The 173,924-nt window shown below is 52.8% G+C and carries 144 protein-coding genes, 3 tRNA genes, 1 pseudogene and 2 riboswitches (1 of these 150 cut by a window edge); of the genes and pseudogenes, 104 read left to right on the forward strand and 44 right to left on the reverse strand.

The annotated features are described in order from the left end of the window. A protein-coding gene (locus tag N7326_RS05010) for a chloride channel protein (protein WP_259078148.1) crosses the window boundary here: on the reverse strand, positions 1-1,124 show its 5' portion. It extends 4 nt beyond the left edge of the window; only the first 1,124 of its 1,128 coding nucleotides appear in the window; it begins with the start codon at positions 1,122-1,124; its stop codon lies beyond the left edge, outside the window. A gap of 18 nt (positions 1,125-1,142) precedes the next feature. On the opposite strand from N7326_RS05010, the gene N7326_RS05015 reads away from it, so the two are divergent. From N7326_RS05015 to N7326_RS05045, 7 genes are all read left to right on the forward strand, one after another. Further along, positions 1,143-2,549 (forward strand): ABC transporter ATP-binding protein, encoded by a 1,407-nt coding sequence (locus N7326_RS05015; RefSeq protein WP_259078146.1) that lies wholly within the window; start codon positions 1,143-1,145, stop codon positions 2,547-2,549. Then, on the forward strand, positions 2,546-3,328 hold the full coding sequence (locus tag N7326_RS05020; RefSeq protein ID WP_259078144.1) for an energy-coupling factor transporter transmembrane component T family protein: 783 nt from the start codon (positions 2,546-2,548) through the stop codon (positions 3,326-3,328). Before N7326_RS05015 ends, N7326_RS05020 begins: the two co-directional genes overlap by 4 nt. After that, positions 3,325-3,843, forward strand: a complete 519-nt coding sequence (locus N7326_RS05025) for a hypothetical protein (RefSeq protein ID WP_259078143.1) — start codon at positions 3,325-3,327, stop codon at positions 3,841-3,843. Before N7326_RS05020 ends, N7326_RS05025 begins: the two co-directional genes overlap by 4 nt. Before the next feature lie 342 nt (positions 3,844-4,185). Beyond that, complete coding sequence (locus tag N7326_RS05030) at positions 4,186-5,784, forward strand: peptide ABC transporter substrate-binding protein (RefSeq protein ID WP_263088265.1); 1,599 nt, start codon at positions 4,186-4,188, stop codon at positions 5,782-5,784. A gap of 105 nt (positions 5,785-5,889) precedes the next feature. Next, positions 5,890-6,816 carry an ABC transporter permease gene (locus N7326_RS05035; RefSeq protein ID WP_259078133.1) on the forward strand — a complete coding sequence of 309 codons (927 nt, stop codon included), beginning with the start codon at positions 5,890-5,892 and terminating at the stop codon, positions 6,814-6,816. Then, positions 6,809-7,768 (forward strand): ABC transporter permease, encoded by a 960-nt coding sequence (locus N7326_RS05040; RefSeq protein WP_259078131.1) that lies wholly within the window; start codon positions 6,809-6,811, stop codon positions 7,766-7,768. Before N7326_RS05035 ends, N7326_RS05040 begins: the two co-directional genes overlap by 8 nt. Positions 7,769-7,780: 12 nt before the next feature. Further along, positions 7,781-9,469 carry a dipeptide ABC transporter ATP-binding protein gene (locus N7326_RS05045; RefSeq protein WP_259078129.1) on the forward strand — a complete coding sequence of 563 codons (1,689 nt, stop codon included), beginning with the start codon at positions 7,781-7,783 and terminating at the stop codon, positions 9,467-9,469. A 54-nt stretch (positions 9,470-9,523) separates the two neighbouring features. Here the strand turns inward: N7326_RS05045 and N7326_RS05050 are convergent, their stop codons facing one another. The 4 genes from N7326_RS05050 to N7326_RS05065 form a co-directional block, all read right to left on the reverse strand. Next, entirely contained in the window at positions 9,524-10,348 is an 825-nt protein-coding gene (locus N7326_RS05050; RefSeq protein WP_259078127.1) for a trypsin-like serine protease, read from the reverse strand. 74 nt (positions 10,349-10,422) lie between these two features. After that, the gene (locus N7326_RS05055; RefSeq protein ID WP_259078117.1) at positions 10,423-10,692 is read right to left on the reverse strand and encodes a hypothetical protein; all 270 of its coding nucleotides are present in this window, start codon (positions 10,690-10,692) and stop codon (positions 10,423-10,425) included. A gap of 55 nt (positions 10,693-10,747) precedes the next feature. Beyond that, positions 10,748-11,287, reverse strand: a complete 540-nt coding sequence (locus tag N7326_RS05060) for a DUF402 domain-containing protein (protein ID WP_259078116.1) — start codon at positions 11,285-11,287, stop codon at positions 10,748-10,750. Further along, positions 11,287-12,012, reverse strand: coding sequence for an Rv1157c family protein (locus tag N7326_RS05065; protein WP_259078115.1), 726 nt, complete (start codon positions 12,010-12,012; stop codon positions 11,287-11,289). The genes N7326_RS05060 and N7326_RS05065 overlap by 1 nt, the downstream gene beginning before the upstream one ends. 349 nt (positions 12,013-12,361) lie before the next feature. On the opposite strand from N7326_RS05065, the gene typA reads away from it, so the two are divergent. From typA to N7326_RS05105, 8 genes are all read left to right on the forward strand, one after another. After that, entirely contained in the window at positions 12,362-14,275 is a 1,914-nt protein-coding gene (gene typA, locus N7326_RS05070) for a translational GTPase TypA (protein WP_259078113.1), read from the forward strand. Positions 14,276-14,455: 180 nt separating this feature from the next. Further along, positions 14,456-17,080: a hypothetical protein gene (locus N7326_RS05075; RefSeq protein ID WP_259158304.1), complete on the forward strand. Its 2,625-nt coding sequence runs from the start codon at positions 14,456-14,458 to the stop codon at positions 17,078-17,080. Positions 17,081-17,204: 124 nt separating this feature from the next. Beyond that, positions 17,205-18,809, forward strand: coding sequence for an ABC transporter family substrate-binding protein (locus N7326_RS05080; RefSeq protein WP_259289446.1), 1,605 nt, complete (start codon positions 17,205-17,207; stop codon positions 18,807-18,809). Continuing rightward, positions 18,802-19,677 (forward strand): N-acetyl-1-D-myo-inositol-2-amino-2-deoxy-alpha-D-glucopyranoside deacetylase, encoded by an 876-nt coding sequence (gene mshB, locus N7326_RS05085; protein WP_259158307.1) that lies wholly within the window; start codon positions 18,802-18,804, stop codon positions 19,675-19,677. Before N7326_RS05080 ends, mshB begins: the two co-directional genes overlap by 8 nt. Continuing rightward, entirely contained in the window at positions 19,674-20,072 is a 399-nt protein-coding gene (locus N7326_RS05090; protein ID WP_259078102.1) for a hypothetical protein, read from the forward strand. The genes mshB and N7326_RS05090 overlap by 4 nt, the downstream gene beginning before the upstream one ends. A 17-nt stretch (positions 20,073-20,089) precedes the next feature. Then, a complete protein-coding gene (gene fdxA / locus N7326_RS05095) occupies positions 20,090-20,410 on the forward strand; it encodes a ferredoxin (RefSeq protein WP_259078099.1) in 321 nt (106 codons plus the stop codon). Positions 20,411-20,521: 111 nt separating this feature from the next. Then, the gene (dapC, locus tag N7326_RS05100; protein ID WP_259158309.1) at positions 20,522-21,622 is read left to right on the forward strand and encodes a succinyldiaminopimelate transaminase; all 1,101 of its coding nucleotides are present in this window, start codon (positions 20,522-20,524) and stop codon (positions 21,620-21,622) included. A gap of 434 nt (positions 21,623-22,056) precedes the next feature. Next, positions 22,057-22,608: a GtrA family protein gene (locus tag N7326_RS05105; protein ID WP_259078444.1), complete on the forward strand. Its 552-nt coding sequence runs from the start codon at positions 22,057-22,059 to the stop codon at positions 22,606-22,608. Between the two features lie 32 nt (positions 22,609-22,640). On the opposite strand, the gene dapD is transcribed toward N7326_RS05105, so the two are convergent. From dapD to N7326_RS05120, 3 genes are read right to left on the reverse strand one after another with little or no spacing between them, the layout of a single operon-like run. Continuing rightward, positions 22,641-23,612 carry a 2,3,4,5-tetrahydropyridine-2,6-dicarboxylate N-succinyltransferase gene (gene dapD, locus N7326_RS05110; protein WP_259078096.1) on the reverse strand — a complete coding sequence of 324 codons (972 nt, stop codon included), beginning with the start codon at positions 23,610-23,612 and terminating at the stop codon, positions 22,641-22,643. Positions 23,613-23,617: 5 nt separating this feature from the next. Next, entirely contained in the window at positions 23,618-25,009 is a 1,392-nt protein-coding gene (locus N7326_RS05115) for an amino acid permease (RefSeq protein WP_263088266.1), read from the reverse strand. A gap of 59 nt (positions 25,010-25,068) precedes the next feature. Further along, positions 25,069-25,983, reverse strand: coding sequence for a DapH/DapD/GlmU-related protein (locus tag N7326_RS05120; protein WP_259078093.1), 915 nt, complete (start codon positions 25,981-25,983; stop codon positions 25,069-25,071). 82 nt (positions 25,984-26,065) lie between these two features. On the opposite strand from N7326_RS05120, the gene dapE reads away from it, so the two are divergent. From dapE to N7326_RS05155, 7 genes are all read left to right on the forward strand, one after another. Continuing rightward, positions 26,066-27,154: a succinyl-diaminopimelate desuccinylase gene (dapE, locus tag N7326_RS05125; protein WP_259078091.1), complete on the forward strand. Its 1,089-nt coding sequence runs from the start codon at positions 26,066-26,068 to the stop codon at positions 27,152-27,154. Between the two features lie 41 nt (positions 27,155-27,195). After that, complete coding sequence (locus N7326_RS05130; RefSeq protein WP_263088267.1) at positions 27,196-27,939, forward strand: TIGR00730 family Rossman fold protein; 744 nt, start codon at positions 27,196-27,198, stop codon at positions 27,937-27,939. A gap of 72 nt (positions 27,940-28,011) precedes the next feature. Then, on the forward strand, positions 28,012-28,824 hold the full coding sequence (gene folP, locus N7326_RS05135) for a dihydropteroate synthase (protein WP_259158367.1): 813 nt from the start codon (positions 28,012-28,014) through the stop codon (positions 28,822-28,824). Next, positions 28,821-29,537: a glycosyltransferase gene (locus tag N7326_RS05140; protein WP_259078089.1), complete on the forward strand. Its 717-nt coding sequence runs from the start codon at positions 28,821-28,823 to the stop codon at positions 29,535-29,537. The genes folP and N7326_RS05140 overlap by 4 nt, the downstream gene beginning before the upstream one ends. Positions 29,538-29,597: 60 nt before the next feature. After that, a complete protein-coding gene (locus N7326_RS05145) occupies positions 29,598-29,930 on the forward strand; it encodes a hypothetical protein (RefSeq protein WP_259158311.1) in 333 nt (110 codons plus the stop codon). 108 nt (positions 29,931-30,038) lie between these two features. Continuing rightward, positions 30,039-30,206 carry a DUF3117 domain-containing protein gene (locus N7326_RS05150; RefSeq protein ID WP_259078086.1) on the forward strand — a complete coding sequence of 56 codons (168 nt, stop codon included), beginning with the start codon at positions 30,039-30,041 and terminating at the stop codon, positions 30,204-30,206. 85 nt (positions 30,207-30,291) lie between these two features. After that, positions 30,292-31,155: a methyltransferase domain-containing protein gene (locus N7326_RS05155; protein ID WP_259078084.1), complete on the forward strand. Its 864-nt coding sequence runs from the start codon at positions 30,292-30,294 to the stop codon at positions 31,153-31,155. Here N7326_RS05155 and N7326_RS05160 read toward each other — a convergent pair. After that, positions 31,152-32,525 carry a GH32 C-terminal domain-containing protein gene (locus N7326_RS05160; RefSeq protein ID WP_263088268.1) on the reverse strand — a complete coding sequence of 458 codons (1,374 nt, stop codon included), beginning with the start codon at positions 32,523-32,525 and terminating at the stop codon, positions 31,152-31,154. The genes N7326_RS05155 and N7326_RS05160 overlap by 4 nt on opposite strands. An 84-nt stretch (positions 32,526-32,609) precedes the next feature. Next, entirely contained in the window at positions 32,610-33,776 is a 1,167-nt protein-coding gene (gene glgA, locus N7326_RS05165) for a glycogen synthase (protein ID WP_263088269.1), read from the reverse strand. Between the two features lie 114 nt (positions 33,777-33,890). Between glgA and glgC the strand changes: the two genes are divergently transcribed. After that, entirely contained in the window at positions 33,891-35,108 is a 1,218-nt protein-coding gene (gene glgC, locus N7326_RS05170) for a glucose-1-phosphate adenylyltransferase (RefSeq protein WP_259078080.1), read from the forward strand. A gap of 63 nt (positions 35,109-35,171) precedes the next feature. On the opposite strand, the gene N7326_RS05175 is transcribed toward glgC, so the two are convergent. After that, entirely contained in the window at positions 35,172-35,807 is a 636-nt protein-coding gene (locus tag N7326_RS05175) for an O-methyltransferase (protein WP_263088270.1), read from the reverse strand. Between the two features lie 186 nt (positions 35,808-35,993). Between N7326_RS05175 and sigE the strand changes: the two genes are divergently transcribed. Together sigE and N7326_RS05185 are read left to right on the forward strand one after the other, a co-directional pair. Further along, complete coding sequence (gene sigE, locus N7326_RS05180) at positions 35,994-36,611, forward strand: RNA polymerase sigma factor SigE (RefSeq protein ID WP_259078073.1); 618 nt, start codon at positions 35,994-35,996, stop codon at positions 36,609-36,611. A 539-nt stretch (positions 36,612-37,150) separates the two neighbouring features. Further along, the gene (locus N7326_RS05185) at positions 37,151-37,591 is read left to right on the forward strand and encodes a twin-arginine translocase subunit TatB (protein ID WP_259078071.1); all 441 of its coding nucleotides are present in this window, start codon (positions 37,151-37,153) and stop codon (positions 37,589-37,591) included. A 33-nt stretch (positions 37,592-37,624) separates the two neighbouring features. On the opposite strand, the gene N7326_RS05190 is transcribed toward N7326_RS05185, so the two are convergent. The 3 genes from N7326_RS05190 to N7326_RS05200 are packed head-to-tail and all read right to left on the reverse strand — an operon-like array spanning position 37,625 to position 40,660. Further along, complete coding sequence (locus tag N7326_RS05190) at positions 37,625-38,758, reverse strand: Mrp/NBP35 family ATP-binding protein (RefSeq protein ID WP_259078070.1); 1,134 nt, start codon at positions 38,756-38,758, stop codon at positions 37,625-37,627. A gap of 32 nt (positions 38,759-38,790) precedes the next feature. Beyond that, positions 38,791-39,363: a DUF1003 domain-containing protein gene (locus tag N7326_RS05195; RefSeq protein ID WP_259078068.1), complete on the reverse strand. Its 573-nt coding sequence runs from the start codon at positions 39,361-39,363 to the stop codon at positions 38,791-38,793. Next, positions 39,356-40,660, reverse strand: coding sequence for a magnesium transporter MgtE N-terminal domain-containing protein (locus tag N7326_RS05200; protein ID WP_259078066.1), 1,305 nt, complete (start codon positions 40,658-40,660; stop codon positions 39,356-39,358). The genes N7326_RS05195 and N7326_RS05200 overlap by 8 nt, the downstream gene beginning before the upstream one ends. Positions 40,661-40,796: 136 nt before the next feature. On the opposite strand from N7326_RS05200, the gene N7326_RS05205 reads away from it, so the two are divergent. Both N7326_RS05205 and N7326_RS05210 read left to right on the forward strand, forming a co-directional pair. After that, a complete protein-coding gene (locus N7326_RS05205) occupies positions 40,797-41,297 on the forward strand; it encodes a general stress protein (protein WP_259158315.1) in 501 nt (166 codons plus the stop codon). Between the two features lie 15 nt (positions 41,298-41,312). Continuing rightward, positions 41,313-42,005, forward strand: a complete 693-nt coding sequence (locus N7326_RS05210) for a hypothetical protein (protein ID WP_259078056.1) — start codon at positions 41,313-41,315, stop codon at positions 42,003-42,005. 64 nt (positions 42,006-42,069) lie between these two features. Here N7326_RS05210 and N7326_RS05215 read toward each other — a convergent pair whose 3' ends face one another. From N7326_RS05215 to N7326_RS05235, 5 genes are all read right to left on the reverse strand, one after another. Beyond that, a complete protein-coding gene (locus N7326_RS05215; protein WP_396124926.1) occupies positions 42,070-45,792 on the reverse strand; it encodes a multifunctional oxoglutarate decarboxylase/oxoglutarate dehydrogenase thiamine pyrophosphate-binding subunit/dihydrolipoyllysine-residue succinyltransferase subunit in 3,723 nt (1,240 codons plus the stop codon). 99 nt (positions 45,793-45,891) lie between these two features. Continuing rightward, positions 45,892-49,824: an ABC transporter ATP-binding protein gene (locus N7326_RS05220; RefSeq protein ID WP_263088271.1), complete on the reverse strand. Its 3,933-nt coding sequence runs from the start codon at positions 49,822-49,824 to the stop codon at positions 45,892-45,894. 41 nt (positions 49,825-49,865) lie between these two features. Beyond that, complete coding sequence (locus tag N7326_RS05225) at positions 49,866-50,594, reverse strand: EcsC family protein (protein WP_259078051.1); 729 nt, start codon at positions 50,592-50,594, stop codon at positions 49,866-49,868. A gap of 236 nt (positions 50,595-50,830) precedes the next feature. Then, positions 50,831-51,295 (reverse strand): GNAT family N-acetyltransferase, encoded by a 465-nt coding sequence (locus N7326_RS05230; RefSeq protein WP_259078049.1) that lies wholly within the window; start codon positions 51,293-51,295, stop codon positions 50,831-50,833. A 294-nt stretch (positions 51,296-51,589) separates the two neighbouring features. Then, positions 51,590-52,438, reverse strand: a complete 849-nt coding sequence (locus tag N7326_RS05235) for a shikimate 5-dehydrogenase (protein ID WP_263088272.1) — start codon at positions 52,436-52,438, stop codon at positions 51,590-51,592. 219 nt (positions 52,439-52,657) lie between these two features. Between N7326_RS05235 and N7326_RS05240 the strand changes: the two genes are divergently transcribed. The 13 genes from N7326_RS05240 (at position 52,658) to N7326_RS05300 (ending at position 66,236) form a co-directional block, all read left to right on the forward strand. Further along, positions 52,658-53,434 (forward strand): (2Fe-2S)-binding protein, encoded by a 777-nt coding sequence (locus N7326_RS05240; RefSeq protein ID WP_259078045.1) that lies wholly within the window; start codon positions 52,658-52,660, stop codon positions 53,432-53,434. A 176-nt stretch (positions 53,435-53,610) separates the two neighbouring features. Next, a complete protein-coding gene (locus tag N7326_RS05245; RefSeq protein WP_259158318.1) occupies positions 53,611-54,498 on the forward strand; it encodes a hypothetical protein in 888 nt (295 codons plus the stop codon). Positions 54,499-54,548: 50 nt separating this feature from the next. Then, the gene (locus tag N7326_RS05250) at positions 54,549-55,562 is read left to right on the forward strand and encodes a nucleoside hydrolase (RefSeq protein WP_263088273.1); all 1,014 of its coding nucleotides are present in this window, start codon (positions 54,549-54,551) and stop codon (positions 55,560-55,562) included. A gap of 84 nt (positions 55,563-55,646) precedes the next feature. After that, a complete protein-coding gene (locus N7326_RS05255) occupies positions 55,647-55,859 on the forward strand; it encodes a hypothetical protein (protein WP_263088274.1) in 213 nt (70 codons plus the stop codon). A 107-nt stretch (positions 55,860-55,966) separates the two neighbouring features. Next, positions 55,967-57,544, forward strand: coding sequence for a hypothetical protein (locus N7326_RS05260; RefSeq protein WP_263088276.1), 1,578 nt, complete (start codon positions 55,967-55,969; stop codon positions 57,542-57,544). Between the two features lie 428 nt (positions 57,545-57,972). Beyond that, the gene (locus N7326_RS05265) at positions 57,973-58,635 is read left to right on the forward strand and encodes a nucleoside hydrolase (protein ID WP_263088277.1); all 663 of its coding nucleotides are present in this window, start codon (positions 57,973-57,975) and stop codon (positions 58,633-58,635) included. 84 nt (positions 58,636-58,719) lie between these two features. After that, on the forward strand, positions 58,720-59,487 hold the full coding sequence (locus tag N7326_RS05270) for an ECF transporter S component (RefSeq protein WP_396124927.1): 768 nt from the start codon (positions 58,720-58,722) through the stop codon (positions 59,485-59,487). Between the two features lie 5 nt (positions 59,488-59,492). Further along, positions 59,493-60,179: an energy-coupling factor transporter transmembrane protein EcfT gene (locus N7326_RS05275; RefSeq protein ID WP_263088278.1), complete on the forward strand. Its 687-nt coding sequence runs from the start codon at positions 59,493-59,495 to the stop codon at positions 60,177-60,179. Further along, entirely contained in the window at positions 60,176-61,204 is a 1,029-nt protein-coding gene (locus N7326_RS05280; RefSeq protein ID WP_263088279.1) for an AAA family ATPase, read from the forward strand. The genes N7326_RS05275 and N7326_RS05280 overlap by 4 nt, the downstream gene beginning before the upstream one ends. Before the next feature lie 43 nt (positions 61,205-61,247). Next, positions 61,248-62,471, forward strand: coding sequence for an MFS transporter (locus N7326_RS05285; RefSeq protein WP_396124746.1), 1,224 nt, complete (start codon positions 61,248-61,250; stop codon positions 62,469-62,471). A gap of 203 nt (positions 62,472-62,674) precedes the next feature. After that, entirely contained in the window at positions 62,675-63,076 is a 402-nt protein-coding gene (locus N7326_RS05290; protein WP_259078035.1) for a (deoxy)nucleoside triphosphate pyrophosphohydrolase, read from the forward strand. Between the two features lie 307 nt (positions 63,077-63,383). Then, the gene (locus N7326_RS05295; protein ID WP_263088280.1) at positions 63,384-63,671 is read left to right on the forward strand and encodes a hypothetical protein; all 288 of its coding nucleotides are present in this window, start codon (positions 63,384-63,386) and stop codon (positions 63,669-63,671) included. A 471-nt stretch (positions 63,672-64,142) separates the two neighbouring features. Then, a complete protein-coding gene (locus N7326_RS05300) occupies positions 64,143-66,236 on the forward strand; it encodes a DEAD/DEAH box helicase (RefSeq protein ID WP_263088296.1) in 2,094 nt (697 codons plus the stop codon). Between the two features lie 131 nt (positions 66,237-66,367). Here the strand turns inward: N7326_RS05300 and N7326_RS05305 are convergent, their stop codons facing one another. The 3 genes from N7326_RS05305 to putP all read right to left on the reverse strand — a co-directional run bounded on the left by N7326_RS05305 (position 66,368) and on the right by putP (position 69,234). Beyond that, complete coding sequence (locus N7326_RS05305; protein ID WP_259078031.1) at positions 66,368-66,859, reverse strand: DUF2269 family protein; 492 nt, start codon at positions 66,857-66,859, stop codon at positions 66,368-66,370. 52 nt (positions 66,860-66,911) lie between these two features. Further along, positions 66,912-67,592, reverse strand: a complete 681-nt coding sequence (locus N7326_RS05310) for an HNH endonuclease family protein (RefSeq protein WP_259158321.1) — start codon at positions 67,590-67,592, stop codon at positions 66,912-66,914. Between the two features lie 127 nt (positions 67,593-67,719). Then, complete coding sequence (gene putP, locus N7326_RS05315) at positions 67,720-69,234, reverse strand: sodium/proline symporter PutP (RefSeq protein WP_259158324.1); 1,515 nt, start codon at positions 69,232-69,234, stop codon at positions 67,720-67,722. Between the two features lie 336 nt (positions 69,235-69,570). Here putP and N7326_RS05320 point away from each other — a divergent pair, with 336 nt between their 5' ends. The 6 genes from N7326_RS05320 (at position 69,571) to N7326_RS05345 (ending at position 78,293) form a co-directional block, all read left to right on the forward strand. Next, complete coding sequence (locus N7326_RS05320; protein ID WP_263088281.1) at positions 69,571-72,726, forward strand: DEAD/DEAH box helicase; 3,156 nt, start codon at positions 69,571-69,573, stop codon at positions 72,724-72,726. Between the two features lies 1 nt (position 72,727). Next, positions 72,728-73,621: an SWIM zinc finger family protein gene (locus N7326_RS05325; RefSeq protein ID WP_263088282.1), complete on the forward strand. Its 894-nt coding sequence runs from the start codon at positions 72,728-72,730 to the stop codon at positions 73,619-73,621. 53 nt (positions 73,622-73,674) lie between these two features. Continuing rightward, positions 73,675-74,814, forward strand: a complete 1,140-nt coding sequence (locus N7326_RS05330; protein ID WP_259078022.1) for a metallophosphoesterase family protein — start codon at positions 73,675-73,677, stop codon at positions 74,812-74,814. A gap of 14 nt (positions 74,815-74,828) precedes the next feature. Beyond that, entirely contained in the window at positions 74,829-77,399 is a 2,571-nt protein-coding gene (locus tag N7326_RS05335) for an AAA family ATPase (RefSeq protein ID WP_259078021.1), read from the forward strand. 90 nt (positions 77,400-77,489) lie between these two features. Further along, positions 77,490-77,972 (forward strand): MarR family winged helix-turn-helix transcriptional regulator, encoded by a 483-nt coding sequence (locus N7326_RS05340; protein WP_259078019.1) that lies wholly within the window; start codon positions 77,490-77,492, stop codon positions 77,970-77,972. Between the two features lie 90 nt (positions 77,973-78,062). Then, entirely contained in the window at positions 78,063-78,293 is a 231-nt protein-coding gene (locus N7326_RS05345) for a PspC domain-containing protein (protein ID WP_259078018.1), read from the forward strand. 53 nt (positions 78,294-78,346) lie between these two features. Here the strand turns inward: N7326_RS05345 and N7326_RS05350 are convergent. The 5 genes from N7326_RS05350 to N7326_RS05370 form a co-directional block, all read right to left on the reverse strand. Beyond that, positions 78,347-78,419 (reverse strand) — tRNA-Arg (locus tag N7326_RS05350). 110 nt (positions 78,420-78,529) lie between these two features. Further along, on the reverse strand, positions 78,530-79,165 hold the full coding sequence (locus N7326_RS05355; RefSeq protein ID WP_259078017.1) for a LutC/YkgG family protein: 636 nt from the start codon (positions 79,163-79,165) through the stop codon (positions 78,530-78,532). Between the two features lie 2 nt (positions 79,166-79,167). Then, entirely contained in the window at positions 79,168-80,706 is a 1,539-nt protein-coding gene (locus N7326_RS05360; RefSeq protein ID WP_259078015.1) for a LutB/LldF family L-lactate oxidation iron-sulfur protein, read from the reverse strand. Then, positions 80,703-81,488: a (Fe-S)-binding protein gene (locus N7326_RS05365; protein WP_259078013.1), complete on the reverse strand. Its 786-nt coding sequence runs from the start codon at positions 81,486-81,488 to the stop codon at positions 80,703-80,705. The genes N7326_RS05360 and N7326_RS05365 overlap by 4 nt, the downstream gene beginning before the upstream one ends. 472 nt (positions 81,489-81,960) lie before the next feature. After that, entirely contained in the window at positions 81,961-83,631 is a 1,671-nt protein-coding gene (locus tag N7326_RS05370; RefSeq protein WP_259078012.1) for an L-lactate permease, read from the reverse strand. A 561-nt stretch (positions 83,632-84,192) separates the two neighbouring features. On the opposite strand from N7326_RS05370, the gene argS reads away from it, so the two are divergent. From argS to thrB, 4 genes are all read left to right on the forward strand, one after another. Continuing rightward, positions 84,193-85,845, forward strand: a complete 1,653-nt coding sequence (gene argS / locus N7326_RS05375) for an arginine--tRNA ligase (protein ID WP_263088284.1) — start codon at positions 84,193-84,195, stop codon at positions 85,843-85,845. A 79-nt stretch (positions 85,846-85,924) separates the two neighbouring features. Further along, positions 85,925-87,274, forward strand: a complete 1,350-nt coding sequence (gene lysA / locus N7326_RS05380) for a diaminopimelate decarboxylase (protein WP_259078008.1) — start codon at positions 85,925-85,927, stop codon at positions 87,272-87,274. 112 nt (positions 87,275-87,386) lie between these two features. Beyond that, a complete protein-coding gene (locus tag N7326_RS05385; RefSeq protein ID WP_259078006.1) occupies positions 87,387-88,733 on the forward strand; it encodes a homoserine dehydrogenase in 1,347 nt (448 codons plus the stop codon). Beyond that, positions 88,734-89,648: a homoserine kinase gene (gene thrB / locus N7326_RS05390; RefSeq protein ID WP_259289456.1), complete on the forward strand. Its 915-nt coding sequence runs from the start codon at positions 88,734-88,736 to the stop codon at positions 89,646-89,648. On the opposite strand, the gene N7326_RS05395 is transcribed toward thrB, so the two are convergent. Further along, a complete protein-coding gene (locus tag N7326_RS05395) occupies positions 89,645-91,372 on the reverse strand; it encodes a long-chain fatty-acid--CoA ligase (RefSeq protein WP_259289457.1) in 1,728 nt (575 codons plus the stop codon). The genes thrB and N7326_RS05395 overlap by 4 nt on opposite strands. 426 nt (positions 91,373-91,798) lie before the next feature. On the opposite strand from N7326_RS05395, the gene rho reads away from it, so the two are divergent. The 17 genes from rho (at position 91,799) to N7326_RS05480 (ending at position 108,107) form a co-directional block, all read left to right on the forward strand. Next, entirely contained in the window at positions 91,799-93,658 is a 1,860-nt protein-coding gene (gene rho / locus N7326_RS05400) for a transcription termination factor Rho (protein WP_263088285.1), read from the forward strand. 3 nt (positions 93,659-93,661) lie between these two features. Further along, positions 93,662-94,735: a peptide chain release factor 1 gene (gene prfA, locus N7326_RS05405; protein ID WP_259077999.1), complete on the forward strand. Its 1,074-nt coding sequence runs from the start codon at positions 93,662-93,664 to the stop codon at positions 94,733-94,735. Between the two features lie 5 nt (positions 94,736-94,740). Further along, positions 94,741-95,577 (forward strand): peptide chain release factor N(5)-glutamine methyltransferase, encoded by an 837-nt coding sequence (prmC, locus tag N7326_RS05410; protein ID WP_263088286.1) that lies wholly within the window; start codon positions 94,741-94,743, stop codon positions 95,575-95,577. 44 nt (positions 95,578-95,621) lie between these two features. Beyond that, positions 95,622-96,272, forward strand: a complete 651-nt coding sequence (locus N7326_RS05415; protein ID WP_259289460.1) for an L-threonylcarbamoyladenylate synthase — start codon at positions 95,622-95,624, stop codon at positions 96,270-96,272. Next, positions 96,273-97,487: an MraY family glycosyltransferase gene (locus tag N7326_RS05420; protein ID WP_259077995.1), complete on the forward strand. Its 1,215-nt coding sequence runs from the start codon at positions 96,273-96,275 to the stop codon at positions 97,485-97,487. Continuing rightward, positions 97,484-97,915: a hypothetical protein gene (locus N7326_RS05425; protein WP_259077994.1), complete on the forward strand. Its 432-nt coding sequence runs from the start codon at positions 97,484-97,486 to the stop codon at positions 97,913-97,915. Before N7326_RS05420 ends, N7326_RS05425 begins: the two co-directional genes overlap by 4 nt. A gap of 1,512 nt (positions 97,916-99,427) precedes the next feature. Beyond that, positions 99,428-100,219, forward strand: coding sequence for a F0F1 ATP synthase subunit A (atpB, locus tag N7326_RS05430; RefSeq protein WP_259078435.1), 792 nt, complete (start codon positions 99,428-99,430; stop codon positions 100,217-100,219). A 97-nt stretch (positions 100,220-100,316) separates the two neighbouring features. Then, the gene (locus tag N7326_RS05435) at positions 100,317-100,556 is read left to right on the forward strand and encodes an ATP synthase F0 subunit C (RefSeq protein WP_259077993.1); all 240 of its coding nucleotides are present in this window, start codon (positions 100,317-100,319) and stop codon (positions 100,554-100,556) included. Positions 100,557-100,589: 33 nt separating this feature from the next. Then, entirely contained in the window at positions 100,590-101,138 is a 549-nt protein-coding gene (locus tag N7326_RS05440) for a F0F1 ATP synthase subunit B (protein ID WP_259077991.1), read from the forward strand. Between the two features lie 8 nt (positions 101,139-101,146). Next, positions 101,147-101,965, forward strand: a complete 819-nt coding sequence (locus tag N7326_RS05445) for a F0F1 ATP synthase subunit delta (RefSeq protein WP_259077989.1) — start codon at positions 101,147-101,149, stop codon at positions 101,963-101,965. Between the two features lie 63 nt (positions 101,966-102,028). Then, on the forward strand, positions 102,029-103,657 hold the full coding sequence (gene atpA, locus N7326_RS05450) for a F0F1 ATP synthase subunit alpha (RefSeq protein ID WP_259077987.1): 1,629 nt from the start codon (positions 102,029-102,031) through the stop codon (positions 103,655-103,657). 57 nt (positions 103,658-103,714) lie between these two features. Then, positions 103,715-104,692 carry a F0F1 ATP synthase subunit gamma gene (locus tag N7326_RS05455; protein WP_259158342.1) on the forward strand — a complete coding sequence of 326 codons (978 nt, stop codon included), beginning with the start codon at positions 103,715-103,717 and terminating at the stop codon, positions 104,690-104,692. Between the two features lie 3 nt (positions 104,693-104,695). After that, positions 104,696-106,141 carry a F0F1 ATP synthase subunit beta gene (atpD, locus tag N7326_RS05460; protein ID WP_259077983.1) on the forward strand — a complete coding sequence of 482 codons (1,446 nt, stop codon included), beginning with the start codon at positions 104,696-104,698 and terminating at the stop codon, positions 106,139-106,141. 14 nt (positions 106,142-106,155) lie between these two features. Continuing rightward, positions 106,156-106,527: a F0F1 ATP synthase subunit epsilon gene (locus N7326_RS05465; protein WP_259077982.1), complete on the forward strand. Its 372-nt coding sequence runs from the start codon at positions 106,156-106,158 to the stop codon at positions 106,525-106,527. A gap of 100 nt (positions 106,528-106,627) precedes the next feature. Further along, a complete protein-coding gene (locus tag N7326_RS05470; RefSeq protein ID WP_259077980.1) occupies positions 106,628-107,083 on the forward strand; it encodes a DUF2550 domain-containing protein in 456 nt (151 codons plus the stop codon). A 33-nt stretch (positions 107,084-107,116) separates the two neighbouring features. Next, the gene (gene nucS, locus N7326_RS05475; protein WP_259158344.1) at positions 107,117-107,815 is read left to right on the forward strand and encodes an endonuclease NucS; all 699 of its coding nucleotides are present in this window, start codon (positions 107,117-107,119) and stop codon (positions 107,813-107,815) included. Between the two features lie 4 nt (positions 107,816-107,819). Further along, a complete protein-coding gene (locus N7326_RS05480; protein ID WP_259077976.1) occupies positions 107,820-108,107 on the forward strand; it encodes a hypothetical protein in 288 nt (95 codons plus the stop codon). A gap of 3 nt (positions 108,108-108,110) precedes the next feature. On the opposite strand, the gene mce is transcribed toward N7326_RS05480, so the two are convergent. Beyond that, the gene (gene mce / locus N7326_RS05485; RefSeq protein ID WP_396124731.1) at positions 108,111-108,557 is read right to left on the reverse strand and encodes a methylmalonyl-CoA epimerase; all 447 of its coding nucleotides are present in this window, start codon (positions 108,555-108,557) and stop codon (positions 108,111-108,113) included. Positions 108,558-108,629: 72 nt separating this feature from the next. Here mce and N7326_RS05490 point away from each other — a divergent pair, with 72 nt between their 5' ends. Both N7326_RS05490 and N7326_RS05495 read left to right on the forward strand, forming a co-directional pair. Further along, positions 108,630-108,938 carry an MTH1187 family thiamine-binding protein gene (locus N7326_RS05490; RefSeq protein WP_259077974.1) on the forward strand — a complete coding sequence of 103 codons (309 nt, stop codon included), beginning with the start codon at positions 108,630-108,632 and terminating at the stop codon, positions 108,936-108,938. A gap of 12 nt (positions 108,939-108,950) precedes the next feature. Then, complete coding sequence (locus tag N7326_RS05495; protein ID WP_259077972.1) at positions 108,951-109,793, forward strand: tetratricopeptide repeat protein; 843 nt, start codon at positions 108,951-108,953, stop codon at positions 109,791-109,793. A 55-nt stretch (positions 109,794-109,848) separates the two neighbouring features. On the opposite strand, the gene glgB is transcribed toward N7326_RS05495, so the two are convergent. Together glgB and N7326_RS05505 are read right to left on the reverse strand one after the other, a co-directional pair. Beyond that, complete coding sequence (gene glgB / locus N7326_RS05500) at positions 109,849-112,068, reverse strand: 1,4-alpha-glucan branching protein GlgB (protein WP_263088287.1); 2,220 nt, start codon at positions 112,066-112,068, stop codon at positions 109,849-109,851. Between the two features lie 387 nt (positions 112,069-112,455). Further along, a complete protein-coding gene (locus N7326_RS05505; protein WP_259077962.1) occupies positions 112,456-114,492 on the reverse strand; it encodes a maltotransferase domain-containing protein in 2,037 nt (678 codons plus the stop codon). Positions 114,493-114,686: 194 nt separating this feature from the next. Between N7326_RS05505 and N7326_RS05510 the strand changes: the two genes are divergently transcribed. The 6 genes from N7326_RS05510 (at position 114,687) to N7326_RS05535 (ending at position 120,548) form a co-directional block, all read left to right on the forward strand. Then, positions 114,687-115,472 carry an ABC transporter ATP-binding protein gene (locus tag N7326_RS05510; protein WP_259077954.1) on the forward strand — a complete coding sequence of 262 codons (786 nt, stop codon included), beginning with the start codon at positions 114,687-114,689 and terminating at the stop codon, positions 115,470-115,472. A gap of 12 nt (positions 115,473-115,484) precedes the next feature. Further along, a complete protein-coding gene (locus tag N7326_RS05515; RefSeq protein ID WP_259077953.1) occupies positions 115,485-116,282 on the forward strand; it encodes an NUDIX hydrolase in 798 nt (265 codons plus the stop codon). Continuing rightward, positions 116,279-117,457: a THUMP-like domain-containing protein gene (locus N7326_RS05520; RefSeq protein ID WP_259289464.1), complete on the forward strand. Its 1,179-nt coding sequence runs from the start codon at positions 116,279-116,281 to the stop codon at positions 117,455-117,457. Before N7326_RS05515 ends, N7326_RS05520 begins: the two co-directional genes overlap by 4 nt. Before the next feature lie 134 nt (positions 117,458-117,591). Next, a complete protein-coding gene (locus N7326_RS05525) occupies positions 117,592-118,389 on the forward strand; it encodes an electron transfer flavoprotein subunit beta/FixA family protein (protein ID WP_259077950.1) in 798 nt (265 codons plus the stop codon). Between the two features lie 12 nt (positions 118,390-118,401). Continuing rightward, entirely contained in the window at positions 118,402-119,364 is a 963-nt protein-coding gene (locus tag N7326_RS05530) for an electron transfer flavoprotein subunit alpha/FixB family protein (RefSeq protein ID WP_259077949.1), read from the forward strand. 44 nt (positions 119,365-119,408) lie between these two features. Then, positions 119,409-120,548, forward strand: coding sequence for a cysteine desulfurase family protein (locus N7326_RS05535; protein WP_259077947.1), 1,140 nt, complete (start codon positions 119,409-119,411; stop codon positions 120,546-120,548). A 33-nt stretch (positions 120,549-120,581) separates the two neighbouring features. Here the strand turns inward: N7326_RS05535 and N7326_RS05540 are convergent, their stop codons facing one another. Both N7326_RS05540 and N7326_RS05545 read right to left on the reverse strand, forming a co-directional pair. After that, complete coding sequence (locus N7326_RS05540; protein WP_259077945.1) at positions 120,582-121,964, reverse strand: alpha/beta hydrolase; 1,383 nt, start codon at positions 121,962-121,964, stop codon at positions 120,582-120,584. Between the two features lie 101 nt (positions 121,965-122,065). Continuing rightward, positions 122,066-122,923: a spermidine synthase gene (locus N7326_RS05545; RefSeq protein WP_396124730.1), complete on the reverse strand. Its 858-nt coding sequence runs from the start codon at positions 122,921-122,923 to the stop codon at positions 122,066-122,068. Positions 122,924-122,987: 64 nt separating this feature from the next. Between N7326_RS05545 and mnmA the strand changes: the two genes are divergently transcribed. Next, positions 122,988-124,085, forward strand: coding sequence for a tRNA 2-thiouridine(34) synthase MnmA (gene mnmA, locus N7326_RS05550; protein ID WP_259077943.1), 1,098 nt, complete (start codon positions 122,988-122,990; stop codon positions 124,083-124,085). Continuing rightward, positions 124,085-125,059 (forward strand): hypothetical protein, encoded by a 975-nt coding sequence (locus tag N7326_RS05555; protein WP_259158349.1) that lies wholly within the window; start codon positions 124,085-124,087, stop codon positions 125,057-125,059. The genes mnmA and N7326_RS05555 overlap by 1 nt, the downstream gene beginning before the upstream one ends. An 8-nt stretch (positions 125,060-125,067) precedes the next feature. Here the strand turns inward: N7326_RS05555 and N7326_RS05560 are convergent, their stop codons facing one another. Then, positions 125,068-125,772 (reverse strand): exonuclease domain-containing protein, encoded by a 705-nt coding sequence (locus tag N7326_RS05560; RefSeq protein WP_259077939.1) that lies wholly within the window; start codon positions 125,770-125,772, stop codon positions 125,068-125,070. 152 nt (positions 125,773-125,924) lie between these two features. Here N7326_RS05560 and ligA point away from each other — a divergent pair, with 152 nt between their 5' ends. Continuing rightward, positions 125,925-128,000 (forward strand): NAD-dependent DNA ligase LigA, encoded by a 2,076-nt coding sequence (gene ligA, locus N7326_RS05565; protein ID WP_259077936.1) that lies wholly within the window; start codon positions 125,925-125,927, stop codon positions 127,998-128,000. Positions 128,001-128,060: 60 nt separating this feature from the next. On the opposite strand, the gene N7326_RS05570 is transcribed toward ligA, so the two are convergent. Then, complete coding sequence (locus N7326_RS05570) at positions 128,061-128,723, reverse strand: amino acid-binding ACT domain protein (protein ID WP_259077934.1); 663 nt, start codon at positions 128,721-128,723, stop codon at positions 128,061-128,063. 462 nt (positions 128,724-129,185) lie between these two features. Here N7326_RS05570 and gatC point away from each other — a divergent pair, with 462 nt between their 5' ends. The 8 genes from gatC to N7326_RS05610 all read left to right on the forward strand — a co-directional run bounded on the left by gatC (position 129,186) and on the right by N7326_RS05610 (position 139,086). Beyond that, a complete protein-coding gene (gene gatC / locus N7326_RS05575) occupies positions 129,186-129,479 on the forward strand; it encodes an Asp-tRNA(Asn)/Glu-tRNA(Gln) amidotransferase subunit GatC (protein WP_259077932.1) in 294 nt (97 codons plus the stop codon). 6 nt (positions 129,480-129,485) lie between these two features. Further along, the gene (gene gatA / locus N7326_RS05580) at positions 129,486-130,982 is read left to right on the forward strand and encodes an Asp-tRNA(Asn)/Glu-tRNA(Gln) amidotransferase subunit GatA (RefSeq protein ID WP_263088288.1); all 1,497 of its coding nucleotides are present in this window, start codon (positions 129,486-129,488) and stop codon (positions 130,980-130,982) included. An 81-nt stretch (positions 130,983-131,063) separates the two neighbouring features. Further along, positions 131,064-131,265: riboswitch (cobalamin riboswitch) on the forward strand. A gap of 980 nt (positions 131,266-132,245) precedes the next feature. Then, complete coding sequence (locus N7326_RS05585) at positions 132,246-133,286, forward strand: FecCD family ABC transporter permease (protein WP_263088289.1); 1,041 nt, start codon at positions 132,246-132,248, stop codon at positions 133,284-133,286. Beyond that, positions 133,283-134,050, forward strand: coding sequence for an ABC transporter ATP-binding protein (locus N7326_RS05590; RefSeq protein WP_259077926.1), 768 nt, complete (start codon positions 133,283-133,285; stop codon positions 134,048-134,050). The genes N7326_RS05585 and N7326_RS05590 overlap by 4 nt, the downstream gene beginning before the upstream one ends. Positions 134,051-134,103: 53 nt before the next feature. Continuing rightward, the gene (locus N7326_RS05595; RefSeq protein WP_259077924.1) at positions 134,104-135,210 is read left to right on the forward strand and encodes an ABC transporter substrate-binding protein; all 1,107 of its coding nucleotides are present in this window, start codon (positions 134,104-134,106) and stop codon (positions 135,208-135,210) included. Positions 135,211-135,349: 139 nt separating this feature from the next. Next, positions 135,350-136,555, forward strand: coding sequence for an MFS transporter (locus N7326_RS05600; RefSeq protein ID WP_259077922.1), 1,206 nt, complete (start codon positions 135,350-135,352; stop codon positions 136,553-136,555). A 13-nt stretch (positions 136,556-136,568) separates the two neighbouring features. Beyond that, positions 136,569-137,981 carry a DHA2 family efflux MFS transporter permease subunit gene (locus N7326_RS05605; RefSeq protein WP_259077921.1) on the forward strand — a complete coding sequence of 471 codons (1,413 nt, stop codon included), beginning with the start codon at positions 136,569-136,571 and terminating at the stop codon, positions 137,979-137,981. Between the two features lie 76 nt (positions 137,982-138,057). After that, positions 138,058-139,086 carry an ATP-dependent 6-phosphofructokinase gene (locus tag N7326_RS05610; protein ID WP_259077915.1) on the forward strand — a complete coding sequence of 343 codons (1,029 nt, stop codon included), beginning with the start codon at positions 138,058-138,060 and terminating at the stop codon, positions 139,084-139,086. A gap of 47 nt (positions 139,087-139,133) precedes the next feature. Here N7326_RS05610 and N7326_RS05615 read toward each other — a convergent pair whose 3' ends face one another. Further along, complete coding sequence (locus N7326_RS05615) at positions 139,134-141,212, reverse strand: RecQ family ATP-dependent DNA helicase (protein WP_259077913.1); 2,079 nt, start codon at positions 141,210-141,212, stop codon at positions 139,134-139,136. Positions 141,213-141,343: 131 nt separating this feature from the next. On the opposite strand from N7326_RS05615, the gene gatB reads away from it, so the two are divergent. Further along, positions 141,344-142,852, forward strand: a complete 1,509-nt coding sequence (gatB, locus tag N7326_RS05620) for an Asp-tRNA(Asn)/Glu-tRNA(Gln) amidotransferase subunit GatB (RefSeq protein ID WP_259077911.1) — start codon at positions 141,344-141,346, stop codon at positions 142,850-142,852. Positions 142,853-142,916: 64 nt separating this feature from the next. Here the strand turns inward: gatB and N7326_RS05625 are convergent, their stop codons facing one another. Next, positions 142,917-143,591: a LysE/ArgO family amino acid transporter gene (locus N7326_RS05625; RefSeq protein ID WP_259077908.1), complete on the reverse strand. Its 675-nt coding sequence runs from the start codon at positions 143,589-143,591 to the stop codon at positions 142,917-142,919. 71 nt (positions 143,592-143,662) lie between these two features. On the opposite strand from N7326_RS05625, the gene N7326_RS05630 reads away from it, so the two are divergent. The 3 genes from N7326_RS05630 to N7326_RS05640 are packed head-to-tail and all read left to right on the forward strand — an operon-like array spanning position 143,663 to position 146,476. Continuing rightward, on the forward strand, positions 143,663-144,514 hold the full coding sequence (locus N7326_RS05630; RefSeq protein WP_259077907.1) for a LysR family transcriptional regulator ArgP: 852 nt from the start codon (positions 143,663-143,665) through the stop codon (positions 144,512-144,514). After that, complete coding sequence (locus N7326_RS05635) at positions 144,511-145,449, forward strand: HNH endonuclease family protein (protein ID WP_259077905.1); 939 nt, start codon at positions 144,511-144,513, stop codon at positions 145,447-145,449. Before N7326_RS05630 ends, N7326_RS05635 begins: the two co-directional genes overlap by 4 nt. 55 nt (positions 145,450-145,504) lie before the next feature. Next, entirely contained in the window at positions 145,505-146,476 is a 972-nt protein-coding gene (locus N7326_RS05640; protein ID WP_259077903.1) for a DoxX family protein, read from the forward strand. On the opposite strand, the gene N7326_RS05645 is transcribed toward N7326_RS05640, so the two are convergent. From N7326_RS05645 to N7326_RS05660, 4 genes are read right to left on the reverse strand one after another with little or no spacing between them, the layout of a single operon-like run. Further along, positions 146,473-147,708, reverse strand: coding sequence for a glycosyltransferase 87 family protein (locus tag N7326_RS05645; protein WP_259077900.1), 1,236 nt, complete (start codon positions 147,706-147,708; stop codon positions 146,473-146,475). The two genes, N7326_RS05640 and N7326_RS05645, sit on opposite strands and share 4 nt — an antisense overlap. 14 nt (positions 147,709-147,722) lie before the next feature. After that, complete coding sequence (gene ilvD, locus N7326_RS05650) at positions 147,723-149,561, reverse strand: dihydroxy-acid dehydratase (RefSeq protein WP_263088290.1); 1,839 nt, start codon at positions 149,559-149,561, stop codon at positions 147,723-147,725. A gap of 12 nt (positions 149,562-149,573) precedes the next feature. Continuing rightward, positions 149,574-150,083 carry a PH domain-containing protein gene (locus N7326_RS05655; RefSeq protein WP_259289472.1) on the reverse strand — a complete coding sequence of 170 codons (510 nt, stop codon included), beginning with the start codon at positions 150,081-150,083 and terminating at the stop codon, positions 149,574-149,576. Between the two features lie 42 nt (positions 150,084-150,125). Beyond that, a complete protein-coding gene (locus tag N7326_RS05660; RefSeq protein WP_259077883.1) occupies positions 150,126-151,526 on the reverse strand; it encodes a mechanosensitive ion channel domain-containing protein in 1,401 nt (466 codons plus the stop codon). 424 nt (positions 151,527-151,950) lie between these two features. Here N7326_RS05660 and N7326_RS05665 point away from each other — a divergent pair, with 424 nt between their 5' ends. The 10 genes from N7326_RS05665 to N7326_RS05710 all read left to right on the forward strand — a co-directional run bounded on the left by N7326_RS05665 (position 151,951) and on the right by N7326_RS05710 (position 166,021). Next, positions 151,951-153,840, forward strand: coding sequence for an acetolactate synthase large subunit (locus tag N7326_RS05665; protein ID WP_263088297.1), 1,890 nt, complete (start codon positions 151,951-151,953; stop codon positions 153,838-153,840). A gap of 8 nt (positions 153,841-153,848) precedes the next feature. Next, positions 153,849-154,370: an acetolactate synthase small subunit gene (gene ilvN / locus N7326_RS05670; protein ID WP_259077854.1), complete on the forward strand. Its 522-nt coding sequence runs from the start codon at positions 153,849-153,851 to the stop codon at positions 154,368-154,370. 85 nt (positions 154,371-154,455) lie between these two features. Beyond that, entirely contained in the window at positions 154,456-155,469 is a 1,014-nt protein-coding gene (gene ilvC / locus N7326_RS05675; protein ID WP_259077841.1) for a ketol-acid reductoisomerase, read from the forward strand. A gap of 589 nt (positions 155,470-156,058) precedes the next feature. Then, entirely contained in the window at positions 156,059-157,216 is a 1,158-nt protein-coding gene (locus tag N7326_RS05680; protein ID WP_317630510.1) for a cation diffusion facilitator family transporter, read from the forward strand. 20 nt (positions 157,217-157,236) lie between these two features. Beyond that, positions 157,237-159,030, forward strand: a complete 1,794-nt coding sequence (locus N7326_RS05685; RefSeq protein WP_259158358.1) for a GmrSD restriction endonuclease domain-containing protein — start codon at positions 157,237-157,239, stop codon at positions 159,028-159,030. 3 nt (positions 159,031-159,033) lie between these two features. Next, complete coding sequence (locus tag N7326_RS05690) at positions 159,034-160,635, forward strand: hypothetical protein (RefSeq protein ID WP_263088291.1); 1,602 nt, start codon at positions 159,034-159,036, stop codon at positions 160,633-160,635. Positions 160,636-160,741: 106 nt separating this feature from the next. Then, positions 160,742-162,334 (forward strand): phosphoglycerate dehydrogenase, encoded by a 1,593-nt coding sequence (gene serA / locus N7326_RS05695; RefSeq protein WP_259077830.1) that lies wholly within the window; start codon positions 160,742-160,744, stop codon positions 162,332-162,334. Between the two features lie 344 nt (positions 162,335-162,678). Then, positions 162,679-164,535 carry a putative nucleotidyltransferase substrate binding domain-containing protein gene (locus N7326_RS05700; RefSeq protein ID WP_263088292.1) on the forward strand — a complete coding sequence of 619 codons (1,857 nt, stop codon included), beginning with the start codon at positions 162,679-162,681 and terminating at the stop codon, positions 164,533-164,535. A gap of 15 nt (positions 164,536-164,550) precedes the next feature. Then, positions 164,551-165,192: an exonuclease domain-containing protein gene (locus tag N7326_RS05705; protein ID WP_259077827.1), complete on the forward strand. Its 642-nt coding sequence runs from the start codon at positions 164,551-164,553 to the stop codon at positions 165,190-165,192. A 31-nt stretch (positions 165,193-165,223) separates the two neighbouring features. Next, complete coding sequence (locus N7326_RS05710; RefSeq protein WP_259077824.1) at positions 165,224-166,021, forward strand: fumarylacetoacetate hydrolase family protein; 798 nt, start codon at positions 165,224-165,226, stop codon at positions 166,019-166,021. Between the two features lie 40 nt (positions 166,022-166,061). Here the strand turns inward: N7326_RS05710 and N7326_RS05715 are convergent, their stop codons facing one another. Next, positions 166,062-166,613, reverse strand: coding sequence for a MerR family transcriptional regulator (locus N7326_RS05715; protein WP_263088293.1), 552 nt, complete (start codon positions 166,611-166,613; stop codon positions 166,062-166,064). A 1,214-nt stretch (positions 166,614-167,827) separates the two neighbouring features. Between N7326_RS05715 and gltX the strand changes: the two genes are divergently transcribed. Beyond that, a complete protein-coding gene (gltX, locus tag N7326_RS05720; RefSeq protein WP_259077820.1) occupies positions 167,828-169,309 on the forward strand; it encodes a glutamate--tRNA ligase in 1,482 nt (493 codons plus the stop codon). Positions 169,310-169,378: 69 nt separating this feature from the next. On the opposite strand, the gene N7326_RS05725 is transcribed toward gltX, so the two are convergent. Then, positions 169,379-170,107 (reverse strand): nicotinamide mononucleotide transporter family protein, encoded by a 729-nt coding sequence (locus N7326_RS05725; protein WP_259078430.1) that lies wholly within the window; start codon positions 170,105-170,107, stop codon positions 169,379-169,381. A gap of 205 nt (positions 170,108-170,312) precedes the next feature. Continuing rightward, positions 170,313-170,460: riboswitch (FMN riboswitch) on the reverse strand. 135 nt (positions 170,461-170,595) lie between these two features. Between N7326_RS05725 and N7326_RS05730 the strand changes: the two genes are divergently transcribed. The 3 genes from N7326_RS05730 to N7326_RS05740 all read left to right on the forward strand — a co-directional run bounded on the left by N7326_RS05730 (position 170,596) and on the right by N7326_RS05740 (position 171,851). After that, positions 170,596-171,570, forward strand: coding sequence for an alpha/beta hydrolase family esterase (locus tag N7326_RS05730; protein WP_259158360.1), 975 nt, complete (start codon positions 170,596-170,598; stop codon positions 171,568-171,570). A 109-nt stretch (positions 171,571-171,679) separates the two neighbouring features. Then, positions 171,680-171,751, forward strand: a tRNA-Gln gene (locus N7326_RS05735). A 27-nt stretch (positions 171,752-171,778) separates the two neighbouring features. Further along, a tRNA-Glu gene (locus N7326_RS05740) sits at positions 171,779-171,851 on the forward strand. 1,378 nt (positions 171,852-173,229) lie between these two features. Here N7326_RS05740 and N7326_RS05745 read toward each other — a convergent pair. Then, positions 173,230-173,924, reverse strand: a pseudogene (locus tag N7326_RS05745) (hypothetical protein); the annotation flags it as partial.

A 173,924-nucleotide genomic window follows, 5' to 3' on the forward strand; every position in this document is an offset into this window, starting at 1 on the left:
CTGCTCCGATCCGGGGGAGTGGCTGATCTCGGAGGTCGGGCATATCGCTTCTTAGCGAAGGTTCCTACTGTCACTACAGTAAGGGCACTGAGTGTTATCACTGCGGAGAGTGCTAGTGAAGGTCGACTTAGTTCCAGTACAAAAATAGCCGCGAAAATCCAGCTCTGCTGGCTTATTGCCAAGGCGCAGAAAGCGCCGAATAGGGCCAAAGCCACAGGGCTGGTATTCCACAATGAGGCGGTCATAGCGCCCCCGGCAGCGCCCAAGGCTAAAGCGGGAGTGAGCACTCCGCCCCGAGCGCCCGACGATAGCATTGCTAGCGTTAGTGCAAGTTTGGCGATAATTAATATCAGAGCATATGTGGGGTCGAGACCGAGTAAGGCTTGTTCCACAATGAGCTGCCCGTTACCGGTTACCGGGGGAATATAGGTTGCTGTTATCCACACAGTTGCGCAAGCTAGTGGGATGCTCAGGAGCGTGATGGAGCTGGTGGCACGGAGTGACCTCGAGCCTAATTCACGCAATAACAATCCCAGCGTCATAGCCATCAGTGCGGTGAAAAGATATGCTCCCAGGTCTTCGGTGCTGATTGGAGATTCGGTAACTGAATAGATGGTTCCTACATCAAGAACTAGCCACGAGGTTAGGGTGGCTACGCCAGCCATCAGAGCGCATACCAGAAAATTCCGCACGGTTCGGGTTATAGGGAGCAACAAAAACGCGTAGAGTGCTCCAGCTAGTGGCACATTGTAGACTGCTGCCAAACCACCTCCAGCGGCGCCAGCGATGACGACCCTGTCCATACGTGAGCTCAGCGCGGCTGCTACCTGCCGAGGCGCCTGTTCGCGACCCAATGACGCACCGAGACCAACAAGAAGGAGTTGCATGGTCGCATCGATAAGAGTGGGCACTACTGGCAGCGGCCCTCCAGTAGTTATCGCTGAAGCTACACTAATACTCCAACGGCGGCTGATCATCAGCCACGCACCCGCCGCCACCACCCCGGCGGGAAGAAGCAAGATCGGGTTAAGGCACGCGATATTCTCGATGAGGAGGCTGGTGGCCGCTCCAACCAAACCAGCGGTAACTCCGAAGAAAAGCGCAGATAGTAAAAGTGAGAACATCCTTGAGGACCAGTAGTAGTGAATATACAGATTAAACTCGATCGCTTTAGTTTCCGTCACGCAAGCCGAAAAAAGCCAGCGCTTAACCAATTAAGTCTCAGCATAAAGGCTGGCGAGAAGATCCTGCTACTTGGGGCCTCTGGGTCGGGAAAATCGACCCTTCTGGCAGCCCTAGCCGGGGTACTCGGTGCTGATGAAGGGGATACAAGTGGCCACCTTGAGGTATCAGGGATCGTAGGCATGGTGCTCCAAGATCCAGATTCACAAGTTATCGCCTCCAAGGTCGGAGACGATATTGCCTTTGGATGCGAGAATTTGCAGGTTCCAGCCGAGGAGATTTGGCCTCGAGTGCGCCAGTCCCTCGATATGGTTGGCCTAGATCTTCCCTTAGACCACCCTACGGCTGAGTTATCGGGCGGGCAAAAGCAGCGTCTGGCCTTAGCAGCTGTTCTTGCCATGGGCGCAGATATCATCCTCCTCGATGAGCCCACCGCGAATCTTGACCCCGAGGGAGTGGAGGAGGTCGTGCGTGCTGTCGATCAGGTCATCGCGGAAACCGGCGCCACCCTCATCATTGTCGAACATCGCGTGCACACCTGGGCGCGAACTGTCGATCGAGCGCTCGTGCTTGTCGACGGTATCCTGCAAGCTGATGCACCACTTCACGAAATTTCTACCTCTCATGGGCGCATGCTCGCCGAGCAAGGGGTATGGATGCCAGGACACGACCCACAGCTGCCACCAGCACAAAGCCCCTGCACCTTCGATAAACAGGAATGGGCGATAAAGACCTCAGGTCTCGTCACTGGATGGGATCGTCCACTCTCACAGCGCGATGTTCGTATACGCCTAGGGTCATCAACAGTGATTACCGGCCCTAATGGAGCTGGGAAGTCGACCCTCATGCTCACTCTCGCCGGACTTCTCAAACCCTTGGGTGGAACGATCAGTTTTCATGAGCAAATTGCTCGCGGCCTGAAAAAGCAGCCTATTCAGTGGAGTTCAGAACAACTATCACAACGCATTGGCTGCGTCTTCCAAGACCCAGAGCACCAATTCGTTGCCCGATCCGTGCGCGAAGAACTCCTCGTGGGAGCAGGCAACGGTAAGGGTAAAGATATTAGTCAGGCTGAGTATGATCGAGCCGACGAGATTCTGCAACGCTTACGCTTAGATCACCTTGCTCAGGCTAATCCTTTTACGCTTTCAGGAGGACAGAAGCGACGTCTCTCGGTAGCAACAACCTTGGTCAAATCACCGCAGCTGATTTTCCTCGACGAACCGACTTTCGGCCAAGATCGCAATACTTTCATAGAGCTCGTTACTTTGCTTAGGGAACTAACGGATCACGGAGTCACCGTGGTATCAATTTCTCACGATCGACTTTTCGTTGAGGCGATGGCCGATGAAGAGGTCAAACTATGACAACCACAACCACCAAAAATCACGACACGCTGATTTCACGCTTCAACCCGGTGGCGCGTATCGCAGCTGTGGCGGTATTTACCACTCCCTTACTGCTAAGCGTTGACGTTGTTAGCGCCGCAGTGGCGCTCCTGATCACCTTGATCGCTGCGCCATTTTTGGGAGTGCCGCTACTGACTCTGCTGAAAAATGCCCGTCCCATTCTCTTCCTCACTCCCATCGCAGGTATATCGATGGCGCTATACGGAAGGCCTGAGGGTAGAGAATATTTCTCTTTCTTCTTCGCTCATGTGACCGACAACTCCCTCCAGCTCGCTGCTGCCATTATGGTGCGCGTCCTCGCGGTTGCGCTTCCTGTTTTGGTTATGATGGGTCGAATTGACCCCACGGCTTTAGGGGACTCCTTAACCCAAAACTTAAAACTGCCGCACACTTTTGTGATCGCGGCGGTCGCTGGTGGACGACTGATCAGCCTCTTCCAGCGAGATTTGGAAACGATGCGGCGCTCACGCCGTATTCGAGGCATCGATAATAGAGGGGTGCTGACAACCACGATCGCTTTAACATTCGGACTCCTCGTGCTCGCTCTTAGGCGCGGTGCTAAATTGGCAACCGCTATGGAGGCGCGCGGTTTCGGCCGCTACCCTGAGCGCACCAAGGCCCGTGTCTCCTCATGGAACCCTCGAGATACTCTGCTGCTCGTTGGATGCTTCGTTGCATCTCTTATGAGTCTCGGGGTAGCTATCTATACCGGATCCTTCCATTTTCTTGGCGCATGATTATTCTCATCGATGGTCGCAGTGGATCCGGGAAGACAACCTTAGCTGCCACATTGTCTAGAGTTTTAGATTACGAGGTTATTCACCTAGACGATTTTTACCCGGGATGGGAGGGCCTAGCGGCTGGTCGAGAGATAGTGGCACGATCAATTCTCCAAGCGAACCGCGCCGGCTACTTCCGGTGGAATTGGGAGGAGAATAAGCGCGGGGAGTGGGTACCAGTGGATATGAGCGCCTTGAAAAATCCTCGACGAGGCCTCATTGTTGAAGGGGTCGGTGCCATCAGTCTGGAAGCAATTAAAGCTGCTCGCCGTTTTTGTAGAACGCACCTTATTCTCTTGGAACTCGAGACCGAACAAAGGAAAAAGCGCGCCTTAGACCGTGATCCTGACTATGCCCCTTACTGGGATCTGTGGGCACGCCAAGAGGATGAACACTTCGAGGAGCTGGAGAAGCTCATTGCTACCTCTGCTCATGCCCAGTACTTCTCCAATCTCCAGCGCATACGGGGTTGAGAGAATAGCAGCAATGCCGGCTTCGATTTTAGCAACACGCTTTAATAAGCGGGATAGGGGGAGACGGTTATCGAGGATCCGAGACTCTCTCTAGCGTCACCTAATACCAATCGTTTGAAAGAATTTCGTCGAACAAAGATCGCCGGGGGTAGGGGTAGCATTACCCCTACTCGTTCACGATGTTTTCGCAGCACACAGCGAAATGGAAGGGGGTATAAGCTGAAATTGTTCCCTAGGTAACTTTTGATTGTTTTGCATGAGATAGATCACCCTATAGGGTTGATGATAAGCAACCGACGAAGTACGCTTCGTCTTTTTTATTTTCAACGAAAGGGCTGCTTAATGTCTCTCAAGAAAACTATCGCGGTAGGCGCAGGTACATCACTTGCGTTTATCCTTGCAGCGTGTGCTACCGACGCCGATTCAAACTCCGCATCCGACGATCAAAAGATGAGCGCCACGAATTACATCACCGCTTTTGGTACTGAGCCTCAAAACGCTCTCATCCCGGCGGATACCAGCGAAACTGGTGGAGGCCGAATAGTCGAGCTTATTTACTCGGGTCTGCTCTACTATGACGCGGCGGGTGAAACGCACAACGATATGGCTAAATCCATTGAGCTTGAAGGCGACAAGACCTATGTAGTCACTCTGAAAGACGACATCAGCTTCGCGGACGGCACTCCAGTAACTGCCCAAGATTTCGTGGATACCTGGAGCTATAGTGTGGAAAATTCTCTCCGCAACGCCTTTTTCTTCGAACCCATCAAGGGTTTTGAAGAAGGCAAGCCACTCGAGGGTTTGACAGTAGTTGATGAGAAGACCTTTAAGATCGAGTTGAATCAGCCCGAGTCCGATTTCCCCTCTCGCTTAGGTTACTCTGCTTTCTACCCACTGCCTGCCGTTGCCTTCGATGATATCGAGGCTTTCGGTGAGTCCCCCGCAGGTAATGGTCCGTATAAACTCACGGAGTGGAATCACAACCAAGACGCCCTTCTTGTTCCTAACGAGAATTACGACGGCCCCCGTAAGGCACTAAATGACGGCATTAAATTTGTCTTCTATGCCTCCCAGGACGCGGCTTATGCTGATTTGCTGTCCGGTAACCTTGATATCTTAGACGCCATCCCCGACACCGCCTTTGCTTCCTTCGAATCCGAATTGGGCGAGCGGGCTGTCAACCAACCTGCGGCTATCTTCCAATCTGTTACCATTCCTTATAGCCTCGAGCACTTCACCGGAGAAGAGGGCGTGCTACGCCGCGAAGCGATCTCGCTGTCGATTAATCGTGAAGAAGTGACCAAAGCTATCTTCGATGGCACTCGCACTCCAGCTACCGATTATTCGTCTCCTGTCATTCCAGGCCACTCCGATTCTCTTAAAGGCTCCGAGGTGCTGGAATACAACCCAGAAAAGGCCAAGGAGCTGTGGGCCAAAGCCGATGAAATCGCACCCTATGAGGGCGAATTTACTATTGCCTACAACTCCGATGGCGGACACCAAGCATGGGTGGACGCGGTAGCTAACCAAATCAAGAATACGCTCGGTATTCAGGCGGTGGGATCCCCGTATCCAGATTTCAAATCCCTGCGTGACGATGTCACCTCTGGCAATGTCACCGGCGCTTACCGCACCGGATGGCAGGCAGATTATCCCTCACTCGCGAACTTCCTGGTTTCACTGTACGCCACGGGTGCATCGTCGAATGATGGCGGATATTCTAATCCCGAGTTCGATGCTCTCCTAACCTTAGGTAATGGGGCAGACACCGTAGAAGACGGACGGTCCTACTTCCTGGAAGCACAGGAAGTCCTGCTCCAAGACTTGCCTGTCCTGCCCCTGTGGTATTCCAACGTCACCGCTGGTTATAGCGAAGAAGTCACAGATGTTGCCTTCGGGTGGAATAGCCAGCCTGTTTACTACATGGTGAAAAAGGCCTAGATACCTTAGAGCTCCTTCGTAGCTCATGATTGTGGCCCCGTGCGTACTCACATGCGCGGGGCCAGAGTCCTTTTATAATACTTCAATTCATAAGGAACTAATCCAATGTTGCGCTATATTGGCCGCCGCGTTCTACAGATGATTCCGGTATTCTTTGGCGCCACCCTGCTGCTCTATGCCTTGGTATTTCTCATGCCTGGCGATCCCGTAGAGGCTTTAGGGGGCGAACGCGGGCTCACTGACGCCGCCCGCGAGAGAATTACCGCCGAATATAATCTGGACAAGCCCTTCATCATCCAATATTTGCTGTATATCAAGGGCGTATTCATGCTCGATTTCGGAACGACCTTCTCCGGACGTCCCGTAGCCGAAGCGATGGCAAATGCCTTTCCCGTCACTATCAAACTGGCCATGATGGCACTGATCTTTGAAGCCGTCCTCGGAGTCCTCTTCGGCGTTGTTGCTGGTATGCGCCGTGGCGGAATTTTCGATTCCACGGTTCTTGTGACCTCACTTATCGTGATTGCAGTGCCTTCCTTCGTCATAGGCTTTCTTTTTCAATTTCTCATCGGCGTCAAGTGGGGGATTCTGCCGCCCACCGTCGGCGCCCGCGAAACCTTTGTCAACCTCCTCATGCCCGCGGCGGTGCTAGGTGCCTTATCCTTCGCTTACGTTGTGCGACTCACGCGACAATCCGTGAGTGAAAACCTCCGCGCAGATTTCGTGCGTACTGCCAGGGCCAAAGGACTTGCCAGCGGTACGGTAACGCGACGTCACGTGCTGCGTAACTCGCTGATACCAGTGGCAACCTTCCTCGGCGCCGACTTAGGCGCGCTCATGGGCGGGGCCATTATCACCGAAGGCATTTTTGGAATCAACGGAGTAGGTGGAGCGATCTATCAAGCAATTTTGAAAGGCGAGCCCACGACTGTCGTTTCCTTTACCACCGTGCTGGTGATCGTATATATCATCGCTAACCTCGCCGTAGATCTTCTCTACGCTGTGCTGGACCCAAGGATTCGCTATGCATAATTCTCATAATCCCCGTACTCTTCCAGGCCAAGAGCGTTTTATTGCTCACACTGATGAGACAGGCCTTGGCGCCGTTGACGCAGTTGCCGATGAATCTGCGCCTACTTCCGTCTGGGGTGAAGCGTGGCGCTACTTGCGCCGGCGACCACTATTTTGGGTCGCGGGGTCCCTTATCCTGATAGCTCTCGCTCTCGCAGCAATCCCACAGCTTTTCACCTCAACGGATCCCACTTTCTGTCAGCTGGCTAACTCACTAGATAGTCCGCGCTCCGGACACCCCTTCGGTTTTGACCGACAGGGCTGTGATATCTATGCCCGCGTTGTCTACGGGGCGCGTGCTTCCGTGGCCGTGGGGGTTTTGACAACCTTGGCTGTCGTTGTGATCGGTACCACGGTGGGCGCCCTAGCCGGCTATTTCGGTGGAATTATTGACGCTATTTTGTCGAGAGTCACCGATATTTTCTATGCAGTACCTCTCGTTCTTGCTGCTATCGTGGTGATGCAAATGTTCAAAGAATATCGTACGATCATCACCGTCGTTTTAGTACTCACCATGTTCGGCTGGACATCAATTGGTCGTATTACCCGCGGTGCCGTTTTGGAAACTAAAAATGAGGAATTCGTGACGGCGGCGCGTGCCGTGGGAGCTTCTCGGTGGAAAATTCTCACCTCACATATCCTCCCCAACGCCGCTGCTCCCATCATTGTCTATGCCACGGTCGCCTTAGGTACCTTTATCGTGGCCGAAGCAACCCTGTCCTTTTTAGGCATAGGATTGCCGCCCACCGTTGTCTCCTGGGGCGGCGATATTGCCAAGGCACAGGCCTCATTGCGCACCCAGCCAATGGTGTTGTTCTATCCGGCTGTGGCCCTCGGGGCTACCGTCTTGAGCTTTATCATGATGGGCGATGTGGTCCGTGATGCACTCGATCCTAAAGCCCGTAATAAGTAGGAGAACAAAGAGATGACCCAACCACAACCAACCCTGCCCGCCCCGTTGCTGGAATTGCAGGATCTCAAGATCTCCTTCGAGTCCACCACTGGAACAGTCGAGGCAGTGCGCGGGATCAACCTGACAATCTATCCCGGCCAATCTGTGGCCATTGTGGGAGAATCTGGTTCCGGCAAATCCACGACCGCTATGAGCATCATTGGCCTGCTACCAGGGTCAGGAAAAGTGACTGGCGGTAGCATTACATTTGAAGGTCGCGATATCACGCACCTGTCCGAGAAAGAGCTCAATGAACTCCGAGGTTCCGATATTGGCCTGGTGCCGCAGGACCCCATGAGTAACCTCAACCCAGTATGGCGCGTGGGTACTCAAATCAAAGAGTCGCTCAAAGCAAACAAAGTTGTCCCACAGGCCGAAATGGACGAGCAGGTTGCGGAGCTCTTAAAAGAGGCCGGACTCCCGGATGCGAAACGCCGCGCCAAGCAGTTTCCACACGAATTTTCTGGCGGTATGCGCCAGCGTGCGCTCATAGGCATGGGCCTAGCAGCTCGTCCTAAATTGCTGATTGCTGACGAGCCCACCTCTGCGCTTGACGTAACCGTGCAAAAACGTATCCTCGATCACCTGGGAAATCTCACCAAAGACTTAGGAACCGCCGTACTCTTTATCACCCACGACCTAGGTTTGGCTGCCGAGCGTGCGGAGCACCTCGTGGTTATGCACCGCGGTCGCGTAGTTGAATCAGGTTCTTCTATTGAGATCCTCCAGAACCCGCAGCATCCCTATACGCAGCGTTTAGTGGATGCCGCTCCGTCCCTAGCCTCAGCGCGCATCCAGTCTGCCCAAAAGCGAGGGCTCACTCCAAAGGAGCTGTTAAGGCGAAAGCGCGAGAATGACCACGAGGAGATCATCCGAGTGGAGAATCTCACGCGCGAATTCAAAGTTCGCGGCGCGCGTGGGAGTAAATCGATACTCAAAGCTGTAGATAATGTGAGCTTTGGCTTGAAAAAGGGTACGACCCTCGCCCTCGTAGGAGAGTCGGGCTCTGGGAAGTCGACAGTAGCGAATGTGGTACTCAATCTTTTAGACCCCAGCTCCGGTAAAATCTATTACAAGGGAACTGATCTTTCTACTCTCAACGAGAAGGAACTTTTCGCCATGCGCCGGAAGCTACAGGTGGTTTTCCAAAACCCCTATGGTTCCCTGGACCCCATGTACTCCATCTACCGGTGTATCGAAGAGCCTCTCATCGTGCACAAGGTAGGGAATCGACAGGAGCGGGAAAACAGAGTCGCGGAACTCCTCGACATGGTGGCAATGCCTCGATCGGCTATGCGCAGATATCCAAATGAATTGTCGGGAGGCCAGCGCCAGCGTATCGCCGTTGCTCGCGCACTCGCCCTCAATCCTGAAGTTGTGGTCCTGGACGAGGCTGTATCGGCATTGGATGTGTTGGTCCAGCATCAAATCCTACAATTACTCGCAGATTTGCAGGAAAACCTCGGCTTAAGCTATCTATTTATCACTCATGATCTCGCGGTGGTTCGCCAGACCGCTGATGAGGTGGTTGTCATGAAGAAGGGCAAAGTAGTCGAACAAGGAACCGCCGACCAACTATTCCTTAATCCACAGCAAGAATACACCCGCGATCTTATCGATTCGGTTCCGGGCTTAGGTATCGAACTAGGTGTCGATTTATAAGCCATCGCCTTGGTAGAGAAAAGCCCCTGATAAAAAGGGGCTTTTTTTCCTACTCTAACTACTCAGGATCGCACCTGGGGTGAGTACGCGGATATCGAATTGGTAATTAAGTAAACTCTCGATAGCTGAGATGCCCACCGGGGGGACCGCGGGGAGAGGAACAACAGTAGGCGACTGGCTGGCGTCGATAAGCGGGGCAGGTCGATCGATGATCACCGGAGCTGGGATGCCTGCGTGTCGGCTGATCCACGAACTATGCTCGGCCACTGGGGTAATAAAACCCACCGTGCCAGGTTCGGTCATGGCGGATTGAACACCCGCGAGTGCTCCGCTGTCGTCGAAGAGAGGTCCGCCAGAATCTCCCTGGCTAATACGTCCGCCGGTAAAGTTCGATTCTATAATTGTGACCGTATCTAGGGGCGCTGGAAGACGGTGCACACGCCGGGTGATATGGGCGTCAGCGGTTGTTGCCTGACCATTGGGGTGAGCACCGAAGCCGGTGAGGATGCCATGTTCACCAGGGAGGAGGTGGGATGATGACAGCGGGACCGCTCGCGCTGAGGTAGGGCGATGAAGCCGCAACAGAGCTAGATCATCATGAGGGTGCAGCACTGCCTCAGTGGGATAAAAATTCTCCCCCTTAATTCGGATCAACGAGGGTCCCTGATGCACACAATGCTTGGCGCTAAGTACCCACGTTGGGGCGATTACCGTGCCCGAGCATTGTGAGTGACCGAGCACGACTAAGGCTACCGATTCGTTGGGTATATAACGCCCACCCATGACCGCGTGCGCTTCTGGTACAGATCCAAGGCTAGAGCCAAATAATAGTGATATCCCCAGCATGACAGTGGTACTGAGCAAACGAATAATTTTCATGAGTAAGTATCTGCTATCTCTATCTATAGGGCAAGACAGTGCTACGCCCAGGTTGTCTGTGAAACTAGGGTGCTTTAGGAAACGAGTTCGCGCTCTAGTATTAGGTTGATGGCTTCTTCTCTGTGGCGCCCATAATCACACAGCCGAAAGAGGGAGGCTATCTTTCTCGCACTTTCGCGTGCATGTGGACGCACACGGTAGTGCTTCAACATAGGCCCAGTCGGGGTGTCGTTATGGTTAGGATCATCTTTAGTCTCGTGGAGCCGTGTGGCTCCATGTTTGTGGGGGTGGCTAAAGCTCACTCGGAATCTCGAGCGGTCTAACCGGCGAATATCGGTGAGCATAGCTGGGAGTCTACCCGCGAGAGGTTCAGAAGTGAAGGAAGTGACTCCAGGGATCTTAGGAATTCGCAGCAGGGGACAAGGTAACCGCTTTGGCCCATCGAATATCTATCCCCTGGGAGTACATCCACCGTGTTGGATCATCCCCATAGCGGGTTATTCCCTCTACAGCTCTCAGCGTGGACTCGATTGCCATCTCAGCATCATCAGCGGAAATTAGCCCTGCCGACGTCGCGGCGGCGAGCTCATCAATATCAAGAACCTCGATACTATTGCCACGGATCCACATGAGATCCACGTAGAGATCGCGCGTGGTCCACGTATCCGCTTTGATATCTATGTCCACGACGTCGATATAAATATCTTCACGCTTTTTAACCGAGTCTCGGTAGTGAAATTTATTTGCCCGTAGGCCTATTTTTGGCAATAACCACGATTCTAGGTAACCAAACTGAGGGTGATCGGCGCCGCGAGCCATATACAGTCCACATGGAGTCGTGCGGTAGGAATCTACAGCGCGACTAAAACCCTTGGGGTCGATATTGATCTTGGATTCCAGATCAAATACTTCTTCCTTGATGGGATGGAGATCGACCATTATTTAACCTCGAAAGCTACGCTAGTAGGGGCAAAGGTGCAATATGTTGCACTTTCCCCTTCTATCGTGCTCATCCCTCCATCCATTACGGCTACAATGTGCCCGCGTCCCGTTGGAGCAGTGGCAGTTGCGGTCGCTGGCCCCTCTGGGTTGATACCCTTCTGGTCAAGGATGATCTCTCCGCTGGTGAGCGTGCTGAGATTAAACCACCGTACTCGCATATCAGACCGATCCAAGGTGCCAGTTCCTAATGCTGTAAAGACGAAAGCGGTCTCCCCATCAGCCACTCCCGGTAGGGGGAGCGAGGCGGGTCCTGGCACTGCGATGGCACTACCGACCGAGTCTAGCTCTCCTCCTATACAGCTACGGGCAACGGTGGGCCACCCAAACTGGAAGAAGCGGGGACCGTCAGCCGGAAGATCTACGCCCGGTTCCCCCTCGCCTTTAAAGAAGCCCACCCCAGCCATGATGGCGGTGCGAAGCATATCCGGCAACGGCGCGGATTGTGCAAAGGTTGCAGCTTGGTCGAGGAGGTGAGCCTTCGGGCGCCCTAGATTATCGATGGGCCAAGCGGGATACTGGCTCAAATCAATCGCTGGAGGCACAGTGATATGTGACTGCGATGATAAGGCGGGCTCCGCGGCGTGAGCGACCGGACTCAAAGCAGCAGGGATGAGAAGGCCTGCGGTGGCAACTAGTAATGATGCAGCTTTTTTTCTGAACATAGTGGGGCCGTCTCCTGCAGGTGCCAAAGGTTGGAAGCGATAGGAAAGGTCGATCGCCTTTCCCGTGACTTAGAATATTGTGTCCGAAGAATCTTTGCTGAGCAGTGTGGGATTCACCCCTAGGCCTCTCAGATAAAGTTCTCAAATCTAATACTTTTCTAGCACAATTGTCCCACTTATAACAGGGATCGGTTGTTTTCCAGTAGCGGATTGAGGTGACTAGAGCGATCGATCATTGCGAAGTAAAGGTGCACGCTGGAACCTAAATGGGGCCGAAAGTAGCCATGATTGGCCGTGGTGGAGTAGGGTTGTACCGTTATTTTTCTTTCCTTTATAGTGGGAGCACCTCTTGAGTCATCCAGAATTTCGCAACGTTGCCATCGTCGCACACGTCGACCACGGCAAAACTACCCTCGTGAACGCCATGCTAGAGCAGTCCGGCGTTTTCGGTGACCGCGGTGAGGTCACCGATCGGGTCATGGATTCGGGTGACCTTGAGAAAGAAAAGGGCATCACCATCCTGGCAAAGAACACTGCCATTCGTCGCAAAGGATTAGGCAAAGACGGCCAAGACCTCGTTATCAACGTTATCGATACACCAGGTCACGCCGATTTCGGCGGTGAGGTCGAACGTGGCCTATCCATGGTTGACGGCGTTGTTCTCCTCGTTGATTCCTCTGAGGGGCCACTACCACAAACTCGCTTCGTGCTCGGCAAAGCGCTCGCCGCCAAAATGCCCGTCATTATCGTGGTCAATAAAACCGATCGCCCCGATGCTCGTATTGACGAAGTTGTGGAAGAGTCTCAGGATCTGCTCCTCGAGCTGGCCTCTTCTCTTGATGATCCCGAGGCTGCGCAGGCTGCCGAGCAGCTGCTCGACCTCCCGGTGCTCTATGCTTCCGGACGTGAAGGCCGCGCCTCTACCAAGAATCCTGGGAATGGAAACGTGCCAGACGCTCCAGACCTTCAAGCACTCTTCGATGTCATCTACGAGGCACTCCCAGAACCATCAGCAACCATCGATGCGCCACTCCAGGCCCACGTGACAAACTTGGATTCATCCTCCTTTTTAGGGCGTATCGGGCTCGTTCGCATTCACTCCGGCCACCTGAAAAAGGGCCAACAGGTGGCGTGGATCCATTACGACGACGAGGGTAACCAGCACGTTAAAACCGTTAAAATCGCAGAACTGTTGCGCACCGTGGGTGTGTCCCGCGAATCCACTAATGATGAGATGGTCGCTGGCGATATCGCGGCGATCTCAGGTATCGACAATATTATGATCGGTGATACCCTCGCCGATATCGAACATCCAGTTGCGCTGCCTCGCATTACCGTCGACGAGCCCGCAATCTCTATGACCATTGGTGTTAATACCTCACCACTAGCTGGTAAAGGCGGAGGCGACAAGCTCACGGCGCGTGTTGTCAAGGCACGCTTGGACCAGGAGCTCATTGGTAACGTATCCATCAAGGTACTGCCCACCGAGCGTCCAGATACCTGGGAGGTGCAGGGGCGTGGCGAAATGGCGCTATCTGTGCTGGTAGAAACCATGCGTCGGGAAGGCTTTGAGCTCACTGTGGGCAAACCCCAGGTTGTGCTGCAGCATATCGATGGCAAAATCTACGAACCCCATGATCATATGGTTATCGACACACCATCAGAGTATCAAGGCGCAGTAACTCAGTTGCTCGCAGCCCGCAAGGGGCAGATGACGTCAATGTCTAACCTGTCGGGCGATTGGGTCCGGATGGAATTCGACGTGCCCTCTCGTGGTCTCATCGGTTTCCGTACCACCTTCCTCACGGAAACCCGTGGTGCAGGCATAGCCAACTCGTACTCGATCGAAGCTCGCCCATGGGCGGGGGAAATCAAGGGTCGCGCCTCGGGCTCCCTCGTGGCCGATCGTTCCGGTCAAATTACAGCTTATGCCCTTCAGCAATTGTCCGATCGCGGCAATTTCTTCGTCGAACCTGGCATGGAAGCCTACGAGGGCATGGTCGTTGGTGCCAATAACCGCGATGAAGATATGGACATCAATATTACCAAGGAAAAGAAACTCACCAATATGCGCTCGGCAACAGCCGACGCTACGGTGACTCTGGCTAAAGCGCACGTGCTATCGCTCGATGAGGCCATGGAGTTCTGTGGTCAAGACGAGTGTGTTGAGGTTACTCCGAATATCTTGCGCGTGCGCAAGGTGAACCTCAATGCTACAGAGCGAGCTCGTTCGCGTTCTCGGGAAAAAAACCGCAATAAGTAGCTTCTCGAACCCCCCTTCCACAGCAGAGTGGAAGGGGGGTTGCTTTGTCTAGACCGATGGCAGGGAGTGGACCTTCACGGGGGTATCCGAGGGTATAGGATTTAGGCAAGGCTAAGTTGCCGAGATATGGTAACTTCGAAAATTTTATCATTTGCCGATCGATCAGGGAGATCTTCTTAGATGCACAATCCAGCCCGTTTGACCGCCCTTGGCCTGACCACAGCCCTCGCGCTGCAAGGCGTTGCAGTCACTCAGCCATCAGTTCTAGCGTTAAGTGTAGTAGCAGCTCAGGCAGCTGAGATTGCATCACTCCCCAGCGATCAGCTGCTGAACCCCCCAGCCGACGCCGCACGTTACGAAGGTGCATTCACGAGCTTCGATACCATCTACCGTGCACGGCAATATTACGCCGATTCGGCTACCGAGTGGAACGAAGACTTCTATGCTTTCGACAGTCCACGCGCTTCCTGGAAGGGACTAGGATGGGCCAAGCAACACGCTCGAATAGCCCTTGCTGCCCGCACTTTCGTGCTTCTGCAAGCCGAGGATTTCCCCGAAGCGCGGGCCCTCGATCTTACAACGCTTGGATACAAAGAAGCGACCGACCTCAAGGCTAAAGAGATCCTCTCAGAGGCGAAGAAAAAGTTTGCGGAACTCAAAGATCAACCGAATGCCGAAGCGTGGTATCAGACCCGTTATACCGACATCGTGAGATCCCTTGCGATCTTAGAAACCTACACAAATGGAATCGTCGAGGTTAAGCGCATTCCAATAGCAGCGGTCATCGACTGGGGCGTACCCGATAAATATCCCACTGACTCGGCTCAACGGGCGAAAAAAGAGGACTTCGCTGACCTCGAGATATACAAGGTAGAGTACAACGAGTCGAAAGCGGATCAGAACTTCGTTACCGAGACCGCAGAAGCGAATGCGCAGACGAATACTGGTGTCCTCGAGGCCGCCCACGGTCCCCTGCAACCAGCCGATAGTGGTGAAGTTGATTTCGACCGACAAAAGTCTGACCTCAAGGAAAAAATAGCCGATACCCTTGAGCGGGCCCAGGCCCTTGCTGATTCTCAAGAATTTGTGAGCAAAGCCGAGGAATTAACAGCCACCGTCGAAGCCATCGATTCCGAGATGAAGCTACAGCAGGCCACCGAAGAAGTCAACGCGTTTGCCCGCTCCGTCGAGAAAGCTGCTAGCGATGAACTCGCTGCACAGAAGCAAGTGTATACAACTAAGTTGCAGGAGGCTCGGGCTCAGATCACCGCGCTCGTGGCAGCGGAGATCGCCGAGAATACGCGCACTCGAATCCTAAATGAACTTGACGAACTTGAACGAGGCGTGGCTGACGCGACCGATCGAGCAGCTCTCGAGAGTTTGAGCAGCGCGATTGAAACAGCCTTATTGAATGTTTCGGTGCACACTCATCGAGCCGAGGCTCTAAGAGAACTAGCTACTACTGATGCTGCTGTACAAGCCATCGGTGATGATGCGATCTCAAACAAGGCCGAGGATATACGCAGCAGGCTACTCGATGCCGTATCTCTCGATGGAGTAACTAGGATCGCCGAGGAGATCGAGCCCTTCAAAGCCGAAGCACAGTCAAGCCTCAATCAAAAAGTAGGAGAAATCCTACGCGAAACCGTTAAAGTAGCCAACGCCACGCAGGTATACGCCCAGGGAGCAGACTCGAGCCTATTGCAGGCTAAAGCACTTCAGGCAACGCAAATGCTGGGCGCACTCTCCCAAGCTGATCTGCCAGAACTTGTGACCAAGAAAGTGGCTGCTAGCGAGCTCAAAGAAAGTGTTCTCGCAATTAAGGTTCGCGTAGAAGAAAACTATCTCGCGACTGCGCAAACCTCTTTAACCGAGCGGCTGGAAGCCATCCTTGATAAAGCGACCCAGCTTGACAATCAAACGCTCAAGGGCCAAGCCGCGGATCTCCTCAACCAAGTCGGCTCTTCAACAGTGCACACTATCAAAGACCTAAAATCTAAGGTCACGGCTCTTGAGGCCCAGCTTATCGAGGCCCAGCTTGACGCTGCACGTCAACCATTGATTGTGCGTCTTGAAAGTGCAAAAGCGCAAGCGATCAAACTGAACGCTACCGAAATACTCGCTCAGATTGACACGCTTACCGATGATCTCTCTGCAGCTCAAAACTCAGAGGATCTAGCACCAATCGAAGCAAAGATCATGCAGGTGGAGCAGGATGTTCAGGATTTCTCAGCCAACCTCCGTGCCGAAAAGAGCGCTGCACTTATGAAGCGGTTGGAGGCTGCGAAGTCGGGTGCTGTGGCTGTGGGCGCTGATGCTGTGGTGGAGCAGGCTGAGGCTGTGATGGCTGAGGTTAATGCTGCTGCGAGTGTGGAGGCGCTTGAGCAGTTGGTGGCTCAGGTTGTAGAGGTTGAGCGGGCTGTTGCTGATGCTGTGGCTGAGAAGGTTGATGCTGCTCGTGCTCCGTTGGTGAAGCGGTTGGAGGCTGCGAAGTCGGGTGCTGTGGCTGTGGGCGCTGATGCTGTGGTGGAGCAGGCTGAGGCTGTGATGGCTGAAGTCAATGCAGCAGCATCAGTGAGTGCGGTGAGGGCCCTAGAGTCGCAGGTTAACGCCGTCGAGCGAGCACTTGATTCCTTTAAGAAAGAACAAGAAAAGGAAAAAGAAAAAGACACTCTCAGTACCGGTGCGATCGTAGGCATCGTAACCGCAGTTGTCGCGATACTGGGCGTCTTGCTGGCAGTGCTAGCCCAAGGAATCCCTGGAATCAACGCCTTCCTTGATTCGCTCCCTCTCCCAAGATTCTAAAACCGTATTTTCAATCTAGTGAGCTCTAGTCCTCCCGCAGGGGGCTAGAGCTCTGTTTTCGTAATTGTTTCATACACGGTTGCTTGTTTCGGTTGGAATCAGGCGACCAAGTAGACTTTGTAGTATGAAAGCTTTCGATCTCAGCTGGGGGATACTCCTCGTCGTGTCTCTGGCGGGCTGTTCGGCTTCGCCCGGCCCCCCTCCCGTTGAGGATCCGCTGGCTTCCCAGATATCTGTGGCTACCAGTACGACCACCGGCCAACCCACTCTCCAACAGACAGAACTTGTTATCGGGATCGATCAAGTGCAAACCGGATTTAATCCGCACCTACTTGTCGACGATTCGAGGTTCACCCGAACCCTCGCATCGCTTATTCTCCCCAGCGCATTCGTTGACGGAAAGCGAAATAAAGATCTGCTGACTAACGCCTACGTGCTGCCTGTACACACCTCTGCCACGAAGGCCGACCTCTTAATTCCGCGCGGTGTGGAAGAAAGAACTCAAGGCGATCTTCAGCGCGAGCGACCACTCGCATTTACTGTGCGATACGATATCGCCCCAGAAGCACAATGGAGTGATGGAACTCCAATCACTGTCGCGGATTTTGAATATTTGTGGTCTTCAATCATCGCTACTCCCGCTACCCTTAATCCCAGCGGTTATCGCGCAATTTCTGCTATCCGTTCCGCCAACGGCGGTAAGACGGTCTACGTTGATTTCGCCCAACCCTACGATGAATGGACGTCGTTATTTTCGGCTCTTTTGCCCGCTCACCTTCTACGCGGGGACCCTTTTTCCGAGGTGCTAGCAAGAGGGGTGCCCGCTGCAGCAGGGAAATTTGCGGTTCAGACGATCGATCGGCAGCGGGGTGTTTTTATCCTCAAGCGTAATGATCGGTGGTGGGGGCGTGAGCCCGCGCGCGTTGAAACACTTTCCTTCAGAGAAATTCGCAGCACGGCTCAGGGCATAGAGATGCTCAATAGCGGACAAGTTAGTTTTCTGGATCTCAACCCCACCCAGACCTCGCGCGAGGCGTATGAGTTAGTTCCAGGCACCCAAGTGTGGGAACAGTCCGATGAACTGGAACTCGAAATCGTAGCTAATACAAAGCTGCAACCAGTTGTGCGGCAGGAATTGCAGTCCTTAATCGATGCGCCCACTATCGCAAGATTGGCCTACGAGCGCACGAATCACCTTGATATCGACCCTACTGAACGGACGCCGCAAACACTGCATATCAAGCATCTAATCTCGCCGGTGCGAATCGGGGTTGATCCCTCTCAAGAACTAGACTTTAATGCTGCTCAGGCGCTCATGGCTCTTCTACAGGGCCATAACATTACAGCTACGATCGTTCAAGCTGATATGACCACCCTTGTCGGAGCACTGATCCCGCAAGGTAAGGTGGATGTGGTTGTCCACCGCACGAGTGCACAGTTACCCGAGCGCTATGCCTGCCCTGCAAAAGGATTGTTGGGCTCCAATATCTCGGGTTTTTGCGACGGGGAATTGCAACAGCGGATCGATGCCTATTACGCCGGGCGTTACCCCTATGATGAACTCCTCAACGATATTGCTGCAATTGAGCGAAAAGAAACCCTGCGAACGTCCATTGCTCGGGGTACGCGTCTCGAGGTTAAGGGCAGGGGTATTGTAGGTCCTGAACCGATTGAGGGAGACGACCCTCGAGGCACAACATCTTTGGATACCTGGAGAGTATATGATTAACCTGCGCGTCGTCGCAGTGCATGCCCATCCTGACGACGAAGCCATTTGGACCGGCGGGCTCCTAGCTCATCTTGCGGCACACGGTGCAGACGTTGAAGTTATTACCTGCACCCTGGGTGAACAGGGAGAAGTTATCGGCTCTCGCTACCAGAATCTGGTCGCCGCCGACCAATTAGGCGGATTCCGCATTTCTGAACTTAGTGAGTCGTTGACGCATCTAGGAATACGCGGAGAATTTCTCCGGGCCCCGGGATACTGGCGCGATTCCGGGATGGTCGGTGATGCTGCGAATGAACACCCTAGAGCTTTTATCCACTCAGCGGATAAGGCTGTGAAACAACTCATTGAGCAACTGCGCGATCATCCGCCGCAGCTGCTGATCAGCTACGGCCCCGATGGGGGCTACGGTCACCCGGACCATATCCGAGCTCACGAGATCACCGAGGCAGCCGCTCGTTATCTAGATATCCCAGTTTTATGGTGCGTGACCCATCAAGAGCTCCTCGCCGACGGCCTAAAAGTCATATCGGCCCCAGCGGGATGGCGTATGCCTAAGGCCGGAGAGTTGGCCTGTGTCGACTACTCCGATTTTGCGCTGCGGCTCAGCGATGATGTGCTAGCGAGGAAAGTGGGCGCTATGAAAGCCCACGCTACGCAAATTTGGGTGGCTGATGGAAGCAGCTGCGCAACCCGACCAGTTGCGGCCTATGCCCCGCAATCCGATCCAGAGCGAGCGCCCTTCACTTTTTGCTTGTCTAATATGATTGCTCAGCCATTAAGCCGGTATGAGCATTATCAATTTTCTGAGTTCTCCGATCCCCGACGACTACGCGAGATTGTGAGCCTGATAGAGGGTATCGAAAGATGAGCTCCGAGAATCCTCAGCGTTATATCTATTCGAATTTCTCCAAGGCGGAGGCGGCCTTCGGGCTCATGTGGCTCGCACTCGCCTCGCTTTTGTCCGTATTCCTCGAAGTGATTTACCTAGGTGTCTGGATATTCGGGGTCCCGGTGCCTTATACCATCGTGATCGCGTTCTTTTTTAATAGAGTTCTCAGTAATACGGCCCTTTTGTGGTCAAAGAATTTAGCGATCGCTGGGATTCCACTATGGGCTTGGACGATTGGCTATTTCCTCATGCTGATGGCGCCGAACCTAACAGGGGATCAGTTGGTAGGCTCGAGTATTCGGAGTATAGTGTTGATGTTTGCGGGACTAATCGGGGGTTTTCTGCCTTTGATGAAGTCAAGAATGGTTAGTTGAGAAGAAGTTGGAAAGTAATGACTTACACTATTGCCCAGCCATGCGTTGACGTGATGGACAAAGCGTGTGTTGAAGAATGCCCAGTTGACTGCATCTACGAAGGCAAACGCTCGCTTTATATCCACCCAGATGAATGCGTGGACTGCGGGGCTTGTGAACCCGCCTGTCCCGTAGAAGCAATCTTCTATGAAGATGATGTTCCTGATGAATGGATCGACTATAACGAGGCCAATGCCGCCTTCTTCGATGATCTCGGATCACCTGGCGGGGCGATGGGTCTTGGCCCCCAAGACTTCGATCCACCGCTGGTTGAAAAATTGCCTCCACAAAACCAATAGATCGTCCGCTAAGGCCCCTGGGTTCGACCCAGGGGCCTTAGCCTTTCATCCGTTAAACTGTTGAAGTGAGAATTTTCTCGCCCCTACTCTTACCCGATCAAGGATATTCCCATGGCCCGTCAATCACTCGCTGAAGTCCTTCCAGATTTTCCTTGGAATTCATTACTCCCCGCAAAGAAGCGAGCTAGCGCCCATCCTGATGGGCTCATCAACTTATCGGTTGGATCGCCCGTCGATCCTGTGGCTCCCGGTATTCAATTAACCCTTGCTGAATCAGGTCAAGCATCCGGGTATCCTCAGACGGTGGGGACACCCCAGCTACGCGCAGCTATCAAAGAGTCTCTAGCCAGGCGTTATAATATCCCTCAAGTCGAGGGTATTTTGCCTGTCGTGGGTACTAAAGAGGCAATAGCATGGTTGCCCACTCTGCTGGGCTGTCGTGGAAAGATTGTGATTCCGACTGTTGCTTATCCCACCTACGAGGTAGGGGCGCTGCTCGCAGGAGCGCAACCAATACGCAGCGATACTCCGTGGGATGTAGACGACCCTGACACTATTGATTTGATCTTCATTAATTCGCCGTCGAATCCCACTGGCCGTGTGCTTAGCCCTGAGGAACTCCGACAGTTAATCACTTTCGCTAGAGCACACGATATTATTGTGGCCTCTGACGAATGTTACCTAGGGCTCGTGTGGGAAGGCGAGGCCATGTCCATTCTTGATGAGCGGATTTCCCATAACGATCACCGCAATCTCTTGGCCATCCATTCGCTCTCAAAAACATCGAACCTTGCAAGCTACCGTGCCGGGTTTTTAGCGGGAGCGGATAATATCATCGCGGAGCTCACCGAGACTCGCAAACATGCGGGATTGATGGTACCCGGACCCATCCAAGCTGCGATGGTAACTGCGCTTGCCGACGATGACCAAGAAGCTCTGCAAAAACTGCGCTACGCCCGTCGCCGCACAGTCTTGCTTACTGCGCTTCTTCACGCTGGGTTCCAAGTCGAGGAGTCTTCTGCTGGGCTGTACCTGTGGGCCACCCGCGGAGAGGACTGCTGGACAAGTGTCGAATGGTTTGCCGAGCGCGGCATTCTTGTAGCGCCGGGTTCTTTTTATGGCCCTACAGCCACGCCATTCGTCCGTCTTGCTTTAACTGCGACCGATCAGGATATCGACAGTGCTGCGCGGCGCTTAGATATCGCCTCCTAGCCAGTTGTGCCACTCTTATTACATTCATCGGATCGCAAACGTGGAGTCGACCCAGGCTATGGTGCCTGCGTGTGAAGCTATGTGCTGCGAATGCTCTTGAGTAGGAGAATTCTGAGTGCTCTACTGCTTCCGGCAATAAAACTAATTGGGTCTGTTTTTGCAGCTGATGTCCTAGATGCATAAGCGCGCGCTATTAGTGGGGTGGGGAAGTGGAGAGTACCCAAGAATTTCCTATATCCGTGAAATTGTCCGCGCTTTTGTGCAAACGGATATTACCGATGCATCCCGACCTCAGGCCCTTGTGATTACTGGTGTTGATGAGAGATAAACTAACGGCACGTTTTAATTCGCTTAGAAACTTTGCAGCAGAGTAGTATAGGGAAAATCTGTTTTTAACAAAGAATAAGGGAGCGTAACGTCTAGTGGCTATCACTATGAGCGAGGCTGGCTCACATCTTCGGCAATTCCTCCAGTTTGGACTGGTGGGAGGCTCGGGGATCGTAGTCAACCTGGTCGTTGTCTATATAGCCAAGAAATGCGCTGCCTATGGTTTTAATATCAGCGAGCATGATGCCTTTCTGAATCTTTTGGGCAGTCGCTACCACATTCGCTGGTACCACGTCTTTATGACGGTAGCCTTCCTTGTAGCCAATACGTGGAATTATCAACTCAATCGAATGTGGACCTTTAAATCAGACCGGTTATCCAAGTGGTGGAGGGGATTTTTTGCTTTTCTCGCCACCGGCCTTTTGGCATTTCTGGTCAGCCAAGTGGTGGCCACCTTATTGATGAATCCTCTGAGCCCTGTGGCTCTTCCCACCGAGATTTTCGATGATTCCTCCGGGCTGCGGACCAAGTTCTACTGGGCGCTGATCATCGCTATCGGTTTGAGCATGCCAGTTAACTTCGTCGTTAACAAGCTCTGGACTTTTAAGCCCAAACCAATAACGATCATCAAGGACGTTGACCCCCAAGCTTTGAATTAAAAAATATCCTCTCGTTGTGAGAGGATATTTTTTTAATTGGCATGCAGTGCGGCGTTGAGCTCAATAGGATTTTTACCGTGGGCTACCGCTTCAATCGCGCCACTCAGGGAATTTCTGCGATATAAGATATTGCTGGCTCCCGATAATTCGACGGCTTTAATGGTATCGCCGTCGGCAAGCTCGAGGGCACGAGCCACGTCGCCGCGCACGATAATCTTGGCGCCGGCTGTAATATAAAGGCCCGCCTCAATAACACAGTCATTGCCAAGAGAGATTCCTAGTCCCGCATTGGCACCCAGCAGACATCTCTGAGCAATCGAGATGACCTGCTTGCCACCGCCCGAGAGGGTACCCATAATCGAGGCTCCACCACCGATATCAGAGCCATCTGCAACAACAACCCCAGCCGATATACGGCCCTCCACCATAGAGGCGCCGAGTGTGCCAGCATTAAAGTTCACAAAGCCCTCGTGCATGACGGTAGTACCTTCGGCTAGATGAGCGCCGAGGCGGATACGGTTGGCATCGCCGATGCGTACACCGCTGGGCATCACATAATCGACCATACGGGGGAACTTATCCACCGAGAACACTGTGACGGGGCCGCGCAGGGAGAGTAATTGCCTCGTCATTTCAAAATTCTCTGGAGAACAAGGGCCAAAATTAGTCCACACCACATTGGCCAGGAGACCGAAAATGCCATCAAGGTTTTGTCCGTGCGGTTTAACTAAACGGTGGGAGAGCAGATGCAGGCGCAGATAGGCATCATAGGCATCGATTGGTGCCTCGTCGAGGTTCTCAATCGTCGTACGGATAGCTACTCGGGTGGTACGACGATCTGGATCAAAAACAAGAAGATTAGTAAATTCATCCGGGGCATCAGCAAGCTGGACCGTACCCGGTGACTCAGGTGTGTCGGTCATGGTTGGGTTGGGGAACCAAGCATCTAAGACGGTTCCGTCTTCATAGATGGTGGCTAAACCAGTAGCGGTGAATGCAGTCATGGGTGCTAGAGTCCTTTCGAAGCTGATGATTTTTTAGTGATAAAGCTCGCGAGGACTGTCAGCGCAAAGATAATAGCGACGGACCAAATTTGTCCTCGTGCGCTTTCGTCTATCAGCATTAATCCTACGAGTGTGGCTAGCATGGCCAGGCAGATAATCGCACTCCACGGGTGGCCTAGCATCCGCACTTTGGTGATTTCATTATTTCGAACTAGTTCGGGGTGCAGTTTCATCCAGCTGGCTGCGATCATGACCCAGAGGACGATCAAGCAGCCACCTACGGCATTGAGCAGGAATGTGAGCAATCCTGGCGGGTTCCAGAACTGCAAACCGACAGAGCCAAAGGCGAAGAACATTGAGAGGATCACCGCGTTCATCGGCACCCCTTGTTTACTGATAACACCAAGGATTCGAGGTGCATTGCCGCGTTCCGCGAGGGAGAAGATGAGGCGGGAGGTCCCATAGATTTGCGCATTAAAGGCACTCAGGAGCGACAAAACGATCGTGGCCTCCATGAAACCTACAACATAGGGAATATTGGCCAGGCCCAGAATAATGGTAAATGGTGATTCGGCTGCGTTAGAAGCTCCAGTAATGCTCTCAAATGGCAATAAGGCGATGATAACGAGCACCGAGCCGAGATAGAATAACGATATACGCCAGATGACGGAGCGGACGGCGGTCGATATGGAGGAGGCGGGATCTTCGGATTCGGCCGCTGCAATTGTGATAATTTCTACTCCACCGAAAGCGAAGGCTACAGCTAGAAGGCCTGTGGCTACCCCGGCGAAGCCATTAGGCATAAAACCGTTGCCAAGTATATTGCGCATGCCCACGTACTCAGTACCAGGTAGTAACCCAAATACGAGCAGTACGCCCACAATAAGGAAAAGTATAATGACGGCGACTTTGATGAGGGCAAACCAAAATTCGAATTCACCGAATCCCTTCACGTGCGCCAAGTTGATGACAGCGAAGATAGCCACGCTGATCAGGGCAGGAATCCACGGGGCGACTCCAAACCACTCTCCCATAATTGCCGCGGCCCCGGTCATTTCTGCCCCCATAACCATGGTGAGCATAAACCAATAGAGCCACCCGGAGGAGAATCCAGCCCAGTGTCCGAAGGCCTGTTCGGCGTAGACAGAGAAGGATCCCGAGGTCGGGCGTGCGGCGGCCATCTCGCCGAGCATCTCCATGAAAAGCACAACGATGATGCCTGCAAATATATAGCCGAGAATAACCGCGGGCCCGGCGGCTTGAATTCCTACGCCGGTACCAAGAAAGAGTCCGGCACCGATTGAGGATCCTAGACCCATCATGGTTAGGTGTCGGGTTTTTAAGCCTTTACCTAAACTCTTGGTCGCTGTCGTTGTTGTTGAAGGGGGATTTTCCATAGGGAATACTCTAGTATCCCGCTTGCTGCGGAGACTAATAAATCCGAACCGAAAATACTTTAGGAGGCGATTTTTTCCGCAAATGGTTCCCGGTAGTCCGGATGCATGGTGATCGACCAGTCGGATTGCCCGGCAATGACCTGAGCGGGTGCGATGCCACCAGTATCGGCGAAGCGGAGGAGAGTGCCAGGCTCGAGGACGACTTTATGACCTATATGGCAGCGATCGCCAAGGTCGAGACCCAGAACCGAACTGCTTACTCCGAAGGTGCAGTTTTTTCCAATGCGCATGGGCTGTGGCTTGGAGCTCATCAGAGATGACGAGAGCATTAACGTGCACCCAGCATCGATAACAGTGCCTGAGGAGATGCGCCCTTCAACGGTGCACGCGCCGAGCGTACCAGCGTTATGGGAGACAAAGCCCTCCCGCAGAACGCGAGTTCCAGGGGCCAGGTAAGCCCCCAAACGTACCCGCTCTGCCTCCGAAATTTGGATACCGGATGGCACCACATAGTCCACCATGCGCGGCAAAGGATCGATACCGTAGACGTGGATCAAACCCCGAGAGCGCAGTGAGGTGCGCATGAATTCGAAATTATCGGGCAGACACGGACCCTTGTTAGTCCACACCACCACGGAGAGCTTTTCCAAGGCCTGCGTCATATTAATCGTATTGGGTTCGACCAAGCGGTGGGAGAGTAGATGCAGCCGCAGATACACGTCATAAGGATCTTGAGGTTCTAAACTGAGATCGCGAATGACAGTGCGAACAGCTACTTGCTCAACCATGCGGTCATTATCAAGCTTCACCAGATTGAGCAGCCGCACAGGGAGATCCTGGGCTCCAAGACGTTCCGTGCCAGCGCTATAAGAAGCAGGATCGATAAGTGCCGGAGAGGGGAACCAAACATCTAAGACATCCCCATCCATCGAAATATTTGCGATACCAACGCCCGTTGCACCGTGTTTTAGCATGCGCCTAACTTTAGTGGCTGAAAGCTTGAGAAATAAAACCGTCTCAGCTGCCTCCCACTCATGACGGTCTACACTAAAACCTATGATTGATCTCAGCATGGACCCTGTCGAATTAACTGAGGCTTTGATGAATATTCCGAGCCCCAGCCATCACGAAGAAGCTCTCGCAGATGAATTAGAAGGTTCTCTCCGGAAACTGCCAGACGTTGAAGTTTTGCGCTTAGGTAACAGTCTCGTGGCACGTACCAATCGCGGTTTACCGGCGAGGGTCATCCTCGCCGGCCACATAGATACTGTGCCCCCAGCCGAGAACCTACCCGCACGAAGGGGGTTGGACTCACGCGGCCGCGATACCCTCTTTGGTTTAGGCAGTGTCGATATGAAATCGGGGCTAGCAGTGTATGCCCACACTTTTGCCACCCTCAGCCAATCACCTGATCTTAAATACGATCTGACCTTGGTCTGTTACGAAGCCGAGGAGGTAGCGGAGCGCTACAATGGCCTAAAGTTTATCGCCGAGCAGCACCCCGAATGGCTACGAGGTGATCTCGCGCTTTTGGGAGAACCATCAGAAGCCATTATTGAGGCAGGTTGCCAGGGCTCGATTCGGCTTAAGGTGAGCGCGAGAGGGGTGCGCGCGCACTCTGCACGGAGCTGGTTAGGCTTGAATGCAATGCACCTTCTAGCCCCCGTGATTGCAAATATTGCTGCCTATAAAGCCAGCGAGGTCGACGTTGATGGGTGTTACTACCACGAAGGTCTGAATATCGTGCACTGTGAGTCGGGGGTGGCTACCAATACGATCCCTGATGAAGCGTGGCTATACGTCAATTACCGATTTGCTCCGCACCGTGATCTTGATGCAGCAATGGCGCACCTCCTTGAGGTTCTAGATCTCCCAGATTCTGTGGACTACGAGATCGACGACGCCGTTCCTGGTGCACGCCCAGGTTTGGACCAGCATGTGGTCCAAGACCTTATCGCTGCCACGGGGCAAGAACCGCGCGCCAAATTCGGATGGACAGACGTTGCACGCTTTAGCGAGCTAGGGATACCCGCTGTGAATTTTGGTTCTGGCGACCCCAGTTTCTGCCACAAGAAGGATGAACAATGCCCAGTGGAGATGATTACTGAACTTGCTGAGGTGCTGAGGCGCTATTTGGTGGCCTAAGTGTGCGACAAAGTTATAAAGCCTCATCTAATCTGGACGACATGGAAAAAAAAGAACGTATGATGTGTGGCCCAGTGCTGCTGAAGAACTCCATGAACCAGCCTGGTTCTACCTATGATCAGCGGCTCCTTGAGGTCGGGGCAAATCACGACTGGAAACACGCCGATCCGTGGCGGGTCTTGCGTATCCAGAGTGAATTCATCACTGGTTTCGATGTCCTTAGTGAGCTTCCCCGGGCAGTAGCTGTATTTGGTTCTGCACGGATGCAGGCCGAGCATCCGTGGTACCGCCTGGGCGAAGAAGTTGGCCAGGAATTAGTAGAGGCCGGCTATGCCGTCATCACTGGTGGCGGCCCAGGCCTCATGGAGGCAGCCAATAAGGGTGCCAGTGACGCCGATGGTCTATCCGTGGGCTTGGGTATCGAGCTTCCCCATGAGCAGGGCATGAATGACTATGTAGATATGGGTGTTCATTTTAGGTACTTCTTCGCCCGCAAAACTATGTTTCTGAAGTACTCTGAAGGATTTGTATGCCTGCCAGGCGGTTTGGGAACAATGGATGAGCTTTTTGAAGTTCTATGCATGGTGCAGACTGGCAAGGTAACGAACTATCCTATTGTGCTACTCGGGACGGAATTTTGGGCTGGTTTAGTGGACTGGATGCGTAGCCGCATGGTTGATGCAGGAGTCATTAGTGAATCGGATATGGATCTCTTCCTAGTAACGGATTCGGTTGCTGAAGCTGTCGCTCATATCCGTGCATACCACGCTGCTGCGGAGCAGTAAATTGTGATTTCGGCTTCTCGACCTCCAATACGCAGTGCTTTTGCGCCCCGCGATTCGTCCATCGCCATTGTCATGGCCATCATTAATCGCACCCCCGATTCTTTTTATGATGCAGGAGCAACTCACGATGTTGATCGTGCCTTTGATCGTGCCCTTATGGTGGTCGACCAGGGTGCGCGCATTGTGGATATAGGGGGAGTCAAGGCGGGGCCAGGGGAGGTGATCAGTCCTGCTGAAGAGATTGACCGCGTGGTACCGCTTATTGCGAGGATTCATGACCGGTTTCCAGATATCACCATATCCGTGGATACGTGGCGAGCTGAGGTGGCTGCGGTTGCGATCGAAAATGGGGCTACTTTGGTCAACGATACGTGGGCGGGCCACGACCCTGAGTTGATCGAGGTGGCAGGCCACTTTCGAGTAGGTTATATATGCTCCCATACAGGTGGGGCTATCCCGCGCACGCGCCCTCACCGCGTGCACTTTGATGAGCTTGTATCCGATGTCATCGCTGAAACTACCTCGCTGGCAACGAGGGCAGTAGATTTAGGGGTTCCCGAGGACAAAATTTTTATCGACCCCACGCATGATTTCGGTAAAAATACTTATCACGGCCTGGAGCTACTACGCCGCATTGATGAGCTCGTGGCAACAGGCTGGCCGGTACTTATGGCTTTGAGTAATAAAGATTTTGTTGGAGAAACTCTAGATCGCCCTGTTAAACAGCGAGTCGCTGGGACTCTAGCTGCAACAGCATGGGCTGCAGAGCGGGGAGTAGCCTGCTTTCGGGCCCATGAGGTAGCTGAAACCATTGATACTATACGTATGACCGCAGCCATTGCGGGCATACAGCCGCCGTTACGCGCGACGAGAGGCCTGGTATGAGTGACTTTGATGTAGTAATTCCCGCCCTGAATGAGCAAGATACCATTGCTGATGTGGTGGGTGCTGCCCTCGGCTCGCAGGCTTGCAATGTATTCGTCATTGACTCAGATTCCACCGATGAGACCGCCCAGCGTGCGCGGATAGCTGGTGCGCAGGTGATAAATTGGCGTGAGGTTCTCAGCGATATCCCACCGCGGCCAGGCAAGGGGGAGGCTTTATGGCGTGGGGTGGCGGCCGCCTTAAGTCCTGTCATCGTTTTTGTCGATGCCGATGTCCGAGGACTCACCTCAGAATCAGTGAACTCGCTAGCTAAACCTTTCGCCGATCCATCAGTAGACCTCGTTAAGGCCAACTATCAGCGTACTTACCTCGGTTATTCTACCGGGGGAGGCCGGGTAACGGAACTGTGTGCAAAACCTTTGATGCGTATCCTTTTCCCGCATCTAGCTCATATTGCCCAGCCGTTGGCCGGGGAGTACGCGGTGCGGCGGGACTTTGTCCGCCGAGTTTCCTTTATTTCAGGCTACGGGGTGGAGATAGGCCTGCTTATAGACGCTTCCCATATCGTTGAAGTAGCCTTGCCTCCGCGCGTTCATCGAAACCGCCCCTTGGAGCAAGTGCAAGGTGTAGCTGAGGACGTGGCACAGGCTATTTTGGCCAAGGCAGGACTCTGTGAGGTGGATATGCGTCCCCCTCTCAATGATTATGATTAAGCCTCTGTGGCTGTAGACACGTTATGCGAACTGGCAGGGCACGAGGGGTAGGATATAACTATGAACATGGTTGCTGTTACCACCGTTATTATCATGGTTGCACTGCTGCTGGTCCTGACTATTGCCGCCTCGGGAATCATATATCTGGTTCTGAAAAAACGCGACGGCGCAGCCTTTAAGCCGCAACCTATTGAAGTTGATGTTGATGTCACTGCAGTAAATAAGCGCGCTATTGGCGAGCGTAATCCTGCAGGTCTTCAGTTCCACGATGGGGTTCCGGGCTACGACAAGCGTGAGGTTGACGCGGTATTACGGGAGCTATTTGACCAGCTATCTCACACTTCTTCCTTAACAGAGCTCCCGCAGGCAACCGATAAAGATATACCAGAGTAATTTAAACCTGCTCTTTACTCCGTATTTTCATGTGAGATCTGTATTTTGTATTGACCTTTAAGGTAGACTTAAATACTAGGACTGAAATAAAAAAGAATGAGAGAGAATATGGCAGCCATGAAACCCCGTACGGGTAATGGTCCGATGGAAGTAGTCAAAGAAAATCGCAAGATTGTCATGCGAATTCCCACCGATGGTGGTGGGCGTCTTGTTATCGAGCTCAATGACAGTGAGGCTGCAGAGCTCGCTGAACATCTAGCCGCAGTAGGTAGCTAGACCATCCCACCTAGAGGTTCCGCTAACAGGGGAAGCGGAACCTCATTTCTTTAGCAACATTCTCTTATTCAGACTGGATACTGCAATGCTCTCCCATATCGTCGACGTTCTCGCCGATCCAGAAGATGGAACCAGACTATTTCTTAGCGAAAACGGTCGCTACTTATCATCAGAGAGCGGACACACGTATGATGTGGCCAAACAAGGCTATGTTTCCTTAGTTGGAGGATCTGGTCTTCGACACCATGGAGACGATCTAGCGATGGTGCGAGCCCGTGAAAGCTTTCTCGCGTTAGGCCATTTCGCTCCTTTCGTCGAGACGGTGTCGACCGGGATCGACGAAGCCCTATCCGGAGTTGAAGCTCGTGAACCAGTCATTCTCGAGATTGGAGCGGGTACCGGTTATTACCTTTCCCATATCTTAGATTCGATCCCCGACTCCCGAGGGGTGGGTCTCGATATTTCCACCCCCGCGGCTAAGGCACTGGCGAAGAGTCACCCTCGCGTTGGTGCCGTCGTGGCTGATGCTTGGAAAACTCTGCCTATCAGACCACAGAGTATTGACGCTATCGCCGTTGTTTTTGCGCCGCGTAACCCCCAGGAGTTCTCGCGTGTACTTAAGACTAACGGTGAAGTAGTGATTTTAAGCCCTAACCCGAATCATTTGCAGGAACTGCGAGAACCGCTCGGGATTTTGCGAGTGGAAAAAGATAAAATCCATCGGATGCTCGAACAGTCAGCTAAATATTTTGACGTGGCGGATGAAGGCCACGAGGTCGAATTCTCGATGCGTCTAGACCAGGAGTGCATCGCTGCCCAGATTGGTATGAGTCCATCAGCACGTCATATTCCACCCGCAGATTTAGAAGCGCGCATCTCCTCTTTAGACCCGGTCATGATGGTTACAGCAAGCGCAACCATCACACGGCTTCGAAAAATACAGCCCTAAGCCGGAAAGATCTCTGGCAAGGGTTTAATAAGGGTGGATCTCTCAACCTCTACCTGCTCCGAGTTGTGGAGAACGAATCGCGTGGTGGGTCCGTCAAAGTAAACTCGGCTAGCCATGGCTACTTGTCCACCGTTGCCGAATACTTCCACTGTTGAGCCATCAATGATGACTGTCATCGAGCTCGTTGCATCATAAAGAAGAGGTGCGCTAGCGACTGCATCGCCCGCGTGGTTCGGATTCATCGAGCGATCTAAGGTGATGTGATCACCATAATGAGTGATCGTGCATATAATCTGATCGTTAATATCTAGAACGGTGATGGTTTGATGTTCGCCACGAGGAATCTCGCTAATACCCGTCCACATAGAGGCACGATCTGATTCCTCAATGGCAGCGATGATGCCGCTCGTAGGGGTCTGGTAAATATGGCCCCCCTGAAGGGTAATCTCGCGCGCGAGGCTGAGGCAGTTCGCCCACCCTTCAGCGCGGAAACTCAGGTGCGCGCTCCCGTCATCCTGGCGGGAGGCACTATTAAGAAGGCCAAAGATCACAGTGTGCTCTTTATTGTCGGCATCGGGTGCCCAGTTTACAGTTCGGGGGCGTCCGAAATCGTGTCCATAATCCATGCGCTGGAAAGGCTTTGCCACCTCGAACGAGGTACCATTGAGCTTTCCCACAAGACAGCCCGCAATATCTCTGCCGTTCTCGTCGATCGTGACGAGCAGGATATCGTACAGATGCTGATCTATTTCATCGCGAAGTTGGAAAATACGAGGCGCCACCACAAATGTGGAAGCAATGCCAGAATCGCCGTGAATCGTCAACGGCCCGCGCATCTTAAAGTGTTGGCCATCAGCGGAATCTAGAACGACGAGTACAGGATCTGAGGATGAACCCGCCACCGCGACCATCAGATATCCACTATCCACCGGAATCACGCAGGGAGAACGAAAACGTGACAACCCTTCATGGTTAGCGACAACTGTTCCTATATCAACAATATGCTCGTCCAGGATGAGGTCATCATCATCTAAGTCCGCGATTGTTTCGCCTAGGTCATCGACTCGGGCGGCCTTAATAGTGCGCTCATTGCCCACCACGTGAGTGTAATAGAAGGTGGTGGAATCGCCCGTTGTTACTACCGAGCCAGCCCGGATGGATTCGTGGTCTTTGGTGGAGGCGAGTACATCGGTGCAGATTTCGAAATCGAAAGCTGTGGCGGAAGAAACTAAGTGGGCCCACCTAGAGGGTTGGGTGGGATCTGGACGGTATTGGTTGAAAAGATGCCAGTAGGTGCCGTCGTACAGCGCTCCAGCGGGGGCGTCCAGAATGCCGTGATCAGGGTGGATATGCAGTTCGGGGCGATACATAATTGTTGTGGGCTCCTGCCAGTTGACGAAGGCTGTTATGCCTCCCAGCGTAGTAGCAAAAGCCCACGACTGCAGATATCGACACTAAAGGAGGGAGCGATAGATTTCCACCGTCTGCGTGGCTATCTTGTCCCAAGAAAAAAGCTCCACGGCGCGTGTACGCCCCGCCAGGCCGAAGGCTTTGACCCGCTCTTGGTCGGCTATGAGTGCATTAACTTCTGCGGCGAGATCGCGCTCGAAGGCCGTGGTATCGGCTGGATCGTAATGCACTAAGAGGCCTGTCTGACCATCGGCTACGACTTCGGGGATGCCGCCGACATCTGAGGCCACCACGGCGGTACCGCAGGCCATCGCCTCAAGATTAACAATTCCCAAGGGTTCATAGATGGAGGGACAAATAAAGGCGTCAGCAGCGCTTAGAATTTCCTGAATTTTAGGTTTGTCCAGCATTTCCTGCACCCAAAATACTCCAGCTCGTTGGTGCTGTAATTCAGTGACCAGAGTGGAAATCCGGCTGGCTATCTCGGGGGTGTCGGGGGCACCGGCACAGAGCACCAGCTGAATCTCGGGGTCAAAGTGGGCCGCCGCCCGCACGAGATGTTCCACCCCCTTTTGCCGCGTTATGCGCCCCACAAAGGCGACGATCGGGCGAGTAGGATCGACACCCAAGGAGTGTAGAACAGAAGTACCCTCATAGGCTGGGCGCGGCTGCCACACAGTGGTATCGATTCCGTTAAGAACCACGTGAACCTTGGCGGCATCGACACGCGGATACGCTTCGAGGACAGCTTCTTTCATCTTCTGTGACACCGCAATGACTGCATCAGCATACTCCATCGCATTACGTTCGGACCACAACGAAATATCATATCCACCATTGAGTTGTTCGCGTTTCCACGGGCGATCGGGCTCGAGTGAGTGAGCCGTGACAACGTGGGGAATATTGTGTAGCTGGGAAGCGAGATGTCCTCCTAAACCCGTGTACCAGGTGTGAGTATGTACGACCTGAGCATCGCGGCAGGCTTCGGCCATATAGAGACCTGTCGAAAGGGTCTGGATAGCCGGATTCGCATCACGCAGGCCAGGATCGGCGCTGTGGACGAAAACATTGTCCTCGTCACGGGGTGCCCCCATGCAGTGTACGTCTACGGGTACGATCTCTCGCATATAGCGAGTGAGCTCTGCTACGTGGACGCCAGCACCTCCATAAATCTCTGGTGGATATTCTTTAGTTAATAGTGCGACTTTCATAAAGATAACGGTAGTGGCAATGAGGCTAGGGCGCTGAGTATTTGAAAGGTGGCGTGGATCGCATTTTTCTCAATACCCTAACGGTGGTAGAACTTTCGCATTAAATTAGACACTGTGAAAAGTCAAAATAATGTCCTTGCCATCGTCTTGGCCGGCGGAGAAGGGAAACGTCTCTTCCCTCTGACTGAAGACCGCGCTAAGCCTGCCGTTCCCTTCGGCGGCACTTACCGATTGATCGATTTTGTTTTGTCCAATTTGGTCAATGCCGGTTATATGAAGATCTGCATTCTTACTCAATACAAATCTCATTCGCTAGATCGTCACATCTCACAAGCGTGGCAATTTTATGGCCCGACCGCTCAGTATATTGCGTCGGTGCCGGCGCAGCAGCGTCGAGGCAAGCACTGGTACCGGGGCTCAGCGGACGCAATTTTGCAGTCACTGAATCTCATCTACGATGAACGCCCTAATTATGTGCTGGTATTTGGCGCTGATCACGTTTATCGCATGGATCCGGAGCAAATGGTCGACGAGCATATCGCCTCCGGCAAAGCTGTATCTGTAGCTGGTATCAGGGTGCCCCGATCTGAGGCCAGTGCTTTTGGCTGCATTCAAGCCGATGAGGCAGGAAATATTACGGAATTTCTGGAAAAGCCCGAGAACCCTCCAGCTGTACCCGACGATCCAGACGTCACCTTTGCCTCAATGGGCAATTATGTATTTACTACGGACGCCCTCGTTGAAGCTCTACGGGAGGACGGTATCAACGAAAATTCCGAGCATGATATGGGCGGGGATATCATTCCGTATTTTGTTGAGCGCGGAGATGCACACGTTTATGACTTTACGAACAATATAGTTCCAGGATCCACGGATCGTGATCGGGGATACTGGCGTGACGTGGGTACCATCGATGCCTTCTACGAGGCTCATATGGATCTGATCTCGGTTCACCCGATCTTTAACCTGTATAACCAGCAGTGGCCGATCCGCTCAACTGACCTGACGGAATTACCTCCAGCTAAATTTGTGCAAGGCGGCATCGCGCAATCCTCGATGGTGGCCCAGGGCTCCATTATTTCGGCCTCTACGGTTCGCAACTCGGTGCTATCGACCGGTGTCATAGTCGAGGAGGGAGCCACGGTGGAGGGTTCGGTTCTAATGCCGGGAGTTCGCATCGGTAAGGGGGCTGTCGTGCGCCATGCTATCCTCGACAAGAACGTGGTAGTTACGGACGGAACGCTCATTGGTGTGGACCATCAGCGGGATGCAGAGCGCTTCGCCATTAGTCCCGGCGGGGTTGTTGTTGTAGGAAAGAATGTAGTCGTTTAAAGATCACATGAGAAGAGGAATCTCGCCCCACTCAAAAATTATTTGGGGGGCGGGATTTTTTGACTACTGCACAGTCACGATGACTAGGCCGGCACCTAGGGGAAGCCTGGTGACCTGAACTGACTCCAGCGAATTGAGGTAGTCCTGCAGGTCGCGGGCAGCTACAGTTTCTCGGTCGCGTCGCGTCTGGTCGCTGGGGGTACCGTCGAGCAGGATATCGGGGATGATTACACTCCCACCTGCACTTAAAAGGGGGAGCGAGGCACTAATAAGAGCTCTCGCATCAATGGGGGATACTTCTCCGTAAATAATTTGATAAGACTTTTTAGCTAGGCGCCCCATGACATCGAGAGGGCGGGATGGTAAAAAGCGCACTCTAGTGGGGGAGAAGGATGCATTACGGAAGATCTCAGCGGAGCGCCGGTGATATTCTGGCTCCGGGTCGATGCAGGTGAGAGTGCCCTGAGAATTCATTCCCTGCAGCAAGAAGTAACCGACGACCGCGCTCGCGGGGGTAATAGCGATGGCCCCTTGAGCTTTACTCGTGGCTGCTAGGGTGCTCAATAATTGACCGATGTGGATATCGGGCGCACTGAGCCCAAATTCCTCGGCCGTCTCGTAGGCTAGCTCGAGAGTAGTATCGGCAGGGCTAATGGCTTCGATATAGGAGCGTAGTTCTTCAGTCACACCTCTAAGCATAGAGTTTCTCGACTGTTTTATCCTTCGCAAAACACCGATACTCTATAGTTCAACTTCCCCTCGGAGCTTCGATGGAGTGTTGATACAGTCACCCCCTTTCTCCACATCCGAGATATTCTCGCTCTCCCAGCTAATTCACAGAGTTCTATCTGGCTTTTTGAAGACAGTTCGGGAACAATAGACCACATGACCACAACGCCTCGCCCGACTGATGCCGGCGCTTATGCTGCGGACCTTTCCGGAACCGCGGCCTTTGATGCAGGCGTAGGTTCCATGCCAGATTGGAGCGATCTCGTTTCTGAGCATGCGGACAGCGTATACCGGCTCGCCTTTCGACTCAGTGGCAATCAACATGATGCTGAGGATCTCACCCAAGAAACCTTTATGCGAGTCTTCCGTTCCCTGGATAAATATCAACCTGGTACCTTTGAGGGCTGGTTGCACCGTATTACTACTAACCTCTTTTTAGATATGGTGCGGCGCCGCACGAAAATCCGCATGGAAGCTCTACCAGAGGACTACGAGCGAGTTCCGGGAACCGATATGACCCCTGAACAAGCCTATAACGTGGCCAACCTTGACCCAGCTTTGCAGGAAGCGCTCGACGCACTGGCCCCCGATTTTCGAGTGGCAGTAGTGCTCTGCGACGTGGTGGGTATGAGCTACGAGGAGATAGCCGCAACTTTGGGCGTCAAGATGGGCACTGTGCGTTCGCGTATCCACCGGGGCAGGAGTCAGTTGCGAGCGATGCTGGAGGCGAAGGCTGAAGTTGACGCTGATGCGCAATTGCTCATTCGCAGCTAATGCTAAACACTAAACTCTAAACACTGACTCGCCACAACCATATGGCGAGTCTTTCTCTTATAGTGGACGGTGGGGAACTAACGGCATATGCGGTTCGTTCCACTTATGACCTCTAGGTTATAAACCTGTGATTCGAATCGAGAAAGCTGGTGGGCTATGGCGCAACGAGACAAGCCGCAGCGTTCCAGAACATTTGATATTTCCTCCCAAGTCCGAAAGTTATCAGCGATTGACCATCTCAATCCTGAGGCCATAGCTGCCTTGGCAGATAACGAGTTGTGTCCCGCTGCCACACACCGAGCCCATATACATCTAGTTCACTGCCACGAGTGTCGTCTCGAAGTAGAGAAACAACGGCTAGCATCGCAGCGCCTACGCAATTCTTGTTGCCAATCATTGGAAGCCAGCTCGGAGCTAATGAGACGCCTGCATCAAATTGCTGACTGTGTAGAGTCGGATCAGCATCCCTTGCGATCGAAGATGTCAAAGATTCGGCTGATGAGATGGAAATAGCGCACATGCAGGGTAAGGTTATTTAAGTGTTTAGCTCAATTGGTTGGGGAGAAATTTTCTGGATTCTCATCCTCGCTATGATTTTCATTGGCCCCGAAAAGCTCCCAGGCGTCATTGAGGATGCCCGTGCTGCTATTTTTGCTGCTCGCCGCGCCATCAATAATGCTAAAGCTGAACTAAATGGGGAGTACCTGGAGGAATTCGAAGATTTCCGTGCTCCCATTAACCAGATCGCTGGTTTGCAGCGAATGGGTCCCAAAGCCGCATTAACTAAAGTGCTCTTTGACGGAGATTCTGAGGCCATCGATTCTCTCGACCTGAAGAAACAGCTCGGTGAGCTTGATTCGCCAACTAGTGCCGCACGCACCGAACTTAGTCCCGACCGTCAAGCCTCCCAGGCCGATATACCCAATAACGCGGTATCCGGCCCGAGAAACCGGGACTTTAGCTGGGATGATGTCCTATAGCCCCTATCCAATCAGGCAGGGGATAGGAGATTTCTAGTCGTGCCGAGTCACCCCAAGGCCTAAGGGCTTACCGGCAAGTGATTCAGGTCGAAGAACGAGCTGATCTGCAATAGCCTTGATCGCTACCGCAGTGGGGGACTCGGGGTGGGCAAGCACAATGGGGGTGCCGTGATCGCCTCCCTCGCGAAGCTGAGGATCTAACGGAACCGATCCGAGAAGCGGAACCTTCGTTCCAGTAAGCGTCGAGATGCGCTGCGAGACCTCTTCGCCTCCACCTGAGCCAAAGACTTCTAACGTCGATCCATCGGGCAAAATCATGGCACTCATATTCTCGATGACACCCGCGAGCTTCTGCTGGGTTTGCAACGAGATAGTCCCGGCGCGCTCGGCCACCTCAGCCGCGGCGCTCTGTGGGGTCGTCACCACGAGGAGCTCGGCATTGGGGAGGAGTTGGGCTACCGAAATGGCGATATCGCCAGTTCCAGGGGGAAGGTCGAGAAGCAAAATATCGAGGTCACCCCAGAATACATCTCCAAGGAACTGCTGAATGGCGCGGTGCAACATCGGGCCGCGCCACACCACAGGGGCATTACCTTCAACAAAGTGTGCAATCGAAATGAGTTTTATGCCATGAGCCATGGGCGGCATGATCATCTCGTCTACGGCATGAGGACGATCGGTGCACCCGAGCATGCCCGGTATTGAGTGCCCGTATATATCGGCATCAAGCACCCCGACCCGCAATCCGCGAGCAGCTAGTGCGGCTGCAAGGTTAACGGTCATCGAGGATTTGCCCACGCCCCCCTTGCCAGAAGAGACGGCAAAGACTCTGGTTGTGGAGTTAGGTTGGCTAAAGGGAATCACCGGCTCGTGGGTATCGCCGCGTAACTGCTGCCGCAGGCTCTTGCGCTGTTCATCATCCATGACATCGGTAGTCACGGTGATCTCACCAACGCCCGGAAGATCTGCGATGGCAGCGCGTGAGTTTTCCACCAACAGGTTTTTCATCGGACACCCAGCAATCGTGAGGTATATTTCTACCTCAACGTCTACGCCACTGAGGGCGATAGATTTCACCATGCCGAGTTCTGTTAACGGCTTACCAATTTCTGGATCTTCTACGCGCGAGAGCGCCTGCCGCACGTCATGCTCAGTAATAGTGGTCATTATTTTTCTAAGTACTTCCCCTCGTATTTTGCTTAACGACGCTCACTCGTGCGCCCCTGAATCGGGTCACTAAGATCGTGGTGTGCGTCATCGAGTCCCTGCTGATGGCGGTATGCAGTCCGTTCAGCGGCTTCATCGTCCAGCTTAGCTTCAATGCGTTCGATCATGGTGTGAAGATCTTCCAATTCGTGCCGCAGATAATCACGAGTGACCATATCACCCAGCGCTAGACGCAAGCCAGCGAGCTCGCGGGTAATATATTCGGTATTCGATTTGGTTTCAAAAGCACGGCGGCGATCTTCATTGAGAGAAACACGATCACGATCTTCTTGTCGGTTCTGTGCCAGCAAGATCAGCGGCGCCGCGTAGGCTGCCTGCGTGGAAAATGCCAGGTTCAGCAAGATGAAGGGATAGGGATCCCACTGCCACCAGAAGGCACCGAGGTTCAGCACGATCCAGATAGCGACGAAAACCGTCTGCCACATCAGGTAACTGCCGGTACCAAAAAAGCGGGCGACCTGCTCAGCGTAGGCGCCAATGGAATCGTCATCGAGTCTGAAAAGCCTCTTTTTCCCGGGCAGCCGTGGGGTATCTAACTCAGCCATGCGCTAGGTCTCCTTTCACAATGGTCGAATCGGGGCGGATACCCGAATCACGCCAATCTTCCGGCAATAAGTGATCGAGAAGGTCATCAACTGCCACCGCTCCCAGTAGGTGGTTATCGTTATCCAGCACAGGTCCGCAGACCAAGTTATAGGTAGCAAAATAGCGCGCCGCAGTTTCCTGGGAATCATCAGCATAAAGGGGCGGTAGATCCGGATCCAAAATGCCAGAAACGAGCATCGACGGGGGTTCACGGAGCAGCCGCTGCAAATGCACAGAACCTAAATAAGTCCCCGTCGGGGTGGCGGTGGGCGGTCGCACCACAAAGACCATAGAGGATAGGGAGGTAGGAAGATCAGGGTTGCGGGCTTGGGCGAGCGCCTCAGCGACGGTCGTTTGAGGGCTGAGGATCAAAGGTTCTGGAGTCATCAGCGCACCTACCGTGTCGGGGCTAAAGCTCATTAAGCGCCGCACTGGGGCTGATTCCTCAGGATCCATGAGTTCGAGCAAGACATCGGCTTTTTCATCGTCGAGCTCAGAAAGCAGATCGGCAGCATCATCAGGATCCATTTCCTCGAGCACATCAGCTGCACGTTCGATGTCAAGAGTTTCTAATAGCTCGGCCTGGCGATCCTCACTCATCTCTTGGAGAATATCGGCGAGGCGCTCATCGTCCAGCTCGGTAGCGACCGTGGTGCGCTGGTTCTCGGGCAAGTCATAGAGCACCGAGGCGATATCTGCCGGACGCATATCCTCGAACTCCGCCAACAACTCAGCAAAGGCATCAGACATACCAACACCCGCAGCGCTAATACCATGGACGTGCTTCCACGGCACCACAAACAGTTCCGGCCGGCGAGCAAAAGTGGCACGTTCCTTGAGCACGGCCACCGCAGAGATGGCCCAGTCGCGAGTACGGGTACGCTCTAATTCCACATCGGCAATCTCGACCGGCTTAGAGTGCAGCTGCTCCAATTCAGGATCATCCACGTGGACCTTCGCCCCGATCACATCGCCGACGATAGCGAGTTCACCGGCCCTAGGCTTATACGATCGCAGTGAGACCGAACCAGAGACCAGCATAATCTCATGAGGATCGATGGAGGCCACCCGGAGCATGGGAAGAAAAATGCGGCGCTTATTGGTCATTTCAACCACGAGACCAAGCACTCGGGAGGTATGTCCGTAGGGCCGGATATTAACAATGACATCACGCACGCGACCGATTGCATCAGTTTCGGGACCGCGAACAATCATGCCCGCTAGGCGCCCAGCATAAACTCGGGTAACTTCACTCATAATTGATAAGTGTAGCTGTTTCTCCAGGGCACTCCCTAACACGTATCCTGGCGCTGAACAACTGCGATATAGTGGACAGTATTTGAGTGTTGCGCAAGCCACTCTAGACCTGAACGAATCGACAAGGAACACAGGTATGACTTTTTTCTCGAGGCCCAACCCTGAGCTGAATGGGCGGCAAAGAACTATCCCCGAGGGGTGGCCAGTCGGCTCCTTTAGCACCTATGCGCAGGCACAGGCAGCCGTCGATATGCTCTCGGATAAAGAGTTCGATGTCAGTGCAGTCTCAATCGTCGGCGTTGATTTAATGGAGTGCGAAAACGTGCTGGGGCGCCTGACATGGCCGAAAGTTTTATTGAGCGGTCTTGCCTCAGGTGGCTGGGTGGGCCTATTTATGGGAACGCTTCTAGGAGTGGTCACGGGCGATTGGTCGAGCTCGCTAATCTTCGGCGTCCTCCTAGGTTCAGTGTTCTATACCAGCGCGGCAGCCATCCAGTACGCGGCCTCAAGGGGCAAACGTGACTTTGCGTCTACCACCCAAATAGTAGCCAGCAGATACGATATCCTATGCGATCCGGCAACAGCCCCCCAAGCACGTGATCTCATCAGCGAATTCACTCATAAGCGCCCGAACTAGGGAAAGGACCCCATCGTGCCCTCTGCAGCTCTTAAGCGTGGGATTGCGGCGATCGCGGCGCTCAGCACCCTAGGCGCAGGATATGTGGTCGGTAATGGTTACCTCGATCCCTTTGACTTTACGAATAATAAGGCTGCGAGCCCCGATCGGGTGATTATCGTTGCCGTCCAGCCCCACACCACTGAGGCACTGGTCTTGGCAGAATTATACGAACAAGCCCTCGAACGGGCCGGCCATCAGGCGATCCTAAGCTTGGATCAGTCGGGTTATTATAGTGGCGTGGATCGGCTCAGCTATGGCTCAGCAGACCTCGTGATTAGTTGTACCGGAACACTAGTCCAGGCGCGGAATTCAGGTCTAGCAGAGGATTTACGGCAGCGTTTCGCGCGGGATATAACTGACCCTCACGAGCAGCGGGAAATAGTTTACGCCGCAGCCATGTCTACCTTGCTTGATAATACAACTGCCACAGACCCCTCCAATGCGCTCGGATGTGTCGACTCCGACTCGGGTCTGCCCGAGCACATTATGCCGATCTACCGAACCTCGGACTTAGATCGTCGCAGTAGGCGAGCAATCAATACAGTTTCTGGGGTCCTCACAACCGATTCTTTGCAGGACATCATCGAGCGCGCCCAGAAGGTTGGTTCTGCTCACCAAGCGGCTGAGGAATTTCTAGATAGATATAGCGGCGACTTCAACTTATAAAAATCCATTCAAAAAGGTGAGGGTGCCGCTTATTACGGCACCCTCACCTTAATTGCTGACGGATCTATTCGCTGAAGGCTGAGTCAACGAGTTCCTGTTGTTCTACTTGGTGCACCTTTGACAAGCCTGTGGCGGTCGATGCCTGTGCGCGCCTCGATACTCGTTTCAAGGGCAACATTCCTGGGATAAGGTCAGGTAAGTGGGCACTAAGGAAGGGCCATGGCCCCTGGTTGGCGGGTTCATCTTGGCAGAAGCGAATCTCAGTCGCATTAGGATAAGCGTCGAAAGCTTCTTTGAGACGGTTGAATGGGATGGGATGGAGCATCTCCAAACGTATAATAGCGACGTCATTGCGGCTCTCTTTCTCAGCTCGCTTCGCCAGCTCATAGTAGAGCTTTCCGGATACCAGCAAGATCGTCTTCACACTCGAGGTGTCACCGACTGTTGATCCGGACTTATCAAAGAAACGTGGGTCGTTGATGACTGACTTAAAAGTGGTGATCTCGGTGAACTCAGAAACCTCAGAGGTTGCAGCCTTCATGCGCAGCATCGACTTGGGAGTGAATACAACGAGCGGGCGTTTGAGTCCACCCAAGGCGTGGCGCCTTAATAGATGGAAGTAGTTAGCGGGAGTCGATGGTTGGGCCACGGTCATGGAGCCCTCAGCGCACAATTGCAGGTAGCGTTCAATCCGGCCAGACGAATGGTCTGGCCCCTGACCTTCATAGCCGTGGGGCAACAGCAGGATCACAGAGGAAGTCTGTCCCCACTTTGTTTCGCCAGATGAGACATATTCGTCGATGATGGTCTGCGCGCCGTTGGCAAAATCACCGAACTGCGCCTCCCAAGCCACGACGGCCTCTTGGTTGCCAACCGAGTAGCCATATTCAAAACCCATGCCAGCATACTCGGTGAGCGCAGAGTTATAGACGAGGAATTTACCGCCGTTGCCTTTGGATTCTGCCAATTCATGCAGAGGATTAAATTCCGCGGCGGTCCGGGGATCGTAAACCACCGCGTGTCGCTGGGTGAAAGTGCCGCGCCTAGTATCTTCACCTGCTAGACGGACTAATTTGCCGGAGTTAGCCAAGGAGGAGAAGGCAATGAGTTCGCCCCAACCCCAGTCGATGCCACCGGTTGAGATAGATTCCACGCGCTTGTGGGCTACCGGCGCCACTCGAGGGTGCAGGGTGAAGCCTTCAGGGAGGCGCCCGTAGGCTTCTGCTATCTCGGCAAATTCTGCCTTGGAGATATTAGTAGTTAACCCGCGAGGGAGTTCCTGGGCCTTGGTAATGCCCTCCTGCTGAGTAAAGACCTTCTTCTCGGCCACTTTGACCTCATTGAAGACCGATTCCATTTGGTCGTGGAAGTCGCGGGAGACTTTCTCGGCATCTTCTTTTGATAGTTCACCGCGGCCGAGCAGATCCTCGATATATTGATCGCGCACGGTCTTGCGGCCGTCGATGAGCTCGTACATCTTTGGCTGAGTCATTGATGGATCATCAGCTTCATTATGGCCTCGGCGGCGATAGGCTATGAGGTCAATGAAGACATCTTTTCCGAATCGACGCCGGTATTCCGTCGCGAGGGTACCGACCCACACCACAGCCTCTGGATCGTCGCCGTTAACGTGAAAGACTGGGCAACCAAAGGCTTTAGCCATATCGGTTGAATAGAGGCAGGAGCGGCCGGAATCTGGGGTAGTGGTGAAGCCGATCTGGTTATTGACCACAATATGCACGGTGCCACCGACGGTGTAGCCGCGAAGCTGCGCTAAGTTGATGGTTTCTGGCACAATGCCCAAGCCTGCAAAAGCAGCATCGCCGTGGAGAAGCAGCGGCATAACCGTGTACCCTTGATCCCCCTTATCGAGCAAATCTTGCTTAGCGCGCGCAATACCCTCCATCACGGGGTTAACGGCTTCAAGGTGGGAAGGATTGGCAGTCAAGGTTACCTTGATCTCGCCATCGCCGAACATTTGTAAGTGTGTGCCCTCGGCTCCCAGGTGATACTTCACATCGCCGGAACCTCCAGCTGCTTTGGCCTCGATATCTCCTTCAAATTCGGAGAAGATAGTTTCTAATGGCTTGCCTACAATATTAAAGAGCACATTCAACCGGCCGCGGTGCGGCATGCCAATAACCACTTCGTCGAGATTCTGGCCCGCAGCGGTATCGATGGCGGAATCCATAAGCGGAATCAACGCCTCGGCGCCCTCGAGAGAGAAGCGTTTCTGGCCTACATATTTAGTTTGCAGGAAATTCTCAAATGCTTCGGCGGCATTGAGCTGCTGCATAATATATTTTTGCTCTGCACTAGTGGGTTTAGGCATACCCTTTTCCAAGCGTTCTTGCAACCAAGTACGCTCGTCACGGTCCAAGATATGGGTATACTCCGCACCGACCTTTAGAGTGTAGGCCTTGCGCAACTTCGAGAGCACTTCGCGCAGAGTCATGGATTCCTGACCCGAGAAGCCGCCTACGTGGAAAGTACGATCAAGATCCCAAATAGTTAGACCGTGGGATTCCATGACAAGATCACTATGATCTGGCACGGGGATACCAGGCTGTGACCAGTGCAGGGGATTTGTATCGGCGATAAGGTGTCCACGTGAACGGTAGGCTTCGATCAACTGCATCACGCGGGTATTTTTATCCACCCCAGTATTGGGTAGATCTTGGGCCCAGCGCATAGGGGTATATGGGATGTGGAGGGAGAAGAAAACCTCATCCCAGAACGAATCATCGATAAAGAGCTGGCTCATGGTCTTGAGGAAGTGACCAGACTCGGCGCCCTGAATAATGCGGTGATCATAGGTAGAGGTGATGGTCACTAATTTGCCAACACCCAATTCCGCAAGCCTATCTACGGATGCGCCTGCGAATTCTGCTGGATAGTCCATCGAGCCGACACCGATAATGGAGCCTTGACCTTGCGTGAGGCGAGGGACGGAGTGTCGAGTGCCAATACCGCCTGGGTTTGTGAGGGAAACGGTGACTCCCGAAAAATCATCCATCCCTAACTTATTTGTTCGGCTTCGCTTGACAATATCTTCGTATTTTTCCACGAAGGTGGAAAAATCAAGCTTTTCGCATTCCTTGATGGCTGCGACCACAAGTGCGCGGGAACCGTCCTTTTGGGGCAGATCTATAGCTAGACCGAGATTAATATGCTCCGGGGTGACAACGGTGGGTTTCCCATTGATCTCAGCATAGGAGTTATTCATATCAGGGTGAGCCATAATCGCCTTCACGAGGGCATAACCGATGATATGGGTAAACGAAACCTTGCCGCCGTGGGTGCGCTGCAGGTGCTCGTTGATGATCGCGCGATTCTCGAACATCAACTTCACAGGCATATCGCGTACCGATGTGGCAGTGGGAATCGTTAGAGATTCATCCATATTTTTTGCAATCGCTTTGAATATGCCCTTGAGGGTTCTCTCTCCCGCTGTAGGCATCTCAGCGGCGCGCGCTAGTGGGGATTGAGAGCGCTTCTTTGCGGTGGCCTTATCCTTAGCCTCTTTACTTACCTCCGCTTCGCGGTGCTGATCAGCTTTCGTCGCCACTGAATCAGGTGTATCGGGTGCGGTCACCTTCGATTGGTCGGAGGTACGCTGCGAACTTGAAGCGGTCTGAGGGCGGGGGCCACCCTGTTTGGTAAATAGTTCACGCCATTCCTTATCAACTGACTCTGGGTCGTGTTGGAACTGCTGGAACATATCATCGACCAGCCATTGATTCTGGCCAAAAGTACTAGCGCTGCTCACGGCAGGTACTCGCCTCATTTCTGTGGGAAGTTCTTTTAGTTAAGGAATTCTTAAGGGTATTGTCCACGTTCGTCACTGTAACTGGAACGTATTTAATAGACGATAGCTATTTTTTTCTTACAATGTGCGCGGTTTCACTTTCGGGGTTAGTGGGGGCTCACTCTGAGAACGCGCAACCTTCCAAAGTGTGGCATAGGTACCCCCAGATGAGCGGAGTTCGTTATGGCTCCCGTCTTCTACGATACGCCCCTTATCCACCACAAGGATTCGATCGGCATTCTCCGCAGTTGCAAGCCGGTGAGCTACCACAAAAGCAGTGCGGGTATGCGCCACATGGTGCGAGGCTTCGACGATGACCTTCTCGGTGGCTGGATCTAAGGTGGCTGTAGCTTCATCGAGGACGAGGATCGAGGGCTGGACTAGTTCTGCTCGTGCCAGAGCCACTAATTGGCGTTGCCCGGAGCTCAGGCCCTGACCGTGCTCGCGCACCGGGGTAGCAAGACCATCAGGAAGAGCGGCAAAGATCTTCAAGGCGCCAACATTTTTCACTGCCTGAGTGATGTCCGCGCGACTGGCCTGTGGCTTGCCGTAGGCGATATTGGAGGCAATGGTCCCGTGGAATAGATAGGTTTCCTGCGGCACAAAACCGATCGTCTCGCGCCACAATCCCACGGGTAAATCACTAAGCGGCTGGGCTCCCGCCTTGATCCTCCCGGAGATAGGATCATAGAAGCGAAGAAGCAATTTAATCAGAGTTGATTTGCCCGACCCCGTCGGCCCCACGATGGCAACGGTGGTTCCAGGCTCGATATGGAGATTGATATCGCTAAGTGCGGCCTCGTCAACATCGCGGTAGTGGAAATTCACCTGCTCAAAATCGATTGCCTCGCGAGCCAGACGGCGGATATCTGTACTCGAGTACGATCGCTGTACCTGGAGGGTACGGTGAGCATCAGTCGTCTCTTCTTGCTGCTCGGCCGCATCGGAGTTTTCGGTGGACAAGAGATCAGAAATACGACGGAAACCCACCGCCGCTTGTTGATAAGCATCAAATACTTGCGAGAGATGCTGAACGGGGCCGAAAAGGCGCTCCAAGTACAGCAGAAAAGCAACGAGGACACCAGCTGAGAGCGTTTGATCGGCAACCATGAGAGCCCCCACGCCAAGGACGCTCGCACTGAGGATCTCAGTGGTGGCGTTAATACCTGGAAAATAAACGGCTACCGCAGTCTGGGCTTTGATGCGAGTACGCCGATAGTGAGCGGCCTGGCGTTCGAAATCCTTTAAAACTTCAGCTTCTTGATTAAAAAGCTGGGCGGTGCGCAACCCTGACATCGACTCATGGAAATGCGCATTTACCGTCGACACTTCCTCCCGTGCTTGGGTGTACAGCTTGGACGAGATGGAACGAAAAACCACAGTCGCTACCGCAATAAGTGGAATACCAATAGCGGCAATCAGCGAGAGTTTGACCGATGTGGCCACGAGCAAAATAACAATACCGGCGATTGTGCTCAAAGAGACGACGAAGACGGTGAAGCCATTCTGCAGGAATCCATTGAGGGCATCGATATCAGTAGTCATTCGAGTAATGATGGCTCCCGACATGACCTTCTCGTAGAACCCAAGCGAAAGCCTCTGGAGGTGGCTGTAACTGCGGATTCTCAATTCGTACAATAAGCTTTCGCCGGTACGAGCGCTGAGAAATTCGGATGCTATCGTGGCTAGCCAGCTCATCACCACCGCCAGGAGACCGATCCCGGTGAGGGTTAATAAGGTGGAGACATTATTTTGCTTAATGCCCTCGTCGATAGCTCGCCCGATCAGGGTAGGGATAGCGAGACTCGCAATAACCCCGAGGATATACAGGGCGATGAGTACCATAAGGTAGTAGCGGACTGAGAAGAAGAGAGTGCGAGCATTAACGACGCGCATCTTCTGCCGGAAAGAATCTGCTCCGCCTCGGGGAGGCAGATCCTTGATTGAAGGAAGCCGATCGACCCGTGCGAGGAGATCTTTAGTCGCAGGAGTGGCTCCAGCCATGGCCGCAAAAGCAGCGCCGTGACTCATCCCCTTAGCGCCGGCAAGAGAGGCCGCGGCTTTTAAAGCCCCGCTAGTGGTAGTTCGGTTAGAGCTTTCTTTTTCATCATAAGACCGACTCGACCACAAAAGCTCCTCCAATTCTGTGTCGCTAAGAGAATCGAGACCGGTGGTTTCCTCTGTCTCGCTCAATTGAGGTGATCGTATCGCTTCGGCGATAAGTCCTTCAGGAGGGGCAGTTAGCTGAGGCGTCGCGCTTAGATCAAGGTCGTTGGTGTCCAATTCCACGTCCATAAGTTCCGAGAATTGAGGATTGTCCGCAATACGCTCGGGGGAGTCAATAGCCACCATATGGCCCTTGTGAATCAAGCCCACATAATCCGAATGGGCGAGGGTGGAATGGCGGTGAGTAATAGCCAGGACCGTGGTATGAGGAAAGTGCTCGCGCAGATTGGCGTAGATGCGTGCCTCGGTGGCACTGTCGATAGCAGAGGTGGTGTCGTCGAGGAGTAGCACCTTAGGGTGAGCGACTAGAGCCCGCGCGAGAGCGACCCGTTGCCGTTGCCCTCCCGAAAGGGTCAGCCCGCGTTCGCCGATGAGACTATCCAGACCGTTGGGTGCGCGCTCAATGAAATCATCGATACAGGCCATACGGCAGGCACATAGAATCTCCTCATCGCTGAGATGTCGGCCAGCATCAATATTCTCCCTGATCGTGGCGTGGGAGAGGAAAGGTTCATCGAATACACAAGCAATAGAGGAGCGAATGCTAGATAGAGAAAGGTCAGTATAGTTACGAGTAGCAGGGTTAGGCCCTTCCTCTATTAGGGAAATTTTGCCGCTATCTGGTTGATAGAAACCCGCCAAAAGCTGAATGAGCATGGATTTACCAGAGCCGGCAGGACCAACCAAACTGGTATAGCTTCGAGGCGCTAGGTCGAGGTCGAGCCCGTTGAGGACATCTGAGTAATGAAGATTGCTAATGCGTAGGCCTAAAGCCTGAGCATGAGGGTTAAGCTCTTGAGGTTTTTCAGGCTCTGTATATTCAGGTCGAAGCTCTAAAACTTCGAATATCCTATCGGCGCTCGATAGGCCCATGTGGACTTGAACGGACATGGCGGCGAGCATGGAGATCACACTGGAGAGTGCGGAGAGGTAGACACTCGCGGCAAGAAATTCCCCGATGGTAATGGCACCGTTGAGACTGAGTAGACCACCGATACCAATGCTGAGGACGAGGGTAACGGTCGGGATATTTTGCAGCAGGGGTTTAAAGCGGGCGCTTAACCGAGCGACACGAAGCTTGTGACCGTATACCTCGGTGGCTTGCTGCTGTAGGGTATCAATTTCGCGATTTTCTTGGTGAAAGGCTTTGACTATCCGAACTCCCTGGATCGTCTCCTCGATATGAGTGCTCATATCGGCGATCTTCTGCTGCGCCGCCCACGTGGCCGCGAAGAGAGTTTTGCGAGATTTTTGTCCTAGCCAGACCAAAATTGGAATCGTGATAAGAGCCAACACGCTGAGTACGGGGGAGATCCACATGAGGATGCCGGTGAAAAGGATGACCTTAAAGGCTTGGCCGATCATCAGCGGCAGCATGGCAATCATGATCTGTACCGTGTTCAGATCAGAAATGGTTCTGGAAATCACCTGGCCGGTACGGAGGCGATCGTGGGCGGGGCCGTCGAGGTGAAGCAGGTTTTCTAATATACCGACCCGCAGGCGGTGCTGAAGGTGGTTGGAGATATAACCGGCAAAAAACCGCCGCCCAAATTGAAACAGGTAGCGACCCAGGCTCACCACGACCAAGGTGATGATGATAGCGGATATACCGCTTCGATCGGAGGCGATTGCCTGGTCGATCGCGGAGCCAGTCAGGAGGGGAATAGCGGCGTCGAAAAGCGTAATAAGAAACGTACAGCTTAGAGTGAGCACTAAGGCGACGGGCGTGTGCCAGAGCGTTGCAATGAGCTTGTAGGAGGGGGAATCTTTAAACTTCATCCGCATGAATACGCTCCTTGTCGCTTTACTAGCCTGAGGCTCAAGGCTTAGATGGTGCCTAGGGTACTTTCGACGTGGGTGATGACTTTGCGCCCTAGCTTGCGGTTAGCCACTGAACCAATCATGGCGCCGACACCTAAGGGGAGCAGTTTCCCGATCCACGAAAATAGAGCTGACTTCCGGAGCCTCTTTACAGCGCTGCGCATCATAATCTTATTGAGGTAGCCCATATTCTGAGCATTGGCACCCTTAATTACCTGGGTAATAGAGGCCCCGCCGAACGTAGCATCGGTGAGGGCATTGCCTTCCGAACCGAGAACCGCGGCCAAAATTATCGCTTGCCGACGCTCGGGTGAATCGATATCGATACCGCGCACATAAGCCGATGAGAGAGCGTAGGAGGCCGCAAAATCTAGGAAAAGGAAGCTCTCGGCCCCAATCGCAGCCGACCCCACCACTAAACCAACACCCGGGATCGCGGAGGCCATACCAGCGCTCGCGCCACTGCCAGTAACCGCTCGCAAGAAGTTCTTATCCAATGCTTTCTGAATATCGTGGTTGTTAAACTCCGGGTTCTTTTCGCGGAGATTATCCACATAATTCGTCAGCACTCCGCTGGTCATTCCGGAAACTTTTTCGAGAACTGTCACCAACACAGTGGCCATGGGGCCGCGATCGGCTTCAGAGAGATCGCTGAGTAACTCGTGGGTGGAATCCGCAGAATCGGATGTTCTATCGAGATCGCGGTCGTGGGTGTGTTGTAATTCGGGAGACATATATTTACGGGTGATCCTTTCAAGACCATTCGGGGTTGTATCTACCTCTCGCCCAGCAATGCTGGTATCGCTTTTCGCAGCGATATTTGAGGGGCACAATACCTCTGCGGCAGAGTAGACAAACTAAGAGCTATTGATGTGTTCGCAATTTTAGTATGAAGCTATCCATCGCGCTCAATTGCCCGTATATTCGCAGTAAATGCTCGCGCTTATGTCGCGCCTACCAGACTCGGTTATCACTTTTCCAGCACGAGCTCTAGCACCATGAACTCATCGTCATGATCAACTTCTACGAAACCGAGGGAGGTGTAAAGCCCGCGGGCGATAATATTATTGGTACCCGTTTCAATTCTCACGCTATAGGCACCCTGAGCAGTGGCGACGTGGATGACGCGGTCGACGAGCTTGCGCCCCGATTCGTTATTGCGGTACTGCGGATCAACGAATAGATCATTCAGCGTTAAAATTGTGCGGAGTTGGAGGGAAGAAAAGTGATAGAACACTTGGGCAAAACCGCACACCGTGGTGTCATCTTCGGCTACGAGAATGAGTGAATCGCCACGCTCAAAGCGTTCGGTCATAAATGAGCGCGCCTGCTCCTTATCGTCGCAGCGCCGATAAAAAGCGCGATAGGCAATAAAAAGCTCGGTGACGCGCTCAAGATCGGCGCTGGTCGCTTGACGGATATGAGTCGAGGGCATCTGAACCTGTCTCCCTAATAGGATGATCAATATTGTCTTATAGTACCTCCGCTCAGCTGCCTCATCGCTAGGCCTACAGACCATTGTCATCCCGCTTAAACGATGCGAAGCTTGGGATAGGCCCATAGCACAATCTTCGGCCCAATACCGTTCGTGGTGCAGCCCTGAGGGAGTGTAGAGGTGAACCAAGATCCGCGGAGCACAAAATCTTTTAGATTGAGCACCTCCGCTACAATTATTCTCGGGTACGTTCATCCTACGAGCCCAGAAAATCTACGAGGCTATATAGTGGGGCTATTTTTTTCCACGAGCAAAAGCTTCGGCTTCGTTAACCAGCTCGGGATCGAGAGTTACCCCAGTATAGAGTGTGAATTGCGCCGCCGCCTGCAAGGCAATGACCTCGTCGCCGGTTATAACCGTCCGCGGAGATATTGGGCTCGACCCGCGAGCTGCCCGAATAAGGGGTGTCTCACTAGGATGAGCCACGACATCGAAAATCACTGCCGCCCGAGCTATATCGGAGTGGTCGAAGGCAGACTGTTGGCGGTGCGGGCCTTCCATGCCCAGGGGAGTGGCATTGATGAGCATATCCTGATCCCTCGGGACCCTCGTAGCGTAAGACCACCGATATTTCTCGGCCAGCTCCTTGGCTTTTTCAGCACGCCTAGCGACCACAGTGCACCGTGAAGCCTCGAATCCGTGGTCAGCCAGAGCCGCTACGACAGCTTTGGCCATCCCGCCGGCTCCGCAGATACTCACCTTCAGGCTGGGATCCACGTGGTGGGTGCGAAGCAGCTGAGAGACCGCAAGATAATCGGTGTTATAGCCACGCAGATGCCCATTTGTATTAACGATGGTATTGACTGCCGCAATACGTTCGGCTGATGGGTCGAGGGAATCAATGAGGTCAATTACAGCCTGCTTATACGGCATAGATATCCCAGCTCCACGGATATTAAGCCCACGAATTCCTGCCACTGCGTGATCAATATCTTGAGGAGCAATGGCATGATAAGAAAAATTCAATCCGAGTCGACGGTAAAGGTAATTATGAAAACGCACACCGTGGTTGGATGGGCGTGCTGCTAGGGAGATACACAAGGTAGTTTCACGGTTGACTGTCAATGTACGAGTGGAATCCATACGTCCACTGTAGGTGATATCGACTCGAGAGTTCCTTAAAGATAAGGCTCCCGGAAATCAGCGGATAAAAGTAAGGCGAAGTCGAGGACACTGCGGTTTTTGGAGTCCTCGACTAGGATTTTTACGAAGGATAATGATGAGGCATCTCTGATTTTTTAGGTCGTTGGCCACGAGTGCTTTGTTCTTATCAAGAGCCTCGTAATTCTAAAGGAGAAACCTGTGAGTGTAGCTGGATCTCTGGCCCAGGTAGTCTCGGCTACCCCACGCTATGCCATTAGTGTAGAGCCGTCTGACGAAGCACTAATTATGAGCCCAGATGATCTGTGCGATGAGTCGATTATTACCGCAGCGATCTCTCAAAGCGAGCAGGAATATGGGGTGGCTAAGCACTCTCATGCTGCTAGGATCTGGCTCTTTTCCCTCATGGGATCGGTGTGTAATCCAGCAGTTGCAGCGATGATCCACGGCGACGATATCATTGATCTTGATTTGAGGACCGGCACACTTTTTAGACGCGAAGATTCAACGTATTGGTTTGGTTTCCGACCCCAGAACCCAGCAGAGTCCTACGCTGCTTCCGCCCGTCACTTAGCGAGCAATCTCAAACCCTTAATTAACAAGCTCTGTGAAGTTTATGCAATGCGGCCAGCGCCCTTATGGGCGATCGTTGCAGATGGTCTTGTGCAACCAGCCATGAGCGCCGGTAATGAAGAGTTTGAGCAATTAAAGGCACTGCATATCGCCCGAGAACTCCACCGAGGTATATGCGAAGTTGCTGAGGTGAAAATTCCGAGACCCCACTTTGTTGACGTTGTTGACGAGGACGTTGTCCCGTTGGATCTCACCACCAAACAGGAGCCCGAATTTCTTGCTGCATATCGCAGTAGCTGCTGCATGATCTATCGCTCCCCGCATTCTGACTATTGCGTATCGTGCCCTAAGAGACCTCGAGCGCAACGCGATGCCGCCATCGTTGCAAGTGCGCAGTTCTTCTAACCGTCGACCCTTAAAAGGGGCAGAAAAGGCATCAGTGGTGCAGGCTGAGCCGCAGATCACTCTAGCTGGCGCTCAAAATATGCAGACTTTTGGCGGCTAAGATGCCTGTTTAGCGCTAATCTGGAGGTGGGTGCCGCTCACCCTTTTCGAGTTAATCGAGGTAAAGGACAAAATCGTTGAGATTTTTTGAAGATATCGCAGCTGCACTTGACGCTGAAGGCATTGAGTCCAGAGTCCACAATGACATCCTATTCGTTCCTATCTCCTCGGAGCTAGAAGTTCAGTTTGTGGAGATCGATCCCCATATGCCCGCCGCCAATGTTTATATAGCCACCGCCGATGACCATGATGACTTTGACGCTGTGCTCACTTCCGTAGTGTTCTCCGTCGAGGATGCTGTGGACACTATCGCTCAAAACGTTGCGACGGATAGTATCATCACCGTAATGCGCGACCTTATGGAGGGTGCGGATGAGCGCGTACAAGATATCGAATTCGAACAAGACCCCGAGGAAGAGAACGCTGTTTGGGCTCCTCTGACAGACGGTGGATTGGTGCGCGTCGATTTCTCTGTTGAAGGCGGCCTTCCCTCAGCTGCCGTGGCCTTTATCACTGTGGGTGCCGGATTTGGCAATACTCTCGACCACGCCACTAATTCTTTCCTCGAATTTGCCGAAAACTCAGATCTTCCCGAACATGAAATCTCCAGACTCCTCGAAGATTACCTCGACGCGGTAGTTGATCAGCATAAAGAAGTGTTGGAACTGGGGTCCTTCGTAGACTTCGATCGACTATTCGACGTTATCTCGCTTGCCGCCGATCAAGCTGAGGCTTGGGAAGAGCAACTAGGAGCTCTCGAAGGCGAGGACGACGAGCCAGAGGTCTACGATCTTTTCGGCGAAGACGACGATGATAATGATGATTTCTTCTATGAATACGACGAGGATGAACTGGGAGAAGACGACACTACTGATCCAGTCGACGATGTAGATGACGATGATATCGAAGCAGAAGTAGAAGCAGAGGTTGAAGATATCGACGATCCCGACGCTCCCAACTACTAGGATTCATACTTTCCTTGTGAGCTAGAACGAGTAGGCCATAGGCTTAAGGTATGAATTACGCGCTCAGATCTGTTCCTCGGGTTCTCCTTGATTGTGATACTGGTATCGATGATGCTCTAGCGTTGATCTATCTCGGAGCTTTACACCGAGCAGGTGAGATCGAATTGCGGGCAGTGACCACCACTGCCGGTAATGCAGAGGCTGACCTATGTGCTGAAAATAGCGCGTATATTTTGTCCCGCGTGGGAGTCGAAGGGGTCGACATAGCGGTTGGGCAGCATCAACCCGTGGTAGTTGATCTGGTCACCACCCCAGAAACGCATGGTCCCCGCGGGCTTGGATACATCACAGATGTTTCGGAGACCTCGAAGCCCGCGGAGTCGTCCTACCCAGGGATATCCCTCGAAAACGCTCCCGCTGCGTGGAGAAAGTTGTGGCAAAAGGCGGCCGATTCTTGTGCGCATGTGATTGTGACTGGTCCTGCGACGAATCTTGCTACGTGGTTGGCCGATCGTCCATGGCCGAGCACGGTGACGATTATGGGCGGGGCGTATTTTTATCCTGGTAATACGACTCCTACTGCTGAGTGGAATACCTGGGTTGATCCGCATGCTGCTAAAGATGTTTTTGCTCTGGCCCCCGGAGACCAGCGGGTGACTGTGTGTTCGCTTGGTGTCACTGAGCAGATGGTTATTACCCCGCAGCGACTGGATCGCTATGGTGAGATTGTGGGTTCGCACCCCATTGCCAAGGTGCTGAGAGAGGCCTTGCGTTTCTATTTCGAATTTCACGAGGCTCAGGGTGAGGGGTATCTGGCTCAGGTCCACGATCTGCTCACTGTGATGGTTGCCCTAGGTAAGGTGGAAACCACTTGGAGGCTGAGCACTGTGGATGTTGAGTGTGAGGGCATGATGCGGGGGACAACGGTAGCGGATCTGCGTGGGCATTGGGGGAGAGATCCGTCGGTTCGCCTTGTCGAAAGCGTGGATATTGATGCTGCGCACGAAGAGTTTGAGCGAGTGTTGACGGTATTGGCTAAGTTGTCGAAACCTGCGCTAGGATAGGATCGTTCTTTCTATCCCTGCGAGGTGACATAGCAGGGATCCATTGGTCTGTCTTCTATGAAGGCAGAGGGACTAAGGATTTTCATGTCACCTATGCAATCGGCGTTAGCGGCCCCGCGTTCATCTCTTCTTTTAGGCACCCTTGGGGGTGGGATTATTGGGGCAGTAGTAGCACTGTTCCGGGAAATGGGAAATTTCCTCCTTGTAGCCGTGACGTGGCAATCTTTTCTTTCTGATGCACTCGATAAGGCACTCGTTTTTCTTATCGCCAGGCGAAATGCACAGCGGTGTGATTGAATAAATTGAAGCGCAGTCACACCTTACTACAGGGATAAGCTTTACAGTTCCGTAGTCTAAGAGTGCAAATCTAGTCGGTATTGACAAAATTTGAGGAATGGGGTTTTATGGAAATTTTTAACCAACGAGCGGCAGCAATGGGTTGGGATACCATCAATCACCCCTTGGTAGCAGCGGCGGATGTGAGTCCAAGTTTTTTTGTAATTTGGGGTGAGCTGATTAACAACCTTGACTGGATTAAAACGGTGCTATCGATCTTGCTTTCAGGGGTGGCGTATTTCTACAAGTCGGTTTTGCATAATCTGAATAGAGATCGGCGAGACGATGCGCTGATTGGACCTGCGCCTCTGAACCATGACTTCCTACGCGATGCAGACTACAGTATATCCGAAAACCTTATCCTTGAGCGTAATTGGTATAAAATTCACAAGGCTCGTAGCCTGATAGGTGCTGTATTCCCTGTCAACTACAGAGTCCATTTTGGACTGATTGTATGTATAGTGCTTGTCTTTCCCATCCTGTCCGTTCCAGTTTTGAAAATTTCGCAGACATCCTTTCCTAGTGATGTGCACGGTTTAGAGAACTGGTTTACTTATATTTGGATACCTATACTCATATTTAGTTCGCTACTTTACTGGGTGATACGTGGCGTCGACTTCCGTCGCTTTTTCATAGGAAAAGCTCTACTGGACTATATGGGTTCGCAAACTGGAACTAAAGCGTACGGCAGTACGCTTTTTCTGGGAATCTGGATGGCTAGATCAAAAGTAGTAGAAATGCATCTGATGCTTTATAATGGCTTTTTAGCCGCTCTCGCTGTCTCCGCTTCTGCATGTATTTGGAGCTTAATCTGTTCGATTTTCTTTGGTTCTGAGCCTGTCTTGGGAGTATTCAATTTTCTTCTTTTGTTTATTATATCACTGCTTTTTTTGATTCTGTTTATTTCTTTCTATGAATATTGGCCAAGAAGGTTTTGGTCGAAGATTCTTCTCAAATCCAATCATGTTAGCGACAAGTCAGACCTCCCCTATGCCTTTTATCCTGCATATAGAGTGGAGATCGCAGAGCTGTTGAAAAATAGTCATTTTGTGAAGCTGATCACCAGTCTGACCTCCGACAAGCCAATCTCGCAAATTAAATTCGCTCGAATTACCGCTGGGGGTGTCCAGATAAAGGGCCGAGGTCCACAGAGGAATCGCCTGCAGCGGACGATTTTAAATATGAGGTCAGTTAGGCACGATTATTCCAGCCTTTATACCGAAGATTTTGAAACTAGTTCTCCGATTTACTTAAAGCTATATCCCCTCCTAGCGTTCTTTTTTAGTATGACGGCTGTCTCAAAACCGCCTGGTTTGGCAGAAGGCGAGATAGGCCCATTTACCCTAATAAAGAACCACTGGGAGGCGCTACCGCGGTTGGGACTGTTCTCACTCCTACTACTTTCTATTCTCTGGCTAGTCATGGGTATTTGCGCGTGGTCTCTCAGATCGAGAGATGAAAAGTGCTTAGGCTATCTTAAAGAATCATTATCGGAGTATGTATCGGATCAATATTTGGTCTCCAAATCCTATCAGTTATGGTGGAGGAAATCTCACCTATATGATAGCGGCCCCGGAACTTTTCCTGTTATGTCTCGAAAGAACTGGTATCGAAAACTTCGATATTTGTATAAGAGAATGAATTAGGTTGTGACAAAAGAGATCCGATACAAGCGGGTAGGCATTTCCCGCTTTTGAGGCAATAACTTTTCGATTATCTTAATTTTCTCTATTTTGATGTTTCTTCTTACTTGAGAAACCTGCTGGGGCCCTCGAACACTTCAGGTGGCTGGATTAGATGTATGGGAGTCCATCTAGATCAGTTCCGAAAATCTGACCCATTGGAAGGGAACTTCACAACAATTCTTGCTGAACTTATCAGGATTCGTCATAAGTGAAGAGTTGAGATGGAAGTATCAAGCACTGGAATCTGAGCAAGCAGCCCGGTTGTAAAAGCGCATCTCCATCTATAGCAGTTGTAGGCTGAAAACGTGCGGGAGATTTGGGCTTCACCTAACCACTGTTATAAGCAGCAGCGGAATGAGGTGCCTCTTTGCCTGCGGTTGGTGTGCCACTTGAGTCTTTTCAAGTCGTTAACCGATCTCATCTCTGAAGAATCGGTCGATTCTTGTGCGCATGTGATTGTGACTGGTCCTGCGACGAATCTTGCTACGTGGTTGGCCGATCGTCCATGGCCGAGCACGGTGACGATTATGGGCGGGGCGTATTTTTATCCTGGTAATACGACTCCTACTGCTGAGTGGAATACCTGGGTTGATCCGCATGCTGCTAAAGATGTTTTTGCTCTGGCCCCCGGAGACCAGCGGGTGACTGTGTGTTCGCTTGGTGTCACTGAGCAGATGGTTATTACCCCGCAGCGACTGGATCGCTATGGTGAGATTGTGGGTTCGCACCCCATTGCCAAGGTGCTGAGAGAGGCCTTGCGTTTCTATTTCGAATTTCACGAGGCTCAGGGTGAGGGGTATCTGGCTCAGGTCCACGATCTGCTCACTGTGATGGTTGCCCTAGGTAAGGTGGAAACCACTTGGAGGCTGAGCACTGTGGATGTTGAGTGTGAGGGCATGATGCGGGGGACAACGGTAGCGGATCTGCGTGGGCATTGGGGGAGAGATCCGTCGGTTCGCCTTGTCGAAAGCGTGGATATTGATGCTGCGCACGAAGAGTTTGAGCGAGTGTTGACGGTATTGGCTAAGTTGTCGAAACCTGCGCTAGGATAGGATCGTTCTTTCTATCCCTGCGAGGTGACATAGCAGGGATCCATTGGTCTGTCTTCTATGAAGGCAGAGGGACTAAGGATTTTCATGTCACCTATGCAATCGGCGTTAGCGGCCCCGCGTTCATCTCTTCTTTTAGGCACCCTTGGGGGTGGGATTATTGGGGCCACGTGGTTATTTTTGGTTCTTGCCCGTCCGACGCAGTGGGATTCGGTATTTGGTTCCTCTCCGGCTCTTATAACCTTTGTGGCTTATGTGTGTGGTGCTTTTCTCCTCCTTGCGGCATCTATTCCGCGACTGAGCTCACGAACCTTAGCGCTGATCCCCATGGCCTTGGCGCTCAATATCATTACCGGTCAACTTCTCGGTGCTGTAGGTATCCCACTCTACTTAGACTCTATTGGGACGGTCATGGTCGCCATCCTTGCAGGTCCCGTAGCGGGACTCGCTACGGGGGTTCTCAGCAGCGTTGTCTGGGCGCTTATTAATCCCGCAGCTTTACCTTTCGCTGCAGTATCAGGACTCATTGGTTTACTTGCGGGGTTAGCCTTCGCTAGAGGGATAGGGAACCATAGTGTCAAGGTTACAATTTCCGGCGTCGGGGTCGGCATCATCTCTGCGACACTCGCCGCACCAGTGGCGGCCGTTGTTTATGGTGGCACTGCGGGCGTGGGTACAGGGGCAGTAGTAGCATTGTTCCGGGAAATGGGGAATTCCCTCCTTGCAGCCGTGACGTGGCAATCTTTTCTTTCTGATCCACTCGATAAGGCGCTCGTTTTTCTTATCGCCTGGCGTTGCGTCAAGCGTCTGCCAGCCTCCGCTCTCACGCCATCCATTTCCCCGACACTTCGGTAGGTTCCATGATTAATCCACTTACCACTCTCAGCTTCGCCGCAGCTACGTGGATTTTTGTCTTGGGGGGCAATGACCTAAGAATTTCTCTTCTTGTCTGTGCTATCGCTCTTACTGCTGCGTGCCTAAAAACCGTGAGTCTCAGACCCCTCGGGGCTGTCCTCACAATCGTGACCCCAGTAGCTTTATCCATCGCAATAATTCATATTCCGTTTGGTGAGCAGTCCATAGCACCGTTGATCACCCGCGACGGTGGGACTATCGCTCTTCATCTTAGTGTGCGTTTTGCCGCTCTTATGGCTAGCGCCGTGGCGGCTTTTAGTTTCTTTACCCCAGCTCGCCTGAACAAGGCCATGCAGCTCACACGTATTCACCACTCGGTTACTTTCCTTATCACGCAGTCCCTCCAATTCTTACCATTCGCCCGCCACGTACTGGAGACGGTGATAACCACCAACACTTTGGCAGGCCGCAGAGCTTCGTGGCGGCACCCGTTTATGGTGGTTGAATTCTATATTTTCCCTCTCATTATGCAGCTTCTTCACCGCGCTGGGGAGAGAGAAGTTGCCCTTCACGCACTCGGTGTGGATCTAGCAGGCAGACGCAGTGTTTATTGCCCTGAGCGGGATCCATGGTGGGAAAAGATCGCCCGTCCTTCAGTTATCATCGCAGCAATGATCGGAGGGGTCCTATGAGCGTGATTGAACATCACAAGGGCTCTGCTCTGAATCACTACCGGCCAGATGGAACTACGGGGATTATTCAAAGCGAGGCTTCAACTCACCTTAGTCTGCTGCGCGAAAGTGTAGAGGAAGAGATCGCTTTTCCGCTGGAGCAGCGAGGAATTGATCGGGCATCCATGCGGGCTCGGGTCGATGAGGTCATCGCGGCACTGCGGCTTGAGCTGCTTCGATTGCGAAATCCAGCTGATCTTTCCCCGGGTCAAGTGCGGCTTGTCGTTATCGCAAGCACTTTAGCTCTGCGGTTTCCTACCATCCTTATTGAATCCCCCTACCGCGGTCTCGACCACAAAGCCCGCACGCTCTTAGAACAGTATCTGCACTCATACCCAGGGCAAGTGCACCTCTTCATAGCTGAAGCACCTACGAGTCCACTCGAGCTTGAAACAGTTACCTCACCCCTTCCGGGGACATATTGGCCGATCAAGGTAGCTCAACGTGTTGCGACCCGCACTCGTCGCCGCTTATTTCGGCCCGCAGAGGTTACCTTTAGCACCCACATACCCTTCGCTGAGCTCATCCCAGGTGAGGTGGTGTACCTAAGTGGAGCAAATGGGAGCGGAAAGACGACGTGCTTGCTCGAACTTGCGACGCAACAGCGAGATCACTCGGTTGCTATGGCAGTACAGCATCCAGTCGACCAAGTCCTCGAAATCACTCTTTCGGATTTTCTCGCAGGTGCCCCGAATCCCACAACAGCCACACGTGATACGCACCCCCTCGATCTCAGTGCGGAAGACCTGCGTCTCGCCCAGATTGCCCGAACCCTCCATTCGGGCGCTCACGTCATTCTGCTCGACGAACCAGATCAGGACTTAATATCAAAAGAACCAGTAGCCCACCAGCTTCTCCACCGCGCCTTGTCGCAGCCGGATCCGCCGGCGGTGATCATAACCAGCCATGATAAGCGCTTCATTCATCGAGTGGAAAGCTATGCATCTGTGCGTACGGTACGAATGGGAGAAACAGGACTAGGATGATGGGGTTGATCAACATCACCCCGATCGTGAGAAGAAGGAGCGGATAGTCGTGGCTGAGGAGCCGACCACGAAAATACCTGGATCGATTAAAACTCTCGTTGCGGCTGCGTTTATTATCGCACTAGGTTTTGGTTTTATATCCCCGATCCTGCCGCAGTACATCACCAGCTTCAATGTCGGTACCGCCGCGGCTGGATTCGTCATCTCTGTATTTGCTATCAGCCGCCTCATTTTCGCTCCCTTTGCCGGCAGACTCGTTGATGCTCTTGGATCGCGCACCATCTATATTTCAGGGCTTCTCAGTGTTGCCGTGACTACTACCTTGGTAGGGGTTGCTCAAGAGTATTGGCATATTGTTGCGCTGCGTGGTCTCGCGGGTTTTGGCTCTACTATGTTCACAGTCTCCGCAATGGGTCTGGTGGTTAAACTGTCACCTCCTGAAATTCGCGGGCGCTGTTCGGGCGCTTATGCCTCAGGCTTCCTCTTTGGTTCGATCCTGGGCCCACTAGCTGGCTCCGCCCTCTCTTTCCTCGGAATGCGCTGGCCTTTTGTCATTTATGGAGTATTTCTATCGCTAGCCTCATTGATTGTTTACCTGCGGCTACCTAAAAATATTGGTGAGGCCACCCCTACGAGCGAATCAAAACCAGCTTTCAGCCCCAAAGAAGCTGTGCGACTGAATACTTACCGGGCGGCCCTTATCGCCTCCTTCGCTAACGGGTGGGCCAATTTTGGAGTGCGCATCGCCATCGTTCCGCTTTTTGCTGCCACCGTATTCCACCAAGGCCCAGCTTTTGCTGGGGTCATCTTGGCGGCCTATGCGGTCGGGAATGCCCTCGCTCTGCAGTTCTCGGGGCGTCTAGCTGACCGCCACGGTCGTAAGCCGCTAATCATTGTAGGTTTATTCGTTTCCGCCACATTCACTGCGACATTCGGACTAACCGAAGATATCTACCACCTCATCGCGCTCTCGGTCCTAGCTGGTGTGGGTTCCGGTCTCTACAACCCGCCGATGCAGGCGAGCTTGGCCGATCTGATCGGCAACGACCGTGCAGGGGGCAAAGTTCTCGCTTCCTACCAAATGAGCTCTGATTTTGGTGCCATTCTAGGCCCAATTTTGATCGGTGCAGTGGTGGAGATATATGGCTACGAGATCGGTTTCTTGGCAACTAGCGCGGTGCTTTTCTTTGCCGCTATCAGATGGGTTTTCGCGCGGGAAACCCTAGCAATTAAGGCTACAGTGGAAAATCTCGAGCCTCGAGAGTAGCTAAAAGAGACGAGTCTGAGAAGGACCTCTAGACGTTCTCTGATTCTATAGTAGGCTTTAGTACTCTTTGGCTTCTCCGAGTTGGGATGGAAAGGTCGTTTAGTTCACCAGCTCAGATCACGCCCGTTAGACTGGTCCAGACCTCTAGGAGCTCTTGAGGTAAACCTGCTTGAAGCGATGGTGTGTAAGGAACGTAGAATTTTATGAAGAAATTAATCCGGGTCGTCGGTGCCGCCATCGTGGCCGGTGAGAGGGTTCTAGCAGCACAGCGTGGAGTAGGGATCTCGCTTGAAGGGAAATGGGAATTTCCTGGTGGAAAAATCGAAGCAGGGGAAACTCCTGCTGCAGCTCTCGTCCGCGAGCTCAAGGAAGAATTGGACTGTTGTGTAGAGGTCGGGGATTTGGTTAATACCGCGACCTACGACTACGACTTCGGCTCGGTGGAACTGAGTATTTTTTTCTGCACACTGGTTGGTCGAGAACCTACCCCGAAGGAGCACGCCCAAATCCGCTGGGTTGAAATTAGCCAACTATATGAGCTTGATTGGGCGCCAGCAGATCTAGCCGCTGTCGATGCTCTTGTGGGGCGCACTGATGAATCTTGAGGCTAAATATAATGTCGACCAGTTGATGTCTAGATGCGCGGGGAAAGTGTGCCCTTCGGTTTTGTTGATTCCGATACTCAATCCGGTAGTCGCTTAAGCCCAACACAGATTTCGGATCAGCCGGCTAACACCATGCTCAGAGCGTTGAGCGAAGAACCAGTGGTGCAGTGTGCTCAAGGTTTTCCGTGGCGTCTATTAGCTCTCACGCTTTAGAGTTGTTGAAGGACGACCTCTTAGGCTTCCAAGGGCCTTTAGTCTTATTAGGTCAAGGTATGACGGTTTTGACGGGCTGGATATATTCCGCGAGTTGCTACGAATTCCCAATATTGATGTATGTGTCTACCATGGCAGCGGTCTTCTTTCGAAGGGCTATCTCTTTGAGCACCGGAAGTATCGCAGCGTAATCATCGGTAGCTCGAATCTTAGCCGGAGTGCTCTCCTGGAAAACGAGGAGTGGAAGCCTAAAGTATCTGCTTCTCCCGGAGGAGGAATCACCGCATTAAACAGTGCGACGATCAATCGACCACTTGATACTCGCAACGGCGGACTCTTGACTGAAGAATGGATCGCCGATTACGAACGCACGGGTCTTTAGAGCCCCCTAGATCAAGTGCCCAGAAAATGCCCAACCCGGGATTATCGCGAATGCCATGCATTGAGGGCTGATATCTATGACTACGTTGGCCTGTATATTTTCGTTAGACAAGATGATTCCGAAGGATGAGGTTTTCCGTCTGGGAGAATCAAGTGTTCGCCACGCCACGAATGGATCGTACTGAGATGATTCCGAGCAAGGATCATACTTACGTAAAGAGATGGTTCTCGATTTCAAGAGCTTCGTTAAAGCGACAACCTCCGATCACCTGGAAGCATAGCGATGTTAAGGCGCTCGAAGCCGCTTTAGATGGGGGATCAATTTTAGGGTAGTGAGGTAACACTCTTGATGGTGCATGTATAAATAGCAGCATTAATTAATCAGGCGCTTGCCCTATCTTTTCGGTGGGTGGCATCCCTTGATTCGGCGATTAACCCCAAAGCCTCGTCATGCCGTATCGTAGATTGGGCAATGAGTATTACCGATGACGCTACCAGCGGCGCGATTGAGCTGGATGAGAATAATAATGTGTCGGAATCTCAGGAAAATACGCAGGCAACCACTGAGCCAGTTACCCTTGATGAGGTACTAGGTTCAGATGACGCCCGGGACGCGGACACTTCTGAGGACACCGGCTCTACTGTAGAAGTAGACAACGAAGTAGATGACCAGAGTGACTCAGAAGGTGAATCCAGTAATGAAAATACTGGACCTAATTTCGCCGAATTGGGTCTGCCCGAGTTCGTACTGAAGGCAGTATCAAAGGTCGGCTACGAATCTCCATCGCCTATCCAATCAGCGACAATTCCAGTCCTGCTCGAAGGCCATGATGTTCTAGGCCTAGCTCAGACTGGTACAGGTAAGACTGCAGCGTTCGCGTTGCCCATCTTATCCAAAATTGATCCTGATGTACGCCACCCCCAAGCGCTCGTTTTGGCACCGACGCGTGAATTGGCCTTGCAGGTAGCTGATGCGTTTCAGTCCTTCGCGGATCACTTAGGTAAAAGGATGTCCGTACTTCCGATCTACGGCGGCCAGTCCTATGGCATTCAGCTCTCGGGATTGCGCCGTGGCGCCCAAATTGTGGTTGGCACACCAGGTCGTGTGATCGACCACTTGCAGCGCGGATCTCTCGATATCTCAGCACTACGCTTCCTCGTCCTTGATGAGGCTGATGAGATGCTGAATATGGGCTTCCAGGAAGATGTTGAGCGCATCCTGGCCGATACCCCAGAGGTTAAGCAGGTTGCTCTCTTCTCCGCGACGATGCCTAATAGTATTCGCCGTATCTCTAGGGACTATATGAATGAGCCCCGCGAGATCCAGGTGAAGTCTGAAACCCGCACCGCCACTAATATTACTCAGCGATTCCTTAATGTGGCTCATCGCAATAAACTCGATGCGTTAACCCGTATCTTGGAAGTCACTGAGTTTGAAGCCATGATCATGTTCGTGCGTACCAAGCACGAAACTGAGGAGCTCGCTGAAAAGCTGCGTGCCCGTGGTTTCTCTGCAGCTGCTATTAACGGCGATATTGCCCAAGCCCAGCGTGAGCGCACCGTGGACCAGCTCAAGGACGGCCGTCTTGATATCCTCGTGGCCACCGATGTTGCGGCCCGCGGTTTGGACGTGGAGCGCATTTCTCACGTGCTGAACTTCGATATCCCCTCCGATACTGAGTCGTATGTGCACCGGATTGGTCGTACGGGCCGTGCCGGGCGTACGGGCGAAGCAATTCTCTTTGTCACCCCTCGTGAGCGCCGATTCCTCCGCAATATTGAGCGTGCTACTAATGCGCCTTTGCATGAGATGGATCTGCCGACCGCTGAAGAAGTTAATGATTCTCGCCGTGCCAAATTTGCCGATTCGATCACGGAGTCCTTGGAAGATCCTCAGGTTGCCGAGTTCCGCAGTTTGGTGAAAGCGTACTCGGAACAGCATGATGTTCCGTTGGAGGATGTGGCAGCCGCCCTAGCAACTCAAACTCGTGCGGGTACTGAGTTCTTGATGAAGGACGAGCCGTTCGAGCGTCGTCGTGATCGTGATGATCGCGGTGGTCGTGACCGTGGTGGGCGCTTCGGCGATGAGCGACGCGGAGGTCGTGACCGGGGCGATCGTGGTGGTTCCCGCTTCGAGCGCTCGGGCCAAGATATGGCTGTCTACCGCCTAGCAGTGGGTAAACGTCAGCATGTGCGCCCTGGTGCTATCGTCGGCGCGCTGGCCAATGAAGGTGGTCTCTCCAATAAAGATTTCGGCCGCATTACTATCGCCGCAGACCACACGTTAGTGGAGTTGCCGCGTGACTTGCCAAACTCTGTATTGGATAACTTGCGCGACACCCGTATCTCGGGGCAGTTGATTCAGATTGAGCGCGATCATTCCGGTGCCTCCATGGATCGTCGTGGCTCGGGTCGCGGAGATCGCGGAGGATTCCGTGGTGATCGTGGTGGTTTCCGTGGTGAGCGCGGAGGACAGCGCGGTGGCCGAGACCGTGGTGATCGCGGTGGCCGTGGTTTCCGCGGTGGACGTGATCGCGATGACCGTCGTGGCGGTTGGCGCGACTAATTCCATGATTGACCCCCTCCATTTGATGGTTCGCCGTTAATGGAGGGGGATTTTTTTTATGTGAATATAGCTCCACTGAGAAAAAATGCCCTCTAGATTATTTAATCCAGAGGGCATTTCTCAACTAGGTTTTAAGCGAAGATGCTCGTGATAGAAGACCACATCATAAGAATGAAGACAATCACCCACAGCGCCGCGAAAATACCGCCAAACATTGACAGTTGGCTTTTCGCGCGATTCCAATCGGCAACAGAAAAAGTTTTCGTCGATTGTTCATCAGCTGGCAGGAGATTAAGGGCGCCTAGCATATTTTTCTGGCGCGGAATGATGAGGAAGAGAAGGAGAGCCCAAGCAATAACAGAGAGGGCAATGGATGCATGGTAACGGCCTTCACTCCAATAGTCGCCGGTAAACATCAGCGCAAAGCCGAGAAGCGGAACGAGAAGCGAGAGTATCGCATAGGTTTGAGTGGTCTTGTGAAGAACCTTAGCGGCTCCGGCGGCCTGCAGATCGCCGTCTTTGGCTTTGAATGCTTGGGTATGGAAGCTTGATACCGCCACGGTAATGGGACCAAGGAAGAGAACCGCTGTGAGGATATGGAGGAGTTCCAGAAGAGAATTCATGGTAGAGTCCTTTCACTTTCTTAGAATACTTAAAAAGATACGGAAGACTACCCTACTCGAACAGGCACTGTCGACGCATAATTGACACGTCCCTTTTTGTCAGGGCAAGGTCGTATTTCACCGCAATGCGTGCGAGACGCGTGACATACCAACAGCGTCGGTGGATATTGCTTGGAAGATATCGGGAGGGCAGAAGATCTGATTTTCTTTGATTCTCTTCTTGCGATACCGCCACTAGATTGTCTGGATCATTGGCGAAGGCGCGCCGTTGGGACGTCTCCCATCGAAAGGCCCCCATATCCCATGCCGCACGTAGCGGAAAGATATGATCCACCTCGATGGCACGACCTGAACCATCTGCTGCGGTAGAAAGCGTCGCTGTTGAATAGGGATCGGGGCCAGTAAGGGGCACGGTTGCAGGAGCCGTGGGACAAAAGCTACCGCTTTCACGGGGTATGTCTGAGGGAGACTCCAATAGTTGGCTATAGATGATCTCCTCGCGGATAGAACACGGGTGTCCGGGGATCGTAGCCCAACCTGATCCAAACTCCTCCCGAGAATAACCAAGTATATGGGTGCGGCGGGAGACCACCCGAATTGAATCGAAGTCAAAATGACTACGCTGCGGATTTGGGAAGTATTCCCCAAGCAACATCAGGGTCACAAGCGTGAGAATCAAGGGAATAACAGGGATGCGATACTCATCCAGAGTAGTACTGCGAAATGGACGCATACGACCTACGACTAAGCAGGGGGTCCATTTGGTTCCTCAAGATGCGCAAAACCCCTTCTCCTTGCCAAGAAAAAGCAACGAGGAGGGGTTTGGTGAAGTTTTAAACCGAAGTCTTAAACCCGGGAATTTAATCTCTAGCCCGAGCGGTTGCGGTCATAAACTGTTGAGTGACTGTGTCCTGTGGGGGAGCGGTGATCAGCGATACCACCACGGTGACGACAAAGGAGCTGATAACACCGGGCACCATCTCGTATAAGAATTCGCCAAGGCTCGTCGATCCCCAGATGAAAACCACGATGGCACCAGTTATCATCCCAGCTAGTGCGCCCTGGGTATTTAGCCGCTTCCAGTAGAGGCTCAAAAGCACCAGTGGTCCGAAGGCCGAGCCAAAGCCCGCCCACGCGAAGCCAACTAATCCCAAGATGGAATCAGATGGATTTACCGATAGAATGCCAGCAACTACAGCTACCGCAACCACCGCTGTGCGGGAAAGATTGATGAGTACCTGCTGACGTGGTTTCTTCTTTACCACAATAAGGTAAAGATCCTCTATGAGTGAGGTGGAGGAGACTAAAAGCTGGGAAGAAATAGTGGACATGATAGCTGCTAGTACCGCAGTCAAGATGAGACCAGCGATCAGGGGATGGAAAAGAATTCGTCCCATATCTAGGAAGATGGTTTCAAAGGCCTGGCGGTCCACAATCGAGATATTTGGGTTTTGACCGAAGAAGGCGGTACCGATAATCGCCACAAAGGTGGCGCCAGCAATGGTCAAAATCATCCAGCCAATACCAATAGCGCGGCCACGCTTGGCGTCGGATGGACTGCGTAGAGCCATAAATCGCACGATGATATGCGGCTGACCGAAGTAACCTAAGCCCCAAGCCATATTTCCGATAATCGCTGCGAAGGAAACTCCGGACACCATTGAGAAGTAGGTGGGATTACCCACCCCAGAGGTATACGGTCCGTAATCGTTATGGGCGGCCCATGTCCATATAGAGCTGGGGTCGTCGAGATAAAACAGCGCCATGACAGGAACGATGATAAGGGCACAGAACATGATCGTGCCCTGAACGGCATCCGTATAAGAGACCGCCAAAAAGCCCCCGACGAATGTGTATACCACTGTAATAAAGGCAACGATCAACATGCCGTCCAGATAGTTGCCGCCGAAGGTTGACTCGAAATAGCGTCCGCCTGCCACCATGCCGGAGGAAACATAAAAGGTAAAGAAGACCACAATAATGAGGGCGGAAACTACCCGGAGCAGGCGGGAGGAATCTGAGAGTCGATTTTCAAAGAAGGAGGGGATAGTGACCGAGTCGGAGGCGACCTCTGAGTAGGCGCGCAGTCTCGGGGCTACCCACTTCCAATTGGCCCATGCGCCAGCAATCAAGCCAACGGCAATCCACAATTCGCTGATACCGCTGACAAAGAGTGCACCAGGAAGGCCCATGAGAAGCCAGCCAGACATGTCGGAGGCACCGGCGGACATCGCCGCAACAAAAGGATTGAGGCCTCGTCCGGCGAGAACGTAATCGTCGTAGGCGTCAGTTTGGCGGTAGCTCCAGTAGCCAATGCCAAGCATTGAGCTCATATAGATAATGATGGCGAGGATATACCAGGTTTGATCTGACATAGGGCCGCCACCTCCTTTGATAGTTCAGTGACAAAAAGAAAAGAGATGAAAATATTTCTTCCCCTAACACTGTTCGAGCCTCTTGCTTGCGATTAGGGGTGGGAATTTTTCATCACGGGAAGGGATCTTACACGCCTAGTAGTTAATAGCAGGACTTTATCGAACAGAGCTGCACAATCAGGAGAGAGTGAAATATACCGAGCTGTGGGCATTCCTCGTGGTAGCGGGAGAGTGCAATCTATAGGGATTCGCAAGATGAAAGCGAGGGTATATTCTTATACAGATCGGCTTCTTTTTCTTCTGGCACTCGATTTTCCTTTGGGTGGAACGGTTTATATGACTTCTCACTTAATTCACGGACTCTGGCAGCGTAGTTCGGGCCTGCATCTGTGGATCGAACAAGTAGAGGGGCACCGTATTGTTACCCCTGATGATATTGCGCCGGGAGTTTTCCCCGACGAGATAGACGCCATGATCCGGGGAAAAAAATTCTGGCACCGGTTGAATATGACCCTGCTCACCCCCAAAGGGCGCCAAGTTCGTCTGGGAGTCCCCACAATGGCCTTGGCTCCAGAATATGCTGTTAAGCTCCTCGCCCGAGTTGCTGCCCTCAACGAGGTCACCACCACCGAATCCCAGCTCGCCACGATTGCTAGTGATCTGAAGTGGATGAGCCACCTGTATAAGGGGTTATATCACTGTGTGCGGGCGGGTCGGATCACCATCAAACTCAATTATTTTGAGCAGCAATGGTATCCCACGTGGCAGCTATCGACGGGCTTGGGAGAGCGCGGTTGGATCGCTCATATGACACACGCGTGCCCTGGTGTACTCGTGCGCAATAGTGGTTCGAGTGTGGCAGAAGATATGGCCGAGGAATTGCCACATTGGATTGCGCAGGCGATCCTCAAACCGCTGTATTTTAAACCCCGAGCCACACCATGGCACGATTTTCCGCGTGCCCTTTTAGCCTCCGAACCGCTTAGACGCGGAAGCGCTCAAGTTGTGAGCGCGTTGAATAAATGGAAAGAATCCATACAGGCTGTAGGTCTGGAGCTGATAATTCGAGTTGAGGAACCCCCGCGTTCAGACGAAGAGGAACAGAATTTATACGACAATGCTGATCATGCCGAGTGGCCTGTGAGAGTCAGCGTGAGATCCGGTATCGACCAACCTGTGCCTGTTATTCTCAGTCAATTTGACTCAACTACCCGTCAACAGTTGGAGGCTATGCGGCGAGAATTGTCCTTTGTCTCCCGCTATTTTTCAACCGAACAAACACCTCACGCGCATCCGACAACACGGTTAAATGACGGACAGGGCGGGGATTTTGATATCTACCTCAGCACTGTCGATCTTGTGGACTTTATAGCCACAGATATAAAAAGGTTGCGCGAAGCTGGATATACGATCTTTCTCCCCAAAGCGTGGAGCAATCAGGATACAAAGGCTACCGTCAAAGTGAGCGCCGCCAGTGAATCGACAGGAGATCGCAAGGTCGGTATGGATGCCATTGTGGACTTTTCCTGGCAGATCGCTATCGGCGACACCACCTTAGATGACAAGGAAATGAAGGAACTCATCGCCTCGCAGTCGGGACTGATAAAGCTGCGCGGCGAATGGGTCATGGCTGATTCCCAAGCCTTGAACAAAGTGCGCTCATATTTATCAAAGATGCACAGCTCGAAGCTGAGCTCCCTCGAAAAAGAGCGTGCCAGGCTCCACCAAGAGCTTCTATCAGATGTCGACCCCGATCTGATCTGTACCAAGAAAAAGGAAATCGCGGACTTAACAGCCCGCATCGCCAGGGAAGCCTCTAGCTCGGGACGTCTGAGCTTGCAGGACCTGCGCGAATTGTCTCTAGCTGATGAGTCTCAGTATGCACACGACCCGGTAGAATTCACCGGAAGCGATTGGTATCTGGCTCTGATGGGTAAGGGAAATCTCCCCGAGCTACCCGCACCACAACCCGTAAAAATCCCGACCACGGTGAGAGCCCAACTGCGCGATTACCAGCACCGCGGCGTTTCATGGCTGAAGTGGATGTCTAGCCAGCATCTCGGCGCTATCTTGGCTGATGATATGGGACTCGGAAAAACCCTCCAACTTCTCACTCTCCAAGCAATAGAAAAAGCCGAGTTTGAGACACAGATGCACGCCATGCGTGGGATCACCTCCAGGTCCCCGTACGGGCCGTCTTTGGTGGTCGCTCCCACATCGGTGGTAGGAAACTGGGCCAAGGAGGCGCAGAAATTTACCCCAGAGTTAAAGGTGCTAGTCCACCATGGGCCCAAGCGGATGAGTTCGAAAGATGAGCTTGATAAATTAGCTGGCTATGATCTCGTGATCACCTCCTACGGCACTGTGAGCCGAGATATCTCTTTGTTCTCCCGGGTGTACTGGCACCGGGTCACCCTCGATGAAGCACAGCATATAAAAAATTCTCAGACCCGAACCTCCAAAGCTGTGCGCGCACTCAGGAGTACGCACCGGCTGGCTTTGACGGGCACTCCAGTGGAGAATAGGTTGCTGGAACTGCGTGCCATCCTAGATTTTTGCAATCCAGGGATCCTAGGCAGCGTGTCATTTTTCAGAAATCATTTTGCCAAGCCCATTGAGGTAACCCAAGATGAAGTCGTGGCTGAGAAGCTTAAAACTCTCACGCAGCCTTTTATCTTACGAAGGTTGAAATCCGATCCGACAGTGGCCCACGATCTGCCCGCAAAGACCGAAAATATTGTGACAGTCGATATGACCGCTGAGCAGGCAGCTCTCTACCAGGCCTACGTCAATGAACTCAAAGAAGCTTTGAGCCATAGAGAGGGCATGAAGCGCCGTGGCCTCATCCTTAGTTCTTTGACGAAAATTAAGCAGATCTGTAATCACCCAGCTCATTTCTTGGCCGATAACTCGCCCGTTACCTTTAAAGGCAAGCACCGTTCTGGCAAAATCGAAGAGCTTATGAATATCGTCGAGAATGCCCGTGCCAATGACGAGAAAATTCTTGTATTCACCCAGTACAAGGCCTTCGGAGATATCCTTGTACCATATCTGGAAAACTACTATGGCACTGACATACCCTTCTTGCACGGAAGTGTGAGTAAATCGGGCCGCGATCGGATGGTGGATGAATTTCAATCAACGAGCGGGGCGCCGGCAATGGTGCTCTCGCTGAAGGCGGGTGGCACGGGACTCAATCTCACCCAAGCTAATGTGGTGGTCCATATAGATCGCTGGTGGAATCCAGCAGTGGAAAATCAGGCCACCGACCGTGCCTATCGCATCGGTCAAGATAAAAATGTCATGGTATACAAACTCATTACTGCCGGCACCCTCGAGGAGAAAATACAAGAAATTATCGAAGGTAAATCAGCTCTCGCCCACACGATGATAAGTCGCGGTGAAGGGTGGCTGACCGAGTTAGACGACAGTGAGCTGGCAGAATTACTAGAGTATCGGACCATGTCCGATGGTTTGAGTAGGGAGGACTAGAATGGCAGATAATCAAGCACTACCTCCGAACAGGCATATTTCTCGCGACAATATTATCTACGCAAATTTTCATGCTGCAAAGCGCAGCTCAGCGGGCGAGGATGAACGACAATCGCCGGCGAAAATCCGACGTATCGAAGGGATGCGCTCGCACCGAAAGCACGAGCGCATCCCTTTAATAGCCAGGCGCATAGTGGAACTCGTAGAGAAAAAAACCGAACCTAAGAGGGGAGAGCGAGGCCGGTCCTACCAGCGCGCAGGTAAGGTTGCGAGCCTCGATTTTAAGGACGGGGTTATATACGGTTCAGTAGCGGGTACCCAAAATCTCCCATTCGATTGCGCCATAACTTTGCCCTACTTCGGTGAAGAGGCAAAAAGAAAACTTATTCAACTCCTACTGGAGAATCCCGTCGCATTCGAGCGGATGCGCGCCGGGGACTTTCCTCACGAGGTGGTAGATCTTTTAATTGGAGCCACTCCTTTTGACATCCGGTTTTCGTGTGATTGCCCGGACCTGAAGCCGCTATGTAAGCATCTCGTTGCGGTTGCATATGAAGCCCAGGAGAAAATAGAGCGCGAGTTTGAGGTCGCCTTAAAGATGCGGGGACTCTCGTTTGCCGCAATCGACGAGCTGCTAGTCTCTGCCGCACATATAGCTGCCCAAGAGAAGGCGAAAGATGCCACTATCGACCAAGAGGAATTTTGGCATGGAGGCCCTGTGCCACCTATCCCAGAGTTGGAAGTACATTCTGTTCTCGATGACTCGGATCTCACACTTTTGCATCAAGCGATGCGATTGGTCAGCTTCAGTACTTTGGACGAATTAAGAGCAGTAAGCGATATCGAAGACATTTTCGATTATCTAATCCGCGCAGACGATGATGTGTCTCAGTAATCTTCTAAAATTAAAATAACGACAAAATCAGCGAGCGAGGGGCCGAAAGAACAATGGCAGTTAAATTCTTGCATACCTCAGATTTTCAAATCGGTATGACCCGAGCTTTCCTCGAGGGTGATGCAGGCCCCCGCTTTGAAGCGGCACGCAAAGATGCCATAGTGCGCCTCGGTGAGATAGCTGCAGACAACGGGTGCGCGTTTATGGTGGTGGCAGGGGACGTTTTTGAGCATAATACTATTAATGCCAGGGTGCGAGAACGCGCTCTGCAGGCGCTAGCGAATATCCCTGTGCCAGTCTATCTACTACCTGGAAATCACGATCCTTTGAGTGCGGATAGCATATTCCACCGTGTGCAAGAATACGAGGGTTTAAATATCCTCGACGATGACTCGCTACGAGAAGTCCTCCCCGGCGTCGAGTTAGTGGGAGCCCCGCTGCGCTCGAAGCGAGCAGGCCAGGATCTAGTAGCTAAAGCGTTGAAGGATCTTTTACCCACTTCGGCTATTCGAATTGTGGTGGGACATGGACAGGCGCTTGCGCGCTCTAATGAAGTCAACCCAGATCTTATTGATCTGGCTGCCGTGGACAAGGCTCTCGAACAGGGGATCATTGATTATGTTGCGCTTGGTGATACCCATTCCACCCAGTCGGTGGGGTCCAGCGGAAAAGTTTGGTATTCAGGCGCACCCGAAGTGACGGATTTCAGAGAGGAACCCAGTGGGATGGGGGAATATAACTCTGGAAATGCTCTGATCGTCGAAATTGAAAAGAGTGGCCACACAAGTACCGTTAAACCTGTAGAAGTTTCGGTAGGCACGTGGCGCTTTATCGCACCCCATTTCGAACTGTATAGTAGAGCGGACGTCGAAGATTTTTTTGCCTACCTCGATGCCTTCCCAGATAAAGATCGAGTGGTTATCAAATATGCCCTCACCGGCTCTCTTGATATTAGTACTATGAGATTCTTCGAGAACGGACTTGCTCAGCGAACAGTACTTTTCGCAGCTCTATTTCCGCGGACGCGCCTGATGGACTTAGCTATTCAGCCCACAGCCGATGATGTGGACGATCTTAGTTTTGACGGTTTTGCCCGTGAAGCTTTCGAGGAACTCATAGAATCAACAGATCCCCATGCTCAGGAGGCACTGAAATTGCTCCTGCGCCTTGAAGCCGGACTGGACAGGACCTAAGAGGAGAATTCACGATGGACATCCAACGAATTGAGCTCAAGAATATTCGCGGTATCAATCACCTCATTCTCGATGATCTCCCTGCCACCGGCGTTATTATGATCTCTGGAGATAATGAGGCAGGAAAATCCACAATACTTGAAGCTATCCGCATCGCATTGGATATGAAAGCAACCTCAAAAAGCAAAAATGTGAAGGCTCTCAAACCTCTCGATCGGGATGAAGCTCCAGAAATTTGGCTGCATTTTCGCCTCGGTGAGCACAAGATCGAACTATATAAGCAGTATCTGAAAGCGCCCAAAACTGAGCTGAAGGTCGATAACCGAAGCTATACAGCGGACGACGCCGAGGACCAACTAGAACAACTCAAGCAGCGATATATCGATCCTGGACTTTTTCGGGCACTTTATAATCAACAAGACCAAATGGACGACGATCTGGTCTTTGCTGATATTAAGCCATTAGAAGACACCTTACGCGCTGACCTGGACGAGGATGCCTCTCCCGATCATGGAAACGAATTGATTAAGAGAGCTTTCGAGGAGTATTCACGGTTTTACCAAAGAACCGGGCGAGAAACCACCGAGGTGAAAAATGCGCGTCAGGCGGTTCAAGAAGCTCAGCAAAACTTCGAAGCCAAGAAGAAAAAACTCTCAGATCTCAGCACCTATATCGCTGAGTATGACAAACAGCAGCGCCACGTCACCGAATCGGAGAAAGCGCTGCCCACGTACCATGATCACGTAAGCGAATTAGCAGAGCAGGTTGCAGAGATCGAATCCGCTGAGAATAAGCTACTGGGATTAAAAGAAGACTTCGAGCGCGCACAAGAAGCCTTAAAACACAGTATAAGAGAGTGCAAGAGGCGCCAAGAGTTGCAAGCCGCTTGCGCAGAGCTTGCTCAGGAACTGGCCCAACTGCGCAAAGATATTATTCCCATAGCGCAGGCCGCCGACAAAGAGCATGAGGAACTTGAGGCGCTGAGGACACGCAGAGGCGATCTTACTGACCAACTGAAGCAATTACGGGAAGAGATAAAAACTCTCAAGGAGCGTATTGAACGCACGGCCGCTGGGGAACTGGCTCGGGAGGCAACAGAAACCCTAGAAAAGATTCGTGAAGTCGAAGAAACTATTGCCCGTCTCGCACAAGTTCCCCACATCGAGAACAGTGTACTTAAGCAACTGGAGCAGGCGTGGGAGAATTTCAATGCCGCTTCTATCAAGGCCGAAGCCCAATCGACGGTTCTATCCCTATCAGCCCGTTCCGACACCGAGCTTCTAGTCGATGGACAGGATGTAGCAGTTGGTCGGGAGCGTAGAGACTACTTAATCACCAAACCCTTAACACTCGAGATTGGTGATATTACCGCAGAGATCACTCCAGGCGCCGGTTCGGTGCAACGCGAGCGAGACGATTCGGAGGCCAAATGGCAGGAGTTAAAAGACGCTGCCGGTGTCGAAACTATCGAACAGGCACGTGAGATATTCCATGCAGGGCAAGAAGCAACCCGTAGTATAGTCAGCTACCGCAGCACACTGAAGGAATTAACCAAGGAGCGCACCCACGCAGAGTTATCGCAGCTCATCGCTGCAGCACCTCAGGACGAGGATGAGGATAGCTCGGCCGATCTAAGCGCTGAGCTCCATCTTCTAGAGAAATCAAAAGAAGAAAAAGAAGAAGAGCGAGAGTGCCTTGACGCTCAGATCACCGATAGTGAGAACTCCCCGCAAGCTCAACTCCTGCAATCGCTCAGTAGTACTATTAGCGCCAAAGAAGCTGTTTTGCAGCGAGAGGAACTGTATCTAGAAAGCGCCGAAGCCGAAGTGAGTTCTTTGGTCTTAGATCAGCAACGAGAATCTGCGGAGACGATGGTGGAGAAAACCCGTCAGAAATGGGAAGCAGCCAAAAAGCAACTCGATCTCTTGGATATCGAGAATAAAAAAAGAGCACTGGAAGTTGCGCAAGCGAAAGTGACCAACACCAAAGAATCATTAAGACGAGCCGAGCAGGAAATCGCCCGCATGGCCGGCTATATCGAACAAGCCGATGGGGCCGGCACAGACTACGACCTAGCCTGCGATCATCTAAGTCAGGCGGAGCGTAAACTTGAGGCGATAGAGAGCCGGGCAGCAGCGGCAAAGCTCCTTTATCAGATACTACTTTCACACCAGAAATTGGCCCGAGAGCGCTATGCCCTCCCCTTTGCCCAAAAACTCAATTCCTTAGCACGGATTGTATGGGGGCCTGATGTGAATTTTGAGTTGAGCGAAAAGCTCCAAGTGCTCGCGCGTACCGGAATGGGTGGAGTTCGCGTAGAACAGGGCGAACTCTCAGGTGGGGCAAAAGAGCAGCTGAATATCCTATCGAGGCTTGCCGTTGCCTCCCTGGTGAGCGAGCAGTCAATCCCAGTATTTTTTGACGATGTACTCGGATCAACAGATGCCACGCGTCTGGACGCTATGGCGGCAGTGTTCAACCAGCTCGCTAAAACTCAGCAAATTTTCGTCCTAACCTGTGTTCCCTCGCGCTACCAGGGTGTTACCCAGTGCGATGAAAGACCTCTCGCTTTGCTCAAAAAATAGTAACAGGCTTTAAAAATTCCGCAAGGACAATTTTACAAGTAGAGACCGTGACGTTTCCCAAAAGAAAATTATGCGGTTATCATGGGCTTTATGAGTACTCCCCGCTGGTTGACCGACGAAGAGCAGGTATTTTGGCGCCTCCTACTAAGCACCGTGCGGAAGGTACAGAATACTAATGAGCAAGTACTGCACAATGAACACAAGCTCACCAGTAGCGAATTCGCCGTCCTCGTATGCCTATCGGAAGCTCCGGATGAGATGCTGCGTCTGCGCGATTTGTGCGCCAATCTGGAGTGGGATCGCTCCCGGACGTCGCACCAGGTAACTCGCATGGAGAAGCGCGGTCTCGTAGCTAAAAGTAAGTGTTCCGGTGATGCACGAGGCATCCATATCAGCCTCAGTGCCGAAGGAAAGAAGCGTCTGGTGGAAGCGGCCCCGACCCATGTAAATACGGTGCGATCATTGATTTTCGACACCATCACACCCGAATTGATGGCAGCGGTAGAAATATATCTCCAGAATATTCAAGATCAAGATCTCTCTGCTCCTGATATCGATTCACCAGCAGTGTGAATTCAGGGTTTATTCAGGGGGATCCCTGATACCTACAGTTGTTGTGAAAAGGCATAATAGAAGGATCACATCACAATTAAGGAGACTTCGATGGAATTTTATTCGACGCCCTATGGCGACCCTTCTGTCCCGTGGTACCAACGGCAGGTCCACCGTTCGCGGACTCAGGGAATCGCTGGGGGAGTGTTGGCGGGTATCGGGGAAACCTACGGTGTCAATATCACGTTGCTGCGGTTGATATTCTTGCTCTCCATGATGCTGCCTGGCCCGCAACTGCTCCTTTATTTCCTGGCGTGGTTTCTTATGACGCCACGGGGCTAAGATAGCGAATAGGTCCCTCTCCACTTCATCTGGAGAGGGACCTATTTATATAGTGCCCCCGACAGGAGTCGAACCTGCGACCTTTGGTACCGGAAACCAGCGCTCTATCCACTGAGCTACGGGGGCCAAGAAGTTCTCATTCTATAAAGAACAACGCGACTTACTTTAGCACCTTAGAGGTCAAACTAAAAAAGAGCGGCGAGGCCGGGTATCTTCGCCGCTCCCACTAGGAATTTTTAGCCATCCACTAAAACACAGATGAGAGTACGCGGGCCGTGCACACCTTCAACACGGCTGAGCTCGATATCCGAGGTGGCTGAAGGCCCAGAGATCATGGTGATCGGTCGAGTGCGACCCAACCGGGCGATCATTTCCGGAATTCCGTAAACTACCGAATCCATATGCACAATCACAACGTGGCAGTCGGGCACTAAAGTGAGGGCACGACGACCACAGCGGTCATTGGACTCCAGACAAATGGTTCCAGTTTGAGCCGACGAAACATGAGAATCAGTCACGATAGCGTCAACCTCATTGAGGGTGCGCGGATCCACAGAGTTGTCGTCGGGAGATGCGTGACCATTAAATGAGTCGAAGAGACCACTATCGAGACCAGGAGCATAGCGAACAGTACGCGCTTCGCGAGCATTAAGGATTTCGGAAATCTTATTCCCTAGTCCCTCAGCGGTGCTTTCTTCCACGATAGCCTTGTAGTCCAGGAGGCGATCGATAAGAATGTCCTTGAGTTCTTCCCGTGAATACTTCTCGGTCTCGTTCTCGTTGTATTCGCGGACAATCTCAACCTCGTCGGGCATATTGGAGAGCTTGTGCGCATTCCGAATACGGGTGAGCATCTCAGTCTTGGCATCCATTATTAATTCTCCTCGCCCTCGTTGAGCTTATTGGTGGGAAGACCGTCGTGGCGGGCGTCAGTGAGCAGCTGCTGCGCCTCATCAGATTCGAACCACTGTCGGAAAGATTTCTTTGGTGGCACCGCGGTATCGCGAATATCGGTCCAACCAGAAAGGAAGGATGGTAGATGCGTAATCTTGCCGTTGAAACCTCCGAGAATACGCCCCATGAAGACCACACGCGTTGCAAGGTTCCACAGAGTCGGAGAGCCCCACGTCATTTGCATAGCACCCATAAGTGCACCTTCGACGAGTGGCTTGTGCTTTTCCACCTTCTGGTGGCGCAGTTCAAGGAGGGTCTCCACAATAGGGATTTTAACCGGGCACACTTCATTACAGCGACCACACAGTGAGGAGGCATAGGGGAGATAGTTATTTGGATCGTCGGAGGTGTCCATGCCAGTTAGCTGCGGTGACAAAATAGCACCGATGGGGCCAGGATATGTGGAGCCATAAGCATGTCCACCGGCGCGCTCGTAGACGGGGCAGACATTCAAACAAGCTGAGCAACGGATGCACTTGAGAGCTTCGCGGCCGAGTTCGTCAGACATTGCGGCAGTGCGGCCGTTATCGAGCAGAATTAGATGGAAGTTCTGAGGGCCATCGCCTTCAGTAACCCCTGACCACAGTGAAGTATAGGGATTCATGCGTTCGCCGGTGGAAGAGCGCGGCAGTAATTGCAAGAAGGTCTCGTAGTCGCGGAAAGTTGGCAAAATCTTCTCAATGCCCATCACGGAAATGAGGGTTTCCGGAAGTGTAAGGCACATACGGCCATTGCCCTCTGATTCCACAATCGTGACGTGCCCTGTTTCCGCGATACCAAAATTGGCGCCCGAAATAGCTACCTTGGCTTCCATAAACTGTTCACGTAGGTATACGCGAGCAGCCTCTGCCAGCTCCGGGGGATCGGAGCTAATCGATTCGTCGATATGACTCATCTTCTTCAGGAATATAGAGCGAATCTCGGCTCGGTTGCGGTGAATAGCAGGCACCAGAATGTGGGAGGGGCGATCCTCTCCTAACTGCACAATCAGCTCAGCGAGGTCAGTTTCTTGAGCAAAAATACCAGCTTCCTCGAGCTGTTCATTAAGAGCAATCTCTTGGGTAGCCATAGATTTAATTTTCACGACGCGATCGACATTTTGCTCCTTCACTAAGTCGAGCACGATCTTGCCAGCCTCGGCGGCATCGCGCGCCCAATGGACGTGACCGCCGCGGGCAGTGACTGCTTCCTCGAACTGCTCGAGCAGCTCGGGAAGATGCGCCTGGACATAACGCTTGGTCGTGGATCCTGCTTCACGCAGCGCTTCCCAGTCATCAATTTCAGAGATGACCTCGTGGCGCTTATTCCTAATATGCGTGGTGGCCTTGGTGAGATTACGCCGCTGGGTAACATTATTGAGCCCATCATGGGCTTTATGTGGGAAGGAATCATCGCCACGCAACATCGACGGTGCTGTTGCGTAGGGTGGCATGGGTGGGGTGCCGAGATTAATGCTCACAGCATTGCCTCCTTGGAATAAGCGGCCGACGTGGGGCTCCACTCGTGATCTTTAGTGGATGCAAGAATTTCCGCGATATGAATAGCGCGGATGCCAACATGCTGACGGGAAAGGGAACCGGCGATATTCATTAAGCAGGATGAATCGCCACCAGTAACGAATTCTGCTCCCGTTATCTGAATATTACGGCATTTATCCGAAACCATCGCAGCGGAAGTTTCCGCGTTCTTAAGCGAGAAAGTGCCACCGAATCCGCAGCATTCTTCCTTATTAGGCAAATCGATAAGCTCCAGGCCTTCGACATGCTGCAATAAGCGGTATGGGCGGTCGCCAAGTTTGAGAAAGCGCAAGCCGTGGCAGCTGGGGTGGTAGGTCACCTTGTGAGGGAAGAAGGCGCCGACATTCTCCACACCTGCGACATCGATCAGAAATTCGGGGAGGTCGAGGGTCTTTTGAGCGCACTTCTTGGCGCCATCAACTAGAGAGGCGGTGCCATAGCGTTTAGCCAAGTGCTCGTGATCATCGCGGACGGCGGTAACGCAAGAGCCAGAAGGGGAAACGACATAGTCGATGGAGGAATCCTCGAAGGCGTCTACGTAGTTCTTTACTTGGCCAATCGCTTCGCGTTGGTAACCGGTATTGACGTGCATCTGACCGCAGCAGGTTTGGGCCTTGGGGAAAACGACTTCATGGCCCAAGCGGGATAGAAGCAAAGCGGTGGCCTTCGAAGCATCGGGGAACATGGCGTCACCGATGCATGTAGAGAAGAGCGCAACTCTCATGTGGTACTACTCCTGTCTTGTGGAAGTTAGATATTCACGCCGCGCTTAGTTCAAAGCTCCACCCGAGGGTGACGCATCTGTGGCCCGAAAATTGCGAGTAATCCTTGGGTTAGAGAAAGCGTGAGACGCGAAAATAGCTACCTTTTACCCTACCTGATCACCCTTAGTTAATCTAACCAAAACTAGCACTAAAATAGCGACCTAGCTGCCAATATATAAGAAACACTAGTGTTTCAAAAAGGCTAACCTAACTTAGGTTAAGGTAAGAACGGTACTGAGCGCTTACTTTCCGATATTGTCAGTTCCCGCTTGAATCGTTGCGGGTGGTAAACCGCATAAAAAGGGGAACAGTTGTCAATAAAAAGCACCCACTTACTCCCCCTTATATGGGGGAGCAAGTGGGTGTGGAGACCTTGCGAGATCATGCGAGATCTAGCGGGCTAAACCCTTATTCCGTAGAGGCGGAAAGCCACTACGGCACGATGGGGGCCATGAAGCTAAGAACGTTAGTTTGGAGGAAGACCAAGGAGCATACAACAAAAAGCATACCCAGGGACCACCAGACAACGGCTTTGAAAATTTCAGACTCGCGACCTTCCATTTTCACCGCTGTAGCGGCAATTGCCAAGGACTGAGGTGAAACCATCTTGCCCACTACGCCGCCCGAGGTGTTGGCAGCGAGCATAAGGTCGGGATTAATGCCAGCAGTATTAGCAGCGGTCACCTGCATCTTAGAGAAGAGTGCATTAGCCGAGGTATCTGAACCCGTTACGGCGGTTCCCACCCAACCTAGAGACGGAGCCAAGAAAGCATATGCGCCGCCGAGCGATGCGACGAACTGGCCGATAGCCACCGTTTGACCAGAGTAATTCATTACATAAGCTAGCCCAAGAACCAAGGTGATGGTCAGGGCGGACCAGCGCATACGATAAGCAGTTGAAGTGAATTCGTTGACCACTTCTCCGGCTGTTAGCTTATAACGGCCGTTCTCCGTGAAGATTGCGTAGATAACTGCCACGATGAGACCCGAGATGAGCAGGAGGGAACCGGGGTTGTGAATGAGCAACAAGGTATAGCTGGAATTCACTGGATCGCCATCAGCGGTGACAAGGCGATCAGCCAGAAGTGGCCAATCGAAGGAGATCTTTGGAGCCTTGAGGAGGTCAGGAATGGTACTACCCAAGTTGGCAACACCGAAGACGACTGTCACCACGGCATATGGCAATAAAGCCATCCACACGCGCATTGGAGGTAGCTCCTCGGAGGTTGCGGCCGGAGGGAGCTCCATGCGCTTACGCATCTCGTCCACGCCCCGGGGATCCCAGAAACGAAGGAAGACAAAGGCGGCACCAAGCGAAACGATACAAGCTACCACATCGGTGAGCTGGTAGGCGAAGAAATTCGAGGTAGCCCACTGGGCAATGGCGAAAGCGAAACCAATAACAAACGCTGGTACCCACGCCTCCTTGAGTCCCTTGAATCCGTCCAAAATGATGAGCAAGATAGCCGGCACAAAAACCGCGATGAGTGGGGCCTGGTGACCCACAATAGCCGCAATATTCTCGGTTTGTTCGAGGGTGCGACCGCCCACAGCGCCCGCCGTGGTGATGGGGATGGCCACGGCGCCGAAGGCCACGGGAGCGGTATTAGCCAAGAGGACCACGGTGGCAGCCTTGAGCGGTTTAATACCGAGAGCCAAAATCATGGTGGCCGTGATGGCCACTGGTGCACCAAAGCCCGCCAGGGCTTCGAGCAAGCCGCCGAAGCAGAAGGCGATAAGAATAGCCTGGATGCGGACATCGCCGTCGCCTAGCTTATCGAAGGTGCGGCGGAGATCCTCAAATCGGCCCGATGCCACCGTGATCTGGTAAAACCAAATAGCCATCACGATAACCCAGACAATGGGTAATAGCCCGAAGAGCGCACCGCGCAGGGTGGCGCTTAGTGCGAGGTCGATGGGCATATTAAAGCCTAAGACTGCCACCACGATAGCCGTGAGGGTAGCCACGGCAGCGGAAACATGGGCGCTTGTTTTTACACCGATGAGCATGACGAAGAATGCGAGTAAGGGTAGGGTGCCCACTAAGGCTGATAGGCCGAGGCTACCGCCAACTGCATCGGTCACAGCGGTAAATTGGTTCACTGCAACTCCTTTGACTGGATAGTATTGTCAATATTTTTATGAAGAGTTGCGCCCTAGTTATATCCCGAGGCGCAACCATAACGCCCACCGCGATCATAAACCCCTCAGGCGAGCGTCAAGGTTGCATGGTGGACTGGATTTATGGTCTTCTCGTGCAGATAGGGAGAGAGCAGCATGACCTTTCAATCGGTGAAGCCTGAAGCTGCGCTGCCGAAGAAAGATGATGACACCCCTACCTATGTGCTCCGCTAACAGCTTAACCCCCCGCAGTGTCTGATGTGGGCCTCGTGGGGGTTTTTCGGCCTGTTGAAAATCGTCGAAAATTACCCCCGTTTCCTTGAAAACCAGCAGTTAAACCTGTTGAGAGTCGTTTTGGCTAAGAATTCAAGGGGGTAGCGGGGTGGCGGTGGGCGTCTTGAATAAGAGGTGGAGAGAAATCGGGGGACCCATCTATGCAGCCAAGGGGAACACAACCCAGTAATCGAAGCGCTCGCTGACATGTCTTTTTTCAACAGCATGTGATGTGACTGCCGAAAAGTAGATACGCTAAACTCACTGCCTATGACACCTGCAGAACTCTCACAACTCATCACCTCCACGGCGTACCAAGTACTCTCCGAGAAACAGCTCGATACTTCGGTATTGCCTGAAACTGTTGTCGTGGAACGCCCTCGCAATCCTGAGCATGGTGATTACGCCACCAATATTGCCTTGCAGGTAGCCAAAAAAGTCGGAATGAACCCGCGCGAATTGGGTCACCTACTTGCGCAAGCCCTCAACGTCATCGACGGCATCGAATCCTGCGAAATCGCTGGACCTGGCTTTATCAATATCACATTGCAAGCTGCAGCCCAGGGGGCGATTATCGCGCAGATCCTTAAGCTGGGAGCCCAGTATGGGGCCGGCGATGTCCTCGCTGGCAAAAAGATTAACTTGGAGTTCGTATCGGCTAACCCTACTGGTCCCATCCACTTAGGCGGAACTCGGTGGGCTGCCGTCGGTGATTCGCTGGGGCGAATAATGAGCTTTAGCGGGGCTGATGTGACTCGCGAATACTATTTCAATGATCACGGGCGACAGATCGACCGATTTGTCAATTCCCTGCTCGCTGCAGCCAAGGGCGAGCCTACGCCAGAGAATGGCTATGGGGGAGAATATATAACCGAGATTGCAGCAGAAATTACCTCCGCTCACCCAGATGCACTCAATCAAGACGATGAGGTAATGCGCGAAATTTTCCGCAGCCACGGAGTTGATATGATGTTTAGTCATATTAAATCCTCACTTCGTGAATTTGGCACCACCTTCGATATATTCTTCCACGAGAATTCGCTTTTCGAGTCCGGCGCGGTTGACCAAGCTATTGCAGCCTTAAAAGAAAACGGCAACCTGTACGAAAAGGATGGCGCATGGTGGCTGCGTTCCACTGACTATGGCGACGACAAAGATCGCGTTGTTATCAAATCGGACGGAGACGCAGCCTATATTGCCGGCGATATCGCCTATGTCAGGGATAAATTTGAACGCGGCCATGACATTGCCATCTATATGTTGGGCGCCGATCACCACGGTTATATCTCGAGACTCAGGGCCGCTGCCGCCGCTCTAGGCTACGCTCCTGAGCGGGTAGAAGTTCTCATTGGTCAGATGGTGAATCTCGTGCGCGACGGCAACGCGGTAAGAATGTCCAAGCGTGCCGGTACCGTGATTACTCTCGACGATCTTGTAGCCGCTATAGGTATCGATGGTGCCCGCTATGCGATGATCCGCTCATCAGTGGATTCAACCCTCGACATTGATCTTGAGATATGGCAGTCTCAATCCTCTGATAATCCCGTTTATTATGTGCAATACGGTCACGCCCGCCTGTGCTCATTGAGCCGTAAGGCCGCAGAGCTCGGCATTGAAGCCATAAACCCAGACTTCTCGTTACTCAAGCACGAGCGGGAGGGAGAACTCATCCGCACGCTCGGAGAGTTCCCTGCTGTGGTGCAGGCCGCCTGTGAATTGCGAGAACCGCACCGTATTGCGCGCTATAGCGAAGTTTTGGCAGGTACTTTCCACCGTTTCTACGATAACTGTCAGATTCTGCCAAAAGTAGGGGAGGAAGCTGCTGACATCCACACCGCGCGCCTCGCTCTAGCAATGGCCAGCCAACAGGTCTTAGCCAATGCCTTGAACCTTCTCGGCGTTCGTGCGCCAGAGCGGATGTAGAAGCAGTGCCACTTTCAAGCCCACGGGGTGTCCTGCCTCGTGGGCTCCTTTTAATATTTGACCGGAAGATGATGAACGCGTGAATTTTAATGATCTCCCCGCCCATATATGGCCCCGCAATGCGTGCCGATCAGCCGATGGTGGTGTCACGATCGCGGGTGTGCCACTTGCAGCGATTGCCGCTGAATTTGGAACCCCCACCTTCGTTGTTGATGAAGACGACTTCCGCTCGAGGTGCCGCGATATGGCCAAGGCATTCGGGGGCGGAGAACACGTGCACTATGCAGCCAAAGCATTTCTTACTACCCGTATCGCCCAATGGGTGGCAAGCGAAGGTCTCGCCCTCGACATCGCTTCGCACGGAGAATTGCAGGTTGCTCTGCGCGCCGGTTTTCCGCCCGCACTTATCGCAGCCCATGGTAATAACAAAGACGCTGCTTTTCTTGGTGATATTGTCGCCAACGACATCGGTCATGTGATAGTAGATTCCCATCAGGAAATTGAAGAACTGCAGGACATAGCTGCGTCCTTGGACAAGGTTCAAGATGTTATGGTGCGGGTTAAACCAGGTATCGATGCTCATACACACGAGTTCATTGCCACTGCCCACGAGGACCAGAAATTTGGATTCTCGCTTTACTCAGGCTCTGCGTACCGTGCTGCTCGCAGAATTGTTGAATTAGAAAACTTAAATCTCGTCGGTCTTCACTGCCACGTCGGCTCTCAGGTTTTTGATGCTGAAGGCTTCTCGCTTGCTGCTGAGCGGGTGCTTAAACTGTATGGAAGGATTTTAAAGGAGCTGTCTGTGGGTCGAGATTTCTCAATTCTCGACCTTGGTGGGGGCTACGGTATTGCTTATACGGAATCCGAAACTGCCCTCGATGTTGACGCAGTAGCTAAAGATCTGTTGCGTCGCGTCGCTGATTACGCCCACCGCGAAGACGTACCCATGCCTTTTGTGATGGTAGAACCAGGACGGGCAATTGCCGGCCCATCTACAGTGACCCTCTATACGGTGGGCACAGTAAAAGATGTGAGCTTGGATGGGGGATATTCGCGCCGCTATATCTCGGTGGATGGGGGGATGAGCGATAATATCCGCCCGGCACTCTATGAGGCTATCTACGATATACGCAAGGTGGACGGCTTCAGTTCAGCGCCGACAGTGGATGCTCGAGTGGTGGGTTCGCACTGCGAATCCGGGGATATCGTGGTCAACCATGCGCAGATTCCTACCGATATTGCTCGGGGAGATTTGGTCGCCACTGCTGCTACGGGCGCCTACTGTTATTCGATGAGCAGTCGATACAATATGCTCATGCGCCCGGCAATTGTTTCGGTCAAAGATGGCCAAGCGCAATTAATGGTGCGTCGCGAGACCATCGAGGATTTCCTCAACCTTGAAGAGAACGACAACACTTCCGCATGAAGAATTCATGGTGTGCGGTCTATGGTTTAGAATTTGGCAATAGGTTTAAAGAGGTAGCGAGAGATTTCGCGACTTAAATGCCATAACTTTTTATTTGATAACGGGAGTTACTATGAGCGAAACCCATCCGGCAAGCAATTTCAGGCATGGTAAGGGAGAGAATTCACCCGTGGGTGTGGCCATCTTGGGCAATGGAACCGTGGGTTCACAGGTACTTCGGCTCATGGTTGAAAATGCTGAAGAATTTGCCCACCGGGCAGGCGGCCCCCTCGAGGTTCGCGGTGTTGCAGTGGCCAACAAAGAGAAGCACACCTCGAGTCTTGCCGCCGAACTGGGTGTTCTTACCGACGATGCCGCCTCCCTGATTGAGCGTGACGACGTCGATCTCGTTGTCGAAGTTATCGGCGGTATCGAATATCCACGTGAGTTAGTCCTTAAAGCCCTACGTGCCGGTAAGTCCGTGGTCACGGCCAATAAAGCACTGGTGGCCGCTCATTCAGCAGAGCTATCCGAGGCTGCGGATTCCGCGGGGGTGGATCTTTATTTTGAGGCGGCAGTTGCCGCTGCTATCCCAGTGGTTGGTCCACTCCGGCGTTCCCTTGCAGGTGATCAGATCGAATCAGTGGCCGGAATCGTCAATGGGACTACCAACTTCATATTGGATGCGATGGATTCCGCCGGTGCCGAATATGAGGATGTGCTCGCCGAAGCCATGCGCTTGGGCTATGCAGAAGCAGATCCCACCGCCGATGTTGAGGGATACGATGCTGCATCCAAGGCCGCCATTCTTGCATCTCTAGCCTTCCACACGAGAGTGACAGCGTCGGATGTATACTGCGAGGGCATCTCAGCGATTACTTCGGATGATATCAAGGCCGCTCGAGCAGCTGGTTATACCATTAAACTACTGGCTATTTGCGAGCGCTTGACCAACGATAGAGGTCAACGCTCTGTTTCCGCTCGTGTTCACCCTACCTTAATTCCACGGGATCACCCTTTGGCTAGCGTGAGTAAGAGCTTTAATGCGATCTTCGTTGAAGCGGAAGCTGCTGGTCGCCTAATGTTTTACGGAAATGGTGCTGGTGGTAACCCCACCGCCTCCGCGGTTCTAGGCGATATTGTGGGCGCCGCGCGTAATAAAGTATTCGGTGGCCGAGCTCCTGGTGAATCCACGTATGCTGATTTGCCGATCGCTGACTTTGGAGATGTCCCAACCAGGTACCACATCGATATGAAGGTTATTGATAGGGTGGGTGTGCTGGCTGAGATCACACAGATCTGCGCTGACCAGGGTATATCCTTGCGCACGGTGCGCCAAGAAGATCACCACGGTGAAGCTCGCCTCATCCTCGTTACCCATACCGCCAAAGAACGGTCGCTAGCCTCGATGGTTTCAGCCCTCGAAGAATCCGATACCTGTCTATCGGTAAACTCCGTACTACGTTTTGCAGGAGAGTAAATGAGCCACCAACTTCAACCTGGTCGTCATATTACCTGCTCGGTGCCTGCATCAACGGCCAACTTGGGCGCAGGTTTCGATTCTCTTGGTCTCGCGCTTGGACTTTACGACACGGTAGAGGTTATAACGACCGATGCGGGACTAGATATTGAGGTTCATGGCGAGGGGGCTGGGGAAGTTCCCCGCGATAGCTCCCACCTCGTTTACCGTGCCCTTGAGGCTGGACTGTCGGCAGCTGGGATAACGGTTGCGGGTTTGAAAATCATCTGCCACAATAGGATCCCGCATTCTAGAGGCCTTGGTTCCTCGGCCGCAGCCGCGGTTGCGGGAGTGGCTTTAGCTCAAGCATTAACTGGTGATGCACTCGATTCTGCTACCCTTTTACAATTAGCCTCTGAATTTGAAGGTCACCCCGATAACGCCGCAGCTTCTCTTTTCGGTGGCGCCATTATTTCATGGTCAACTGCTGGTGAAAGTAAGCGCTACCAGGCGGTCACCACTCCGGTTCATCCCGACCTCAAGGCTACGGCTTTTGTACCAAGTTTCCACGCCTCCACACATGAGGTGCGTAAAGTCTTACCCGCAAGCATTTCTCACCTAGACGCCCGCTTTAATATTTCGCGTGCAGCTTTAATGGTCGCCGCCTTAAACGAGCATCCCGAGCACCTGCAGAGCGCCACAGAAGACGTGCTGCATCAACCTTATCGTGCCGCGGTCTTAGAGCAGACTGCCTCATGGATTGAGCGGTTGCGGGACAAGGGCTATGCAGCTTACCTTTCCGGTGCTGGCCCCACCTGTATGGTGTTAGGAACCACCTGGGTCGACCAGTCGCTCATCGATGAAGCTGTAGCCGCGGGATTACAAGTTCTCACTCTAGAAATTGCTGGTGGAGTGAGCACCAAGGTCATAGCTTAACGAACTCGGGAGCTGCCCGGTCCGGGTAGTTTAATGATGTCGAGATCGCCGCGGGCCGCGGTAGCTCTGAGTTCGATCTTGTCGAATTTTCCTACTGAGGTTTTAGCAATATTTTCGACAAAGGCCCAGTACTCAGGAAGCATCCACGAAGGGAACGTTTCGCGTAGGTGATCGCGTAATTTATCTGCGGTCTCAAAGGTAGCATCGACATCTGCAACCAATTTGGTAATTGCTAGCGGACGCTCACCCCAGGTGCGGTCGTGGTTTCCAATAACGGCGCACTCAACAACTTCAGGTGCGGACATGATTTCATTTTCCAAGAGGCTGGAGTAAATCCATTCTCCTCCGGAACGGATGACATCTCGGGCGCGGTCGTTAAGAATGAGGAAACCATCAGCAGTAACCGTGCCGACATCACCTGTGCGAAGCCACCCATCTTCAGTGAACTGTTGCGCATAATTATCGGCTTTAGAGGGGTCTGACGGGTGATCGCTGACTGCTGAGCCTTCGTTCGAGGAGTGATAATAAGAACCGGTAATCCACGTACCCCTAACCTGAATCTCACCATCGTGGCGCTCCGTGCTATTGACCACCCGGCCATCGTTGACCACACGATAGTCAACGGCGGCGGGGAAACGACCTTGGGTGATCCGGTAGGAACGTTCGGCATCGGGTGATAGTCCAGTAGGCGGACGGGCCACCGTGGTGACACCAGAGGTTTCGGTCATGCCCCAGATTTGAACGAGATCAATGCCGAAGTTATTGCGCCATAAATCCATCAGCGCCGGTGGAACGGGGGAACCACCAGAAAAAATCTCCCGCAGCGAAATATTATTTGGTGGGTGCGCCAGATAGTACATCACGACCTGAATCCAGATGGACGGAACTCCATTTGCAGCCTGCGGAGAGGTGGTTTCTATGAGCTCTGCTAGGGATCGTGGTGTTAAATCAGCCCCTGGAAATACTAGGGGTGCCCCAGACATGACTGCGGCGATGGGCACGCACCACGAAAGTGTGTGATAAATCGGGACGCAGCACAGAAAGGTTCGTCCATGCGAAATTCCCAAGGAGTCGGAGGTGCGCAAACTGATCGCTTTCAAATACAAAGAGCGCTGGGAATACACTACGCCCTTCGGCTCGCCAGTAGTGCCAGTGGAATAACAGAGTGCTGCTGCAGCATTTTCCGGCAGTAGGGGCCACGGATAGGTCGAACGCCGCCCGTCGAGGAGGGCCTCATAAGAAAAGGTGGTAATGCCTGAAGGTATATAGCGTGAAGCCGCCTGCGGATTGGTGCGACCGATGAAAATCACTGCCCGAACGCTCGGGCACCCCGTCGATAGGACCTCACCCAATTGTTTTGCCAGGCGCTGATCGGCGATAATAACCTGATCTTCCGCAAGATTGATGATATGTGCAATCTGCGCATTCAGTAGCTGCTTGTTCAGAGGATTAAATACTGCCCCCATACAGGTCACAGCAAAAAGGGTCTCCAGGTGCTCAGTGCAATTAAACATGAAGGTGCCCACCCGATGGGAGGGTTTGATTTCCACCTCATCGGCGAGGGCATGCGCGAGCGCGGCCGCTCGCGCAGCCAGTTCACGGTAGGTGCTTGTAAATTCCTCCCCAGATTCCCACGTTTTAATGAGCGTAGGCCCGAATGCGCGCGCACCGTAATCCAGAATGCGAGAAATATTAAGAGGGACTTCCTGCATGGTAGAAAGCATGAGTATAAGCGTAGCAATCAGTTCGCTAGGACCGTAAGCGAACTCGCCACCTTATTAGCTGAATGCCGTGAGGGGAGAAGAGAGTTCTCATACGGCCATTTTTCATATTCGCGCAGATTGAGCTAGACTGACGAACGAACATACCAATCTTTGCCTCCCCCGCGTCCGCACTATTTGCACCAGAGGTTGTGCGCGTTGAATTTCGCTCAAACGGGAGAAGCCTGCAAATTCTGTGACTAAAGATTGCTCAGTTTGTTCATCCACATACATAGTAGGTCTTGCTCCGCATTTCATGGTCTTCCATTGAAGGGCGTCGCTGTCACGATGCCTTGCCGCATCGGCATTCAGCGCCCCAATGGCCATCGATGGCTGATACACCCCAACCTCACAGCTAGCAACGAGCACAGTGAAACTGAAAGGACATCTGTGACTACAACAGATCAAGGCGCACCGCGAAATCTCGCAGCTCTGCGCCTACCTGAGCTGCGGAAAATGGCAGCCGATCTCGGTCTTAAAGGAATTTCCGCCCTGCGTAAGGGCGATTTAATAGCCGCCATCAACAACGCCGACCACGCTCCAGCCCGGGCTGAATCTACCCCCAGTGACAATCGCCCAGTTGCCGACAATCAAGAGACTGACACTACCGACAAGCGCCCACGTCGTCGGCGGGTGACTAAGCACAGTTCGGCCGACTCCGCTTCGGCCGAGGGCGACGAGAGCTCGCAGCCTAAGCAGCGTACTCAGCGGCGCCATCAGGACGGCGAAGAGGGCGATAATCAGCACGAGGATACAGAATCCAAAGATGCGGGCTCAGAGGATGAGCGTGATGGTGATAACCGCTACGAATCCCGCTCGGCTGCACGGCGCGCGCGGCGGAACCGCTCCCGCCGCGACGAGAGGGGTCGAGGACGACATAGTCACGATGGTGCCGATGAGTCGGCTCCGCAGAACGACAACTCAGAACAGACCGATTCCGCATCCGATGACGATTCTCAGGACAATCGCTCCCATCGGGGAGATCGTCGGGGGGAGCGTCGTGGCCGCCGAGGGCGACGTGGACGGGACGGCCGTGACAACCGCGACAATCAGGACGAGCGCGAAGCCAAAGAAGAAAATATTCAGGAAGCTGCAGGAATTCTCGATATTGTCGATTCCAATATCGCCTTTGTACGAACCTCGAGCTATCATGCAGGGCCAGCGGACGTCTACGTTAATAACCAGATGATCCGCCGCTTAGGGCTGCGATCCGGTGACTATATTGTCGGTGGTGTCCGTGTGGGCGGGAATAACGACAATCGCGGTAACTATGGGCGCGGTCGCAATCGCCAGAAATATAACCCTCTCGTTCGCGTTGATTCCGTCAACGGCATGACGGTAGAAGAGGCTAAAGCCCGCCCCGCCTTCAACTCGCTGACTCCACTGTATCCAAACCAGCGCTTGCGTTTGGAGACCGAGCAAAATATTCTCACAACCCGCGTTATTGACTTGATCATGCCTATTGGTAAGGGGCAGCGAGCCCTTATCGTATCGCCCCCGAAGGCCGGTAAGACCACGGTTATGCAGAATATTGCCAATGCCATCGCCACAAATAACCCTGAGTGCTATCTCATGGTGGTGCTTGTAGACGAACGGCCTGAAGAAGTCACCGATATGCAGCGTAGCGTAAAAGGCGAGGTCATTTCCTCGACATTCGACCGTCCGCCATCAGAGCACACCGCGGTGGCCGAATTAGCCATTGAGCGAGCCAAGCGTCTAGTGGAGCAGGGTCAAGACGTGGTGGTTCTACTCGACTCTATTACGAGGTTGGGCCGCGCCTACAACAACTCCTCACCGGCTTCTGGTCGTATTCTCTCCGGTGGTGTGGACTCCAACGCTCTATATCCGCCGAAGCGCTTCCTCGGAGCGGCTCGTAATATCGAAAATGGCGGCTCGTTAACGATCATCGCTACGGCCATGGTGGAAACCGGTTCCGCGGGTGACAACGTGATCTTTGAGGAATTCAAGGGCACCGGCAACGCCGAACTGAAGCTGGATCGCAAAATTGCAGAGCGTCGCGTATTCCCAGCAGTGGATGTTAATCCTTCTGGTACACGTAAGGATGAGTTGCTTCTCGCTCCTGAAGAAGCCCGCCTGATGCACAAGCTGCGCCGAATCCTTTCGGCATTGGATAATCAGCAGGCTATTGATCTATTGATCAAGCAGCTGAAAAAGACGAAGAGTAATCGCGAGTTCATGATGCAGATCGCTTCCTCGTCAATTATGTCTGCTGATAACGAACAGGAGTAACTGGTGGCAACACACGTTTCAGCCGTTGACGATATCGTCTCGGAGTATCAGGGCATCGAGGCACAGATGTCTGATCCCGAGACCATGAATGATCAGGCTTTATTTAGGAAACTCTCGAAGCGCTATTCAGAGTTGCAGCCAATCATGAATGTCAATCGGAAACTGGTTCAGGCTCGCGAAGATCATGAAGCCGCAGCATCAATGGCGCACGAGGATGCCGAATTCAAGGCTGAAGCCGAAGAATTAGAGGGCACAATCGTGCAATTGGAGGAGCAGCTGGCCGATCTCCTGGCTCCGCGCGACCCCCATGACTCTGAGGATATTGTTATGGAGGTTAAAGCCGGAGCTGGCGGCGAAGAAGCTGCACTCTTTGCAGGAGAGCTGGTGCGGATGTACCAGCGCTTTGCCGAGAAGCACGGTTTCATTACCGAAGTACTCGATCTCTCAGAGTCTGATCTTGGCGGTGTCAAGGATATAACCTTGTCAATTCGTTCGAAGCAGCCCTCCCGAGACGGAGCGTGGAGCATTTTCAAGTTCGAGGGTGGCGTCCACCGCGTACAGCGTGTGCCTGTCACCGAATCTCAGGGGCGGATTCAAACCTCAGCCGCTGGAGTACTGGTCTACCCTGAGCCTGATGAGATCGCGGAAGTGGAGATCGACGATAAAGATCTGCGAGTCGATGTGTACCGCTCGTCTGGTAAAGGTGGCCAGGGTGTGAACACCACCGATTCAGCGGTGCGTATCACCCACCTGCCTACGGGCATTGTCGTCACCTGCCAGAAAGAGCGCTCCCAGATCCAAAACAAGGCTCGCGCAATGCAGGTGCTCGCTGCACGACTGCAGGCGCTTGCTGAAGAGGCAGCAGATGCCGAGGCTGCTGAAGGGCGCGCCGCACAGATTCGCACTCTCGACCGCTCGGAGCGAGTGCGAACCTACAACTGGCCCGAGAACCGAATCTCCGATCACCGCATAGGCTACAAGTCGAATAACCTCGACTCAGTTCTCAATGGTGATCTCGATGATCTCTTCTCGGCACTGCGAGACGCCGAACGCGCGGCGCGTCTCGAAGCGGAGTAAGTCACGTGCGTGACCTTCTCACGCAAGCTGAAGCCACCCTTGCTCAAGCGGGGGTGGCTTCGCCTGCCTATGACGCCCGAGCGCTGGCCTCACATATTCTTAAATGTCAGCCTTTAGATCTGGGTTTTCTCAGCTCTGTTCCCGAGGATTTTGCCCAGGATTTTTCACTGCTAGTCGCGAGGCGCGCTCTCAGGGAGCCGCTGCAATATATAATTGGCACCGCAGCCTTCGGGTCGCTCGACTTAGCCGTCGGACCAGGAGTTTTTATACCCCGACCTGAAACCGAAGCCATGGCTCAGTGGGCTGTGGAGCATGCTCAAGAAATGCTGAAGGAGCGGAAGGCGCCAAGAATTGCCGATCTTTGTACCGGTTCCGGAGCCATTGCTGGTTATATAGCGACTTCGCTGGGACGCCACGCTCAGGTCTTCGCTGTGGAAATCTCTGCAGCAGCCTTAGCCTATACCAAAAAGAACCTGGCTCCTTTTGACAACGTAGAGATTATTGCTGGTGACGCCTGCGATCCGCGAATAGTACCGAAAGATCTCGATATGATCCTTACTAACCCACCCTATGTACCAGAAACGCCCACACTGGAACCGGAAGTTTACGCCGATCCGCCCCAAGCCGTATTCGCAGGCGAGTCGGGTATGGAGATCATAAATAAACTTGTCACTACTATTGTCTCGAACTTAAGACCTGGTGGATTGATTGCAATTGAACACGACGACACCACGCAAGATGAAGTTATCACTCTGCTAGCCACGCATGGCTTTGAGAATATATGCGGGCATCTGGATGCTGCGGCTAAGCCGCGATTCGTAACGGCAAAGAGTAAGCTGTAACACTTGAGAGACGATCTATAGCCAAAAAGAATAAAGAGGCGATCATGAGCAGAATTTACCAGTGCAGTTCAGCCGATAACCGGGCATTAGGGATCAAAGCCGCCCTCAGTGCAGTCGAGTCGGGGCAACTAGTGGTGCTTCCTACCGATACGCTTTACGGCCTCGGCTGTAACGCCTTTGATATTCGGGCGGTTGAACGCCTGCTCACTACCAAAGATCGCGGACCAAATATGCCCGTACCCGTTCTTGTTGGTAGTTGGGAGACCGCTCGCGGACTCGTCCACTCGTATGATGATCGTTTGCGTACTCTCATCGAAGCTTTCTGGCCTGGCGCGTTGAGTATTGTTATACCGCAAGCTCCGTCGCTGAGGTGGAATCTCGGGGATACGAGGGGCACAGTCATGTTGAGGATGCCCCTTCATCCAGTAGCAATCGAGCTTTTACGAGCAACCGGTCCCATGGCCGTGTCGTCAGCGAATATCTCTGGTCAACCACCTGCAACTACGGTCGCTCAGGCTAAAGAACAGTTGGGCGATAAGGTTGCGGTGTATCTCGACGGGGGAGAGTGTGCCGCTAAGGTTGCCTCATCGATTCTCGATCTCTCAGGTACCCACCCTAAATTACTGCGCGAAGGCGCCCTGAGTGCTGACAGAATCGCAGAGGTTCTCGATGTTGATCCTGAGAGCATCAGGTAGATGGGGGCGGGAGTTGCCGGCGTCCCGATGCGCGAACTAGGGCTCGTGCTTCTAGTTGCCGCTTCTTTGACATATCTCACCACAGGGATCGTACGAATGGCCATGGTCAAGGCCGGACGCATGGGGGAGATCCGCGAGCGCGACGTGCACTTAGTTCCTAAGCCGAGACTTGGCGGCGCCGCTATGTTCACAGGATTTGTTTGTGCCGTCCTACTAGCGGCTCAATTGCCAGCTCTCACGAGGGGTTTTCAGCCACTGACCCCAGAGATGGACGCTGTTTTGGCCGGCGGTTTCATAGTAGTCTTGGTGGGAATTTGCGACGATCTCTGGGAACTCGACGCTCTTACGAAACTCGTTGGCCAGCTGGTGGCCGCGATCATCATGGTCTTCTTGGGACTTACCTGGACACTTATATGGTTGCCGCTCGATGGCGGGAGTACGTTCATTTTGGACCCCATCGCCTCGACGTTCGTGACGGTCCTATTCACCGTTACCCTCATCAATGCGATTAACTTCATCGACGGCCTTGATGGCTTAGCTGCTGGCGTGGGCCTCATCGGAGGGGGAGCGATCCTTCTCTACTCGCTGACCGTCCTCCATGATCAGGGCGGAATGGTCTCCGCCTATCCTCCGGCTATTATTGCGGCAGCGCTCGTAGGTATCTGTGCAGGCTTTTTGCCCCATAATTTTGAGCCCGCCCGAATATTCATGGGTGACTCCGGTGCCATGCTGATCGGTTTGTTACTAGCGGCAGCCTCAACCTCCGCATCAGGAAAAACTAGCCTCAGCCTCTACGGGGTCGTAGATATTATTGCTCTTTTATCGCCGCTCATGGTGGTCATTGCGGTGATTCTCATACCTGTGGGCGATCTCATTGTGGTGGTTATCCAACGGTTGTTACGCGGGCAATCACCTTTTTCAGCGGATCAGCTCCATATCCACCACAGGTTATTATCCATCGGACATACCCATCGCAGGGCGGTACTGATCATCTATGCCTGGGTATCCTTGGCGGCTTTTGGAGCCGTGGCGTTTTCCATCGTACCGTCGCAGGCCGCTAGCATCGCTACTGTCGTGTCCTTTATTGTTGTGGTGGCCCTAACGGCACGCCCTATTTATGAAGGAAGAAGAGAACGCCAACCTGAACTTAAGATTCTTATAGACTCTCACCCTCAAGCTCCTCCAGCGATCAACGAAAGTTTTAAAAACCCGTGAAAACACGCTCGCCCTACGATGACCATAAAAGGCCCCTCAATCGAGCCCTCTATTTTGGTCTGCATGCCCTCGTCATTGTCACGATCGTCCTGCTTATGGTGTGGGGAGCGGTCAGCGGACTCCCCGGATTGTGGGGAGTCTTGGTGGGATCGGGTATCGGTGGTGCCTTTATGCTGCTCACGGTGATAAATGTGCTCATTACCGCATCCTCGTCACCGAGTACTACTGGGGTGGTGATATTGGGTGGATGGCTGGTCAAACTTATCGTGGCCGGTATCGTTCTCTACTCCGTTCGAGACGCCGAATTTTACGATCCGGTTGCGCTTTTCAGTTCCGTGGTGGCTGTGTGCATTGTCGTGATTGGCGCCGAGGTCTATGGGATTATGACCACCAACGTCACCTACATAACTCCGCAGGACACTCCCTAGCCACTACAGACACAACGCTCTCCCCAGCGGTTATCTCGATAGATCAATCGGATTCCTCGATGTCGCCGAGCTACAAGCAACGAGACCCTACACAACGTCTCGAGCTCAAAGGGCAAGCTCTTCTCCTCGCTCTATAGCGTTTCTTCCGCGACTGCCGCTGTGGATAACAATCCAATGCGCGTCCCATCGAGTCAGCTCAACGGAACCGAGGAGCACCTCGTCCACGGTACGCGATCGTGAGTTTTCTTAGTAAGGTCATCGATCGGGATTAGCGGGCGTGACCAAAAATGATACCCCAAGTTATCGCATTACCCGCGGCGATTGTGTGAGAAGAATTGGATACAGGTTTTCTGTGTCTGTGACAACTCCGCCGTCGATCCGGATAACCACGAAACTTCGACAAAAGTAGGCGGGGTCTCCCTACCGAATGAGCTCAGCTCATCGGTTGTTTTTTTCTCGCTCATGGGTCAAAGAGGCAAGCGCCCGTTTCTCATTTGCACTGCGGTTTCTAGGAATAATAACGCTGGATGAACCTCGGAAACTCTAAGGTTAGCTAAGCGGATATAGCCAGATCGCTGGCGAGCGCACATTGGGTGCAAGCTTCGAGCTTGGCAGTGGGCGTCTCGCTCCCTGCTAGTTGTGCCTTCTCATCCACCCTGCTTCAGGCTTGCTTCATATGCCGGCACCAGTGCACACTCGAGCACCCTTGGTACGAAACCAGTGACGTTGGTCGCGGGCTGTGTTTTTGTGGTGTGCGAGCTCAGAATAATATTTTCCTCGTGCCGATGTCGGATCACCCGCGGTAATTTTTATTTCGGACCCCTCGAAGAGTCGAATAGCAACGCCTGGATCGCCGCTACTTATATTGAGAACTGGAGGGAAAATCTAACCAATATGGATCGGTTGAGATTATCTATTAATTGTCTCTTTAGTCGGTATGGAGCATTAAGAGCGGTGGGTGGGTCTCTCGCTAAGATATCAGGCTGCGGGGTTAAGAGAGATATAAGGCTGAGGTGGTCATCAGTGATATCGAGTTGGTAGACCCGCGGCTATGGACCATGTGCACGACCTAGCGGTTGTGCACTAGATTTCGAGTGCGCACGGTCATGTGGAGTAGTCGTGCTCTACTCGAGTGGAGTGGGAATTTAAGCAGAATCCAACGAGTATGGATGTGAGTAAAATTACCCCCGTAACTGAGTGTGAGCGACGTTATGGGTCGCTTATTAGCGCAGCTTAACTAGCACTCTAGCTCTTCGGGTTGGCGGGGCTAGAATTTCGCTGAGCCGAGTGGGAAGAAAAGTATGGTTTGGGCTGCTAGTCTTACACGTGGGCTTATATCTCGGCGAGTGCCTGCGCGCAATTGATCGAGACTTAGGTTCTGGGTTGACTACCGATGTGTAAGGGAATTGGTAGTCAGTACCAAGAAATGACATGACGTCCCTTACACCACGATTTTTCAAAATATAGATTTTCGTGGCCCGAACACGGGAGAGAACGCTGAGCGTTATACAACTGGCCTTAGAGGGTGAATTTCACGCGCCCGATTTGGATCATGAATTTTTCCCGGATGCCATTTGGTTCGCCGATATTGCGAACGGCTGGTTCACAATCGACCGTCTGGTGTTTGTCCGCTTAATTATGGTTGGCGTTCTTCTGGCATTCTTCCTCATTGCTATGCGTCGCCCGAAGCTAATTCCTTCGGGCTTGCAGAATGTTGGCGAGTTGCTGTTGGACTTTGTGCGCATCCATATCGCAGAAGAGATCCTCGGGAGGAAAGAAGGGCGGCGGTTCCTGCCGGTTATTGCCACAATCTTCTTCCTGGTGCTGTTTATTAATGCCCCGTCGATCATTCCGTTCCTTAATATTTCGCCCAATGCTCGTATCGCTATGCCATTAGTGTTGGCGATTGTAGGTTATATAGCCTTCATTTACGCGGGCGCAAAGAAGTACGGATTCTTCAAGTATATGAAGAGTTCAGTGGTGATCCCCAACCTGCCGCTGCCGCTACACTTTGCGGTGGTGCCACTGGAATTTTTATCGACGTTTATTCTGCGCCCCGCCACACTCACGGTTCGTCTGATGGCGAATATGCTGGTTGGACACATCATTCTGGTTCTGCTTTTTTCTGCTTCTAACTTCTTTTTCTGGCAGATGAATGGCTGGACCGCCTTATCGGCAGTCACCTTGGTTGCTGGTGTCGCGTTCACTATCTTTGAGATGTTGGTCATCTTCTTGCAGGCCTATATTTTCGCCCTGCTAGTAGCCGTCTACATCGAATTGTCGTTGCACGCCGACGAACACTGATCCACATAGCGCATCTTGTTCTAAGATCGCTAATTAATCACATATTTTTGAAACTTGCTCGGAAGAACTGAGCACGAAGAAAGGGAATGACACTCTCATGAATGAAGTCATCTTGGCTCAAGAAGCAGCTGGAGTTACCGGCTCCATTGCCACCCTCGGCTACGGCCTTGCAACCCTAGGGCCCGGCCTCGGCTTGGGTTTCCTTGTAGGTAAGGCTCTCGAAGGCATGGCACGCCAGCCAGAAATGGCCGGTCAGCTTCGTACCAACATGATTCTCGGTATCGCTTTCGTGGAGGCCCTCGCACTGATCGGTCTTGTCGCCGGCTTCATCTTGTAATTACTAACGACGACTAGGAAAGTTTGAGGATTCATGACGAACGTCATTTCTTTAGTAGCTGCAGACTCAGAAAATTCTGTGCTGCTGCCAGCGAATTACGACATCGTCTGGTCGCTCGTTGTATTCATCGTCGTGGGACTCGCCTTCTGGTTATATATCAACCCGAAGTACCAAGAGGTCCTATCCGAGCGTAAAGACCGTATCAAGGGCGGCATCCAGCGTGCTGAAGCAGCGCAATCGGAGGCCAAAGCAGCCCTCGAGAAGTACAACGCTCAGCTAGCTGAAGCTCGCACCGAAGCTGCCGAAATCCGTGAAGAAGCCCGCCAGAAGGGCAAGCAGATCGAGGCCGAGATGAGGGCCAAGGCAACCGAAGAAAGCCACCGGATTATTGAGTCTGGTGAGAAGCAATTAGCTGCCCAGCGGGAGCAGGTTGTAGCCCAATTGCGTAATGAGATGGGGCAGCATGCAGTGGCTTTGGCTGAGCGCCTCATGGCTGAGCAGTTGTCGGATGCAACCAAGCGTTCTGGCACCATTGATCGTTTCCTGGCCGATCTCGACACGGTCCCAGCGGCAGGAAAGTAGGCCTACTTATGCACGCAGCAAGTCGCTACGCACTCGCTCAGCTATCTGCCAGCCTCGACGAGGATCTGCGCGGAGAAGATCAGGCTATTGCGGCGGCCGCCCAGATCGGCACTGAACTATTCGACGTGGTGGAAGTTCTGGACGAGGAGCGCCGCTTGCGCACGTCGGTTGCCGATGTTTCCCTCAGCGCCGATCAGCGCGCGGGCCTCATTGCAGCTGTATTTGCCGACAAGGTGTCCTTGTCCACACTTAAGCTCCTCCGCGCGGCAGCGGCAAAGGAATGGTCAACTCCGCGAGAGTTTCGAGCTGGGCTCGTTCAACTAGGCCGTCGCGCAATCTTGCGTTCGGCTGACTTGCAGGGACAACTTTTGCAGGTGGAAGATGAACTCTTCCGCCTATCTAGGCTGCTCCTCAAGCAACCGCAACTTGCCCTGAGACTCGATGACCGGAGTGCTGACTCATTAAAGAGGCGTGAGCTATTTGCCCACATTCTTTATGGCAAAGTCACAGCTGCAACCGAAACCCTAGCATTACAGGTTGTGGGTCGGCGCGAGGCAAATATTATCGACGATCTCCACGAGATTTCGACATACGCCGCCAGCATGTGGGGGCGTGAGGTTGCTTACGTGGAATCTGCCGTTGAGCTTTCCGAGTCCCAAAAACAGGCGCTGTCAAGCAAGTTAGAGCGTATTTATGGTCGTGCGATGAGCATCCACTTAGAGGTTAATCCCAGCCTCCTCGGTGGCATGATCATCCGAGTTGACGACGAAGTAATTGATGGCTCCTATACCGGCAAGATTGACCGGTTGCGTCTTTTGCAAGTCTAAAACACGACAGAAACGAAGAAGATTAAGAAATTGCTGGAAGAAACTACCGAGAGCAGGAAAAACATGGCGGAGCTGACGATCTCCTCCGATGAGATCCGTAGCGCGATTGCGAACTACACCTCGAGCTACTCCGCGGAGGCCTCCCGCGAGGAGGTCGGAGTGGTTATTTCCACTGCTGATGGCATTGCCCAGGTGTCTGGACTCCCATCAGTAATGGCTAACGAGCTCATCGAATTCCCAGGCGGCGTTATAGGCGTCGCGCAGAACCTCGATACCGACCGCATCGGTGTTGTGATCTTGGGTAATTATGAGACATTAAAAGAAGGCGACGAAGTTAAGCGCACCGGTGAGGTGCTGTCGATTCCCGTGGGCGATAATTTTCGCGGGCGCGTCATCAACCCCCTTGGTCAACCCATCGATGGCTTGGGGGCTATCGAGGCTGAAGAGGATCGCGTCCTAGAACTACAAGCCCCCTCAGTCCTTGAGCGTCAGCCCGTGGGAGAGCCCATGCAGACGGGTATTAAAGCTATTGACGCTATGACTCCCATCGGTCGCGGTCAGCGCCAGCTGATTATTGGCGACCGCAAGACCGGCAAGACAGCCGTGTGTGTCGATACGATTTTGAATCAAAAGGCGAACTGGGAATCGGGCGATAAATCCAAGCAGGTGCGCTGCATCTACGTGGCTATCGGCCAAAAAGGCTCGACTGTGGCTGCTCTGCGCAAAACCTTAGAGGAACACGGCGCTCTGGAGTACACCACCATTGTGGCTGCTCCAGCATCCGATTCCGCTGGCTTTAAGTGGTTGGCTCCTTTCGCAGGAGCGGCCCTCGGACAGCACTGGATGTACCAGGGCTACCATGTCCTGGTGGTCTACGATGATTTGACCAAGCAGGCAGAGGCTTATCGTGCGATCTCGTTGTTGCTGCGTCGTCCTCCAGGACGTGAGGCCTACCCCGGTGACGTCTTCTACCTGCACTCCCGACTACTCGAGCGCGCCGCGAAACTGTCCGATGAGCTAGGCGCTGGCTCGATGACCGCTCTACCGATCATCGAGACCAAGGCAAACGATGTTTCCGCCTTCATTCCTACCAACGTGATCTCGATCACCGATGGTCAGGTCTTCCTCGAGTCAGATCTCTTCAACCAGGGTGTTCGCCCCGCAATCAACGTCGGTGTTTCAGTGTCCCGTGTCGGTGGTGCCGCACAGACGAAGGGGATGAAGAAGGTTTCTGGTTCTCTACGTCTCGATCTTGCCGCTTACCGAGATCTCGAGGCCTTCGCCACTTTCGCCTCCGACCTTGATCCAGCATCCAGAGCGCAGCTCGATCGTGGTTCACGCCTGGTTGAACTGCTCAAGCAACCCGAGAATTCACCACAACCAGTAGAAGATCAGATCGTATCCATCTGGCTGGCTAGCGAGGGGCATTTTGACAACGTACCCGTCGAAGATATTCGTCGCTTCGAACGTGAGTTGCTAGATTACCTACATGCTTCGCACCGCGCGATCTTCGACCAGATTGCTGGGGGTGCGGCTTTATCTGAAAGTAGCCAGGAGACCTTGGTCGAGCAGACCGAGAACTTCAAACGCAGCTTCCAGACCACCGATGGAACTCCTGTGATCAACGAAGTAGAGCCTGAGGCTCTGCCTGCTGATCAGGTGAAGAAGCATCAGCTGAAGGTTAAGAAATAAGAGCAATGACTCTTACGAGCATGACAAACATCAAGGAAAAGAAGGGAGGCGCTGTATATGGCAAGTCTTCGCGAATTGCGTAGCCGAATCCGTTCGGTTAACTCAACGAAGAAAATCACGAAGGCCCAAGAGCTGATCGCTACTTCGCGCATCACGAGAGCTCAGGCCCGCGTGGAAGCATCACAGCCATACGCCACCGAAATCCAAAATGTGATTGGTCGTCTGGCCTCAGCAAGTTCCCTCGATCACCCAATGCTGAGACTTCGAGATAATGCCCGACGGGCCGCCATTCTCGTGGTGACCTCAGATCGTGGAATGGCTGGAGGCTATAACTACAACGTCTTCAAGAAGACAGCGGAATTGGAAAAGCTGCTGACCGCCGAGGGCTACGAAGTTGTGCGGTATATTTGTGGCAACAAGGGTGTGGGCTACTACAACTTCCGTGGCGGCGATTATGCTGGCGCGTGGGCGGGGTTCTCCCAAGATCCGACCTGGGTAGATACGCACGACTTGCGTCGCCACTTAATCGATGGTTTCCTCGCTGGCTCCGACGGTCTTGCTAAATATCGTCCGGGCATCAACGGGGAAGAAGGCCAGGCAGTACCAGGGTTTGATTCTGTGCACGTTGTCTACACCGAGTTTGAGTCCATGTTGACCCAAACGGCGACCGCACACCAGCTGCTTCCTATAGAGCCGGTTGTAGAGACGACTGAGATTAAAAAAGGCGAAGACTTCCTCGATACCTCAGGCGAGCCAGAACCAGATTATTATTTTGAACCTGACGTGGAAACACTCATGGAGGCTCTGCTTCCTAAGTTCATCTCTCGAAGCCTTTTCGCTATGTTGCTGGAGGCCTCGGCAGCAGAATCAGCTTCGCGTCGTAACGCGATGAAATCTGCCACGGACAACGCCAACGAGTTGGTCAAAGACCTCTCGCGGGTGGCTAACCAAGCTCGTCAGGCGCAGATTACCCAGGAAATCACAGAGATTGTCGGTGGCGCAGGCGCGCTCGCCGAAAGCGGAGAAAGTGACTAGATTATGACCACAGCTCTCACAGAGCAACAAACCCAGGCCGCGGCTACCGCGGGCCGCGTAGTGCGCGTTATTGGGCCGGTCGTCGACGTGGAATTTCCGCGCGGCGAGCTCCCGGCACTCTTTAACGCGCTGACTGTCGATATCGACCTCGAGGCAGTTGCAAAGACCATCACGCTCGAGGTGGCCCAACACCTGGGCGACAATATCGTGCGAACCGTTTCCATGGCGCCTACTGACGGCCTCGTGCGAGGCGCTACCGTGACCGATAGCGGTAAGCCCATTAGCGTGCCCGTCGGCGACATCGTCAAGGGCCACGTCTTTAATGCCCTCGGCGACTGCCTTGATGAGCCAGGTCTTGGCCGCGACGGTGAGCAATGGGGCATCCACCGCGATCCGCCACCCTTCGACCAGCTCGAGGGTAAGACTGAAATCCTGGAGACGGGCATTAAAGTCATCGACCTACTCACCCCTTATGTAAAGGGCGGTAAAATTGGCCTCTTTGGTGGTGCTGGCGTGGGTAAGACCGTTCTCATTCAGGAGATGATCACGCGTATCGCCCGCGAATTCTCCGGTACCTCGGTATTCGCTGGTGTTGGTGAGCGTACCCGCGAAGGAACCGACCTCTTCTTGGAGATGGAAGAAATGGGCGTGCTTCCAGATACAGCGCTGGTTTTCGGCCAGATGGATGAGCCCCCTGGAGTGCGTATGCGCGTCGCTTTGTCGGGCCTCACCATGGCGGAGTATTTCCGTGACGTCCAGCACCAGGACGTGTTGCTGTTCATCGATAATATCTTCCGCTTTACCCAAGCAGGTTCCGAGGTTTCCACGCTGCTCGGTCGTATGCCTTCGGCTGTGGGTTACCAGCCCACCTTGGCTGACGAAATGGGTGTGCTGCAGGAGCGAATTACTTCCACTAAAGGTCGTTCGATTACCTCCTTGCAGGCCGTCTACGTGCCAGCCGACGACTACACCGACCCTGCACCGGCGACAACCTTCGCCCACTTGGATGCCACCACCGAACTTGACCGTGCTATTGCATCAAAGGGTATCTACCCTGCAGTGAACCCGCTGTCTTCGACTTCCCGTATCCTGGAGCCGGGCATCGTGGGTGAGCGCCACTATACCGTTGCCCAGCGTGTGATCAATATTTTGCAGAAGAACAAAGAGCTCCAAGATATTATCGCTATTCTCGGTATGGATGAGCTGTCAGAAGAAGATAAAATCACAGTGGCTCGTGCCCGCCGTATCGAGCGATTCTTAGGGCAGAACTTCTTTGTTGCCGAGAAATTCACTGGTATTCCTGGCTCCTATGTGCCATTAGAGGAAACCATTGATGCATTCGAGCGCATCTGCGACGGCGAGTTCGATCATTATCCCGAGCAAGCTTTCAACGGCTTGGGCGGTTTGGAAGATGTAGAAAACGCCTACAAAAAGTTGTCTGAGAAATAGGAAGAGGCACGCACATGGCTGATATCACCGTGGAACTCGTTTCTCCCGAGCGTATGCTGTGGAGTGGCACCGCGACGATTGTTACCGCGCAGACCACCGAAGGTGAGATTGGCGTGCTCGCTGGGCACGAACCTATGCTGGGACAGCTCGTGGACAATGGTGTTGTAACCATCAGCCCAACTGATGGGGAAAAGCGCTACGCCGCTGTGCAAGGTGGCTTCTTATCCGTCTCAAAGGAGAAGGTCACGATCCTAGCGGAGTATGCCGTTTGGGCTTCGGAGATTAATTCCTCCGACTCTACGCAACGTCTGCAAGATCCCGATAAGGTAGCCAAACTTCGCGCTCAGGCTGAATTAAAGGCACTCAAACGTAGCGGTCGCTCGTAGAGCAGCCGTGTATATGGTGAGATCCCCGAGATAAGTTTTTTCTCCGGGGATCTCACCGTATTATTATTCTCATAAACGCTGGATATAAAAGGGGAGAATCATGGTATCTGGGTTGCTCTGGTTGTTATCGGCAATACTGCTCACGACCGCACTCCTTGCCGCGTGGCGATTCTTTAGGTATCGACCACAGGGCTCAGCCATGGCAATACGGACGATGCCTACCTCTGGAATCCATGGGTGGCGCTTTGGTAGCGCCCATTATTCTTATCAAACTTTAAAATTCTATAAACTACGCTCGATCCGCCCTGGTGAGGATCTTAATTTCAACCGGTCTTCCATCGAATTATTAGGTCAACGTGATACCAGCTCTGCTGAACGAACCTTCTTCGGTGATGGAGAACCGGTTTTTATTTTCTCTCACGGGGACACCACCTACGAGGCGCATGCTACCAGCCTCGTTCGCTTGGCATTCACGGCTTGGATCGAGTCTGCCCCAGATATCCGTACCGATCGCATGTCGGTGCAGGAATTAAGGCACCAGAGCAATTCTGATTAATGAAGCCAGTGATCGTGAGCTAGGCTAGAATTTATGCGTCTCGTTATAGCACGGTGTTCAGTTAATTATGTGGGCCGCCTCGAAGCCCATCTGCCCATGGCCGATCGTCTCTTGCTTTTGAAAGCTGATGGATCCGTCTCCGTTCACGCTGATGACCGTGCGTACAAACCTCTAAATTGGATGACGCCCCCATTGACGGTGACCGAGACCGAAGATCCCAAGGATTTTCCCGAGGGCGCCAGCGATCTAGTTAGCTACTGGATAGTGGAGAATAAAAAGGGTGAACAACTGCGCATCAGTATCGAAGCTATCCATTCAGATATCTCCTACGAGCTGGGTGTCGATCCCGGTCTAGTCAAAGACGGAGTGGAAGCTCACCTCCAGGAGCTACTAGCCGATAATATTGAGGTGATGGGGGAGGGTTATAGCCTTATTCGGCGTGAGTATATGACACCTATTGGCCCTGTAGACATCCTATGCCGCGATGACCAGGGAAATACCATAGCCGTAGAGATTAAGCGCCGTGGCGGAATTGATGGGGTCGAACAACTGTGCCGCTATGTGGAACTACTGAACCGAGATCCACTCTTGGCACCTGTCCGGGGAGTATTTGCTGCTCAAAGTATTAAACCACAAGCTCGCACGCTTGCTGAGGATCGCGGTCTTTCCTGCCTTGTACTTGACTATAACGAATTACGGGGAAGTGAAAGCAGCGAGTTGAGGTTATTCTAGGTCGATGGGACGAAAAAATAGACGAGCTAATATCAGCTCGTCACATCAGCTTCCCAGTCATGGGGCCGCGTTTTTTGGAACTCGTGAGGTTGTCGGACCTCGGTGGGCCCAGGGAGAGATATTTCTCATGCGACTCATGGGTAGCAGCACTGCCAAAAAGTACTATATTTGCCCTGGCTGCAATCAGAATATCCCCCCGGGTATTACCCACGTAGTGGCTTGGCCCAAAGACTATGGCGGACGAGCGGAAGATCGCCGTCATTGGCATCGGGCCTGCTGGGAAAGGCGATAGAATTTAGTGCTGTGGCTGGGTGAGTTCGAGAAGTACTCCGCCAGCATCCTTCGGGTGCACAAAGTTGATTCGGGCTCCGCCGGTACCAGTCTTTGGCTCGGGATAGAGGAGGCGGACGCCCTGCTCCTTCAGGTGAGCACTGAGGGCGTCAATATCACTGGTGCGAAGGCACATCTGCTGCAGGCCAGGGCCCTTCTTAGAGATGAACTTTGCAATTGTTGATTCTTCGTTGAGTGGCGCCAGAAGCTGGATCATACCGTCGGTTTTACCCAGATTCTTAGGGCCGACCATGGCCTCGGTGACGCCCTGTTCTTCGTTAACTTCCTGGTGGTGGTTAACCCAGCCGAAAGCAGAGGCGTAGAACTTCAGAGCTTCGTCAAGATCTGGAACAGCAATACCTACGTGATCTAGGCAGATCACGAGATTTTCGGGAATATTCAATGTCGTCATAGTTATCGATATTACCCCCTTATCTCTGGGAAAACATGCTGTGTGAAATAGATCAAGCGCTAGAATGGTCGTATGATAATTGCTTTTTCCGTTGCCCCCACAGAGGTTCCGAATCCCACCGCAGAAATGAGCGAGGCGGTAGCCGCCGCAGTAAAAATAGTTCGCGAATCCGGATTGCCTCACGAAACAAATGCCATGTTTACGTTGATCGAAGGCGAGTGGGATGAGGTGATGGATGTGGTCAAGCGCGCGACTGATGCGGTCTTGGAGGTGTCACCTAGGGTAGGTTTGGTCATCAAGGCAGATATCCGCCCTGGATATACCAACCAATTGCGTGCCAAAGTTGAATCAGTTGAGCGCCATCTTGCCAACTCCCAGTAGAAAGAACTTTTTATGACCAACTTTTCTGGTGCTGTAGATCTAGCAGCCATTTCCAAACCTGCCGTCGCTGGTGTACCCACCTTTGTGGATCTCACAATGGACAATATTCAGCATGAGTTAGTGGAACGCTCGGCGCAGGTACCCGTAATTGTCATTGTGGGAACCCCTCGGAGCCCAGAATCGGAGCAACTCAAAAGCGATTTTAAACAGTTAGTGACCGCTAACCCCGGTAAATATGTGGTCGCCTATGTAGACGCGGACGCCAGTCCTGATATTGCGCGCATGTTTGGTATTCAGGGCTTACCCACCGTTGTTGCTTTTGCCTCCGGTCAACCACTGGCCAATTTTGAAGGCGGGCAGCCACGTGAAGCTTTAACACAATGGCTCAAGGCGATTCTGGAGGCTGTTGGAGACCAGTTGCCGGGGTTAGAGAACGAAGAGCCCGATGGCGATCCTCGGTTTGAGCCGGCTACTGCCGCCTTAAACGACGGAGATTATGATGCCGCTATTGCAGTTTACGAGTCAATTCTTGCCTCAGAGCCTAAGAACCAAGAGGCGTTGCGAGCTCGCGACAGCGCTCACGTGCTCAAAAGGTTAAATGAGGCCTCAAAATCAGACAACGATCCAATTACCTGGGCACAGCAGAATCCCAAAGATATCGACGCTCAGTTCGCTGCAGCTGACGCATATATTGCGGCTGGGGCACCGGAGCAAGCCTTCGATACGCTCATCGGAGTGTTGAAAATAGATACGCCGAAGGTACGCGATCGACTCCTTGAGCTATTTTCTCTTTTCGATGTCTCCGATGCGCGTGTTATCGCAGCACGTCGCGCGATGGCTTCAGCTCTCTTTTAATTAGACTCAAAAGAAAAGCCCACCGAAGTGGGCTTTTCTCTATTTATGTCGCAATTTATGGGCGCCTATTACCAGTCCATTGATAGAACTGAGCGCTCATTGCTGGAATGGCGATGGTCAGGGAGTGTTCATAACCATCCCACGCGGTATCCCACGCTTCGACATCGGTCTCCACATAGTTATCGCCGCCCTGGTAAACACCAGCATCAGTATTAAGAATACAATGCCAGTTTCCTGATGCAGGAACACCAAATTTATAACTAGTCTGAGGGGAGCCGCCGAGGTTGAAGACACAAAGGATTTTCTCTCCGTCTCGACCGTGACGCACAAACGCGAGGATATTATTGCTTGCGTCATCGGACTTGGTCCACGAGAAGCCGTCGGGAGTATTGTCTAGGCTGTACAGGGCGGGGGAGCTCTCATAGATACCGTTGAGATCACGCACTAAATTCTGCAGAGCGTCGTGATATTCGCCCTCCCAGCCAGACATATTGTCCCAGTCTAGGGAACGAGCCTCGGACCACTCCATGATTTGACCGAACTCTTGACCTTGGAAGAGTAATTTCTTGCCGGGGTGAGCGTACATATAGGCGTAGAGAGTCCTAAGACCAGCTGCCTTCTGCCAAGCGTTCCCAGGCATCTTAGTCCACAGTGAACCCTTCCCGTGAACCACTTCATCATGGCTGAAGGGGAGGCAGAAATTTTCAGAGAAGGCGTAGACGAGAGAGAAGGTGATCTCGTTGTGATGCCATGATCGGTGGATAGGATCGAGCTTGAAGTACTCCAAGCTGTCGTTCATCCAGCCCATATTCCATTTCAAATCGAAGCCGAGACCGTTAAATTCGGTGGGGGAGGTCACCCCGGGCCATGAGGTAGATTCCTCAGCAATGGTGAGCGCACCGGGGAAGGTTTTGTGAACGGTAGCATTCATCTCTTGGAGGAATTGCACTGCTTCTAAGTTTTCCCGACCGCCGTAGATATTGGGCAGCCATTCGCCCTCTTTGCGCGAGTAATCGAGATAGAGCATGGAAGCCACGGCGTCAACGCGCAAACCATCGATATGGAATTGGTCAATCCAATAAAGGGCATTTGCTACCAAGAAGTTACGGACCTCGTTGCGGCCAAAGTCGAAGACATAGGTACCCCAGTCCATCTGTTCGCCACGGCGCCAATCGGGATGCTCGTAGAGAGCCTGGCCGTCGAAGCGGCCGAGGGCGAAATCATCCTTAGGAAAGTGTGCAGGAACCCAGTCCATGATCACACCAATGCCCTCCGCGTGGAAAGCGTCGACTAGTTCTCGGAACTCATCGGGACTACCCCAGCGGGCAGTTGGGGCGTAGTAGCCGGACACTTGGTAACCCCAGGAACCGCCAAAGGGATGCTCGGCTACGGGCATGAATTCGACGTGCGTATAGCCCATATCTTTCACGTAGGCGACGAGTTCAGTCTTGAGCTCGTGATACCCCAGGCCCATGCGCCACGAACCTAGGTGCACCTCGTAAACACTCATTGGCTTATTGAGATGGTCAGCGTGCTCGCGGTTGCGTAGCCACGACGCATCTTTCCACTTATAGTTATTCGCCACCACAATGGAGCCGGTGCGTGGTGGCTCCTCAGCTGCGCGCGCCATGGGGTCGGCTTTGTCGAGGCGCCAACCTTGCTGGGTATGGATAGCGAATTTGTAGACACAGCCAGCTTCCAGCCCCGGGATGAACAGTTCCCAGATTCCGGAGTCACCGAGCGAGCGCATCGGGAATTGGTTGGGATTCCACCCGCAGAAATCACCGATAACGGCCACACCCGCTGCGTGAGGAGCCCATACTGCGAAGGAGACACCTGAGACTGTGCCCATGGTGGTCTCATATTGGCGAATATGCGCACCCATCACATCCCAGAGGCGTTCGTGGCGGCCCTCCTTGATAAGATGCATGTCCAGCTCGCCCAAGGTGGGAAGGAAGTGGTAGGGATCAGCCTCGATGGTGGTCAGATCCTTATTCCAGGTGACCTTTAGGCGATAGTCTTCGAGAGTGGCACCTTTTTTTATGGTGGCGGTGAAGATGTCATCTCCGATTGCGTCGAGCTTGCGGGTTTTGCCATCAGCAGTGAGTATTTCTACCTTTTCAGCTCCCAGTTGCCTGGTACGTATGATGGCATCGCCGTTCTCAAGAGCGTGCCACCCATAGATGCCGTGTGGATCATAATGACGGCACTGCGTTAATAGTCCGCGGTCGTGGTCGTCGAGACCGGCGGGGTTATAGGTGGTGAACTCAGCCATAATTAGCTTCTTTCTTTCGCTCGTACTCCATAGGTAGCTGGGTTTTCAAAACCCACAGAGATTCCGCCCTGCACCCTCGAAGGCTATGTAACTTAGCTCATAGTTTGGATGAAGATGGAATCACAACACATAGCTTTAGTTTAGCTTCCTCCATCCTAAAGCCCTATTTCTAAGATCGGTTTTAGGGCCCAAAAAATAGGGAGATTAAACACAGTGGGATAAAACCCCCGCATAGCGCACGATAAGCCACAGTTCGCATTGAGATTGCTGCCCCAATTACCCCCGAAGGTAGGGAAGACTGCGCCCACATCTGCGGGAATCTCTCAGGAGTTTTTCCAGCAGAAAAGGAAAACCCCACCCCCTGAAATCAAGGGTGGGGGACAAGTCCTAGGGGCGATAATCCGTTATAGTGCGCTTTCTTATGCGCTCGAGGGCGTCACCAGATACCTTGGGCAAGCTCAAAATATGGGCGACGTCTTGCAAAGGCTCAAGTCGGACGTAAGTTCGATCGCTCCACGGGAAATTCTGACCTGTAATCATATCGTGCACGTTAAATTGCTCACCAGGGGCTAGGCCAATGGCCCCCATATCGAGTTCCACCATCGTTTCCTGAGCATGGAAAGAATCGAGATTGACGATAATCAAGATGGCGTCCCCAGTGACAGGATCGATCTTGGTATAGGCAATGATCTGATCATTGGCAGTGTGGTGGAAATGGATCTGACGCAGTTGTTGGAGAGCGGGGTGAGCACGCCTGATCTCATTGAGAGTCGTGATATACGGTTCGAGGGAATCACCCGATTCGACGGCAGCCTCAAAATCGCGGGGTCGCAATTGATATTTCTCGCTATCGAGATATTCTTCACTGCCCTCGTTAGCTGCTTGAGACTCATAGAGCTCATAGCCGGAATAGACACCCCATAGTGGAGAGAGAGTTGCCGCCAACGTAGCGCGGATGGCGAAGATGGCCCGCCCGCCGTACTGCAAAGAGGCGTGCAGAATATCAGGAGTGTTGACAAAGAGATTCGGGCGTGAGCAGTCGGCCATTGTAGCAATTTCGTGGGCGAAATCGATGAGCTCAGACTTAGACGTCTTCCACGTGAAGTAAGTATAGGACTGCGAGAATCCTACCTTGGCTAAACCGTAGAGTTTGGCCGGTCGCGTAAAAGCCTCAGCTAGGAAGATCACCTCAGGATTGGTGGCACGTACTTCAGTAATCAGCCATTGCCAGAAATTAGCAGGCTTAGTATGAGGGTTGTCTACTCTGAAGGTCTTAACCCCAAGACTGATCCAGTATTGCACCACACGTAGGATCTCAGCATAAATATCGCCTTGGTTATTGTCGAAATTCAGCGGATAGATATCCTGATATTTCTTTGGTGGGTTCTCCGCAAAGGCGATAGTGCCATCGGGAAGGGTCGTAAAGAAATCTGGGTGGCTGTGTGCCCACGGGTGATCCGGAGCCGCCTGCAAGGCGAGGTCCAGCGCTACTTCCAAGCCTAGTTTCTCGGCGTGGGAGATAAGTTTCTTGAAATCTTTAGCATCACCTAGTTCTGGGTGGAAGGCGTCGTGACCGCCTGCGGCGGAGCCGATGGCCCATGGGGAGCCTACATCATTAGCTTCTGCGACAAGAGAATTATTTTTCCCTTTGCGATTGATTTCGCCAATGGGATGAATGGGCGGGAAATAAACGGTATCAAAGCCCATTCGAGCTACGCGGTCGAGTGCCTGGGCCGTGGTGGCAAAGGTTCCGTGAACCGGTTTTCCATTGGAGTCGACTCCGCCGGTGGACCGTGGGAATAGTTCATACCATGAATTCACCAGAGCTTCGCGGCGTTCAACTAATACCTTGTGTAAGGGAGAGGATGTAAGAAGTTCCCGTATCGGGAATTCGTGCAGGATCTCCAGAACCTCATGAGACAGGCTGGGAGCTACGCGCACCCTCAAGGATTCGGTCTCATCACGTAGCTCTTTGGCTACTGCGAGTAACGCCATTTTGTGGCTCTTTTTGCGTACCTTTTGAGCAGCCCGCTCGAATAGAAGTGCTCCGGTTTCGAAGTCATTGCGAAGCTCTTCGGCCTTTTGTCCAGCCTCGATCTTTTTGGTAATCGCGTTGCGCCAGGTACTCATGGGATCGCTCCAGGCCTCAACTTTGAAGGACCACTGACCTGGAGTATCAGGAATGAAAAAGGCGTGGACGAGGTCAGGGTTATTCGCCTCAGGGCGCATACTAAATCGAACGCGATTCGCTGCCAGCCGGGAATCCGCGGGGCCTTGAACTACGAGAGTGCCGACGATAGCATCATGCCCTTCACGCCAGACGAGGGCACTAACTGGAACCAGCTCACCCACGACTGCTTTCGAGGGATGTTCCCGGGCGGAAAGTACGGGGCGAATATCTTCGATCGCAAGTCGTCCTGTCACGATTGTCTCCATTATGAGTAGGGTGCCAATTGGCATAGCTAAGAAAAAGGCAGCACCGCAGTGCGCTTATTATCCAATCTAGTCATGTGACGGAGATAAGGAAGAGCAATTCACTGTGACATTTATTTGATGTGTCGTTAAGAAGTTGGTGTCACTTCACTCCTGGATGGTGAAGATAAGGAAGAATAGGATATATGACTCATATCCTCGATCTGCGCGATATAAGCCTTATCAGGCAGTCCAAGCCCATTATTAAAGATCTCAGCTGGAAGGTCAGCCCTGGTCAACGATGGGTTATTCTAGGCCCGAATGGAGCCGGTAAAACTACACTGCTCCGTATCGCTGGAGCGGAGGAATTCCCTACCCGAGGGAGTGTGCGGATTCTCGACGAGCAGGTAGGTCGGACGGATATGCGTGATCTGCGCAGCATGATCGGCTTTAGTTCGCCGAGCCTTGCGACTCGTATCCCACATGATGAGAACGTAATCGATCTTGTGGTGTCCGCAGGATATGCAATCGTGGGGCGATGGCGCGAAGAATACGATGAGCATGATATTGCCCGCGCTCAAGCTCTTCTGGAACGCATGGGTGCAGGTCACCTCGCAGATCGGCGGTTTGGCTATTTAAGCGAAGGTGAACGCAAACGCGTGCTTATTGCGCGCGCGCTCATGACTGACCCAGAATTGCTCCTACTCGATGAGCCAACCGCAGGTCTAGATCTTGGCGGGCGCGAGGATCTAATGGGATACTTAGGTGCTATCGCCCGCGATGAAGATGCCCCGGTCTTGGTCATGATCACCCACCATGTGGAAGAAATTCCAGCAGGATTCAGTCACGCATTACTTCTTGACCAGGGACAGATTGTCACTCAGGGGCCGATTGCTGATGTAGTGACAAGTGAAAACCTCAGCAAGCTCTACGACCAGCCGCTGGTTGTTGACGAAATTGACGGGCGTTATTTTGCGCGTCGACAAGAATAAAGAAGGAGCGTAATGTCGCCAGCTGTTACCGGATTGGGTAATGCCCGGCTTGCCGTGACCGTCCTGATGATCCGTGACAGTGCCCGCGGCTTAGAAGTCTATATTCAAGAACGCGTATCGTCGATGCCCACTTTTCCTAATGCCACCGTATTCCCCGGTGGCGGTGTGGATGAGCGCGATCTTGAGCAGCATGCCGACAGCCCATTGTGGTCTGGTCCGAGCGCACATACGTGGAGTTCCACATTAGGAATTGAGCCGAATAAAGCCTGCGCCCTCATTATGGCTGCCGGCCGCGAGCTGTTCGAAGAAACTGGAACCCTTCTGGCATCAGATCAACAGGGGGAATTAATTGCCGATGCGCACCCGTACCATCCGCAGCGTATGGCCCTAGAATCGCATAGATTGTCTTTTTCTGAGGTGCTCAAGACTCACCGACTGACACTGCGCTCGGAAGTGCTTTATCCCTATGCTAGGTGGGTGAGTCCAATCAACGCCCGTCACCGGTTCGATATGTTCTCTTTCATCGTTGCTCAACCTCGTGGCCAAGAACCTGATGGTCGTACGCGCGAAGCCGCCTCTACGGGGTGGTTTAGCCCCGAGCTGGTGCTCAGAGGTTGGCATGAGGGCCTGCTGCAATTGGTGATACCTACATGGGCTCACTTAAAATTTCTCAGCGCTTTTTCCTCTGTGGACGAAGTTCTCACCAACATTAAAGGACGCGAGATTACTCCTGTGGTGGGGGATCCATATCACGATCCGCGCTTTGAAAAATTCTACTCCCACACTCCACCCCAGAGATTTCAACTATGAGTTTCAGTGCCGACGAGGTCGATTATCTCATAGCTCAGCACGATGAGATTGCGGCGGTAGCGCCGAGATTAACGTGGGATAAGAAAAATGCGCTTCGCAATGCCACAGTGATGCGCTCTCTATTTCCTGAGCATTCCCGGGCCGTGATGGAGTTGCTGTCGGCGCGCTTAGCCGCCAAAACGAAACTCCCAGAGTCGTGGCTTATGTGCACCGAATCAGCGCAGCAGGCTACTCCTGCAGAGGTTGCTTTGCAGCGTGCTCACAGATTGTCCCTCTATGGGGGAGTAGTCCATGATATAACGTGTTCAATCGGAACCGAGGGGCTAGCTGTGTCCCACTATGGATTAACATATTGCGGTTCTGATCTTGACCGAATTCGCCTCAAGATGGCGAGGCATAACCTCGGTGACCGTGCCCTCATTCACCAAGCAGATGCACTCCAACCCGCGGTTCGTCGAGGCGATATCATCATTGCGGACCCAGCGAGACGGCAAGGGGGGCGTCGACTCCTCAAGCCAGAAGATCTGCTGCCTCCACTGCCGGATCTCATCAAGTCCTATGCGGGAAGAGAGCTGGCAATTAAATGCGCTCCTGGCCTAGACTATCGATTTTGGCCAGGCTTGGTGAGCGTTAGCAGTGTTGACGGTGGGGTAAAAGAGGTGTGCCTATACAGCGAAGGCCTGAGCGGAGGATCAAAGCGCGAGGCGCTCGTTATCGTCAAAGGTAAAGTGGACCGACTCAACGACGATCTGCCACAGGACTGTCAGGTTAAAGAACCCGGACGTTTTATAATCGACCCTGACGGCGCTGTGGTGCGGGCCGGCTTAGTCCGCCACTATGCCGTCCGAGAAAAACTGTGGATGCTTGACGAGCGTATTGCTTTTCTCAGTGGCGATGCCATTCCACCAGGACATAGCGGATTTGAATTTCTGGAAGCGGTGTCGCTAAAAAAACTGCGCAAGGCAATGGATTACTACCAGGCGGGTAGTGTGGAGATTCTCATCCGCGGTGTGGAGAAAGACCCCGACCAGCTACGCCGGAGTTTGAAATTACGCGGAAAAAATCACCTAACCCTAGTACTTGCTCGAATCGGTGACGATCATATTGGTTTTATCTGCGGTCCGAGGCAATGGGGAGGAAGTCACCCGAATTACATGGCTGTTACGACAGCTTGATTAAACAGCTAGAAGTATTCGCAGTTTACCGATTCCTATTGGGGCAGTAGTGTGGGTGGGGCGTGATATTTTTCTCAAATTTGGCGCTAGCGTAGTTAGCCAACGATAGAAAACGGCAATAGAAAGGGCGATAGATGCCAGCAATCGTAGTATTGGTAAAAAACGTTCCTGATACCTGGTCGGCGAAATCTCTCAAGCAGGATTACACCCTTGATCGGGAAAGCGTTGACAATGTGCTCGATGAAGTTAATGAATATGCAGTGGAGCAGGCGCTACAGTTGCGGGATTCCTTAGACAACAGCGAGGTCGTGGCGCTTTCCGTGGCGCCAAATAACGGCCAAGAAGCTCTGCGAAAGGCCTTAGCTATGGGCGCAGATCGAGCTATTCAGGTAGCTGATGAGGCTCTCGCCGGCTCCGATATCATGGGCACCGCATGGGTAATTACAAATGCTCTCAATCTCGTTGATGATATTGCCCTCATTATCGCCGGACAAGCTTCCTCAGATGGCGCCATGGGAGCGCTGCCCGGCATACTAGCCGAATACCGCAGTTGCCCAGCGCTGACAAGTTGCACCGAAGTGAAGCTATCAGGTGCTACGGTTACTGCTACGCGCCAAACCCATTCCGGAATCTGGGAGGTCGAAGCGCAAATACCAGCGGTAATTTCGGTGACTGATCAGGCAGACAAGCCCAGGTTCCCAAATTTTAAGGGCATCATGGCCGCTAAGAAAGCAGAAATCCCCGTGTATAGCCTGGAGGATATTGGGGTGGCTGCCGAGCAGGTTGGTTTAGCCCATGCTGCTACGCGTATCACTCATGCAGTCTCACGCGGGGTGCGTGGTCGAGGAGAGACAATCTACGGCGATGCCGATACCCAAGCCGAGGCGGTAGTGGAATTCCTTGCCGCTAGGAATCTACTTACACGGAATTAAAGGAGCAAAGCTATGTCTCAAGCCTATATTCTCGTCGATTATGCTGGCGATACTCTTGCGCCCTCGACTATCGAGCTCTTGCATGCTGCTCGCGTCCTAGGATCTGTTACGGCTGTGGTGGTTGGTGAGCCCGGGAGTCATCTTCGCTTTGTCGAGGACTTAAAGGCACACGGCGCTGATACCATTATCGGGGCTGAGGTGGCCGATTATTCGCGTCGAACCATTATTCCTGAAGTTGATGCCCTAAGTATGCTTGCGGCTGGAAATCCTGGACCCATCGTAGTCAGCGCCGGCATTGAGGGCAATGAAATCGCTGGCAGGCTCGCTGCTCGACTCGCCTCGGGGGTGCTTTGCGATGTAGTAGCCATCAACTCCGATCGCAGCGCCACCATGAGCATCTTTGGAGACTCTATTGAAGTCAATGCAGTCGTAGGAGGTACCAGCCCAATTTATACGCTGCGCCAGGGTGCCGTTGATTCTCGCCAAGAGATTAGTGCAGGGGCTGGGGCTGTCAGCAGCTTCGCGCTTCCTTCTCACGGCGCTAAGGATTGCACTATTACGTCCTTTAGCCCAGTCGAGGCTGGCGAACGGCCGGATCTGAGTCAAGCAAAGGTAGTCATTTGTGCTGGCCGCGGAATTGACTCGGCCGAGAATTTCCACGAGCTCGCCGAACCTTTGGCCGATCTATTCGAAGGGGCGGTGGGTGCAACCCGCGATGTGGTTGACCTCGATTGGTATCCCGGGCAATACCAGGTGGGGCAGACAGGCGTGACTGTCAGCCCTGATCTCTACATTGGTCTCGGTATCTCTGGAGCCATCCAGCATACATCCGGAATGCAGACCTCGCGGACGGTCATCGTGATCAATAACGACGAGGACGCACCGTTTTTCCACATAGCGGATCTAGGTATAGTGGGTGACCTCCATGAGGTCGTGCCACTAGTGATTGAGAAGATCAAGGCTCGTCGTAGCTAAATAGGCCGCTAAATAGGCTGCGCTGCAATTAGGAGGGAGAAGCCTTGGTATACCTTGACCATGCCGCCACAACACCGATGCGCGCGGTCACCAAAAGTGCATGGCTGGAGGCGAGCACCTACCTGAATCCAGCCGGCCAGTATGGGGCAGGGCGACAGGCTCGAAGTGTGCTCGACGATGCCCGCGAACTCGTAGCCAGTCTCTTAGGTGCAGAACCCATTGAGGTTGTTTTCACAGCTAGCGGCACCGAAGCAGACAATCTCGCGATTCAAGGCTACTACGAGGCGCGGGGTGCCACCCACCCTCGAGTGATTAGTTCCGACATAGAGCACGCTGCTGTTTATGATACCGTACGCCATCTCGAGGCAAGCAGAGGAGCACACCTCGAGCTACTCCCAGCCGACCGTAGCGGCTTTATCCATGATGCCCACGACGCTCTCGACCAACCCGCGGCGGTGGCTAGTTTCATGTGGGCCAATAATGAAACTGGCGCGATACAACCAATATCGAGCCTCATTGCCGGAGCTGCCGCTACTGGTACCCCGGTCCATATTGATGCTGTCCAGGTGGCAGGCAAAATCCCCATCGATTTCGCGGCGCTGGGGGCTAGTTCGCTGGCTGTGTCCGGACACAAATTCGGTGGGCCCCGAGGTGTCGGAGTGCTGTTAGTGAAACGCAACCCCGCTCCACGTCCACTTTTCCATGGAGGGGGTCAAGAGCGAGGGCTACGGTCAGGGACCGTGGACGTTGCTGGAGCGTGGGCTCTTGCACGCGCGCTGGAGGAGGCAGTCGCGGACATCGACGCAGAAAATAGGCGCTTGGAACGGTTGAAGGAGAAAGTGCTTCGCACAGTTTCCGACACCGTTGATGACGTGCTGATCAATACTCCGGAGCTCTCCTTATCGAGCCATATAAATTTCTCTTTTCCCGGCTGTGAGGGGGATAGCCTCATCATGCTTCTCGACGCGATGAATATCGCTGCTTCAACCGGGTCCGCCTGTGCCAACGGAGTTAACCGTGCTTCGCGGGTGCTGCTGGCCCAGGGCCTCGATGACGCTACAGCGAGGGGAACCCTACGCATTACCTTGGGCTATACCACCACCGAGGATGACGTCGATACGCTTTTAGCGGCGCTGCCTAAGGTAGTCGAACGAGCGCGAGCCGCTGGAATGGCGTCCACGTAGAAAAACTGCCTGCTCTGTAAGCAGGCAGTTTCTTTATTCGAAAGGAAGTTGGTTGAGGTCAGCTTCAGTCAGGGTTGATCTAGTCTCGCTCGGGGCCAGATTCTCGTCGCTGTCTGTATTGCTGTCTTCGTCGGTTGCGCGCATCCGGAATGCGTGGGGTAATACCTCCTCGTTGTCGATGCCGAACCCTTTAGCGTAGGTGGGCCAGGAATCCTCCATATCACGGACCCAGTAGGACCAGGTGTGGACGCCTGTATTGCGGAAATTATAGGTCGCCGGGATCCCCAGGTGATCTAGTTTCGCTTTAAGATCATGAGTGCATGAATTGGTTGCAGCCTCGATCACTCCACCGGATACCGTCACTTCGGCAGACCCTCCCAAGGCTTCCGTGCTTTGCTCCGGGGTACTTGTCTTGGAATTAACAAAAGAGCTAAATACCTCGCTTGCGGAAACTAGGCCCGAACCATTGGAGATATAGATCGTTTTATCGCGAAGTCCAGGAGCTTGGATCAAAGCATCATGGGCCTTGTTGCGCTCGGATCCCAAAGGGCCCCATATTGACGCTGGGCTCTCCCCGTCGCGGTTCACGGTGAATTGAGCCCATAGGGCTGGTAGCGGCTTCGATGTAGCAGCGCAGCCAGAATATGAACCGACTACATCATAGAAATCGGGATTGCGCTCGGCTAGTAGTAGCGACGAGGTCGCAGACATACTCATACCTACGATGCCCCGGCGCTGACTGTCAGCCTCCAGTTCTGCCTCTAAAGGGCCAGGTAATTCTTTAGTAAGGAAGGTCTCCCAGCGCTGCGGCCCCTTGAGATAGGTATCGCCTTGGGGTTCCTTCAGCCAATCCACATAATAGGAAAAGGCACCACGCATCGGGATGACCACATTGATATTCTTTTTCCAGTAAAAATCGAGCGCTTGAGTATTACTTACCCACGTCACACGTTGCTCACCGCCACCGGCACCATTGAGCAAATAGAGAATCGGTCGATTGGGGTCTTTAGCCTTAATAACCACCAACGGAATACTACGATTATTCATAGACGGTGAGGTCGCCTGAATCTCCACAATTCGATCATCACCGTGGCGCTGGTTGAAATAATCAATCCGTTGCCGGAAACGATCATCGTTGAACTCGGCATCAGCGGGGCGATCTTCTGGACGCATCACCGTCAATTGCGATAAAGCCACCGGAACGGCTTCTGCAGGATCTTCTTCTGCGATGGAGAGTTCTGTCTGTGAGGGTGCGGCGATCTCATCCCTGAGGGTCTCCGTACCTAAAACTTCGGCTGACACGAGGTTGTCAGCAGCAGTAAAAGATGAGTCTTCTGCGTGACTGAGAGCTGGATGAGCTACCAAGCTCGCAACTAAAAAACTGATCGCTGTAAGACCTACGGACGATTTACTCATAACGCTCCTTGCGAGAGGGACAACCTGGTTGGAAATCTTAGTGCACTTAGAATAGCAGCCTTTATCTAACTACAATCGTCGCCATTGCTTGCCCGCTATGATCAGTCATGCAGAATCTTACCGCTGGCACAAAATTGCTTAACCCACTCCTCATCCTTATATTGAGCTGGAACCGCACCGCGCAACAGCATCTTTGTCATATGAGGTGCCTGATCACGTAAAGGCAGGGGAGAAGAAGAAGCGAGTAAAATCATATTCCCATAGCGTCGCCCTTTCAGCATCGCAGGATCGGCAATCGCCGCGCGGTAGGGAAAAATCTCTCCCATAGTTTTCAATTCCGATTTAGCTAGACTGAGATCGGAGTGGTCTCCGCAATTTGCGCAGTACAGACCGCTGGAGTCTAGGGAGGCAGCCACCTGATGGAAAAACTCAATAGTTCTAAGAGATGAAGGAGTTTGATCACCGGCGAATACGTCTCGAATGATGATGTCTCGCGAGCGATCGACAAAGGAATCAGTCACAGTACGAGCATCGCCCACTCGAATTTTCAACTGGGGGCTGCGGGGCAGATCAAACCACTCGCGCACCATACGAGCTAAATCTCCATCGATTTCCACCACAGTATTTCGGGACGCCGGATACCGTGCCACCATATACCTTGCCAGCGAACATGCCCCACCTCCTAGGTGCGTCACCCGCAACTTCTGCGGATCCAGGCAGTTCTCCACCCACGGCTCAATTGCAGCCACAATCCACCGCATATACTCATATTCAAGGCGGAGAGGGTCTTGGCTGATATGAGAAGACGGAACCCCGTTGACTAAAACCTCCCAGTCGCCCGGGCTGAAACTGTCTGCTCGCACCTCCACGCTTCCCGAGGACGTAGGATAAATTCCAGCCAGCTCGGACTTATCGGGAGTCTTCTTGTTTAGATGTGATAATCGTTGTTTTCGGCCCACAGTGCTCTAATACTAGAGTAGTAGACTCGCATTATCATCGACGCTCGAAAGAAGAGAGGGGCTTATGAGAGTTCTTGCAGCAATGAGCGGTGGCGTTGATTCCGCCGTCGCCGCCGCCCGCGCAGTACAAGCCGGCCACGAGGTCATCGGCGTTCACCTTGCTCTTTCTCGCGATCCGAAGTCCGTGCGCGAATCCTCCCGCGGATGCTGCTCTCTTGAAGATTCAGCCGATGCGCGCCGGGTATGCGATAAACTCGGTATTCCCTTCTACGTGTGGGACTTCTCTGACCGCTTCAAGACCGAGGTTATCGACGATTTTGTGGACTCCTATGAGCGCGGCGAAACCCCTAACCCCTGCTTAAGATGTAACGAAAAAATCAAATTTGAGGCCCTCCTCGAACGCGGGATTGCGCTAGGATTCGACGCCGTGGTTACCGGACACTACGCTCAGTTGACGCAAGTTGGTGACGGCGGCGATGGATATCTCCGCCGCGGGATCGATCCGCAAAAGGACCAGTCCTATGTTTTAGGTGTACTCGGGGCGAAGGAAATCGCACATTGCATGTTTCCTGTCGGCGATACGATTAAACCCGACATTAGACAAGAGGCAGCAACATTGGGTTTCTCGGTGGCAACCAAGCCGGACTCCTACGATATCTGTTTTATTCCCGACGGAAACACCCAAGCCTTCTTAGGAGCGCGCATCGGCCTCAGGCCAGGGATGATTGTTGACACCGAGGGCCGAGAGCTGCGCAGCCACGACGGGGCATGGAATTATACTATTGGTCAAAGAAAAGGTCTCGATATCAAGGAACCAGCTGCTGATGGTCAACCCCGATATGTCACTGATATTGATGCGGCAACCGGGACAGTGACAGTAGGTGCCAGAAAAGATCTCGAGGTCCGCACTATCACAGCTGATCGCCTCAAATACCTGCATCCTGATATGACTGGTGAATTTGAGGCTGAAGTTCAAGTTCGCGCTCACGGTTCGGTCGTACCGTGCACTGTTGTTATCGATCGCGAACGCGATACCATGACCATCGACCTTCATCATCCTCTTAGCGGTGTGGCGCGCGGGCAAGCGGCTGTCATCTATCGACCCGACCCTGGCGGAGATATTGTCTTGGGCTCCGGCACAATTTCTGGGACGAAGAACTAATGGATGCTTTTGCACGCGGCGAGTTCCCAGGAACAGACCTTGAAAGTGCTGCCGATATAATCTCCAGCGAAACGGGGAGCCTGCGAGCGATTCCACGGCTCGTGCAACGAGGCCTTGGTGCTGATCTGGTTGGACACACCATGGCCGTCATCGAAGAACTGCCTGTCGATATCGGACCCCGCTCATGGCGGCTTAGTGCCCGGCCGCAGCAGATCAGTAGGCGCCTATTCGATATGAGGGAAAGGGATCTGGACCAATTAGTGGAATTCTGGGGTCGAGGGGATATCCACTGTCACGTCATGGGCCCATGGTCACTGGCGAGCAGGATAGAGCTGCCTCGGGGACATCGCGCCATTACCGATCGCGGAGCAGTGGAGGAGATTTTTACGCTCTTCGCCGCTGGGGTGCAGCAGCATATACTCGACCTAAAGAAACGCTTTGGAAAACGGGTAACGCTCGCCATTTATGAGCCGGACGTGAAGGACCTCATGCGCGGAACGCTTCCAGGAACGAGTGACTTTGATCGAATCCCAGCGATGAACATGGAGGACCTCGCGCCTCGGTTGGCGCACTGTGTTTCTGTGCTGCCCAACGATAATACGTGGCTATACCTGCGCTCTCGCGAAGACTTTCAGATTGTCCAGCACGCTCAGTTTCCCGGGCTCATGGCTGATATCGATTCACTATGTACCGCTGAGATCCTCGATGCCTGCGGCGAAGCAGTTGCCTCAGGCATGCCGCTAGCGCTTGGCGCCGTCAACCCAAAAAAGCCATATGAGTCAGAAACAGATTTAGCCCAGCGAGTCATCCGGCTTGCAGATGAGTGGGCCATTGATCGCTGCCTGCTGCTCGAACGCCTCTCGATTACCCACACCGGCGACCTGAGTGAGGGTAGTCAGCTGGATGCCGCGCACACCCTCGAACGAGTGCGAAAGGTAGCGCAGATTTTAGAATATGCTGGCAGTGACCTCTAATAGCTTCCTTATGTGTGTGCTCTGCGCACCTGCACGGGCCACGAGGTATTGACTTCGTCTGCATCCTTGCCCTCACCTTGGAGATAGCGCGCGAGAGAACTTTGAATCTCGTGATATCCCACAGCTTGGAACTCCATCAATTCTTCCATGGATCGATCGGAGATATCGGTCTTGAACGTGTGCTTTGCTTGTTTCCACGCAATACGAGCAGCCGCTAGAGCGTCTGCGGTGGCTTCGTGAGCATTATCAATTTTGACCCCATAAAATTCACAAAGATCTGTCAAAGTCCGGCGGCCCTTACGGTAGCGATCTAAGGTTTTGTCGATCACATAGGGATCAAAAACGGGACCATTGATGAGAAAACTCGGGTCGAGGTGGTGCAAGACGGAGAGATCATAGGCGGCATTAAAAACAATAAGTGTATATCCCTGCTCCCAGCCCTTAGTGATCGTGGCAATAGTCTCATTGAGTACGTCATTGTGGGGGCGGCCGTGGGTACGCGCATAGTCGGTAGAGATTCCGTGCACGTTGGTTGCTTCCTCCGGTATGTCCACTCCTGGGTCCGCCAACATCTCATACGGGTGGGCGCCATCGGTATCGATGGTGATGAGCGCAGACGTTACTATTCGCGCCTCGAAGGGCTGCGCAGACGTGGTCTCGAGATCAAAGCTGATGACTTTTTGCGGGTCGAAGGGGTGAAGAAGCGCGTCCATAAAGATACCTTCCAGGGGAGGATGAGGGGGAGACCTTCATCAAAGTCGATGAGCCACCCAGGTTTTGTCCCTATCAGTGTAGATCACAGTCGCGACACCAAAGCTGTGAGGTGGATGACGAAAGTACGGAATTATTACTACACTCTAAGGCTATGACAAGTGAGACGAGTAAAGAGTCGGACTACAGCGATATCTATCAGCAGTGGCAAAAATTGGCGGCCACGATCACCGATCACCGGGATCTCTACTATCAAGGCTCTCCGAAGATAAGTGATCAAGAATTCGACCGACTTTTTCAAGAATTACTCGCCCTGGAAGAAGCGCATCCGCAGTTAAAAACGCCGGATAGCCCTAGTGCTCAAGTTGGTTCACCAGTAAAAGAATCTAGCTTTGAAAACGTTGAGCATCTGGAGAAGATGACTAGCTTGGACAATGTCTTCAACGCTGAGGAACTCGACGAGTGGCTTAAGAAAACCCCAGCTGATGACTATATTACCGAACTGAAAATCGATGGGCTATCGCTTGCGCTCGTCTACCGCCGTGGTGTTCTAGAACGCGCAGCTACGAGAGGGGACGGGCGCGTGGGAGAAGACGTGACAGAGAACGCCAAGGTCATCGAAGATATCCCGCACCGACTCCACGAGCACCCCGAGTTCCCCATTCCAGACGTTGTGGAAGTGCGCGGCGAAGTCTTTATCGCTGTTGAGGATTTCGGGCTCGTTAACGAACAACGGCAAAAGGATGGTGGTAAGCCATTCGCCAATCCTCGTAATGCGGCCGCTGGATCGCTGCGTCAGAAGGACGTTGAGGCCGTGAAGCGCCGCAGACTGAGGCTCCTTTGCCACGGCATTGGCTACAGCGAGGGTTTTGAGCCTGTTACACAGTCAGCAGCCTACGAAGCCCTCGATGCTTGGGGATTACCAGTGTCCAAATACTCACAAGTGGTTACCAGTTCGGCGGAAGTGCACCAACGGGTGAGCTACTGGGAAAAACACCGAGGTGATGCACTTCATGAGATGGATGGCCTTGTCATCAAGGTGAATTCACGCGCTCAACAGGCCCAACTGGGAGCAACCTCTAGAGCGCCACGCTGGGCCATCGCCTACAAATACCCTCCAGAAGAAGTTACAACTAAGCTCCTTGACATAAGGGCCTCAGTGGGACGTACCGGCCGAGTTACACCTTTTGCCATTATGGAACCAGTTTTCGTGGCCGGATCGACGGTTTCTATGGCCACATTGCACAACCAGACGGAGGTTAAGCGCAAAGGCGTTCTGATCGGTGATACCGTAGTCGTGCGTAAAGCAGGAGAGATCATTCCAGAAGTCTTAGGCCCAGTGGTGGAGGACCGTGACGGAAGTGAATACGACTTCGTTTTTCCCACGTATTGTCCGAGTTGCGGTACAGTCCTCGCGCCGCAAAAAGAAGACGACGCCGATTGGCGCTGCCCCAATACTCGTTCATGCCCTGCACAGCTGTCAGCCCGCCTGAGTTATATAGGTGGACGCGGAGCCTTTGATATCGAAGCGCTAGGTGAAAAGGGTGCCCAGGATCTCATAGCCTCCAAAGTTCTCAACGATGAGGCCGGGCTTTTCGATTTAACTGCTGAGGATCTCGAACGAACGGGCGTCTATACCACCAAGAAGGGAACTATCAACGCTAGTGCCCGGAAACTGCTCAAGAATCTTGAGAGCGCCAAGCATACCGAATTGTGGAGGGTCATCGTGGCCCTGTCAATTCGTCACGTGGGACCGATCGCGGCGCGCGCGATAGCGAATAGGTATCGCAGCATGGCTGCCGCCCGTGCCGCGGATATCGAGGACCTTGCCGAAACCCCAGGCGTAGGAACCATTATTGCGCAGAGCTTTAAGGAATGGTTCGAGGTTGATTGGCACCAGGATATCGTCGACAGATGGGCCGCTAGCGGGGTTACCATGGAAGAGAATGCTCGCGAGGAGCTGCCACAAACGCTAGCTGGTTTAACCGTCGTGGTAACGGGCACCTTGGAGGGGTATACCCGTGATTCCGTGAAGGAGGCGATTATTGCTCGTGGTGGCAAAGCCAGTGGCTCTGTATCTAGAAAGACTGATTACGTTGTCGTGGGGGCCAACGCAGGGTCTAAGGAAACGAAGGCTCGCGACTTAGGTTTACGGATTCTCAACGAAGAGGAGTTCCGTGAGCTCATTGAAACTGGGAACATCGGAAATGCTGCGGGCACTGCTGACTAGGCATCGAAGCTAAAGTATGCCCGTGGTCAGCTCGGGCCGCGGGCATGCTTCGTGGTTCTTCTAGTCTTGAAGCATCCTGGATAGGATCGTGCCAAAATTACCCATATGTTCTACCTCTCCCGGTAAATAATCGGGTCCGCCTACTCTGCCGATGATAAGGACGAGTCCAGAGTGGCCTAGGGGTGCCGCTGCGAGAGAAGAGTCGAGCAAGGACCACGACTCCGGAATCCAGGCTTCTTCTTCAGGGTTGAGAATGCGCGCCTTGGGAATATTAAGCTGCGAAGGTGCGGAGCCATCGTCGCCGGGTGCGGCATCGGATGCGGTCACTCGGCTCACAGGACTGCCATCTTGGAGGAGGATGGCCCAACTCGAGGTGATGGCCTGGGGGATCCGATCCACGAGGGCGGCAATAGTGTCAGAGTGAGAGGACGCACCTGCCACGGCTGCGAGCATGGCAATTTGACCGCGTCGATCGACAGTTCCGGAAAAAGGCCGAATGGAGTCTACTTCGACGCCTGGGACCGAGGTGGCAGCCGAAATGAGGGTATCGGCCATGGCATGACCAGGCAGATGGACTACCATATCATCCATGGCGGTACCATCGGGGAGTGTTTCTATGACATCGACCGATTTGATATTGCCATCGATTAATCCAATAGCCTCTGCGAGTAGTCCCAGGCTACCGGGAGTATCGGGAAGCAAGACGCGGATTAAGTACTTCACCGAGTATCACAGCCTTTCTTAGAGTACTGACCTTTACTTCTCATGAAGGATCCATGACTGAGGGCTAACGAAAGGCCAGACTTCCTATCTTAGACTCTCGGGGCTCCTATGCTCCGTAGCGCTCCAGCGCGTTTCGGCAATTACCAGCCACCACGATTGGGGCAACCCCTTGAACTCCTCTGGACCCTCTAGACCCTCTAGATCTCAGAAACGCGCCTAGTTGCAAAACTATGATGCACCCACCTGATAGCGCGGTGCTCATTGTGTCTCCATGGCGGCTCATGACGCTTAGGTGTGACGATCGCTGGGCATCCGCGTTACCGCGCGAGTGAGGAGCGAAGATTTGGCATGGAATAGCTCCACGTTCGATAGGTGCCCTAAGATGGTGGTTACACCTATATGTTCACCATCCAAATCGAGGTAGTGAACATCGAATTGACTGCAGTAAGGATACGACTAACAGTGCCTGATATTTCGCGCAATGAAGTTGCTCACCTGGCTAAGCTCGCCCGCTTGGCTCTAACAGATGAAGAATTGGATCGGTTTGCAGAGCAGATCGACAGTATCGTGGCTAATGTTTCCGCGGTTCAAAAGGTCTCGGTTGAGGGAGTTGAGCCGATGAGTCATCCGCACTCAATTCCAACGCGGATGCGGGAGGACAGAGTAGAGCCCACATTAACCGCGGAGCAAGCTCTGGACCAGGCGCCCAAGGTTGCCGAGCAGCGTTTCGTCGTACCTCAGATTTTGGGAGAGTAAACTAGCATGACCAGTAAATATATATGGAATTCTGAATCTGCCCCAGAGCTCGTTAAGCTCTCGGCGGCAGAGCTAGCAGAGAAAATTCACTCCCGCGAAGTCTCCTCGGTAGAGGTGACCCAAGCTCATCTTGATCGTATTGCTGACATTGATGACGACATCCACGCTTTCCTTCATATTGGAGCTCAGCAAGCTCTTGAGGCGGCGGAAAAAGTTGATGAAGCTCTCGACCGCGGGGAGCAACCCGCCTCTGCACTAGCAGGTGTGCCATTGGCACTTAAGGATGTATTTACCACCACTGACGCTCCTACGACCTGCGCTTCAAAGATACTTGAAGGGTATATATCGCCGTACGATGCCACGGTAACGTCTAAGATTCGAGCAGCTGGAATCCCAATTTTAGGTAAAACAAATATGGACGAATTTGCCATGGGCTCGTCCACGGAAAATTCCGCCTACGGTCCTACCCATAATCCGTGGGATTTGGAGCGCACTGCCGGTGGCTCCGGAGGTGGCTCAGCTGCTGCCTTAGCGTCTGGTGAGGCTCCTTTGGCTATTGGAACTGATACAGGTGGATCAATTAGGCAGCCCGCAGCTTTGACCAGCACAGTAGGCGTGAAACCAACCTATGGTACGGTCTCGCGTTATGGTCTAGTGGCATGCGCATCGTCTCTGGATCAGGGCGGCCCGACCGCGCGCACGGTACTGGACACAGCTCTTCTCCATGAGATTATTGCAGTTTATGACCGATTTGATGCGACAAGCGTGAACCGCTCTGTTGCGCCTGTTGTTGAGGCTGCACGACGGGGTCAGAGTGGCGACTTAACCGGCGTGCGGCTTGGTGTGGTCAAGCAATTCGACCGGGAAGGCTACCAAGATGGTGTATTGCAGCAATTCCACCGGTCTGTGGAGCAGCTACAATCCCAAGGTGCTGATATCGTGGAGGTCGATTGCCCCCATTTCGATGATGCACTCGCAGCCTACTACCTCATTCTGCCGTGTGAAGTGTCCTCGAACCTTGCCCGCTTTGATGGCATGCGCTATGGCTTGAGAGCCGGTGATGACGGGCAACGCTCCGCGGAAGAGGTGATGTCTCTAACGCGTGCCGAAGGCTTCGGGCCCGAAGTCAAGAGGCGCATCATTCTTGGAACTTATGCACTCTCAGTAGGTTATTACGATGCCTATTACCTGCAGGCGCAGCGTGTGCGAACGCTCATCGCCCAAGATTTCGCGCGCGCTTTTGAGCAGTGCGACGTGCTGATTTCCCCCACCACGCCTACCACCGCCTTCAAACTGGGGGAGAAGGTCTCCGATCCAATGGCAATGTACAACTTTGATTTGTGCACCCTGCCTCTAAATCTTGCTGGTTTGTGTGGCATGTCGGTCCCAGCAGGATTGGCCACCGATACCCAGCTGCCGGTGGGCTTGCAGTTGATGGCCCCCGCTTTTGCTGATGACCGTCTTTACCATGTCGGAGCGGCATTCGAACAAGGTCGTTCCTGATAGGGGGACTGGCAATTAAAAGCCCGCCGGATTTTACCGGCGGGCTTTTAATTGCCAAAACACACTGCTAAACTAATTACTAGCACTTCGAAGTGAGCTGATGGGAATTTTCCCATGGGAACACCCAGTGAGATTCTGGGGACTGACGCGCAGCGGTGAGCGGGGACTTCCTACTCTCGAGTTATTTATAGCAACCACTGGCCAATTCCATGGCTGGGAAGGTGAGAGGGTAATGAGGGTTGATCCGCGAAGTCCGAAGACCGATCAGCTCGTGACCGTTAGTAATCGCCTCGCGTTCTAGGTAGATGCTGATACTACGAGGATCTTTCCGGCATAGCAGGTCCGTTATAGTGCCTTAGGTTCGATCAGCCCTCCGTCAAAAGGGCCGGTACACCTATCGCCATAATGCTCCTAAGTGCACGCGCCACGCAGAACCGTGGGGCAGTAGCAGAAAAGTGAGTCAGTCGATCGTATTGAGGTCACTGTCAGCCGGAAAAGTTTTGTCAGGCTTCCTCCGGGACCAAACGATCGACAGGCGCTTGTGATGCGCGGAAAATGCTGCCTCCTCCCTGCTGACGCACCTTTTGATGAAACAGGAAATAGGTTATCGTCGTCGCACCTTTTTTGAGGAAAGCCTCGACGCTGAGGGAATATGATCTCGAAGTTTTTCCCACCCCTTTTAGCTTCGAGTAATTTTATTTCGGTGCCGAACATGGACTCAAATAGTCTCAAGATTCATCTTGGGGGCTGAGCTTAAAAAAGGTCCAACCTATTTCCTGTTTCACCCATGCCTTAATTTAGTGATTTTAGTTTGTTATTTGATATGCATTTAGCGGATAAAATGGCATCGCCAATGAAACGGTTGGCTGTCAGAGCTTTCGCTGCGCAGTCCACAAACCAGAGGGTATCGGGGGTTCTGTAGGAGACGGGGAATGAGTCAGTCGGCGTGTGAAACCCGGGGAATAAGCCAGATGTGTCGGCAATCGTAATAACTGCTGCTCGTACAGTTAAGAAGCGTATTAGGGGAGAGCTTGCTTAGGCGATTTATCACAATCAATGGTGGTAGTGGATACCGGGAAAAACGGGGGTAAAGAGATTAGTCTTTTTTATTGTTTAGATAACATTTTCACCTTTCAGTTACGTTACGTCAGGTATATGAGCTACCATTACCGCTGAGCTTTCATTAGAAAGCTAGCGTTAGTAACAAGTATCTAGACAAGCTGCTTTGCTACCGCTTTTTTTTGGAATAATAGAGGTTCGTTAGTGCTAAAGTTTCGGTGGCTCACACCCGTTCTCTTTCTCACCTTGCTGGGTTTTACAGCGGTGAGTTTTGTGCTTTCCTTAACCTTTGGTGCGGTTGAATATCCCGCAGCAGATGTTCGAAACGTAGTGATGGCCCACCTCGCAGGTGGAATAGGAGATGACCCAGCACTTGATGCGGTTGTGTGGGAGCTTCGCGCCCCTCGAGGCCTGCTAGCTATCATCGTGGGCGCCGGTTTGGCGCTAGCAGGTGTGGCCATGCAGACTCTGGTGCGCAATCCTCTCGCAGATCCCTATCTTCTTGGCGTTTCCTCTGGCGCTTCAGTGGGAGCAACTGCGGTTATCACATGGGGAATATTCTCTTCCTTCGGTCTCTACTCGCTCTCGGTGGGTGCTCTGATTGGCGCCCTCGTTGCTACCGTCAGCGTATACACCATCACTCTAGCCCAAGGAGGTCTGACCCCTTTGCGCCTGATACTTACTGGTGTTGTACTTTCGTCGGCTTTTTCTGCCCTGGCAAGCTTCCTCGTTTTTTGGGGACCAGATCCCCGTGCCGCTCAAGGAGTAATGTTCTGGATGCTAGGCTCAGTCTCAGGCGGACAGTGGGATAAGCTGCTGATTCCGGTCGTAGTCGTTGTTATCAGCTACCTCATCCTCAGCTTATGCGCTAATGATCTCGATGCTTTAGCTTCAGGCCCTGACACCGCTAGTGCTTTGGGGGTAAAGGTGCCACAGCTTAGGCGTTTACTCTTTTTCCTCCAAGCCCTGTTGGTGGGATCGATGGTCGCTGTTGCTGGCGGCATCGGATTCGTTGGCTTGGTTATTCCACACCTTGCCCGAATGGTGGTGGGCTCTCTGCACCGTCGATTGCTACCCATTGCGATGGCGATGGGTGGGCTGTTTCTCCTTTGGGTTGATGTGTTAGCGCGTATCGCCGCCGCTCCACAAGAAATTCCGCTCGGTGTGGTGACCGGTGTGATTGGCGCACCAATATTCCTGATTCTCATGAGTCGCGGTCGCTATACCTTTGGGAGTGCATCATGACCTTACTTGAAGTTAAAAACGTTGCTGCGGGATTTAATCAAAGGTCGGTTGTTCACGATGCTTCCTTTAGGGTGGCGAATGGATCCTTCACAGCACTCGTAGGAGTCAACGGTGCAGGTAAATCGACACTGCTTCGCGCTATTGCGGGCATCACTCCGGTTCTATCTGGCCATGTGCACCTCGACGGACACGATATCCACCGTATGCCGTCAAAAAAGCGAGCCCAAGCTCTCAGTTTCATCGGGCAGGATGAGGTTCCGTTGGGTGATCTCACCGTTCATGAGATGGTAGCTATGGGGCGTATGCCGCATCTAAAGAGCTGGCAAATTGGCGGCAGAAAAGAGCAGACGATTATTGAATCATGTTTAGACATGGTGGATATGGTCGGCCTTGCGGAGCGCCGCTGTGAGCAGCTATCTGGCGGTCAGCGTCGATTAGCTCTGATCGCAAGAGGGCTAGCTCAGCAGGCACCCATGATGATCCTGGATGAGCCGACCAATCACCTTGATGTTCACCACCAGCACCATCTCCTGCAGTTATTGAAGAACTCGGGATTAACCATTCTTGCTACTATTCACGATCTCGATCTTGCGGTTGCATACTGCGATCAAGTTGTGGTGCTCCATGAGGGCGGGATCTTGGTTGCAGGGACTCCTGTCGAGGTACTAAATTCGCAAACCTTAAGACAGGTCTTTGATGTCTCAGCTTTTGTATTCGATTTTGAGACAACAGAACACCCCCATCTAGTTGTGGATTCTCTCTGATAGATTCTGCACCAGTACGACCCAGCTCAGAAGGGCTGGAGAAAGAAAACCTAATGAAAAATATCTGGAATAACAAGAGCATCGGCGCCCTAGTGATTAGCGCCTTCGTTTTAACTGGCTGCGCAAATAATGAGCAGGCCGTTAACCCTGCCACCTCGGGCGCTGCCGACAGCCAAATGACTAAGGCAGCTGAAGGCGAAGGAGTCACTGTTACTAACTGCGGCGAAGAGGTGACCTTCTCGAAGGCCGACAATCTATTCGTCAACGACGGCAATATCATCTCCATCGTCATGTCGGCTGGTGCTCGCGAGAATATCAAATATGTCTCGTCTGTCCAGCGCGATATGGATATCCTCAGGGCCAAATACGGTGAGGAGGTCGATGGCTTAGTTGATGTGGCTGAGCAGTACCCGTCTCTCGAAGAGATCGTATCCAAGCAACCTGATATTTATGTAGCTGGGTGGGGCTACGGCTTCAGTGAGGGTAAAAATATCACTCCAGAGGCACTCAAAGAGCAAGGCATCGACTCGTATTTCCTCACGGAATCATGCCGCCAAGAGGATGGCGACCGCGGTATCGTTGACCCCTGGACCGCTGTGACCACCGATATCAAGAATATCGCCGCCATCACTGGACACAAGGAGAACGCCGATAAGGTCGTTGCCGATATCAACTCCCGCCTGAATAAATTGGAAAACGCCGCGAAGGCTGAGAAGACCCCTGTAGGCTTCCTTTTCGATTCTGGCAGTGACACCATCTTTACCTCTGGCCGGTTCGGTGCTCCGCAAGCCATCCTAGAGGCTGCTGGCTCCGAAAATGCAGCCGCTGATATTGACAACACATGGACCACTGTGAGCTGGGAGCAAATGTCCGCGAAATCCCCAGATTTCTTCGTTTTCGTGGAATATCCAGGACAAGAATTCGATGAGAAGGTGAAGATCCTCAAGGAGCACCCAGTGACCAAGGATCTCCCAGCTGTCAAGGAAAACCGCTTTATCAACCTGCCGTATGCGATGTGGACCTCCGGCCCGCTCAATATCGATGCTGCTGAGCACGTACGGAAGGGCTTGGAAAAATTTGACCTCGTTCCTGCCTCGAACCTGACTCCCAAGCTTGATTTGCCAGATTCTGTTCCTGGTAAGGAGTTCTTCGTCGGCTAGTAGCCGCTGATTTTGCTCTACAGTTAACCGCCTCTGTCTGTGACGAGGCGGTTTTTCACCCCCTACTTTGCTATACCTCAGATTCGGCTAAGCTGTGCTGCAAAGCTAGTACCGGGGAAAGGGTATACAGTTGCCTCAGTTGACGCGCTCTCCAAAAAATACCGTATGGGTTTACCTCCTATCAGCCGCCTTATCCAATTTTGGCAACTCCATTGCTGGGACTGTGTGGCCATGGCTAGTCCTCGTACGCACGGGAGATCCGGCTTCCGCTGCACTGGTGGCCGCTCTCATTGCTATTCCCTCGGTGGTGTTTTCCGTTGTCGGCGGCCAACTCATCGATACCTTTGGCCGGAAACGTATGAGCGTAATCTCCGACACCATTTCTGCTTTAAGCATCGTGAGCGTAATCATCGTTGATCAACTTTTGGGGCTTAATATATGGTGGTTCGTGATTATAGGGATCTTTGGGGCAATCGGCGACGTCCCAGGTTACGCCGCGCGTAGTGCCCTCCTGGGAGATGTCGCTCAAACCTCTCAACGCACCTTGAAGTGGTTAGCGGGTGCTAGTCAGACGGTGGGCGCGATGACCTTTCTTGTTGGTCCAGCACTTGCCGGTGTACTTATTGCAGCGTTCCCTATCACTCAAGTTCTGTGGATTACCGCGTTATGTTCTTTCTTAGCCGCGCTGGTGACGTGGTCGCTGCGTTTGAAACCCAGTCAAGAGGCAGCAGAAACCTCAGACAATCCTCTGCAGGGCTGGCGAGCATGGACCAACCTGTTAAAAAGCGGGCCTATACGATTGCTTGCTATCACCAGTGGTATCTCTCAAATCTTAGTCATGCCTTATATCATTATTGTGGTTCCAGCCCACTTTCAGGCCACCGAGAATCCTCTCGGTATGGGCATGGTGCTTTCGAGTTTCGCTATTGGGATGATGGCCGGCGGTGTTCTAAGTACTACAATCTCTTCCAAAAATAAGTTCTGCCCGTGGAGTATTGCTCTTCTCAGTTACAGCATTGGGTTTTCTATGATGTCAGTCCTACAGTGGGAATGGGTCGTGATCGCGGGGACTGCTATTGCCGGAATTGGCGGCGGATTAATTAATCCTCTGCAAGCGGTCATCATCACCGAGAATGCCGCCGAGCACGTGCGAGGGCGAGCGTTTTCGCTCCTCGGTGCCATTGCCTTATTAACTCAACCCATGGGATTATCAGCCGCAGCATTTTTCCTGGAATTCACGACCATCTATGTTCTTGCCACAGCGGTTGCGGGAATTTGGCTCATTGTTGCTTTATGGGCTGCCGTTTATGGAGCGCGAGTGCTGCACCCGAGCAAAATAGCGTAGTAGGATCGTACCGGTGACTGATATAAGTGAGAAGCAGGCATGGCGGGCGCTGGCAGCCTTGTGTATTGGCTTCTTTATGATTTTACTTGACCAAACAATCGTTGCCGTTGCCACCCCTGAAATCCAAGCCGAACTGGGTGCCACGCTCAATCAAGTGGTGTGGGTATCGAGTATTTATTTACTCTTCTTCGCGGTCCCTATCCTTGTTACCGGACGCTTAGGTGACCGATATGGACAGCGTCGGATGTATATCACGGGTATGTCTATCTTCACGGCAAGCTCGCTGGCTTGTGGACTGGCTCCCTCGATTGACATTCTCATTGTAGCGCGCGCTTTCCAAGGGATCGGGGCGGCTATTATGACACCCCAAACAATGAGTGTGGTTAACCGGATTTTTCCGCGCGATCGACGTGGTGCGGCCCTCGGGGTTTGGGGTGCGGTTGCGGGACTTGCCACTTTGCTTGGCCCAATTCTCGGCGGAGTCTTAGTCAGCAGTGTGGGATGGCAGTGGATTTTTCTGGCGAATATCCCTCTCGGAATTCCTTCGATTATTGCGGTTTATTACTGGGTTCCAAAGCTCCCGCGAACCGCTAAGGCAATAGACACCGTAAGTGTTGTTGTGGCAATAGTCGCTATGTCCTGTTTCATTTTTGCGGTTCAGCAGGGTCCCGAGCTCGGGTGGCCCTGGTGGTTGTGGATCCTTCTCGCCATCGGACTGCTAGGTATCGGGTATTTTATTCGACGTCAGGCTGATGTGGCTGCTCGCGCCGAGGATGCTCTCGTTCCTTTGGAAATTTTCAAGGACAAGAATTTTTCCCTTGCCGCTTTCTCCATATCGACCATGGCTTTTGCGGTTGGGGGTGTGATGCTCCCTATGATGATTTACCTCCAAGACGGGCACCAATTAAGCGCGCAAGATGCGGGTTTTATGCTCATTCCCATGTCCGTTCTAGCGGGCGTTTTGGCTCCTTTTGTCGGCAGGTTATCGGATCGGCTTCATCCACGAATCCTCTCTACTATTGGGTTTAGCTGTATGCTCTGTGCTGCCTGTGCGCTGTTTGTCGTTATGCGCGAAGGATGGAGCTACTGGTGGTTGTTGCTTCCTGTGGTTTTGCTTGGTTTTGGAAATGGTTTCGTGTGGTCGCCTAATTCCGCCACCGCCCTGCGAGACCTTCCTGTTTCGCAGCTAGGAGCAGCTTCAGGGGTATATAATACGACCCGTCAGGTGGGTTCAGTGGTTGGGACCGCCATGATCGGCGCCTTAATGCAGCACGGTATGGCGCATTCTGCTTCGGTCAAAGACGCTATGGGTTTTTCCATGATTGCAGCCGTCATCGCGCTGGCTTTTGGCCTGCTAGCCGTAATCCAATTCAACGACCCGTCAGCGAAAAAGAATGCTCGTGTGCGAGAAAACTCACAACTCTAGGAAAGACCAGCTCAACACCACAATGCCCATTTTTACCGATCGGACATTTTTTCAAGTATAAGCTAGGATAACAATCATGCGTATTGCCACTTTAACCTCCGGCGGCGACTGCCCCGGCCTGAATGCTGTTATTCGAGGAATCGTTCGTACCGCCACCGAGTACGGCTCCACAGTAGTGGGCTATCAAGATGGTTGGGTAGGCCTCATGGAAGATCGCCGTGTGCAGCTTTACGACGATGAAAGTATCGATCGTATTCTCTTACGTGGCGGTACCATACTTGGTACCGGCCGACTGCACCCTGACCGTTTCAAGAGTGGGGTTGACCAGATCAAGGCAAATCTCGCTGACGCAGGGATCGATGCTCTCGTACCCATCGGTGGCGAGGGAACCTTGAAGGGCGCTCAGTGGCTCGCAGATAACGGGATCCCTGTTGTAGGTGTCCCTAAAACAATCGACAACGACGTCAACGGAACCGATTTCACCTTTGGTTTTGATACGGCAGTATCAGTAGCAACAGACTCGATTGACCGTTTGCACACTACCGCAGAATCGCACAACCGCGTGATGATCGTGGAGGTTATGGGTCGGCATGTCGGTTGGATTGCCTTGCACGCAGGTATGGCTGGTGGCGCTCACTATATTGTGATACCTGAGGTTCCTTTTGATATTGCGGAAATCTGCAAGGCAATGGAACGTCGCTTCCAAATGGGCGAAAAGTACGGCATTATTGTGGTTGCTGAAGGTGCACTGCCCAAGGAAGGCACCCTGAATTTTGATGAGGGTGAAGAGGATCAATTTGGTCACAAGACCTTTAATGGCATCGGTCATGTGATCGGTGAGGAAATCAAAAAACGTCTGGGACACGATGTTCGCACCTCGGTGTTGGGACATATTCAACGCGGCGGTACTCCCACCGCCTTTGACCGAGTTCTTGCCACTCGCTATGGCGTTCATGCAGCTCGTGCTTGCCACAACGGAAACTTTGGTAAGTGTGTGGCTCTGCATGGAGAACATATCGAGCTCATCGATTTGCAAGAAGCAGTTGGCAGTTTGAAAGCTGTTCCAGCCGGCCGGTATCGCACCGCCCAAGCCCTCTTTGGCTAATAATAGTAAAAGAAAAAGCCTGCGGCCTCTGTGGTCGCAGGCTTTTTCTAATAGTGGGTTGCAAGCACGAGACCGAGGACCTGGACACCGTAGTGCTCGTGCAGCTCCGAAGCCGCGACAGTGACACTCCACGACGTGTCCACAACATCACTGATGAGTAATACAGGACCGATGACCTCACCGAGAGAGTCGCAGTTCCATCTCTTGGTGAGTGCTCTCACGCGGTAGGTGGAATTATGTGCGTCGACGTCTCGGGCCCCCTCATGGAGCTTTAGTACACCGCTGAAATTTATATTGCCAATATCTGCTAGGCACTGCGCATACTGGTGGAGCAATGTTGTTATGTCTGGATGCGGATTTTCTAAGACGACCACACAGCGCGGGCGATATTCCCACTCCCAATCCTGTAAGACACTGACGGATAGGGCGAGGAGTGGGTCGTCCTGCCACCGGGCAGCGAAGGGCCACGCTTTGTCGTGGAGGATTTGACGTAATAGTGTTCCGTGCGTGAGGGAGGAGAGTCGATCGAGAGCTTTGATCCCTGCAATTCCTAAAATTGGTCCTTTCTGGGTTACACCAGCAGGCCACCTCTTTCGGACGCTTATATCGACGCCGCTCTGAGCGGCCGCTGCACGCAGGGCCTCGAGACTCGCTGTGTCGATATGTGGGTCGAGGTAGGTGTTGCGGCAATTGTCGCACCGACCGCACGGTTCCGTAGCGGTCATATCATCGAGTTGCTTGCGTAAATAAAGCTCGCGACACCACGACGTTTCGATATAGTCCAACATCGCCTGTGCCTCCTTTGCGCGTGTTTCTTTGAGAGCCTGGTTCTTGTGGAGGTCAAGAGTAAAGGGTTTGCTGGTTCTTATCCATCCGCTGCGGGTTTTCTCTACGAAGTGGTCAACGCTGAGGATTTTCAGGGTTTGCTCAATTCGCCCGCGGCTTAGGTTGACAGAATTCTCCAGGCGGGCCACGGTGAGAGGGGTATCTGCTTGGGAGAGGGCCTGCATAAGAGGCTCGACGGCGGAAGCATCGGGCAGGCTCGATTTGGCGAAGTATTCCCAAATTGCCTGATCCTCAGTTCCGGGTAGAAGAATAATACTGGCTTGATCGTTATTGCGGCCTGCTCGTCCAATGTGCTGATAGTAGCTAATAGGTGAGGAGGGCGCTCCGTAGTGTATGACAAAGCCGAGGTCAGGTTTGTCAAAGCCCATGCCCAAGGCGGATGTGGCAACGAGTACTTTCAGTTCGTTGTTGAGAAGTTGTTGCTCATAGAGTTCCCGCTCTGCAGCCTCAGTGCGCCCTGTATAGGTAGCCGCCTGATAACCCATGGAACGAAGATAGTGGCCGAGCTCTTCGGCTGCCGCAATAGTCAAGCAATAAACGATGCCGGAACCAGATAGATCTTGTATATGAGTAGCAATCCACGCCGCTCGTTGGGACGAATCGGGTAGGTGGAGCACATTGAGATATAGCGAACGCCGGGCGAGAGATCCACGCATGATCGTGGTTTCTTCCCCTAATTGAGCACTGATATCGCCGACTACTCTGTTATTTGCGGTAGCAGTAGTGGCAAGCACTGGGGTTGCCGGATTCAGAGTGGGAATCAGGTCCTTAATGCGGCGATAGTCAGGGCGGAAATCATGTCCCCAATCTGAAATACAGTGCGCCTCATCGATGACAAGAAGTGACAACTGTGTTGCCAGTCGAGGCAGGAGCTCTTCGCGGAAATTAAGATTATTCAGCCGCTCGGGGGACACGAGGAGAATATCGATGTCCCCATCCCTTAGACGGGAAGCGATCGTGCCCCATTCGTCGATATTTGCACTATTGAGAGTCACTGCCTGAATGCCAGCGCGCTGGGCCGCTTCGATCTGGTTGCGCATCAAAGCTAATAACGGGGAGATAATCACAGCGGGGCCACCCCCTGCATCGCGGAGGAGTTGAGCAGCTATGAAATAAACGGCTGATTTTCCCCATCCGGTCCGTTGGACCACCAAGAGCCGTTGATGGCCGTTGACAAGGGCATCTATCGCATCCCATTGGTCAGGGTGGAGATGATGGTCATCATCTCCGGTAATTCTTCTTAAAATATTAGTGGCTGATGCCTGGCTAACTATGCTCATATGGATGAGAGTATCGGGTGCACAGGACACACCACCCCCACGATGGTGATGCAACGGCGCACGGAGTCCCGATTATCTGGCTTCTCAGTGGGTATCGGTATCTCGGAGGAGACAGTATAGAATGGTGAATTATGACTACAGCCTTTGATGAACTGATGGATTACGACGAGGTCCTGGAAAAATTTGAGCCAGTGATGGGCATGGAAGTCCACGTTGAATTGGCAACTGAAACCAAAATGTTCTCCACATCCTCGGCTCATTTCGGTTCAGAACCCAATTCCAATGTTGATCCCGTTTCACTCGGTCTGCCTGGTGCGCTTCCCGTTGTAAATGCTCAGGGAGTCGAGTGGGCTATTAAGATCGGCCTCGCCCTCAACTGCTCCATCGCTGAATCTTCGCGCTTCGCTCGCAAGAATTATTTCTATCCTGATCAGCCCAAAAATTATCAGATCTCGCAGTACGACGAGCCAATTGCTTACGATGGCTATCTCGATGTGGTTCTCGATGACGGTACGCCGTGGCGGATTGACATTGAACGGGCACATATGGAGGAAGATACTGGCAAGTTGACTCATATCGGTGGGGCCGATGGCCGCATCCACGGAGCCACCTCGTCGTTGGTGGATTGCAACCGCGCAGGGATTCCACTTATAGAGATAGTGACAAAGCCCATCGTTGGTGCTGGTGAGAGAGCCCCAGAAGTAGCAAAAGCATATGTGTCTGCGCTTCGAGATTTGGTCAAGGCTCTGGGTGTATCTGATGCGCGAATGGATCAAGGATCTATGCGCGTTGATTCGAATCTCTCGCTCAATCGGATCGGAGCTGAGGAATTTGGCACCCGTACAGAGACAAAGAATATTAACTCTCTCAAATCCGTTGAGCAGGCTGTGCGCTTCGAGATGATGCGTCAAGCAGCAGTGATCGAGAACGGAGGTGAGATTATCCAAGAAACGCGCCACTATCAGGAAACCGACGGGTCGACGACCTCCGGCCGTATCAAGGAAACCGCCGAGGACTATCGGTATTTCAATGATCCCGACTTGCCGCCGGTTATTGCCCCCCGAGAATGGGTCGAGGAGATCCGCGCCACCCTGCCGGAGCTGCCGTGGGTGAGGAAGGCACGTATTCAGAAGGAGTGGAATCTCTCCGACGCTGAAATGCGCGATCTCGTGAACGCTGGTGCCATCGACGTCATCATCGCAACCGTAGAAGCCGGAACCACTGCTGACGAGGCTCGTTCTTGGTGGGTTTCTTATCTGGCGCAAAAAGCCAAGGAGCGCGGTGTGGAACTCGAGGACCTCGCTATCACCCCTCAGCAGGTTGCTGAGGTGGTGTCCATGGTTAAGCAGGGAACGCTTACCAATAAGTTGGCCCGCCAGGCAGTTGACGGGGTCGTCGCCGGGGAGGGCAGTGTGGCTGAAGTTATTAAGGCCCGAGGCTTGGAGGTAGTCCGCGATGATGGTGCGATCGAAAAGGCAGTAGATGAGGCCTTAGCAGCCAATCCAGATATCGTGGAGAAATATAGAGCCGGCAATAAGAAAGTTGTCGGAGCCATTGTTGGTCAAGTGATGAAGGCAACACGCGGCAAGGCCGATCCAGGTCACGTGAACCAGCTCATTGCGAAAAAGCTCAACTCTTAAAAAAGAGGGGGATCTAGCTCCGGCTAGATCCCTCTTGTTGGTTTCGGTTAGAGCACACGTTCAGTTAGTGCATGAGTAAGCGCACACACATGACGGCCATAATGCAGCCGATGGCAGCGTTAATAATACGCCAGGATGAGGGCTTGGCTAAGATATGGGAGAAGTAGCTGGACCCGAAGCCTATGAGAGGAAACCACACAACTGAGGCGATGAGGGCACCTGTAGCGAAATACCAGCGACCAGACGTTCCATACTGGTTTGCCATTCCGCCCAGCATGATGAGTGCATCGATATAGGCAGCTGGATTCAGCCATGTAAACGCAAGCGCCGCGAGAACGGGCTTCGTCCATGTCCGAGTGCGTTGCTGTGGTCGCACCTTAACCTGAACGCCCCCGGAACCGCTGGCACCGTCAACGGGAGCAGTAGGGGAGGATTGCTCTATGACCATAGATCCGCCTTTAGGTTTGAAAGCATCCCTAAAACAGCTCAGCCCAAACCAGGCGAGGTAGCTTGCGCCCGCATACTTCAAAATGGTGAGAATAATTGGAGCCCGCTCGATTATGGCGCCCACTCCTGCGGTGCCACCGAAGATGAGCAAGATATCACTGATGAGACAGACGGCCACAACAGCTCCAACAGCTTCGCGTTTGATGCCCTGTCGGATAATGAGTGCGTTCTGAGGACCAATGGCCACGATAATGGAGATTCCCAGGAGGAATCCAGCGATAACAATGCTCATACTCAATGAAATTAGATTGAGCGAATCCTTAAGTAAAATTACATACCTTAAACATAGTTTAGAATAGCTTCATGAACCCCACTCACCTGCACACATTGCTCAGCATTATCGACGAGGGTAGTTTCGAAGATGCCGCCGCAGCCCTAGGCATTAGCCCTTCAGCGGTTAGCCAACGCATCAAGAGTTTAGAGAAATTCGCCGGTCGGGTTCTCTTACGTCGTACGAGCCCGGTGACTGCCACCGCTGCTGGAGAAATTTTGGTGCAGTCCGCTCGCAAGATGGCGCTTCTGGAGGCGGAGACTCTCGCAGAATTAAAGGGAAGAATTGCGGGTATTCCGCTGAGCGTCGTCGTTAATGCGGATTCACTGTCCACCTGGTTTAAACCTGTGTTGGCTGAGGTGGCTCGGTGGGAGAATGCCACATTAAGGCTACTCATCGAAGACGAATCGCATTCGCTAAACTTGCTGCGTAGGGGGGATGTTTTGGGTGCAGTGACGCGAGAAAAGAATCCGGTCCCCGGATGTGAGTCTGTGGCATTGGGAACCATGCGCTATGTGCCCGTTGCCCATCCCCGCCTCGCGCACCGCTATACAATCCAAGGCGAACTAGATTGGGCTGCGATGCCAACGTTGCGTTTTGGTCCCCGGGACACCTTGCAAATTGATGACCTCAAAGGGCGCTCGCGCCACCGACGCATATCCCAGATCCCTTCTGCCGAAGCTTTTATCGAAGCTACGAGAGTGGGTCTGGGATGGTCAATGCTACCTATTCATGAGGCTAGCCCCCTTCTTGAGAGCGGAGAGATTATACTCCTCGATGAAAAGGTCCAGGCGGTACCCCTGTTTTGGCAGAGCTGGCGTCTGGAATCGACCTCGCTAGAGCGCCTGACCCAAGCGGTAGTTGGTGCAGCACAGACTCTATGAGCACATTTTCGGACGGTTGTGATACGGTACCGACCGTGAAAAATGCACGACCTTTTGGCCTTGATATGGCGCAGCTTATTAGTTTAGTAATTGGAATTATCACGACGGTATCGCTCATTGTGGGCGTTGTATTAGGAAGTAATTCGGGATCGAGCACTCAACCTCCAGCAGTGACTTCGGCTGTGACCCCGACAACTGAGGAAAACCCTGACACTGGTAGCTCTCCTCAGCAGGAGGAGGACCTCGACGCTGTACCTGGAGAATCAGCGGAAGACGAACAGCTCCCCGACGTGGCACCCGAAGGACCAGAGGGTGCAGGCGAGGTGCCTCCAGCGGTAACTGGCGACCAGCAATCTTTGGCTTGGCTTGCGGAGCTACCGACTCGCGTCTTCGATAAGAATGCACCCGCATACGATCGAGGCGCTTTTGGTAAGGCGTGGAGTGACGATGCTATGGACGTCGATTTGAGTGGCAATAGCTGCGATACTCGAAATGATATTCTTGCGCGCGACCTTAATGATGTGGTCTTTGTTCCCTCGAAGCGGAAGAATAAGGTCGAGACATGTAAGGTGAAAAGTGGCTGGTTCATCGATCCTTATACCGGGAAGCGCGTTGATTTCCAGCGAGGTCAGAAAACCAGTGCCCTCGTTCCCATCGATCATGTGGTTGCCCTCGGTGACGCGTGGTATGCCGGAGCTTATCGGTGGGATAATCAACGTCGTCTCGCTTTTGCTAATGATCCTATTAACCTCCTTGCCACCACGCAGTCTGAGAACTCCTCGAAGAGCGCACAGTCTGCGGCGAGCTGGATGCCACCTAACGAGGAATTTCACTGCGAGTATGCTCGTAAGCAGGTGCAGATCAAGCACACATATGATCTCGCGGTCACAACAGCGGAGCGCGGAGCCTTGGAAAAAGCTCTGCATCGCTGCTAGTTTTCCTGCGTGCCGTTGCCCTATTCGACGGCGTTCTCGCCTACATTGATAAAGTATGAGCGAGAATAATACACCCGATCGAGCCACCGAGCTCGACTCAGATATTCCAACCTTTGATCCTAATACGCCGCCCACCGCTGCTGAGCCTACAGATATTTATGCGCGCGCCGGACGGGCGGCCCCACAGGATATCCCCCCTCACAGCCCTAGCATTAACCCTAGCCCTGAACCAGTGCTAGGCGAGGTGCCTGATATGCACGCCGAGGATGCACTGGATCATCCCGTGCGCACTCCGGCGGCTGCCACCCAGCAGGCCGAAATTTTTGAAGTGAGTGATCGCCTCGCCTCTGATGCACCTATCAGTGCCTATGACGACGGTGCAATGGGTACAGATGCCACTCAGCACCTTGCCGCTGTGCAGCTTGCCCAACCTGCTCCTCTAACAGAACCAGCGCCAGCAGGTGTTCCTGCAGACTTTGTGGTTCGAGATGAGGTGATCGTGGAAAAGGAAGTTAAGCGTGGAACTCTTGACTTTGGACTGCTCCTTTTGCGTATCTTCTTTAGCCTCTACCTCATCAGTCACGCTCTCATCGTCTTTTTCCGCATCGGTTCGTCGGAGGGTATCAGTGAGCTATCCGCCGAATTTGCTGCCTATCCTTATGGCGATATTCTTAGCATCGCACTTCCTACGATTGAGCTTACTGCCGGCATATTCTTGCTCTTTGGACTCCTGAGCCCAGTAGCTGCGGCGCTGGCGATCATATCAACCTCCTTCATGGCCTTGCACACCATCAATATCCAAGACAGCCTCACCTTTAATACGGCTACTGAGACGCTGTGGTTTGGTGCATTTTTGAGCGCGATCGCTCTCGTTGTGCAATTCACAGGTCCTGGCCGTTACTCTTTCGACGCCGGTCGTTCGTGGTCGAAACGGCCTCTAGCTTCGAGCTGGGTCTTTGTGATAGTAGGCCTTGGTGCGGCCGCCGCGTTGTGGTGGTTCGGGGCGGCCACGAACCCTTTTAACTAAGTCCGAACTCCAGGCGCTGCAGGTGAGACTGCAGCGCCTTTTACGTTCGTCTTTAGCAGTGGGAGGATGAGGAAAAGAGTCCAAAAGAAATAATCATCCATCCACAGTTTAAGCAGTAAAATCTGCTCAAAGTCCTGATCACCTTGGGGATCACCGAGCCACCAATGAGGTGGAGTGGTCATCATAAAAAAGCTCATAGCTCCCAATAGAACCACCAATGTACGGGCACGCAAACGCAGTGCATAGTAGCCGAGAACCGCTATCCATATAGGCCACCACACCCAGTGATGTGACCAGGAAATAGGGGAGACTAGCAGCATGAGGGCTGTATTGACTAATGCTGCCTCGAAATCCAGGCCAGATCGCAGCAGTCGGAGCATAACTACGGCGAAAATGACGGTCACTAGTACCGCTAGGATCAGCCAGAGTACCTGAATGGTGTCACTGGCATTGTGGGCTGCCTCGGAACTTGGCCACAACCGTGTGAGGACACCCTTGATTGATTGGTTGGAGATATAGCCGATATTCACACCAATGCGTGAATTATCATTCATAACAAAGATGGCACGGCCAAAGAAATCAACAGTTTCCTTGGTATTATGAAGAGCACCAATGGCCGTGGCTCCCACAGCTCCTAAGATAAACATCCCAATGCCCTTGAGATCTTTGCGGAGCACCAGGTAGAGCACCATGACTGCTGGGGTGATTTTGATGGCAGCGGCGATTCCTATCAACCACCCTCGTGGTATCTTTCGCTTGCGCGGCACAATATCAAGAAAAACCAAGGCGAGAAGCCACATATTGATTTGCCCAAATTTGGCATTCTGCACAACAGGTTCCAGAAGCAGCCCGAATCCCCACCCTGTGGCTGTAAAAAGTAATGCGGCAGAGGGAGACGAGAAAAGATAGCGCCCTAAATACCATAGGCAGAGCGCTAGGAGAAGCCCCGATAGAGCAATCATCAAGTAGCCAGCGTGCTGCTCTGAGAGGAGGGCGAACGGACTAAGGAGAAGTGCTGCAAAGGGCGGGTAGATAAACGGCAAGGTAAGATCGTAGGCGGGAAATCCTGCCTGGTAGAGACTGGCTCCGTCCATGTAGGCTTGTGCTCCCTGACGATAAATGATCATATCTATATGCCCGTGAGGGTCTGCGATCTGAAGCACCATAATGAGTGCGGAGACCACACAAGCTACTACCGTGAGCAGCGGCCTGAAGCGCCGCAGCAAAGTCATTGAGATTCTTCTTCCTATACTTCGCGGACGGCACCCTTGTCAGCGGATGTAGCCATTTTTGCGTAGGCCCGCAATGCCTTCGATACTGTGCGTTGGCGGTTGACTGGCGTCCACGGTTTGTTGCGGACCCCTTGTGCCTGGCGACGTCTTTCGATCTCGTCGGCGTCGACGAGTAGATTGAGTTCGCGGTTTTTCACTGAGATGCTGATCATATCTCCGTTCTCTATGAGACCGATGAGCCCGCCGTGAGCGGCCTCAGGGGAGATATGGCCGATGGATAGACCAGAGGTCCCACCGGAGAAGCGTCCGTCTGTGATAAGAGCACACGCTTTGCCAAGACCTGCTCCTTTAAGAAAAGAGGTGGGGTGGAGCATCTCTTGCATGCCAGGGCCCCCGGCTGGGCCTTCATAGCGAATGACAACTACTTCTCCGGGCTGCACCTCTCGTTTGAGAATAATAGACACAGCTTCTTCCTGGGATTCGCACACCCGTGCCGGCCCGGAAAATTCCCATAATTCGGCGTCGACGCCGGCGGTTTTCAAAACCGAACCGTCAGGGGACAAGTTGCCACGCAAAATGACGAGTCCGCCGTTTTCGGAGTAAGCATGGTCGATGCTGTGGATGCAACCATCTTTTTGGTCGGTATCTAGGCTTTCCCACCGCGTCGATTGGCTAAACGGTTCTGTGGTGCGCATGCCGCCGGGGGCGGCGTGGAAGAGTTCTTCGGCCCGATCGAGGGCTTTGCCGCCGCGGATATCCCAATCGTTAAGCCAGCCGTCTAAGGTGTCATAAGCCACTGTGTGTACCTGCTCATGAAGGAGCCCGGCGCGTCGTAATTCACCCAAGATTGCTGGAATCCCTCCAGCGCGATGGACGTCTTCGATATGGTAGTGCCCATTAGGCGCAACTTTGGAAATACAAGGAATTTTATGGGAGAGTTCCGAAATATCGCTGAGATCGAAGTCCACCTCGCCTTCTTGAGCTGCCGCTAGAGTGTGCAGGATCGTATTGGTGGACCCGCCCATGGCCATATCGAGAGCTAAGGCATTGCTAAAGGCCTCTTTAGTCGCGATCGAGCGTGGCAGCACTGATTCATCTTCCTCGCCGTAGTAACGCTGACACAGATCGACGATCATATGGCCGGCTTGTTCAAAAAGCTGCTTCCGAGCGGTATGGGTGGCCAAGGTGGTGCCATTACCGGGCAGGGATAGTCCCAATGCCTCGGTGAGACAATTCATGGAATTCGCGGTGAACATTCCTGAACAGGAACCACAGGTGGGACAGGCGAGGTCTTCGATTGTGCGCAATTCAGCATCGGAGATTGCCTCATTGGCAGAGGCCGTGATTGCTGTGATGAGATCAGTGGGGGCGTGAGCGACCCCGTCAATGGACACAACTTTTCCGGCTTCCATGGGGCCACCAGAGACGAAGACCGCTGGAATATTCAAACGGAGGGCGGCGTTGAGCATGCCGGGGGTAATTTTATCGCAGTTGGAGATGCACACCATCGCATCGGCGGTATGGGCATTGCACATATATTCCACAGAATCAGCAATAATCTCGCGAGAAGGTAGGGAGTAGAGCATGCCCCCGTGACCCATCGCGATACCGTCATCGACGGCAATGGTATTAAATTCTTTGGGGACACCTCCCGCCTTGCGGACAGCCTCAGCGACGATATCGCCCACATTTTTCAGATGCACGTGCCCTGGAACAAATTGGGTATAGGAATTGACGATGGCCACAATTGGTTTGCCAAAATCTTGTTCCTTGGTGCCGGTAGCTCGCCATAGGGCGCGTGCCCCAGATGCGTTGCGGCCAACCGTGGTTACGCGAGAGCGCAGAGGAATCATACTAGTCAATCCTTAATCGTTGTCAGCGGTATCACTATGAATACGGGCATCGTACTCATCCTTAGAAATGAGGACTTGGTGGCCGTCTTTATTTATGATGACAACCTGGTCATCGGCCGCCTGGTGAGCCTTAGTGATAACATCGGGAATCCGGCCAAAAGAGGCTTTTTCTAGTTCGGGCAAGGAATTGAAGCTGATACCAGGAAGCCTCATCTTCTTATTGTGCGAACCAAATGCCAGTGCGCGCGAGCCCTGAAAACCGAGCCCGGTGAATTCTGCCCATGGCATTGTGGCTGGGCGTTTGAATGCATAGTAGGCGGTAATCCCGTCGGTGGTAATAACGGTGCGCGACCTCAGCACATAATAAATCATGACCAGCGGTAGGAATGGCACCCAGAAGAGATATGTAAAAGCAGCGCCTGAGATGAGCAGCGCTAGGGCTGCCATGAAGATCGCTGCGAGCAGATGGGCGCGATCGACACGAAAGATTGTCTCGGGGTTGTCGGGGTTGTGGTCGCTCATACTCATTGATGATATTGGATTCTCAAGATCACGGTTAATTCTTTAAGTAGTTTCAGGCTCCACTGAGCTATCTAAGGGGGTGGTGGATTCAGGTTCGACTGTCACTTCAGTTTCGGGGTTCGCTGTGGGCTGGATGGAAACCGGCTCCTCCGTGAGTTCCGCTACGTGGGTATCGTCGTGGGTATCTTGAGGAACAATAGTCACCTCTGGTTCAGTTTCACTTGGAATGGCGGGCTGGATCTGACTCTGCGGTAACAGCGTTGGAGTTTCTGCAGTGGGCTCGGGTTCGAGAGTGAAGGCCTTAATAGCTAGCAGAATGATCCCCGCTAGCAACATCAAAGCAGTGGACAGACGTACCCTTCCGCCGAAGGTAAAAATATGCTGCGAGGAGTGTGCGGTCGGCTCTGCGTCGTCCTCTTGCGCAGGATCGGTAACAGCGGGATCGTTATCGGTGAGGAATCCACGCTCAGTTAGCCGTTCCGCACTGCTGGGATGCATAGTTCCTTCTTGGGGGGTGTACTCAACGGTGGTAGCTTGCGTCGCGAGTGAATGAGGAGTCTGGGTATCTTCGAGTTCTGAAACGATGCGTCCATCAATCGTTGCAGCGGATCCGTATTCGTGCCAAAACTCTTCGATAATTTTGACTCGCACTGCGCGTTCTACCATCCATTGAGAACCCGGCTTGACCTGAGTAAGGAAGCGCATTTGCATGGTCCACGGCATGCCAACGCTCGCAGGCGGATTGATCGCCAATGCGGGATGTACGGCAAGGGGGCCCAAAACCACCTCACGTATATTAGGCTCATCGAGGGCGCGCTGTGTAGCGCTAGTAGCGCGTTCGACGGCTTCGTCCACCGAATGGGATCCGAGAAGGGGAACGGGCATGGAAACTACGGCAGAAGACCAGTGATTGGAACAATTGATGCTCACCCCGGCTTTGGAATTCGGGATGATAACCGTCTCTTCTGCGAGGGTTCGAATACGAGTCGATCGCATTGTAATTTGAATGACGGTGCCCTCGATAGCGTCGGCAGATCCCCCTTTAAAGATCACCCAATCGCCAACCCCGTACTGCTTCTCCGAGAGAATGAAAAAGCCCGCGAGAAAATCTGCGATGATGGATTGCGCACCCAGGCCGATAGCGGCTGAGGCCGCCGTTGCAGGAATAGCTGCGGAAGCGAGAGAAAATCCAAGTTGTTGCAATATTGCAACAAAGATGAGGAAATAGGCCAAGATTTGAGCGGCATAAACAAATACTCCCGCGAAGGCGAGTTGGGTTTTCTGCTCATCCGCTTGTTCATCCACGACCTTATTACGAATGATATACATGGCGAGGCGTCCAGCGCGGGGCACCAGGAGCGCTAACAAGATAAGCAGGGCTAGAGGAATGCCAGGATCGAGAAACCAGTTCCATAGAGACTGGGCAATATAACTGATATGCATAATTCTTTCTAGGTTATCGTCTTCCCTGTGGTCTCGCGAATAGTGCGGATCGAGCGCCTCACTGCTTGGTCATGACTGCTGATAGCTTAACTTGGGGTGCTCCAGAATTTTTTGGGCGAATAAGCCTCTACCTGCACCGATTGGTTTTTGGGAGAGCTCTGGATGGGGTAGTGGCGAGGGGTAAAAAGCGATATTTTCGACAATTCCCTTAGTTGAATTGTATGATTGGTGACTATGAACATTATTCGACTTGTACTAGTAGTGAACGGCGCGGCGCTTGATGTCGCGGCTTGCTAAAGTTCAAGTCGAAACCAAAGCGCCCCCGAAACCTACGCACCACAAGTGCTAGGAATACGGGGGCTTTAGTGTTTTAGGTGGCAGACCGCCATTGGCTTCATTCTTTGCGATTATCACACCATGGATAATGGGCAGGAGTGAAGGAATATCTTTATTTCTAGACCCCAACAAGGAGTTAGAAGTCGTGACAACTCCCTCACGTCCGAGCCCCGCCACGGTTGCTTCGCGTGCTAAAGCTGCACAACCAGAACGAATGACCGGCGCCGACGCGGTCGTTCGGACTCTGGAAATGTTGGGCACCGATATTGTCTTCGGTCTGCCCGGCGGGGCCGTTTTGCCACTCTACGACGCGCTCTATAAATCAACGAAATTGCGGCATATTTTAGTTCGTCATGAGCAAGGTGCTGGCCACGCGGCGACAGGCTACGCACAAGTATCCGGAAAAGTGGGCGTCTGCATTGCCACGTCCGGACCAGGTGCAACCAATCTCGTCACCCCAATAGCAGATGCCTATCTCGACTCTGTTCCGCTCGTCGCCATTACAGGCCAAGTGGCCCGCCCCATGTTAGGAACAGATGCCTTCCAGGAAGCCGATATTCGATCGATTACGATACCGGTGACCAAACATAGTTTTATGATTACTTCTCCGGACGAAATTCCGCGGGCTATCGCCGAGGCCTTTCATGTAGCGAATACGGGCCGCCCCGGACCAGTGCTCGTAGATATTCCCAAAGATATCCAAGCGATGGAAATGGAATTCCACTGGCCACCGCGTCTGGAACTTGTTGGGTATCACCCCGTGACCAAACCTCATTCGCGTCCCATCGAACAAGCAGTGAGGCTCATCGCAGAATCTACCCGCCCGGCCCTCTATATTGGGGGCGGCGTCGTGAAGGCTGATGCCGCCCGCGAGCTGAAAATCTTTGCCGAAAAAACTGGAATTCCAGTCGTGACTACTTTGATGGCGCTCGGCGTATTTCCCGATTCACATCCTTTGCATATGGGTATGCCAGGCATGCATGGAACAGTTCCCGCTGTGGGGGCGCTTCAAGAGAGCGACTTGCTGATCGCTATCGGCACCCGCTTCGATGACCGCGTAACCGGTGATACTGCATCTTTTGCCCCGGAGGCTAAGGTGATCCACGCTGATATAGACCCAGCCGAAATTGGCAAGATCAGAATGGCCGATATCCCCATAGTTGGGGATGCCCGCGAGGTACTTGTGGCGCTGGCGGAAGAGTTTGATAGAACTTTGCCCCAAGGGATTGATATTTCTGCGTGGACGTATCATCTCAGCGATCTTAAAGAGAGGTTCCCGCGTGGCTACGAGCACAGCGCCGATGGAGTTTTGGAACCTCAATTCGTGATTGAGTCCCTCTCATCGATAGTTGGACCTGAGGCAATCTACTGTGCCGGAGTAGGTCAACACCAAATGTGGTCAGCGCAGTTTATCGACTTCGAAAGACCTCGTCACTGGCTTAATTCCGGGGGGCTAGGAACCATGGGTTATGCGATTCCGGCGGCCGTAGGCGCTAAAGCTGCAGCACCCGACCGTGAAGTATGGGCGGTTGACGGCGATGGATGTTTCCAGATGACCAACCAGGAACTCACTACGGCCTCAGCTAATGGCTTCCCCATTAAGGTAGCCCTCATCAATAACGGCAACTTAGGCATGGTGCGCCAGTGGCAGACACTGTTCTACGACGGACACTACTCTCATACCCAACTGCGCAAGGGTAATCATTTTCTACCTGATTTTGTAGGACTGGCTGAGGCTCAGGGCTGCGCTGCTTTTAGAGCCACCACCGAGGCGGAGGCACTTGAGGCGATTCACAAAGCGCGCGAGATCAATGACCGACCGGTGGTTATAGATTTTATCGTCGGAGAGGATGCGCAGGTGTGGCCCATGGTCGCTGCGGGGCACTCGAATTCCGAAATTCAATACGCGCGTGATCTACGTCCGCTTTTCGACGAAGCTTCGCCCACCGACGTCGACGATATGACGAAAAAGATCTGAGGGATAGCGTGAATAATCAACCTAAAAATTCCCGCCATATACTGTCCGCTTTGGTAGAGGACGTTGATGGGCTGGTGACCCGAGTGTCCGCAATGTTCTCACGTCGCGGCTTCAATTTGCGTTCCTTCGTCTCGGGCACCACCGAAACGCCACAGCTCACACGAATTACCATCGTCTTCGATGCGGATGAAAATGCTATTGAGCAGATCACCAAACAGCTCAACAAGATCGTGCCAGTTCGCAAAGTGGTTCGCATGGATCCAGAATCGACAGTGGCCCGTGCTCTAATGCTGGTTAAGGTCTCGGCAGATGCCTCAAATCGCCCACAGGTAGTCGATGCAGCCAATATTTTCAGGGCTCGGATTATCGACGTGGCTCCCGAATCTGTGGTTATCGAGGCCACAGGTACCGAGGATAAGTTGGCGGCTTTTCTGGAGATCCTAAGGCCCTTCGGAGTTCGAGAATTAATATCCTCAGGGCCGATCGCTTTGACCCGTGGTCCGAAGACGATGGCTCCAAAGATCAATTAAGCAGTATCCTATAATTAGTTTCACAGAGTCCCCACTAGGAAACTCTCGTGTGACTCATATTCTTTAACAGAAAGGTCCTTTTTTCATGGCAATTGAGCTGCTCTATGATGCAGATGCTGATCTCTCCCTCATCCAATCCCGCAAGGTAGCGGTTTTGGGCTACGGCTCCCAAGGGCATGCCCATGCGATGAATTTGCGTGACTCAGGAGTCGAGGTCGTTATCGGTTTGCGCGAAGGCTCCCCATCACGTCAAAAGGCTGAAGAAGCCGGTTTCGACGTTAAAACAAATTCCGAGGCCGCCGAATGGGCAGATGTCATCATGGTCTTGGTTCCCGATACCACCCAGGCCAAAGTCTACGAGGAAGACCTTGCACCACATTTAAAAGACGGCGATACAATCCTTTTTGCCCACGGCCTCAATATTCACTTCAAACTGATCGAGCCTGCGCAGAATATAACCGTAGGAATGATCGCCCCTAAGGGCCCTGGACATCTCGTCCGTCGTGAATTTGTCGACGGTAAAGGGGTGCCGTGCTTGATTGCCGTAGGCCAAGACCCTCACGGTCACGGCAAGGAGCTATGCCTGTCTTATGCTGCAGCCATCGGTGGCGCTCGCGCCGGGGTTATCCCCACTACTTTTGAGGCCGAGACTGTTACTGATCTGTTTGGTGAGCAGGTTGTGCTGTGTGGTGGCCTCGAAGAGCTGATTAAAAATGGTTTCGATGTCCTCGTTGAAGCTGGCTACGAGCCGGAGATGGCTTATTTCGAATGCTTGCATGAGATGAAATTGATCGTTGACCTCATCTATGAGGGCGGTCTGGCTAATATGAATTACTCGATTTCCGATACCGCTGAGCTCGGCGGCTACCTGTCTGGTCCTCGTGTCATTGATGGGGATACGAAGACACGCATGCGCGAAATTCTGCAGGATATCCAGAACGGTTCCTTCACAGAGCAGCTCCTAGCCAATATCAAAGACGGCAATCGGCGGCTTGAACAGTTGCGCGCTGAGACTTCTGCACACCAGATCGAAGAGACTGGCGAGAAACTGCGCGATCTTATGAGCTGGGTTAAAAATCCTCTCGATGCCACTGCCTAGAGTTTAGGTAGCTGCTGACCCTCAAACCCCTCGGGTATTCCGAGGGGTTTTGCTCTGCCAAGCTTACTATTCGACATTGGGTACAAGCCTGGTGAGGTTCGGGATATGTGTTGAGAGTAGGAGAGCTGGGCTTCGATAGAGCTACTCTTAGAGCTACCTCTTAAGTTCTACTTTGCCGACCAATTCCCATCATCTGGTTGTAACTTGTGTTCTTGCGTGCTCTGTAGCGTGTGGGCTGGACTTTCGGGTACACCCACCTTAAAAGCTCGCTTTGTCGCATCCGAGTGCTCAATGTGGGCACATTAGAGCTAATGAGAAGAAGTATTGGATCTGTGAGAATTTGCTTAACGTGCGGGGGCGTCGAACCGTCTTCGTGGAGGTCTAGCCGCGTAAATTGTGTCAGCGATAAGTATCTTTGAAATAAGTAACCGGAAACGACCGGTAAGCGATGGCAACGAGCCGGGTATGTCGACGGTCGCCCCATTTTTTTGCTCTCTTTTTCTTAAGAAAAACCCCAAAAAGACCGACTGATATGAATATCTATTTTCATTATATTGAAGTTAATGAAAGTACAGGTTAGGGTAGCATTATGAGCAGGAAACGACGTCATTTAAACCACGGACACAGCCGTCGCCCGGGAGAAACTCGCTCGCGAGGCGCGCGTCGCTATAGTATCCGCGCACGTGACGCTTCCGAGTCCCAGACCGCTCCGACTCCTCGCACGCACGATCAGGAGCACAGTGTGCCCCAGCAGTCCAAGGTGCTTGTAGGTCGTGGCCATGCCCGCGATGATGATCATGACCACAACCATGACCACAGTAATGGCCATGATCACAACCATAACCATAACCACAACCACGATCATGATCATCATAGCCACGCACCGGAGGGTCTAAAAGCACTCCTAACAGTTCTTATTTTCACCGCGACAATTTTTTTTGCCGAACTCATTGGTGGATATATATCTGGCTCGCTCGCCCTCGTCTCTGACGCGATGCATATGCTCTCGGATTCAACAGGACTTCTAGTAGCCGCGTTAGCCATCATTTTCGCCCGCAAGACTGCAAGCGATACCGCAACATACGGCTACCGCCGACTAGAGGTGGTAGCCGCCTTAGCGAACGCGCTGAGCGTTTCGATTATCTCGTTGTGGATCGTAGTGGAAGCGATCATGCGTTTTTTCGCCCAGGAAGAGATCAACGCCCCACTAATGCTCGGAGTAGGCATCATAGGTTTGGTGGCAAATATTTTCGGGGCACTTGTGTTGCACGGACACAGTCACTCCAGCATGAATATGCGCGGTGCTTATTTACACGTTCTCGTCGATCTCTTCGGATCAATTGCCGTAATCATCGCAGCCCTCGCCATGATCTTCTACCAAATTATATGGGCTGATACGGTAGCTTCGCTCATCATCGCAGCCCTCATTCTCCCGCGGAGCATGAAGCTGGCATGGGAATCGCTAAGGGTGATTACGGAACAGGTGCCACTAGGGGTAGACATGGCCGAGATTAAGCTAGCGCTTACCCATATCGATGATGTGCTAACAGTACATGATCTACACGTCTGGTCACTTGACGGCAATGAACTAATCGCCACCTGCCACCTCGTAGTCGATCGCGATATGTCCATTGGGTCGTGTACCGTCTTGGATAAAGTTCAAGATCGCTTGCTCGATTTTGGTATCGAGCACTCAACAGTGCAGCTCGAAGGCCCCGGGCACCAAAGGCACGAGACGACGTGCTGATCATCGGCTAAGCTAAAATTATGGCTTATAGCACCCCAAGTTATGATCTTCTCGATCTCTTCGCTCGTGTAGATCGCGGCGATATCCAACTGCCAGATTTCCAGCGCGAATACCGGTGGGATGTCGACCAAATCCGCACTCTAATCATTTCAGTCCTACGGGGCGACCCCATCGGCGCATTCATGGCGCTCGACACGCGCAACGAGGTACTCCGTTTCCGTCCGCGCCCCCTCGCCGGCGCCCCAGATCATGGCCTGGGTCCAGGTATGCTGCTCCTTGATGGACAACAACGCCTGACTACCTTGTATCATTGCCTCCGTGGTGGTGGAATCGTCGAAAGCGTCGACTTTCGTCATAAGCGGGTGCGTCGGCGGTTTTACGTTAATGTTGAGCGCGCTACAGCAGAAGAAATCATTCCAGATGATGCTGTCATCGCAGTTGATGAACAAGGTGTTGTGTGTTCGCATTTCGGCCCTTCTGCACAACTTCCAGACTCCGATACTGCATCTACCTATGGCTATATTCCAGTGGCAGATTTACTCTTTGAAAAAGGTACAGATCTACTCTTCGATATAGCTGTTGCTTCCTCCCATGACGTGGCAAAGAAATTTTATACCCGGGTTATCAAGCCACTAGTGCGCTACCAAATCCCCATTATCAGGTTGGATCGTGATACTGCCCAGGCTGGAATCGGATCGATTTTTGCCCATGCTAATAGCGTGGGTCAGCAAATGGACGTATTCGAGCTCATCACTGCAATCTTTGCTGCCCAGGACCAGAATTTTCACCTAGCCGATGATTGGCGCAAAACCCAGCGGGTCCTTAATGCCCACCCAGCTTTAGCAGAAATTGGGCGCACCGAATTCCTCACTGCTGTTGCCCTCTATTGCACCTACAACAAGGGCAAAGCCTCAGGCTTCAGGCAGTCAATTCTGCAGCTCACGCTCGAGGAGTACAAAGAGGCCGCAGAAAAACTGCGATCTGCATTTGAACACGTCGGTGACTTCCTCACTGAACGCTGTATTCATTCCATTGACCAAGTGCCCTATAGTGCCCAATTGGTACCCCTAGCCGCGATCAGAGCCCTTCTCGATGACAGTGTCTTGGACAACCAAGCAGCACTTGACCGCCTGAATCGCTGGTTCTGGTGCGGGGTATTTGGCGAACTCTACGGCTCCCCAGCTGTCATGGTGCGAACAAGCCAAGATGTCGATGAAGTAACCAAGTGGATTCTTGATTACAACAATTCCAGGGGCGTACCAGAGCCAAAAACCATTGCTCAAGCCCGCTTTGTGGAATCACGACTGCATTCTGCTACCCCACATTCTGGGCTCTATAAAGGCATCTATGCTTTAATCATGGGGCGCGGTGCTATAGATTGGCGCAGCAATTCTAGGTTCGACGGGGAAAATTTCCACGCCCTCAGCACACATTTCCGCAAGATTTTCCCGACCGAGTGGTGCGCGGAAAACGGCATCGAAGAATTTCTATCAGATTCGGTTCTCAACCGGACCCCAATGTCGCGGCGCACATATGTGATGCTGGAGCAGAACTCGCCTGCGCGCTACCTGCACCGAATTCAGCTGAAAAGTCTGCTTGACGATGCGGAGTTCGATGCCGTATTGAATTCCCATCTCATTGATTCTCACTTACTCTTTAGTGCCAATGCCCGAGAATTCTTTCATGATCGACGCCATAAGATTCTGAAGATGATCGAGTCAGCCATGGGAGTCACAGCCATCTTAGATGTTGATGAAGATAACCTTCACGCTGGAGAAGAGGGCCCAGGTGCCTTCGTGGATGCCCGCAAGTAATTCATGCGTTATTGGAAAATACTGTCAAGCGTCCTGCTAGCGTCGTTGGTGCTCGGCGCGTGTACCACTGATCCGGCTCGCCAGATTTCAGCGATTCCAACTACTCAAGTTGCCGATCATCTAGAGCAATCGCGAACCAGGAATCTAGGGCACCATGTCAATCCTATATTCGATCGGGAACCAGTTGTATTAAGCGACACTGGTTCGGGGATTGCGGCGGTAAGACACTTCTTCGAGGCTGCGGAAACTCTGGTGATTTCAGACCCAGATATTGCCCACCAGTTGCGTGCAGCCAGCATCGCAGTGGTTGCTCATGCTCCGATGCTGACCATGACTGACGACGACCGCGACGATATTATCGCCGAAATCGATCGCCTGGGCGTCAAAACTATCTTACTCGTCGGAGATGTGCCTTTGGCCTCGCTCAGTGGGGATGTAGCAATCATCAAAGATACGTTAACTCCGGTAGCTCTAGGGGACCTCACCGCACTGCAATTCCAGCGCAAAGCGATAACGTATCAAAAATCTGTGATCCGCAGTGTGGCTAAGCTCCCAGGAGATGAGGCCGTTGAATTGGTGCCTGCATGGGATGAAGAATTTGCTGACATGAGCCCGCAAGAGCGTTTTGGCCGTCCAGACGGTGGCCAAAAATTGCGCCCTTTCCCGCTGAATTCTAAACGCGACGCAGATACTGCCCCCATTGTAATTGCATCCGCAGATTCAAGTATTGCAGCAGTTGCCAGCACGCGAGCTTTCGGTGCAAAAATACGTGTTCTGGCATTTCCTGATCCCCGCTTTAGCGTGGAAAGTATGCGCAAGGTAGCAGGATTATCCAATCATCCATTAGTGGCCCTGGGTGAACAGTTTGGTAGTGCCGCAGAACTTGCAGATCGCATCGAGGCAGGTGAGCAGCTGACACAATATCAGCCAGGTCCGGGTCGACGCGGCCTCGTCTTCCCGCAGCGCTCGATTGCGGCGGTAGAGATGCCTGCGACTAAGAGGGTGGACCATAGCGGCATCTTCACCGAAAGATTGGCCCAAGCGCGGGCTGATAGCGCGGAGATGGGTAAACTTTATGATCACGTTATTAGCCCAGCAGTTTTCTTTGATATGGACAATACGAATCTATCGGAGTTGGATGGATGGCTGGAGCAGCTCAAGGATGCCGATGCATACGGAATCATCAAGGTCCGCAGTTTTAAAGAATTGCAACGCTTCAAAGCGGAAGTTATTGCGCCTCATGTGGGGGTTTATTTCCACACCGATTCGGCTCGAGATACCGAGGATCACACGGCGGACAATCGTGAGGTGGAAAAAGCCAGCGAGTGGCTTTCTTTAGTCGTGAGGGCGCAGGATCTGCCACAAAAAATATTTATTACTGATTTTCCTCTCACTACGCGTTACGATGAGCTGTCCTATGTCCACTTGATTGTGGGAAAAGAGAAATACCTAAAGGAAGCGGCGGAATTACCGCCGTATTACCATCCAGCTCTAGAGCTACTTCCCGATAGTCCGCTTGCGGTAGCTGATATTGACCAGGTGCAACCTCGGTTGAAGATGTTAAAACGTAGTCAAAAGAGCCAAGAATTTCCTGCTCTTCGCTAAGGTGTGGGATACACTACACATAGTCAATATCAGTATTGACCGTCACTAAGAGCCTATGGGTGATATTTCATCCGGCCAAACCCACCTGTCAAGGAGAATATACAACGTGAGCGTTTCACATCGCCCCGTAGTTTTAATTGCTGATAAATTGGCGCAGTCAACTGTTGATGCGCTTGGAGATGAGGTTGAGGTTCGCTGGGTTGATGGCCCCAATCGTGAGGCATTGATGGCAGCAGTTGCAGAGGCTGACGCGCTGTTAGTACGTTCCGCGACTACGGTAGACCGAGAGGTTTTGCAGGCGGCACCTCGTCTAAAGATTGTAGGTCGCGCGGGCGTGGGGCTGGACAACGTCGATATCCAGGCAGCCACAGAGCTGGGAATTATGGTCGCCAATGCACCCACCTCAAATATCCACTCGGCGTGCGAGCATGCAATTTCGCTACTACTAGCCACAGCTCGTCAAATTCCGGCGGCTGATTCAACGCTGCGCCGCGGTAAGTGGAAACGCTCGTCCTTTAACGGTGTAGAAATCTACGGTAAAACGATTGGCATTATCGGCTTTGGCCATATCGGACAGTTATTCGCGCAACGTCTCACGGCGTTCGGGGCCCGAATTATCGCCTTTGATCCTTATGCGAACCCGGCGCGTGCAGGCCAATTAGGCGTGGAGCTGCTGTCTTTGGTGGAGGTGGTTGAGCAATCTGATTTTATAACGATTCACCTACCCAAGACTCCGGAGACCGCGGGAATGTTCGACGCTGAACTGCTCGCTCACGCTAAGCCCGGGCAGATTATTATCAACGCAGCGCGAGGGGGATTGGTTGACGAACACGCTCTAGCTGAGGCGATACGCAGTGGGCGCATCAGGGGTGCTGGTTTTGACGTATTCGCCACTGAACCGTGCACCGATTCTCCGCTATTTGACCTCGATGAAGTGGTAGTTACCCCTCATTTGGGAGCGTCGACTGTTGAGGCACAAGATCGTGCTGGTACCGATGTGGCGGCCTCTTGCCTGCGAGCCTTAGCCGGCGAATTTGTCCCTGATGCGGTGAATGTGGCTGCGGGTCAAGTGGGTGAAGAAGTAGCCCTGTGGCTCGAACTAGCGCGTAAGCTCGGCCTGACCGTCAGCCATATGTTGGCACAAGCCCCAATCCGCTTAGAGGTGCAAGCTCGCGGTGAATTGTCCACCGAGGATGTGGAAGTTCTTGGCCTCTCGGCACTGCGTGGCCTCTTTGCTGGGATTGTCAATGAGCAAGTCACATTCGTGAATGCACCGATGATTGCCAAAGAACGGGGAGTGTCTTTGGAGGTGAGTACGCGTTCCGAGTCGGTATCGCATCGCTCGGTATTAGATGTCACGGCGATTGCAGCTGACGGCTCTCGGATTTCACTGATTGGTGCCCTCACGGGGCTCGACCGCGAAGAAAAAATCGTGCGCATCAATGGCCGCGGCATCGATCTGCGAGCTAAAGGCACTAACCTATTCTTCAATTATGCCGATACACCTGGTGCATTGGGGCGTGTCGGTACTGCTCTGGGCAATTATGGGGTCAATATTGTGGCCGCAGCTTTGACCACAGAGTCCTCTGGTGATAAAGCCGTCTTGATTTTGCGAGTGGATCGCCCCGTCGACGATGATGTCGTGGAATCAATCGCAGCTGACTTGGGGGCTGTAGCCTTCCAACTTGATCTCGGATAGGAATGGGATAAGGTAGCCCGCCTGAGGGGAGCGCTCAGATTAAAGGGCCATATGGGGAGCGAGTTGCGGCAGCTTCGAACACGGGGGTCGAGGCTGCCGCGATTTTTATTTCAGTAGGCTTTGCTATCTCGAGCCAGTAGGTGCAGGTGCGTATCTTCGCACGAGGGTTGATGTGCGTCTGCTCGCGCTGGGTAAAATGCGTCACATCTTCTTCATCTGTGTATATCTCTATTCCCGAATTAGAGCCGAGAATTGAATTCTACCCACAAAGCGGGGGAGATAGTCTCACAGATCCCTATCCTTAGGGGATACATACTTCTGCTTCACGCACTAAAGTGGGGAAGATGACAGTTGAATCAGTAGAAGTCACCGCTTTTCTCTCCACTCAAGCGCCTTATGCCCAACTCCCCAGCGAAATCCTCAGTGTGCTCGCTACTGAACTCGCGATCAGTTACGTTCGCCGCGGCAAGCGAATTAAGAATATTGGTGATGCCAATACCACTCTTTACCTCGTCCGCCAGGGAGCCGTCGACGTTCTCGATCGAGACAATATCCTCGTAGATCGGCGCGAATCTGGCCGTTCCTTCGGGTATTCCAGCCTCATCAGCGGCGAGAGCCTAAAGTACTCATTCGAAGCGTGTGAAGACAGTCTTCTTTATCTCATTCCTGAGGCCAGCTTTAGGCGAATAGCTAATCACGACGAGGCTTTTGCTCGCTATTTCGCCTCGCACACTCGCCGCATCCACGCCACCGCCACGACTTTGCGTCAAGGAGCTGCAACAGACCTTTTGCGTCGCTCTATTTCTGATTTCATGGTGGCAAACCCCACGACAGCATCCCCTACGACCAGTATTCAAGATGCCGCCATCAGGATGCACAAGACCAATGTGTCCTCTCTTATTATTCTTGAGGACTCTCAGCTCGTAGGGATCGTGACCGACCGAGACTTTCGAAAAAAGGTAGTAGCCAACGCTCTTGACGTAAGTCAGCCGCTCTCCACGATCATGAGCACCAATGTGGTCACTATCGCTACGACGGCACAAGCTTTTGAGGCCATGCTCATGATGACCGAATTTTCCATACACCACCTGCCTGTCCTTGATGGCACAACTTTGGCTGGTATCGTCAGTTCCCCCGACATTATGCGATTGCTGCAATCAGACCCGATTTATCTACTTGCGGATCTTAAGAATAAATACACCACTGAGCAGCTTCAAGAGGTTCACACCTCTGCTAGTGAGGTGGCGTTGCGCTTTATTGAACGGGGTTCCTCCCCAGGAGAAATCTCCAGCGTGATGAATGTGTCTGCCGACGCCCTCGGCCGCCATATTATATCGATGGCTATTGAGCATCTGGGCCCGGCACCCGTTCCGTTCTCTTTTATCACACCAGGTTCCCAGGGACGCCGTGAGATGGGATTTGCTTCTGACCAAGATAATGCTTTGATCCTAGATAATAGCTATGAGGAAAAACTCCATGGCGACTACTTTCAAGCACTTGGTGATTATACAAGCCGGCATCTTGCAGCCGCCGGCCAACCCCTGTGCCCCGGAGATATGATGGTCTCCAACCCAACGTGGCGAATGACAGAAGACGAGTGGATTACTTCCTTTCACCGGTGGATCACCGCCCCCGAACCAGACTCCCTCCTCTACGTCCAGACCTTCTTCGATATGCGCTCTCTTTTTGGTCAGACGGAACTCGAGCATATGGTTCGCCGAACCGCCTATCAAATGGCGCATAAGGCACGACGCCTTCACGCACACTTGGCGGCCCTTGCAGCGCGTCGAGAACCTCCCCTAGGTTTTTTTCGTGGATTTGTGCTCGAACGTGACGGTGAATACCGGCACACCCTGGACATTAAAAAGGGCGGAATAGCGGCTATTGTGCAAATGGCAAGACTTTACGCAATCACTGCCGGTGTCAGTGAGATCTCCACTCGTGACCGGCTAAAGGTATCGCACGAGCACGGAGTCGTCAGCGCCCAGGGTGCCCAGGATCTGATCGACTCCTTTGATTTTCTTAACTCGTTGACTTTTAAGCATCAAGGAAAGCAGATTCGCGGCGGACTACATCCTGATTACCACATCGATCCCATACTCTTGGGGAAAATGGACCGCGAACACTTAAGGGATGCCTTCGGCATTATCAAGAGCATGCAAACAGCACTGGCCACCACATATCCCGTGCGCACCATCTAGCAGGAGTCGATAGGCATGTTTCGTTTCTTAAAAAGACCTCAAATAACTGCAGAGTATCAAGCATTTTTAGACTCTGGCATCCCAAGTCTAGATGCTCAGCTTGCTGAGCTGAAGCTTCTAGCTGTGGATATGGAAACAACGGGTCTGAATCCTCATACGGACAATATCCTCGCGATCGGTTGGGTAGCTGTCAATGGGCCAACCATAGATATGTCGAGCGCAGGCTATGAATTAGTGCGTGGTCACCTAGTAGGATCCTCCGCCACCATTCACCATCTGACTGACGATGAAGTGGCGCACGGGCTGAACGAACCCGATGCTATAAGAAGGCTTGTGTTCGCTATGCACGGACGATTGATGCTCAATCACTTCACCGCCCTAGAAACCCAATTTCTCAATCGGGCGACAAAGAAATACTTCGCCGCGAGCTTTTCCTTCGATACGGTTGATACCTTTCAGATCGAGCGAGGCCATATGGAGCGCATGGGAACCTATCCGCGGGGGGAAGACCTGAGACTAGCCGTAGTGCGTCGGCGCTACGGTCTTCCTGATTATGGCAACCATAACGCATTGACCGACGCTCTAGCCTGCGCAGAGTTATTTCTCGCCCAACAAGCTCATCTACCGGCTGCAACCGCCAAAGGTTTGATGGGGTAGCGCGCAATATTCTAGGTTAGAATCTCTGTTTATGCGATTTGGACGAATAGCTACCCCAGATGGAATGTTTTTCTGCACTGTTGAGTCTCGCGATGACAAGCAGTGGTGTCGGGTTATTGAGGGTACCCCTTTTACTTCTCCCCGTTATAGCGGTAAAGAGTATCCGTTGGAGGAGGTCAAGGTTCTTGCGCCGATGCTGCCGAGCAAGATTGTGGCAGTGGGCCGTAACTATGCCGACCACGTTAGGGAACTATTTGGAAAAACATCCGAAGAGTTACCACCCACCCTGTTTCTCAAGCCGCCGACCGCAGTAGTGGGGCCTGAGGCGCCCATCAGGATTCCCGATTTCGCCCACAACGTGGAATTTGAAGGTGAATTAGGGCTCGTCATTGCAAAGCCGTGCAAAAATGTCAGTGCCAATAACTGGAGGCAGGTTGTGCTTGGCTATACCATCGTCAACGACGTATCCTCTCGTTCGTTGCAATTTTCCGATCACCAGTGGGCGAGGGCAAAGGGTATCGATACATTTGCACCCATCGGCCCATGGATTGAGACCGATCTCGACGCCATTGATACTGAGGACGTACCGATTAGGGCCTACTTAACTCATGAGGGTGAGACTGTTACGAAGCAGAATTCAAATTCGCGGGAGATGATTATGGATATCGGGGAGATCATCGAGTTTATTACGGCCTCTATGACGTTATTGCCAGGCGATATTATCTTCACTGGTTCTCCAGCTGGTACCGCGGAAATGGTTCCAGGTGATCGCATCGAAATCGAGATTCCAGGCTTGGGAAAACTTGCTAACCCAGTAGAACGGGCATAAAAAATTGGCCTAAACGATATATATCGCTTAGGCCAATTTTTTATTCGGCAGCTTTCTTGTCAGAAGAACAGCAGCGATCATGCGTGTCTTCCACTACCGGTAGCTCCGATTTTGCACCGTCGGCGCAGCAGCAAGGACTATCAGCTGTTGCTCCAGGAGGGCAGCACTGCTGATCATCACAGGTTGCGGGGTCGCAACAACCTGGTGGGCAGCATAATGGGGCTAGGGCTTGGTTCACATCGGTTTCGCTCACGGGTGTCTCCTTGGACAATAGTGCGTCAATCTCACCGAGCATTGCGTGCAGTGAAACGATTTGCTGTTCCACGTAGGCTCGCTGCTGGTGGAGATATGGCCGCAGATTATGGGGGTAATCATCACTATCGAGCAGCGCCGAAATTTCTTTTAAGCTCATTCCGATGGTGCGGAAGATAATGATGGTCTGCAGACGCGAGATATCATCATTGCTGTAAAGGCGATGACCTTGCCATGACCGGGTGCAAGGGGAGAGAAGCCCGATATCATCCCAGTGGTGGAGAGTCCGCTTGGTCAGTTGGTAGAGTTCCGCGACCTCTCCAATGGTTCTCGTGTGCATAGTGCTTACCCTTCCAGCCTTCCGTAACGTGATGTCAAGCATAATGGTGAAACTGCCAATATCAACGCCTTCCAGAACGTCGCCAGAGTAGCGAAGACATTTCAAGCATCCATGAGAAGCCCTGATCTCGCAACGATCGCACTACCTTCGTGACCCCACCCACCAGCGCCTACGCGTTCGTGCAGGCGTATAGACAACTTCAAAATCGCCTAATCTCTCGCCTAATCTCTCAAAGTGACGCTATATCGTCAGTAACGAAGCTAGGGACTTAAGGGCGGTGTACCTTTGGGAGAAAGCGCCAGGGAGACATATATTCTCCTCGTCGGGCACATGGGTATAGATAGTCTCGCCGGTTGATCACAGGTATCTCGTCACGGCTTTATCGGGCAGGGTATTGGACGGGGTGTCAGGGCCTAAACTTATTGACCACAGCAGACCTCAAGAGAGAAGTTGTGGGCCATGGTGCCCCAATTGATCATAATTTTTGATTTTTCTTAGGACGGTGCCGATAGTTTCCTACTGTCCGCGGCGGCTGAAATATATAGCTGGCGAAACGATAACGAGTAGGCCCTAACGAGCTGCCTGCATCTTCTCCATAGAGGTCACCTCGGGTTTTGATTAGCAGGAAGGTTTAGAGTATGGAGCGGAAAAGATTCTTAGTGTTGTGCCGTGCGGATAGGAAGCAGTGGTCTTTATGTTGGACGAATATAGCTCTCTGAATAATGTTTGTTGCTATTCGCAGCACACCTTGTCTGGATTTGTTTAAGAACTCTCTGTCACGATTGAATAAGGCTATATCTCCACGTAGTGTTCGCAGAGATTATGCAGCTTGCTCACGAGTGTCGTGTAGCACGGGCACAGTCTCGACTAGCTCCCAGATCTCCTCGTATGTGAACTAAATAATCAAAGAGCTTCTCAACCAGGCCCCTTGCAAAGGCTAGAGATTGCCGCGGGCGAATTCTGCTAGGAAAACCGGTGTGAATGCGTGCAGAGTGACTGACAATTGTGGAACCTACCTATGGTCTCCCCAAGTATGACCCAAGTATGACCCACGTATCAACCAGGATTCGACTAGTAGGGCATGACTAAGCACGTTATCTTCGACTAAAAATCTGTGCGCTAATAAGTTCTGGAATCTTGAAGCTTCACCTTTTCTAGCGCCTGATAGATTCCAAGAGGCATATCTACGTGTCGATGAACTACACTAAGTAACCATGTCTGAAGTACGCGTACGATTCTGTCCATCACCAACTGGCACCCCCCATGTAGGCATGGTGCGCACCGCCCTCTTCAATTGGGCTTACGCTCGCCATACGGGGGGAAAGCTGATCTTCCGCATCGAGGATACTGATGCCGCCCGCGATTCCGAGGAATCATATCAGGCGATTATTGATTCTCTCGAGTGGCTAGGAATTAACTGGGACGAAGGCGTCAATATCGGCGGTCCCGACGCCCCGTACCGGCAATCGCAGCGTATGGAGATCTATCAGGATGTGCTGGAAAAACTTAAAGAGTCAGGATGGGTATACCCCGCCTACTCAACCGCTCAAGAAGTAGAAGAACGTCACAAGCAGGCTGGTCGCGATCCGAAATTGGGCTACGATAACTTCGATCGTGATCTGAGCGCGGAGCAGATCGCCGCGTTTGAGGCTGAAGGCCGCCAGCCAGTGTGGCGGTTACGGATGCCTGAGAATGATTGGCGTTGGTCCGATCTAGTGCGCGGGGACATCGAGTTCAAACGTCAAACCCAGCCCGATTTCGTAGTTGCCCGATCTAACGGTGCTCCGCTGTACACACTGGTCAACCCCGTAGACGATGCCCTGATGGGCGTCACTCACGTCTTGCGTGGCGAGGACCTTCTGCCCTCAACTCCGCGCCAGCTTGCCTTATATGAGGCCCTCAAGGAGATAGGTGTTGCCAAGCACACTCCCACCTTTGGCCACCTGCCTTTTGTTATGGGGGAGGGCAATAAGAAGTTGTCCAAGCGCGATCCCGAATCTAACCTCTTTCACCACCGCGATAAGGGCATTATTCCTGAAGGAATGCTGAACTATTTAGCGTTGCTGGGTTGGTCGCTCTCCTCGGAGCGCGATATTTTCAGTGTGACGGAGCTCGTGGAGAATTTCGAGGTCACTGATGTTCTTGCAAACCCAGCTCGCTTTGACCAAAAGAAGCTCGAAGCAATCAACGCCGATCATATTCGCTTGCTTCCGCTCGATGATTTCACGCATCGGCTACGCGACTACTTAGAGCGGTATTACGATTTCCCCGCGGACTACCCGAAGCAGAAGTTCGCCCTTGCTGCAGAATTAGTGCAGACTCGCATCAAGACGCTCTCAGACGCCTGGCAGTTATTAAAATTCTTGGTTACGGCCGATGAAGATCTCATCTTGGATGAAAAATCTGCACGAAAGAACCTCAAAGAGGCTGCCCTCGAACCACTTCGCGCCGGTATTGCGGCCTTAGAAGCGATAGCTGATTGGACAACTCCTGAGATTGAAAAGGCGCTATCGACGGCCCTAATCGAAGAACTTGGACTCAAGCCGCGTATTGCCTACGGAGCACTGCGAGTAGGGATCTCTGGAGAGGCCATTTCACCGCCACTTTTCGAGTCCATGGAATTGCTCGGTAAGGATTCCACTCTGTTTAGACTTCGTCGTGCCTTGGAGCAGACTCCGTTCCAAATAGTCAACTAGTCTGAGCCAGGACCCGCTGCCCGATAACAAGACCCCTTAACCGATATGAGGTTTAAGGGGTCTTGTTGGTTAAACTTCAGCCGAAGCTAGCGGAGATCGCGCAGCATTTCGTTGCACTCGCATCCATACAAAGAAGCCCCAGATAACGAAAATGCCGTAGATGATATACAGGATGGCTGACGGGTAGTAGCCTGCGCTTAGCAATAGTGGTACACCTACGATGTCAACCCCGATCCAGATTAGCCAGAATTCAGTCCAGCCACGAGCCATGCCGTACGTAGCGAGAAGCGAACCGGTGAAAATCCATGCGTCGGCCAAAGGCCCCCACGATCCCAGAGCCGAGAAGACCCAGGCGAGAGTAGCAGTCAGAACAACAGCGGCGACCACTAGACCGAGGCGCTCCTTATTAGTGGCCCACCGTGGTTCCACTGCAGCTGCTTCATCGTGGGGTTCGCTGATAATTGAACGGCTGGGATTAGTCCCTGAAGCCTCCCTTATGCCGCGGCGTTTCGCCTTCGACCAGTTCCACCACCCGTATACGCTGACAATGAGGAACATAACCTGGCGCCCTGCTTGGCCGTAGAGATCGAGGTTTTGTGGAGTGTGAAAGACTCCCCCAAGAAAAACAGTAAACAGTAGCAGATTGCCGATAATACCGACAGGCCAGGCCCACACAACTCGGCGCATGCCTCCGATTGCTGAGGCAAGACCAAAGGCGTTACCGATGATTTCGCGCCATAAAATGGGGACGCCGCCGATAACGAGGGTGGCATCAAGAAGGGTAGTGAGAAGATTCACGATAAAACTCCAGAAGGTAGTAGGAATACGCAAATCCTCAAGGTGAAAAGCGAAGCATTCTCCTTAGAGCGCTGGATATAAAGAAAGAGCCCTCACGAGCGGTTCTCTTTTAGTCTTCATAACCAGAGCTGAAAAGAAACCACGCGCCGAGGCCGGTATGGTTGCTTTGTTGAGCAACCATCGACAGTCTTTAGCTGCAGCTAACTTCTGCTCTCTTTCATCCGGACTATAACCGTCGGCTCTGGAGTTGCACCAGATCTGCTGACCCACCTCCAAGGAAAGTGGCGCTCGCGGGCTCGACTCATATAAGTCTTACCGCCGGTGGGGAGTTTCACCCCGCCCTGAGAACGTAACACGATTCTAACAAACGGAGATGAATACTCAGAAATCCCATTTATCCCGTTAAACTGAGAGCTATCATGATAAATCGTCGAAGGCATCGGACGCACTCCAAGAGTGGTCTTGTTACTAGCGCTCTAATAGGAGCATTGGCCGGCTCACTCATAGCATTCCCGCTGCACGATCTCAGCTCCACACAACCCGATCCGCTGCATCTCGACGCGGTGACCCCGAGAGTCGAAGAATTCTTGGAACCCCAACTAGCTGCTGTCGAAGAGCGCGCGGATATTCTGTCTCGAAACGTAGCTCGTTACGGTGAGGATCTTAGCTACAACCCTGTTCCTCCGGTGGCTCCAGGTATGCAGCAAAGTGTAGAAATGCGAGATGATAGTGGTATTACCAGGCGATATATCGTCCATATAGGCTCTCAGTACAATTTAGACAATCCCGCTCCCGCTCCAGTGCTTTTCGCCTTTCACGGGTGGAAAGAAGGTGCAGAGGCCTTTGTTAAACATTCTGGCTTCGCTAATACCAAAGCTTGGGAGGAAGCCATCGCGATTTACCCCCAAGGGCTTGACAGTGCGTGGGAGGGGGCTCCCTACGCTAAAGCCACGGCTTCAGAGGATATGGATTTCATACGAGCAATCCTTGAGCAGATCGATCGCGACTATAAAATCGACCGCAACCGTGTCTACGCTGCGGGCTTCAGCAATGGTGGGGGAATGGCGGCAGCCCTAGGGTGTAAGATGCCGGAAACTTTCGCCGCGATTGCCACGGTCTCCGCCGCCTTCTACTTTCCCACTCTAGACGGCTGCGTGCGTTCTCCGATGCCCGGGCTTTTCGTGCACTCCTCAGAGGACCAAATCATTTCCTATGAGGGGGGTAAACGGCACGGCGCCTACTATTATGCGCCACGTTTCGCCGCCGACTTTGAGGCGGTACGCAACGGCTGTTCACAATCTACTCCCGACGTCGACCGCTTTGGGAATGGGGAGCGTTATATTTATCGTGGATGTACTGCTGAGACGCAGCATATTCGGATCGATGGACAACCGCATAAGTGGATACTCGATCCATCCCTGCCGGGCTATATCTGGAATTTCCTCAGCAGTAAGTCGAAATAGAGCCAGAAGATCTAGTCGCCTAGCTCGCGATTTGCTTTCGAGAGGTGTAACTGGTTAAATATCATTTCGTTGCATTGCGCACGGAAACAGCTTTCAAGCGCAGCAGCATTGGCCTATGGTGTAATTGGCAACACAAGGGTTTCTGGTACCCTCGTTCTAGGTTCGAGTCCTGGTAGGCCAGCAAGTGGTTTTATCCACTTAGTTCTATGCCCCGTTCGTCTAGTGGCCTAGGACGCCGGCCTCTCACGCCGGTAACACGGGTTCAAATCCCGTACGGGGTACAATTCCGCGAATACTAAAGAGTGCGGATAGGGATCTACGAGGCAGCCGGTGGAAATCTACCGACTGCCTCTTTTTCTTGCCCGTCTAGTGGCAGTGTTACCAGGGCATCGTTATTAGACGGTTTGCGGACAAAATATGAAACTTTAGATTCCCCGAGGTTTTCGCCAACGTTTAAGTATTTCAAGGCCAGTTGCATAGCAAGTTAGAAACTCTCCATGTAGTTGCACGTCTCATTTTGTTGTTAGTGCCGTGCCTAGATGATCGGCCCACATAATGCTCAGCGGCAATAAACTCCTGCACCACGGCCCCACCTTGAGCACGAAATCGCTGCCGAACCATAGTGTCTCATGTTGAGAACTTTCTCGAACCCGATTCGAAGGTAGTGTTCGCCAGGTGGTGTCGCCCGAGCTCCACATCCCCTGCGCTGGCACAACTGCTCATGCAGGCGAGAATGCCTGCATTCACATTACCGAAAAGAACCCAATTCGATCTAGGGGGCCTTCCAGACACCGTGTAGCTTGTATATATATTCGGAAAAAAGTCGGTCCTGATCGCTGTCGAAATTAGACTCAAGACCCTGGGAGATTCAACTGCACTTCCCACAAACTCGTCACGCTTGTAGGACTGCAACCCCTTATTATCTGCATGTTGTTGTTTAGAAACTCCAGTTAGATATCGCTGGTAGATAGAAGCTTCGAAGCTCTCATACCCTTTAGATGGTGCGTCCGTACTCAACAAATGTTCCAGTCCCATGTGATTCTGTGAGTAGACTGCATAGGCTTCGCACTGCATGGATAACTTTTGATTTGAGATCACTTGAGTAAAAAAATGTTCAGTACCGCTTGCGCCAAATAGTAACCGTATTTGATGGATCATCGCTCCTTCCCATTCCTTAGCGAGGTCTACGGAAGCGGCGTGGCTTGGACAGCCGGACTCCGATTCGCAGGGTCTATGGCGGCGGCCTATACCACTTGTGAGATGGTAGACGCCTGAATTAACAGCAACGCATACACAGCGTCCGATACTGGTTAGGCTGAAAACCGACGAGGTATCCCATAGGGTTGAAAGCGCTCTAGCAGTTGCTGGATAAAACACCGTCGATATCACAGCTCGCTGCAAACGCACTATACCTAGATTTTTCCCAAGGGTGCTGGGGCACTAAGGTTTTTCGCCCGCACTCTGCATTCAAGTTAAATAAGAGCTGACGGTGAAAACCTCAGTGTGCGCAGGATAAAATATAGGGTCATACCTCTACATTTCCTGTAACGATCTCTAGACCCTCAAGCTGGCGTATCCTTAAACTACAGACAGCGTTTGTTATCGGCAGACGAATAGGGCTCGGAAATGTCGTTTGGGTGGTGCTCTTTTAGAGTGGTGTTAGTTGGTGTCCTCGTCTCTGATCCACTCACCGATTACCTTAGGGATCACAACCGGGGGATCACCAAGAAGATCCCGAAGGTTCCCCTCACGCTCAACCGGATTACTAATCCGACGCTTCTGCTTCCGCCCTTGATCCTCACCAGGCTGGGCCTGATTCATCATCGGAACAAACCCACGCCCTTGAGAACCCGACTGAGACGAACCCGCCCCACCGGAGGAATTCAATCCGCGGGAAGTCCCCGACGACCCATCCGGACCGTTCGACCCCACACCACCAGTACCCCCTGGCCCGTGCACACCAGGAGAAGAACCCCGAGGAGTGCCCCGCTGGTTGAGACCATTGTCGGCAAACGCACCACCGCGACGAGCCACGTCACCTGAGGTAGTGCTGTTGCGGCTACCAGTTGTGCGGTGACCGATATAACCAGTCCCATTTTTGGAACCTAATAAACGCGAGCGGGAGTTGAGGGAGGAATGATCTTGGGCGTTTGCACCTAAAGCTCCACGGTCACCGATGCTCCCTCCGGTTCCAAGACCACTATAAGGAGTACTGGTAGTGGTGGGATTTTTACCTGTTAGTGTTGCATACGCATGTGGTGGGAGACCACCACCGGTGGCAAAACTAGTGTGTGTGGTGGTTGTTGCTGCGGTGGTGGTCATTGGCGAGGCCCCTGCCCCAGCAAGGCCTGCCC

It is taken from the genome of Corynebacterium sp. ES2794-CONJ1 (assembly GCF_025660615.1).
GTDB lineage: Bacteria > Actinomycetota > Actinomycetes > Mycobacteriales > Mycobacteriaceae > Corynebacterium.

Excerpts from the sequence above, each read along its gene's own strand:
- N7326_RS05020 (WP_259078144.1), top strand. The coding sequence starts at position 2,546 with ATGACAACCACAACCACCAAAAATCACGACACGCTGATTTCACGCTTC.
- N7326_RS05025 (WP_259078143.1), top strand. The coding sequence starts at position 3,325 with ATGATTATTCTCATCGATGGTCGCAGTGGATCCGGGAAGACAACCTTA.
- N7326_RS05030 (WP_263088265.1), top strand. The coding sequence starts at position 4,186 with ATGTCTCTCAAGAAAACTATCGCGGTAGGCGCAGGTACATCACTTGCG.
- N7326_RS05035 (WP_259078133.1), top strand. The coding sequence starts at position 5,890 with ATGTTGCGCTATATTGGCCGCCGCGTTCTACAGATGATTCCGGTATTC.
- N7326_RS05040 (WP_259078131.1), top strand. The coding sequence starts at position 6,809 with ATGCATAATTCTCATAATCCCCGTACTCTTCCAGGCCAAGAGCGTTTT.
- N7326_RS05045 (WP_259078129.1), top strand. The coding sequence starts at position 7,781 with ATGACCCAACCACAACCAACCCTGCCCGCCCCGTTGCTGGAATTGCAG.
- N7326_RS05050 (WP_259078127.1), bottom strand. The coding sequence starts at position 10,348 with ATGAAAATTATTCGTTTGCTCAGTACCACTGTCATGCTGGGGATATCA.
- N7326_RS05055 (WP_259078117.1), bottom strand. The coding sequence starts at position 10,692 with ATGCTCACCGATATTCGCCGGTTAGACCGCTCGAGATTCCGAGTGAGC.
- N7326_RS05060 (WP_259078116.1), bottom strand. The coding sequence starts at position 11,287 with ATGGTCGATCTCCATCCCATCAAGGAAGAAGTATTTGATCTGGAATCC.
- N7326_RS05065 (WP_259078115.1), bottom strand. The coding sequence starts at position 12,012 with ATGTTCAGAAAAAAAGCTGCATCATTACTAGTTGCCACCGCAGGCCTT.
- N7326_RS05075 (WP_259158304.1), top strand. The coding sequence starts at position 14,456 with ATGCACAATCCAGCCCGTTTGACCGCCCTTGGCCTGACCACAGCCCTC.
- N7326_RS05080 (WP_259289446.1), top strand. The coding sequence starts at position 17,205 with ATGAAAGCTTTCGATCTCAGCTGGGGGATACTCCTCGTCGTGTCTCTG.
- mshB (WP_259158307.1), top strand. The coding sequence starts at position 18,802 with ATGATTAACCTGCGCGTCGTCGCAGTGCATGCCCATCCTGACGACGAA.
- N7326_RS05090 (WP_259078102.1), top strand. The coding sequence starts at position 19,674 with ATGAGCTCCGAGAATCCTCAGCGTTATATCTATTCGAATTTCTCCAAG.
- fdxA (WP_259078099.1), top strand. The coding sequence starts at position 20,090 with ATGACTTACACTATTGCCCAGCCATGCGTTGACGTGATGGACAAAGCG.
- dapC (WP_259158309.1), top strand. The coding sequence starts at position 20,522 with ATGGCCCGTCAATCACTCGCTGAAGTCCTTCCAGATTTTCCTTGGAAT.
- N7326_RS05105 (WP_259078444.1), top strand. The coding sequence starts at position 22,057 with ATGAGCGAGGCTGGCTCACATCTTCGGCAATTCCTCCAGTTTGGACTG.
- dapD (WP_259078096.1), bottom strand. The coding sequence starts at position 23,612 with ATGACTGCATTCACCGCTACTGGTTTAGCCACCATCTATGAAGACGGA.
- N7326_RS05115 (WP_263088266.1), bottom strand. The coding sequence starts at position 25,009 with ATGGAAAATCCCCCTTCAACAACAACGACAGCGACCAAGAGTTTAGGT.
- N7326_RS05120 (WP_259078093.1), bottom strand. The coding sequence starts at position 25,983 with ATGCTAAAACACGGTGCAACGGGCGTTGGTATCGCAAATATTTCGATG.
- dapE (WP_259078091.1), top strand. The coding sequence starts at position 26,066 with ATGATTGATCTCAGCATGGACCCTGTCGAATTAACTGAGGCTTTGATG.
- N7326_RS05130 (WP_263088267.1), top strand. The coding sequence starts at position 27,196 with ATGGAAAAAAAAGAACGTATGATGTGTGGCCCAGTGCTGCTGAAGAAC.
- folP (WP_259158367.1), top strand. The coding sequence starts at position 28,012 with ATGGCCATCATTAATCGCACCCCCGATTCTTTTTATGATGCAGGAGCA.
- N7326_RS05140 (WP_259078089.1), top strand. The coding sequence starts at position 28,821 with ATGAGTGACTTTGATGTAGTAATTCCCGCCCTGAATGAGCAAGATACC.
- N7326_RS05145 (WP_259158311.1), top strand. The coding sequence starts at position 29,598 with ATGAACATGGTTGCTGTTACCACCGTTATTATCATGGTTGCACTGCTG.
- N7326_RS05150 (WP_259078086.1), top strand. The coding sequence starts at position 30,039 with ATGGCAGCCATGAAACCCCGTACGGGTAATGGTCCGATGGAAGTAGTC.
- N7326_RS05155 (WP_259078084.1), top strand. The coding sequence starts at position 30,292 with ATGCTCTCCCATATCGTCGACGTTCTCGCCGATCCAGAAGATGGAACC.
- N7326_RS05160 (WP_263088268.1), bottom strand. The coding sequence starts at position 32,525 with ATGTATCGCCCCGAACTGCATATCCACCCTGATCACGGCATTCTGGAC.
- glgA (WP_263088269.1), bottom strand. The coding sequence starts at position 33,776 with ATGAAAGTCGCACTATTAACTAAAGAATATCCACCAGAGATTTATGGA.
- N7326_RS05175 (WP_263088270.1), bottom strand. The coding sequence starts at position 35,807 with ATGCTTAGAGGTGTGACTGAAGAACTACGCTCCTATATCGAAGCCATT.
- sigE (WP_259078073.1), top strand. The coding sequence starts at position 35,994 with ATGACCACAACGCCTCGCCCGACTGATGCCGGCGCTTATGCTGCGGAC.
- N7326_RS05190 (WP_259078070.1), bottom strand. The coding sequence starts at position 38,758 with ATGACCACTATTACTGAGCATGACGTGCGGCAGGCGCTCTCGCGCGTA.
- N7326_RS05195 (WP_259078068.1), bottom strand. The coding sequence starts at position 39,363 with ATGGCTGAGTTAGATACCCCACGGCTGCCCGGGAAAAAGAGGCTTTTC.
- N7326_RS05200 (WP_259078066.1), bottom strand. The coding sequence starts at position 40,660 with ATGAGTGAAGTTACCCGAGTTTATGCTGGGCGCCTAGCGGGCATGATT.
- N7326_RS05205 (WP_259158315.1), top strand. The coding sequence starts at position 40,797 with ATGACTTTTTTCTCGAGGCCCAACCCTGAGCTGAATGGGCGGCAAAGA.
- N7326_RS05215 (WP_396124926.1), bottom strand. The coding sequence starts at position 45,792 with ATGAGGCGAGTACCTGCCGTGAGCAGCGCTAGTACTTTTGGCCAGAAT.
- N7326_RS05220 (WP_263088271.1), bottom strand. The coding sequence starts at position 49,824 with ATGCGGATGAAGTTTAAAGATTCCCCCTCCTACAAGCTCATTGCAACG.
- N7326_RS05225 (WP_259078051.1), bottom strand. The coding sequence starts at position 50,594 with ATGTCTCCCGAATTACAACACACCCACGACCGCGATCTCGATAGAACA.
- N7326_RS05230 (WP_259078049.1), bottom strand. The coding sequence starts at position 51,295 with ATGCCCTCGACTCATATCCGTCAAGCGACCAGCGCCGATCTTGAGCGC.
- N7326_RS05235 (WP_263088272.1), bottom strand. The coding sequence starts at position 52,438 with ATGGATTCCACTCGTACATTGACAGTCAACCGTGAAACTACCTTGTGT.
- N7326_RS05250 (WP_263088273.1), top strand. The coding sequence starts at position 54,549 with ATGAATTACGCGCTCAGATCTGTTCCTCGGGTTCTCCTTGATTGTGAT.
- N7326_RS05255 (WP_263088274.1), top strand. The coding sequence starts at position 55,647 with ATGTCACCTATGCAATCGGCGTTAGCGGCCCCGCGTTCATCTCTTCTT.
- N7326_RS05260 (WP_263088276.1), top strand. The coding sequence starts at position 55,967 with ATGGAAATTTTTAACCAACGAGCGGCAGCAATGGGTTGGGATACCATC.
- N7326_RS05270 (WP_396124927.1), top strand. The coding sequence starts at position 58,720 with ATGTCACCTATGCAATCGGCGTTAGCGGCCCCGCGTTCATCTCTTCTT.
- N7326_RS05275 (WP_263088278.1), top strand. The coding sequence starts at position 59,493 with ATGATTAATCCACTTACCACTCTCAGCTTCGCCGCAGCTACGTGGATT.
- N7326_RS05280 (WP_263088279.1), top strand. The coding sequence starts at position 60,176 with ATGAGCGTGATTGAACATCACAAGGGCTCTGCTCTGAATCACTACCGG.
- N7326_RS05290 (WP_259078035.1), top strand. The coding sequence starts at position 62,675 with ATGAAGAAATTAATCCGGGTCGTCGGTGCCGCCATCGTGGCCGGTGAG.
- N7326_RS05300 (WP_263088296.1), top strand. The coding sequence starts at position 64,143 with ATGAGTATTACCGATGACGCTACCAGCGGCGCGATTGAGCTGGATGAG.
- N7326_RS05305 (WP_259078031.1), bottom strand. The coding sequence starts at position 66,859 with ATGAATTCTCTTCTGGAACTCCTCCATATCCTCACAGCGGTTCTCTTC.
- N7326_RS05310 (WP_259158321.1), bottom strand. The coding sequence starts at position 67,592 with ATGCGTCCATTTCGCAGTACTACTCTGGATGAGTATCGCATCCCTGTT.
- putP (WP_259158324.1), bottom strand. The coding sequence starts at position 69,234 with ATGTCAGATCAAACCTGGTATATCCTCGCCATCATTATCTATATGAGC.
- N7326_RS05320 (WP_263088281.1), top strand. The coding sequence starts at position 69,571 with ATGACTTCTCACTTAATTCACGGACTCTGGCAGCGTAGTTCGGGCCTG.
- N7326_RS05325 (WP_263088282.1), top strand. The coding sequence starts at position 72,728 with ATGGCAGATAATCAAGCACTACCTCCGAACAGGCATATTTCTCGCGAC.
- N7326_RS05330 (WP_259078022.1), top strand. The coding sequence starts at position 73,675 with ATGGCAGTTAAATTCTTGCATACCTCAGATTTTCAAATCGGTATGACC.
- N7326_RS05335 (WP_259078021.1), top strand. The coding sequence starts at position 74,829 with ATGGACATCCAACGAATTGAGCTCAAGAATATTCGCGGTATCAATCAC.
- N7326_RS05340 (WP_259078019.1), top strand. The coding sequence starts at position 77,490 with ATGAGTACTCCCCGCTGGTTGACCGACGAAGAGCAGGTATTTTGGCGC.
- N7326_RS05345 (WP_259078018.1), top strand. The coding sequence starts at position 78,063 with ATGGAATTTTATTCGACGCCCTATGGCGACCCTTCTGTCCCGTGGTAC.
- N7326_RS05355 (WP_259078017.1), bottom strand. The coding sequence starts at position 79,165 with ATGGATGCCAAGACTGAGATGCTCACCCGTATTCGGAATGCGCACAAG.
- N7326_RS05365 (WP_259078013.1), bottom strand. The coding sequence starts at position 81,488 with ATGAGAGTTGCGCTCTTCTCTACATGCATCGGTGACGCCATGTTCCCC.
- argS (WP_263088284.1), top strand. The coding sequence starts at position 84,193 with ATGACACCTGCAGAACTCTCACAACTCATCACCTCCACGGCGTACCAA.
- N7326_RS05385 (WP_259078006.1), top strand. The coding sequence starts at position 87,387 with ATGAGCGAAACCCATCCGGCAAGCAATTTCAGGCATGGTAAGGGAGAG.
- thrB (WP_259289456.1), top strand. The coding sequence starts at position 88,734 with ATGAGCCACCAACTTCAACCTGGTCGTCATATTACCTGCTCGGTGCCT.
- N7326_RS05395 (WP_259289457.1), bottom strand. The coding sequence starts at position 91,372 with ATGCTTTCTACCATGCAGGAAGTCCCTCTTAATATTTCTCGCATTCTG.
- N7326_RS05415 (WP_259289460.1), top strand. The coding sequence starts at position 95,622 with ATGAGCAGAATTTACCAGTGCAGTTCAGCCGATAACCGGGCATTAGGG.
- N7326_RS05420 (WP_259077995.1), top strand. The coding sequence starts at position 96,273 with ATGGGGGCGGGAGTTGCCGGCGTCCCGATGCGCGAACTAGGGCTCGTG.
- N7326_RS05435 (WP_259077993.1), top strand. The coding sequence starts at position 100,317 with ATGAATGAAGTCATCTTGGCTCAAGAAGCAGCTGGAGTTACCGGCTCC.
- N7326_RS05440 (WP_259077991.1), top strand. The coding sequence starts at position 100,590 with ATGACGAACGTCATTTCTTTAGTAGCTGCAGACTCAGAAAATTCTGTG.
- N7326_RS05445 (WP_259077989.1), top strand. The coding sequence starts at position 101,147 with ATGCACGCAGCAAGTCGCTACGCACTCGCTCAGCTATCTGCCAGCCTC.
- atpA (WP_259077987.1), top strand. The coding sequence starts at position 102,029 with ATGGCGGAGCTGACGATCTCCTCCGATGAGATCCGTAGCGCGATTGCG.
- N7326_RS05455 (WP_259158342.1), top strand. The coding sequence starts at position 103,715 with ATGGCAAGTCTTCGCGAATTGCGTAGCCGAATCCGTTCGGTTAACTCA.
- atpD (WP_259077983.1), top strand. The coding sequence starts at position 104,696 with ATGACCACAGCTCTCACAGAGCAACAAACCCAGGCCGCGGCTACCGCG.
- N7326_RS05465 (WP_259077982.1), top strand. The coding sequence starts at position 106,156 with ATGGCTGATATCACCGTGGAACTCGTTTCTCCCGAGCGTATGCTGTGG.
- N7326_RS05470 (WP_259077980.1), top strand. The coding sequence starts at position 106,628 with ATGGTATCTGGGTTGCTCTGGTTGTTATCGGCAATACTGCTCACGACC.
- nucS (WP_259158344.1), top strand. The coding sequence starts at position 107,117 with ATGCGTCTCGTTATAGCACGGTGTTCAGTTAATTATGTGGGCCGCCTC.
- N7326_RS05480 (WP_259077976.1), top strand. The coding sequence starts at position 107,820 with ATGGGACGAAAAAATAGACGAGCTAATATCAGCTCGTCACATCAGCTT.
- mce (WP_396124731.1), bottom strand. The coding sequence starts at position 108,557 with ATGACGACATTGAATATTCCCGAAAATCTCGTGATCTGCCTAGATCAC.
- N7326_RS05490 (WP_259077974.1), top strand. The coding sequence starts at position 108,630 with ATGATAATTGCTTTTTCCGTTGCCCCCACAGAGGTTCCGAATCCCACC.
- N7326_RS05495 (WP_259077972.1), top strand. The coding sequence starts at position 108,951 with ATGACCAACTTTTCTGGTGCTGTAGATCTAGCAGCCATTTCCAAACCT.
- glgB (WP_263088287.1), bottom strand. The coding sequence starts at position 112,068 with ATGGCTGAGTTCACCACCTATAACCCCGCCGGTCTCGACGACCACGAC.
- N7326_RS05510 (WP_259077954.1), top strand. The coding sequence starts at position 114,687 with ATGACTCATATCCTCGATCTGCGCGATATAAGCCTTATCAGGCAGTCC.
- N7326_RS05515 (WP_259077953.1), top strand. The coding sequence starts at position 115,485 with ATGTCGCCAGCTGTTACCGGATTGGGTAATGCCCGGCTTGCCGTGACC.
- N7326_RS05520 (WP_259289464.1), top strand. The coding sequence starts at position 116,279 with ATGAGTTTCAGTGCCGACGAGGTCGATTATCTCATAGCTCAGCACGAT.
- N7326_RS05525 (WP_259077950.1), top strand. The coding sequence starts at position 117,592 with ATGCCAGCAATCGTAGTATTGGTAAAAAACGTTCCTGATACCTGGTCG.
- N7326_RS05530 (WP_259077949.1), top strand. The coding sequence starts at position 118,402 with ATGTCTCAAGCCTATATTCTCGTCGATTATGCTGGCGATACTCTTGCG.
- N7326_RS05540 (WP_259077945.1), bottom strand. The coding sequence starts at position 121,964 with ATGAGTAAATCGTCCGTAGGTCTTACAGCGATCAGTTTTTTAGTTGCG.
- mnmA (WP_259077943.1), top strand. The coding sequence starts at position 122,988 with ATGAGAGTTCTTGCAGCAATGAGCGGTGGCGTTGATTCCGCCGTCGCC.
- N7326_RS05555 (WP_259158349.1), top strand. The coding sequence starts at position 124,085 with ATGGATGCTTTTGCACGCGGCGAGTTCCCAGGAACAGACCTTGAAAGT.
- N7326_RS05560 (WP_259077939.1), bottom strand. The coding sequence starts at position 125,772 with ATGGACGCGCTTCTTCACCCCTTCGACCCGCAAAAAGTCATCAGCTTT.
- ligA (WP_259077936.1), top strand. The coding sequence starts at position 125,925 with ATGACAAGTGAGACGAGTAAAGAGTCGGACTACAGCGATATCTATCAG.
- gatA (WP_263088288.1), top strand. The coding sequence starts at position 129,486 with ATGACCAGTAAATATATATGGAATTCTGAATCTGCCCCAGAGCTCGTT.
- N7326_RS05590 (WP_259077926.1), top strand. The coding sequence starts at position 133,283 with ATGACCTTACTTGAAGTTAAAAACGTTGCTGCGGGATTTAATCAAAGG.
- N7326_RS05595 (WP_259077924.1), top strand. The coding sequence starts at position 134,104 with ATGAAAAATATCTGGAATAACAAGAGCATCGGCGCCCTAGTGATTAGC.
- N7326_RS05610 (WP_259077915.1), top strand. The coding sequence starts at position 138,058 with ATGCGTATTGCCACTTTAACCTCCGGCGGCGACTGCCCCGGCCTGAAT.
- N7326_RS05615 (WP_259077913.1), bottom strand. The coding sequence starts at position 141,212 with ATGAGCATAGTTAGCCAGGCATCAGCCACTAATATTTTAAGAAGAATT.
- gatB (WP_259077911.1), top strand. The coding sequence starts at position 141,344 with ATGACTACAGCCTTTGATGAACTGATGGATTACGACGAGGTCCTGGAA.
- N7326_RS05625 (WP_259077908.1), bottom strand. The coding sequence starts at position 143,591 with ATGAGCATTGTTATCGCTGGATTCCTCCTGGGAATCTCCATTATCGTG.
- N7326_RS05630 (WP_259077907.1), top strand. The coding sequence starts at position 143,663 with ATGAACCCCACTCACCTGCACACATTGCTCAGCATTATCGACGAGGGT.
- N7326_RS05635 (WP_259077905.1), top strand. The coding sequence starts at position 144,511 with ATGAGCACATTTTCGGACGGTTGTGATACGGTACCGACCGTGAAAAAT.
- N7326_RS05640 (WP_259077903.1), top strand. The coding sequence starts at position 145,505 with ATGAGCGAGAATAATACACCCGATCGAGCCACCGAGCTCGACTCAGAT.
- N7326_RS05645 (WP_259077900.1), bottom strand. The coding sequence starts at position 147,708 with ATGACTTTGCTGCGGCGCTTCAGGCCGCTGCTCACGGTAGTAGCTTGT.
- ilvD (WP_263088290.1), bottom strand. The coding sequence starts at position 149,561 with ATGATTCCTCTGCGCTCTCGCGTAACCACGGTTGGCCGCAACGCATCT.
- N7326_RS05655 (WP_259289472.1), bottom strand. The coding sequence starts at position 150,083 with ATGAGCGACCACAACCCCGACAACCCCGAGACAATCTTTCGTGTCGAT.
- N7326_RS05660 (WP_259077883.1), bottom strand. The coding sequence starts at position 151,526 with ATGCATATCAGTTATATTGCCCAGTCTCTATGGAACTGGTTTCTCGAT.
- N7326_RS05665 (WP_263088297.1), top strand. The coding sequence starts at position 151,951 with ATGGGCAGGAGTGAAGGAATATCTTTATTTCTAGACCCCAACAAGGAG.
- ilvC (WP_259077841.1), top strand. The coding sequence starts at position 154,456 with ATGGCAATTGAGCTGCTCTATGATGCAGATGCTGATCTCTCCCTCATC.
- N7326_RS05680 (WP_317630510.1), top strand. The coding sequence starts at position 156,059 with ATGAGCAGGAAACGACGTCATTTAAACCACGGACACAGCCGTCGCCCG.
- N7326_RS05685 (WP_259158358.1), top strand. The coding sequence starts at position 157,237 with ATGGCTTATAGCACCCCAAGTTATGATCTTCTCGATCTCTTCGCTCGT.
- N7326_RS05690 (WP_263088291.1), top strand. The coding sequence starts at position 159,034 with ATGCGTTATTGGAAAATACTGTCAAGCGTCCTGCTAGCGTCGTTGGTG.
- N7326_RS05700 (WP_263088292.1), top strand. The coding sequence starts at position 162,679 with ATGACAGTTGAATCAGTAGAAGTCACCGCTTTTCTCTCCACTCAAGCG.
- N7326_RS05705 (WP_259077827.1), top strand. The coding sequence starts at position 164,551 with ATGTTTCGTTTCTTAAAAAGACCTCAAATAACTGCAGAGTATCAAGCA.
- N7326_RS05710 (WP_259077824.1), top strand. The coding sequence starts at position 165,224 with ATGCGATTTGGACGAATAGCTACCCCAGATGGAATGTTTTTCTGCACT.
- N7326_RS05715 (WP_263088293.1), bottom strand. The coding sequence starts at position 166,613 with ATGCACACGAGAACCATTGGAGAGGTCGCGGAACTCTACCAACTGACC.
- gltX (WP_259077820.1), top strand. The coding sequence starts at position 167,828 with ATGTCTGAAGTACGCGTACGATTCTGTCCATCACCAACTGGCACCCCC.